The organism is Azospirillum thiophilum, assembly GCF_001305595.1.
GTDB classification, from domain to species: Bacteria; Pseudomonadota; Alphaproteobacteria; order Azospirillales; family Azospirillaceae; genus Azospirillum; species Azospirillum thiophilum.
In genome coordinates this window covers 1712004-1937749 of the sequence record NZ_CP012401.1, presented here as the reverse complement: position 1 = coordinate 1937749, position 225746 = coordinate 1712004, and the positions used below count along the sequence as shown (strand labels likewise).

General features: G+C 67.8%; 207 protein-coding genes, 4 tRNA genes, 1 other RNA gene and 2 pseudogenes (2 of these 214 cut by a window edge). 105 read left to right on the top strand and 109 right to left on the bottom strand.

The genetic code is table 11. The features are described from left to right. A protein-coding gene (locus AL072_RS08985; protein WP_045580621.1) for a LuxR C-terminal-related transcriptional regulator crosses the window boundary here: on the top strand, positions 1-282 show its 3' end. Its footprint begins 381 nt before the window's first position; 282 of the gene's 663 nt are visible here — the last part of the coding sequence; its start codon lies beyond the left edge, outside the window; its stop codon occupies positions 280-282. 134 nt (positions 283-416) lie between these two features. Here AL072_RS08985 and AL072_RS08980 read toward each other — a convergent pair whose 3' ends face one another. Further along, positions 417-1106: an alpha/beta fold hydrolase gene (locus AL072_RS08980; protein ID WP_045580622.1), complete on the bottom strand. Its 690-nt coding sequence runs from the start codon at positions 1104-1106 to the stop codon at positions 417-419. A 216-nt stretch (positions 1107-1322) separates the two neighbouring features. Further along, the gene (locus AL072_RS08975; protein WP_045580623.1) at positions 1323-1871 is read right to left on the bottom strand and encodes a hypothetical protein; all 549 of its coding nucleotides are present in this window, start codon (positions 1869-1871) and stop codon (positions 1323-1325) included. 370 nt (positions 1872-2241) lie between these two features. Here AL072_RS08975 and AL072_RS08970 point away from each other — a divergent pair, with 370 nt between their 5' ends. Further along, positions 2242-2682 carry a YccF domain-containing protein gene (locus AL072_RS08970; RefSeq protein ID WP_045580624.1) on the top strand — a complete coding sequence of 147 codons (441 nt, stop codon included), beginning with the start codon at positions 2242-2244 and terminating at the stop codon, positions 2680-2682. Between the two features lie 59 nt (positions 2683-2741). Here the strand turns inward: AL072_RS08970 and AL072_RS08965 are convergent, their stop codons facing one another. Continuing rightward, a complete protein-coding gene (locus AL072_RS08965; protein WP_045580625.1) occupies positions 2742-3965 on the bottom strand; it encodes a DUF3095 family protein in 1224 nt (407 codons plus the stop codon). A gap of 298 nt (positions 3966-4263) precedes the next feature. Here AL072_RS08965 and AL072_RS08960 point away from each other — a divergent pair, with 298 nt between their 5' ends. The 4 genes from AL072_RS08960 (at position 4264) to AL072_RS08945 (ending at position 9220) form a co-directional block, all read left to right on the top strand. Next, positions 4264-4629, top strand: coding sequence for a hypothetical protein (locus AL072_RS08960; protein ID WP_045582365.1), 366 nt, complete (start codon positions 4264-4266; stop codon positions 4627-4629). Between the two features lie 57 nt (positions 4630-4686). Next, complete coding sequence (gene mutL, locus AL072_RS08955) at positions 4687-6603, top strand: DNA mismatch repair endonuclease MutL (protein ID WP_045582366.1); 1917 nt, start codon at positions 4687-4689, stop codon at positions 6601-6603. 122 nt (positions 6604-6725) lie between these two features. Next, positions 6726-8066 carry a protease gene (locus tag AL072_RS08950; RefSeq protein WP_045580626.1) on the top strand — a complete coding sequence of 447 codons (1341 nt, stop codon included), beginning with the start codon at positions 6726-6728 and terminating at the stop codon, positions 8064-8066. Further along, positions 8063-9220 carry an MFS transporter gene (locus tag AL072_RS08945; protein ID WP_045580627.1) on the top strand — a complete coding sequence of 386 codons (1158 nt, stop codon included), beginning with the start codon at positions 8063-8065 and terminating at the stop codon, positions 9218-9220. The genes AL072_RS08950 and AL072_RS08945 overlap by 4 nt, the downstream gene beginning before the upstream one ends. Before the next feature lie 12 nt (positions 9221-9232). Here AL072_RS08945 and AL072_RS08940 read toward each other — a convergent pair whose 3' ends face one another. Then, positions 9233-9844 carry an NAD(P)-dependent oxidoreductase gene (locus tag AL072_RS08940; protein WP_045580628.1) on the bottom strand — a complete coding sequence of 204 codons (612 nt, stop codon included), beginning with the start codon at positions 9842-9844 and terminating at the stop codon, positions 9233-9235. A gap of 138 nt (positions 9845-9982) precedes the next feature. Between AL072_RS08940 and AL072_RS08935 the strand changes: the two genes are divergently transcribed. Next, positions 9983-10420: a winged helix-turn-helix transcriptional regulator gene (locus AL072_RS08935; protein WP_045580629.1), complete on the top strand. Its 438-nt coding sequence runs from the start codon at positions 9983-9985 to the stop codon at positions 10418-10420. 29 nt (positions 10421-10449) lie between these two features. On the opposite strand, the gene AL072_RS08930 is transcribed toward AL072_RS08935, so the two are convergent. Further along, entirely contained in the window at positions 10450-12132 is a 1683-nt protein-coding gene (locus AL072_RS08930) for an alpha-amylase family protein (protein ID WP_045580630.1), read from the bottom strand. Between the two features lie 319 nt (positions 12133-12451). Between AL072_RS08930 and AL072_RS08925 the strand changes: the two genes are divergently transcribed. Continuing rightward, complete coding sequence (locus AL072_RS08925; RefSeq protein WP_045580631.1) at positions 12452-12661, top strand: hypothetical protein; 210 nt, start codon at positions 12452-12454, stop codon at positions 12659-12661. A 107-nt stretch (positions 12662-12768) separates the two neighbouring features. On the opposite strand, the gene oxlT is transcribed toward AL072_RS08925, so the two are convergent. From oxlT to AL072_RS36250, 3 genes are all read right to left on the bottom strand, one after another. Next, entirely contained in the window at positions 12769-14115 is a 1347-nt protein-coding gene (gene oxlT, locus AL072_RS08920) for an oxalate/formate MFS antiporter (RefSeq protein WP_045580632.1), read from the bottom strand. Positions 14116-14778: 663 nt separating this feature from the next. Beyond that, positions 14779-15339: a 16S rRNA (guanine(966)-N(2))-methyltransferase RsmD gene (gene rsmD / locus AL072_RS08915; RefSeq protein ID WP_045582367.1), complete on the bottom strand. Its 561-nt coding sequence runs from the start codon at positions 15337-15339 to the stop codon at positions 14779-14781. After that, a complete protein-coding gene (locus AL072_RS36250; RefSeq protein ID WP_045582368.1) occupies positions 15320-16798 on the bottom strand; it encodes a pseudouridine synthase in 1479 nt (492 codons plus the stop codon). Before AL072_RS36250 ends, rsmD begins: the two co-directional genes overlap by 20 nt. Positions 16799-16934: 136 nt before the next feature. Between AL072_RS36250 and AL072_RS08905 the strand changes: the two genes are divergently transcribed. Both AL072_RS08905 and AL072_RS08900 read left to right on the top strand, forming a co-directional pair. Continuing rightward, entirely contained in the window at positions 16935-17369 is a 435-nt protein-coding gene (locus AL072_RS08905; RefSeq protein ID WP_200909802.1) for a nucleoside deaminase, read from the top strand. A 250-nt stretch (positions 17370-17619) separates the two neighbouring features. After that, positions 17620-19125, top strand: coding sequence for a methyl-accepting chemotaxis protein (locus tag AL072_RS08900; RefSeq protein ID WP_045580634.1), 1506 nt, complete (start codon positions 17620-17622; stop codon positions 19123-19125). A 71-nt stretch (positions 19126-19196) separates the two neighbouring features. Here the strand turns inward: AL072_RS08900 and purD are convergent, their stop codons facing one another. After that, on the bottom strand, positions 19197-20483 hold the full coding sequence (gene purD, locus AL072_RS08895; RefSeq protein ID WP_045580635.1) for a phosphoribosylamine--glycine ligase: 1287 nt from the start codon (positions 20481-20483) through the stop codon (positions 19197-19199). Between the two features lie 73 nt (positions 20484-20556). Between purD and xseA the strand changes: the two genes are divergently transcribed. Further along, the gene (gene xseA, locus AL072_RS08890; protein ID WP_052710023.1) at positions 20557-22155 is read left to right on the top strand and encodes an exodeoxyribonuclease VII large subunit; all 1599 of its coding nucleotides are present in this window, start codon (positions 20557-20559) and stop codon (positions 22153-22155) included. A 19-nt stretch (positions 22156-22174) separates the two neighbouring features. Here xseA and AL072_RS08885 read toward each other — a convergent pair whose 3' ends face one another. The 3 genes from AL072_RS08885 to AL072_RS08875 form a co-directional block, all read right to left on the bottom strand. Continuing rightward, positions 22175-24100, bottom strand: coding sequence for a tetratricopeptide repeat protein (locus AL072_RS08885; RefSeq protein WP_045580636.1), 1926 nt, complete (start codon positions 24098-24100; stop codon positions 22175-22177). A gap of 45 nt (positions 24101-24145) precedes the next feature. Beyond that, on the bottom strand, positions 24146-25201 hold the full coding sequence (pyrC, locus tag AL072_RS08880) for a dihydroorotase (protein ID WP_045580637.1): 1056 nt from the start codon (positions 25199-25201) through the stop codon (positions 24146-24148). A gap of 185 nt (positions 25202-25386) precedes the next feature. Continuing rightward, complete coding sequence (locus tag AL072_RS08875) at positions 25387-25941, bottom strand: hypothetical protein (RefSeq protein WP_045580638.1); 555 nt, start codon at positions 25939-25941, stop codon at positions 25387-25389. Positions 25942-26143: 202 nt separating this feature from the next. Here AL072_RS08875 and hisS point away from each other — a divergent pair, with 202 nt between their 5' ends. The 6 genes from hisS to AL072_RS08845 all read left to right on the top strand — a co-directional run bounded on the left by hisS (position 26144) and on the right by AL072_RS08845 (position 34393). Then, positions 26144-27493, top strand: a complete 1350-nt coding sequence (gene hisS / locus AL072_RS08870; RefSeq protein ID WP_045580639.1) for a histidine--tRNA ligase — start codon at positions 26144-26146, stop codon at positions 27491-27493. Positions 27494-27588: 95 nt separating this feature from the next. Then, a complete protein-coding gene (locus AL072_RS08865; RefSeq protein WP_045580640.1) occupies positions 27589-30645 on the top strand; it encodes a transglycosylase domain-containing protein in 3057 nt (1018 codons plus the stop codon). 122 nt (positions 30646-30767) lie between these two features. Beyond that, the gene (locus AL072_RS08860) at positions 30768-31364 is read left to right on the top strand and encodes a 50S ribosomal protein L25/general stress protein Ctc (protein WP_045580641.1); all 597 of its coding nucleotides are present in this window, start codon (positions 30768-30770) and stop codon (positions 31362-31364) included. Between the two features lie 90 nt (positions 31365-31454). Then, positions 31455-32027 (top strand): aminoacyl-tRNA hydrolase, encoded by a 573-nt coding sequence (pth, locus tag AL072_RS08855; RefSeq protein ID WP_045580642.1) that lies wholly within the window; start codon positions 31455-31457, stop codon positions 32025-32027. 117 nt (positions 32028-32144) lie between these two features. Further along, on the top strand, positions 32145-33245 hold the full coding sequence (gene ychF / locus AL072_RS08850) for a redox-regulated ATPase YchF (protein WP_045580643.1): 1101 nt from the start codon (positions 32145-32147) through the stop codon (positions 33243-33245). 260 nt (positions 33246-33505) lie between these two features. Next, on the top strand, positions 33506-34393 hold the full coding sequence (locus AL072_RS08845; protein ID WP_045580644.1) for an EAL domain-containing protein: 888 nt from the start codon (positions 33506-33508) through the stop codon (positions 34391-34393). Here the strand turns inward: AL072_RS08845 and AL072_RS08840 are convergent. Next, positions 34326-34814, bottom strand: coding sequence for an NUDIX hydrolase (locus AL072_RS08840; RefSeq protein ID WP_045580645.1), 489 nt, complete (start codon positions 34812-34814; stop codon positions 34326-34328). The two genes, AL072_RS08845 and AL072_RS08840, sit on opposite strands and share 68 nt — an antisense overlap. A gap of 136 nt (positions 34815-34950) precedes the next feature. Between AL072_RS08840 and AL072_RS08835 the strand changes: the two genes are divergently transcribed. The 7 genes from AL072_RS08835 to AL072_RS08805 all read left to right on the top strand — a co-directional run bounded on the left by AL072_RS08835 (position 34951) and on the right by AL072_RS08805 (position 39691). Then, positions 34951-35892 (top strand): LysR family transcriptional regulator, encoded by a 942-nt coding sequence (locus AL072_RS08835; protein ID WP_045580646.1) that lies wholly within the window; start codon positions 34951-34953, stop codon positions 35890-35892. Between the two features lie 109 nt (positions 35893-36001). Continuing rightward, positions 36002-37255, top strand: coding sequence for an MFS transporter (locus AL072_RS08830; RefSeq protein ID WP_045582370.1), 1254 nt, complete (start codon positions 36002-36004; stop codon positions 37253-37255). A 10-nt stretch (positions 37256-37265) separates the two neighbouring features. Then, complete coding sequence (locus tag AL072_RS08825) at positions 37266-37664, top strand: hypothetical protein (RefSeq protein WP_045582371.1); 399 nt, start codon at positions 37266-37268, stop codon at positions 37662-37664. A 135-nt stretch (positions 37665-37799) separates the two neighbouring features. Continuing rightward, positions 37800-38192, top strand: a complete 393-nt coding sequence (locus AL072_RS08820) for an NADH:ubiquinone oxidoreductase subunit NDUFA12 (protein ID WP_045580647.1) — start codon at positions 37800-37802, stop codon at positions 38190-38192. Positions 38193-38283: 91 nt separating this feature from the next. Continuing rightward, a complete protein-coding gene (mlaD, locus tag AL072_RS08815) occupies positions 38284-38799 on the top strand; it encodes an outer membrane lipid asymmetry maintenance protein MlaD (protein ID WP_045580648.1) in 516 nt (171 codons plus the stop codon). A gap of 111 nt (positions 38800-38910) precedes the next feature. Next, positions 38911-39123, top strand: coding sequence for a hypothetical protein (locus tag AL072_RS08810; protein ID WP_144428180.1), 213 nt, complete (start codon positions 38911-38913; stop codon positions 39121-39123). A 205-nt stretch (positions 39124-39328) separates the two neighbouring features. Beyond that, positions 39329-39691 carry a DUF2155 domain-containing protein gene (locus AL072_RS08805; protein WP_052709894.1) on the top strand — a complete coding sequence of 121 codons (363 nt, stop codon included), beginning with the start codon at positions 39329-39331 and terminating at the stop codon, positions 39689-39691. A gap of 98 nt (positions 39692-39789) precedes the next feature. On the opposite strand, the gene AL072_RS08800 is transcribed toward AL072_RS08805, so the two are convergent. Beyond that, entirely contained in the window at positions 39790-40452 is a 663-nt protein-coding gene (locus AL072_RS08800; RefSeq protein ID WP_045580651.1) for an alpha/beta hydrolase, read from the bottom strand. Between the two features lie 294 nt (positions 40453-40746). Here AL072_RS08800 and epsC point away from each other — a divergent pair, with 294 nt between their 5' ends. From epsC to AL072_RS35535, 8 genes are all read left to right on the top strand, one after another. Beyond that, positions 40747-41541, top strand: a complete 795-nt coding sequence (epsC, locus tag AL072_RS08795; protein ID WP_045580652.1) for a serine O-acetyltransferase EpsC — start codon at positions 40747-40749, stop codon at positions 41539-41541. After that, a complete protein-coding gene (locus AL072_RS08790) occupies positions 41538-42023 on the top strand; it encodes an Rrf2 family transcriptional regulator (protein WP_045580653.1) in 486 nt (161 codons plus the stop codon). The genes epsC and AL072_RS08790 overlap by 4 nt, the downstream gene beginning before the upstream one ends. A gap of 25 nt (positions 42024-42048) precedes the next feature. After that, on the top strand, positions 42049-43197 hold the full coding sequence (locus tag AL072_RS08785; protein WP_082108814.1) for a cysteine desulfurase family protein: 1149 nt from the start codon (positions 42049-42051) through the stop codon (positions 43195-43197). A gap of 218 nt (positions 43198-43415) precedes the next feature. Then, positions 43416-44087, top strand: a complete 672-nt coding sequence (locus AL072_RS08780; RefSeq protein WP_045580654.1) for a molecular chaperone DnaJ — start codon at positions 43416-43418, stop codon at positions 44085-44087. Positions 44088-44194: 107 nt separating this feature from the next. Beyond that, positions 44195-44527 (top strand): ferredoxin family 2Fe-2S iron-sulfur cluster binding protein, encoded by a 333-nt coding sequence (locus AL072_RS08775; protein ID WP_045580655.1) that lies wholly within the window; start codon positions 44195-44197, stop codon positions 44525-44527. Positions 44528-44645: 118 nt separating this feature from the next. Next, positions 44646-45785 carry a tRNA 2-thiouridine(34) synthase MnmA gene (gene mnmA, locus AL072_RS08770; RefSeq protein ID WP_045580656.1) on the top strand — a complete coding sequence of 380 codons (1140 nt, stop codon included), beginning with the start codon at positions 44646-44648 and terminating at the stop codon, positions 45783-45785. Positions 45786-45954: 169 nt separating this feature from the next. Beyond that, positions 45955-46029 (top strand) — tRNA-Met (locus AL072_RS08765). Between the two features lie 118 nt (positions 46030-46147). Continuing rightward, on the top strand, positions 46148-46552 hold the full coding sequence (locus AL072_RS35535; protein WP_052709895.1) for a hypothetical protein: 405 nt from the start codon (positions 46148-46150) through the stop codon (positions 46550-46552). A gap of 72 nt (positions 46553-46624) precedes the next feature. Here AL072_RS35535 and AL072_RS35530 read toward each other — a convergent pair. The 6 genes and pseudogenes from AL072_RS35530 to AL072_RS08730 all read right to left on the bottom strand — a co-directional run. After that, positions 46625-47635: pseudogene (locus AL072_RS35530) on the bottom strand (recombinase family protein); the annotation flags it as partial. A gap of 153 nt (positions 47636-47788) precedes the next feature. Continuing rightward, positions 47789-48277 carry a recombinase family protein gene (locus AL072_RS08750; protein ID WP_052709897.1) on the bottom strand — a complete coding sequence of 163 codons (489 nt, stop codon included), beginning with the start codon at positions 48275-48277 and terminating at the stop codon, positions 47789-47791. Between the two features lie 88 nt (positions 48278-48365). Further along, positions 48366-48545: a hypothetical protein gene (locus tag AL072_RS08745; protein WP_144428179.1), complete on the bottom strand. Its 180-nt coding sequence runs from the start codon at positions 48543-48545 to the stop codon at positions 48366-48368. 306 nt (positions 48546-48851) lie between these two features. Next, positions 48852-51038, bottom strand: coding sequence for a hypothetical protein (locus tag AL072_RS08740; protein WP_045580658.1), 2187 nt, complete (start codon positions 51036-51038; stop codon positions 48852-48854). Continuing rightward, entirely contained in the window at positions 51035-51463 is a 429-nt protein-coding gene (locus AL072_RS08735) for a plasmid mobilization protein (protein ID WP_045580659.1), read from the bottom strand. The genes AL072_RS08740 and AL072_RS08735 overlap by 4 nt, the downstream gene beginning before the upstream one ends. Before the next feature lie 275 nt (positions 51464-51738). Then, positions 51739-52839, bottom strand: coding sequence for a DNA-binding protein (locus AL072_RS08730; protein WP_045580660.1), 1101 nt, complete (start codon positions 52837-52839; stop codon positions 51739-51741). Positions 52840-53088: 249 nt separating this feature from the next. On the opposite strand from AL072_RS08730, the gene AL072_RS08725 reads away from it, so the two are divergent. From AL072_RS08725 to AL072_RS08705, 5 genes are all read left to right on the top strand, one after another. After that, positions 53089-54288, top strand: coding sequence for an IS256 family transposase (locus AL072_RS08725; RefSeq protein ID WP_045580661.1), 1200 nt, complete (start codon positions 53089-53091; stop codon positions 54286-54288). A 94-nt stretch (positions 54289-54382) separates the two neighbouring features. Continuing rightward, positions 54383-54565 carry a hypothetical protein gene (locus AL072_RS08720; protein ID WP_045580662.1) on the top strand — a complete coding sequence of 61 codons (183 nt, stop codon included), beginning with the start codon at positions 54383-54385 and terminating at the stop codon, positions 54563-54565. An 895-nt stretch (positions 54566-55460) separates the two neighbouring features. After that, positions 55461-55919: a hypothetical protein gene (locus tag AL072_RS35285; RefSeq protein ID WP_045580663.1), complete on the top strand. Its 459-nt coding sequence runs from the start codon at positions 55461-55463 to the stop codon at positions 55917-55919. A 95-nt stretch (positions 55920-56014) separates the two neighbouring features. Next, positions 56015-57955 carry a hypothetical protein gene (locus AL072_RS08710; RefSeq protein WP_045580664.1) on the top strand — a complete coding sequence of 647 codons (1941 nt, stop codon included), beginning with the start codon at positions 56015-56017 and terminating at the stop codon, positions 57953-57955. Positions 57956-58021: 66 nt separating this feature from the next. Further along, entirely contained in the window at positions 58022-58483 is a 462-nt protein-coding gene (locus AL072_RS08705) for a hypothetical protein (protein WP_052709885.1), read from the top strand. Here the strand turns inward: AL072_RS08705 and AL072_RS08700 are convergent. Beyond that, on the bottom strand, positions 58471-59469 hold the full coding sequence (locus AL072_RS08700) for an IS1595 family transposase (protein WP_045580516.1): 999 nt from the start codon (positions 59467-59469) through the stop codon (positions 58471-58473). The two genes, AL072_RS08705 and AL072_RS08700, sit on opposite strands and share 13 nt — an antisense overlap. A 541-nt stretch (positions 59470-60010) precedes the next feature. Beyond that, entirely contained in the window at positions 60011-66388 is a 6378-nt protein-coding gene (locus tag AL072_RS08695; RefSeq protein WP_082108815.1) for a DUF3320 domain-containing protein, read from the bottom strand. 473 nt (positions 66389-66861) lie between these two features. Between AL072_RS08695 and AL072_RS08690 the strand changes: the two genes are divergently transcribed. The 4 genes from AL072_RS08690 (at position 66862) to AL072_RS08675 (ending at position 77966) form a co-directional block, all read left to right on the top strand. After that, on the top strand, positions 66862-70449 hold the full coding sequence (locus AL072_RS08690; RefSeq protein WP_045580665.1) for a helicase-related protein: 3588 nt from the start codon (positions 66862-66864) through the stop codon (positions 70447-70449). A 473-nt stretch (positions 70450-70922) separates the two neighbouring features. After that, complete coding sequence (locus AL072_RS33310; RefSeq protein WP_045580666.1) at positions 70923-73916, top strand: DUF1156 domain-containing protein; 2994 nt, start codon at positions 70923-70925, stop codon at positions 73914-73916. Positions 73917-73984: 68 nt separating this feature from the next. After that, a complete protein-coding gene (locus tag AL072_RS08680) occupies positions 73985-74578 on the top strand; it encodes a hypothetical protein (RefSeq protein ID WP_045580667.1) in 594 nt (197 codons plus the stop codon). 31 nt (positions 74579-74609) lie between these two features. After that, positions 74610-77966, top strand: a complete 3357-nt coding sequence (locus AL072_RS08675) for a Swt1 family HEPN domain-containing protein (RefSeq protein ID WP_045580668.1) — start codon at positions 74610-74612, stop codon at positions 77964-77966. Positions 77967-78076: 110 nt separating this feature from the next. On the opposite strand, the gene AL072_RS08670 is transcribed toward AL072_RS08675, so the two are convergent. The 6 genes from AL072_RS08670 to AL072_RS08645 all read right to left on the bottom strand — a co-directional run bounded on the left by AL072_RS08670 (position 78077) and on the right by AL072_RS08645 (position 82142). Continuing rightward, complete coding sequence (locus tag AL072_RS08670) at positions 78077-78388, bottom strand: CcdB family protein (protein WP_045580669.1); 312 nt, start codon at positions 78386-78388, stop codon at positions 78077-78079. Beyond that, the gene (locus tag AL072_RS34870) at positions 78388-78681 is read right to left on the bottom strand and encodes a type II toxin-antitoxin system CcdA family antitoxin (RefSeq protein WP_045580670.1); all 294 of its coding nucleotides are present in this window, start codon (positions 78679-78681) and stop codon (positions 78388-78390) included. Before AL072_RS34870 ends, AL072_RS08670 begins: the two co-directional genes overlap by 1 nt. A 241-nt stretch (positions 78682-78922) precedes the next feature. Continuing rightward, positions 78923-80566 (bottom strand): IS66 family transposase, encoded by a 1644-nt coding sequence (gene tnpC / locus AL072_RS08660; RefSeq protein ID WP_045580671.1) that lies wholly within the window; start codon positions 80564-80566, stop codon positions 78923-78925. A gap of 79 nt (positions 80567-80645) precedes the next feature. Further along, complete coding sequence (gene tnpB / locus AL072_RS08655) at positions 80646-80993, bottom strand: IS66 family insertion sequence element accessory protein TnpB (RefSeq protein WP_045580672.1); 348 nt, start codon at positions 80991-80993, stop codon at positions 80646-80648. Next, positions 80990-81400, bottom strand: coding sequence for an IS66-like element accessory protein TnpA (gene tnpA, locus AL072_RS08650; RefSeq protein ID WP_045580673.1), 411 nt, complete (start codon positions 81398-81400; stop codon positions 80990-80992). Before tnpA ends, tnpB begins: the two co-directional genes overlap by 4 nt. A gap of 319 nt (positions 81401-81719) precedes the next feature. After that, complete coding sequence (locus AL072_RS08645) at positions 81720-82142, bottom strand: hypothetical protein (protein ID WP_045580674.1); 423 nt, start codon at positions 82140-82142, stop codon at positions 81720-81722. Between the two features lie 691 nt (positions 82143-82833). Between AL072_RS08645 and AL072_RS08640 the strand changes: the two genes are divergently transcribed. From AL072_RS08640 to AL072_RS33300, 4 genes are all read left to right on the top strand, one after another. Next, entirely contained in the window at positions 82834-83505 is a 672-nt protein-coding gene (locus tag AL072_RS08640) for a hypothetical protein (protein ID WP_045580675.1), read from the top strand. A 1-nt stretch (position 83506) separates the two neighbouring features. Beyond that, positions 83507-84055 carry an SDR family oxidoreductase gene (locus AL072_RS08635; protein ID WP_045580676.1) on the top strand — a complete coding sequence of 183 codons (549 nt, stop codon included), beginning with the start codon at positions 83507-83509 and terminating at the stop codon, positions 84053-84055. A gap of 70 nt (positions 84056-84125) precedes the next feature. Continuing rightward, positions 84126-84893 (top strand): hypothetical protein, encoded by a 768-nt coding sequence (locus AL072_RS08630; protein ID WP_045580677.1) that lies wholly within the window; start codon positions 84126-84128, stop codon positions 84891-84893. Between the two features lie 273 nt (positions 84894-85166). Then, complete coding sequence (locus AL072_RS33300) at positions 85167-86348, top strand: Fic family protein (protein ID WP_158511049.1); 1182 nt, start codon at positions 85167-85169, stop codon at positions 86346-86348. 228 nt (positions 86349-86576) lie between these two features. On the opposite strand, the gene AL072_RS08620 is transcribed toward AL072_RS33300, so the two are convergent. Further along, positions 86577-87491, bottom strand: a complete 915-nt coding sequence (locus AL072_RS08620; protein ID WP_082108818.1) for a GGDEF domain-containing protein — start codon at positions 87489-87491, stop codon at positions 86577-86579. 252 nt (positions 87492-87743) lie between these two features. Between AL072_RS08620 and AL072_RS08615 the strand changes: the two genes are divergently transcribed. Continuing rightward, positions 87744-89690: a sigma-54-dependent Fis family transcriptional regulator gene (locus AL072_RS08615; RefSeq protein WP_045580679.1), complete on the top strand. Its 1947-nt coding sequence runs from the start codon at positions 87744-87746 to the stop codon at positions 89688-89690. Between the two features lie 147 nt (positions 89691-89837). Here the strand turns inward: AL072_RS08615 and AL072_RS08610 are convergent, their stop codons facing one another. Both AL072_RS08610 and AL072_RS08605 read right to left on the bottom strand, forming a co-directional pair. After that, positions 89838-93467, bottom strand: coding sequence for a hydantoinase B/oxoprolinase family protein (locus AL072_RS08610; RefSeq protein ID WP_045580680.1), 3630 nt, complete (start codon positions 93465-93467; stop codon positions 89838-89840). Positions 93468-93659: 192 nt separating this feature from the next. After that, positions 93660-94223, bottom strand: a complete 564-nt coding sequence (locus AL072_RS08605; RefSeq protein ID WP_045580681.1) for a GNAT family N-acetyltransferase — start codon at positions 94221-94223, stop codon at positions 93660-93662. On the opposite strand from AL072_RS08605, the gene AL072_RS34220 reads away from it, so the two are divergent. From AL072_RS34220 to lpxC, 27 genes and pseudogenes are all read left to right on the top strand, one after another. Then, a complete protein-coding gene (locus AL072_RS34220) occupies positions 94222-94554 on the top strand; it encodes a hypothetical protein (RefSeq protein ID WP_144428176.1) in 333 nt (110 codons plus the stop codon). The genes AL072_RS08605 and AL072_RS34220 overlap by 2 nt on opposite strands. Next, positions 94551-95333: a TerB family tellurite resistance protein gene (locus tag AL072_RS08600; protein WP_045580682.1), complete on the top strand. Its 783-nt coding sequence runs from the start codon at positions 94551-94553 to the stop codon at positions 95331-95333. Before AL072_RS34220 ends, AL072_RS08600 begins: the two co-directional genes overlap by 4 nt. A gap of 129 nt (positions 95334-95462) precedes the next feature. Then, the gene (locus AL072_RS08595) at positions 95463-96644 is read left to right on the top strand and encodes a hypothetical protein (RefSeq protein WP_045580683.1); all 1182 of its coding nucleotides are present in this window, start codon (positions 95463-95465) and stop codon (positions 96642-96644) included. Between the two features lie 115 nt (positions 96645-96759). After that, entirely contained in the window at positions 96760-98589 is a 1830-nt protein-coding gene (locus tag AL072_RS08590) for an ATP-binding cassette domain-containing protein (RefSeq protein ID WP_045580684.1), read from the top strand. Then, entirely contained in the window at positions 98586-99464 is an 879-nt protein-coding gene (locus AL072_RS08585) for a DMT family transporter (protein ID WP_045580685.1), read from the top strand. The genes AL072_RS08590 and AL072_RS08585 overlap by 4 nt, the downstream gene beginning before the upstream one ends. A 7-nt stretch (positions 99465-99471) precedes the next feature. After that, on the top strand, positions 99472-100164 hold the full coding sequence (locus AL072_RS08580) for an N-acetylmuramoyl-L-alanine amidase (RefSeq protein WP_045580686.1): 693 nt from the start codon (positions 99472-99474) through the stop codon (positions 100162-100164). 99 nt (positions 100165-100263) lie between these two features. Next, positions 100264-100667: RNase P RNA component class A (gene rnpB / locus AL072_RS08575), an RNA gene on the top strand. Between the two features lie 775 nt (positions 100668-101442). Further along, a complete protein-coding gene (locus tag AL072_RS08570) occupies positions 101443-101889 on the top strand; it encodes a division/cell wall cluster transcriptional repressor MraZ (protein ID WP_342669567.1) in 447 nt (148 codons plus the stop codon). Continuing rightward, positions 101886-102875, top strand: a complete 990-nt coding sequence (gene rsmH / locus AL072_RS08565; protein ID WP_045580688.1) for a 16S rRNA (cytosine(1402)-N(4))-methyltransferase RsmH — start codon at positions 101886-101888, stop codon at positions 102873-102875. Before AL072_RS08570 ends, rsmH begins: the two co-directional genes overlap by 4 nt. After that, positions 102872-103057: pseudogene (ftsL, locus tag AL072_RS36245) on the top strand (cell division protein FtsL); the annotation flags it as partial. The gene rsmH and the pseudogene ftsL, both read left to right, overlap by 4 nt. A 143-nt stretch (positions 103058-103200) precedes the next feature. Further along, the gene (locus AL072_RS35525; RefSeq protein WP_245636630.1) at positions 103201-103647 is read left to right on the top strand and encodes a hypothetical protein; all 447 of its coding nucleotides are present in this window, start codon (positions 103201-103203) and stop codon (positions 103645-103647) included. Beyond that, entirely contained in the window at positions 103644-105509 is a 1866-nt protein-coding gene (locus tag AL072_RS08555) for a peptidoglycan D,D-transpeptidase FtsI family protein (RefSeq protein ID WP_045580689.1), read from the top strand. The genes AL072_RS35525 and AL072_RS08555 overlap by 4 nt, the downstream gene beginning before the upstream one ends. Further along, complete coding sequence (locus AL072_RS08550; protein ID WP_045580690.1) at positions 105475-106968, top strand: UDP-N-acetylmuramoyl-L-alanyl-D-glutamate--2,6-diaminopimelate ligase; 1494 nt, start codon at positions 105475-105477, stop codon at positions 106966-106968. Before AL072_RS08555 ends, AL072_RS08550 begins: the two co-directional genes overlap by 35 nt. Then, complete coding sequence (locus AL072_RS08545) at positions 106965-108464, top strand: UDP-N-acetylmuramoylalanyl-D-glutamyl-2,6-diaminopimelate--D-alanyl-D-alanine ligase (RefSeq protein WP_052709898.1); 1500 nt, start codon at positions 106965-106967, stop codon at positions 108462-108464. Before AL072_RS08550 ends, AL072_RS08545 begins: the two co-directional genes overlap by 4 nt. Before the next feature lie 9 nt (positions 108465-108473). Next, positions 108474-108707, top strand: coding sequence for a hypothetical protein (locus tag AL072_RS36240; RefSeq protein WP_425388540.1), 234 nt, complete (start codon positions 108474-108476; stop codon positions 108705-108707). Then, positions 108695-109558, top strand: a complete 864-nt coding sequence (mraY, locus tag AL072_RS08540) for a phospho-N-acetylmuramoyl-pentapeptide-transferase (protein ID WP_425388539.1) — start codon at positions 108695-108697, stop codon at positions 109556-109558. Before AL072_RS36240 ends, mraY begins: the two co-directional genes overlap by 13 nt. A 13-nt stretch (positions 109559-109571) precedes the next feature. After that, positions 109572-110993, top strand: coding sequence for a UDP-N-acetylmuramoyl-L-alanine--D-glutamate ligase (murD, locus tag AL072_RS08535; RefSeq protein ID WP_045580692.1), 1422 nt, complete (start codon positions 109572-109574; stop codon positions 110991-110993). After that, on the top strand, positions 110990-112111 hold the full coding sequence (locus tag AL072_RS08530) for an FtsW/RodA/SpoVE family cell cycle protein (protein WP_045580693.1): 1122 nt from the start codon (positions 110990-110992) through the stop codon (positions 112109-112111). The genes murD and AL072_RS08530 overlap by 4 nt, the downstream gene beginning before the upstream one ends. After that, positions 112108-113373, top strand: coding sequence for an undecaprenyldiphospho-muramoylpentapeptide beta-N-acetylglucosaminyltransferase (murG, locus tag AL072_RS08525; RefSeq protein WP_045580694.1), 1266 nt, complete (start codon positions 112108-112110; stop codon positions 113371-113373). The genes AL072_RS08530 and murG overlap by 4 nt, the downstream gene beginning before the upstream one ends. A gap of 8 nt (positions 113374-113381) precedes the next feature. After that, positions 113382-113621 (top strand): hypothetical protein, encoded by a 240-nt coding sequence (locus tag AL072_RS08520; protein ID WP_245636629.1) that lies wholly within the window; start codon positions 113382-113384, stop codon positions 113619-113621. Between the two features lie 3 nt (positions 113622-113624). Then, positions 113625-115043: a UDP-N-acetylmuramate--L-alanine ligase gene (gene murC / locus AL072_RS08515; protein ID WP_045580696.1), complete on the top strand. Its 1419-nt coding sequence runs from the start codon at positions 113625-113627 to the stop codon at positions 115041-115043. Continuing rightward, the gene (gene murB / locus AL072_RS08510) at positions 115040-116002 is read left to right on the top strand and encodes a UDP-N-acetylmuramate dehydrogenase (protein ID WP_045580697.1); all 963 of its coding nucleotides are present in this window, start codon (positions 115040-115042) and stop codon (positions 116000-116002) included. The genes murC and murB overlap by 4 nt, the downstream gene beginning before the upstream one ends. Continuing rightward, positions 115999-116946 (top strand): D-alanine--D-alanine ligase, encoded by a 948-nt coding sequence (locus AL072_RS08505; protein WP_045580698.1) that lies wholly within the window; start codon positions 115999-116001, stop codon positions 116944-116946. The genes murB and AL072_RS08505 overlap by 4 nt, the downstream gene beginning before the upstream one ends. Next, positions 116931-117893, top strand: a complete 963-nt coding sequence (locus AL072_RS08500) for a cell division protein FtsQ/DivIB (RefSeq protein ID WP_045580699.1) — start codon at positions 116931-116933, stop codon at positions 117891-117893. Before AL072_RS08505 ends, AL072_RS08500 begins: the two co-directional genes overlap by 16 nt. Positions 117894-117978: 85 nt before the next feature. Further along, positions 117979-119253: a cell division protein FtsA gene (gene ftsA, locus AL072_RS08495; protein WP_045582378.1), complete on the top strand. Its 1275-nt coding sequence runs from the start codon at positions 117979-117981 to the stop codon at positions 119251-119253. A 121-nt stretch (positions 119254-119374) separates the two neighbouring features. Then, the gene (ftsZ, locus tag AL072_RS08490) at positions 119375-121285 is read left to right on the top strand and encodes a cell division protein FtsZ (RefSeq protein WP_045580700.1); all 1911 of its coding nucleotides are present in this window, start codon (positions 119375-119377) and stop codon (positions 121283-121285) included. Positions 121286-121671: 386 nt separating this feature from the next. Beyond that, a complete protein-coding gene (lpxC, locus tag AL072_RS08485; RefSeq protein WP_245636628.1) occupies positions 121672-122607 on the top strand; it encodes a UDP-3-O-acyl-N-acetylglucosamine deacetylase in 936 nt (311 codons plus the stop codon). A 245-nt stretch (positions 122608-122852) separates the two neighbouring features. On the opposite strand, the gene AL072_RS08480 is transcribed toward lpxC, so the two are convergent. Together AL072_RS08480 and ligA are read right to left on the bottom strand one after the other, a co-directional pair. Continuing rightward, positions 122853-123272, bottom strand: coding sequence for a bacteriohemerythrin (locus AL072_RS08480; protein ID WP_045580701.1), 420 nt, complete (start codon positions 123270-123272; stop codon positions 122853-122855). A 261-nt stretch (positions 123273-123533) separates the two neighbouring features. Then, positions 123534-125900, bottom strand: coding sequence for an NAD-dependent DNA ligase LigA (gene ligA, locus AL072_RS08475; protein ID WP_045580702.1), 2367 nt, complete (start codon positions 125898-125900; stop codon positions 123534-123536). 158 nt (positions 125901-126058) lie between these two features. Between ligA and AL072_RS08470 the strand changes: the two genes are divergently transcribed. Continuing rightward, complete coding sequence (locus AL072_RS08470; RefSeq protein ID WP_045580703.1) at positions 126059-126583, top strand: hypothetical protein; 525 nt, start codon at positions 126059-126061, stop codon at positions 126581-126583. 167 nt (positions 126584-126750) lie between these two features. On the opposite strand, the gene guaB is transcribed toward AL072_RS08470, so the two are convergent. From guaB to AL072_RS08450, 4 genes are all read right to left on the bottom strand, one after another. Further along, the gene (guaB, locus tag AL072_RS08465; protein WP_045580704.1) at positions 126751-128229 is read right to left on the bottom strand and encodes an IMP dehydrogenase; all 1479 of its coding nucleotides are present in this window, start codon (positions 128227-128229) and stop codon (positions 126751-126753) included. Positions 128230-128342: 113 nt separating this feature from the next. Continuing rightward, positions 128343-129074, bottom strand: a complete 732-nt coding sequence (locus tag AL072_RS08460; RefSeq protein WP_045580705.1) for an RlmE family RNA methyltransferase — start codon at positions 129072-129074, stop codon at positions 128343-128345. Positions 129075-129128: 54 nt separating this feature from the next. After that, a complete protein-coding gene (locus AL072_RS08455; protein WP_045580706.1) occupies positions 129129-130151 on the bottom strand; it encodes a Ppx/GppA phosphatase family protein in 1023 nt (340 codons plus the stop codon). Positions 130152-130277: 126 nt separating this feature from the next. After that, complete coding sequence (locus AL072_RS08450; protein WP_045580707.1) at positions 130278-131516, bottom strand: ABC transporter substrate-binding protein; 1239 nt, start codon at positions 131514-131516, stop codon at positions 130278-130280. 606 nt (positions 131517-132122) lie between these two features. On the opposite strand from AL072_RS08450, the gene AL072_RS08445 reads away from it, so the two are divergent. The 7 genes from AL072_RS08445 (at position 132123) to AL072_RS08415 (ending at position 141251) form a co-directional block, all read left to right on the top strand. After that, positions 132123-133469 (top strand): ABC1 kinase family protein, encoded by a 1347-nt coding sequence (locus AL072_RS08445; protein WP_045582380.1) that lies wholly within the window; start codon positions 132123-132125, stop codon positions 133467-133469. A 199-nt stretch (positions 133470-133668) separates the two neighbouring features. Further along, positions 133669-134727, top strand: coding sequence for a tRNA preQ1(34) S-adenosylmethionine ribosyltransferase-isomerase QueA (queA, locus tag AL072_RS08440; protein WP_045580708.1), 1059 nt, complete (start codon positions 133669-133671; stop codon positions 134725-134727). Next, positions 134724-135938, top strand: coding sequence for a tRNA guanosine(34) transglycosylase Tgt (gene tgt / locus AL072_RS08435; protein ID WP_045580709.1), 1215 nt, complete (start codon positions 134724-134726; stop codon positions 135936-135938). Before queA ends, tgt begins: the two co-directional genes overlap by 4 nt. Continuing rightward, on the top strand, positions 135931-136395 hold the full coding sequence (queF, locus tag AL072_RS08430) for a preQ(1) synthase (protein WP_045580710.1): 465 nt from the start codon (positions 135931-135933) through the stop codon (positions 136393-136395). Before tgt ends, queF begins: the two co-directional genes overlap by 8 nt. Before the next feature lie 49 nt (positions 136396-136444). Next, positions 136445-137527: a tRNA epoxyqueuosine(34) reductase QueG gene (queG, locus tag AL072_RS08425; RefSeq protein WP_045580711.1), complete on the top strand. Its 1083-nt coding sequence runs from the start codon at positions 136445-136447 to the stop codon at positions 137525-137527. Then, a complete protein-coding gene (locus AL072_RS08420) occupies positions 137520-138722 on the top strand; it encodes a GNAT family N-acetyltransferase (RefSeq protein ID WP_082108819.1) in 1203 nt (400 codons plus the stop codon). Before queG ends, AL072_RS08420 begins: the two co-directional genes overlap by 8 nt. A 123-nt stretch (positions 138723-138845) precedes the next feature. Further along, complete coding sequence (locus tag AL072_RS08415; RefSeq protein WP_045580712.1) at positions 138846-141251, top strand: methyl-accepting chemotaxis protein; 2406 nt, start codon at positions 138846-138848, stop codon at positions 141249-141251. 43 nt (positions 141252-141294) lie between these two features. Here the strand turns inward: AL072_RS08415 and AL072_RS08410 are convergent, their stop codons facing one another. Next, positions 141295-141774 carry a CYTH domain-containing protein gene (locus AL072_RS08410; protein WP_045580713.1) on the bottom strand — a complete coding sequence of 160 codons (480 nt, stop codon included), beginning with the start codon at positions 141772-141774 and terminating at the stop codon, positions 141295-141297. 161 nt (positions 141775-141935) lie between these two features. On the opposite strand from AL072_RS08410, the gene AL072_RS08405 reads away from it, so the two are divergent. Further along, positions 141936-142172: a hypothetical protein gene (locus AL072_RS08405; protein ID WP_045580714.1), complete on the top strand. Its 237-nt coding sequence runs from the start codon at positions 141936-141938 to the stop codon at positions 142170-142172. A 112-nt stretch (positions 142173-142284) separates the two neighbouring features. Here AL072_RS08405 and AL072_RS33295 read toward each other — a convergent pair whose 3' ends face one another. Together AL072_RS33295 and AL072_RS08400 are read right to left on the bottom strand one after the other, a co-directional pair. After that, on the bottom strand, positions 142285-142440 hold the full coding sequence (locus AL072_RS33295; RefSeq protein WP_045580715.1) for a DUF3309 family protein: 156 nt from the start codon (positions 142438-142440) through the stop codon (positions 142285-142287). A 182-nt stretch (positions 142441-142622) separates the two neighbouring features. Further along, entirely contained in the window at positions 142623-143543 is a 921-nt protein-coding gene (locus AL072_RS08400; protein WP_045580716.1) for a GNAT family N-acetyltransferase, read from the bottom strand. Positions 143544-143653: 110 nt separating this feature from the next. On the opposite strand from AL072_RS08400, the gene AL072_RS08395 reads away from it, so the two are divergent. Beyond that, complete coding sequence (locus tag AL072_RS08395; RefSeq protein ID WP_045580717.1) at positions 143654-144205, top strand: hypothetical protein; 552 nt, start codon at positions 143654-143656, stop codon at positions 144203-144205. Between the two features lie 169 nt (positions 144206-144374). Next, a complete protein-coding gene (locus tag AL072_RS08390) occupies positions 144375-144722 on the top strand; it encodes a hypothetical protein (RefSeq protein WP_045580718.1) in 348 nt (115 codons plus the stop codon). 34 nt (positions 144723-144756) lie between these two features. Here AL072_RS08390 and AL072_RS08385 read toward each other — a convergent pair whose 3' ends face one another. Both AL072_RS08385 and AL072_RS08380 read right to left on the bottom strand, forming a co-directional pair. Then, positions 144757-145704 (bottom strand): CDP-alcohol phosphatidyltransferase family protein, encoded by a 948-nt coding sequence (locus AL072_RS08385; RefSeq protein ID WP_052709899.1) that lies wholly within the window; start codon positions 145702-145704, stop codon positions 144757-144759. Beyond that, positions 145701-146399 (bottom strand): phosphatidylserine decarboxylase, encoded by a 699-nt coding sequence (locus AL072_RS08380; protein ID WP_045580719.1) that lies wholly within the window; start codon positions 146397-146399, stop codon positions 145701-145703. The genes AL072_RS08385 and AL072_RS08380 overlap by 4 nt, the downstream gene beginning before the upstream one ends. 130 nt (positions 146400-146529) lie before the next feature. Here AL072_RS08380 and AL072_RS08375 point away from each other — a divergent pair, with 130 nt between their 5' ends. Beyond that, positions 146530-147000 (top strand): hypothetical protein, encoded by a 471-nt coding sequence (locus AL072_RS08375; protein ID WP_045580720.1) that lies wholly within the window; start codon positions 146530-146532, stop codon positions 146998-147000. Positions 147001-147058: 58 nt separating this feature from the next. Here the strand turns inward: AL072_RS08375 and AL072_RS08370 are convergent, their stop codons facing one another. From AL072_RS08370 to AL072_RS08355, 4 genes are all read right to left on the bottom strand, one after another. Next, a complete protein-coding gene (locus AL072_RS08370; protein ID WP_082108820.1) occupies positions 147059-148135 on the bottom strand; it encodes a BMP family ABC transporter substrate-binding protein in 1077 nt (358 codons plus the stop codon). A 79-nt stretch (positions 148136-148214) separates the two neighbouring features. Continuing rightward, positions 148215-149144 carry an ABC transporter permease gene (locus AL072_RS08365; protein ID WP_045580721.1) on the bottom strand — a complete coding sequence of 310 codons (930 nt, stop codon included), beginning with the start codon at positions 149142-149144 and terminating at the stop codon, positions 148215-148217. Further along, entirely contained in the window at positions 149141-150217 is a 1077-nt protein-coding gene (locus AL072_RS08360; RefSeq protein ID WP_045580722.1) for an ABC transporter permease, read from the bottom strand. The genes AL072_RS08365 and AL072_RS08360 overlap by 4 nt, the downstream gene beginning before the upstream one ends. A gap of 27 nt (positions 150218-150244) precedes the next feature. Further along, complete coding sequence (locus AL072_RS08355; protein WP_045580723.1) at positions 150245-151822, bottom strand: ABC transporter ATP-binding protein; 1578 nt, start codon at positions 151820-151822, stop codon at positions 150245-150247. Positions 151823-152063: 241 nt separating this feature from the next. Here AL072_RS08355 and ygfZ point away from each other — a divergent pair, with 241 nt between their 5' ends. Together ygfZ and AL072_RS08345 are read left to right on the top strand one after the other, a co-directional pair. Then, positions 152064-152987 carry a CAF17-like 4Fe-4S cluster assembly/insertion protein YgfZ gene (gene ygfZ / locus AL072_RS08350; protein ID WP_045580724.1) on the top strand — a complete coding sequence of 308 codons (924 nt, stop codon included), beginning with the start codon at positions 152064-152066 and terminating at the stop codon, positions 152985-152987. A gap of 92 nt (positions 152988-153079) precedes the next feature. Continuing rightward, on the top strand, positions 153080-153634 hold the full coding sequence (locus tag AL072_RS08345) for a PRC-barrel domain-containing protein (RefSeq protein ID WP_045580725.1): 555 nt from the start codon (positions 153080-153082) through the stop codon (positions 153632-153634). A 76-nt stretch (positions 153635-153710) separates the two neighbouring features. Here the strand turns inward: AL072_RS08345 and AL072_RS08340 are convergent, their stop codons facing one another. Genes AL072_RS08340 through AL072_RS08325 form a run of 4 tightly spaced genes read right to left on the bottom strand, consistent with a single transcriptional unit; the run spans position 153711 to position 156582 of the window. Then, complete coding sequence (locus tag AL072_RS08340; RefSeq protein ID WP_045580726.1) at positions 153711-154406, bottom strand: ATP12 family chaperone protein; 696 nt, start codon at positions 154404-154406, stop codon at positions 153711-153713. A 3-nt stretch (positions 154407-154409) separates the two neighbouring features. Next, on the bottom strand, positions 154410-155096 hold the full coding sequence (locus AL072_RS08335; RefSeq protein WP_082108821.1) for an HAD-IA family hydrolase: 687 nt from the start codon (positions 155094-155096) through the stop codon (positions 154410-154412). After that, positions 155096-156181 (bottom strand): RluA family pseudouridine synthase, encoded by a 1086-nt coding sequence (locus tag AL072_RS08330; protein WP_082108822.1) that lies wholly within the window; start codon positions 156179-156181, stop codon positions 155096-155098. Before AL072_RS08330 ends, AL072_RS08335 begins: the two co-directional genes overlap by 1 nt. Continuing rightward, on the bottom strand, positions 156181-156582 hold the full coding sequence (locus tag AL072_RS08325; protein ID WP_045580728.1) for a CrcB family protein: 402 nt from the start codon (positions 156580-156582) through the stop codon (positions 156181-156183). Before AL072_RS08325 ends, AL072_RS08330 begins: the two co-directional genes overlap by 1 nt. 150 nt (positions 156583-156732) lie before the next feature. Between AL072_RS08325 and AL072_RS08320 the strand changes: the two genes are divergently transcribed. After that, entirely contained in the window at positions 156733-157299 is a 567-nt protein-coding gene (locus tag AL072_RS08320) for a cysteine hydrolase family protein (RefSeq protein WP_045580729.1), read from the top strand. 88 nt (positions 157300-157387) lie between these two features. Here AL072_RS08320 and AL072_RS08315 read toward each other — a convergent pair whose 3' ends face one another. The 28 genes from AL072_RS08315 to AL072_RS08180 form a co-directional block, all read right to left on the bottom strand. After that, positions 157388-158245: a dienelactone hydrolase family protein gene (locus AL072_RS08315; RefSeq protein ID WP_045580730.1), complete on the bottom strand. Its 858-nt coding sequence runs from the start codon at positions 158243-158245 to the stop codon at positions 157388-157390. 119 nt (positions 158246-158364) lie between these two features. After that, positions 158365-159108 (bottom strand): ABC transporter ATP-binding protein, encoded by a 744-nt coding sequence (locus AL072_RS08310; protein ID WP_045580731.1) that lies wholly within the window; start codon positions 159106-159108, stop codon positions 158365-158367. After that, entirely contained in the window at positions 159101-160348 is a 1248-nt protein-coding gene (locus AL072_RS08305; RefSeq protein WP_045580732.1) for a lipoprotein-releasing ABC transporter permease subunit, read from the bottom strand. Before AL072_RS08305 ends, AL072_RS08310 begins: the two co-directional genes overlap by 8 nt. 149 nt (positions 160349-160497) lie before the next feature. After that, positions 160498-161811: a proline--tRNA ligase gene (gene proS, locus AL072_RS08300; protein ID WP_045580733.1), complete on the bottom strand. Its 1314-nt coding sequence runs from the start codon at positions 161809-161811 to the stop codon at positions 160498-160500. A 145-nt stretch (positions 161812-161956) separates the two neighbouring features. Beyond that, a complete protein-coding gene (locus AL072_RS08295) occupies positions 161957-162406 on the bottom strand; it encodes a hypothetical protein (RefSeq protein ID WP_245636627.1) in 450 nt (149 codons plus the stop codon). Positions 162407-162420: 14 nt separating this feature from the next. Further along, a complete protein-coding gene (locus AL072_RS08290; protein WP_045580735.1) occupies positions 162421-163320 on the bottom strand; it encodes a hypothetical protein in 900 nt (299 codons plus the stop codon). 462 nt (positions 163321-163782) lie between these two features. Then, a complete protein-coding gene (locus AL072_RS08285; RefSeq protein ID WP_045580736.1) occupies positions 163783-164358 on the bottom strand; it encodes a DNA-3-methyladenine glycosylase I in 576 nt (191 codons plus the stop codon). 37 nt (positions 164359-164395) lie between these two features. Then, positions 164396-164650 carry a DUF1467 family protein gene (locus tag AL072_RS08280; RefSeq protein WP_045580737.1) on the bottom strand — a complete coding sequence of 85 codons (255 nt, stop codon included), beginning with the start codon at positions 164648-164650 and terminating at the stop codon, positions 164396-164398. Between the two features lie 36 nt (positions 164651-164686). Beyond that, entirely contained in the window at positions 164687-165091 is a 405-nt protein-coding gene (gene mce, locus AL072_RS08275; RefSeq protein WP_045580738.1) for a methylmalonyl-CoA epimerase, read from the bottom strand. An 87-nt stretch (positions 165092-165178) separates the two neighbouring features. Continuing rightward, positions 165179-166894 carry a ribonuclease J gene (locus AL072_RS08270; RefSeq protein ID WP_144428175.1) on the bottom strand — a complete coding sequence of 572 codons (1716 nt, stop codon included), beginning with the start codon at positions 166892-166894 and terminating at the stop codon, positions 165179-165181. Beyond that, the gene (locus AL072_RS08265; RefSeq protein WP_045580739.1) at positions 166891-167664 is read right to left on the bottom strand and encodes a type III pantothenate kinase; all 774 of its coding nucleotides are present in this window, start codon (positions 167662-167664) and stop codon (positions 166891-166893) included. Before AL072_RS08265 ends, AL072_RS08270 begins: the two co-directional genes overlap by 4 nt. 45 nt (positions 167665-167709) lie before the next feature. Further along, positions 167710-168519, bottom strand: a complete 810-nt coding sequence (locus AL072_RS08260; RefSeq protein ID WP_045582386.1) for a biotin--[acetyl-CoA-carboxylase] ligase — start codon at positions 168517-168519, stop codon at positions 167710-167712. Between the two features lie 10 nt (positions 168520-168529). Further along, on the bottom strand, positions 168530-169978 hold the full coding sequence (nuoN, locus tag AL072_RS08255) for an NADH-quinone oxidoreductase subunit NuoN (RefSeq protein ID WP_045580740.1): 1449 nt from the start codon (positions 169976-169978) through the stop codon (positions 168530-168532). A 13-nt stretch (positions 169979-169991) separates the two neighbouring features. After that, positions 169992-171518: an NADH-quinone oxidoreductase subunit M gene (locus tag AL072_RS08250; RefSeq protein ID WP_045580741.1), complete on the bottom strand. Its 1527-nt coding sequence runs from the start codon at positions 171516-171518 to the stop codon at positions 169992-169994. Positions 171519-171543: 25 nt separating this feature from the next. Continuing rightward, positions 171544-173640 (bottom strand): NADH-quinone oxidoreductase subunit L, encoded by a 2097-nt coding sequence (gene nuoL / locus AL072_RS08245; protein WP_045580742.1) that lies wholly within the window; start codon positions 173638-173640, stop codon positions 171544-171546. 9 nt (positions 173641-173649) lie between these two features. Then, positions 173650-173958 carry an NADH-quinone oxidoreductase subunit NuoK gene (nuoK, locus tag AL072_RS08240; RefSeq protein ID WP_045580743.1) on the bottom strand — a complete coding sequence of 103 codons (309 nt, stop codon included), beginning with the start codon at positions 173956-173958 and terminating at the stop codon, positions 173650-173652. 2 nt (positions 173959-173960) lie between these two features. Further along, positions 173961-174575, bottom strand: coding sequence for an NADH-quinone oxidoreductase subunit J (locus AL072_RS08235; protein ID WP_045580744.1), 615 nt, complete (start codon positions 174573-174575; stop codon positions 173961-173963). 18 nt (positions 174576-174593) lie between these two features. Beyond that, entirely contained in the window at positions 174594-175082 is a 489-nt protein-coding gene (nuoI, locus tag AL072_RS08230) for an NADH-quinone oxidoreductase subunit NuoI (RefSeq protein WP_045582387.1), read from the bottom strand. Positions 175083-175196: 114 nt separating this feature from the next. Then, positions 175197-176207: an NADH-quinone oxidoreductase subunit NuoH gene (nuoH, locus tag AL072_RS08225; protein ID WP_045580745.1), complete on the bottom strand. Its 1011-nt coding sequence runs from the start codon at positions 176205-176207 to the stop codon at positions 175197-175199. Continuing rightward, positions 176200-178263, bottom strand: a complete 2064-nt coding sequence (gene nuoG, locus AL072_RS08220) for an NADH-quinone oxidoreductase subunit NuoG (protein ID WP_045580746.1) — start codon at positions 178261-178263, stop codon at positions 176200-176202. The genes nuoH and nuoG overlap by 8 nt, the downstream gene beginning before the upstream one ends. Positions 178264-178278: 15 nt before the next feature. After that, positions 178279-179568 (bottom strand): NADH-quinone oxidoreductase subunit NuoF, encoded by a 1290-nt coding sequence (gene nuoF, locus AL072_RS08215; RefSeq protein WP_045580747.1) that lies wholly within the window; start codon positions 179566-179568, stop codon positions 178279-178281. Positions 179569-179584: 16 nt separating this feature from the next. Then, positions 179585-180211: an NADH-quinone oxidoreductase subunit NuoE gene (nuoE, locus tag AL072_RS08210; protein ID WP_045580748.1), complete on the bottom strand. Its 627-nt coding sequence runs from the start codon at positions 180209-180211 to the stop codon at positions 179585-179587. Continuing rightward, a complete protein-coding gene (locus AL072_RS08205) occupies positions 180208-181356 on the bottom strand; it encodes an NADH-quinone oxidoreductase subunit D (RefSeq protein ID WP_045582388.1) in 1149 nt (382 codons plus the stop codon). The genes nuoE and AL072_RS08205 overlap by 4 nt, the downstream gene beginning before the upstream one ends. A gap of 107 nt (positions 181357-181463) precedes the next feature. Beyond that, complete coding sequence (locus AL072_RS08200) at positions 181464-182093, bottom strand: NADH-quinone oxidoreductase subunit C (protein ID WP_045580749.1); 630 nt, start codon at positions 182091-182093, stop codon at positions 181464-181466. 85 nt (positions 182094-182178) lie between these two features. After that, the gene (locus tag AL072_RS08195) at positions 182179-182724 is read right to left on the bottom strand and encodes a NuoB/complex I 20 kDa subunit family protein (RefSeq protein ID WP_200192574.1); all 546 of its coding nucleotides are present in this window, start codon (positions 182722-182724) and stop codon (positions 182179-182181) included. Next, on the bottom strand, positions 182715-183083 hold the full coding sequence (locus AL072_RS08190; RefSeq protein WP_045580751.1) for an NADH-quinone oxidoreductase subunit A: 369 nt from the start codon (positions 183081-183083) through the stop codon (positions 182715-182717). The genes AL072_RS08195 and AL072_RS08190 overlap by 10 nt, the downstream gene beginning before the upstream one ends. A 315-nt stretch (positions 183084-183398) precedes the next feature. Further along, positions 183399-183475, bottom strand: a tRNA-Asp gene (locus AL072_RS08185). Positions 183476-183662: 187 nt separating this feature from the next. Then, positions 183663-183890, bottom strand: coding sequence for a hypothetical protein (locus tag AL072_RS08180; RefSeq protein ID WP_052709900.1), 228 nt, complete (start codon positions 183888-183890; stop codon positions 183663-183665). A gap of 167 nt (positions 183891-184057) precedes the next feature. Between AL072_RS08180 and AL072_RS08175 the strand changes: the two genes are divergently transcribed. Together AL072_RS08175 and AL072_RS08170 are read left to right on the top strand one after the other, a co-directional pair. Beyond that, a complete protein-coding gene (locus AL072_RS08175; RefSeq protein ID WP_245636626.1) occupies positions 184058-184348 on the top strand; it encodes a hypothetical protein in 291 nt (96 codons plus the stop codon). Between the two features lie 98 nt (positions 184349-184446). Next, a complete protein-coding gene (locus AL072_RS08170; protein ID WP_144428174.1) occupies positions 184447-184863 on the top strand; it encodes a hypothetical protein in 417 nt (138 codons plus the stop codon). 34 nt (positions 184864-184897) lie between these two features. Here AL072_RS08170 and AL072_RS08165 read toward each other — a convergent pair whose 3' ends face one another. Continuing rightward, positions 184898-185353 carry a hypothetical protein gene (locus AL072_RS08165; protein ID WP_045580754.1) on the bottom strand — a complete coding sequence of 152 codons (456 nt, stop codon included), beginning with the start codon at positions 185351-185353 and terminating at the stop codon, positions 184898-184900. 193 nt (positions 185354-185546) lie between these two features. Between AL072_RS08165 and AL072_RS08160 the strand changes: the two genes are divergently transcribed. Further along, positions 185547-186200: a DsbA family oxidoreductase gene (locus tag AL072_RS08160; RefSeq protein ID WP_045580755.1), complete on the top strand. Its 654-nt coding sequence runs from the start codon at positions 185547-185549 to the stop codon at positions 186198-186200. Positions 186201-186257: 57 nt separating this feature from the next. On the opposite strand, the gene AL072_RS08155 is transcribed toward AL072_RS08160, so the two are convergent. Together AL072_RS08155 and AL072_RS08150 are read right to left on the bottom strand one after the other, a co-directional pair. Next, positions 186258-188195, bottom strand: a complete 1938-nt coding sequence (locus tag AL072_RS08155; RefSeq protein WP_045580756.1) for a propionyl-CoA synthetase — start codon at positions 188193-188195, stop codon at positions 186258-186260. 186 nt (positions 188196-188381) lie between these two features. Next, positions 188382-188843 carry a DUF3574 domain-containing protein gene (locus tag AL072_RS08150; protein ID WP_052709901.1) on the bottom strand — a complete coding sequence of 154 codons (462 nt, stop codon included), beginning with the start codon at positions 188841-188843 and terminating at the stop codon, positions 188382-188384. 93 nt (positions 188844-188936) lie between these two features. Between AL072_RS08150 and AL072_RS08145 the strand changes: the two genes are divergently transcribed. Continuing rightward, entirely contained in the window at positions 188937-189317 is a 381-nt protein-coding gene (locus AL072_RS08145) for a hypothetical protein (RefSeq protein ID WP_045580757.1), read from the top strand. A 9-nt stretch (positions 189318-189326) separates the two neighbouring features. Here AL072_RS08145 and AL072_RS08140 read toward each other — a convergent pair whose 3' ends face one another. Next, positions 189327-189764 (bottom strand): Rrf2 family transcriptional regulator, encoded by a 438-nt coding sequence (locus AL072_RS08140; protein WP_045580758.1) that lies wholly within the window; start codon positions 189762-189764, stop codon positions 189327-189329. 169 nt (positions 189765-189933) lie between these two features. On the opposite strand from AL072_RS08140, the gene AL072_RS08135 reads away from it, so the two are divergent. Then, entirely contained in the window at positions 189934-190848 is a 915-nt protein-coding gene (locus AL072_RS08135; RefSeq protein WP_045580759.1) for an NAD(P)/FAD-dependent oxidoreductase, read from the top strand. Positions 190849-190855: 7 nt separating this feature from the next. Here AL072_RS08135 and AL072_RS08130 read toward each other — a convergent pair whose 3' ends face one another. Beyond that, positions 190856-191482 carry a LysE/ArgO family amino acid transporter gene (locus AL072_RS08130; RefSeq protein ID WP_082108824.1) on the bottom strand — a complete coding sequence of 209 codons (627 nt, stop codon included), beginning with the start codon at positions 191480-191482 and terminating at the stop codon, positions 190856-190858. A 97-nt stretch (positions 191483-191579) separates the two neighbouring features. Here AL072_RS08130 and AL072_RS08125 point away from each other — a divergent pair, with 97 nt between their 5' ends. The 3 genes from AL072_RS08125 to AL072_RS08115 all read left to right on the top strand — a co-directional run bounded on the left by AL072_RS08125 (position 191580) and on the right by AL072_RS08115 (position 194875). Next, positions 191580-192494 carry a LysR family transcriptional regulator ArgP gene (locus tag AL072_RS08125; RefSeq protein ID WP_045580760.1) on the top strand — a complete coding sequence of 305 codons (915 nt, stop codon included), beginning with the start codon at positions 191580-191582 and terminating at the stop codon, positions 192492-192494. 60 nt (positions 192495-192554) lie between these two features. After that, on the top strand, positions 192555-194381 hold the full coding sequence (locus AL072_RS08120) for a M3 family oligoendopeptidase (protein WP_045580761.1): 1827 nt from the start codon (positions 192555-192557) through the stop codon (positions 194379-194381). A gap of 110 nt (positions 194382-194491) precedes the next feature. Continuing rightward, on the top strand, positions 194492-194875 hold the full coding sequence (locus tag AL072_RS08115) for a bacteriohemerythrin (RefSeq protein WP_045580762.1): 384 nt from the start codon (positions 194492-194494) through the stop codon (positions 194873-194875). A gap of 98 nt (positions 194876-194973) precedes the next feature. Here the strand turns inward: AL072_RS08115 and AL072_RS08110 are convergent. Continuing rightward, a tRNA-Lys gene (locus tag AL072_RS08110) sits at positions 194974-195049 on the bottom strand. A gap of 23 nt (positions 195050-195072) precedes the next feature. Continuing rightward, positions 195073-195148, bottom strand: a tRNA-Lys gene (locus AL072_RS08105). 255 nt (positions 195149-195403) lie between these two features. Between AL072_RS08105 and AL072_RS08100 the strand changes: the two genes are divergently transcribed. Next, complete coding sequence (locus tag AL072_RS08100; RefSeq protein WP_045580763.1) at positions 195404-196933, top strand: class I SAM-dependent methyltransferase; 1530 nt, start codon at positions 195404-195406, stop codon at positions 196931-196933. 8 nt (positions 196934-196941) lie between these two features. On the opposite strand, the gene hisE is transcribed toward AL072_RS08100, so the two are convergent. Together hisE and phoU are read right to left on the bottom strand one after the other, a co-directional pair. Continuing rightward, positions 196942-197268 (bottom strand): phosphoribosyl-ATP diphosphatase, encoded by a 327-nt coding sequence (gene hisE / locus AL072_RS08095; RefSeq protein ID WP_045580764.1) that lies wholly within the window; start codon positions 197266-197268, stop codon positions 196942-196944. Between the two features lie 167 nt (positions 197269-197435). Then, positions 197436-198143 (bottom strand): phosphate signaling complex protein PhoU, encoded by a 708-nt coding sequence (gene phoU / locus AL072_RS08090; RefSeq protein ID WP_045580765.1) that lies wholly within the window; start codon positions 198141-198143, stop codon positions 197436-197438. A gap of 248 nt (positions 198144-198391) precedes the next feature. On the opposite strand from phoU, the gene AL072_RS08085 reads away from it, so the two are divergent. The 5 genes from AL072_RS08085 to mrdA all read left to right on the top strand — a co-directional run bounded on the left by AL072_RS08085 (position 198392) and on the right by mrdA (position 203761). After that, positions 198392-198934: a TIGR00645 family protein gene (locus AL072_RS08085; protein ID WP_045580766.1), complete on the top strand. Its 543-nt coding sequence runs from the start codon at positions 198392-198394 to the stop codon at positions 198932-198934. 341 nt (positions 198935-199275) lie between these two features. Next, positions 199276-200316: a rod shape-determining protein gene (locus tag AL072_RS08080; RefSeq protein WP_012974729.1), complete on the top strand. Its 1041-nt coding sequence runs from the start codon at positions 199276-199278 to the stop codon at positions 200314-200316. Between the two features lie 96 nt (positions 200317-200412). Beyond that, on the top strand, positions 200413-201282 hold the full coding sequence (mreC, locus tag AL072_RS08075; protein WP_045580767.1) for a rod shape-determining protein MreC: 870 nt from the start codon (positions 200413-200415) through the stop codon (positions 201280-201282). A 61-nt stretch (positions 201283-201343) separates the two neighbouring features. Then, positions 201344-201856 (top strand): rod shape-determining protein MreD, encoded by a 513-nt coding sequence (gene mreD, locus AL072_RS08070; RefSeq protein ID WP_045580768.1) that lies wholly within the window; start codon positions 201344-201346, stop codon positions 201854-201856. Between the two features lie 18 nt (positions 201857-201874). Continuing rightward, on the top strand, positions 201875-203761 hold the full coding sequence (gene mrdA / locus AL072_RS08065) for a penicillin-binding protein 2 (protein WP_045580769.1): 1887 nt from the start codon (positions 201875-201877) through the stop codon (positions 203759-203761). 103 nt (positions 203762-203864) lie between these two features. Here the strand turns inward: mrdA and ilvC are convergent, their stop codons facing one another. From ilvC to miaA, 5 genes are all read right to left on the bottom strand, one after another. Continuing rightward, positions 203865-204884, bottom strand: coding sequence for a ketol-acid reductoisomerase (ilvC, locus tag AL072_RS08060; RefSeq protein ID WP_045580770.1), 1020 nt, complete (start codon positions 204882-204884; stop codon positions 203865-203867). A 184-nt stretch (positions 204885-205068) separates the two neighbouring features. Next, positions 205069-205578: an acetolactate synthase small subunit gene (gene ilvN, locus AL072_RS08055; protein WP_045580771.1), complete on the bottom strand. Its 510-nt coding sequence runs from the start codon at positions 205576-205578 to the stop codon at positions 205069-205071. Positions 205579-205613: 35 nt separating this feature from the next. Continuing rightward, a complete protein-coding gene (locus AL072_RS08050) occupies positions 205614-207377 on the bottom strand; it encodes an acetolactate synthase 3 large subunit (protein WP_045580772.1) in 1764 nt (587 codons plus the stop codon). A 328-nt stretch (positions 207378-207705) separates the two neighbouring features. Further along, a complete protein-coding gene (locus AL072_RS08045) occupies positions 207706-208872 on the bottom strand; it encodes an aminotransferase-like domain-containing protein (protein WP_045582392.1) in 1167 nt (388 codons plus the stop codon). A gap of 62 nt (positions 208873-208934) precedes the next feature. Further along, positions 208935-209939 carry a tRNA (adenosine(37)-N6)-dimethylallyltransferase MiaA gene (miaA, locus tag AL072_RS08040; protein WP_045580773.1) on the bottom strand — a complete coding sequence of 335 codons (1005 nt, stop codon included), beginning with the start codon at positions 209937-209939 and terminating at the stop codon, positions 208935-208937. Between the two features lie 157 nt (positions 209940-210096). Between miaA and serB the strand changes: the two genes are divergently transcribed. Next, the gene (gene serB, locus AL072_RS08035) at positions 210097-211002 is read left to right on the top strand and encodes a phosphoserine phosphatase SerB (protein WP_045580774.1); all 906 of its coding nucleotides are present in this window, start codon (positions 210097-210099) and stop codon (positions 211000-211002) included. Between the two features lie 31 nt (positions 211003-211033). On the opposite strand, the gene AL072_RS08030 is transcribed toward serB, so the two are convergent. The 13 genes from AL072_RS08030 to AL072_RS35280 all read right to left on the bottom strand — a co-directional run bounded on the left by AL072_RS08030 (position 211034) and on the right by AL072_RS35280 (position 221253). After that, entirely contained in the window at positions 211034-211444 is a 411-nt protein-coding gene (locus AL072_RS08030) for a bacteriohemerythrin (RefSeq protein ID WP_045580775.1), read from the bottom strand. A 199-nt stretch (positions 211445-211643) separates the two neighbouring features. Further along, positions 211644-212429, bottom strand: coding sequence for an enoyl-ACP reductase FabI (gene fabI / locus AL072_RS08025; protein ID WP_045580776.1), 786 nt, complete (start codon positions 212427-212429; stop codon positions 211644-211646). Between the two features lie 319 nt (positions 212430-212748). Beyond that, on the bottom strand, positions 212749-213198 hold the full coding sequence (locus AL072_RS08020) for a YgaP family membrane protein (RefSeq protein WP_052709902.1): 450 nt from the start codon (positions 213196-213198) through the stop codon (positions 212749-212751). A 60-nt stretch (positions 213199-213258) separates the two neighbouring features. Further along, positions 213259-214161, bottom strand: coding sequence for a PRC-barrel domain-containing protein (locus AL072_RS08015; RefSeq protein ID WP_052709903.1), 903 nt, complete (start codon positions 214159-214161; stop codon positions 213259-213261). Positions 214162-214256: 95 nt separating this feature from the next. Next, positions 214257-214901 carry an urease accessory protein UreG gene (ureG, locus tag AL072_RS08010; RefSeq protein WP_045580777.1) on the bottom strand — a complete coding sequence of 215 codons (645 nt, stop codon included), beginning with the start codon at positions 214899-214901 and terminating at the stop codon, positions 214257-214259. Continuing rightward, complete coding sequence (locus AL072_RS08005; protein WP_425388538.1) at positions 214898-215644, bottom strand: urease accessory protein UreF; 747 nt, start codon at positions 215642-215644, stop codon at positions 214898-214900. The genes ureG and AL072_RS08005 overlap by 4 nt, the downstream gene beginning before the upstream one ends. Further along, on the bottom strand, positions 215628-216110 hold the full coding sequence (locus AL072_RS08000) for an urease accessory protein UreE (protein ID WP_045580779.1): 483 nt from the start codon (positions 216108-216110) through the stop codon (positions 215628-215630). The genes AL072_RS08005 and AL072_RS08000 overlap by 17 nt, the downstream gene beginning before the upstream one ends. Before the next feature lie 3 nt (positions 216111-216113). Beyond that, a complete protein-coding gene (gene murI, locus AL072_RS07995) occupies positions 216114-216953 on the bottom strand; it encodes a glutamate racemase (protein ID WP_045580780.1) in 840 nt (279 codons plus the stop codon). 144 nt (positions 216954-217097) lie between these two features. Further along, the gene (ureC, locus tag AL072_RS07990) at positions 217098-218807 is read right to left on the bottom strand and encodes an urease subunit alpha (protein ID WP_045580781.1); all 1710 of its coding nucleotides are present in this window, start codon (positions 218805-218807) and stop codon (positions 217098-217100) included. A gap of 25 nt (positions 218808-218832) precedes the next feature. After that, positions 218833-219138: an urease subunit beta gene (locus tag AL072_RS07985; protein ID WP_045580782.1), complete on the bottom strand. Its 306-nt coding sequence runs from the start codon at positions 219136-219138 to the stop codon at positions 218833-218835. 12 nt (positions 219139-219150) lie between these two features. Continuing rightward, on the bottom strand, positions 219151-219453 hold the full coding sequence (locus tag AL072_RS07980) for an urease subunit gamma (protein ID WP_045580783.1): 303 nt from the start codon (positions 219451-219453) through the stop codon (positions 219151-219153). Positions 219454-219599: 146 nt separating this feature from the next. After that, positions 219600-220481, bottom strand: a complete 882-nt coding sequence (locus AL072_RS07975) for an urease accessory protein UreD (protein ID WP_052710024.1) — start codon at positions 220479-220481, stop codon at positions 219600-219602. A 115-nt stretch (positions 220482-220596) separates the two neighbouring features. Next, positions 220597-221253, bottom strand: a complete 657-nt coding sequence (locus tag AL072_RS35280; protein WP_245636625.1) for a LuxR C-terminal-related transcriptional regulator — start codon at positions 221251-221253, stop codon at positions 220597-220599. A gap of 452 nt (positions 221254-221705) precedes the next feature. Between AL072_RS35280 and AL072_RS07965 the strand changes: the two genes are divergently transcribed. Beyond that, complete coding sequence (locus AL072_RS07965; RefSeq protein ID WP_045580786.1) at positions 221706-222371, top strand: LuxR C-terminal-related transcriptional regulator; 666 nt, start codon at positions 221706-221708, stop codon at positions 222369-222371. Positions 222372-222530: 159 nt separating this feature from the next. Here the strand turns inward: AL072_RS07965 and AL072_RS07960 are convergent, their stop codons facing one another. Continuing rightward, on the bottom strand, positions 222531-223103 hold the full coding sequence (locus AL072_RS07960) for a type 1 glutamine amidotransferase domain-containing protein (protein WP_045580787.1): 573 nt from the start codon (positions 223101-223103) through the stop codon (positions 222531-222533). A gap of 131 nt (positions 223104-223234) precedes the next feature. On the opposite strand from AL072_RS07960, the gene AL072_RS07955 reads away from it, so the two are divergent. Further along, positions 223235-223591, top strand: coding sequence for a hypothetical protein (locus tag AL072_RS07955; RefSeq protein WP_045580788.1), 357 nt, complete (start codon positions 223235-223237; stop codon positions 223589-223591). Between the two features lie 29 nt (positions 223592-223620). Here AL072_RS07955 and AL072_RS07950 read toward each other — a convergent pair whose 3' ends face one another. The 3 genes from AL072_RS07950 to dcd all read right to left on the bottom strand — a co-directional run. Further along, on the bottom strand, positions 223621-224085 hold the full coding sequence (locus AL072_RS07950; protein WP_052709904.1) for a DUF2948 family protein: 465 nt from the start codon (positions 224083-224085) through the stop codon (positions 223621-223623). 79 nt (positions 224086-224164) lie between these two features. After that, on the bottom strand, positions 224165-225457 hold the full coding sequence (murA, locus tag AL072_RS07945) for a UDP-N-acetylglucosamine 1-carboxyvinyltransferase (protein ID WP_045580789.1): 1293 nt from the start codon (positions 225455-225457) through the stop codon (positions 224165-224167). Positions 225458-225525: 68 nt separating this feature from the next. Next, positions 225526-225746, bottom strand: the final stretch of a protein-coding gene (gene dcd / locus AL072_RS07940; RefSeq protein WP_012974761.1) for a dCTP deaminase. Its footprint extends 334 nt past the window's final position; only the last 221 of its 555 coding nucleotides appear in the window; its start codon lies off the right edge, out of view; its stop codon occupies positions 225526-225528.

Below are 225746 nucleotides of genomic sequence, written 5' to 3'. Positions count from 1 at the left end.
CAGGCCATCCGCGGCGGCGACCGCGTCGACCAGGCCCATGGCGGCAACGGCTCCGGTGAACAGATTGACGATCCCGCGCCCCTGGGGAACGGCACCGGCGACCAGCTGACGCCGCGCCAGCGCGACGTTCTGGCCCGCCTGCGCGACGGCAAATCCAACAAGCAGATCGCCCACGAGTTGGGTCTGACGGAAGGCACCGTGAAGGTGCACGTCACCGCCATCCTACGGCATCTGGGCGTACGCAACCGCACCCAGGCGGCCCTCACCGCGCAGAGTTTCTGACGCCGGACGGCTTGCCGCCCGGCGTCCCTGTCGACTTCCCTGTCGAATTGAGCGGAGGCGCGCGCCTTGCCACCCGCCTCCGCGAGGAAGACGGGCGGCCGGGATTAGCGGGCCGGGATAAGATGGCGTAGCCGTCACCGGCGCGCCCGCTCCACCGCGGCGACCAGCGCCGCCAGGGCGCCGCGCAGTTCGGCTGCGTGGGTGCGCGGGCGGATCGCCGCGGCATCGGGCACCGCGACGACGGTCAGGGTGCGGCAGCCGGTCAACCCGTTTTCCAGCCGGGTGAAAAGGTCCGCGGGGTCGCTGCCCTGCATCAGCGTCACCGGCACCTGCAAGGCCGGCAATTCGGATTCCAGTTCGCCCAGCCCGTCGGGGGAAACCCGGCCGAAGCGCGCGGCCAGGGCGTTCCACTGCCGGCGCAACGGCGAACAGGCACCGACATCGTCGACGATCATCACCCCGCCGACCAGATCGGGACGGTCCAGCACCACGGCGATGGCCAGCGGTGCCGTCACCGCGCCGGCCACCACCACCGGCCGGCGTCCGCCACGCTCCACCAGCAGGGGCGACAGCCGCGCCGCACCGGCGGCGGCGGGCACCGTCAGCCATTCCTGGCCCGCCGGCACATGGTCGAGCAGGCGCCACCAGGCGCCCTTGCCGGGATGGAGGAAGACCACCCGCCGCCCCCACGGATCGCCCGCACGATCTCCGTTCCGTTCTCCGGCCCAGGGATCCGTGCCGTCCGGTACCGTACCCTTGACCGGGAAGCGGGCGGAGTCTGCCCGTCCGGTGCGGACGGTGGAAGGCTGGGTGTGAAAGAACACGGTCGGGATCCCCGATGCTGGCATTCCGCGATGGGACGGTCCCATCGCCGAAGCCAACCCTATCGAAGCCCGACGCACGTCGTCCCGTTCGATAAATCGGGCAGAACCCTTAACGCGCCCCTTGGGGCGGTCCTGCCCGCAAAAGGTTTCAAGCATGCATGAAACGGCTCAAAAGCAACGGAAATCCGGCCTCTTCCCGGTGCTGTCGGCGCCGGGTCAATGCAGCGTCACCTCATCCTCCTCCCCGCTGGGGGCGACAGCCAGCGGCCGTCGCAGTTCGCCTGCGAGGCTGCGCCATTCCGGTGCCCCGCCCAACTGTTGCAGCAGCTGCGCGGTGAAGGCGAAGACCGCATGTTCCAGCGGCCCGTTGTCCTCGGCATGGGCGTTGACGGTCAGGCAGGATTCGGCGGCACTTTCGAAGATGGCGGCGGCGGCGCTGCTCCCCGGCCCCGGACCGGGCAAAGGCACGGCCTGGGGTGTCTGCCCGCTCACACGCAGCCGCGACAGATTGTCGGCCAGCAGCCGGGTGCGGATGGCGTTGTCGACCGCCGCGGCCATGGTATAGCCGGCCTCCTCCTCGACGGTGGCGCGCAGGATGCGCAGGCCGGCGATCAGCCCGCGGACCACGTCCCCGCTGCCGCCGCGCTTCGCCGCGGCCGTGAGCGCGGTGCCCAGGATGGCCGCAACCACCGGCGACAGCGATTCGCCATCGCGCGGCCGGTTCGACGCCTCGGCGCCGGCGTCGGTGTTCAAAGCCTCGTTCATGCGGCCTCCGATCGGTGTGATCCGGAAGCGGGCGGTCCGCCGGCGGTGCTGTCGGCGGAGGACCCGTCCGTACGCGTCGTCATGATGCCTGTCTCTGGATCTGTGGATCCGGCGGATCCGGTTCAAGGCTTGGAAGGACCGGGCCTCCCCCTCTTTCGCGCCACCGGAAGGAGTGCCCCCGTTCGGCGCCCCCGCCGTGCTTGCGCTTGTGAAATCCGATTCCCTACGAGGCACCGCCCCCTGTCGCCCCCTGTCGCCCTTTGTCCGGCGATCGGAGCCACGCTTCAAATCGATTCCGATTTTGCGCGATCCGATCTGTGAGACGGATGGGACCGTCCCCACATGAGCGGCGAAAGGGAGGGTCAGTCTCATGCCTCTGGTCAGTCTTCTCCTCAATGTCCTGTGGTTGGTCACGGGCGGCATCTGGATGGCGCTCGGCTGGTTGCTGGCCGCGGTGCTGATGGCGCTGTCCATCATCGGACTGCCCTGGGCCCGCTCCGCCGTGACCATCGCCTGGTACACCCTGCTCCCCTTTGGACAAACCGCCGTGCGCCGCGATGAGTTCCGCGGGCGCGAAGACATGGGCACCGGCGCGCTCGGCTTCATCGGCAACGTGGTGTGGTTCGTGCTGGCTGGCTGGTGGCTGGCGCTCGGCCATCTGATCTCCGCGGTCGGTCTGGCCATCACCATCATCGGCCTGCCCTTTGCCTGGGCGCATCTGAAGCTGGCCCTGTTGGCGCTGTGGCCGGTCGGAACCGAGATCGTGCCGTCCGAGGACGCCGGACGCCGCCGCATGATGGGCCGCCTCTGACCGTCCGCCGCGGCGCGACAGGACCGCGTGCCCGCAGTGCCGGCCCCCGCGCCCCGTCCTCAGGGTGGGACCGGCACGACGGTCCGGACGAGAGGCTGGTCCCGCACCTTCATCGCCTTCAGCATGACCGACGCACGCCAGAAACCCAGATCGGCCCCATCGACGAAATGGACATGGCGGTCGGCGGTCACGTCGCCAACCAGGCAGGTCACCGTCGTGGCGTCGGCCCTTGCGGTGCCGTAGCGGATCGTGCCGGCCTCCGCCGCCCGGGCCAGCAGCGATTCGATGGCATCCGCTTCCTCCAGGGTCACGTCCAGCACCAGCCGCGGCCCGCCCGCCGATTTCCGGAAGTCGGTGCGCTCGGCCATGCGATGGCGGTAATCCTCCGGATCGAAGCGCCCCAGTTTCAGGCCCAGCTTCAGCAACAGCACCAGCAGAGCCGAAGTCGCCAGGGCCGAGGCGATCCGCCGGGTCCGGACACCCCATCCAAGGCGCCCGCCGTCCCCGATGCCACCGCCATTGCCGCCGGTGCCGCGCGCCTCCATCAGCAGGGCGCGCCATGCCGGCGGCCAGCGCGCTTCCAGCCGCTCGCCGCTGCCCAGCGGCGCGGCTCCGGCGGTGGGCACAATGGCCTCGATGGCGCGCTGGATGCGGGCCAGTTCGCCCAGCCCGGCCGCACCGGGATCGACCGCGTCGACGATCACGCACAGCACCATGCCCCGGCGCGGCGGCACCGGATTCCAGCGGCAGGACACCGACTCCAATCCCGGCAGCGGTCCCGGCCGCGGCGTCAGGCGCCAGCGCGCATCCTCCTTCACCCAGGCGTCGGCGGCCACCACGCCGGCCCCCAGGAACAGGCCGAAACAATTGCCGTTGCCGAAATCATGCAGGGCGGCCAGAACCTCGAGCCCATGGTCGAGCAGCGCCCGCACCGGCACAAGCCCGACTCGCAACGGCACGTCCATCACCGCGGCCGACCAATCGGCAAGCGCGGCAAGCGCCACGCGCGCCTCCTCCTCCCGTCCCGGCGGGACCGCGGCGATGGCGCCGTCGCCGCCGAACTGGCAGGCGACCGGATCGTCCCCGGCGCGCACCGCCGCCGACAGCACCGCGACCACGGCGGCGGCGACGAAATTGACGTCACGGTGCCGTCCCTGTCCGGCCAGCCGCGTGCTGCCGGTGACATCGGCGACCGCCAGCGACCAATCGCCATCGAGGGCGGCATAGCGGCCGGGGTCCGACGCCTCGGCGGCGAAATCATGGATCACCGGCAAAGCGGACATGACGGCACCTTCACGAACGGGGCATGGCAGGACGACTGCCCAGCCTATCATGGCCGCAACCAACGCGGCAGGACGTACGGACGTCTTCGCAGATGCGAAGTTCCGGCTGCGCCCTTCCGCCCCCGACGCTCCATCGTCTCCGCGATTCGGAAATTACGGAATCGTAACCGTTGCCCAGGCCATTAACCATTACTAAAGACTGTGCGCCTGAAACTGCCCCAATGTATCGGGATGGTTTCAGGCTTCGGAAACCCAGGCTTTGGAAACCTGCCTCGGAAACAAGGGGACGCTGCGGTTCATGTCTTGGCTGTCGATTTTTTCCGGAGGCAACAAGGCGGCCGGTGATGGGAAAGCAGCGGGCGACAGCCGGCGGGAACGCCCGTCGACGCCGCCCAAGATCGTGATCGACCACCATGATTACGTGCCGGAGGAGTTCGTCATGGGCTCCTTCCGCATCCGACCCTACGAAGGCGACCTGATCGCCAAACAGAAGTTCGATTTCCATCTGGTGTTCGACATCGGCGGCGACCCGGTGGACATCGGCTGCATCGGCATCGTGGTCAAGCTGACCGAAGAAGCCGGCCTCGTCGCCCGCTACCAGTCGCCCCAGCCCTTCTACGAGCGCAAGCTGATCGACTATCTGAAAGCCTGGAAGGGTCTGTAAGCGGACCATGTCCGAAGATGGTGGTGTTGCCTGCGGCAGCCCACTATATCTATGGACATGCCGATCCGACTGCTGCCCGAAACCCTGGTGAACCGCATCGCCGCCGGCGAAGTGGTCGAACGTCCCGCCGCCGCCGTGAAGGAGCTGGTGGAGAACGCCATCGATGCCGGCGCCACCCGCATCGACGTGGTGGCCCGCGACGGCGGCAAGTCGCTGATCGCCGTCACCGACGATGGCTGCGGCATGACCGCGGACGAACTGGCGCTGGCGGTCGAACGCCATGCCACCTCCAAGCTGCCGGGCGACGATCTGCTCGACATCCGCTCGCTGGGCTTCCGGGGCGAGGCGCTGCCGTCGATCGGCGCCGTCAGCTGCCTGACCATCACCAGCCGCGCCCGCGGTGCCGACAGCGCCTGGAGCCTGACGGTGGATGCCGGGGCCAAGGGCGCGCCGCAGCCGGCGGCCCTGGCCCAGGGCACCCGGATCGAAGTGCGCGACCTGTTCGCCGCGGTGCCGGCCCGGCTGAAGTTCCTGAAGGCACCGCGCACCGAATACGACCACATCGCCGATTGCCTGGAACGGCTGGCGATGGCCCATCCCGGAGTGGCCTTCACGCTCAGCGACGGCGGGCGTGGCGGCCTGCGGCTGAGCGCGGCGCAGGGCGAGCTGCTGGACGCCCGGCTGACCCGGCTGGGCGCGCTGATGGGCCGCGATTTCCAGGAGAATGCGGTGCCGGTCCGGGCCGAGCGCGAAGGCGTGGCGCTGGCCGGTTGGATCGGCCTGCCAACCCTGCACCGCCCGACCGCCAAGCACCAGCACCTGTTCGTCAACGGCCGCCCGGTGCGCGACAAGCTGATGGTTGGCGCCGTCCGCGCCGCCTACGCCGATTTCCTGCCGCGCGACCGCCATCCGATGCTGGCCCTGTTCCTGGAGATCGACCCGCAGGAGGTCGACGTCAACGTCCACCCGGCGAAGGCCGAGGTGCGCTTCCGCGACCAGGGGCTGGTGCGCGGGCTGATCGTCGGCTCGCTGAAGCACGCGCTGGCCGAGGCCGGACACCGCGCCTCGACCACCGTCGGCTTGGCGACGCTGGGCGCCCTGCGGCCGGAGTCGGCCGGCACTGCGACCGATAACGGCGGCTTCACGCCCTCCCCCCTGCCTTACGGACGAACCGGCGGCGCGGGGAGCAGTTGGAGCGGTTCCTACACGCCGGCCGCCGTGCCGCGCGGGCTGGCCGAGCGTTCGGCCGCCTTCCAGGCGCCGCTTCAGACCGGACTGCCGCCGCTGCAGGGCCGGCTCAGCGGCTTCGGCAACGGCTTCGCCCCGGCGGCGCGCCCGCCGGAATACCGGCAGCCGGACCAGTCCACCCAGAGGCCGGAGCCGGCGCCCGACAGCCACCCGCTGGGCGCGGCGCGGGCCCAGGTCCACACCACCTATATCGTGGCGCAGACCCGCGAGGGCATCGTCATCGTCGACCAGCATGCCGCCCACGAACGGCTGGTCTATGAGCGGATGAAGTCCGCCCTGCTGGAGGGCGGCGTCAAGCGCCAGGCCCTGCTGATCCCCGAACTGATCGAACTGGACGAACCGTCGGCCAACCGCCTGCTCACCCGCTCCGCCGAACTGGCCGAACTCGGGCTGGTGATCGAGGGGTTCGGCAACGGCTGCGTCATGGTGCGCGAGGTGCCGGCCCTGCTCGGCCAGTCCGACGTCAAGAACCTGATCCGCGACCTTGCCGAGGAGTTGTCCGAACTGGGCGACGCCCTCTCGCTGAAGGAGCGGTTGGAGGAGGTCTGCGCCACCATGGCCTGCCACGGCTCGGTCCGCGCCGGCCGCAGCCTGAGCGTCGACGAGATGAACGCCCTGCTGCGGCAGATGGAGGCGACCCCGCACAGCGGCCAGTGCAACCACGGCCGCCCGACCTATGTCGAGTTGAAGCTAGCCGACATCGAGCGGCTGTTCGGGCGGCGGTAAGGGGCGCCGTTAACTGGCGCCGATGGCCGGCCCCGATAACAATTCCCACTCCCACAGTAGGGCTTCACCGGACGACCCTCCCCGATATAAGGTGTTGAACACCACCGCGTTCGGGTAGCTCGATGCTGAAGCTGGCGTTCCTGCTGATCGGCCCCAAATCCTTCCGGTCCCGATGGCATGTCATCGCCATCGTCGGGGTTCTGCTGATCGGGCTCGGGCTGGCGCTGGCCGCCGGCATGTCGGGCATCATCGCCGCGCTGACCTACGCGGCACTGGGAGTGGCGTTCATCGCCGGCGGGCTGGTCACGCTGCTGGGCGGGCTGTCGGCCGCAGGCGGGGCCGACCGGCGCCTCGCGCTGGTCAAGGCCGGCGGAGCGATCGTCGCCGGCGTGCTGGTCCTGACCTCCCCCCTGCTGAGCGACTGGGCGCTGGCCCTGCCCTTCGCCGTCGTCTTCGCCGCCGACGGGCTGAACCGGGTCGCCGCCGCCCATGTCTTCCGCGTCCGCGGCTGGGGCCTCTTCGCGCTCTACGGAGCGGCGGAGCTGGCGCTGTCGGCGATGATCCTGGCCGGCTGGCCGCTGCCGCGGGACAGCAACACGCCGCTGTGCGTCGGGCTGTTCCTCGGTCTGTCGGGCTGGCTCCTGCTGCGGCTCGGGCTGATGCTGCGGACGCTGGAGGACGAGGCGGCGATCCTCAACCTGCCGATCTTCTCCAGCCGCGGCTGGTACGACAACGCGCCGGTGCTGGTGGGCGACGATCCGGCTCCCCGGACGCAGCATGACCGGCCGCTGGTCGTCCGGATCTGGACAGCGGTCGGCTCCGCCGCGGCGCCGGTGGACCGCCGGCCGGTTCTCGACCGTTATGTCGCCGCCATCGACCGCAACGGCGTGGTGTCGACCGGCCACAGCGCGCTGGAGCTGGCGCCCGACCTCTATATCAGCCACTACCCGGCGGTGGAGGTCGACCGGTCCAGCGTCAGCATCCTGACCGCCCTGCGGGCCGGCGCCGAAAACGACGTGGCCGGGCGCTTCCTGCCCTCCTATGCGGAGGAGGTCGCCGACTGGCAGCCCGCCGACGCCAGCGTCGAGCTGTGGCACTACGACCTGCGCCGCCTGCGGGCGTTCTGGGCGGGCTACCGCCAGGACAACACCTACAATCTCGCGAACCGCAACTGCTCGGTCGTGGTCGCCTCGGCGCTCGACGCCACGCTGGAGGGAGCGCTCGCCACCCGCTTCCCCTGGCTGAAACTGGCCGGGCTGCTGATGAACCCGGATGTCTGGATGGCGTCGCTGATCCGCAGCCGGGCGAATTCGATGAGTTGGACACCCGGCTTCGTGCTCGATTACGCGCGGGCACTGTCGCGCATCGTCGACCGGCCCAGCCTGTCCTGGACCGAACGCTTCCGCGGCTTCGTGAAACAGCTGCGATCCGGCAACGACGACATGGAAACGGCGGCATCATGACCGACAGCGCGTCCCCCCTTCCGGCCCGCGGCCTTCTGCTGTCGCGGGCGGCGGTCATCGCCACCGCGATGATGTTCGGCCTGACCTACAGCCTGAGCGCCGCCCTGATCGCGCTGGACCTGTCGCGGCGCAACCTCGACGACCTGACCATCGGCGCCAACGCGGCGATGCATGCGCTCGGCGTGCTGATGATGGCCGTGCTGCTGCCGCGCATCGTGGCGCGGGCCGGCATCCGCCGGCTGGTCGTGCTGGCGCTGGTCGGGGCCGCGGTCCTGCTGATGGCCTTTCCGGCGACGCCGGTCTGGCTGTGGTTCCCGCTGCGCATCCTGCTGGGCGCGGCATCTGAGACGCTCTTCGTCCTGTCGGAGACCTGGACCAACAGCCTGAGCACCGAATCGACCCGTGCCCGCGCGATGGCCGTCTATACCGCCGCGCTTTCGGTCGGCTTCGCGCTGGGCCCGCTGATGCTGTCGCTGCTGGGCTCGGCCACCGCCCTGCCCTATTTCGTCGGGGCGGGGGTGGCGTTGCTGGCGGCGCTGTTCGTCGCCTCGCCGGCGGTGACGGCGCCGGCCTTCGACCGGCCCTCGCGCGAAAGCCCGCTCTACTTCATCCGGCTGGCGCCGGTCGCCATCGCCGCCATCGTGCTGAACGCGGCGATCGAGACCGCCGGCCTGTCCTTCCTGGCGATCTATGCCGGCAATCTCGGCTGGTCGGACAGCGGCGCCACCAGCCTGATGTCCTGTATGATGATCGGCGCCATCCTGCTGCAACTGCCGATCGGCTGGCTGGGCGACAAGATGGACCGCCGCACGCTGGTCACCATGTTGGCGGCCGGCGCGGCGGCCGGCGCCCTGGCCTGGCCCTTCGCGCTCGCCAGCGAGATCGCCACCTACGGCCTGCTGTTCGTCTGGGGCGGCGCCTTCGTCGGCATCTACACCATCATGCTCGCCATCGTCGGCAGCCGGTTCCAGGGGGCCGACCTCGTCGGCATCTATGCGGTGATGGGGTTGATGTGGGGGGTGGGCGCGCTGCTGGGGCCGGTGCTGGCCGGGCTGGCCATGGAGCTCTCCGTCCATGGCCTCGCCTTCTTCGCGGCGGCGGCCTGCCTCGCCTTCACCGCATCGGCGGTGATGTCGCGGAAGGCGGCCGCCTGACGGCGCTTACCCTCAGTACCCCACGGTGAAGCGCTTGCGCTCGTGCGCCGGCGTCTCGATCTCGTCGACCAGGGCGACGGCGAAATCCTCGTAGGAGATCCAGCTGCGGCCGTTCGCATCCGCCAGCAGGCTGTCGTCACCCAGGCGGAACACGCCGGTGCGCTCGCCCAGCACGAATTCGGCGGAGGGGGACAGGAAAGTCCAGTTCAGCTCCGGCTCGGTCTTCAGGCGGTCGAAGAACTCGGCGCCCCGGGTGGCCTCGGCCTTGTAGATCTCGGGGAATTCCGGCAGATCGAGCACCCGGACGCCGGGGGCGACCTCCAGGCTGCCGGCGCCGCCAACCACCAGATAGCGCGGCACGCCGGCGCGCTTGACCGCGCCGATCAGTGTCCCGGCGTCGCTCATCAGGAACATGACGGCGCTGACCACCGCATCATGGCCGGCCAGCAGGAGAGCCAGCGACTCGCCGTCGTTGGCGTCGCCGGCCTCCACGGTCAGGCCGGGAGCCGCGGCGACCTTGGCCGGGTCGCGGACGATGGCGGTCACGGCATGGCCGCGGCGGAGCAGCTCGGCCTGGATGCGGCTGCCGGCGCGGCCGGCAGCGCCGATGATGGCGACGTTCATGGTGCTTTTCCCTCGGTAGGTTTCCAATGGTGACTTGATGCCGTTTCGGAAATCTGGTGTAAAGAAGGCACCTTTTCGTGACATGGTCACCCGCGCGTAACCGGCGCAAGGGGGCATTCCTGGGGGGAGTGGAAACCGATGGACGGAACCTTATTGGGGCTGGGCGGGAAAAAGCCGTCGGAGGCGGTCCAGGATCCGAACGCCTACATCTCGGCCTGCCCGACCCGGCAGGCGTTGGACCGGATCGCCGACAAATGGACGGTGCTGATCCTGGGCCTGCTGGAAGGCGGCCCGATGCGCTTCAACCGGCTACGCCGCGAGATCGAGGGCATCTCGCAGAAGATGCTGTCGCAGACGCTGAAAAGTCTGGAGCGTGACGGGCTGGTCAGCCGCAAGGTGTTCGCCACCGTGCCGGTCACGGTCGAGTATTCCATCACCCCGCTGGGCGCCACGCTGGCCCAGACGCTGGTCCCCCTGCGCATCTGGGCCGAGACCCACATCGCCCGGATGCTGGAGGCGCGCGCCGCCTATGACCGGGTGGAGGGCGACAGCCCGGCCCGGCTCGACGCCGCCTGACCGGTCCGCCGGTTCCGCGCGATCACACGTTAGCCGTCGCCCGGCGTCTCCACCGCCTCGGTCCGGCGCAGCAGGTAGTCCAGCCCGCCGACCCGGAACCAGCGATAGCCGTAGGCCTCCATCACCAGGCGATGGCGGCCTTCGGAATCGGGCTCGCTGTGGTCCTCCGACAGCAGATTGACCAGCCGGCAGGCCTCGCCGTGCCCCTCGACGTCCAGCAGGATCTCGCAGGGCTTGTCCGACAGGTTGTGCAGCACGACGACCCCGTTGTTGCGCCAGTCATAGCGCATGGCGAGCACCTCCCGCCGGCCGGTCGTCAGGATCCGGAAGTCGCCCCAGCCGATCTCCGGACATTCCTTGCGCATGCGGATGATGCGCTCGGTCCAGTTCAACAGCGATTGAGGATCGCGGCGCTGTACCGCGGCATTCACCCGCTCATAGCCGAACACACCGCCGGTGATGACCGGCATCTCCGGCTCGCCGGACTTGGTGAAGCCGCCATGCGGCTCGTCCGACCATTGCATCGGCGTGCGGGCGCAGTTGCGTTCCGGCAGCGACAGGTCGTCGCCCATGCCGATCTCGTCGCCATAGCGGATGACCGGGGTTCCCGGCAGGGTGAACATCAGGCTGTAGGCCAGCTCGATCCGCCGCCGGTCGTCGTGCAGCATCGGCGCCAGCCGCCGCCGGATGCCGCGGTCATAGAGCTGCATGGTCTTGTCGGGGCCGAAGGCGGCGAACACGGCCTGACGCTGCTCCTCCGTCAGGCGGCCGAGGTCGAGTTCATCGTGGTTGCGCAGGAAGATGCCCCACTGCGCGGTCGCCGGGCGCGGCTTCGTCGTCTCCAGCGCCTTGGCCAGCGGTTCGGTGTCGGCGGTGGCCAGCGCGTAGAACAGATGCTGGTTGACCTGGAAATTGAACATCATGTGGCAGCGGTCGCCGTCGCTGCCGAAATATTCCAGATCGTCTTCCGGCAGGATGTTGGCCTCCGCCAGCAGCACCGCGTCGCCGCGTCGCCACTGCACGAATTCGCGGAAGCTGCGCAGCATGCCGAACTGTTCCCGAGGCTCCGTCACCGCCGGCCCCTTCTCGGCGATGATGAAGGGAACCGCGTCCATGCGGAACCCGGCGACGCCCAGCTGGATCCAGAAGCCCATGATCTTCAGCAGCTCCGCCTGCACCTCCGGATGGGCGGTGTTCAGGTCGGGCTGGAATTTATAGAAGCGGTGGAAATACCAGGCCCGCGCCTCGCGGTCGTAGGTCCAGGTCGTCTTCTGCACGCCGGGAAAGACCATGCCCTGGTCGGCGTTGTCCGGCTTCTTGTCGGACCAGACATACCAGTCGCGGCATCTGCTGTCGGGATCGCTGCGCGCTTCCTGGAACCAGGGATGCCGGTCGGAGGTGTGGTTGATCACCAGATCGATGATGACCCGGATGCCGCGCTGCTCGCAGGCGTGGGTGAACTCCACGAAGTCGCCCAGCGTGCCGTAGCGCGGATCGACGTTGTAGTAGTCGGCGACGTCATAGCCGTCGTCCTGCATCGGCGACGTCTGGAACGGCCCCAGCCACAGGCAGGTCACCCCCAGCCCGTGCAGATAGTCCAGCCGCCGCAGCAGACCCTGGAAATCGCCGACGCCGTCGCCGTTGGCATCCATGAAGCTGGCAAGCGACAGGTTGTAGATCACCGCATTCTTGTACCAGAGGTCCCGGATCATGCACACCGCTCCGTCCGCCGGCCCCCGGCGGGATGCCGGGGCAACAGGGCGGAAACAGTGGCGGGACCGGATTCGTTGCGTGGTGGGCCGATCGTTCGGTCTGGAAGCGGTCCGGCAAAGTTGCAGGTCAGGCACCCGGTATCTGGCATGCAAAACTTTTTGCGATGGCATGCCAGTTTGCTTATGTTGCAGTACAGCATGACCTTGGCTTGGCCGCGGGACGTCACCGTCCGCGACATGGGCCGTTTGTCGTCATGCGCTGTTGATCCCGTCGATGCCCCTCCCTTGGCCCCTCCCTTCCGATAAGGATGACCTTGCCATGATCGAGACCCAGGCCCTTCTGTTCCTCGCGCTGACCGGCATGATCGGCCACGCCGTCTATATGGCGAGCGGCCGCGGCGGCTTCACGGTGATCCGGCCCGAGAAGGACGAGGCCGAGGAAGAGCCGGGCATCCTGTTCTCGTCCGACCGCTTCCAGCAGACGCCCAAGTCCGACAAGGCCGAGGACCGGCCGTTCTGGATCGAATGAGGAGACGGACCGGAGCCCTTCGGCCACGGTCCGTCTTCCCTCTGGCACCCTCGCACCCGGATCAAGCCCCCGCTTGACCCGTTGTGCTCGAACCGATACCCGCTGGCCTATCCGTTGGCGGTGCCGGCGGCTGCCCCGACCGGGATCCCCCGGCTCGCCTCGCCCTGCTCGGCGCGGCGGGCCAGTTCCTCGTTGCGGGCGTGGTGGCGGGCCAGCATCGGCTTCAGCACCAGGAGCGCACAGGCTGCGGCCGTCAGATCCATGGTCGCGGTGACATACAGCACGGTCGCCCAGGTGCCGGTGGCTTCCATCAGCAGGTTGCCCAGCGGCACCAGCAGGGCCGCGACACCCTTGGCGCAGTAGAGGACACCGTAGATCTTGCCGGCATGCTTGGTGCCGAAGGTGTCGGCCGAGGTGGCGCTGAACAGGCTGTACACTTCGCCCCAGGCCAGGAAGACCATGCCGCTGAGGATCAGGAACATCATCGGATCATGGCCGAAACGGCTGAGCATGATGATGCCCACACCTTCCAGCGTGAAGGCGACGAACATGGTCGCCTCACGGCCGATGTGGTCGGAGATGAAGCCGAACAGCGGGCGCGAGATGCCGTTCATCACGCGGTCCAGCATCAGGGCGAAGGGCAGAGCTGCCATGGTCAGGCCGAGGACGCTGACCGGTGCTTCCTTCACGCCCAGATCGTGGGCGATGACGCCCAGCTGGGCCACCGCCATCAGGCCGCCGGTGACGGTGCCGATGAACATCGCCCACATCACCCAGAACACCGGGGTGCGGATCGCTTCGCTCAGCGTGTAGTCGCGGCGGGTCTGCGCGACCTTGGTGGACGCCTTGACATGCTCCTTCTGCGGCATGCGCAGGAACACAGCGGCGGCGATGATGATGGCGCCCTGCAGCAGGCCGAACCAGAAGAAGGCCGTCTGATAGCCGCTGGCGTGGATCGTCGCCGAGATCGGCAGGATGGTGAGCGCCGAGCCGGCGCCGTAGCCGCCCGCCGTCAGGCCGACCGCCAGGCCGCGCTTTTCCGGGAACCACTTCAGCGCGTTGTTGACGCAGGTGGCATAGACGCAGCCGACGCCGACGCCGCCGATGGCGGAACCGACATACAGCATGCTGAGCGAGCCGGCATAGCTGTCGATGACCCAGGACAGGCCGGTGAAGAAGCCGCCGGCGGCGACGATCACGCGGGGGCCGTACTTGTCGATGAAATACCCTTCGATCGGCGTCAGCCACGTCTGCACGACGACGAAGATGGTGAAGGCCGTCTGGATCGATGCGCGCGTCCAGCCGTGAGTCGCCTGGATTTCCGGGACGAACAGCGTCCAGGCGTACTGGATGTTGGCCGCGGCCACCATGCAGACGATGCCGACGACGATCTGCGTCCAGCGGACGGCATCGGACACCGGCGCCGCCGCTGCCCCCGCCGGTTGTGAATTCATATGAGCCATCGTGCCTCCCATTGAGCTTGCCTGAGCCGGTGGCGCGACCCCTCTCCCGGGGGCCGGCGCACCAATCACGAGTGCGGACTGACCCGGACGGACCGTTCTTTTCGACGGTTCCGATCCGGAACTCGGCGCGGATGCCGACAATCGCTCGGAGTTCGATTGTCCCGATTTTGGAATGCCAGATATGTAATCTGGTATACCAAAATCGGGGACAGAAAGACCCCAACGGACGTATCGACGCCGTAGACATAAGGACAGTCCAAGTGGAACTTACGCGTCATACCTTCTTGCGGGCCCGGTCCACATCGGTTCTTGTGTTCCGTTCCCCAACCTTACCTAGATGCTGAAAAAAGAAGCCGTGCCGGTACCTGCACGGCCCCCTCGAACGAGGGTGTGCAGTCTTAGGAGATAGATAGATGCCGCCGTTTCCATAGAGGAACCGCATCGGCGACACATGATCTTTTACTCAGATTGTTTTGGAACTCAACAGTCCGTTTTGTCTTTCCGTATCATGGAAAAACACGGTTCCGTGCCTTGGAACGCAAGCAGGGAAGCCGCTTCGGCCGAAAGGCCGAGGGGAGAAAAAATGGAACTCGGGGGGGTTGAAAGCAGCGCGCGCAACCCCTGGGCACCGTGCCGCCGGGGAGTGACGCAAGGTCAGACCGGGCGGCCGACCGTCAGGAATGCAACGCGGGTATCGCCGTAGCGGCGTTCGTCGACCGCCAAAAAGCCGTCCGGCAGCGGCAGGGGATCGCGGTCGGCAACCTCAACCACGGCGAGCGCGCCGTCGGCAAGCCAGCCGGCCTTCAGCAGCCCGTCCAGCGCGCGCGGCGCCAGCCCCTGGCCATAGGGCGGGTCGAGGAAGGCAAGGGTGCAGGCCCGCGGGGCCGTCGGCGGCTTGGTCGCATCGGCGCGCAGGACCAGGGTGTTGTCCGTCTCGTGCAGGGCATCGAGGTTGGCGCGCACGGCGTCCAGCGCCGCACGCCCCATGTCGAGGAAGCCGCACCAAGCCGCACCGCGCGACAGGGCTTCCAGCCCGAGGGCGCCGGTGCCGCAGAAGGCATCGACCACCGCCGCGCCCTCGAAATCGGGAGCCCAGTCGGCATGTGCCAGGATGTTGAAGATGGCTTGCCGGGTGCGGTCGGTGGTCGGCCGGGTGTCACGCCCGGCCGGTGCGACCAGACTCCGGCCGCGGTGCCTACCGCCGACGATCCGCACGCGGGCGCTCCGTCCGTCCGCCACCGCTCCCGGCCTTCGGGCCGCCCTTCGTCGCCGGGCCGGCACCCTTGGAACCGGCGCCCTTGGAAGCCCCGGGCTTGGAACCACTGGACTTGGAACTGCCGGGCCTGTGGGTGTGCCTGGGATCGGATTTGGGGCCGGCAGGCTTGGGAGCGGCGGATTTGGCGGCCTCGGACTTGACGGCCGCGGATTTGGGGCCAGCCGGCTTGGCGTCCCTGGGGGGCGCGCTTTCGGAGCGCCGACCGTCGGGCTTGGACGCCCCGGCCTTGAAGCCGGCGGGCTTTCCTCCGCGCGAAGCGGCCTCGTCGCGGCTGTCCGGCTTGCCGGGCCGGCCGGGCTTGGTAGAGCCGGGCTTGGCAAAACCCGGCTTGTCGGATTGGGCGCCGAGCGACAGCGTGCCGCGGGACGAAGCACTGCGGCGGGCGGGCTTGGTCTCTTCGACCCGGGCGGCTTCCGCCTCGTGCCGCTTGGTGGCGGAGCGCGGCGCACGCTTCGGCGCAGTCTTGGCGTCGCTCTGCGCGTCGGCCTTGCCGGTTTGACGGCCGGCCGGGGCGGACTTGGCAGGAGCGGACTTGGCAGGGGCAGACTTGGCCGGAGCGGACTTGACCGCCGCCTCGGCACGGGCCTTGGCCCGCTGCTTGCTGCCGGATTCGGGAGCCTCGGCCCCCTCGGGCGTGCCGAAGAAGGGAGCGATCTGCTCGCGGACGACGCGCTTCGGCACCTCCTCCACCGCGCCCTCCTCCAGCTTGCCCAGCTGGAAGGGACCGTAGGCGACCCGGATCAGCCGGTTCACCTGGAGGCCGAGCGACTCCATCACCTTGCGGATCTCGCGGTTCTTGCCTTCCTTCAGGCTGACCGTCAGCCAGGCGTTGCGGCCCTGGACGCGGTCGAGCGCGGCCTCGATCGGGCCGTACTGCACGCCCTCGATGGTCGGCCCCTTTCCCAGCGCCGCCAGTTGCTTCTCGTCGACCTCGCCGAAGACGCGGACGCGGTAGCGGCGGGTCCAGCCGGTGGCCGGCAACTCGAGGAAACGGGCAAGCTCGCCGTCGTTGGTCAGCAGCAGCAGCCCCTCGGTCGTCAGGTCGAGACGGCCGATGGAGACCACGCGCGGCAGGTCGGGCGGCAGCCGGTCGAAGACGGTCTCCCGCCCCTTCTCATCGCGGGCGGTGGTGACCAGACCCGACGGCTTGTGATAGCGCCACAGGCGGGCCGGCTCCGGTTCCGGAATGACCTTGCCGTCGACCTGGACGATGTCGCCGGGCCGCACCACGCAGGCGGGGCTGTCCAGCACACGGCTGTTGACCGCGACGCGGCCCTCGGCGATCCAGCGTTCGGCGTCGCGGCGCGAGCAGAGCCCGGCGCGCGCCAGCCTTTTGGCGATGCGTTCACCGCCATCGGCGGCGGATTCGGATTTCTTGACGGTATCGGAGCGGTCCATGGCCGGGACCATAGGGCTTGGACGCGCCGCCCGCAACACGAGTCCAGCAGGAAAACGCCGGAATCCGGTTGACGCCGTCGGTGGGCGGTTGGCACCCTGCCCGGCTATGCCTTACCACCACCCCATGGCCCGCCCCATGGACCTCGCCTTCGCCGCCGCCGAGGCCGCCGCAGCGCGCGGCGAGGTGCCGGTCGGCGCAGTCATCGTCGATCCCGCCACGGGCACCGTGCTCGCCGCCGCCGGCAACCGCACCGAAGAGCTCTGCGACCCCTCCGCCCATGCCGAGCTGCTGGCGATCCGGGAGGCCTGCGCCGTCCGCGGCCAGCCCCGCCTGCCCGGCTGCGACCTCTACGTGACGCTGGAGCCCTGCGCCCTATGCGCCGCCGCGATCAGCTTCGCGCGCATCCGCCGCGTCTATTACGGCGCCTACGACCCGAAGGGCGGAGCGGTGGACCATGGCCCGCGCTTCTTCGGCCAGCCCACCTGCCACCATGTTCCGGAGGTCTACAGCGGCATCGGGGAAACGCGGGCGGGAAGGCTGCTGCGCGATTTCTTCAGGGAACGGCGGTGACCGTCCGGCCGGGTTTCAGGCCATCTGTACATCCAGCAAGCCGAAATAATAGTTCATCAGTCACGAAATTGAATTTCCCACCAATCGCCCAAAATAGAATGAATCATTTCTTGGACAATCCACGCGCACTTTTCGCATATGCACAAAGTTGCGACTTCAATACGTACATCAATGTATAGCAAGTTAAGTATTTCTTCAGCCAATATATGAGCATGTTAGCAACGTCGCTTTCAGTCACCAGGAGTTAAGGATGTTGTCGTTCCGCAAGCCGCAGGATAACCACGCGGCCGAAGAGTTGGCCCTGCTGGGCCGTCACGCGGGCGTTGGGCTGTGGGACGCGGTGATCCACAATGGCGATCCGATGCATTCGCAAAGCCGCTGGCGCTGGTCGCAGGAATTCCGCCGCCTCGCCGGCTTCGACCGCGACGACAAGACCGGATTTCCGGATCTCGTCGGCTCCTGGGCCGACCGGTTGCATCCCGATGACGCCAAGCCGACCTTCGACGCCTTCATGGCCTGCCTGAACGACCGCAGCGGCCGCACCGGCTACGACGTCAATTACCGGCTGAAGGTGAAGACCGGCAGCTATCGTTGGTTCCGCGCCATTGGCGGCGTCGCCCGCGACGCCAACGGGCTGGCCCTGCGCGCCTGCGGATCGCTGATCGACATCGATGCCGAACGCAACGAGCTGGAGCGCGCCAAGCTGCTCGACCGTCATGCCGGCGTCGGGTTGTGGGATGCCGTCTTCCACAACGCCGATCCGATGCATGCGCAAAGCCGCTGGCACTGGTCGCCGGAGTTCCGCCGCCTGGCCGGCTTCGACCGCGACGACACCGTCGGCTTTCCCAACGGCGTCAATTCTTGGGCCGACCGGCTGCATCCCGATGATGCCAAGCCGACCTTCGACGCCTTCATGGCCTGCCTGAACGACCGCAGCGGCCGCACCGGCTACGACGTCGATTACCGGCTGAAGGTGAAGACCGGCAGCTATCGTTGGTTCCGCGCCATCGGCGGCGTCGCCCGCGACGCCAACGGGCTGGCCCTGCGCGCCTGCGGATCGCTGATCGACATCGATGCTCAGAAGATGGCCGAACTGCGCCAGATGGAGATGGACGGCGAGCGCCGCCGCACCGTCGCCGACCTCGCCCAGTCGCTCGACAGCGAGGTCGGCTCCGCCGCCGACCGCGCCACCGCCAACGCGCAGACCGTCGCCGCCGCGACGGAGGAGCTGTCGGCCTCGATCTCCGACATCTCCAACCGCGCCACCGAGGCGTCCGGCGCCTCGCTGAAGGCGTCGGAGGAAGCGATGCGCACCAACGCCGCGGTGGAGGCGCTGGTCACCTCGGCCGAGCGCATCGGCGCCATCACCAAGCTGATCAACAGCATCGCGTCGCAGACCAACCTGCTGGCGCTCAACGCGACCATCGAAGCGGCACGGGCCGGCGAGGCGGGCCGCGGCTTCGCCGTGGTGGCGAACGAGGTGAAGTCGCTGGCCCAGCAGAGCGGCAGCGCCGCCGACGACATCGCAGCCCAAATCGCCTCGGTCCAGCAGGAGGCGCTGCACGCCGTCGACGCGATCCGCCGGATCGGCGCCATCGTGTCGGACGTCCAGCAGATCTCCACCACCATCGCCGCCGCGGTGTCGCAACAGGAATCGGCCACCAAGGAGATCGCGCACAGCGTCACCCGCGTGGTCCGCGACATCGAGGTGGTGTCGCAGAACATCGCCACCGCCTCGGAGCGGCTGCGGGCCTGATGCTTAAACGGAGAAGGGGCGCATCGCTGCGCCCCTTCTCCTGGGAAGAACTGGACGTTACTGCCCGACTGTCAACGCCCCACCGCCCGCCAACCGATGTCGCGGCGGCAGAAGCCGTCCGGCCAGTCGAGCGCATCCACCGCCTTGTAGGCCGCCGTCTGCGCCTCGGCCACCGTCGGGGCCAGCGCGGTGACGCCCAGCACCCGGCCGCCGACCGACAGCACCCGGCCATCCTCGGCCCGCTTGGTGCCGGCATGGAAGACGGTCACTCCGTCGACGGCGCCGGCCTTGTCGAGCCCGCGGATCTCGGTGTTCTTCGCATAGTCGCCGGGATAGCCGTTGGCCGCCATCACCACGCACAGCGCCGTCTGGTCGTGCCAGCGCAGGTCGATGCTGTCGAGCACCCCGTCGGCGGCGGCGACCAGTGCCGCCAGCGCGTCGGACTTCAGCCGCATCATCAGCGTCTGGCATTCCGGGTCGCCGAAGCGGACGTTGAATTCCAGCGTCTTCGGCACCGGGCCGTCCGGCGTCGGCATGATCATCAGGCCGGCGAACAGCACGCCCTTGAAGGGCTTGCCTTCCGCCGCCATGCCCTTGACCGTCGGCAGGATGATCTCGCGCATCACGCGGTCCTGCAGGTCGGGGGTCAGCGCCGGGGCCGGCGAATAGGCGCCCATGCCGCCGGTGTTGGGGCCGGTGTCGCCGTCGCCCACCGCCTTGTGGTCCTGGGCGGACGCCAGCGGCAGCGCGTTCTCGCCGTCGCACAGCGCGAAGAAGCTGACCTCCTCGCCGTCGAGGAACTCTTCCACCACCACTTCCGCCCCGGCGGCGCCGAAGCGGCCGCCGACCAGCGCGTCGTCGATGGCGTCACACGCTTCCTGCTCGGTTCGGGCGACGGTGACGCCCTTGCCGGCGGCCAGCCCGTCGGCCTTCACCACGATGGGGGCGCCATGCCGGCGGACATAGGCCTTGGCGGCGTCGGGATCCTTGAATCGCTCGTAGAAGGCGGTGGGCACCCCGTATTTCGCCAGGATGTCCTTCATGAAGCCCTTGGAGCCCTCCAGCTCCGCCGCGGCGGCACTGGGACCGAAGGCCTTGACGCCGAGCGCACCCAGCCGGTCGACCAGCCCCAGCACCAGCGGGCCTTCCGGGCCGACGACCACGAAGTCGATGGCATTGTCCTGGACGAAGCGCACCAGCGCATCCACGTCCTCCGACCCGATGGGGACCAGCGTGGCGACGTCGGCGATGCCGGCATTGCCCGGCGCGCAATAGAGCGCGTCGCACAGCGGCGAGTTGGAAATGGCCCAGCAGAGCGCATGCTCACGACCGCCCGATCCGACGACGAGGACTTTCATGGGGTGGCGCTCCTTCCGCCTTGTTGCGAACTGCGCGCCTTGTATCATGGCGGCGCCCCAACTCAAGAGCGCCATGACGTCCGATACCGCCCCCCAATCCTCCTCACCGCTGATCGCGCCGGAACCGCGGCCCGGCTCCAACCTGCCGGAATTCACCGTCGGCGACCTCGCCCGCCGGCTGAAGCGCAGCATCGAGGAGGAGTTCGGCTTCGTCCGCGTCCGCGGCGAGATCAGCCAGCCGAAGAAGCACAGCTCCGGCCATTGCTACATGCGCCTGAAGGACGACACCGCGGTGATCGAGGCGGTGTGCTGGCGCGGCACCATGGCGAAGCTGGCCATCCGGCCGGAAGAGGGACTGGAGGTCATCGTCACCGGGCGGATGACCACATATCCCGGCCGCTCGCAGTACCAGCTGATCGTCGAATCGATGGAGCTGGCCGGCGAAGGCGCGCTGCTGAAGATGCTGGAGGAGCGCAAGCGGCGGCTGGCGGCCGAGGGGCTGTTCGACCCGGCCCGCAAGAAGCGCATCCCCTTCCTGCCCGACGTGATCGGCGTCGTCACCTCGCCCACCGGCGCCGTCATCCGCGACATCCTGCACCGGCTGAACGACCGCTTCCCGCGCCATGTCCTGCTGTGGCCGGTCGCCGTCCAGGGCGAGCGCGCGGCGGCCGAGGTGACGGCGGCGATCGAGGGCTTCAACCGCATCCAGCCGGGCGGCCGGATTCCGCGCCCGGACCTGATCATCGTGGCGCGCGGCGGCGGCTCGCTCGAAGACCTGATGGCGTTCAACGAGGAGAATGTCGTCCGCGCCGCGGCAGGCAGCGCCATTCCGCTGATCTCCGCCGTCGGGCACGAGACCGACACCACGCTGATCGACTTCGCGTCGGACCTGCGCGCGCCCACCCCGACCGCCGCGGCCGAAATGGCGGTGCCGGTGCGCAGTGAGCTGCTGGCCCAAATCCTGGACGACGAGCGCCGGCTGATCGCCTGCGCGTCGCGCGCGGTGGAGGACCGGCGCAACCGGGTGGAGGGGCTGGCGCGCGGCCTGGGCGATCCCCGCGCCCTGCTGGAAGGCCATGCCCAGCGGCTGGACGACCGCGCCGAACGGCTGAACCTTGCAGCATCCGCCCTGGTGGAGCGCCGCGGCACCCGTGTCGGCGAGCTGGCGGCCAAGCTGCGCCACCCGCGCGAGAAGCTGGCCCAGGCCGAACAGAAGCTGGCGTCGGAGAGCCGCGCCCTCGATTCGGGCCTGCGCCATGCGGTGACCACCGCCGCCGGGCGGTTCGACCGGATCGCCGGCCGGCTGTCGCTGGCTCCTGCGCGGGTGAAGCTGGGCGATGGAGAGCGCCGACTCGCCGACCTGACGCCGCGCCTTGACCGCAGCCATGCCAAGGGCATCGCCGACAAGGCGGCGAAGCTGGCGTCGCTGGGCCAGCTGCTGGAGAGCTACAGCTACAAGGGCGTGCTGGACCGCGGCTTCGCCCTGATCGAGGACCGCGACGGCCGGCCGATCACCCGCGCCGATCAGGCGACCGCGGGGCTGGAGGTGACCATCGTCTTCGCCGACGACGCCAGGGTCGCGGCGACCGTCGATGGCGGCACACCAAAGCCGGATAAGAAGGCGGAGACGAAGAAGCCGCGGCCGATCCCGGTGCAGGGAAGCCTGTTCTGAACCGTTGCGGCGCTGCCGGCTACAAATCGGCCGATGCGGCGTTTGCCAACCCGTCGAGCCGGTCCCGCGCGAGCCGTAGCGGCACGCTCCAATCCTTCGGCGCCAACTGGCGGCACAGCGTGACGGTCGGGTACCAGGGCGTGTCCGTCCGCTCGCGCAGCCAGCGCCAATCGGCGGCGTGGGACAGCAGCGCACAGGTCGGGCGCCCCAGCGCCCCGGCCAGATGGACGGTGACGTTGTCGATGCTGACCACGAGATCGGTGGCGGCGACCGCCGCGGCCAGCCCGTCCATATCGCTCCAGGGATCGATGCCGGGCGGTGCCCCGATGTCGATGCCCTCGGCGGCCAGGGCGGCGACCTCCTGCGCCCAGTCGCCATATTGCAGGACGACGAGGCGGACGCCGGGCCGGTGGAGCGCATGCGCCAGCTCGCGCAGCGGGATATTGCGGCTGCGCCCGTATTTGGGGTTGGTCGTGTGCCACGCGATGCCGACCGCCAGCGTGCCGGGCGGAACCGCCGCGCGCAGGCCCGCGACCCTTGCGGCATCGGGCAACAGATAGGGCGCGGCGGAGCGCGGAACGCCATCGGCACCCGTCAGCAGGCGCGGCAGGCTGCCCGCCGGGATTTGCGCGGCGATCGGGGCGGCGATGTCCGGTTGCGTCAGGCGCGGGTCGGCGGGCGAGCGGCGCGCGACCACCTCCACCTCCGGCAGCGAACGGGCGAAGAGCGGGGCCAGCCGCGGCTCGCATTCCAGCAGGCAGCGCACGCCCGCCCGGACCAGCAGCGGCAGCAGGCCGGCAAACTGGATTTCGTCCCCCACCCCCTGCTCGCCCCGGACGAGCAGCCGGCCCCCGCCGAGCGGCCCGCCCGTCCAGGCCGGTTGCGGAAAACGGCCGGCGACGAAGGACCAGGGCGGCACGACCCAGCGGTCTTCCCAGGCCGTCCACCCTTCCTCGAAACGGCCCAGGCTCAGCAATGCCATGGCGCGGATCAGCCGGGAATCCCCCAGCTCGGGAACCAGCGCCAGCGCCGCCAGCGCATGGGCAAGGGCGTCTTCCGGCTGGCCGGCAAGCAGCAGGGCATCGGCGAGGTTGTTGCGGATGCCGGCATCCTCCGGACGCAGCGCCGCCGCCCGGCTCTGGCTGGTCAGAGCGGTATCCAGATCGTCCAGACCCTTCAGGACATTTGCGCGGTTGTTCCACAATTCCGCCGCCACCGGATCAACCGCGAGGCCGCATTCGTAGGCCCGGCGGGCATCCGCCAGCCCTCCGGCATCCTTGTGCAGTCTGCCGATCCCGTTCCATGCGCCGTGATGGAGCGGATCGAGGCGCAGGGCACGGCGGAGGAGCCGGCCGGCCTCGCCGCCCGGCCCACCCTGCCTGTCTGCTTGCAGGAGGCGTTCCCCCAGCAGCCGCAACGTCTCCGCGTCGCCGGGAGCCAGCAGCAGGGCGACGCGGCGCTCCGCCGCCGCCGCCGCGAAGCGTTTGTCGGCGGTCAACGCCTCGGCCAGGTTGCAGCGCAGCTCGACGGCGAGGGGTTGCAGCCCGACCGCCAGCCGGAGCGCCTGCACGGCCTCACCCGGCCGGCCCGCCTTCAAGCGCCGCGTCGCAAACTCATTGAGCTGGACGATCCGGGTAGGGTCGAGCGTGGCCGCACGCACCAAAGGGTCGAGGGCCTCGTCGGACCTGCCCAGCGCCTCCAGCAGGCCGGCGAGGTTGGTGTGGAAATCAGGCCGCGTCCCATCGCCGGCGATCGCCTGCCGGATCAGGTCGCAGCCCTCGTCCAGCCGGCCGCTCTGCCCAAGCAGGACGCCGCGCAGATGCAGCGCCATGACATGGCCGGGAACCGCGTCCAGAATCTGGCGGTAGATGGCATCGGCCTCGTCCAGGCGCCGGTCCTGGTGAAGGTCGAAGGCGATGAGCAGAGCTTCCTGAACCGTCGCCACGACCGTCTCCGTCCCTTGCCTGTCCGATGGGGCCGATCCGGAGCGTCACACCGCCCCGGCGAAGCTCCAGCGCAGGGTCTCGCCGCTGCGGAAGGGCAGCACGACGTCGCCCTCGCTGACCAGCAGCACGTCCGGCGCCACCGACGGACGGCGCTCCAGCGCCACGCGCTCCTCGCTGGCCGGCAGGCCGTAGAAACGCGGGCCGTTCAGGCTGGCGAAGGCCTCCAACCGGTCGAGCGCGCCGGCCTCGTCGAAGGCTTCGGCATAGAGCTCCAGGGCATTGGCGGCGGTGAAGCAGCCGGCGCAGCCGCAGGCGGATTCCTTGGCGGTCACGGTGTGCGGGGCGGTGTCGGTGCCGAGGAAGAACGGCCCCTCACCGGAGGTCGCGGCCCCGACCAGCGCCACGCGATGGGTCTCGCGCTTGGCGATCGGCAGGCAATAGAGGTGCGGGCGGATGCCGCCCTGGAAGATGTGGCTGCGGTTGATCAGCAGATGGTGCGCGGTGATGGTGGCGCCGATGCGCCCGCTCGCGGCATGCGCCCGCACGAACTGCACCGCGTCGGAGGTCGTCACATGCTCCAGCACCACGCGCAGGGTGGGATGGCGTTCCAGCAGCGGGGCCAGGATGCTGTCGATGAATACCGCCTCGCGGTCGAAGATGTCGACGGACTGGTCGGTCACCTCGCCATGGATCAGCAGCGGCATGCCGATCTCCGCCATGCGCTCCAGCACCGGGGTGATGCGGGCGATGTCGGTGACGCCATGGGCGCTGTTGGTGGTGGCGTTGGCGGGATAGAGCTTGGCCGCCGCAAAAATGCCGTCCTGGAAGCCCTGCGCCAGATCGGCGGCATCGGTGCCGTCGGTCAGGTAGGCGACCATCAGCGGGGTGAAGGCCACGCCGTCGGGCAGGGCCGCCAGGATGCGCTCGCGGTAGGCGACGGCGTCGGCGGATGTCGCGACCGGCGGCTTCAGGTTCGGCATGACGATGGCACGGCCGAACTGGCGGGCGGTGAAGGGCAGCACCGCCTTCAGCATGGCGCCGTCGCGCAGATGGACGTGCCAGTCGTCGGGACGGCGGATGACAAGACGGTCGTACGGCATGGCGAAAGGGTCCCGGCGCTGCTGCTCGATGGGGCGGAGATGGCGGTGGGAGACGTTCTAGCCCCATCGCCGCCGCATCTCAACAGAACCGGGACGCCGGAGTGTTCGCCCCGCCTTCGAGGCACCGCGTCTCCCCGCCCGCCGGCCGGCGTTGGCGGACGGGGAGACGCTGCCGGCAATCTGCCTTACTGGATGATGGTCGAGGTCTTGACGCCCAGGATGCCGTCGATCTTGGCAGCCTGCTCGGCGGTCACCGGCTTGCCGCCGATGGCGGTCAGCTGCTGGCGGGCCTCGGCAACCGCCTTGTCGCGGGCGGCGCTGTCCTTCAGCGCGTGGGCGGCCAGGATCTGCTCATGGTACTTGCCGAGCTGGACCGGAAGCTGTTCGGTCGGCTTGGCGCCCAGCTCCTTGGCGACGGCATCGGCCTGGGTCTTGGTCACTTCGGCCTTCGGGGTCGCGGCGACCTGATCATGCTTCGGCTTGGCGGCTTCGGTCTTGATGCCCTCGGTCTTGGTGGCTTCGGTCTTGGTCAGGGCCTTGCCGTCGGCCTTCTGTTCGGCCTTCGGCGCAGGCGTGGCGGTGGTGGAGTCGGTCGTCGCGGCGGGGGCGGACGTGGCCGGAGCGGCCGGAGCGACCGTTGTGGCGCCCGCGCTCAGCACGGGGGCCGTCGCCATCAGGGCGACAAACGCAAAGGTCGAAACGGACGAGCGGATACGCGACCCGAAGACGGTGCCGGACATTTGGTTTCTCCGTTTTGATGAGCGATCCTCGGTGCGGGATCGTGCTTAGATGAACGCGGCGCCGCTTCCGTTCATTCCACGCCCTTCCAAAAAATTATCAGCATTGCCCGAAAATTTTCCCGCCGGTTTTGGGCGCAGGTGACGGGGCCGGCGAAAGGGTCTAGAAAACCCACGCTTTTCCCATCCAGTCCGGACCATCCCGATGAGCCTGATCACGCCCCGCACCCCGCCCGGAACGATGGAGCTGCTGCCGCGCCAGCAGGTGGCCTTCCAGCGCATGCTGGACACCATCCGCCGCGGTTACGAGCGGTTCGGCTTCGTCCCCGTCGAGACCCCGGTGTTCGAGACGGTGGACACGCTGCTGACCAAATCGGGCGGCGAGACGGAAAAGCAGGTCTATTTCGTGCAGTCGACCGGTGCGATCCAGCAGGGCCACAAGCCCGAGCTGGCCCTGCGCTTCGACCTGACGGTGCCGCTCGCCCGCTATGTGGCGGAGCATGAGCGCGACCTCGCCTTCCCCTTCCGCCGCTACCAGATCCAGCGGGTCTACCGCGGCGAGCGGGCGCAGCGCGGGCGCTTCCGCGAATTCTACCAGTGCGACATCGACGTGATCGGCAAGGACAGCCTGTCCGCCCATTACGACGCCGAGATCCCGGCGGTCATCCACCATGTCTTCAGCGAGCTGGATTTCGGCGGCTTCACCATCAACGTGAACAACCGCAAGATCCTGCTCGGCCTGCTGGACGGGCTGGGCGTCGCCGACGCAGAGGCCCGGGTGCTGGTGCTGCGCGAGATCGACAAGCTGGACAAGATCGGCCACGACAAGGTGCGCGCCAGCCTGCTGGGCCTCGGCGTGACCGAGCATGCCGCCGACACCATCCTGTCGCTGATCGCCATGGAGGGCAGCAACGCCGAGACGCTGGCGGCGCTGGGCGCGCTCGACATCGAGAATGCCACCTTCCGCGAGGGCGTCGGCGAGCTGACCACCGTCATCGACGGGCTGACCGCCTTCCAGGTGCCGGACGGCGTGGTCCGCATCAACCTCGCGATCGCGCGCGGCCTCGACTACTACACCGGCACCGTCTACGAGACCTTCCTGAACGACCATCCCGGCATCGGCTCGGTCTGCTCGGGCGGGCGCTACGACAATCTGGCCAGCCACTACACCAAGTCGAAGCTGCCGGGCGTCGGCATCTCCATCGGCGCCACCCGGCTGTTCTACCAGTTGATGGAGGCCGGCATCATCAAGGATTCCGCCCCCACCGCGCAGGTGCTGGTGACGCAGATGGACCCGTCGCTGTCCGCCGATTATTTCCGCATGGCCAGCGAGCTGCGCGCCGCCGGCATCAACACGGAAATCCAGCTGGACGGCGGCAAGGTCGCCAAGCAGATGAAGTATGCCGACCGCGCCGGCATCCCGGTCGTGCTGCTGATGGGCTCGGACGAGAAGGCCCGGGGCACCGCGACGCTGAAGCATCTGCTGAAGGGCGAACAGGTCGAGGTCCCGCTGGCCGAGCTGGCGGCGCGGGCGAAGGCGCTGCTGGAGGGGTGAAGCCTCTGCCTTAAACCCCCTGTTAACCATGACTCCCCTACCGTTCCGGCCTACACCGACATCGTGGGTCGGGCGGCAGGGGACACGCATCCGGTATGGCGACGGCGTGGGTTCGGAAGGTGGCGCTGGCTGGGCGCTGGACGCGGCGGGCGGTGGTCGGCGTCTCGCTGGCCGTCACGCTGGCCGCGGCCGGCTATGCCGGCTGGCGGGAGATGGAGACGTCCCGCCTCCAGGCCCGGCTGCTGTCCGGCGCCGCCCAGTCGATGACCGTGTCCTTGCGCGAAGGCCCGAACCCGCAGGCGCGCTATCCCAAGCACGGGCCTTACAATGAAAGGCTGGGCTACACCGCCCTGCCCGGCCAGCTCGACGCGCTGACCCGTGACCTCTACGCCATCGAACGGCAGGCGGTACTGTCCCCGGCACTCGACCGCTTCATGGCCGGTGGCGGCTTTCCCATCTACCGGGAAAAGACGCAGGGCGGGCTGACCCTGCTCGACCGCAACGGCGCCACCATGTATGCGGCGCGCTATCCCGAGCGGGTGTTCGACGGCTTCGACGACGTGCCGAAGCTGGTCGCCGACACGCTGCTGTTCATCGAGAACCGCGAGCTGTTGGATGAGGACGAGCCGCGCCGCAACCCGGCGGTGGAGTGGGACCGATTCGGCGCGGCGGTGGCGATGCTGCCCTTGCAGGCGATCCGGTCCGGCCAGCGTTCCCCCGGCGGTTCGACGCTGGCCACCCAGATCGAGAAGTACCGCCATTCGCCGGACGGCCAGACCACCGGAAGCGTGGAAAAGCTGCGCCAGATGATGTCCGCCAGCATCCGCGCCTATCGCGACGGCGAGGACACCAGCGAGGCGCGTCGGCACATCCTGGTCGATTACCTGAACTCGACCCCGTTGACCGCAAGGCCGGGCTATGGCGAGGTCAACGGGCTGGGCGACGGGCTGTGGGCGTGGTTCGGCACCGACCTCGCCATCGCCAAGCGGGTGCTGGCCGAACCCGCGGTGGAGCCCCGCGCCCTGCGGCTGAAGGCGCTGGCCTACAAGCAGGTGCTGGCGCTGCTGCTGGCGCAGCGGCGGCCGTCCCATTACCTGATCCAGGACCGGCCGGCGCTCGACCGGCTGGCCGACGCCCATCTGCGGGCACTGGCGCAGGCCGGGGTGATCGACCCGGCGCTGCGCGACGCGGCGCTGGCCATCCCGCTGGCCTTCCGCGAGGACGCACCGCCGGCACCCGCCACCTCCTTCGTCGAGCAGAAGGCGACCAACGCCATCCGCGCCCGGCTGCTGGGCATGCTGGGGGTGCCGAGCCTCTACCAGCTCGACCGGCTCGACCTCACCGCGCAATCGACGCTGGATGCCGGGACGCAGGCCCGGGTGGTCGAGGTGCTGGGCCGGCTGAACGAGCCGGATTTCGCCCGCTCGATGGGGCTGACCGGCGAACGGCTGCTGGATGCCCGCAACAACGACCTGTCGAAGCTGGTCTATTCGATCGCACTGTACGAGCGCGGACCCGAGGCCAACTACCTGCGCGTCCAGGCCGACAATCTCGACCAGCCGCTGGACATCAACGACGGGGCGAAGCTGGATCTCGGATCGACCGCCAAGCTGCGCACGCTGGTCACATATCTGGAAATCCTGGCCGAGCTGCACAACCGCTACGCCCATCTGCCAAAGGAACTGCTAACCGACGTCGGCGACGAGGCGTCGGACACCCTGACCCGCTGGGCCACCTCCTGGCTGGCTTCCGCCCCCGACCGCCGCCTGCCGGCCATGCTGGGCGCGGCAATGGAGCGGCGCTATTCCGCCAGCCCGGGCGAGGTGTTCTTCACCGGCGGCGGCCAGCACAGCTTCGTGAACTTCAACAAGGACGACAACGGCCGGATCATGTCGGTGCAGGACGCGCTGCGCAACAGCGTCAACCTGCCCTTCATCCGGCTGATGCGCGACATCGTGCAGTTCTACATGGACGAAGGGGCCGACGACGGCGCCGACATCCTGCGCACCCCCGACCATCCGGCACGCCAGGCCTATCTCGCCCGCTTCGCCGACCGCGAGGGATCGGACTTCCTCAACCGCTTCTACAACGACTACCGCAAGCGCAGCCCGGACGAGGCGCTGGCCCGGCTGGCGACCCGCTCGCGCCCGGTGCCGCACCGGCTGGCGGTGATCTTCCGCAGTGTGCGGCCCAAGGCCGGGCTGGCCGACTTCTCCGCCTTCCTGCGCGGCCGGCTGCCGGGGGCGGCGCTGTCCGACGGCGAGCTGTCGGCGCTCTACGCCAAATACGGGCCGGACCGCTTCCCGCTGAACGATCTCGGCTATCTCGCCCGCGTCCATCCGCTGGAGCTGTGGCTGGTCGCCTATCTCCAGGAGCATCCCGGCGCCAAGCGGGCCGAGGTGCTGGCCGCCAGCGCCGACGAGCGGCAGGAAAGCTACCGCTGGCTGTTCAAGAAGGGCATGGCGGCACAGAACACCCGCATCCGCATCGGGCTGGAGGAGGAGGCGTTCCAGCGCATCACCGCCCAGTGGCACCGCGTCGGCTATCCCTTCGACAGTCTGGTGCCGTCGCTGGCGACCGCGATCGGCAGCTCGGCCGACCGCCCGGCGGCGCTGGCGGAACTGATGGGGCTGATCCTGAACGACGGGGTGCGACAACCGACGGTGAAGATCCGCTCGATGCATTTCGCCTCCGGTACGCCCTACGAGGCGAAGCTGGGGCTGGGGCCGCTGAAGGGCGAGCGCGTGCTGCACAGCGAAGTCTGCGCCACGCTGCGCCGCGCCCTGATGGACGTGGCGCAGAACGGCACCGCCAAGCGCGTCTGGGGGGCGTTCAAGGATGCGAGCGGCGCTCCGGTCCCGATGGGCGGCAAGACCGGCACCGGCGACCACCGGCTGGACCGCTGGGGGCCGGGCGGCGTTCTGCTGGAGTCCAAGGCGGTCAACCGCACCGCGACCTTCGTCTTCTACATCGGCGACCGCTTCTTCGGCACCATGACCGCCTTCGTCCATGGGCCGGAAGCCGACGACTACCGCTTCACCAGCGCCCTGCCCGCCCAGCTGCTGAAAAGCCTCGCCCCGGCGCTCCAGCCGCTGATCGACCAAGGCGTCACCCGGACCGCCGACACCGGAATGACGCCGACCGGACTGTGACGCCGGCTTTTCCCCGGCTTTTCCCGGCTTTTCCTTGACGCAGCCCCCCGTTTGCCGTAAGCACGCCGCGCACGCGTCGGCACCCCTGGAGGCCGGCGCCCTTTTCGTTTTGGAGCATCGTCATGACCAAGATCATTCCGCTCGGCGCTGAGACGCGCGAACGGGCCGGCAAGGGGACCGCCCGCCAGACCCGCCGTGACGGCCGCATTCCGGCCGTCATCTACGGTGGCAAGCAGGCTCCCCTGACCATTTCGCTCGAGAAGTTCGAGTTCACCCGCATCCTGCACCAGCCGGGCTTCTTCACCCACCTGTTCGACGTCACCGTCGACGGCGCTGCCCACCGCGTCCTGCCGCGCGACGTGCAGTTCCACCCGGTGACCGACTTCCCGCTGCATGTCGACTTCCTGCGCGTGTCGTCCGATACCCGCATCAACGTGCAGGTTCCGGTCGAGTTCGCCAACCAGGACAAGTCGGCCGGCCTGAAGCGCGGCGGCGTCCTGAACATCGTCCGTCACGAGCTGGAGCTGAGCTGCCCGGCCGACAGCATCCCCGAGCACATCACCGTGTCGTGCGAGGGCTTCGATGTCGGCGACTCGATCCACATCTCGGCGGTCAAGCTGCCGGAGGGTGTGACCTCGACGATCACCGACCGCGATTTCACCATCGCGACCATCGTTGCCCCGTCGGGCCTGAAGTCGGACGAGAACGCCGCTTCCTGATCGGAGCGTTCGTTCTTCGACGATTGGTACAGCGGGGGGCTTCGGCCCCCCGCTTCGTTTGTGGAGACTGCCTTCCAAAGGGTGAGGGACATGCTGCTTCTGGTCGGACTGGGCAACCCCGGCAACGAGTATGCCCGCAACCGTCACAACATCGGCTTCATGGCGGTGGAGACCATCGCCCAGCGCCACCGCTTCACCCCGTGGAAGAAGCGCTTCCAGGGCCAGACCGCCGAGGGCGCCGTCGCCGGCGACAAGATCCTGGCGCTGGAGCCCGGCACCTTCATGAACCTGTCCGGCCAGTCGGTGGTGGCGGCCATGCAGTTCTACAAGCTGAAGCCCGAGAATGTGGTGGTCATCCATGACGAGCTCGACCTGCCCCCCGGCAGGATCCGGGTGAAGAAGGGCGGCGGCCATGGCGGCCACAACGGCCTGCGCTCCATCGACGCGCATATCGGCAAGGAATACTGGCGCATCCGGCTCGGCATCGGCCATCCCGGCAACAAGGATCTGGTCAGCGGCTATGTCCTGCACGACTTCGCCAAGGCCGACCGGGACTGGATCGACCCGCTGCTCGACGCGGTGTCCGACAACCTGCCGCTGATCGTCGACGGCCAGCCCGAGCTGTTCATGAACAAGGTGACGGTGGCGACACAGGGCAAGTGAGGCCGCGGCACCCCACCTCCCTAGGGGCCCCCTCCCACTTCGCGTTTGCGCTTTGCCCCCCGGCGTAGGATAAAGCGCCTCAATTCCAGATAATTTCCGACGGCGAGCACCCAACCCATGGGCTTCAATTGCGGCATCGTCGGCCTGCCGAACGTCGGCAAGTCGACCCTCTTCAACGCGCTGACCGCCACCCAGGCGGCCGAGGCGGCGAATTTCCCCTTCTGCACCAAGGAGCCGAACGTCGGCCGCGTCGGCGTGCCCGACCCGCGGCAGGACAAGCTGGCCGAAATCGCCAAGTCGCAGAAGGTCGTCCCGACCCAGCTGGAGTTCGTGGACATCGCCGGCCTGATCCGCGGCGCGTCGAAGGGGGAAGGGCTGGGCAACCAGTTCCTCGCCAACATCCGCGAGGTCGACGCCATCGTCCATGTGCTGCGCTGCTTCGAAGACGACGACATCACCCATGTCGAGGGCAATGTCGATCCGCTGCGCGACGCCGAGGTGGTCGAGACCGAGCTGATGCTCGCCGACATGGACAGCCTGGAGCGCCAGCTGACCAGCCTGCAGAAGAAGGCCAAGGGCGGCGACAAGGACAGCAAGGTCAAGGCCGACCTGATGGAACGCGCACTCAAGGTGCTCCAGGACGGCAAGCCGGCCCGCGTGGTCGAGCTGTCGGACGACGAGCGGCCGGTGTTCAGGCAGTTCATGCTGCTGACCGACAAGCCGGTGCTCTATGTCTGCAACGTCGAAGAGGCGTCGGCAGCATCCGGCAACGACTTCTCCGCCAAGGTCGCCGAAAAGGCCAAGGCCGAGAATGCCGAGGTCGTCGTCATCTCCGCCGCCATCGAGTCCGAGGTCGCCCAGCTCACCGACCCGGCCGAGAAGGCCGAGTTCCTGGAATCGATGGGGCTGGAGGAAACCGGCCTGAACAAGCTGATCCGCGCCGGCTTCAAGCTGCTGGACCTGATCACCTTCTTCACCGTCGGCCCGAAGGAGACGCGCGCCTGGACCGTGCGCCGCAACGCCAAGGCCCCGGAGGCCGCCGGCGTCATCCACACCGACTTCGAACGCGGATTCATCCGTGCCGAGACCATCGACTATACCAGCTTCGTCACGCTGGGCGGCGAGCAGGGGGCGAAGGACGCCGGCAAGATGCGCCAGGAAGGCAAGGAATATGTCGTCCAGGACGGCGACATCTTCCACTTCCGCTTCAACGTCTGAGATCGGAGGGGGTAGCCGCTGACCGGCCGGCTCGGATGGGGGGAAAACGGGCGTGGCGTCCCTCCCCCGACGGGCCCCGGCAGAGGCAGCGCTTCGCCTCTTTCTTGTCACCCGACCAGCGATGTTAACTCTTTCGTAACCATATAAAATTCGTCAAGCTCTTTCGCGACATGGTTAACAAACCGACCCTGTGGTTGTTATGCCCCCATGGCCGCCATGCCGGGGCAGGCCACGGGACGGTTGTCGGGAGGGGGCTGACGGTGGCGAACACGCACGCGACGGCGAACGGGTCCAAAACACCGGAGGCATCCGGGTCCGGATTTGCGGAGCGGGTGCGCGACGCCATCGAGCGGCGGGAGCTGTCTCTGGTCTACCAGCCGCAGGCCGATGTCTTCACCAACCGCCTGACCGGGTTCGAGGCGCTGTCGCGCTGGCGCCTGTCCGACGGCACCATGCTGCCCCCCGACGTCTTCGTGCCGATGGCCGAGCAGGGCGAGGCCATCCACCTGCTGGGCGAATGGACCTTGCGGACGGCGTGTGCCGCCGCGGCGGACTGGCTGCGCGCCGGGATCACGGATGCGCCGGTGTCGGTGAACCTGTCGGCCCGGCAGCTCGACGATCCCGGGCTGGTCCGCAAGGTGCTGGGGGTGCTGGCCGACACCGGCCTGCCGGCGGCGAACCTGAAGCTGGAGCTGACCGAGACCGCCCTGTTCAGCCAGGCCGCCGAGGCGCGCGAGGCCCTGCTGCACCTGCGCGGTGCCGGGATAAGGCTGGTGCTGGACGATTTCGGCACCGGCTGGTCGTCGCTGGCGACCTTGCGGCGGGTGCCGGTCGAGGCGCTGAAGATCGACAAGCAGTTCGTCCAGGCGATGGTCGAGGATCGCGACGCCGCCGCCATCGTCCAGGCGGTGGTCGCGCTGGCCCATGCACTGGGGCTGGGCGTGGTGGCGGAAGGGGTGGAGACGCCCGAGCAGCGCACCTACCTGCAGGCCTATCGCTGCGACGCCCTGCAGGGCTATTGGCTGTCACGCCCGCTGACGACGGACGGGATTGCGGATTTCCTCGCCGGGCGGCCGCCCCTCATCGCCGACCAGGGCTCTCCTGGGCCGAGCGCTGGGCCAAGCGCTGGGCCGCCGACATCAGGATGACCCGCCGGGTCTCGTCCCATTCCGTCAGTTCCCCGGCCTCGTCGGCGGTCGCCCAGCAGGCCTCCAGCGCATCGTCGGCGCAGACCGGGTCGCCCTCCGCACTCTCCGCCGCCACCTCGACCAGCGTGTAATGGTAGTGGACGCGCCCCTCGGCATCGGGAGTGATGGCGTCGACCACGGTGACGATGCCGGTCGGCACGATCTCCAGCCCGGTTTCCTCGCGCACCTCGCGCACCGCCGTCTCGAACACGGTCTCCCCCACCGACTGGGCGCCGCCCGGCAGGCTCCACTGCCCCAGCCGCGGCGCCTTGCCCCTCCGGATCAACAGCACCCGGTCCCCGCGCCAGACGACGGCTCCGACCCCGACCCAGGGACGGTCGGGATATTCGCGGCTGGAACGGTCGGCGGACGGACTGGTCATGGATGGTCCCCTAATCGATGGCTTGACCCGGCGATGGCTTGACCCGAGGGTAGCCCGGTCCGACACTCGGACGCCAGACGCCAAGGCAACTGCACTGCACTGCGCCGCGTCGCTCCCCTGGTCATCATGGCGGCCCATGAAGCTCAACGAGATCCGCACTTTCATCGCCGTGGCCGATGCGCAGTCGGTCCAGGAGGCCGGCAACCGGCTGGGGCTGACGCAGTCGGCGGTGTCCCGGTTGATCCAGCGTCTGGAAGCCGAACTCGGCGTCACGCTGTTCGACCGCCAGACCAAACCGCTGGTGCTGACGCGCGACGGGGAACTGGCGCTGGGCCACGCCCGGCGCATCCTGGCGGCGACGAGCGACTTCAGCGATGCCTTCGCCGGATCGGCGGAGCCGCGCGGCCTCTTGCGGCTGGGAGTGGCGCATGTGCTGATCGCGCTGGCGGCCGGGCGGCCGCTGGACGACCTGCGCGCCGGCTTTCCCGGCCTGACCTTGCGGCTGCAATCCGACTGGAGCGGCCCGCTGGTCGATCAGGTCCGCAGCGGGGCGCTCGATGGCGCGCTGGTCCTGCTGTGCGAGGAGCAGGAACCGCCCGACGACCTGCCTGCCCGCCGCATCGGGGTCGAGCCGGTCAGCGTCATCGCCGCCCCCGACAATTGCACGGGCGGCAGCCCTGCCGTGAGCCTGGCCGCGATGAATGCGCGCGGCTGGGTGCTGCAGCCCAACGGCTGCCGCTACCGCAACGCGCTGCAGCAGGCGCTGGCACCGCTCGGCCTGCAGCCGAACGTGACGGTCGAGGCCTATGACCAGAGCCTGCTGGTTGGACTGGTGGCACGCGGCGTGGGATTCGGGCTGGCGCCGATGGGGCTGATTGCGCCGATCCCGGCCGCGGCGACGGTGCGGCCGGTCGATCTGCCGGATTTCCGGATGTCGGTCACGATCTGGCTGGTCCAGGCCCGGACACCGGGCCGCATCGCGCCGGTGTTCGACCGGCTGGAGGACGCGCTGCGGCGCCAGCTCGACGCCGGCCGGCGGATCGGGCGCATCGCAGCCCTGCATTCCGCTGCGGAATGACCCGCTTGCCGATTATGAATTTGTCGAACTGTTGATGCCCGCTTATCGTCGGCTGCACATCGGTTCCACAAGCACGCCGCGCAAAGCCGGCAGCATCCGGGAGGACGCCTTGACCACCGCCACCCCCAAACCGGCGCCCTCCTCCTGGAGGACACCGGCACTCGTCGTCATCTGCGGCTGCCTGATCTCGATGCTGGCCTTCGGGCCGCGGTCGAGCATGGGGCTGTTCATCGGTCCGCTGTCGGAAACCCGCGGCTGGGGGCGCGACGTCTTCGCGCTGGCGATGGCGATCCAGAACATCCTGTGGGGGGCCGGCGGCCCCTTCGCCGGGGCGCTGACCGACCGCTACGGCCCGGCACCGGTGCTGGCCGGCGGCGGCCTGCTCTATGCCGCCGGGCTGGCGCTGATGCCCTATGCCGAAACCAGCGCCGAGCTGTACCTGACGGCCGGAGTGCTGATCGGGCTCGGGCTGTCGGGCGCGTCCTTCGGGATCATCATCGCCGGCTTCACCCGGCTGCTGCCGCCGGAACAGCGCAGCTGGTCGGTCGGCATCGCCACCGCCGCAGGATCGATGGGCCAGTTCCTGTTCGCGCCGATGGGCCAGGCCTTCATCGCCGGCTTCGGCTGGCAGACCGCCCTGATGCTGATGGCAGCCTCGATGATCGCGGTGCCGCTGCTGGCCGGCGTCTTCCCCGGCCCCAAGGGCATGGCGGCCGGCGGCGTGCCGGCGGTGACCGGCGCCAACATCGGATACGTCGCCGCGGTGCGCCAGGCCTTCCAGCACCGCAGCTATGTGCTGCTGGTCGCCGGCTTCTTCGTCTGCGGCTTCCAGCTGGCCTTCATCACCACCCATCTGCCACCCTACCTGACCGCCGCCGGGATCAGCCCGTCGCTGGCCGCCTGGGCATTGGCGCTGATCGGGCTGTTCAACGTCATGGGCTCCTACGCGTCGGGCGTGCTGGCCGGCAAGATGAGCAAGCGCTACCTGCTGTGCGCCAACTACTTCTCGCGCGGGATCGCCACCGCCGCCTTCATCCTGCTGCCGATCTCGCCGGTGACGGTGATCGCCTACGCCGCAGTGATGGGCCTGCTGTGGCTGTCCACCGTACCGCCGACCTCCGGTCTGGTCGCGCTGATGTTCGGCACCCGCTACATGGGCACGCTCTACGGCTTCGCCTTCTTCAGCCATCAGGTCGGCGGCTTCCTGGGCGTCTGGCTGGGCGGCGTGCTGTACGAACGCACCGGATCCTATGACGTGGTCTGGTGGCTGGGCGTGGCGCTGGCCATGTTCGCGACCATCATCCATTGGCCGATCGCCGAAAAGCCCGCGCCGTCGCTGGCCGCGGCCGAGGCGAAGGCGTAGGATGGACGGCATGAGCGACGGCCCCTCCTCCCCCCTCCCGATCGGCCACGGCCTTGCGGCGGCGCTGCTGGGCGCCGTCCTGCTGGTGTGGGCGGGGCTGATGGGGCTGTCGCTGCAACGGGCCGCCCTGCCGGACACGACCGACGGGCTGATGCTGGCGGTCTTCAGCCCCGGCACCGGCGACGACGAGGCGCTGGCGGCGATGGTGCGGGCGGGGGGCGAGCCGGTACGCCCCACCTGGCTCGGATTCGCCTGGGTCGCCCGTGGGATCGAGCCCGGCTTCGTCGGCCGGCTGAAGGCCGAGGGGGCGGTGGCCGCCTTCGGCGAGCTTCCGGTCGGCCCGACGCTGGGCGGCTGCACCGCCACCCCGGTCGACACCGCCCGGATCGCCGCCACCCGCCTGCAATAGCCACCCCTTTCCGCAAGAGCGGGCGAGCGTGGGCGTCACCAACGGTGGACGTGCGGCGCTTGCGGTGTCATAGTGCGGCCCGCATTCGACCAGCCCCGTTTCGGCGGGGCCAGACTCCGGAATTCGTGAGCGACGATGAGCGAGCCGATCTCCCTGTTCACCAAACTGGCGAACATCCACATCCGTTACGTCACGTGGCGTCGGGGCGCCAAGGTCGGCAGCGACCGCTTCGGCAACGTCTATTACCGCAGCAAGAAGACCCAGCCCGGCACGCGCGAGCGCCGCTGGGTGCTCTATGCCGGCGAGCCCGACGCGTCGAAGATCCCGCCGGAATGGCACGGCTGGCTGCACCACACCACCAAGGAGCCGCTGCCCGAGGGGTCGAGCGCCTTCCACAAGCCGTGGCAGAAGGAGCATCTGCCGAACATGTCCGGTTCGGTCCAGGCCTATCGCCCGCCCGGCCATGTGCTGGCCGGCGGCCAGCGGGTGCCGGCCAGCGGCGACTACGAGCCCTGGTCACCGAACTGAGCTCCGTCAGGCCTGACCGTCACGTCAGAGCGGAAAACCCGGCCCGTTTCGGGCCGGGTTTCGATTCGGGAACTCGCAGCAGGATAGCCTCATGCGCCGGAATGTGATCGAAACCGTGCTGGGCGGCGTCGTGCTCGCCGTGGCCGCCGTGTTCCTTACCTTCGCCTACAAAAGCGCCGACCTGCGCAAGGTGCAGGGTTACGACATCACCGCCAACTTCAGCAGCATCACCGGCCTGCAGAGCGGTGCCGACGTGCGCATCAGCGGCGTGAAGGTCGGCACGGTCACCGGACTGACACTCGATCCGACCAGCTATCAGGCGGTCGTGCACCTGTCGGTCGACAATTCGGTGAAACTGCCCAGGGACACCGCCGCGGTCATCGCCTCGGAAAGCCTGCTGGGCGGCAAGTTCCTGTCGCTGGAGCCGGGCGGCGATCCCGACCTGATCAAGCCGAACGGCAAGATCGAATTCACCCAGAGCACGCCGGGCCTGGAACAGCTTCTGGGCCAGGTCATCTTCTCGCTGCAGAGCATGAGCAAGCCGGCCGACCAGTCCGCCGGCGGCCAATCCTCCTCGCAGGCCCCGGCCCAGCCGCCGAAGCTGTAACCGGGCAATCGGCGCGCAGCGCCGGAACCCACGCCTACGCTCAAGCGTTCCTCCCGGTCCCATGGCGATGCCGAGGCGGCGTCGCCGGACCACGAAGCGGGAGGAAATGCGATGCGCCCATCCCTATTGGCCGCGTTCGGACTGGTCCTTGCGACCACCGCCTGCGGCAACGGCATGGAGGAGAAGTCGGCCAGCGGCGGGCTGGGTGGTGCAGCCGCCGGTGCCGGCGGGGGTGTGGCGACCCAGGCGATCGGAGAGCGCGAACAGAGCGGCAGCGGCTCCACCTACAGCGCCCCGGCCTCGCGCAGCACCGCCACCCGCTGATCCACCCGCTCGGCACAGGTCACTCCGGCGTTGCCGGCCTCTGGACGCCACCCCGCCTTCCGGGCTAGAAGGCGGAGCGCCTCCGGCATTGCCCCGGCAGGCTGGAACCGGCCTGCCGGGGCAATGCCGGAGGCGCCGTCCGCAACAACGGAAGCGATCCGACGTGACGAGACTCCCGAGCTTTTTCCAGAGATCCGCTTGCCTGATGGCCGCCGCGGCAGTGTTGGCGCCGCTGGCCGTTCATGCGGCCCCGGTCCCGAGCCAGATGATCGAGCAACAGGCGGCCAAGCTGCAATGGCTGGACAAGGTGACCGCCCGCACATCGACCTTCGCCATCAAGGTGGGGGAGACGAAGGCGATGGGCAGCCTGCGCATCACGTTGCGCGCCTGCCGCGAGAACCCGCCCATCGAGACGCCCGAATCCGCCGCCTTCCTCGAGGTGGTGGAAATCAAGCCGGGCGAGCAGGCGGAACAGGCTTTCAGCGGCTGGATGTTCGCATCGAGCCCCGCCCTGTCGGCGATGGAGAACCCGATCTACGACGTCTGGGTATTGGGCTGCGAGCAGTAACGCAGCGCCGGCCAGGGCAGCAGTGCCCTGGACCGCCGCCCTGGCCCTTCAGCAGCAACCGTCACGCGGCACCGGGGACATCACCGGTGCCGGCACAATCATTCCGCAACCGCGGCGACCGGATTGCCCAGCGCCTTGCCCAGATAATCGTCCACCTGCACCGCAAGGTCGTCGGTGCGGTTGACGAAGAAGTGGCTGGCGCCGGGGACGACGCGATGGTCGATGCGGATATCCTTCTGGTGCGACAGCTTGGTCACCAGCTTGCTCACCGCGGCCTGGGGCACCACCTCGTCCTTGTCGCCGTGGATGATCAGACCCGAGGACGGGCACGGCGCCAGAAACGAGAAGTCGAACAGGTTGGCCGGCGGCGAGACCGAGACGAAGCCGTCGATCTCCGGCCGGCGCATCAGCAGCTGCATGCCGATCCAGGCGCCGAACGACACGCCGCCGATCCAGCACAGCGGCGCGTTCGGGTTGTAGGTCTGCAGCCAGTCGAGCGCCGCCGCCGCATCGGCCAGTTCGCCTTCCCCCTTGTCGTAGGTGCCCTGGCTGCGCCCGACGCCGCGGAAGTTGAAGCGCAGGGCCGAATAGCCGCGCTTCGTGAAGGACTGGAACAGGGTGAAGACCACCTTGTTGTTCATCGTCCCATTGTGCTGCGGGTGCGGATGCAACAGCAGCGCGACCGGGGCGTTCGGCTGTGTGCCATGGGTGTAACGGCCTTCCAGGCGACCGGCGGGACCGTTGAAGAGCACTTCAGGCATGGGAACGACGTTCCTGACGCGGACAAAGGGTTGTTGGGAGCGCCGCAGCGACGAACCGGAGATCATCCGGCAGCCGCCCCGGCGCAAGGGCCTCCCGGCCCGTCATGGATTTTCCCGCCTTGGAGTGGGGTTTTCCGCACACAATTCTTGACCGTTTTGCTTGGTCATCATATATGCGTCGTAACGTCCTCCGGGGCAACCCGCCTGACTAGCCCGATCGGCCCTGGCGCCGGCGGGACCTTCCGGTCCGGAACCGAGAGGTTCCGACCGGCCGATGCCTGGCACGGGCGGCCGATGAGAGCGGCGGACTATACCACGGCGGGTGACGGCGTGTTCAAGCATCTTCGCGAAGAGATCGACGGGATCATGGCACGCGACCCCGCGGCGCGCTCCCGGGTGGAGGTGGCGTTGTGCTACCCCGGATTGCACGCGATCCTGCTTCACCGCATCGCCCGGCGCTGCCGCGACGCCGGATGGCCCCTGACCGCCCGGCTGGTCTCGCAGATCGCCCGCACGCTGACCGGCATCGAAATCCATCCCGGCGCCACCATCGGCCGCCGCTTCTTCATCGACCACGGCATGGGCGTCGTGATCGGCGAGACGGCCGAGATCGGCGACGACGTCATGCTCTACCACGGCGTCACGCTGGGCGGCACCTCGCTGAACCCGGGCAAGCGCCATCCGACACTGGACGACGGCGTGATCGTCGGCGCCGGCGCCAAGATCCTGGGCGCCATCATCGTCGGGCGCGGCGCCCGCATCGGCGCCAACGCCGTGGTGGTGGCCGACGTGCCCGCCGGCACCGCCGTGGTCGGCATCCCGGCGAAGCCGGTCGCCCCGCGCGACCGGGCGGAGACCGGGAAGTTCCTACCCTACGGCACGCCCTGCGGCGACATCCCCGACCCGGTGGCGCGCGCGCTGTCCGGCCTGCTCGACCAGGTGACAGCCTTGCAGGCCCGGGTCGGCGAGCTGGAGGCGGTCCGGCCTGACCTTCCCCCCCATTCCCCCCCTCATTCCCCCCACGCACCGATCGAGACGGTGACGTCCCGCAATGGCGGGATGCACGATGCACAAGGAGAAACGCGATGAGACTCAGCACCAAGGGACGCTATGCCGTGATGGCGATGGTCGATCTGGCCGCGACCAGCCAGGGCAGCCCCGTCGCGCTGGCCGACATCGCGGAGCGCCAGGAGATCTCCCTGTCCTACCTGGAGCAGCTCTTCGCCAAGCTGCGCAAGGGCGGGCTGGTCAAGAGCGTGCGCGGCCCCGGCGGCGGCTATCTGCTGGCCCATCCGGCCGACGCCACCCGGGTGTCCGACATCATCCTGGCGGTCGACGAGCCGATCCGCACCACCCGCTGCGCCAACGGCACGCCCCAGGGCTGCCGCACCAACCGCTCGCGCTGCCTGACCCACGATCTGTGGGAAGAGCTGGGCAACCAGATCCATATGTATCTCAGCTCGGTCACGGTGGCCGACGTGGTGGAGCGGCGGATCATCGGCACCAGCGGCCTGAACCTGCTGCGGCCGCCCGCTCCCGCCGAGACCGGCGCCGCCGTCGCCGCGGAATGACACCGGACCCGGGCAAGCCTGCAAAGTGACCATTCCGTTCGGCATTTCGTTCGGCCGCACCGGCATCTATCTGGACCACAACGCCACCACCCCGCTGAAGCCGGAGGTGAAGGCGGCGATGGTCCAGGCGATGGATCTGGTCGGCAACCCGTCCTCCGTGCATGCGTTCGGCCGCAGCGCCCGCCGCGCGGTGGACGAGGCGCGGGCAGCCGTCGCTGCACTCGTCGGCGCCAAGCCTGCCCAGGTGCTGTTCACCGGCAGCGGGACGGAGGCAAACAACTTCGCCCTGCGCGGCTTCCCCGGCCGCCCCGTCCTGACATCCGCCATCGAGCATGAGTCAGTGCTGGCGGCCTGTCCTGACGCCTTGCGTTTCGGCGTGATCCGCGACGGCATCGCCGACCTCGACCAGTTGGACCGGCGACTGGCCGAAGGCGGACCGGCGCTGGTCTCGCTGATGCTGGTGAACAACGAGACCGGGGTGATCCAGCCGGTGGCCGACGCCGCACGGATCGCCCGCGCCCATGGCGCGCTGATCCATTGCGACGCGGTGCAGGCGGCCGGCCGGCTGCCGCTGTCCCTGCCCGCTCTCGGCGTCGACCTGATGACGCTGTCGGCCCACAAGTTGGGCGGCCCCACCGGCGTCGGCGCCCTGATCCTGGCCGACGGGCTGGAGCCCGAGGCGCTGATCCGCGGCGGCGGTCAGGAGCGGCGCAAGCGCGCCGGCACCGAGAACCTGCTGGGCATCGTCGGCTTCGGCGCGGCGGCGCGGCTGGCGCTGGACGAGCCGGCGGCAGAGGGGATGCGGGCGGCGGACCTCGCGGCCCTGCGCGACCGGCTGGAGCGGGAGGCGCTGGCGGCCGTGCCGCAGGCCCGCGTGATGGGCGCCGGCGCAGGACGGGTCGCCAATACCAGCTGCCTGATGCTGCCCGGGTTGCCGGGCGAAACGCAGGTGATGACGCTCGACCTCGCCGGAGTGGCCGTCAGCGCCGGGTCGGCCTGCTCCAGCGGCAAGGTGAAGCCCTCCCATGTGCTGGCGGCGATGGGCGAGGACGAGCGGTCCGCCGCCAGCACCATCAGGGTCAGCCTCGGCTGGACCAGCGACGACGAGGCGGTGGACCGTTTCCTGGCCGCCTGGACCGCGATGGCCCGGCGAAGCATGCCTGCGAATGGCTGAGGACTCCGCCGGCACCTCCGCTGCCGATACGACCTCCGGCTCCGGGGCGGTTACCGCGCGACCTTCTGTCTTCCACCTGCCCAGTCCGCATTCGCGCATTGCGCCGGATGCGGCTTCTGGGTATGACCCCGCGGAAGGCCAGCCGATCAGCGGCCATAGCCTCCTGTCGGACAATCGATCTCATCGACCGATCCCTCTGACATTTTGACGGACCGCGCATGACCAGTTCCAAATCCGGCCCGCCCGGCAGCAGCGGCGGCATTTCCGGCAGCATCGCCGGCGATCTGGAGCCCTGCGGCGCCTGCGGCCGCTCGGTGGCGCCGCGCGCGCTGTTCTGCCATGCCTGCGGTGCCGCGCAGCCGCCCCGGCCGCTCGATCCCTTCACCCGGCTCGGGCTGGAACGGCGCTTCGACATCGACCTGGACCAGTTGGCGAAGCAGCATGCCGGCTTCTCCCGCGCCATGGACCCGGAGCGCTTCGCCGCCCGCGGTCCGCGCCAGCAGGCCAACGCCAAGGCGCAGGCCGATGCGCTGCATGACGCCTACGAGGTGCTGCGCGACCCGATCCGCCGCGCCCATGCGCTGCTCGCCCTGCTGGGCGGCACGCCCGTCACCGACGACGAGGACGAGGAGATCGCCGACCTCGCCGCCCGGCTGGCCCGGGCCGACGACGCGCCGGAACTGGATCGCATCGGGCTGGACCTGGGCCAGCGGGTCGAGGCCTGCATAAAATACCTGCCGCCGGCCTTCCGCAAGGCGCAGGGCACAGGCTCGGCCGATGGCAACGCGCTGGAAGGCGCCGCCCGCATCCTGGCCCGGCTGGAACGGCTGGAGGCGATGGCTGCCGATGCCCGCGCCCGCCGCGTCGCCCGGACCCAGCCGCATCCCTGAACCGCACCCCGTGACCGTCGCGGCCGGACCGTACCGCCATCGGTCGCCACCCCGGGGCAACCCCCGATCAACCCCCGCTAGGCAACCTTAGAAAAAACGAGGACCCCATGCCCAAGATGACCTTCATCGAGTCCGATGGCAGCCGCCGCGAGGTGGACGCCCCGCTCGGCCTGTCCGTGCTGGAGATCGCGCACAAGAACAGCCTGGATCTGGAAGGCGCCTGCGAGGGCTCGCTGGCCTGCTCCACCTGCCATGTCGTGATCGAGCCGGAATGGTTCGACGTCCTGCCGGACGCGCAGGAGGACGAGGAGGACATGCTGGATCTCGCCTTCGGCCTGACCAAGACCTCGCGTCTCGGCTGCCAGATCATCATGACCGAAGAGCTCGACGGTCTGGTCGTCCGCCTGCCGGGCGGCAGCAACAACGCCATGAAGGGCTGACGTCCGGGGCAAAAGGGGAAGCCATTCCCGCCGCCGGGGCCGCATCGACATCCGTCGCCTGCGCCCCGGCGGCCCTTTTCCCCTTTCCCGCACGCCTGCCCGCCCCATATAGGGCGCCATGAACTCCCTCGGTCTCCCGAAAGCCCCCCAGGACACCCGAATCGTCGTGGCGATGTCCGGCGGGGTGGATTCCTCCGTCACCGCCGCCCTGCTGCGGGAGGAGGGCTATGACGTCGTCGGCATCACCCTGCAGCTCTACGACCACGGGCTGGCCCTGCAGAAGCCAGGCGCCTGCTGCGCCGGGCAGGACATCTACGACGCCCGCCAGGTCGCCGACCGCATCGGCATCCCGCATTACGTCCTGGATTACGAAGGCCGCTTCAGCCAGGACGTGATGGACGATTTCGCCGACAGCTATCTGCGCGGCGAGACGCCGATCCCCTGCGTCCGCTGCAACCAGCGCGTCAAGTTCCGCGACCTGCTGAACACCGCCCGCGACCTCGGTGCCGACGCACTCGCCACCGGCCATTACGTCCGCCGCGTCGCCGGCCCGCAGGGCGCCGAGCTGCACCGCGGCATCGACCCCGCCAAGGACCAGAGCTATTTCCTGTTCGCCACCACGCGCGAGCAGCTGGATTTCCTGCGCTTCCCGCTGGGCGGCCTGGGCAAGCCGGAGACCCGCGCGCTGGCCGGGCGTTTCGGCCTGGAGGTCGCGGCCAAGCCGGACAGCCAGGACATCTGCTTCGTCCCCAACGGCAACTATGCCGAGGTGGTGGCGAAGCTGCGCCCCGGCTCGGTCGAACCGGGCGACATCGTCCATGTCGACGGCCGCGTGCTTGGCCGCCACAAGGGGGTGGTCCATTACACGGTGGGGCAGCGCAAGGGGCTGGGAATCGGCGGTATCCGCGGCCAGGAGGAGGAGGCGCTCTACGTCGTCCGGCTGGAGCCGGCCCGCCGCCGCGTCGTCGTCGGCCCGCGCCGCGACCTCGCCCGGTCGCTGGTGACGGTGCGCGACGTCAACTGGCTCGGCCCGGAGCCGGCCGACGGCGACGGCATCGAGGTGTCGGTGAAGCTGCGCTCCGCCCAGCCGGCGGCGGCCGCGGTCTGGCGTTCCGGCACCGGCGGCACCGCCGCGGTCGAACTGCGCGAGCCCCAGCACGGCATCGCCCCCGGCCAGGCCTGCGTCGTCTACCAGGGCGACCGCGTGCTGGGCGGAGGCTGGATTTCCGCGACCGCCGGGGGTGTCGAAGCCAGTTGAATCAGCGGCTTATCCAGAGTTCCGGGGCGTTCCCGGAAAAAAACGCACCCCCCGATAATTCCGCGTTGACAGGCCAAGCCGCCCTATCCTATATAGCGGCTCCCGGCGGCAACGACGGGACCGGATGGTAGCCAACGGCGGCGGAAACGCCAACATCGGCGATCACGATGGCAGCGTAGCTCAGTGGTAGAGCAGGGGAATCATAATCCCTTGGTCGGGGGTTCAAATCCCTCCGCTGCTACCATCGTTGCAGTCCTCCCGACTGCACTGGAAGCCCCGCCCAGGTAATCCTGGGCGGGGCTTATCAGTTTTTCGATCAGCCCGAACGTCTTGACTTGGGTCTGGCCCCGCCGCTCCCCGGGATGCACATCGACGCGAGCGATCAGAGCCCGGACGGCGTTCATCGCTTCCTGCCGCGTGACATCGTTCACGAAGGCGTCCTCGACCAGCGACTCGACCTGTTGCCGGTAGAGGTCAATCGTTGCCGTGGGGAACTCGACCACGCCGCCAGCCTTCGCCTCCATCCCGTGGATGGCGGCGAGTTCGGCCTCCGCCTCGGCCTTCTCCTCCTCGAGCGAGGCCAGCTTCTGGCGCATGGTCGCGCTCGCGACACCGTCCGCGATCGCGTCGACGATGTTGTCGATCTGCCGCGTGAGCTTCCCGAGGCGCGCGGCAATGTCCTCGCGCCCGCGTTGCCCCTCCTTCTCGAGGCGCCGACGCTCCTCGCCATAGACCTTCACGAAGAGGGCGACGGACGCGGACGATAGGAGGCGGCTCTTGATGCCGGCAATGACCCGCTCCTGAAGGTCGCCCACGCGGATCGTCCGGTTGTTCTCGCAGGTTCCCGACTCCCGGTACGTGGAGCAGGCGAGCTGGTCCTTGGACTTGACGGTGTAGGACCCGCCGCAGCAGCCGCAGCGGACCAGCCCGGAGAGGAGGTGCTTCGGCCGGCGGGCGTGCTCCGCTCCCCGCCGATTGGAGAAGCCGGCCTTGACCGCCTGCACCCGGTCCCACTGCTCGTCCGTCACGATGCGAAGTCCGGGAACTTCGGTAATCTTCCAGTCCTCGAGCTTGTTCAGCCGAGAAACACGCTTTCCGGTGTCGGGATCCTTGTCCATCCGCAATCGGTTGTAGATCAGGATCCCAATATACGCTTCATTGTAGAGAATGCCGTTCCGTCGAGCGGCGTTCCCGTTGATCGTCGACGCGTTCCATTTCCCGCCATCCGGCGAGGGAATGCCGCGGCTGTTCAGATCCTTCGCGATCGCCCGGGGGCTGAACCCCAAGGAGACCTTGTCGAATATCTCTCGAATGACAGCGGCCTGCCCCTCGTTCACGAGTCGCTTGCCGCGAACGAGCTTTCCCTTTTCATCGAATTCCCGCACTACGTCGTAGCCATAGCTCAGGCCGGCCGGAACCCTTCCCTCTTTCGCCCGCCCCTCCTGCCCGCGACGCACCTTGAAGGCGAGATCACGGAGGAACAGGGCATTCATGGTGCCCTTCATGCCGATGTGCAGTTCGGAAACGAGCCCTTCTTGCACCGTGTCGATGACGATGCTGCGATGCTTGAGCCGCTTGAAGATCGCAGCGATGTCTTCCTGATCGCGCGACAGGCGATCCAGCCCTTCGGTGATGACGGTGTCGAACAGATTAGCCTTCGCATCCTCGAGCAACTTCTGCGCCTGAGGACGCGTCCTCAGGTGCGAGCCGGAGATCGCGTAGTCGGAGTAGACGCCCACGATCGTTCCGCCCTGCCGCTCGGCATGCTGGCGACAGATACGGACCTGATCCTCGATCGACCGCTCATGCTGATTATCGGAGGAATAGCGTGCATAGATCGCGACTTTCATGCTGGTCCCGTCCTCTAAAACGCGTTTGTGTGTGCTGGATGAATGGCGTTGGGGAACTCGCAACGGGTCCGTTACTTTGACGCACCCGGCATTCGCGATCCCCCTTCCAAGGTCCTCAAGCACGGCGATGTGTGCGAGTGCCGGGATGGGTTCCTACTTGCAGCCGAGTTCCCGTTCCGCCTCGTGGCTGCCGCGCAGGTCGGCCGAGTCCCATCCCGCTTTCGCCTGCCCCTCCTGCCCACGACGCACTTTGATGGCGAGACGACGCAGGAGCAGCGGATTCATCGTGCCCGTGCTTCCGACATCCCATTCGGAAACGGCCCCCTCCTCCAACGTGTAGCTGGTGATGTTGTTATGGGTGAGGCTCTTGAAGATCGTCGCGATTCCCGCCGGATCACGCGACAGGCAGTCCAGCCCTTCGGTGATCACCGTGTCGAAGAGTCCGGTCTTCGCGTCTTCGAGCAACCTCTGGAGGCTGGGGCGCGTCTCCAGATGCAAGCCGGAGAACCCGTCATCGGAATAGGTGGCGACGATCATTCCGCCATGCCGCTCCACGTATTCCTGACACAGCCGGATCTGGACATCGGTCGACCGATCCTGCTGGGTGATGGAGGCGCGGCGGGCGTAGATTGCGGCTTTCATTGAGGGTTCGTCCTTTGCGAATGTAAGCGTTTTGTGATGGATGGCGCCGGTCGCGGCGCGCCAGCGTTGGAAGATCGCGTCGGGCTCGTCAGTCGACGTGCCCGCTCTTCGCCGCCAACTCCTGTTCGTGATCCTTGCGAGCGGCGCCACGCGCCAGCGCCCGGATAAGGTCTTCCAGAAGCTGCTCGGCCTTGGCGTTGGAGCTGTTGTCGTTGGACTCCTGCGGGGTCTCCGGAGTCGGTTGCTGATGGGAACGCGCGGCCGTCACGGAGCATTCCCCATCTCGAGGGCGGGATGGAAGGCCCCGGACCAACCGCTCCTGGGCGGAACGGAAGCGCATGGGCCCGACGTCCTCGGCCATGAGCGCAAGCCGCAGTGCGGGCGCGGAACGCTGTCAGTCGGCTCCGCGCCTCCGACCATCATGACCTTTCCCTGTCCGCGCATCCCGCACCCTGTTCAGCCGGAGGGCCGGACGAAATGTCCAGCTGCTGCCTCGGCTCGGGCCATTTGGGGCCGTCATTTTTCGGCATCCCCCGTACAGCGAAAAAAGTTCAAGACGTTTGAGCTGAAGCTTCTATTCGCCAGTCCAAGGACGTTCCAAACCCGTTCGGAATCTTGGGCCGTTGTTTTCTCTGACGGAGCTGGCGCCTGTAGATGTCCGGTCGATGACGTGGACGGTCGCTGCGGCAGGCTGATACTTCCGGTCAAGCCAACCCTCATGGGCTTCGCTCGCGTCCGGGTGGTTGCGGCCGATCTCCTGGGTCAGGAATGCCTGGACCGCTTCCGAATTCCTGCCAGCGAGTCGTTCCGACAACCACCTCCGGGTGGCAATGAGAAGAGCCCGCCATGCCTGGTCCAGGCGACGCCGATGGGCATCATGGTCATCACCCGGGAGCCGGCGAGAGTTCCACCAGTCCATCAGGGCGCCGGCGTAGGTCCTGAGGAGGGTCACGATGCTGTCGTCGGGAGCGGGGGACGGGATGAGCGCGGATGCCGCCGACGTCGTATGGCTCGGCGTCTGAGCCGTCAGGTCGTTGATCAACCGGGTGGTCAGCTTGGTGTTGTGCGCAGCACGCCGGCGAGCCTCCTCCATCTGCGAGACAGACGGTCGGTCCCAAGGCTGTCGGGCGCCGTAGTCCTCGCGCTCGAGCCGGTCAGGTACCGGGGGTGGGGATGGCCGGCGCCGGTCACGACTCGATAGCCCAAGGCGGTCCATGTGGTCCGCGGCCGGCATGTTGATCGGCATCGGCGGTTCGGTGCCCGCGCGGTTCCCGCTCCGGTCGACAGCCACGGGGGGATCGTCCCGCTCGGGAGCGGGATTCTTCCGCCGATCGGCAATCGGAGATCGTTGAGCGGATGTCTGCGACGGGAACTTCGCTCTGGCTGTTTCCTCCCGGGCCCTCTCCGCCTTCCTGCGCCGCAGGGGCGCCGCCCTGACATGATCGAGGCCCGATGGAACATCGGCGCTCGAGGTGGTTCCGGACCGCACATCCGGCGCGGCAGGCGGAACGGCGGCCGTTTCCGCCGCCGTCGGCAATGGAGAGGAAGCTGTAACGGGCCGGGCCGGCTCCATCAACGGACCGTCCACCTCTCCCTCCTCGGCGTCCGCGGTGCCGTGGAAGCCGAAGGCGGAGCTTGCCTCTGGAATCGACGCGTCCGCCCCCAGCCGGCAGATGACCGGCATCGGCAGTGCCGGTGCCGATATCACGGGGATCTCGTCGTCGAATTCGCTTGCCCAGTACGCCTCGGCCTCATCCTCCAGTGTCGGCGCCGGCGTGGCGGACGTCTCGAGTTCGGCCGGCGGGACTGTCGGCGCGCCAACGAACGGGTCGGCTTTGTTCGAGCGCAGCCCCTTACCCTGCTGATCGGTTCCTCCATGCCGGCTGCTGCGAAGCTCCTCGATACTCGGAAGCGCATCGATGACGGCCTCGAGGTCCCCGCGCACCCGCGCCGCCGTCCAAGCACCCCGCTCGCCGGTCCCCAGCAGGCGATGAAGCGCCCATGACTCGCCGCCGGTGTCGACGGCGAGCACCGTGTCGCGCCGGTCGCCGCGGGCGAGAACCAAGCCGGCCTCGGCCAAGGCGGCACGGCGCGCGTGCGGACCGTCAGCGGAGCGCCATGCCGCGACGACGATCTCTGCGGCGGCAGCCTTGCTGGAGCCGGAGCGGCTTTCCTGCTGCGCTTCGCTCTCCGAGCGTGCAGCGCGCGGACGCCGCCTCGTGGTCAATCCCCGTAGCTGATCGGCCTCGTCGCTGTAGCCGTTCTGCTCGAGATGGGCGACGACCGCCCGATTGTGGGCGCCTTTGGTCACAGGATGGCCGAAGCGCAACTCGCAGAGACGGGCGACGACCTCGTTGACGCGGTAGGAATGATTGAGCGGGATGGCTCGTCCATCCTGTCTGATCCTCAGGTAGACGCGGTGCCGATGACTTGGGCGTCCCGTCTCACCGGGTTTGGCATGCTCGACCTCGATGTAAGGCTGGCCGATGAGGACATGTTGCGATTCGTACAGGTCCCAGGCTTCCGCCCACTCCCCATCCGACAAGGGGTGGTGCGGCGAAAGGACTGCATGGATGAGGAAATCGCGGGCACGTGTGGGCGATACACGCCACTGCGCGTCGAACTGACGCAGGGCGCAACGGACGTCCAGGGCGATGACGCCACGTCCACCGACGATGCGCACCGCCTCGTTGGTGTCCGTCCGGGTAAGGTGGGCGGCGAGCCAACCGGAACCGCTGCGCTGGGACGTCTTGACGATCATGATGCGCCTTCCTCCCCGAGGATGGCGGCGACGATACGCTCGGACAGCCCCTGGACGACGGTCTCGGCCTTGGCGTAGCCGGCGCAGGCGGGGGCGACCGCGCCGGCGTTGGCCCTTGCCGCCAACTGGTTCAGCAGTGTGCGGATGTGCCGGATGTCGCCGAGAAGAGCAGTGAGGACAGGCAGCGCCGATTGGAGTTCGGGAGGCGCTTCGGGACGGCGCCGGGCAATCGCGGGGATCGTCTGGCCGGCGTCGGTCAGGACGACGGCGCGGGCATACTGCGCCGGCGACCAGCCGCGGGCTTCGCCGCTGCGGGCAACCGCCGCGTATTCGTCCGGCGTCAGACGATAGGTGATCTGGCGGGTCCGGACGCGTGTTTCGCTGCCGGTTCCGATGGCGGGCGGGTGACGTGTCGTCTTCGGCATCTGACCTTCCTCGAGAGTCCGGGGAGGTGGGCCTCTCCGTCGGGTGGGTCCATGGGAGGGCTGGCCCTCCCTGGCGGGGTCCACGGGGCGCGGAGCCCCTGGCCGGCTTGCGCGGTTGAAGCTCCCTGGGGAGCGAAAACCGCGCATGGCTGGCCGTCGGCCCCGAGGGGGCCAAGACGATCGGGAGATGGCAGCGGACGGCGGCGACGCAACGGAGTGAACGACGGTTGGGAGGAGAGAAAGAACGGCGACGGCGGTCGCCGCCGTTCAGCGCGTCAGGTGGGGGGGACCGGCGACGTCGGCGGGCTGGATGGCCCCTCGTTAATCGCAGACGGCGTGGTCAGCACCAGATCAGTGAAGGGCAACGGTTGATCAGCAGACGTCGTTTCCTCACTCGCTGGCGTTGGATCGGCGTCTTTCACCATGTGGCCGGCGCCCGTCGCCTTACCACCGGAGTGTTTCGGCGAACGAGCGTCATTCCGAGAAGGCGCCGACGCCTTGGGCACGGCGGTGTGGGGCGCCACAGTCAGACGGTCGACGACCTGCTCCAGCGCCTTGGCCCGCCCGATGGCCTCGGCGCCGGCAGCGGCGGCGGCCGACAGCTCGGCAATACGGGACTCGGAGGCTTGGGCGGCGGCTTCCAACGCAGGAACGCGGGCGGCGATCCTGCTCAGTTCCTCGTGTTGACGCTCGGCACGGCCGGCGGCCTCCCGAAGTTCCTCGACGCGGCCCTCAACCGTGCGAATCTCGGCCATCCGCTGTTCGAGGTCGGCCTCCAACGCGGGAACGCGCGCTGCCGCCGCCGTCAGCTCGCGAATGCGGTCGATGGCGCGATCGGCAATGGCGCGCAGGTCATCGAGATCGTCGGACGTCTCGAGATCGACGGCTGCCAGCAGGGTGGCGACGATCTCCTGCAGTGCCTCGACCTCACTGGCAGCGATGGTGAAGTCCGCTTCGGCCTGTTTCCGGCTTTTCTCCCAGCCCTGCCGCAGCGTCTCGGCTTCGGCTCGCACGGCGGCGACGGCGGCGCCTCGAGCCGCCGCTTCCGCCTCGAGAAGCTGCATAGCCCGTTCCCGCTCGGCGGCGATCGTCGTGGTCAGGATGTGGGCGAAGGTCCGGGTCAACCCGTCCGAGGCTTCCCGCCATTCGAGCGGCAGTTCGACCGGCGCATCGTCCGAAGGCGGCGCGGACGACGGCACGGAGGGCGTCGCCGACGGCAGCGAGGCGGCGGCGATCTCGTGCAGATGCCGGCAGACCGTCGTCTTCGATCCGCCGGTCCTTTGGAGAACCTGCTCGGCCGTGGGCTCCAACCCTTCGGCTCGGAGCGCATCATAGGCGGCTTGCACCGCCGCACGCGTGGCTTTTGTGGCAGACATGTGATCACCTCCCGTGTTGGTGGCATCGGAGATAGGGGCGGCGGAAGGGCGATCCACACGATGGAGGAACCGGTACGGTACGGCCTGGTCGTGCCCCACGGGGTGGTGTAGGAGCTGTGGGGAACCGGCCCGCCGTAGCGCCCTCCGATGGCTGGCGTAGGCGGGCCGGTTATCCATAGCGGGGCGGTCATCGCGGTTCTTCGATAGAGTCTGGTCACCACACCTCAACCCGACCGAAGGGTGACCACGATGACCGACGAGATGATGGCGCTTCGCGCGATGCTTGAGAAGGGCGCGGATGCCGATGTTCTGCGCGAGATGATCGGCTTTGCTGCCGAGCGGCTGATGGAGTTGGAGGTGCAGGGCCTGACCGGCGCCGGTCATGGCGAACGGTCGGCCGAGCGACTGGTTCAGCGCAACGGCTATCGCGATCGCGACTGGGAAACCCGAGCCGGCACCGTCGAGCTGCGCATTCCCAAACTGCGCAAGGGCTCCTACTTCCCCGGCTTTCTGGAGCCGCGGCGGATGGCTGAGAAGGCGCTGACGGCGGTGATCCAGGAGGCCTACATCCAGGGCATCTCGACGCGCTCGGTGGACGATCTGGTCCAGGCCATGGGAATGTCTGGCATCTCCAAGAGCCAGGTCAGTCGGTTGTGCGCCGAGATCGACGAGCGGGTTAAGACCTTTCTCGGCCGTCCCATCGAGGGCGACTGGCCCTACCTGTGGCTGGATGCCACCTACGTGAAGGTGCGCCAGAACGGACGCATCGTTTCGGTCGCCGTGACCATCGCGGTGGCGGTCAACACCGACGGCCGGCGCGAGGTGCTGGGCATGGACATCGGCCCGTCCGAGGCGGAAACCTTCTGGATCGAGTTCCTACGCAAGCTCAAGCGCCGTGGTCTGAGCGGCGTCAAGCTGGTGATCTCCGACGCCCATGGCGGCATCAAGGCCGCCGTCACCCGGGTCTTCCAGGCGACGTGGCAAAGGTGCCGGGTCCATTTCTCCAGGACAGCGCTCGCCCACGCCGGCAAGAGCGGACGCCGTGTCGTGGCGGCCTTCATCGCCACGGCCTTCGCCCAGGACGATGCGGCATCTGCTCGCACGCAGTGGCGGCAAGTGGCCGATCAGGTCCGGGCCAAGCTGCCGAAGCTGGCCACCCTGATGGACGAGGCGGAAGAAGACGTCCTGGCCTACATGACCTTTCCCAGGGAGCATCGGGCCAAGCTCCACTCGACAAACCCGATTGAACGTCTCAACGGCGAGATCAAGCGGCGCACCGAGGTTGTCGGCATATTTCCCAACGAGGAAGCGATTACGAGGCTCATCGGCGCCATCCTCTTGGAGCAAAACGATGAATGGGCCGTTCAGCGGGCACGCTACATGACGCTGGAAACCATCGCCCCGCTCGGCGATGATCCCATCGTCAGCCTGCCCGCTGTGGCCGCCTGACCATCCGGCCAGACCGGCCGGAGAACCTGATGAGCGACCCAGATCCTACACCACTCCTCGGGGCATGATCCCCCACTCGCGTAGAGTCTAGCCCATGACTCCGCCCGACCGAATCCCCCGCCGATGGCTGCTGCGCGCGCAGTTCGCGTGCGCGCTGGCCCTCGCCTCGCTCGGTCTCGCCTGGCTGGCGCTTCGGTCGGAGGGGATCCTGCTGCCAGCGCTCGCTGTGGCCCTGATGGGGCTGGCGTTGGCGGTCTATTTCAGGTCGTGGCGCTGACGCGACCCGTCAGAGCGGAAGGTCGACGTCGTCGCCGAGCGGCACGCCCAGCTTCGCGACGCCGTCGGCGAGGCCGCACACACTGGACGGTTTAATCACATCCTCGGCATCGTCGCCGGCATGCCGCTTGCCAATCGAACATGCTCGTTGTGGATGCTCACGGTCGGCGGATCGCGTTGCAGGTGATGAAGTTCGTCGTAAACAAACCGGCGACGGTGCTCGCGTCTGCTACGACATCAACATTTACCTGCAATGCGTCGCCGCCGCACTTGGGAGGCGGCCCATGCGGTCGCGTAAAACGGGAACAGGTCACTCGAGTTCTCATCTTTATTGTGTTTGAGGTCTGGGTTCGGGAGAACGACCGACTGTCGGACGGCTGGGTGTGTCCGCTGCGATGATCCGGCGATCCTGCGCCCACTCTGACCTAGCGTTGGCCTCGCTGACTGCCCGGGCGACACGAATCGCCCCTGGAAACTGTCGCGGTAGGCAAGCCCAAGGCGGTTGCTCCGTACGGAGTCACCGACTTCACGATGAGGAGAGCCCCGGACGGCGGGCTCGCCACAGGTTCTGTCTCCGGAATGATTGAGAGTCGTGATCAACCTCGCACGAGGTTCTTTGACCGGAGTCATTGAAAGGTCCCGCTCTCCGACGCAGCGCCTTGTGGGGAGGGAGCCGGTGTCTATTTCGGGGGCGCTCCGGCGTCGCCGGGGCCGAAATGCGGAGCGCCCGGGGTAGGACCCGGGCGCTCCATCGGTCGAAACGTGTTGCGCCACGTCCGGCTCGATCACACTCGTCGAGATAGGCCCATGCCTGTCGTCGACAAGCCCGGATGTGGCCCGAGGAGGGCACATGGGACGATCCGCGTTGCCGCGGTTCCCGCTCCGGGCGGGAAGACATGGCTGATCTCAGGGAATTCGAACGCGGCGGCGTCGCACCGCCCCTGCCGCACTACACCGTCGACAACCTGCTGGCGGCCGAGGCGCAGGCACTTTTGCGGCAGGAGGCTGCCACCTGGGCCGAGGCGGCTCTCGCCGGCCCATCCGGAGGTGTCCGGACAGTGATCGGGATCCGAGGTGCCGCCGGCCTGGGAAAATCGACGACCCTGCTCGAGGCCGTCCTGCCGCTGCTGCGCGCCGGCCTTCGGGTGACGTTCTTCGTCCCGCGCCTCAACCTCGGGGACGAGTTGGCCGGCAAGGCCATCGCCAATCTCGAGGCCGTCGCCGAGGCCGAGCGCAGGGATTCCGATCCGTTGGAGATCTGGGAGCCGCCGCCCCCCTGCCGCCCGTCGGCGTCCTGCGCGGACGGGAGGCGGTCGACGTCGCTGGCGCGGCGGTCTGCGGCCGGACCGCCCTAGTCAATGCGCTCCAAAGGAAAGGGCTGTCCGTCTACCGCAATCTGTGCGAGCGTTTTGCCGTTCAGGATGGTTCGCCGGTCGCCCTTCTCTGCCCTATGGCCCACCGCTGCGCCCACTACCAGCAGTCGAACGACGCCCGGCCGGGTCTGTTCTTCGCGCCGCACGCATACCTGACGACGCCGGCGCCCAGCGGGCAGCGGAAGCCGGACGCGGTCATCATCGACGAAAGTTGGTGGCAGGTCGCCATCAAGGAGCGCAGCATCACCCTCGAGGACTGGCTGGCCGACCGGGTCTGGCTGGGCGGCGCTCCCGTCGACGAAGACGACGTCACCCTCGGACTGGCCCGTGCCTGGCTCGTCAGGCGCGCCGGCCTCGTCCACCAGCTCATGCTCGCCGGCACAGCCCCGGCCGACTGGCCCGCCCACGGCCTGACGGCCGACGACTGCCGACGGGCCGCGCGGCTGGAGGGAGAGAGCGCCGCGCCGGCCATCGACCCGGCCATGGCGGACACCGCCATCGGCGCCGTCCTGGCGGCCCATACCCCCACGCCGGCCTCCCGCCTCGCCGGACTGTGGCGGGCCCTCGCCGTGGAGATCGAAACCGCACGCTCCGCGCTCCACTCCGTGACCCTGGGCAAGGCCGGTCCAGCTGACGCTCGCCGGACCGTCATCGCTTGGTTCAAGCGATCCGACCTGCGCGGCGTCCCGGCCGAGGCTCCGGTCCTGCTGCTGGACGCCTCGATGGACCCGGAGATCGTCCGTCTCTGGTTTCCGACCATCCGCATCGTCCGGCTGGACGTCGAGCGCAAGGCCTTCGTCGTCGGTCTGACCGACCGCGCGCTGGGGCGATCGTCCCTGGTGGAGTTCGGCGACGAGGACGGCGGCTCCGACGCGGGCCGGACGTTTGCCCGCAACAACCGTCTCGCCCTCGCCAACCTATTCGAGGTCGTCAGTGCGACCGCCGGGCCGACGCTGCTGGCAACCTACAAGGCCATCCTGCCGGCCCTGCGGGACCACCCGGACACCGCCGACACCGTCGCCCGTGCCATTTCCAAGAACCCTACCATCGCCAAGATTTCCCCTCTCGGGCATCTGGGTGGTCTGCGCGGCTCGGACGACTATCGTAACTACGCCGCCGTCATCGTCGCCGGCCGCCTGCAGCCGACGGTCCTCGCCGTCGAGAATCTGGCCCGAGCCCTGTTCTTCGACGCCGTCATGCCACTGGCATTCTTGGGCGCAAACCGTCTGCCGAAAGTGGGGCGCCGGCGCCGCATGCGGGACGGCTCCGAATCCGTCGCCCTGGTCGAAGCCCACACCGCCCCCCGCATTCAGGCTGTCCTCGAGCAGTGCCGGGAACGCGAGTTGGAGCAGGTGGTCGACCGCCTCCGCCTGATTCATCGGATCCGCCCTGCCCTGGTGATCGTCGCCTCCTCCGTGGTGTTGGACATCACGTACGACGCCGTCCTGCCATGGTCCGACCTGGTGCCGTCGCGCGCCGTGTCCGCCCTGGTGCGCGGGGGCGTTCTACCGGCGAACGCGAGCCTACGCGCCGCGGCGTTCCCGGATCTCTGGACCAGCGCCGAGGCCGCCAAGAAGGACGGTCAGCGAGCCGGCCAATTGGGGGACAATCCCCTGTGGAAGCTCATTCAGAGAGCTTTGTCCCCCAATTGCGGCACGGCGAAGCCTCTGGCGATAGACGCGACCTATCGGCGGGACGGCGTACGCGGTCTGCCGAGCGCCGCCAAGGCCCTCGCGGACCTGACGGACGATGAGATCAAGGCGGCACTTGAGGGACTCCACGGCGATGCCATCAAGGACCTGCGGGTGGTACGTCCGGTCGCGGCGGAAGCCGTCCCGGAGGGTGTGTCAGATGCAACCGCGGCGGGGCAGGACACAGACTCGCTCGCGGTCGGTGGGGTCGTCGTTCCCTTCCCGGACGCCATTCCGGGCGCCGCCAACACCGACGCGGGATGCAACTGCGGGCCATGCCCGCAACCGATGATAGCGCAGACTTATGTAGCACCCGCCACCGCCTGATCCTGCCGCGTCGCCGCCCTGCCAGCTACCCTGTCGCCCTGAAGCCGCACAGAAGGGGCATGGAGTATGGGCGAGCCGCACGTTGTCAGCGCCTTGCGGGAGAAGCGGGGCGAGATCTCCGGGGCAATCCTTGAGCTTGAGAAGCGGATGTCTCAGCACCGGGCCGACCTGGTGCACCTGGACGCCACCTTGCGCCTGTTCGCCCCGGAACTGGAGCCGGAGAGCATCGCGCCGAAGAAGCCGCCGGCGAGGCGCTCCCACTACTTCGCCAGCGGCGAGCTGGCGCGCCGCTGCCTGGAGGCGCTGCGCATGGCAGAGGGACGTGTCGTTGCCGCTGAGGAGATCGCCGTCGCCGCGCTGCGCGACAAAGGGCTCGATCCGGAAGACCGCAAGACCCGCTCCGACTTCATCCAGCGCGTCCTCAACACCCTGACCGCCCTGAAAGGCAAGGGCACGGTGGAGAAGATCGGCAATGGCCTGGGCGCCCGCTGGCGCCTTCCGGCCGAACCCGCCGATCACGCCGCGTGAGCGCGCTGCCAGTAGCCGCAGAAATCGACCGACGGGCCGGTCTTCGTCACCAGCCCGACCACGACGCGGAACTGCTCGCCGTTGCTGGTCCGGCGATGATCCTCTCGGAACGCGGCCTCATTGGCGTAGCGGTGCAGGTAGAGGCCCGAGATGTGATGATGGTGCCCGATCTCCCCGCGGCGGATGCGCGAGAAGAAAGATTCCGCCCCGTTGGTGCAGGCGCCGTCCTGGCTGTAGGCGTCCTGGTGGTTGATGCGGTGCATCGGGTAGCGGGCGTGCAGGTCGTTCCAGGCGCTGGACTCGTCCGCATGCACTTCGGTGCCCTTGGCGACGCGCGAGCGGATGAAGCTGCCGGCGGCGTCCTCGGACGGGAACACGCCGGTCAGGGTGCGGCCGTCGCGCTCGCGGATGGTGACGACACACCGGCGCTTGCCGGTCTGGTTGATGGCCAGCCGGCGGTCCTTGCGCTCCGCCTTGCGGTTCTCCGGGCGGACGTGGCCGCCGAAGTAGGCCCCATCGATCTCCGCCGCCTTGCCCGCGCCGCCGATGACGACACCGCGGCTCTCGGCCGCCATCGCTTCGCGGATCTTGTGGCCCAGCACGAACGCCGTCTTGTACTGGACGCCCAGGTCGCGCGACAGCGGCAGCGCGCCCTTGCCCTTCACCTCGTTGACGAAGATCACCACGGCGGCGAGGTACATCCGGAGCGCCAGCTTGTGGAAGGCGAACAGCGTGCCCGAGGTGAGGGAGAAGTCTTTGCGGCACCGCTTGCAGCGCCAGCGAGGCGCACCGCTCGGCCGGCGGCAGTCGTACACCGCATCACAATCGCACGCCGGGCACACGGGACGCCCGTTCGTCTCCGGCCAGCGGATCGCCGCGAACACCGTCTCGGCTTCCGTGTCCGACAGGCGCAGCACGGTCGCCAGCGACAGCGTGCGCGCCGCGGCGCTGAGAAGGAAGTGCTGGCTTTTGGTGCGACGGGGCATGGCGATCTCCGACACGGTGATTGCCCGAGTCTACCCGGCCACGACTCCGTTGTGAATCATCAAGTTCATGATTTGTGCTCACCCGCCGGTCATAGTGGCGGATGCTACATAAGTCCGTGATAGCGGCCGCATAGCCGCCCGTCGGGGCCCCCTTCACAGCCCCTCGCTCAGCCTGGTCGACGGAGCGGAGGGTGATCGCCTGGGCACCCTCGGCGTTTGGCCGGGGCTGACCCGACGCCACCCGCTGGATGCCCACGCCGGCGGGACTTGGGCATCGCATGGAGCGATCACACCGTCGGTCCAAGCCTCGCAGCGCGCGCCGCCATCACCTCGAATCGGCTTCAGGACGGCACCGTGGCGCCTTGGTCAGCCATCGTATGACACATGGCCCCGCCTCGGCCGCAACCAGTCCAGGGTTTCCGGCTCGCGCGAAGAGGCTGGCGGCGGAAATCGCCTCGGCCTTCCTCCGCGCCGCACTCGGAATCGTACCCCCCATCTGGAACGCCGACTACATCGGCGCCTGACTTCCTGCCTGCGCCTCCTACTGACCTCCTTCGGACGATGCCATGGTCCAGGCGCGGCGAAGGCGATCGCGGCTGGCCGCGCGCAGCTTCTGGAGGCCGGCGTCGCGGGCCATGGCCGTGATGGCATCCTCTCCCGTGATACCATCGTCCTTCACGGCCTTCGCGAGGGCCACCAGTTCCGGAAGAGCGATCTCATCGACGGGCCTCGCCTCATCCCCAGCCGGACGCCGGAAGGACGGCCAAACGTTCTGATCCGTGCCGGCGGGCCAGAAGAAGACGCCGACCTCCTCCTGACACATCGGGAAGCGCGCGCGGGCCAGGGTGATGACACGGTCGCGGATTTTGGGGCCTGTGCGAAGCCATCCGTGGGCGCGCGCGATCCGACGGGCGAGGACATCGTCGCGAACCGGCCCTTCCACGGCGATGACGTGAGCGATCATCTCCTGGAGCGCCGCAGCGTACTCCCGGTCAAAGAACGCATCCGGGGCGACGGTGCTCACCACCGACATCGGGGCGGCCTCGCGGAACCGGCCGTCCGCACCGGCGGGCGGTGCGTCGCCCGCGTTGCGGGCATAGGCCATGGACGGCTGCATCAGGTCCGCGCCCTGGAACAGATCGTCGGCCGGGCGATGCCCCGTGCCGGTGGAAGCTTTGTTGCGCTCCTCGTCCGCGTCAGGGGACGGCGCCACCCCCTCCGGCTCTTCCAAGGCGTCGGCGGCCGGCATGTCGTCGGTCAACACGGCGGCACCCAGCGCCGCTGCATCGAGCCGCAGCACCTCCTCGGCACGCCGCGCGCGGCTGGCCTCCAGCAAAGCCGACAAACGGGCATCGACCTTGTCCAGGGCGCCGTCGTGGTCGTGCCACCAGTCGGTGGACCAGATGCGGACGATCTCCCACCCCAGGCCGCGCAGCACCTGCTCGCGCAGCTTGTCGCGGTCGCGGGCGGTGGCGGAGCGGTGGTAGGTCGCGCCATCGCATTCGATGCCGGCGAGGAAACGTCCGGGGGCGTCCGGGTCGACCACGCCCAGATCGATCCGGAAGGATGAGACGCCGATCTGCGGGCGCACCTGCCACCCGCGCGCGGCGAGCGCTCGGGCCACGGCGTGCTCGAAGGGACTCTCGTGCTCACCGACGCTGCCGTGGACGGCCTCCGCCAGCGCCCGCGGGCCGCGCTCGGCGAACTCGAGGAAGTGCTTGAGGTCCCGGACACCGAGCGCCGCCGTGCGCGACAGGTCGAACTGCTCCGGCCGCAGGCTGGAGAAGACCCGCAGTTCCTGCCGGGCGCGGGTGACGGCGACGTTCAGGCGCCGCTCGCCGCCGTCCCGGTTCATCGGGCCGAAGTTCATCGACACCGCCCCGGTCAGGGTGGGGCCGTAGGTGAGGGAGAAGTACATGACGTCGCGCTCGTCGCCCTGGACGCTCTCGAGATTCTTCACGAACACCGGCTCGACCGCGTCCTCGGCGAAATGCGGCTCGATCTCGGGGGTCTTCCGCCGTTCCTCGTCCAGCAGATCCTCGATCAGGCGCTGCTGTTCGCTGTTGAAGGTCACCACACCGACCGTCAGGCCGGCGGCCCGGAAGGCCGGTTCCTTCAGCCGCTCGACCAGATGGGCGACGAGCGCCCGCGCTTCCGGCTTGTTGATGCGGGCGCCGCCCTTCTCGTAGACGCCGTCGGCGACGGGATGCAGGCTGACGGCCCGGTCGTCGGTGACCGGCGACGGGAAGGTGACCAGCCCGCCCTCGTAGTAGCGGTGGTTGGAGAAGGCGATCAGGCTTTCGTGGCGGCTGCGGTAGTGCCAGTTCAGGCTGCGGGCCGGAAGGTTGGCGCCCAGGCACTCGTCGAGGATGCTTTCCAGGTCGCCTTCCACGTCGCCCGCGTCGTCGTCCTCGCCGGCCTCCGCACGGTCGAAGAAGGCGGTCGGCGGAAGCTGCTTCGGATCCCCGACCATGACGACCTGCCGGCCGCGCGCCATCGCGCCGATCGCGTCCCACACCGGGATCTGCGAGGCCTCGTCGAACACCACGACGTCGAACGGCGCGGTCTCGGCGGCCAGGAACTGCGCGATCGACAGCGGGCTCATCAGCAGGCAGGGCGCCAGCTTCGTCACCGCCGTCGGCAGCTTGCCGATCAGTTCGCGCAAGGGCATGTGGGCGCGCTTCTTCTGCATCTCGCGGCGCAGGACGCCCCATTCCGAACTCTTGCCGACGCTGTCCTGGTCCGGCAGGCCGGCGCAGAGCCCGGCCCGGATGTGGGCGCGGGTCAGGTCGGTGAAGCGTTCGTCGAGGGCGCGGAAGTCAGCGATGCGCTTCTCGTGCTCGGCGGAGACGAAGGAGCGCAGCACTGCGTCGTCATCGACCACGCCGTCGAGCCACCAGCGGCAGTAGCCCGTCTCGAAGGCGTCCCGCAGGTCCTCGACGGCGACGCGCCCCTGCTCCAGGGCATCGACCAGCGGCGCCAGCCCGTGCATCAGCGCGTCGTCCCGCGTCCGACGCCACGCGCACCAGCCGTGGAGCTTCGGCTCCAGCGGCGGAATCCCTCGGGCGGCGGCCGCGACGCGGCTCGGTGTCTCGCCGACGATGGCGTCGATCTGGGATTCGCCGGAGCCGGACAGCCCGGCGAAGGTCTGGAACGCGGCGTCGTACCCATCCAGCGCCTCGCGGAAGGCTTGCCCAGCCGTCTCGACGGGGCCGCCCGCAGCCAGCAAGGCGTTGCCATCGCCGATCAGACGGTCCAACGGCGCCTTGACGGACGCAAGCTCGTCCGGCGTCGATGCAAGCCGCCCGATGACGGACGAGAGCGCGGCCTGGAAGATCAACGCCACCTCGACGTCCGGTACGCGCGTCCGCAGGCCGTTCCAGAGTCCGCCCGTGATCGTGCGAAGATCGTCGAACTCCTCGATCTCCCCTTCCAGCGCGCGAAGGTCGCGCAGGTGTTGGAGAGCGGCAGCCGGCGCCGCGCCGCAGCGGCCTTCGGAGACCGGGCCGAGGCCGCTCTCGCTCCAGGGCGCCGCCGCCAGCGCCGCCGGCAGCACCGCCTGGAAGGCAAGCAGGGACTGCACGGCCTCGACGTCGGTGTCCAGGCCGACCCAGACCGGCCCGGCTTCCGCGACGGCGGGCGCCAGCGCCTCGAGGTCGCGGGTAACGGCCCGCAGCGCAGTGAGCCGGTCCAGATCGGCGGCAACGTCGGGTTCGCGGCTGCCGTCCGACGCCGCCATCAGGAGTTTGACGACCGCCTTCGACCGCATGCCGCGCAGCGGCCACATCGACTGCTGGGCCTTGGCCCAGTCCGCCTTGAGGCCGTCCACGTCGAGCGTCGCGGCCGCCGCGCCGTAGGCGATAGACAGTTGGCTGGTGAGCTCCCGGTGCTTCGCCAGCAGCCCGAGTCCCCGGCCCAGCGCCTGCATGACGCTCTCCGAAAGCGGAGGCGACAGCGCGTCGAGTAGCGCTCGCCGGGCTGCGAGACGGCCCAGCCCCTCCCGCAGACGGTCGGCGAGGCGCCCCGCATCGGGCCGCAGGACGAAGCGCCAGTCGCGCCCGGCGGCCTGCGGCAGAACGCGGGCAAGCTCGCCCAGGAGGGCGCGCGTCCTGCGGTCCAGGGGAGGGCCGGGCAGTCCGGTGGCGCGGAGGAAGGAATCCCCACGATCCGTCAGCGCGTCGCCGGCCTCCGCCAGATCCCGGGCCGCGCCGATCAGGCCGTGGCGCCAGTGGGAGGAGAACTCCGCATGGGTCACCAGCCGCAACGGGCTGTCGGTGATCGAGCCGACCTCGCGCGCGTGAAGGGCCAGCCGGTCGGCCAATTCCAGCAGGGCGTCGAGCGCGGCGTCGTCATGGGTGTCGACGGACGGCCAGGACAGCCCCAGCGGCGGGCGGTGCCGCCCGGCGACGACACGGCCGATGGCGGCGTGCACGGTCAGACCGTTGCGGTGCCGGTGATGCAGCCGCTCGACGAAGCCGTTGAGCTGATCGCGCATGGCCTTCAGCCGCTGGGCCTCCTTGCGCCATGTGTCGGCGTCGGTGTCGCCCTTGGCCTCCCAGGCGCGACGGAGCTGGTCCAGCACGTCGAGCTTGCGCGACTTGCTGGAGTGCAGCTCCAGGCAGAACTCGCCGAGACCGACCTCGCGTAAGCGCCGGTACACCACGTCGAGCGCCGCGATCTTCTCCGACACGAACAGGATCGACTTCCGCTCCGCCAGGAACTGGGCGATGAGGTTGGCGATGGTCTGGCTCTTGCCGGTGCCGGGCGGCCCGACCAGGACGAAGCTCTTGCCGCGCGCCGCCGCCATCACCGCCGCGAGTTGCGAGGAATCGGCGGGAAGCGGGCAGAAGGTGTGCTCCGGCCCGTGGGTCGCGTCCAGCGCACGCGGGTTCGGGAAGGCCACATCGCTGGGGAACGGATCGCGGGGCGTCTCGATCAGGTGCCGAACGACCGGGTTCTGCTTCAGCTGCTCGGTCCGATCGACCAGATCCTTCCACATCAGGTGCTTGGCGAAGGAGAAGGTGGCGAGCACCACGTCCTCCGCCACCTCCCATCCGGGGATGTCCTTCACCGCTTGGCGGACGGACTTCCAGATGCCGGCGATGTCCAGCCCGCTGTCGTCGCGCGGCAGATCCCCTTCCGCGACCGGGATGGTCAGGGCGAAGTCCTGGCGCAGCATCTGGAGCAGCGTCGGGTTGAAGCGGGGTTCGTCGTCGTGGAGGACAAGGCTGAAGCCCGACCGCACGCTCTTGCGCTGGAGAGTGACGGGAATGAGGATCAGCGGCGCCCGGTGGCGCTTCGCGTCCTTGGCGTCGCGCGTCCAGGACAGGAAGCCGAGCGCCAGGAACAGGGTGTTCGCCCCGCCCTCCTGCATCGCGGCGCGGGCGGTGCGGTACAGCTCCGTCAGCCGCGCGTCGAGTTCCTCCCCTTTCAACCCGACCAGCACCTCGTTGCGGCCGAGCGCCTCCAGCGCGTGCTGGCGGTGCAGATCCTCGAGGGTGCGCCCCTCGTGGATCGCCTGGCTGCGCGGGTCGCTGCCATCCATCAGCGCCGGCCGGGGCAGCAGGCGCAGCGTCCGGCCTTCCGCGAGAAGGTCCTCCAGCAGGCCGGGGTCCGGAGCGTCGCAGACCAAGGCACGCTTCCCGGCGCGGAAGTTCAGCAGGGTGTTGCGCAGCGACAGGTCCAGCAGCTTGCGCTGCCAGCGTTCCAGACGGTCCTTGGGCGAGGTCGGCCCCGCATCCGCCGCCCCCCCGTCCGCCACGTCATCAAGGTCGTCGGGAAGGTCAGCCGGTGCTTCCGCGAACAGCGGCTCGGACGTCTCGGCGGTCACGTCGGCGTGCTCCGCCGCCACCATGGACTCGGCGCTGGCCAGCGGCCGGATACGTTGCAGGCGGGCGCGGCGGACGTCCACGGCCAGTTCGAACGCGTCCGCGGCCTCCCCTTCGATCTGGCGGAAGGCATGATCGATGGCGACGGCGAAGGACGGGCATGGACGCTGGGTCGCCAGCGTCGTTTCGAACAGCGCCAGTTCCTTCAGCTTCGCCCGCTTGCGCAGCGCCGTCACATCATCGACCACCGGCGTGGTGAACTCCTCGCGCCGCAGCCAGACGCCGGCGAAGGCGTGGCCGCGCGTGAAGACGATCAGCGGGTTCAACCCGCAATGCTCCAGCGCCGCAGCGAAGAGAAGGGTGGAATCCAGACAGGTGGCTAGTCCGGCGTCCAGAATCTGCGAGGGCCCACGCACCTTCTGCCCGGCATGCTCGAAGCTGGGCGGCGGCAGGGCGTAGTCAAGGCCCAGTGCACCGACCGCGCCCCAGACAGCGGCGGCCAGTTCCCAGGTCCGTTTCGGCCCGCCATCATAGCCATTCAGCGACCCGCTCTTACCGTTCTGGCGCAGGATTTCGGCGGCCTTCTTCAGCACACGTTCGACAGCCGGGTCGTTCGGCTGGACGAAGGCAGCGATCATCTCGGGAACGTTGCCGACGCCGCCCCACTGGTTGCGCGCCAGCAGTTCGAGCGACCGTTCGCTCCGGGCCAGGGGCATGTCGGCGCTCCCGCTCCTCGAGGCTGTGATGGTGACGGTCGCGCTCTCCGCCTCCGTCAGCCGCCCGAGCATGGCGCCGTCCAGCATAAGGTCGAGCTTCGGCACATGATAGCGCTGTCCGGCGGGAACGGCGTCGATGTGCCAAGTCTTCGGGGCCAGGAAGGCGGGGTCCGAAGTCAGGGTCAGTTCGACCGCCTCCAGCGGAGCGTCGCCGTCGTTGACCAGCACCAGCTCACGCAGTACCGGGACCGCGTTCTGATAGAAGGCGAGGTTCAGACGTGGCGTCAACGTCGCCTCAATGCGGATGGGCGGAGGCGCCTCCGTCGGCGCCCGATCCACCACGACATCCAGCACCGCTTCGTTGTTGTCGCTCATGATAATCGCCGCCCCAGCCTGAAAGATCACGTTTGATGTTTCTTTAGCGCGAGGCCAAAGCATATCACACACGCTTTCCGGGATGCGACCGGTCGTTGAGCCGAGGACATCCTATGCCGACGAGCAGAGACGACTCAGCGCTGGCGTTAGAGCAATCAGAAAATGCATATTTTCATGAGAGTTCGATTTTCTAAAAGCTTCCTTTAGATTGCAACCGTCGCACCACCTAGAGAGCATGATTCTCTTCATTAAAAATCCCGATTGGCGCTCGGCCGAATGTCTCGTCCTCCTGCCCTCATTCCCTCGCGTCTATCACATTAAACTGGATTTTGGTTGAGCAGGCTGAGAGCGTTTCGCACTTTGCCGTGCAATATGCGTTCTGCTAAAACTGCAATGAGCAAAATCCGATCGGTAGCCGCACGTCCAGATGACGAATCCACGGCGTTCCATGACGTGATCAAGGGTGACAGAGTATGGCGCGTCTTGAGGAACTGCAAACGAGTGCATCAGTTCGAGGCATCCTTCCAAACGGGCTTGTCACGGTTGTCAACGTTCAGTGGTTTGGCTCTGTAGCCCTGGAGCTGACCTACAAGGACGCCACCGGTAAGGTGGCCAATGAGCTGCTCTACCGCCATGACGAATCTCGGATCGAACTCGTCGAGCAAGGGCGCCCATGGAGCTTCGACGGCGACGGACACTCCTTCCGGCTCGTGTCTGAAGCACAGCGTATCCACTTGGCCCATCTGTTCGATCCCGTTCTGGCAGTCCACACGTCTGTGGTCGAACCGCTTCCACACCAGATCACGGCGGTCTACGAGGCAATGCTTCCCCGCCAGCCGCTCCGCTTCCTTCTGGCGGACGATCCGGGTGCGGGGAAGACGATCATGGCCGGCCTGCTCATGAAGGAGCTGATCGCCCGCGGCGATCTTCAACGCTGCCTCGTCGTCTGCCCTGGCAGTTTGGCCGAACAGTGGCAGGACGAGCTTTTCCGCCGCTTCAACTTGCCGTTTGAAATCCTGACGAACGACAAGCTCGAGGCCGCTCGAACAGGAAATTGGTTTCTGGAAACGAATCTGGTCATTGCCCGCCTCGACAAGCTATCACGGAACGAAGACGTTCAGCAAAAGCTGCAGACTCCTGATTGCCGCTGGGATCTCGTTGTCTGCGACGAAGCGCACAAACTCTCGGCCACCTTCTTCGGCGGCGAAATCAAATACACGAAGCGCTACAAGCTGGCGCAACTCCTGTCGACGCTGACCCGTCACTTCCTTTTGATGACCGCCACGCCTCACAACGGCAAGGAAGAGGACTTCCAGCTTTTCATGGCGTTGCTGGACGGTGATCGTTTCGAGGGGCGTTTTCGTGACGGCGTTCACACCGCCGACGTGTCCGATCTGATGCGCCGCATGGTCAAGGAGAACCTGCTCAAGTTCGACGCGACCCCGCTGTTCCCGGAACGTATCGCCTACACAGTCCCCTACAAGCTCTCTCACACCGAGGAGGACCTGTACAAGGCGGTGACCGAATATGTGCGGGAGGAGTTCAACCGCGCCGAGGCGCTGGAGAATGACAAGCGGGCAGGCACCGTCGGCTTCGCGTTGACGGTTCTGCAACGGCGGCTCGCGTCCTCACCGGAGGCGATCTATCAATCGCTTCGCCGCCGGCGCGAGCGGCTGGAAAGCCGTCTCCGGGAAATGGAGATCCTCCATCGACCCGACCAGCTCGCCGCGTCGATGGCCACCCAACTGCACGTCCTCGACAAGGAGGATGTCGAAGATCTCGAGGATGCGCCCGAAAACGAGCTTGAAGCCGCCGAGGCACAGATCCTTGACCAGGCGACCGCCGCCCGCAGCATCGCCGAGTTGCGCATCGAGATCGAGACGCTGAAGCGCCTGGAGAACATGGCCTCGGCGATCCGCCGCAGCGGTGACGACAAGAAATGGCGGGAGTTGGCAACGCTCCTGGGAGAGATCTTCACGCCGGCCTCCATCGGGAATCAGTTCGCCGAGGAGCAGGCCCCCTACGATGCCGGTGTTCCGGTGATCGCCAAGCCGACGCCGTCGCCGCATCAGAAGATGGTCATCTTCACCGAACACCGCGACACCCTGAACTATCTGGAAAGCCGCATCGCCACTCTGCTTGGTCGCCGCGAGGCGGTGGTCGCCATCCATGGCGGCATGGGGCGCGAGGATCGCCTGAAGGCTCAGGAATCCTTCAAGCACGACCCCGAGGTCCAGGTCCTTCTGGCGACCGACGCGGCTGGCGAGGGCATCAACCTCCAGCGCGCCCATCTCATGGTCAACTACGACCTGCCCTGGAACCCGAACCGTCTCGAACAGCGCTTCGGCCGCATCCATCGTATTGGCCAGACCGAGGTCTGCCACCTGTGGAATCTCGTCGCTCACGAAACCCGTGAGGGCGACGTCTACACCAAGCTCCTGGAAAAGCTGGGGCAGGCCCGGACGGCGCTCGGCGGGCAGGTGTTCGATGTCCTGGGCAAGCTCCAGTTCGAGGGACGCCCGCTCCGCGAACTCCTGATCGAAGCCATCCGCTACGGCGAAATGCCCGAGGTCCGCGCCCGCCTGACCAGGGTCGTCGAGAGCGCCTTCGACCCCGATCAACTCAAGGATCTTCTCGAGGACCGCGCGCTTGCCCACGACGCGATGGACGCAAGCCGGGTCCACCGCATCCGCGAGGAGATGGAGCGCGCGGAAGCGAAACGGCTTCAACCCCACTACATCGAATCCTTCTTCCTGGAAGCCTTCCATCGCCTGGGCGGAACGGCGAAGAAGCGGGAGCCGCGTCGCTATGAGGTCACTCACGTTCCGGCCCCGATCCGCAACCGCGACCGGCTGATCGGCATCGGCGAGCCGGTCTTGCCCCGTTACGAACGGATCGCCTTCGACAAGACGCTGGTGGCTCCGCCCGGTCAGCCGCCCGCCGCCTTCGTCTGTCCGGGCCATCCCCTTCTCGACGCCGTCATCGACCTGACCCTGGAACGTCACCGCGATCTGCTGCGCCGCGGCACCGTCCTGGTGGACGACCGCGATCCCGGCGTCACGCCCCGTGTCCTCTTCTTCCTCGAACACGCCATCCAGGACGGCAGCACCACCCGCAACGGCGAGCGCCGCATCGTCTCCAAACGGCTGCTGTTCGTTGAAATCGACGGCGCTGGCGCCACCCGCCACCTGCACTATGCGCCCTATCTCGACTACCGCCCGATGGCGGCTGGGGAACCGGACGCCGCCACCATCCTCGACCGCCCCGAATGCGCGTGGATCACCCGTGAGTTGGAGTCCCGCGCCCAGGCCCACGCCATCGCCCAGGTCGTGCCCGAACATCTGGGCGAGGTCCGCGCCCGCAAGCTGGCGCTTCTCGACCGGACGGAGGCGGCGGTCAAGGAACGGCTGATGAAGGAGATCACCTATTGGGATTTCCGGGCCGAGCAGTTGAAGGACCAGGAAAAGGCCGGAAAGCCGAACGCCCGCCTGAATTCCGGCGAGGCGCGCAAGCGGGCCGACACCCTCCAGGCCCGCCTGGAAAAGCGGATCGACGAGATCAAGCGCGAGCGCCAGATCGCGCCGCTCCCCCCGGTGATCCTCGGCGGGTTGCTCGTGGTCCCCGCCGGGCTGCTCGCGACGATGACCGGCGCCCTTCCGGCCAACCCCGCCACTCTGGTGGACACCCAGGCCGTCGGCGCCCGCGCCCGCGCCATCGTCATGGAGATCGAGCGTGGGCTGGGCTTCGCCCCCGTCGATCGGGAGTTCGAGAAGCTGGGCTACGACATCGAAAGCCGCGTTCCCGGCACCGGGCGCCTGCGCTTCATCGAGGTGAAGGGTCGGGTGTCCGGGGCGGCAACGATCACCGTAACCCGCAACGAAATCCTCTATTCGCTCAACAAGCCGGAGGACTTCATCCTCGCGATGGTTGAATTTCTCGACGACGGCGCGCACCGGGTCCACTACCTGCGCCGCCCCTTCCACCGCGAACCGGATTTCGAGGCGGCGAGCGTCAACTATGAGTTCGCCACCCTGATCGCCCGCTCGGAACAACCGTCGTGACCCGCGAGGATCTCACCACCCATCAAGCGGACGGCGGCAAGGCCGCGCTGTTCGCTCTCTACTCCCTGTGCCGCCGCCGTTTCCTGCGCGCGATGGACCTGTTGGAACAGCCACGCGACCGTGCCGGGCCGCTGGTGACGCTGGGTCAGGCCGATCCTGTGGATCTCGCGCCGCTCTGGCCGGGCATGGCAGGATCTCTGCCGGCGGTACCGCGACGAACTCTACGACCCGCAGACCGACCTCTTCGCCCCCGCCACGTCGGATCCGGCGCAGAGCTGGGAGCGGTTCGTCCACCATCGCCTGTTCCCCACGCTGGTCCGCGACGACGAGCTGGTGCGCAACGTCCTACGGGCGCTCGGCGGGTTGGCGTGCCGGTCGCCTTCCGACGCCGCCCATGCGATAAGCCAGCGTTTCGCTGAGATGACGCTGCCCGGCGCTCCGCCGCCCTGGGCGCCCGAAGAGGATTGTGACTGATGGTTCCGGCCAAGACGAAGAAGAAGCTGATCGAGGTCGCCCTGCCGCTGGAGGCGATCAACAAGGAAAGCGCGCGGGAGAAGTCGATCCGCCACGGCCACCCGTCCACCCTGCATCTCTGGTGGGCGCGGCGGCCCCTGGCGGCGGCCCGCGCGGTGATCTTCGCGCAGATGGTCGATGACCCGTCGGAGTATGTCGAAACCCTGCTGCGCGACCCGGCCCTGAAGCAGGCGGCGGCGCGCGAACTGGCGAAGCGGGAGACGCTGTGGGACGAGCGCACCGCCGCCATGGCCGCCGCCGTCGAGGCCGACGCCGACCTGTCCCGCCTGACCGAGGCCGGGCTGCGCCCGACGCTGGAGGAATGCGCCGCCGACTTGGAGCGCGAACGGCTGTTCGACATCATCCGCGATCTGGTGAAGTGGGAGAACACGACGAACGAGGCGGTTCTCGACAAGGCGCGGGCGGAAATCTGGCAGAGCTGGCGGCGGACCTGCGCCGAGAACGCCGACCATCCCCGCGCCAAGGAGCTGTTCGACCGCCATACCCTGCCGGCCTTCCACGACCCCTTCGCCGGCGGCGGCGCCCTGCCGCTGGAGGCCCAGCGCCTGGGGTTGGAGGCCCACGCCAGCGATCTGAATCCGGTGGCGGTGCTGATCAACAAGGCGATGATCGAGATCCCGCCGAAATTCGCCGGCCACCCGCCAGTTAACCCAGTTTCGCGCGCCAAGCCGGATCTTGTTGGCCGCACCTGGAAGGGCGCTGAGGGGCTGGCCGAGGACGTCCGCTATTACGGCCAATGGATGCGCGACGAGGCGGAAAAGCGCATTGGCCATCTCTATCCGAAGATTGAGATCACCGAGGAGATGACGGTCGAACGCCCGGATCTGAAGCCGCTGGTCGGGCAGAAGCTGACGGTCATTGCATGGTTGTGGGCGCGCACGGTGAAAAGCCCGAATCCGGCCTTTGCAGATGTGGATGTGCCGCTGGCCTCCACGTTCGTGTTGTCCGCAAAAGTTGGAAAAGAAGCCTACGTCGAACCGGTGATTGAAGAGGGTAAGTATCGGTTCATCGTAAAAGTGGGAAAGCAACCTGAGACGGCAAAGGATGGGACAAAGCTATCCCGTGGCGCAAATTTTCGGTGTGTCATGTCGGATACGGCTATTTCGGGAGAATACATCAAAACCCAGGGACAGATTGGGCGTTTGGGCACACGGTTGATGGCGATGGTTGCCGAAGGGAAAGGCGGCAGATTTTATTTAACTCCGACACCAGAGCAAGAAGAAATGGCGCACGGAGCCATGGCAGATTGGAATCCAGAGGTCGATATGCCTGAGAATCCTCGGTGGTTCTCTCCGCCATTCTACGGCATGAAAGCATATCGCGACCTTTTTACTTCAAGACAATTCGTAACGTTGACGACATTCTCTGAACTTGTGCAAGAAGTACGGAAGCGCGTTGAAAATGATGCGCGCGATAATTCCTATGCGGACGCAGTTGCAACTCAGCTGTCATTTACAGTGAGTAGACTCGCCGATCGCTGCTCTAATATTTGTTCATGGGATCTTCGAGACGGCCAGGGGAGAAAATCTGGCATACGAAATGTATTTTCTCGACAAGCCATACCCATGACGTGGGATTTTGCAGAAGCAAATCCGCTGTCTGAAGTAGCCGCCAGTGCAGCAACGGCAATCATGCGCGTAGCGGATACTCTTGATCGTCTGCCGACGAAGGGCATTGGCTTTGCATCTCTTTCTGATGCCAGTTCGCAGGGCATAACAGTCAATAAAGTAGTTTCTACAGATCCGCCATATTACGACAATATTGGATATGCAGATCTTTCTGATTTTTTCTATATATGGCTGCGACGCTCATTGAGGCTAATTTACCCAGATATATGTGCGACTCTCGCCGTGCCCAAAGCTGAAGAGCTTGTCGCTACCCCCTATCGCCACGGCGGTAAGGAAAAGGCGGAGCGGTTCTTTCTTGACGGCATGACGCAGGCCATGAGCCGTCTTGCCGAGCAAGCACACCCGTCATTTCCCACTACGATCTACTATGCGTTTAAGCAATCAGAAACGAAAAGCGAGACTGGAACTGCCAGCACCGGATGGGAGACTTTCCTGGATGCCGTGATCCGTGCTGGATTCGCCATCAGCGGCACATGGCCGATGCGAACCGAATTGAGCAACCGCATGATCGGATCGGGCACCAATGCCCTCGCCTCGAGCATTGTCCTCGTCTGCCGTCCTCGCCATGCCGACGCACGCATCGCCACGCGACGCGAGTTCCTGACCGCGCTGAAGACCGAGTTGCCGGCTGCGCTCGCCCACCTCCAGCAGGGCAACATCGCGCCGGTCGATCTGGCTCAGGCGGCCATCGGACCAGGCATGGCGGTCTACACCCGCTTCGCCAAGGTGGTGGACGCCGAAGGTAAGATGCTGACGGTGCGCGAGGCGTTGGCGCTGATCAACCAGGAACTCGGCGAAGTCCTGGCTCAGCAGGAAGGTGATTTCGACGCCGACACCCGCTGGGCGCTGGTCTGGTTCGACCAGAACGGCTTCGCCGAGGGCGAGTATGGCGTCGCCGAACAATTGTCTAAGGCCAAGACCACCAGCGTCGCCGGGTTGGTCAAGGGAGGCATCGTCGCCTTGCGTCCCGGTAAGGTGCGGTTGCTGCGCCCGACCGAACTCGATCCCGCCTGGGATCCGGCCACCGATAACCGCCTGTCGATCTGGGAGATGGTCCATCACCTGATCCGCAGCCTGGAATCCGGCGGCGAGGCGGCGGCGGCGCGGGTTCTGGCGGCGTTGGGCAGCAAGGCCGAGGTCGCCCGCGAACTCGCCTACCACCTCTATTCCCTGGCCGAGCGCAAGAAACGCGCGGCGGAAGCCTTGTCCTACAACGGGCTCGTGCAGAGCTGGCCGGAAATCGTCGCCCTATCCCGCGACATCCTGCCCCCGCCGCCGCCCCCATCCCAGCCCAGCTTCCTCTGATCGCGGAGAGCCCAATGCACTCACTCAATGAGAGTGGCTACAGTCACTTAGGTGTGAAGATCAGTTCCATGACCTATCACAAGGTCATCACGGCGATCGCCAACGCCTGGGAGCAGCAATTCGGCGAGCCGATGCCGATCACCGGCTACACGCCCACCGATCGCTTCAAGAGCGTTCTTGAACTCCTCAAGAGCAAGCTTCAGTCGAGAACGGATTTCCAGGGAATCGCTGAACAACTCGATATTCCGACTCCCGATTCGGCGGAAGATCTGATCGCTGAAGTGTCTGGGAATGATGTCGAAATGGCGCGGATCCAAGACATGGACGACTTGACTCCCAATCAGGTCAAGCAGGCGATCTATGAAGTTGCGGCAGAAATGGCAAGCAACGATGAGTTGGTCGATGTTCCAATGAACATCTTCCTGCGCAACGCGCTGAAACGCATTGGTGTGTCCGCCTCCATCGAACTGCGCATGAATGTCGGGGCCAACCGGCATTTCCCGCGCCTCATCCAGTGGTTGCGCGAATGCGAGGCGGAAACCGACTGGGGCGACGATGGGCGGGGCATCCGCATCAAGAACGCTTCCGGCCGCGGCCGCGTCGCCGAGCATCCCGTCGATCCCAAGACCTTGAAGGTCACCATCAACCGCGCCTTCCTCTGACGCTGGCCACCGGACCGGAAAGTTTCTGCACATGGCGATGACCAACCAAGAACGCGTCGGCAAGGCGCTCGATCTTCTGAAGGCGGGTCTCGGCCCCTATGTGGACCGGGAACTCACCGCCGCGCTGAAGGGGGGGGTGACGATCCCAGCCCTGCGCGGCTTCGCCGAGGACGCGCTGACAAAGAATCGCCCGCCTTCGGATTGGGACGTCGCCCCGTTGCTGAAACTGATGTGGGAAAGCTGGAACGAGGTGTTCCGCGCGACGCTGGGGCCGGCGGAACGCAGTCTGGTCGGGGAAATCCGCGGCGTCCGCAACCGCTGGGCGCATCAGGAACCCTTTTCGAGCGACGACGCCGACCGTGGCCTCGACAGCATCGCCCGCCTGCTGACCGCCGTTTCGGCGCCGCAGGCCGACGACGTCGCCCGGATGAAGATGGAACTGCGCCGTCTGGTCTTCGAGGAACAGATGCGCGGCGAACGGCGCAAGACCACGGGCACCGCCGTGGAAAGCCTCGCCGCCGGCACGATGAAGCCATGGCGCGAGGTGGTGAACCCGCACCGCGACGTCGCCAGCGGCCGCTACCAGCAGGCCGAATTCGCCGCCGACCTGTGGCAGGTCCATCTGCGCGAGGGCAGCGACGAATACCGCGACCCCGCCGAATTCTTCCGCCGCACCTACCTGACCGAGAGCCTGAAGCAGCTCCTGAAAGGCGCCGCCTTGCGGGTGTGCGGCCAGGGCGGCGACCCGGTGGTGCAGCTTCAGACCAACTTCGGCGGCGGCAAGACCCACTCCATGCTGGCGCTTTACCATCTGTTCTCCGGGACGGCGCCCGGCGAATTGCTGGGGGTGGATGCCCTGCTGAGCGAGAGCGGCATCAACACGCTGCCGAAATCGGTCAAACGGGTGGTACTCGTCGGCAACAAGATTTCCCCCGGCAACCCCAGCGTGAAGCCGGACGGCGTGACCGTGCGCACCCTGTGGGGTGAACTGGCGTGGCAACTCGGCGGCCGTCCCGCCTTCGAGCGTCTGCGGGCCGACGACGAACGGGCGACCAGCCCCGGCGACACCCTGCGCGAGCTGATGAACGAATACGGGCCGTGCCTGATCCTGATCGACGAATGGGTCGCCTACGCCCGTCAGCTTCACGACGAGTCCGATCTGCCGGGCGGCAGTTTCGAGACGCATTTCTCCTTCGCCCAGGCTTTGACGGAATCGGCGAAGCTCGCCCGCAACTGCCTGCTGGTCATCAGCCTTCCGGCCTCCGACACCGCCGTGTCCCCGCACGCGCGGGCCGACGACGAGGAGGTCGGCGGCGCGCGGGGCCGGGCGGCCCTGGACCGGCTGCGCAACGTCATCGGTCGGGTGGAGTCCTCGTGGGCGCCGGCCAGCACCGAGGAAGGCTTCGAAATCGTCCGACGCCGGCTGTTCGAACCGCTGCTGGATCGGTCGCAGTTCGTCGCCCGCGACGCGGTGGCGCGTGAGTTTCACGAACTCTACAACGACCAGGGTCAGGAATTCCCGCCGGAATGCCGCGACATCGACTATGAGCGGCGCATCAAGGCGGCCTACCCGATCCACCCGGAGATCTTCGACCGGCTCTACACCGAATGGTCCACGCTGGTGAAGTTCCAGCGCACCCGCGGCGTCCTGCGCCTGATGGCGGCGGTGATCCACAGCCTGTGGGAGCGGGGAGACCGCAATCCCCTGATCATGCCGGGCAACCTTCAGATCGACGACCCACGCGTGCGCGATGAGCTGACGCGCTACCTGCCCGACATCTGGAAGCCGATCATCGAGAAGGACGTGGACGGCCCCAACGCCCTGCCGTTGCAGATCGACGCCAGCGCCACGAATCTCAGCCGGATCTCCGCCTGCCGCCGGGTGGCGCGCACGATCTATCTCGGAACCGCCCCCACTGCGACAGCGGCGAACCGGGGCGTCGAGGATCGCCGCATCAAGCTCGGCTGCGTGATGCCGGGGGAAGCGCCGGCGTTGTTCGGGGACGCGCTTCGCCGTCTGTCGAACGCCGCCACCTACCTGTACCAGGACGGCGCCCGATACTGGTACTCGACCCAGCCGACCGTCACCAAGATGGCGGAGGATCGGGCCGAGCAGTACAAGCGCAACCCCGACGCCGTTGCCGAGGAAATCGGCAAGCGGCTCGCGCGTGATCTCCGCACCAGCGGTGATTTCCGACGCATCCACGAGTTGCCGCGCACGGGCGCCGACGTGTCCGACGACATGGAGGCCCGACTGGTGGTGCTCGGCGTCGATCACCCCTACAGCAAGGATCCGGCCAATCGGGCGCAGGCCGCAGCCAAGGCCATCCTGGACTCCAGGGGCAGCGCGCCCCGATTGTATCAGAATGCCCTGGTGTTTCTGGCGGTCGACCAGACCCGCCTTCAGGATCTCGACGAAGCTGTGCGCCGCTACCTTGCGTGGGAGTCGATCGTTTCCCAGAAGGACGGGCTGAACCTGGATCCGCAGCAGGTCAAGCAAGCCGACAATCAGATGAAGATCGCCGACAGCACCGTCGCCGCACGGATGCCGGAATCCTATCAGTGGCTCATCGTACCCATCCAGGAAACTCCGCAGTCGCCGATGGAATGGAAGGCGTTCAAACTGACGGGTCAGGACGCGCTGGCCGTTCGGGCGAGCAAGAAGCTGCGCAGTGAAGAGTTGTTCATCCCAGCGCTCGCCGGTACCCGGTTGCGCATGGAGTTGGACCGCGTTCCGCTATGGCGCGGCAATCATGTCGCGGTGAAGCAACTCGCCGAGGACTTCGCCCGCTATCTGTACCTGCCTCGCTTGCGAGATTCACAAGTTCTCGCCGCCGCCGTCGGCGACGGATTGAGCGCCCTGCTCTGGGAGCGCGAGACGTTCGCTTACGCCGACAGCTTCGATGAGGCTGGAAACAGGTACCGCGGGCTGCGATGCGGAAAGCCGTCGTCCCTGTCGGCTGACGGCCTCGAGGGTGTTCTGGTGAAGCCGGACGTCGCGGTTCGGCAGCAGGCCGAAGATGCCTCGGCTCCCGCTCCGGTTGTCTTTGCCGTGCCAGAGGGAGACGCAAGCCGACCGACCTCCATGCAGGAAGCCACCGGTGTGTTCGTCGGCAATAGCGTAAGTGGTTCAGTTACGCCGCGCGAGCGGGTGCTGCGGCGTTTTCACGGTACTGTGCCACTCGATGCCATGCGTGTCGGAAGAGATGCCGGACGCATCGCGGAAGAGGTCATTTCCCATCTGGTCGGTTTGATGGGAACCGAGGTGACGGTAACGCTCGAGATCGCCGCTCATCTGCCCAACGGCGTGCCGGATCATCTCGTTCGCACCATCACCGAGAACAGCCGTACCCTGAAATTCACCAGCCACGGGTTCGAAGAAGAATGAACCATGTCGTGTTAAGAAGCCTGAAAAGGTAAATTACCATTAAGATAGTCTGAATATCGGCGTAAGGTCAGCATGATCTGCGCCGATTCAGAACTTCTGATTGAATTCCATTATCCCTGTGCGATTAGGGCATCAAGCGCGGCAATGATCCGGATGTGGTCGCCGTCGAGATTCCCCACCGCAGGACCGAGCACGCGGGTGGGAATGGTCGCCATCTGGAGCGGGTTCAGGATGACCGCCGTGCCGTCGATGGTGAAGTCCGGGTTCAAGGTCGGGTCGCGATACCCCACTTCACTCGCCAGAACCAGCGGTGCGACGACGCGATCGGCGCGGTCCTTCCAGCGGTCGCCCTGCACGACGAGGACGAACGGGATCGCGGCCCTGGTGCGACCCGGGTTGCGGTGGACATCGAACTGCGGCATCAGCGGGTCTCGTCGTCCGGCATGAAGTCCCGGTTCCACTCGTCGGCGAAGCGACCATGCCGCTCGTCGAAGGCGTTCCACGCCGCGGCGACCTTCCGACGGTGTTCCTGATCGTCCTCCCGCTTCCGCCGTTCCGTCTGCGCCCACGTGGCGAGGAGCGTCTCGATGGTCCCGGAGAGGTTGTCGGTGTAGGCTTGGGCGACGCGAACGAGGTCTTCGTTGAGCGTGAGGTTGACACGCTTCTTCGACGCCCCGACATCGTAGCCCGTTGCGGTCCGCTGGATGTGACTCATATCGTCCTCCGCCGTATCGTGTGTATGATAATGCGCATTAGCAAGACGTGCAACTCCTCGGGGAGCGCAGGATTCCTCCAGACGCCAGGCAGTTCGTCTTGTCACCGGAGCCGGTTCCAGCGTGCGAGCTTCCAAAGTCGAGGGCAGCCGGGGAGCCGATCTCGGCCATTTCCCGAGTGCCGCTCGGCCTTCCAGTTCGGCTACCCTCGCCTGCGCAGTAAGCATCCGCTGAGTGCCGCGGTTAGGCAGCTTTCGTCTGCTCGCGGATTGCCTTCCACTCCCAGGGCAGGAGTTCGCGCAAGCGGGTTTGGGGCATGTCGTTGATGCGGGCCAGCACGTCGGCGAGCCACGCCTGGGGATCGACGTCGTTGAGCTTCGCCGTGTTGATCAGGCCGTACATGATCGCTGCCCGCTGCCCGCCGCGATCGGAGCCGCAAAACAGCCATGCTTTCCTCCCGAGTGCAATCCCGCGCAGGCTGCGTTCGGCGGCGTTGTTTGTGAGACACAGCCGGCCATCGGCGAGGAAACGGGTGAAGCCGTCCCAACGGGTCAGCATGTAGTCCATCGCCTTGGCCACTGGGGCATGGCGGGAGAGCCGGGCGCGCTCTGTCCGCAACCAGTTCTCCAGCGCGGCTACGAGGGCGACGCCGTGCTCCTGGCGGGCCGCCAGCCGCTCGGCCGCCGGCTTGCCGTTCAAGGCGCGCTCGAGTTCGAAGAGGGCGTCGATGCGCTTCACGGCCTCCAGCGCCAGCGGTGAGATCGGCGGGGCGTCCTTGCCGCGCCTGATGTTCGCGGCAATGTCGGCCAGCTTGAAGAAGCCCCGCCGGGCATGCGCCCAGCACAGCGCGGCATGGATCGGTCCCGGCTGGCGGTCGGGTTCGTACAACCGGTTATAGCCGGCGAACGCATCGGCCTGCAGCCAGCCCGTGAAGCCGGCCAGGTGCCGTTCGGGATGCTCGCCCTTGCGGTCGCGCGAATAGTGGAACAGCGCTGCCGGTGGGGCTTGGCCGGCGAACGGCCGGTCATCACGCACATACACCCACAGCCGCCCGGTGTCGGTCTTGCTCTTGGCCAGCACGGGCACTGGTGTATCGTCTCCATGCAGCCGCTCGGCCGCCAGCACATGCACGGCGATCAGGTCGTGCAGCGGCTTCAGCACCGCGGCGGCGGTGCCCACTTGATCGGCCAGAGTGGACAGGCTGAGCGGCACGCCCTCGCGCGCGAAGCGTTCGGCCTGCCGGTTCAGCGGCTGATGCTGGCCGAACTTCTCGAACAGCAGGGTGGCCAGCAGGTTGGGGCCGGCCCAGCCCCGCGGGGTGGTGTGGAACGGCGCCGGCGGCTGGCTGATCGTCTCGCAGGCCCGGCAGGAGAATCGCTCGCGCACCGTCTGGATCACCTTCCACTGGCGCGGGATTACCTCCAGCGTCTCGGTGATCGTCTCGCCCAGCTTGCACAGCTTGTCCGAGCCGCAGCACGGGCAGCTCGCCGGGGCCGCCACAACGACGCGCTCGCGCGGCAGGTGGTCGGGAAAGGGTTGGCGCGATGGCCGCTTGCGGGTGAAGGCCGCCACCGCGGTGGTTTTGGCAGCGGCCTGCTCGGCCGCCAGCTCGTCCTCGCTGGCTGTCGCTTCCAGCTCTTCGAGCTGGAACTCCAACTGGTCCAGCAGGCGCGCCTTGCGTTCGGAACGCGTGCCGTAGAGTTCGCGCCGGAGCTTCTCGATTTCCAGCTTCAGGCTGGCGATCAGCGCCTCGGTATTCGACGCCATCGCCTTGGCCCGCGCCGCTTCGGCTTCGGCCGCGTCCGCCCGCGCCTCGGCCTGCGCCAAGGCAGCGCGCAGGCTGGCAATATCGTCGGCCAAGACGGCAGGGGTCGGGGCAGCGGTCATAGGGCCAGTTTACCGGGGATCGCGCCGTTGAGCCGCCGCAATCCTCCCTGAACCGGTGCGTCGATTCACCGTGTCGCAGTCACCCCGCGGCCTCGGGGCGCCAGGTCTTCTGCGGGTTGCGCCAGTCGATGCCTTCGAGCAGATAGCCCATCTGTCCAACCGAGATCGACACCGCACCGTCCGCCGACGTCGGCCAGATGAAACGCCCCCGCTCCAGCTTCTTCATGAACAGGCAACTGCCCTGGCCGTCATACCAGATGATCTTCACAAGATCGCCGCGGCGTCCGCGGAAGAGGAAGAGATGGCCGCTGTGCGGGTCCTGGGCGAAGCGTTCCTGCACCAGCAACGCCAAGCTCGCCCAGCCCTTGCGCATGTCGGTGTGTCCGGTGGCCAGCCACACCCGCACCCCGCTCGGCACCGGGATCATGCCAGGGCACCGACGACGGCCGCCGCCAGGGCCGGATCGACCGCCCCTTCCAGACGCAGGCGTGCCCCGCTGGGCAGGATGACCTCGACGACCGCCGGGCACGTGGCCGGCGTGGCCGAAAGCGGCAATGGCTCAGAGGGGGCCACGACCGGCGGTTCCGTGACGCTCGGCTCCGGCGTGATGGTCACCGCGACGAAGCTGGGCGGTTCGGCCACGGACGTCCCGCCGACCTTCATCAGGTCCCGCCAGCGATACAGCAGGCTTTCGTGCACGCCCAACCGACGGGCCGCCTCCGTCACCACCACGCCGGGCCGGAACGCCTCCTCCACCATCCGCACCTTCTCCGCCGGCGTGTAGCTCCGCCGCCGTTCCCGGCCCGTCAAAACCTCGACCCGCTGATAAGCCATGACGTTTGCAACTCGTTTGCGTCCGCGCGATGACGCGCCACGCAAAATTCAGACGTCAGACCCGGTTTTGCCAAGGCGGCCCTCACCGGAGGCGTACCCTGCGCATTCGACCTCATCGGTCAGTTCCCACCGGAGGGTGTCCTCCGGCCTCAACATCCCGTCGAGAAACTTCGCAGGCGTGATCTGTGCGCTCAGCAGCGAGTCCTGTTGACGATGCCCTCGAGCATCCCCTGATCCTCTCACCTGTCCAAGGTGAACCGTGTCTGACCGGATGGGGCGCCGTCGCCTCGAGGACATCGAGTTCGTTCCTGCCCGTTGCCTACCAGTGCAGGCGCAGGATGATGCGCTCGTCGGCCACATAAAGCGGCTGGCCCCGCTCGCTGGCCTTCTCGACCGCGGCGTCGGCGCCACGCAGTGCCGCCAGAGTCTTGGCCACATCGCGGACGTAGCCACCGAGCAGTTCGGCCTCGGCGATGGCGAGCCGGATTCGGCCGCCCGTGCTGGTCGGAGCGCTGTGGCGGCGGCGCAGGCGCGCGAGGTCGCGGTCCAACTCGTCGAGACTGTCGGCGAGGGTCTCCGCCGCCAAACGCGCGGCCGGCGGGAGAGGCCGGTCGAGAGTGACGCGGGGATGGCGACCAGCAGCGACCTCGCGCACCAGCGCGTCGGCGAGGACGCCATCCTCCGCGTTGCTGGCGATGGCGGTCTGTGGGAACATCACGGTGTCGGGCATGCGGCTCTCCATGGTTGGCGGCCGTCCACCACCGACGGTGGCGGTTCCGGTGCCAAGCATGGAAAGGACGGAGACGGGAGCGTGTCGGTCCTGCTGAACCTACCGCCCAATCGGTCGCAGTCGGCCCGCCCATTCATCGACGCGTCGTACCGTCCGGTCTGGAGATACGGGATCGCCCCGACGCCGATCGGAAGTGGACGAGGCAGACCGCTCAAATTCTCAGCAGTCGATCTCGATCACAGGACTGTAACGATGAGAGCCCTCCGCCGCTATCAAGTCAGTGTGTTGAACTCATTGGGAAAATTTAGGGACTCTATCCCGTGGCATAGCCGTTAATGTACAGCCACTCGAAGCGGTGGTGCCCGCGTGCGACAGGGTGGTGGCCGCCCGGTGCCCAGATTCGGTGCAGCACCGGCTTGAGCCCGACACGGTGCTCATCCAATGTCCAGACGCCAGCGGTGTGGCGGGCTCTTCCCGCTGAAGCGCCTGCGAGCACCAGCGGAAGCAGGCCGCGAAGGCCTTCTGAGCCAGTGGATCGGCTTTCGCGTGATAGGGGGCGCGGCGCCTGACCGGTTAAGCCGATACGTTGCAGGTATCCCGCATGATTAACGAATAGGCGAAAAGAGCAGACTTCACTTTACCCGAAGACGTACCAACGGTTAAAATGTGAGATCAATTTTCTGCGCGCTGCGGAGTGGCGTTCATGGTTTGGCCCTTTCTAATCGCGGCTGCGATCTCCCTCGTGATCGGTGGTGCCACCGCGGTGGCGCTCAACTGGGATGGCATCATCACGGCCTGGAGAGGCAAGCGCGTGGCAGTCCTGGGCGCGCGCCAAGTCGGCAAGACCTGCATGATCAAGATCCTGTCTACGGGGTCGATCCCAGAGATTTATGAGCAGACCAACAGTGCGGAGAGGGCGACCGGCCGCCGGTTCAGCCTTAAAGACCTAGACTTGAAGATCGACGACACCCTAGACGTGCCGGGCGATAAATTCCACTACGCGGATTGGAAGGAAGTCGCCGATAGGGCCGACCTCGTGCTGTACCTACTGCGCGCGGATCTCCTGCTTGCCGGGAGCACCCAAGTGGAGGAGCGAGTGCGCGACGACATGCGGCACATAGGTAACTGGCTGAGAGCACGGTCAAGACGGCCACAGTTCTTCGTGGTCGGTACTCATTGCGACCTCGATCCTGCCTTTGCGGACCTCACCCGCGACAAGGTCGGCGACTACTACGACAGGTTCCGAAAGCTCCCAGCGGTGGCGGAACTCGTGGCCCATTGCGGAGGCGCAAAGCACGTGAAGTTCTCGCTGGGTAGCATGGTGACGAGAGAGGTCGGTGAGGCCCTAGTCTACGATATCTTCAGGAAGCTGTAGCATGGCACCGGACTTGGTGTTCAAGGCGCAGGCGCTCGACAATCAGTCCGCGGACCATTACCGCGTCAGCGGGCAGGATTTGGAGCCGGACGACGCGGCGCGGCGGCAAGAGGCGGCCTCGCAACTGTCCGGCGTGACCAAAGCAGGGCAGCGGACCTTCGACCAAGGCGGGGTCAGGCTCACCGTTCGCGGCGACCGGTTCGTTTTGTTGGTACCCTCCGTGGAGCGGGACGTGGCCGGGCGCATCGCCCCAATCCTTTGCCATGGCGAACTAGGAGCCGGCGACCGAGTGGTGCTTGTGGCACGGGTGACCGAGGGGCTGGACGCCTTCGCCAGGTACATCGGCCGGAGCATCGATCCCGCGAAGGCCGATCTCGTCCGCCGAGCCATCGCGAGCGCGCCGAGTGCACCGCCGCCTCATCGATTCGGTCGGGTGCTGTGGCTCGGAGCGTTGGCCTTCGCGCTGGTCGTGGCCCTCACGTCCTTTTGGTCACGGCGGCCGGACCCGACGCCGGCTTCGGTGTCGAGCAGCGACTCGCCTCGGCCTTAGGCCTCGCCGACGGCGGCAGGTGGGACCGTGCGCCGTAGGTTCCTCGTCGGTCCCGGAGGATGTTCTTGGAATGTCGACCGGTTCTTTCCCATCTGATCCGGGCAGCCGCAAGGCGATTCTGGTGCTCCAACGGCATGAGGTGGAGCGTTGCCAGTACGAGCCCGGCGCCGAACGGACGCTCGTCGACGACGAGACCTACGTGCTGCCCCTGCCGCTCCCCGTGGGCGAAGACAGCCCCCAGGCCCTCCGGAACCTCTCAGAGGCCGGACTCCTGCGTCCGGGTGCGATGCTGGTGCAGAGCCCCTTCAATGTGGACACTTACGAGGAGGCCTACCTCGCACCCCAGCGGTTTGCGCTCGCCAAGCACATGTACTTCTCGGTCTTGTGCCGTCATCTCGGGGCCACGGAGGTCAGCGTCGAGCAGATCACGCTGAGCACGAGCAAGGGGGAGCAGTCTCTCGACATGAAGGGCTCCCGCCTCGGCGCGGAGGGCAGCGTCAAGGGCAAGGCCGAGGACTTGGCGAAGGTGCTTTCCCAGATGGACCTACACGACGAGTTCACGGGGGGCCCACCGGACGTGACCGCGGCCGAGCGGCTGCTGCGGCGCACGGGGCTTATGGGGGATCCCAACATGCGGTCCCTGATCGAGATGCGGCGCGATGGCGCCAACCAGATCAAGAGCAGGAGGGTCAAGGTGAACCTGTCGAGCGAGGCTCAGAGCACGTTGAGCGTGGTGGGGCGGCTGGAGGTGCCCAAGTTCGTCAAGATCTCCGCAGACTACAAGAGGGTAGTCCAGGAGCGGCACGATTACCAACTCACTGTTCTAGTCAAGTTCTGACGGGGACGGCTAGAAAGGAAGCGGCCATGGGCGCACCGGTGACCGAACGGGATTGGGCCCCAGTAAAGTTGAGCATACTCAAATATGTGGAGCTTCTGGCAGTCTTTCGCCGAGGATTTCCTTTTTAATGAGAGCGAGCGTTACGCCGGTGGGAAGATGTATCAGTAATTTCCCATGCGTTCTTATTCTGATTACGGCGTGAATGCCTGTTGCATCGTGGTGTGTTTTGATACTATGAGGAAGCACCTAGAAATAAACGAGGCCTTGAGGCTGATGGCCGCAAACGACACCGAACTCAAGTTGATGGTCTGGCGTGATGGCGCGACCAAGACTGAGAGATTAGCTGCCGCCGTATTGGACTTGGCTGGATTCAAAGATATAGATCCACAGGCGCCACTGGGAGGGCCTGATGGACGAAAAGATATACTGTGTGAAAAGGGCGGGAAGCGTTGGGTTGCTGCTGTTTATTTCCCAAACGGTTTGGTAAGTTTTGCTAATGTTAAGAAGAAATTTAAGCATGACCTCGACGGCCCTGTTAGGCATGCTCGAGATGGATTGGTTTTCGTTACAAATCAGTCTTTAACTATTGGGGAGAGGGAATCGCTCAAGAAGATTGCCGCTGATGTAGGCAAGGAAGGCGAGATATTTTATTTGGAGCGCATAAGGGGAATTTTGGATTCTCCGTCAGGATACGGCATCCGCATTCAGTACCTTGGTATTGGGATGACCGTTGAAGAACAGCTTGCTTGGTTTTCTGAGTCCAGTAACCGGCTGGAAAATGCTCTTGATCTAAATAATAGGGAGTTGAGGAACCTATCTCTTAGATTGGATAGGCTAGCTATGGGGCAGGATTATATGAATCGTACGCTGGGGGAGGTGGCGTTTTCTCAGGGTGTTGAGGTATCTTTGATACCTCCTACGCCTGATCATCTGTCTTATGAAGATTTTCAGGCCGAACCGACGGTGCAGCCTTTAACCGAAAAGCTGACCCCTTCTCTTGTGATGGGCTTCCATCGGCTTACGTGCTTTGATTTGCCATCTCGTGCTGTTGGGCGGTTCCGGATGGGGCGAGTTCATCTGTCTCGTGTGGGACAACCAAATTCACAGTACCTTGAGCCGATTTCGCCAGATCAGGTTCCTGAGCTGATAGAAAAGCTTTGTAAAGAGTGGAGTAGCCAGTACAGCCGCTTGGCGACGGCCAAGCCGAAGGACAAGCTCCGATCAATTGCAAACTTCCATGCAAAGTTCTTGATGATTCATCCGTTTGAGGATGGAAATGGACGGGCGGCTAGGGCAATATTGATGCAGCAAACCTTGGATATGTTTGGTGTGGCCAACATGAGCTTGTTGGACAGAGGAGCGGCTTATTATACTGCGTTGCAGGCAGCGGATGAAGGAAACATTGAACTGCTCGCTACACTTATTGCGCCAGTGGCTGGGATAGAGGCGGCTTGAATGCCGTCAAAGCTGATCTCCAGCTTCAGCAGTCGATCTCAATGGTAGGACTGTAACGGTGGCAGCACTCCGCTGCTACCATCATTGAAAACCCCCTGGTTTCCGCGAGGAAGTCAGGGGGTTTTTCTTTGTGCGGATTCAAGAGGGCATACAGTCGATTGCGGCTCCGCCGACGTCGGGAGCATCGATGATGCCGGGCCGACCCTGCAACCGCCCCTTGCCCCGCCCCTACCCCGCCAACGACTTCGGCAAACCGATCTGCGGCTCGACATCCACCCGATTGCGGCCGGCATTCTTGGCGCGGTAGAGGGCGGTATCGGCACGGGCCAGAATGGGTTCGATGCCGGTGTCGCTGGCATTCAGCCATCCCAGGCCCAGGCTGACCGTCAGGTGCAACTCGCCGCCGGACTCCAGCGGGATGGCGGTCGCGGCGATCTTCTGGCGCAGGCGCTGGGCCGCGGCGAAGGCGTTGACCGGCGGGGTTTCGGCCATCACCACCGCGAATTCCTCGCCGCCCAGGCGGCCGATGATGTCGCAGGCGCGCAAGGTCTCCTTGCAGGCGCGCACGGTGGCGCGGATCGCCTCGTCGCCGGTGGCATGGCCATGGGTGTCGTTGACCCGCTTGAAATGGTCGATGTCCAACATCACCACCGACAGCGGGCGATCATATCGTCGCGAGCGGGTAAACTCTTCAGCCCCCCGTTCCAGGAAGCGGCGGCGGTTCAGGGCGCCGGTCAGGGCGTCGGTGGTCGCCAGCCTTTCCAGGTCGCGCTGCATCGCCACGACGCGGGAGGCGGCCAGCAGGCGCGCCGCCGTCCATTTCCAGTCCAGCGGCTTGCGCAGGAACTCGTCGGCGCCGGCCTCCACCAACTCGTGGAACTGGTCGGTCATGCTGCCGGGGATCATCAGGATCAGATAGAGATGGCGCAGCCCCTGGGCGGTGCGCAGGTGCCAGCACAGTTCCAGCCCGGTCATGTCGTCCAGCCGGATGTCGGCCATCACCACGTCGAACCGTTCGCTCGCCACCGCCTCGATGGCGGCCGCGCCGGTCTCGACCACGCTGGTGGCGTAGCCGAGCTTGTTCAGCTCGTACACCATCATGGTCAGATGGCGCGGTGAATCGTCGACGATCAAGATCCGCAAAGTTGAAGGCTCCCGGCGATCCCGTCCCGTTTATGGAGCATGAGGCCGGACGTGTGCAAATGTCCTTAACGTCAGGTCACGGAAACATAACGAAAAGCCGGGTCATAGGGCATCGGCCCCGCCTGCGCGGCAGGGAAAAGCGAGCGATCCGGTCTGATGCTTTTGCACACGTTGCGTGCCGGGGCGCCGGATTGCTACTGTGACCGCAATCAGTTCGCGGGGCAAGCGGACGATAATGCGGGAGGCACGACCATGGACAGCGCGCGCGCGGCCCACATCGATGAACTCGTCCGTGTATCCGCCGGCGTGGCGTCGAGCCGCGATCCGATCATCGAAACCTCGTGGCGGCGCTGCGTCGCCGACCACAAGCTGGACCCCACCGTCGGGCGCGAGGCGCACATCCTGCCGCAGGAGCGGCTGCGCGAGCACCGCGACGCGATGGACGAATTCCTGCGCATGGCCCGCTTCGGGCTGGAGGCGCTGTACCGGCAGGTCGCCGGCATGGGCTATGTCCTGCTGCTGACCGACAGCAACGGCGTCACGGTGGACTTCATCGGCGACCCGACCTTCGACAACCACCTGCGCCGCGCCGGGCTGTATCTCGGCTCCGACTGGAACGAGGGCCATGCCGGCACCTGCGCGGTCGGCACCTGCATCGCCACCGCCGAAGCGCTGACCGTCCATCAGACCGATCATTTCGACACCACCCACATCCCGCTGACCTGCACCGCCGCCCCGGTGTTCGACAGCGGCGGGGAACTGGCAGCGGTGCTGGACATCTCCGCCCTGCATTCGCCGGAGCCGAAGATCAGCCAGTATCTGGCCTTGCAGATGGTCAAGGCCTATGTCCACAAGATCGAAACGGCGAACCTCTACAACAATTACCGCCGCGATTGGGTGGTGAAGCTGTCCGCCTCGCAGGAATTCGCCGAGGTCGACCCCGACTTCGTCCTGGCGCTGGACAATGGCGGGCGGGTCATCGGCTTCAACCACAAGGCCCATGACCTGCTGGCCGAGAACGGGGTGTCGCCGCTCGGCCGCAGCTTCGCCGAGCTGTTCGATTGCGAGGTCGATGATCTGGTGCGCTTCGTCCGCTCGCTGCCCACCGACCAGCGCACGCTGCGCCTGCGCCGCACCGGCCTGCCGCTGTTCGCCCAGGCGATGCCGCCGCCGGCGCTGACCCTGCCCCGCGGCCACGGCGCCGACCATGCCGCCGACGCCGCCCCGCTGCCCGAGCCGCTGCGCGCCGTGTCCGGCGGCGACCCGGCGCTGAAGGCGGTGCTGACCCGGGCGGCCAAGCTGGTCAACACCCGCATGAGCCTGCTGATCCATGGCGAGACCGGAACCGGCAAGGAGCATCTGGCCAAGGCCTTGCACAAGGCCAGCATCCGCCGGGCCAAGCCCTTCGTCGCCATCAACTGCGCGGCATTGCCGGAGAACCTGATCGAGAGCGAGCTGTTCGGCTACGAACCCGGATCCTTCACCGGGGCGACGGCGCGCGGCAAGAAGGGGCTGATCCTGGAGGCGGACGGCGGCACCCTGTTCCTGGACGAGATCGGCGACATGCCGCTGGCGTCGCAGACCCGGCTGCTGCGCGTGCTGGCCGAGCGCGAAGTGACGCCGATCGGCCGGACCAAGGCGGTGTCCGTCGATGTCCGCGTCATCGGCGCCACCCACCGCGACCTCATCGAGCTGGTCAAGGCCGGCAGGTTCCGCGACGACTTGTACTTTCGTCTCAACGGCGCGGTGTTCACCGTGCCGCCGCTGCGCCAGCGCGGCGACCTCGACTGGCTGATCGAACGGCTGCTGGCGGAGCGCGCCGACCGCGACGACATGCCGTACCGCCTGACCCCGGCGGCGCTGGCGGCGCTGCGCGGCCATGGCTGGCCCGGCAATGTGCGCGAACTGGTGAATGCGCTGGATTACGCCTGCGCGGTCAGCGACGGCGGGTCGATCGACCTGGCCGATCTTCCGGAACCGGTGCAGCACAGCGGCCTGTTCCAGGCCTGGCCGGCGCCGGAGGAGACGACGGCAGGGCCGATCCCGGCGGAGGAGGATCCGGCCGCCCGGCTGCGTGAAACTTTGCGGCGGCTGCATTGGAACGTATCGGCCACGGCGCGGGTGCTGGGGGTCGACCGCTCGACCGTCCACCGGCAGATGCACCGCTTCGGCATCGTGGCGCCGCACCGGGTGGAGTGACGGGGCGGAGTCGTTGCGGCGCATGCCCCCTCCCCATCCCTCCCCCGCTAACGCGGGAGAGGGGGTAGGAGCTTTGCGGGAGTTCAGCGGCAGTCCCCTCTCCCACCGAAGGTGGGGGAGGGTTAGGGAGGGGGCATCACACCGCCCTTACCCAGCCGCCCCATAGCCGCCGCCGCCCGGCGTCTCGATCACCAGGGCGTCGCCCGGCACGACCGCGGTGCGGTCCTGCGAGGCCAGCTCCTGCACGGTGCCGTCGGCCCGCTGCACCCAGCTGCGACCGAGCGCGCCGTCAGCACCGCCCTTCAGGCCGAAGGGAGCCACCTTGCGGTGGTTGGCGAGGATGGCGGCTGTCATCGGCTCCAGGAAGCGCAGGCGGCGGATCACGCCGTCGCCGCCGCGCCAGCGCCCGGCCCCGCCCGAGCCGCGGCGGATGCGGAAGCTCTCCACCAGCACCGGGAAGCGCCATTCCAGCACCTCCGGATCGGTCAGGCGCGAGTTGGTCATGTGGGTCTGCACCGCGTCAGTCCCGGCAAAACCGTTGCCGGCGCCGGAGCCGCCGCAGACCGTCTCGTAATACTGGTGCCACTCGTTGCCGAAGGTGGTGTTGTTCATCGTCCCCTGGGCCGACGCCATCACGCCCAGCGCCCCGAACAGCGCGTCGACGATGCATTGGCTGGTCTCGACATTGCCGGCGACCACCGCGGCGGGCGGATTGGGCGCCAGCATGGAGCCGGGCGGGATGACGATCTCGATCGGGCGCAGGCAGCCCTCGTTCATCGGGATCTCGTCGTCCACCAGACAGCGGAAGACATAGAGCACCGCCGCCCGGCAGACCGCGGAGGGAGCGTTGAAATTGTTGGGCAACTGCGAGCTGGTGCCGGAGAAATCGACGATGGCCGACCGCGCGGCCCGGTCGATCGACACCCGCAGCTTGATCACCGCGCCGTTGTCGAGCGTGACCGCGAAATCGCCGTCGCTCAGCACGCCGATGGCGCGGCGGACCTGCTCCTCGGCATTGTCCTGGACATGGCGCATGTAGGCGGTGACGGTCGACAGGCCATGCAGGCGGACGACGCGGTGCAGGTCGCGCATCCCCTGTTCGTTGGCCGCGACCTGCGCCTTGAGATCGCCGATGTTCTGCGCCGGGTTGCGCGCCGGGTGCGGACCGGAGCGCAGGAGTTCCAGCAGCGCCTCCTCGCGGAACTGGCCGTTCTCGACCATCGGCACGCAATCCAGCAGCACGCCCTCGTCGGCGATGGTCCTGCTGTCCGGCGGCATCGAGCCGGGGGTGATGCCGCCGACATCGGCGTGATGCCCGCGCGAGGCGACGAAGAACAGCAGATCCCGGCCCGCCTCGTCGAAAACCGGCGAGACCACCGTGATGTCCGGCAGATGGGTACCGCCATGATAGGGGTCGTTGAGCGCGAAGCTCTCGCCGGCTGCGAACTTGCCGGCCTGTCGCTCGATCACCGCCCGCACGCTTTCCCCCATCGATCCCAGATGGACCGGCATGTGCGGCGCATTGGCGATCAGCCCGCCCTCGCGGTCGAACAGGGCGCAGGAGAAGTCCAGCCGCTCCTTGATGTTCACCGACCGCGCGGTCTTCTCCAGCGTCACGCCCATCCGCTCGGCGATGGACATGAACAGGTTGTTGAAGACCTCCAGCATGACGGGGTCGATTTTCGCCCCGCCCTTGATGCCGGCGGCCTGCCGCTGGGCCGCCGGCTCCAGCCGGGTCAGCACCAGATGGTTCTTGCGCGTCACCTCGGCCATCCAGCCCGGCTCGATCACCGTGGTCGAGACCGCTTCGGCCAGGATCGCCGGACCGACGACGCGGTTGCCGGGCTGCAGTTGGCTGCGGTCGTAGAGCGGCGCCTCGCGACGCTGCCCGCCGGTGTGGATGCCAACGGTGGCGAGCCGGCGCGGCAGCACCGCGGTGGCGGCGATGCGGTCGGGATCCTCCAGCACGTCGGTCAGGCCGACCGCCTCCAGCGTCACCGACTCGACCTCCAGCGCGGTGCCGGGGGTGAGGAAGCCGTAGCGCCGGCGGTGCGCCTCCTCGAAGGCCTTGGTCATCGCGACCTTGGAGCCGAAGGCGACGGTCAGGGTGGTGTCGGAGCCGGCGGCCTTCAGATGGACGCGGCGGTTGATCGCCTGCCGGCCGGCATCGACGCCCTGGCGGGTCAGCTCGGCCCGGCCCTCGGTTTCCAGGTCGGTGAACAGCATGGTCAGCCGGTCGACCACGGCGTCGCTGAGCGGCCCCTCGACCGCGCGCTCACGGATGGCGACGGTGTCGGCCAGCCCGATGCCGTAGGCGGACAGGACGCCGGCCTGCGGGTGCAGGAACACCCGTGTCATGCCGAGCGCGTCGGCGACGGCGCAGACATGCTGCCCCGCCGCCCCGCCGAAGCCGTTCAGGGTATAGCCGGTGACGTCGTGGCCACGCTCCACCGAGATCGTCTTGATGGCGTTGGCCATGTTGTCGACGGCGATGCGCAGGAAGCCTTCCGCCACCTCCTGCGGCGTCATCGCCGTGCCGAGCTTGGCATTGACGGTGGCGGCCAACTCGGCGAAGCGGGCCTTCACCACCTCAGCGTCCAGCGGCTTGTCACCGTTCGGGCCGAAGAGCTGGGGGAAGAAGCGCGGCTGGATCTTGCCGACCATCACGTTGCAGTCGGTCACGGTCAGCGGCCCGCCGCGACGGTAGCAGGCCGGGCCGGGATTGGCGCCGGCACTGTCCGGCCCGACGCGGAAGCGGGTGCCGTCGAAGACGCAGAGCGAGCCGCCGCCGGCCGCCACGGTGTGGATGTGCATCATCGGCGCACGCACCCGCACGCCGGCAACCACCGCGTCGAAGGCGCGCTCATACTCGCCGGCATAATGCGAGACGTCGGTGGAGGTGCCGCCCATGTCGAAGCCGATCACCCGGTCGAAGCCGGCCATGCCGGCGGTGCGCACCGCGCCGACCACGCCGCCGGCCGGCCCCGACAGGATGGCGTCCTTGCCCTGGAAGCGGCGGGCGTCGGTCAGGCCGCCGTTGGACTGCATGAACATCAGCGGCACCGGCATGCCGTCGACGCTGAGGTCGTTGGCGACCCGGTCGACATAGCGGCGCAGCACCGGCGAGAGATAGGCGTCGGCGACCGTGGTGTCGCCGCGGCCGACCAGCTTCATCAGCGGGCTGACCAGATGGCTGACCGAGACCTGGGTGAAGCCGACCGCGCGGGCCAGCGAGGCGACCTGCCGCTCATGCTCGGGATAGCGGTAGCCGTGCATCAGCACGATTGCGGCGGCGCGGAAGCCCCGGCGGTGGGCCTCCTCCAGCCCGCGGCGGACGGCGTGCAGGTCGACCGGCTTCAGCACCCGGCCATCGGCCATCACCCGCTCCGGCACCTCGACGACATGGGAATAGAGCTGGTCGGGTAGATGAATGTGGCGGGCGAAGATTTTCGGGCGGGCCTGATGGCCGATGCGCAACTGGTCGCCCAGTCCCTCGGTCACCAGCAGGACGGTGGGCTCGCCCTTGCGTTCCAGCAGCGCGTTGGTGGCGACGGTGGTTCCCATCTTCACCACCTCCACCGTGTCGGCGGGGATCGGCTGGCCGGGCTTCAGGCCCAGCAGGTCGCGGATGCCCTGGACGGCGGCGTCGGCATAGCGTTCCGGATTTTCCGACAACAGCTTGTGGGTGACGACCGCCCCATCCGGCCGGCGGCCGACGATGTCGGTGAAGGTGCCGCCACGGTCGACCCAGAACTGCCAGCGGGCCGGTCTGGCCATATCCGGCTTGGCCCCATCCGCTCCGCCAACCGCCGCCCTGTCGTTCACGCCCATGGTCGCACCCGCCGAAATCCGCGCGCGGCAACCGCACCGCGCGTGGGCCGGAGTTTCGCGATCCGGCAGCGAATTTCAACCGCAAGCATGGCGGGCCGCACACGGGACACGGCGCCGCGGCGGAAAGAGCACAGGGGATCAGGCGGCCAGACGGTCGCGCTGGAGACCGGACACGCCGGACAGGATGCTGTTGAAGGCGCCGCTGCCATCCTCCAGCGCTTCCAGCGCAATAGAGAACTGGTTGGGCGGCGGCAGTTCGAACATCGCGGCGACCTCACCGCCGTCCAGCGCGATCCGGCCGCCGAATCGGCGGGCCAGCGCCCGCATGCGAGCATTCTCCGGCAGGCACATCATGTGGACATGGCGGATACCGCGGTTGCGCGCGGCGGTCAGGGTGCGGCGGACCAGCGTGCTGCCGATTCCCTTGCCCTGCAGCGCCTTCTCGATACTGATGCCGAATTCGGCCTGGTTCGGCCACAGGATGCGGTCGCCGCACAATTCGACGGCGCCGCGCAGCACGCCCCCCTCGAAGGCGCCGAGCAGGATTGTTCGGCCCCAGTCGATGGCGGCGCAATGACGCTCGACCGCTTCGTCGGACAGCGTGCCCATGAAACGGGAATAGCGGTCGGTGCGGTCCAGGCGGAGAAGATGCGCCCGATACTGCGGCAGTTCGGTCGGCATGATCTTGCGGATGACGGTCATGGCTCTGCTCACGGTTCTCGAAATTCGAAAACGCATTCGCGCAGAACGTTTTCCCCAGACCTTCGGACCATGCCCGGCGATCCCGGCGGATCGGGCGGGCGGCCACATGCTTATCACGGTGCGGGCACTCTCGGCGGCACCCTTTGTTGCATTGCAACATGGCGCCTCGGGCGGATTCCGCAAGCGCTTATTAGAAATTTGCGATACCAACAATGCAGGCCTGTTGCCGGGACGACACAGTTGGCCGACCCTCCCCCGGCCGCTATGCTGCCACGCGGTATCGGCCGATTCAGGCAAGGGCCTGAAGACGAGAGCGGAAGACGGACCATGAGCATTTGGGGCAAGATTCTCGCCAGCGCGGCCGGGCTGTTCGCCGGCGGGCCGCTGGGTGCCCTGCTCAGCGGGATGGCCGGCCATGCGGTGGACATCTGGTCGCCCTGCGGCGCCAAGGACGAGCCGCGCAAGCCGATGAGCCATGCCGAGGCGGAGGAGGCCAAGCAGACCGTCGCCTTCACCATCGGCGTGATCGCGCTGGCCGCCAAGATGGCGCGTGCCGACGGGGTGGTGAAGCGGGTCGAGGTCGACACCTTCAAGCGGCTGTTCCGCGTCCCGGCCGACGAGCTGGCGAATGTCGGCCGCGTCTTCGATCTCGCCCGCCGCGACATCCACGGGTTCGAGGAGTATGCCCGCCAGATCGCCAACCTGTTCGAGGACCGGCACGCGGTGCTCGAGGAACTGCTCGACAGCCTGCTGATGATCGCCGAGGCGGACGACGAGCTGCACGACACCGAGGTCGAATATCTGCGCGCCGTGGCGGTGATCTTCGGATTCGACGAGGCCGAGTTCCGCCGCATCGTCGCCGGGCACCATCTGGCCGGCACCCCCACCGGGTCCGATCCGTATGCGGTGCTGGGCGTGCCGCGCCATGCCGACGGCGCGGAGATCAAGGCCGCCCATCGTGCCCTGGCGCGCGAACACCATCCCGACCGGCTGGTGGCCCAGGGCATGCCGCAGGAATTCATCGATCTGGCGACCCAGAAACTCGCGCTGGTCAATGCCGCCTACGACCGCATCCGCCGCGAACGGGAAGGCGCCGCCGCCCTGTCCTGATATCCGCGCACCAGGACGGAGCGCGTCGATTCCAGGTTGATTTCCGATAGCCTCTTTCCCGCCTCGTGATTTATTGTTCCGGCGGGGCGGGTCACGCAAGGCCCGCGGATATCGGGAAGCGGAACGGCGATGCGGCGCACGGTCATCCGGACGATCTTCGGTGCGGTTCTGGGAACGGTCCTGACGGCGGTCGCTGCCTGCGGCGCGGGCGCACAGACCACGTCCCTTCCAGGCGGTGACGGCCCGCTGGTGCTGGGCCAGCCGCTCACGCTGGTGCTGGGGGCGCCGACCGCCGGTACGGACTGCACGGCGCAGGCGACGGCCATGAACGCGCAGGGGCTGGTCCTGGTCGCCAACGGCCAGACCATTCCGGGAGCCCGCGCCAGCTTCGCCTGCAACGCCAGGGGGGAGCTGGTAGGCACCGCCTCCACCTCGATCGCCGGCAGCGGCGACGAGGCCGCACAACGGCGGGCGGCCTGGCAGGCGGCCTTCAACGGCTTCTTCAGTCTGGCAGGCGCCAAGACCCTGCCGGTCGCCTTCGGCCCGGCAACCGGCGGCATCGCCACCATGCCCAGGATGGTTTCGATCCAGGGCGCCAGCGAGCGCGACCTCGGGCTGGCGGCGATCTGGTTCGCCCTGGTGGCATCGCTGTTCCTGTTCGCCTTCTTCCGCCATTTCGGGCGCACCGACGCCATCACCCCGATCGCCGGCGTGCCGATGCCGGCCGGCTACCGGGCGCCCTACAGCCTCGCCCGCTTCCAACTGCTGTGGTGGAGCGGGATCGTCACGTCCTCCTATGTCGGTATCCTGACCATCACCGGGTCGATGGACACCGTCACCACCGGCACCATGGCACTGATGGGAATCGTCGGCGGCACCTCCGTCCTCGCCGCCTTCCAGGACCGCCGGCCGAGCGACGACGACGGCCGGCGCCGGCAGCATGCAGACGCCTATCAGGCCGCGGCCGCGGCGACCCCACCCGACCGGGCGGCGATGGCAGCCAGCCTGGACGAGATCTATCCGCCGTCGCAAGGGCTGTTGCCCGACCTGCTGAGCGATGCCGCCGGCTACAACATCCACCGGCTGCAGTTGCTGGCCTGGACCATGGTGCTGGGCATCACCTTCCTCTACGAGGTCACCCGCACGCTGGGCATGCCGGAGCTGTCGGCCAACCTGCTGGCCCTGACCGGCATCAGCAACGGCACCTATTTCGGCTTCAAGATGCAGGAACAGCAGGTGGCGACTCCAACCGGACCAATGGCCGGACCGGCGGCCGGACCGGCGGCGGTTCCCGCCGGGTCCGCGGCCTGACCGGACCCGGCCCGCAGGACGCAACCCGCCCAACCGTTTTTCCGGGTCGCGGCGGAGGGGGACGGCGCGCTATAACCCATCCCTTCCCCTCAGTCTTCCGGCACACGAACGGTCCATGGCTCCTCCCGCACCCATCACGGCGCTCCAGGGCGTCACCGTCACCTTCGGCGGCGGCCCGCTGTTCGACGGCATCGACCTGTCGATCGCCCGCGGCGACCGCGCCTGCCTGGTCGGGCGCAACGGCTCCGGCAAGTCGACGCTGATGAAGGTGCTGGCCGGGATGATCCATCCGGACGGCGGCACCGTCTTCGTCCAGCCGGGAGCCCGCATCGCCTATCTGCCGCAGGAGCCTGACTTCACCGGCTGCGCCACCGTCCACGATTATGTGGTGCAGGGCCTGCCTGCCGACGAACAGGACGAGGCCCACCGGGTCGAGGCGGTGCTGGACCGGCTGCAGGTGGATGGCGGGCGCGATCCCCGCACCCTGTCGGGCGGCGAGTCGCGCCGCACCGCGCTGGCCCGCACGCTGGTCGGAAATCCCGACGTCATGCTGCTGGACGAGCCGACCAACCATCTCGACCTCCCCACCATCGAGTGGCTGGAGGGCGAACTGCTGTCCTTCCGCGGCGGGCTGCTGCTGATCAGCCACGACCGTGCCTTCCTGAACCGGCTGGCCCGGCGCACGCTGTGGCTCGACCGCGGCACGGTGCGCGCGACCGACCGCGGCTTCTCCGATTTCGAGAGCTGGCAGGCAGAGGTGTTCGAGTCCGAGGAGGCCGCGGCCCACAAGCTGGACCGCAAGATCGAAAGCGAGATGAAGTGGCTGCGCGAGGGCATCTCGGCCCGGCGCACCCGCAACATGGGGCGCGTGCGCAACCTGCTGGACCTGCGCGGCGTGCGGGCCGAGCAGATCAAGGGCGGCCAGCAGGCCAAGCTCGCCATTGCCGAGGCCGAGCGCGGCGGCCGGCTGGTGATCGAGGCCACCGGGATCGCCAAGGGCTTCGACACCCCCGAGGGCCGCAAGACCATCGTGCGGAACTTCTCGACCCGCATCCTGCGCGGCGACCGGGTCGGGCTGATCGGGCCGAACGGCGCCGGCAAATCGACCCTGCTGAAGATGCTGACCGGACAGCTGGCGCCCGACGAGGGCACGGTGAAGCTGGGGACCAACCTCGACACCGCCTATTTCGACCAGCGGCGCGAGGGGCTGGACCCGGAGGACACCATTCGCAAGGTGCTGTGCCCCTTCGGCGGCGACGCGGTGATGGTCAACGGCCAGTCACGCCACGTCGCCGGCTACATCAAGGATTTCCTGTTCGATACCCGGCAGCTCGACAGCCCGGTCAAGGCATTGTCGGGCGGCGAGCGCAACCGGCTGCTGCTGGCCCGCCTGTTCGCCAAGCCCAGCAACCTGATGATCCTCGACGAGCCGACCAACGACCTCGACATGGACACGCTGGACCTGCTGGAGGACGTGCTGGGCGACTATCAAGGAACGCTGCTGCTGGTCAGCCACGACCGCGACTTCCTCGACCGGCTGGTGACCGCCACCATCGCGCTGGAGGGCGACGGCACCGCCACCGAATATGCCGGCGGCTATTCCGACTATCTGGTGCAGCGCCCGGCCAAGGCGGCCCCCATCGCCGCGGCCAAGCCGAAGCCCACCGCCACGGCTCCCGCCATGGCCGCCAAGCCGCGCGGCAAGCTGAGCTACAAGGACCAGCGCGAACTGGACGAGTTGCCGGCCCGCATGGACGGGCTGGGGGCCGAGATTGCCAAGCTGGAGAAGGCGATGTCCGATCCCGACCTGTTCACCCGCGACCCCGCCAAGTTCCAGAAGACCAGCGAGCAGCTGCACGCCAAACAGGACGCCCTGGCCGCGGCGGAGGAGCGCTGGCTGGAGCTGGAGGCGATGCGCGAGGATCTGGAAGGCGGCCGGGGATGAGCCTCGCCCACACCCTCCAGGCACTCTTGGTGATGGCGTTGTGGGGGCTGAATTTCGTCGTCGCGAAATGGGCGCTGGCCGAATTCCCGCCGCTTTTCGTGATGTTCATCCGCTTCGCCCTGGTGGCGGCGCTGATCGTCCCCTTCTTCCGCATTCCCCGCGACAAGCTGTGGAAGATCGTGCTGCTGTCGGTGACGCTGGGCAGCATCCATTTCCCGATGATGTTCAGCGGGCTGAAGGGCATCGACGCCGCGACCGCCTCGCTGGCGGCACAGGCGCAGGTGCCCTTCTCGTCCCTGCTGGCGGCGCTGGTGTTCAAGGACAGGCTGGGCTGGCGCCGCGGCATCGGCATGGCCGCCGCCTTCGCCGGCGTGGCGGTGATCGCGGGCGAACCGCGGCTGGGCGAGTCGCTCCATTCGCTGCTGCTGATCCTGGCGGCCAGCGTCGCCTTCGCCGTGGCCAGCGTGCAGATGAAGCTGATCGGATCGGTGAACGGCTTCGCCGTCAACGGCTGGATGGCGCTGTTCGCCATGCCGCAGCTGCTGGGCCTGTCGCTGCTGATGGAACAGGGACAGATGGCCGCACTCGCCAACTCGACCTGGGTCGGCTGGGCCTCGATCGTCTACATGGCGGTCGGCGTCACCATCGTCGCCTATGGGCTGTGGTATCCGCTGCTGGGGCGCTACGACGTCAACCAGACCATGCCGTATCTGCTGACCGTGCCGGTCTTCGGCGTCGCGTCCGGCGCCCTGCTGATGGGCGATCCGCTGACGGTCAACCTCGCCATCGGCGGGCTGTTGACCGTGGGCGGCGTGGCTGTGATCGTGAAGCGGCGCCCGCGCACCGTCAGCGAGACGGTCACCAACCCGACCTGATGCCGACATGAGCAGCTTCCGCCGGATCGACCGCCCTTCCCCCAACCATGGCCCGCGGGCCGCGGATGCGCGGGTCGAGCTTCTGATCCTGCATTACACCGGCATGCCCACCGCCGCGCACGCGCTGGACCGGCTGTGCGACCCGGCGTCCCAGGTCAGCGCCCATTACACGGTGGACGAGGACGGCACCGTCTATGCCCATGTCCCGGAAGACCGCCGTGCCTGGCATGCCGGCCGGTCGAGCTGGCGCGGGGCCGGGGACGTCAACGGCCGTTCCATCGGCGTCGAGATCGTCAATCCCGGCCACGAGTTCGGCTATCGCCCCTTTCCGCCCGTCCAGATGGCGGCGGTCGCGGAGCTCTGCCGCGGCATCGTCGCGCGGCACGCCATCGCCCCCGCCGACGTGCTGGGCCACAGCGACGTCGCCCCGGACCGCAAGGAGGATCCGGGCGAACTGTTCGACTGGCCCGGCCTCGCCGCCCAGGGCATCGGGATCTGGCCCACGCCGTTCCAGGCAGACGACGGTCCCGTTGCGGATGCGGAGATCCCCGCCCTGCTGGGACGCTACGGCTACGACCCGGCCGAGCCGAGGGCGCTGCTGGCCTTCCAGCGCCATTTCCATCCCGGCAGGCTGACAGGCGCCGCCGACGCCGGAACGCTGCGAAGCCTGCGCGCCCTGCTGCGGCTGACCGGACGGTGACGCCGGTCTTCCCGGCAAGCGCCGGGCAGGCCCGATTTCACGCGGCGCCCCGGATTTGGGATTTGCCCCCACGGCCGCTTCCCTATATGAACGACCGCGCCAGATGGCCGGATGGCCGCCTTCGGTTTCGACCGGGGGAGGAAAGTCCGGGCTCCACGGAAACACGGTGCCGGCTAACGGCCGGCGGGGGCGACCCTAGGGAAAGTGCCACAGAAAGCAAACCGCCGGGGCTTCGGCCCAGGTAAGGGTGAAAGGGTGCGGTAAGAGCGCACCGCGGACCCGGCAACGGGGACGGCACGGTAAACCCCACCGGGAGCAAGACCGAATAGGAGCGGCCCGGCCACCGTCCCCGCAACGGGACGGGCGTGGGCCAAGCGCGTTTCTGCGCCGCCGCTCGGGTTGGTCGCGCGAGGCGTCCGGGCAACCGGCGTCCCAGACGAATGGCCATCGCCCGATCCTTCGGGATCGGGATACAGAACCCGGCTTACAGGCCATCTGGCGCTTTTCCCCCCTATTCCCGGCTCTTCCGTCCCGTTTGGGCCCGGTCGAGCCGCATCCATGGGTCGTCCCATGACGACCCATGGGGGGTACCCGCCCATGCGCCCGCCTTGCCCGGGGATGGGACGGAATGGGCGTCGTCCACAGCCCTGCGACGATATGGCCTGCCTCCTGCCACCCTCACACTTGGCTCCCCGCCCGGCTTTTTAACGGTCATCCCCGAACCGTCCACGGTCCCGTCCACATTTTCCCCAGACTAATCCACAGCCGGTGGATAAGTGTGGGGCGCATTCCCATGCTGTCCCATGATCGACCACACGTCCCCACCCAAAGACCTATGCCGTTCGCACGGGTCGATTCGTGCGCCCGAGAAACTATGGAACGCCTGCATTTTATTAAAGTGTCGGAACATTTGAGGAACGCGTGTGGATAACCTTATCCACATCGGCAGAGTCCAGCACAATACTGCGAGGATACTGAGATTTCGTACACCAACTTGCCCGGATGCCACAGCGTCACCCAAAAGTCTTGACACCCCCGTCTGAATACTCGGGGGAGCGTTGACGCCCATGCCGTCCCATGCTATCCCAAGAATGCCCATTTAAGGGGGGCTCTTACCCATTTTGGTTAACACCTGGGGCGGGAGCCGAATGGGTCAAGCGGAGCTGGCGCGGGGCACCCGACCGCGCATGGCGGGGTCGGGGGATAACAGGGGGGACCACCGGGCCGATGGCCGTTTTCCTGTCCACATACGTCAATAAGGTTGACAGGAAAGGGCGTGTGTCCATCCCGGCACAGTTCCGGCAGTCGCTTGCCAAAAGCTCGGCGGCCAACACCGTCTATCTCTGGCCCTCGCTGAACCACCAGGCGCTGGAAGGCGCCGACCAGGACTATCTCGACGTCCTCTCCGAAAGCCTCGAATCCCCCGACCTCGATGCCGACGAGCGCGACATGATCGAGACCTTCATCTTCGGCAAGCTGATCCCCGTCTCCCTCGACGCCGAAGGCCGCATCGTCCTGCCCAGGGAGCTGGCGGAGTTCGCCGGCATCGGCGAAGAGGCGGCCTTCATCGGCCGCCGCAAGACCTTCCAACTTTGGGAACCCAACGCCTTGAAGGCCCACGAAGCCGCGCTGCGCGAGCAGGTCGTGCGCAAGGACATCTCGCTCAGCCAGATCGTCGCCAAGGCGTCGCGCGGCGCCGCCAGCCGGAGCGGGGAGGGCGCATGACCGCCGCCCCGGTCCATATCCCGGTGATGCTGGCCGAGGTGATCGCCGCGCTCGCCCCGCGCGACGGCGGCATCTATGTCGACGGCACCTTCGGTGCCGGCGGCTACAGCCGCGCCCTTCTCGAATCGGCCTCCTGCCGTGTCATCGGCATCGACCGCGACCCCGCGGCGATCGAGCGCGGCCGCGCCCTGGCCCAGGCCTTCCCCGGCCGGCTGGAGGTGATCGAGGGCCGGTTCGGCGACATGGACCGGCTGGTGGCGGACCGGCTGCTGGCGGAACATGGCGTCGCGAAGGTCGACGGCGTGGCGCTCGACGTCGGCGTCTCCTCCCCCCAGATCGACGAGCCGGAACGCGGCTTCTCCTTCCGCTTCGACGGCCCGCTCGACATGCGGATGGGACGGGATGGGCCGACCGCCGCCGACGTGGTCAACACGGCCGGCGAGGCCGAGCTGGCCGACATCGTCTATCACCTGGGCGAGGAACGGATGGCGCGGCGCGTCGCCCGGGCCATCGTGGCCGCCCGCCGCGACTCGCCGATCGAGCGCACGGCGCGGCTGGCCGACATCGTCCGCTCGGTGGTGCCGAAGGGGAAGGGCGACGCGATCGATCCGGCCACCCGGACCTTCCAGGCCCTGCGCATCCATGTGAACGACGAGCTGGGCGAACTGCGGCGCGGCCTGTCCGCCGCCGAGTCGCTGCTGGCGCCCGGCGGGCGTCTGGCCGTCGTCTCCTTCCATTCGCTGGAGGACCGCGAGGTCAAGGCGTTCCTGCGGGACCGCTCCTCGCCGCCCGCCTCCCCGTCCCGCCATACGCCCGTGACCGCGGTCGCGGCGCACCACTCATCCTTCCGACTGCTCTCCCGGAAACCCGTGGACCCGAGCGACGCCGAAGCCCGCAACAACCCTCGCGCCCGGTCTGCCCGGCTGCGCGCGGCTGAACGTACCGAGGCGGCCGCGTTCCCGGCGCCCGGCAAGGAGGCAGCATGAAAGGCAAGACCTGGCTTTTCTGGGGAGGCCTGATCGCCGCCGCCGGCGGCGTGCTGTTCCAGACCAGCTATGACGTTCAGGATCTCGAGGAGAAGCTCGCCGGGCTGAACCGCAAGATCATCCAGGAACAGGAGTCCATCCAGGTCCTGAAGGCCGAGTGGAGCTATCTGAACGACCCCACCAAGCTGGAGCAGATGGCGCACGCCTATCTGGCGATGCAGCCGACCGAACCGCGCCAGTTCATGGCGATGGACGCGATCCCGATGCGGCCGGGCGATGCCGTTCAGCCGCCCCCCCCCTGCCCGGCGCGGCACCGCTGCCGCCGATGGTCCGTGCGCCTGACAGCGGCGCGCCGCAGGTCGCCGTCGTCCGTGCGCCGGCTGGCCTGCCGACCGCCGCGGCCTCCGGCATCGTCCCGGTCAGCGCCCCGGTGGCGGTCCCCGCCGCCCTGCCCTCCTCCGGCAGCATTGCCGACCCGAGCCGCGTCAACCGGATCAAGCCGTCGGCGCTGGTGCCGGGCAACGCCCGCGCGCCGGTCGAGAAGGCCCCGGAGAAGCCCGCCGCCGACCGCGCCTCCACCGGCAAGCTGGCGCCCGGCGCCCCGACCGCGCCCCGGTCGACCGAACTGGCCGCCCGGCCGATGCCGCCGGCCCCTGTCCCCGCAGCTGCGCCGGCAGCCGGCAAGGCCTCCGCCCAGCCGCAGCAGCCCTACCAGCCGAAGCCGACGGACAGCCTGGGTCTGCTGGTCGCCCGTCTGGGTGCCAATCGATGACCGGCTACGACCAAGGCGGCCAACCCGGCGGCGGGGTGCCGCACAGCCCCGGCAGCACCTATGTCCCGCCCCCGGCGCCGACGCCGAACCATCAGGCGCAGCAATCGGCGTCCAAACCCCGGACATCGCTGGCCGTCGCGCTCGACCAAAGCCGCTACCGCCTGCTGGTGACGGCCGCCGTGGTCACCACCGTCTTCACCGCGATCAGCGTCAAGCTGGCAATGGCCACCCTGTTCGGCGGCGGCGGCGAGCCGCGCCAGCACGTCGCGCTCGAGGTTGACAACACCACCACGAACCGGGCCGACATCCTCGACCGCAACGGCAACCTGCTGGCGACCTCGCTGGTCACCCAGTCGCTCTACGCCGACCCCAAGCTGGTGTCGCGCCCGGAGGAGGCCGCGCAGAAGCTGGCCGGCGTCCTGCCGGAGCTGGATTACAAGGATCTGGTCGCCAAGCTGTCCGGCGACCGCCGCTTCGTCTGGCTGAAGCGCAACCTGACGCCGAAGCAGCAGGCATCCGTCCACCGCCTGGGCATCCCCGGCGTCGCCTTCGAGCGCGAGGAGCGCCGTTTCTACCCGGCCGGCCCGCTGGCCTCGCATGTGGTGGGATTCACCGGCATCGACAACAACGGCCTCGCCGGGATGGAACAGGGCTTCAACAAGCGCCTGACCGAAGACCCCGGTACGCCGCTGCAATTGTCCATCGACCTCCGGCTGCAGCATGTCCTGAAAAAGGAACTTGCCGCCACGGTGCAGGAATTCAGCGCCATCGGCGCCGCCGGCATCGTCTTCGACGTGCGCAACGGCGAAGTGCTGGCGATGGTCTCGCTGCCCGATTTCGATCCGCAGGACCCGACCGGCCTCGATCCCGACACGCTGTTCAACCGGGCGACGCTCGGCGTGTACGAGATGGGCTCCACCTTCAAGATCTTCAACTCGGCGTTGGCATTCGACACCGGCAAGATCCGCGCATCGGATCTGTTCGACGCCGCGCATCCGGTGAAGATCGGCCGCTTCACCATCAACGACTACCACAGCCTGCACCGTGCCCTGACGGTGGCGGAGGTGTTCCAGCACTCCTCCAACCTCGGGTCGGTCCGCATGGTCCAGCAGGTGGGGATCGCGGCGCAGAAGGCCTTCATGACCAAGATGGGCTTCACCAAGCCCACCGGGCTGGAGTTGCCGGAAAACGGCTGGCCGCTGGTGCCCAACCCATGGCGCGAGGTCAACAGCTACACGATCTCCTTCGGCCACGGCATCTCCGTCAGCCCGATGCACACGGTGGCGGCCGCCGCCTCCGTCATCAATGGCGGATTCTTCCACAAGCCGACGCTGCTGAAGCGCCAGCCGGACGCGGAGATTCCGACCGAACAGGTGGTGTCGCGCCAGACCTCCGACATGATGCGGCGCATGTTCCGCTTCGTCGTCGCCGATGGCACCGGCAAGTCGGCCGAAGTGAAGGGCTATGTCGTCGGTGGCAAGACCGGCACCGCCGACAAGCAGAAGGGGCGGCACTACCAGAAGAACTCGCGCATGTCGTCCTTCCTGGGCGCCTTTCCCATGCAGGATCCGCGCTACGTCGTCTATGTGCTGGTCGACGAACCGAAGGCGACGGCCAAGACCTACGGCTACGCCACCGGTGGCTGGGTCGCCGCGCCGGCGGTCGGCCGCATCGTCAAGCAGATCGGCCCGCTGCTGAACGTGCCGACGGTGGACGAAAGCGCGCCGGAGATCCTGACCTCCACCTACCTGAACGCCGCCGGCTCCACCAACTGGCAGCAGGCCATGCCCCCCGTCACCGCCCCACCCCCGCCGAAGGGAAGCACCGTTGCGTCTTTCCCAACTCAGACCAAGCCCCGCTGACGCCGGTCCGGCCGGCAGCGACCCCGACATTGCCGGGCTGACCGCCGACAGCCGCGCGGTCAGGCCCGGCTTTGTCTTTGCCGCCCTGTCGGGCGTCAAGACCGACGGACGCGCCTTCATCGCCGACGCGCTGGCCAAGGGCGCCGTCGCGGTGCTGGCGCCCGAGGGCACGGTGCTGCCCGCCGACTCGGCCACCACGCATTCCACCACTGCCGTCCTGCTGACCGATCCGCAGCCCCGTCTCGCCTTCGCCCGCATGGCCGCCGCCTTCCATGGCGGGCGCCAGCCCGGGACGGTGGTGGCGGTGACCGGGACCAACGGCAAGACCTCCACCGTCCAGTTCGCCGCCCAGATCTGGACGCACATGGGACTGGCCGCCGGCAGCATGGGCACGCTGGGGCTGATCGGCCCCGGCCTGAAGGGCTATGGCGGGATGACGACGCCCGACCCGGTATCGCTGCACCGCGACCTCGCCGCGGCCAAGGAGGCCGGCATCGACCATCTGGCGATGGAGGCGTCGAGCCACGGGCTGGAGCAGTTCCGGCTCGACGGCGTGGCGATCAAGGCGGCCGGCTTCACCAACCTGACGCTGGACCATCTGGACTACCACGGTACGATGGACGCCTATCGCGACGCGAAGGCGATGCTCTTCCAGCGTATACTACCGACAGGATGCACCGCGGTCCTGAACGCGGACAGTGACGACTTCCACTTTTTTGCCGCAATTTGTAACGAACGTGGCCACCGCGTCCTGTCCTATGGTCTCGCCGGCACCGGGCTGCGGGTGACGGGGGTGGAAGCCTTGGCCCATGGCCAGCGGCTTTGCCTGTCCGTGCTCGGCCACGAGGTGACGGTGGACCTGCCGCTGGCTGGGCGCTTCCAGGCCTGGAACGTGCTCTGCGCGCTGGGATTGGTCATCGGCTCCGGCGGCGACGTCGAGCAGGCCCTGGCCGCCCTTCCCACGCTGGAAGGCGTGCCGGGCCGGCTTCAGCATGTCGCGACCCACCCCAACGGGGCAGCGGTCTATGTCGATTTCGCCCACACGCCGGACGCGCTGGAAACGGTGCTGCTGGCGCTGCGGTCGCACGCCTCGCGCCATCTGGTGACGGTGTTCGGCTGCGGCGGCGACCGCGACCGGACCAAGCGGCCGGTGATGGGGGCGCTGGCCGCCCGGCTGGCCGACCGCGCCATCGTCACCGACGACAACCCGCGCACCGAGAACCCCGCCTTCGTGCGGAGCGAGGTGCTGGCGGGGGCCGCCGGCGAATTGGCGGGCCGGCTGGAGGAGATCGGCGACCGGGCCGAGGCGATCCGCACCGCGGTGCAACAGCTCCAGCCCGGCGACGTCCTGGTCATCGCCGGCAAGGGGCACGAACAAGGACAAACTATCGGCACCGAGGTGCGTCCGTTCGACGATGCGGACGAGGCCCGGAAAGCCGTAGCGGAGGTTGGAGCATGAGCGACAAGACGGTCCTGTGGACGTCGCAGGACGCCGCGGCGGCCACCGGCGGGCATCTGACCGGCCCGCCGGCCGGCTGGACCGCCACCGGCGTCACCATCGACAGCCGCAAGGTGGCACCGGGCGACCTGTTCGTCGCCATCCGCGGCCCGAACTTCGACGGGCATGCCTTCGTCGGCGCGGCGCTCGCCGCCGGGGCCGCCGCGGCGATGGTCGACCATGTGCCCGACGGGCTGTCGGCCGACGCGCCGCTGCTGCTGGTGCCGGCCGACACGCTCCAGTCGATGGCCGCCCTGGGCGCCGCCGCGCGGGCGCGCTGTGGGGCGCGGTTCGTCGGCGTCACCGGCTCGGTCGGCAAGACCGGCACCAAGGAGACGCTGCGCCACGTCCTGTCGGCGCAGGGCCCGACCTATGCCACCGAAGGCAGCCTGAACAACCATTGGGGCGTGCCGCTGTCGCTGGCCCGCCTGCCGGCATCGAGCGCCTATGGCGTGTTCGAGCTGGGCATGAACCATGCCGGCGAACTCGGCCCGCTGTCCAGACAGGTCAGGCCGGACGTCGCCATCGTCACCACCGTCGAGGCCGTGCATCTGGAGTTCTTCTCCGGCGTCGAGGCCATCGCCGACGCCAAGGCCGAGATCTTCGAGGGGCTGGGCCCCAACGGCGTCGCCGTGCTGAACCGCGACAACGGGCAGTTCGCCCGTCTGGCCGCGGCGGCCGCAAGCCATGGCCTGTCCCATATCTGGGGCTTCGGCAGCGACGACCGGGCCGACGCCCACCTGCTCGACTGCTCGCTGCACGCGACGTGCAGCGCCGTGACCGCGGTCGTCCGCGGCGAGCGGCTGCAATATTGCCTGTCGCTTCCCGGCAGGCACTGGGTGATGAACAGCCTCGCCGTCCTGCTGGCGGTCAAGGCGCTGGGCGCCGACGTCGCCGCTGCCGCCCGGTCGCTGTCCAGCCTGCAGCCGGTCAAGGGCCGCGGCACCCGCAAGCGCATCCAGGCGCCCCAGGGCGCCTTCACCCTGATCGACGAAAGCTACAACGCCAGCCCGGCGGCGATGGCCGCGACGCTGGAGGTGCTGGGCAAGATCGATCCCGGCGCCGGCGGACGCCGCATCGCCGTGCTGGGCGACATGCGCGAGCTCGGCGACCGGGCCGACGCCCTGCATGCCGCCCTGGCCGAGCCGCTGCGCGCCGCCCAGGTCGATGCGGTCTATGCCTGCGGCCCGCACATGCGGGCATTGTTCGACCGCCTGCCCGAGACGATGCGCGGCGCCTGGACCGAGTCCAGCGTCGATTTGGCCCCCATCGTGACCGCGTCGGTGAAGGGCGGCGACGTGGTGATGGTCAAGGGGTCGCTTGGCAGTCGCACAGGTCTGGTCGTCGATGCGCTCGCGGCACTCGACAGAGGCCGCGAAAGCGAGGACAAAGCCGCCTCCCGAACCACCAACCAGCCGCCGGCGGTCGCGCACTCCGCGCATGCACCGCGAGGCTGACGGACCCAAATGCTCTACAATCTCCTCTTCGGTCTGGCCGACGTCTTCACGCCGTTCAACCTGTTCCGGTACCTGACCTTCCGGACCGGCGGCGCCGTGATCACGTCGCTGGTCATCAGCTTCGTGTTCTTTCCGCGCCTGATCGCCTGGCTGAAGCACAAGCAGGGCGAAGGACAGCCCATCCGCGCCGACGGCCCGGAGTCCCACTTCAAGAAGAAGGGCACGCCCCCATGGGCGGCCTGATGATCCTGATCGCCATGACGGTCAGCACCCTGCTGTGGGCCGACCTGACCAACGCCTACATCTGGATCGTGCTGCTGGTCACCATCGGCTACGGCCTGATCGGCTTCGGCGACGACTATCTGAAGCTGACCAAGCGCAACACCAAGGGACTGTCGGGCCGCTTCCGCCTGGGCTGGGAGATCGCCATCGGGCTGGTCGCCTCGGCGCTGATCATGTGGGTGTCGGCCCCGCCGCTGTCGGGCGGCGTGGCGGTTCCCTTCGTCAAGGATTTCCTGATCCAGCTGTCCTGGTTCTTCGTCCCCTTCGGCGCCTTCATCATGGTCGGCGCGTCGAACTCGGTGAACCTGACCGACGGGCTGGACGGGCTCGCCATCGTGCCGACGATGATCGCCGCCGGCTGCTTCGGCCTGATCTCCTACCTGTCGGGCAACGCGATCTTCGCCAACTACCTGCAAATCCACCATGTGCCGGGATCGGGCGAGCTGACGATCTTCTGCGGCGCGCTGGTCGGCGCCGGGTTGGGCTTCCTGTGGTACAACGCCCCGCCGGCCATGGTCTTCATGGGCGACACCGGGTCGCTGTCGCTGGGCGGCGCGCTGGGCGCCGTCAGCGTGGTGACCAAGCACGAGATCGTGCTCGCCATCATCGGCGGCCTGTTCGTGCTGGAGACGGTGTCGGTCATCGTCCAGGTCGCCTCCTTCAAGCTGACCGGCAAGCGGGTCTTCCGCATGGCGCCGCTGCATCATCATTTCGAGAAGAAGGGCTGGGCCGAACCGACGGTGGTGATCCGCTTCTGGATCATCGCCTCGATCCTGGCGCTGGTCGGCCTGTCCACGCTGAAGCTGCGCTGAGGGGGGACCGGCGATGATCGACCTGTTCTACATGCAGGAGCTGCCGGTGGCGGTGATGGGGCTGGGCAAGTCCGGCCTCGCCACAGCCCGGGCGCTGCGCGACAGCGGGGCCGAGGTGCGGGTGTGGGACGACAACCCCGCCTCGCGCGCCGCGGCGGAGGCCGAAGGCTTCGCCGTCGCCGATCTCGCCACCGCCGACCTGTCGGACCTGACCACCATCGTCTGGTCGCCCGGCATCCCCCACACCCACCCCAAGCCGCACCCGGTGGCCGAGCGCGCCCGCGCGCTGGGGATCGAACTGATCTGCGACATCGAGTTGCTGGGCCGGGCCGAGCGCGACTGCGCCTTCATCGGCATCACCGGCACCAACGGCAAGTCGACCACCACCACGCTGATCGGCCACATCATGGCGGCGGCCGGCCGCCGGATCGCGGTGGGCGGCAATCTCGGCACGCCGGTGCTGAGCTTCGACCCGCTGGGATCGGGCGGCACCTGCATCCTGGAAATGTCGAGCTACCAGCTGGAGCTGACCCACTCCATCACCTTCGACATCGCCGTCCTGCTGAACATCACCCCCGACCATCTCGCCCGCCATGGCGGGATGGACGGCTACATCGCCGCCAAGACGCTGATCTTCCACCGCCAGACCCGGCCGCGCACCGCGGTGATCGGCGTGGATGACGAGCATTGCCGGAAAATCCATGCCGATCTCGTGGCGGCCGGCGACCAGCGCATCTGGCCGGTCTCGGCGCAAGGGCCGGTGGCGGGCGGCGTCTATGCCGCCGAGGGCTGGCTGGTCGACGACACCGACGGCGCGGCCGCGCGGGTGGTGGAGCTGTCAACGCTGCCGACCCTGCTGGGCGCCCACAATTGGCAGAATGCCGCCGCGGCCTTCGCCGCCTGCAAGGCCGCCGGCCTGCCGGCCCCGGCAATCGTTGCGGCAATGGCGAATTTCCCCGGCCTCGCCCACCGACAGCAGCTGGTCGGCAGCCTGGAGGGCGTGCGCTTCGTCAACGACAGCAAGGCGACCAACGCCGACGCGACCGAAAAGGCGCTCGCCACCTTCGACCCGATCTACTGGATCCTCGGCGGACAGGCCAAGGACACCGGACTGAACGGGCTCGAGGGCTACGGGGGCCGCGTCCGCCACGCCTTCCTGATCGGCGAGGCCCAGGATCAATTCGCCGCATGGCTCGACGCGCAGGGCATTGCCTATACACGGTGCGGCACGCTGGACGTCGCCACCGCGAAGGCGGCCGGCATGGCGCTGGCGGAGCGGCTGGAGGGCGCCTGCGTGCTGTTGTCCCCAGCTTGCGCGTCGTGGGACCAGTTTGCCAATTTCGAGAAGCGCGGCGAAGCCTTCTCGGCCTATGTCGCGGGCATCATCGGCGCGCATGCGAACAGCGGCGGCGGGACCAGCGGGGGCAGTGCATGATCACCTTCGACCGCACCGACCAATCTATCTTCGGCCGCTGGTGGTGGACGGTCGACCGCTGGCAGCTGGGCGCCGTCGCCCTGCTGATGTTTCTCGGCACCGTGCTGATCACCGCGGCCAGCCCGCCGGTGGCCGAACGCATCGGCATCCAGGACACCTTCTATTTCGTCGAACGCCACCTGATGATGCTGATCCCCGCGATCATCATCATGATCGGCGTCTCGCTGCTCAGCCCGCGCGGCGTGCGGCGGGTGGCGCTGGGCGTGTTCCTGCTGTCGGTCCTGCTGGTCTACGCCACGCTGGTGGTGGGCGTCGAGATCAAGGGCGCCCGGCGCTGGATCCATGTGCCCGGCCTGTCGATCCAGCCGTCCGAGTTCGTCAAGCCGGCCTTCGCGGTAGTGGCGGCCTGGCTGTTCTCGCTCTCGCGCACCAATCCGGGCTTCCCGGGCGCGCTGGTGTCGATCGTGCTCTACGGCGTCACCATGGCCGGCCTGATCCTGCAGCCCGACCTCGGCATGACCTTCGTCGTCTCCGCGGTGTGGTTCACCCAGTTCTTCCTGGCCGGGCTGAACCTCGTCCTGGTGATGGGGCTCGGCGGGCTGGGCGTGGTCGGGCTGATCGGCGCCTATTACACGCTGCCGCACGTCACCAGCCGCATCGACCGTTTCCTCGACCCCCATGCCGGCGACAACTATCAGGTCAACCGCTCGCTGGAGGCATTCGCCAACGGCGGGCTGATGGGCACCGGCCCCGGCCAGGGCACGGTGAAGTTCTACCTGCCCGACAGCCATGCCGATTTCATCTTCGCGGTCGCCGGGGAAGAGCTGGGCCTGATCTTCTGCCTCGGGTTGGTGGTGCTGTTCGCCTTCGTCGTGTTGCGCGGGTTCGCACGGGTCTTCAACGACAACAATTACTTCGTCCTGCTGGCGGCCGCCGGCCTGCTGATCCAGTTCGGGCTTCAGGCGGCGATCAACATGGGATCGTCCTTGCATCTCATGCCGACGAAGGGCATGACCCTGCCTTTCATTTCCTACGGCGGCTCCTCGCTGCTGGCACTCGGCTTCGGTATGGGCATGGTTCTGGCTTTGACACGCAAGCGCTTCGGCCCGCTGGAATGAGGAGGCCGACGGACTTGGATCCCACCGCGCACAAGGTGATCGTGCTGGCCGCAGGCGGCACCGGCGGGCACATGTTCCCGGCCGAGGCGCTGGCGCGCGAGCTGCTGGCCCGCGGCCGCGCCGTGACGCTGGTCACCGACAAGCGCGGCCAGGCCTTCGGCGACACCCTGCCCGAGGTGCCGGTGCACCGCATCCGCGCCGCCTCCCCCGGCGCCGGCCTGATCGGCAAGCTGAAGGCCGCGCTGCAGATGGGGCTCGGCCTGCTGGAGGCGCGGTCGCTGATGCGCCAGCTCGACCCCGCCGCGGTGGTCGGCTTCGGCGGCTACCCGTCCGTCCCCACCGTCTATGCCGCGGTCCAGTCGCGCGTGCCGGCCCTGCTGCACGAACAGAACGCCGTGCTGGGCCGCGCCAACCGGATGCTGATCGCCGGAGCCCGCAGGCTGGCCGTCGCCTTCCCCGGCATCGAGAAGCTGGGCGAGGAGCAGCGCGCCAAGATCGTCCGTACCGGCAATCCGGTGCGTCCGGCGGTGTCCGCCCGCCGGCTCGCCCCCTATGCCGCACCCGAAGCCGGCGGCCCGGTCCGTCTGCTGGTGATGGGCGGCAGCCAGGGCGCCCGCGTCTTCTCCGAGATCGTCCCGGCCGCCCTCGCCCTGCTGCCGGAGGAGTTGCGCGCCCGCATCCATCTGGCGCAGCAGTGCCGGCCGGAAGACCTGGAGGCCGCTCGCGACGCGCTGGAGCCGCTGGGCCTCGCGCGGCTGGAGTTGCAGACCTTCTTCCGCGACGTGCCGGACCGGCTTGCCGCCTGCCACCTCGCCATCACCCGCGCCGGCGCCTCGACCATCGCCGAGCTGACCTGCATCGGCCGCCCGGCGATCCTGGTGCCCTACCCCTTCGCCACCGACGACCATCAGGCCGCCAACGCCCGCCATCTGGCCGAGGCCGGCGCCGCCTGGCCGATCCCGCAGCCTGCCTTCACCGCGCAGGCCCTGGCCGACCGGCTGGCCGGACTGCTGGCCGATCCGCAGGCACTGGCCGACGCCGCCGGCGCCGCCCACGGCTGGGGCACCGCCGACGCCGCCACCGCGCTGGCCGACGCCGTCCTGGCGATGCTGGGAGCCGGCGGGAGCGCCGCCAACAGCACGGGTGTTCATGGCGCCGGCGTGAGCCGGGCCGATCACGACCAGACCCACGACCAATCCCACGACCAATCCCACGCCCGGCCGTCCGCCGCCGGGTCCAGCGCCAAGGGGGCCGCGGAATGATCAAGACCATGCGGAATCTCACCCGGCGGACACCGCGTCCCCTGCAGGACTGGCCGGCGGACATGACGCGGACCGAGGGCGGCTGGTACAACCGTCCGGGCTGTCCGCTGGTTCCGCGATTCCTCGCCGAAGGCGGTTTCCTGCGCGACCGCCTGTCGATGATCCACGGATCGCAACCCCTTCCCCCCGACCTCTCCGACGGGGCGGTCGACGCCACCCTTCGCCTGATGCTTCGCCGCGGAAAGTAAGACATGCGCGCCCTCCCCCTCTCGATCGGCACCATCCACTTCGTCGGCATCGGCGGCATCGGCATGAGCGGCATCGCCGAGGTGCTGCGGAACCTGGGCTATACCGTCCAGGGCTCCGACCTCGCCGAGAACGCCAACGTCAAGCGCCTGCGCGAGCTGGGCATCACGGTGTTCGTCGGCCATCGCGGCGAGAACATCGCCGGCGCCGCCGTGATCGTCGTCTCCTCCGCCGTCAAGCGCGACAACCCGGAGGTGGTGGCCGCCCGCGCAGCATTGGTGCCGGTGGTCCGCCGCGCCGAGATGCTGGGCGAGCTGATGCGGCTGAAATGGGCGATCGCCATCGGCGGCACCCACGGCAAGACCACGACGACCTCGATGGTCGGCCATATGCTGGAGCACGCGAACCTCGACCCGACCGTCATCAACGGCGGCATCATCAACGCCTACGGCTCCAACACCCGGCTCGGCACCGGCGACTGGATGGTGGTCGAGGCTGACGAGAGCGACGGCACCTTCGTCAAGCTGCCGGCCTGCATCGCCGTCGTCACCAACATGGACCCGGAGCATCTGGACTTCTACGGCACCTTCGACAATGCGCGGGCCGCCTTCGACAGCTTCGTCCAGAACATTCCCTTCTACGGCTTCGCCGCGCTCTGCATCGACCACCCCGAAGTGCAGGCGATGATCCCGCGCGTGTCCGACCGCCGCATCGTCACCTACGGCTTCTCGCCGCAGGCCGATATCCGCGCGGTCAACGTCGAGCTGGGCACCGACGGCGCAAAGTACGACGTGCTGATCTACGACCGCCACACCGGCGAGAGCCGCGCCATCGCGGGCGTGCGCCTGCCGATGTACGGGCCGCACAACGTCCAGAACTCCCTCGCCTGCTTCGCCGTCGGCAACGAGATGGGGCTGCCCGACGTGGTGATGCGCGACAGTATGGCCAAGTTCCAGGGCGTGAAGCGCCGCTTCACAAAGACCGGCGAGACCAACGGCATCACCGTCATCGACGATTACGGCCACCATCCGGTGGAGATCGCCGCCGTGCTGAAGGCCGCGCGCACCGCCGGCACCGGCCGCACCATCGCGGTGGTCCAGCCGCACCGCTACTCGCGCCTCGCCGCCCTGTTCGAGGAATTCTGCACCTGCTTCAACGACGCCGACGCCGTGATCGTCGCCGACGTCTATGCCGCCGGCGAGGCACCGATCGAGGGCGTCAGCCGCGACAGCCTGGTCGAGGGACTGCGCATGCACGGCCATCGCCATGTCGTGGCCCTGCACACCCCGCAGGAGCTGGCCCAGGTGGTGCGCGAGATGGCCAAGACCGGCGACTTCGTCGTCTGCCTGGGCGCCGGCAACATCACCCAATGGGCCAATGCACTGCCGGGCGAGTTGTCCGCCCTCTATGGCGCGGCGCGATGAAGGCGGCCCCGCGCATGAACGCCCCAGACGGCCATCTGATCGGACGTATGCCCGCGGTGCGCGGCCGGCTGACCGCCGACGCCCCGCTGGCGTCGGTGACATGGTTCCGCGTCGGCGGCCCGGCCGAGGTGATGTTCCGCCCGGCCGACGCCGACGATCTGGCTGGGTTCCTGGCCGCTCTGCCGGCCGAGGTGCCGGTGACGGTGATCGGCGTCGCCTCCAACCTGCTGGTGCGGGACGGCGGCGTGCCGGGCGTCACCATCCGGCTCGGCCGCGGCTTCACCGATATCGTGGCGGATGGGACCGGGGACGGCATGACGCTGACGGCGGGGGCCGCGGCGCTCGACCTCAACGTCGCCATGGTCGCCCGCGACGCCGGGATCGGGGGGCTGGAGTTCCTGTCGGGGATTCCCGGCACCGTCGGCGGCGCGCTGCGCATGAACGGCGGCGCTTATGGCCGCGAGCTGGCCGATGTGCTTGTCTCCGCCACTGCGGTGGCGCGCGACGGCCGGCGGCTGGAGTTCAACCATGCCGCCATGGGCTTCACCTACCGCCACAGCGGCGTCCCGGAGGATTGCATCTTCACCGGCGCCGTCCTGCGCGGCGAGCCCGGCAACCCGCTGGAGATCGCGCGACGCATGGCGGAGATATCCTCCAAGCGCGCCGACAGCCAGCCGGTCCGCTCGCGCACCGGCGGCTCGACCTTCAAGAATCCCGACGGTTACAAAGCCTGGGAACTGATCGACAAGGCCGGTTGCCGCGGCCTGGCCATCGGCGGCGCCCAGGTGTCGGAAATGCACTGCAACTTTCTGATCAACAACGGCGCTGCCACCGCCGCCCAGCTGGAAGCGCTGGGCGAGGAGGTCCGCCGCCGCGTGTTCGAGACCAGCGGCGTGACGCTGGAATGGGAAATCAAGCGAATCGGCGTCCCGGCCGCCGAAGAAAGCACCGCCCAATGACCGAAGCCCTGCTGCACGCCCACAAGAAGCATGTCGCCGTCCTGATGGGCGGCTGGTCGGCCGAGCGCGAGGTGTCGCTGGTCAGCGGCGCCGGCGTCGCCAAGGCGCTGGAAGAGGAAGGCTACCGCGTCACCGCCATCGACGTGCAGCGCGACCTGGGCGGGCTGATGCAGGCGCTGACCCACCCGCGCCCCGACGTGGTGTTCAACGCCCTGCACGGCCGCGGCGGCGAGGACGGGACGATTCAGGGCATCCTGGAATTCCTGGGTTTGCCCTACACCCATTCCGGCGTCCAGGCGTCGGCCATCGCCATGGACAAGGCGATGACCAAGCGGGTGCTGGAGACGGCCGGCGTGCGCTCCCCCAAAGGCATGGTTCTGTCACGTGGGGAGATCACCGGCGGTACCCACCCCATGCCGGCGCCCTATATCGTCAAGCCTGTGGACGAAGGCTCGACCGTTGGCGTAACCCTGGTCCGCGAAGGGCAGAACAGCCCGGTCGGCGATGCGTGGACCTTCGGGGAACGCGCGCTGGTCGAAGAGTTCATTCCTGGTCGTGAGCTGACCGTGGGTGTCATGGGTGACCGCGCACTGGCGGTTACCGAGATCGCCTTCCAGGCACAGGTCTACGACTATACCGCGAAATACAGTGCCGGCCATGCCGTCCACACCATCCCCGCCGCGATCCCCGAGGTCGTTGCGGAGGAGGCGAAACGGCTGGCGGTGCTGGCGCACCACACCCTGGGCTGCCGGGGCGTGTCGCGCAGCGACTTCCGCTGGGACGACAGCCGGCCGGGAACCGACGGTCTGTATTTCCTGGAGATCAACAACCAGCCGGGGATGACGCCCCTGTCGCTGGTGCCCGAACAGGCCGCGCATGTGGGGATCACCTACGGCGCGCTGGTCGGCTGGCTGGTGGAGAATGCCGCATGTCAGCTCGCCTGATGGCCAACCCGGACTTCCGCGCCGCCGCCGCCGGCGCGCGGGCCCGGGACGAGATGCCGACCCCGCCGCGCGCCATGGCCGCGTCGGCGGAGAAAGGCAAGCGGCGCCGCGCCTGGCCGCGCTGGACCCGCTCGGCCGTCAAGACGGCGCTGATCCTGACCCCGGTGCTGGCGCTGACCGCTACGGCCGGATCGACCTGGAAGCGCGGCAACCTGGCCGACACGCTGGATGCGGTGCGGGACAGCGTCATCCAGACCACCGGCGACATGGGCTTCCGCCTGTCGGAAATCCTGGTGGTCGGCCGCAGCGAGACCGAGCGCGACGCCGTGCTCGACGCGCTGGGCGTGCGCCGGGGCGAACCGATCCTGTCGATCGACCTCGCCGAGGCCAAGCAGCGGCTGGAGGAACTGCCCTGGGTGTCGTCGGCCTCCATCGAGCGGCGGCTGCCTGGCTTCCTCTACATCCGCCTGTCGGAACGCCAGCCGATGGCGATCTGGCAGCACGAGCGGCAGTTCACCGTCATCGACCGCGCCGGCCGGCCGCTGGCCGATGCGGCGGAGCTGGCGCGCCGCGGCAACCAGCGCATCGAGACCCTGCCCCAGGTGATCGGCGCCAACGCGCCGCAGCAGGTCCACACCCTGCTGACGGCGCTGGACAACGCCCCCACCATCGCCCCGATGCTGTCGTCGGCCAGCTGGATCAGCGACCGCCGCTGGAACCTGCAGCTGAGCAATGGCGTGACGGTGAAGCTGCCGGAAGGCACGACCGAGATGCGCCGGGCCCTGCGCCAGCTGGAGCAGATGCACACGGCCAGCCATGTGCTCGACCGCGACATCGTCGCCATCGACCTGCGCCAGCCCGAGCGCGCGGCGATCCAGACCTCGGCCACCGCCCAGCTTCCGGGCTGGGAGGACGATACCAAGAAGAAGAACGGCAAGAAATCGTAAGCCGCCCAGCGGCGGGTGCTTGTGGGGAAGCACCGATTGCTGTGTGAAGACAGGAGTGAGGAAAGACTTGGGGGGCATGTTCGGTATGGGACTTAACGGCGCCAAGAAGCCGAAGCGGCCAGCACGTGGCGGAATCGTCACGGCGCTGGACGTCGGCTCGACGAAGGTGTGCTGCGTCATCGCGCGGATGGACGAGCCCGGCTCGCTCCGCGTGATCGGCGTCGGCCACCAGATCGCCACGGGCATCCGCGCCGGGACCATCATCGACATGGAAGCGGCGGAAACCTCGATCGGCGCCGCCGTGCATGCGGCCGAGCAGATGGCAGGCGAGACGGTGCATGACGTTGTGGTCAACCTGTCGATGGGCCATCCGCGCTCCCACGCCTTCACCGCCAGCGTTCCCGTTTCCGGCCAGGAGGTGACGGAGGGCGACATCCGCCGCGCCATGGCCCATGCCCGCACCCTCCAGGCCGGCCCCGACCAGGCGCTGATCCACACCATACCCCTGGGCTTCACCCTGGACAGCAGCCGCGGCATCCGCGATCCCAAGGGGATGAGCGGCCACGCGCTGGGCGCCCAGCTGCATGTCGTCACCGCGGCGGCCGGCGCCATCCGCACGCTGCACGCCTGCATCGCACGCTGCCACCTGAACATCGAGTCCATCGTGGTCAGCCCCTTCGCCTCCGGCCTCGCCTGTCTGGTCGAGGACGAGATGGAGATGGGCGCCGCCTGCGTCGACATCGGCGGCGGCGGCACCACAATCTCGATCTTCGCCGAGGGCAACCTGATATGGACCGGCTTCGTGCCGCTCGGCGGGCGGCACGTCACCAACGACATCGCCCATGGCCTGACCACGCCGCTGGTCCATGCCGAACGGCTGAAGGTGCTGTCCGGCAGCGCCCGGGTGAACCCGGCCGACGAGCGCGAGATGATCGAGGTGCCGCAGATCGGCGAGGACGAGCGCAGCGGCAGCGGCACCGCCAGCCATCCGCGCTCCTTCCTGGTCAGCATCATCCAGGCCAGGATGGAGGAAATCTTCGAGGAGGTGCGCAGCGCCATCGAGCAGTCGGGCCATTCCCGGCTGGTCGGCCGCCGCGTCGTGCTGACCGGCGGCGCCAGCCAGCTGCCCAACACGCGCGACCTCGCCTCGCCGATCCTGGACAAACAGGTCCGCATCGCCCGTCCGACCCGGATCGCCGGTCTCGAGGAGGCGCATGGCGGTCCTGCCTTCGCGACGGTCGCGGGCCTGCTTCTGCACGCCGTCCGCAACCCGACGGAGCTGATGGTGACCGGCCAGGAGGCGGTCGCATCCAGCGGGCTCCTGGGCCGCGTCGGCCTGTGGCTGCGGGAGAATCTCTGATGAGTCTCCCCATGGCGATCCACCGATTCCCGATCGGACAGACACCGGACACAACCGGGCGCCGGTCGCGGCATATCAAACATCAAACCCAACGAAAACAGGTTGTGGAGGCCTGAATACGATGATCAACGTGACAATTCCCCAAATCGAGCCCGAGCTGAAGCCGCGCATCACAGTCTTCGGCGTCGGCGGCGCCGGCGGCAACGCCGTCAACAACATGATCAAGTCGAACCTGGAAGGCGTGGACTTCGTCGTCGGCAACACCGACGCGCAGGCGCTCAAGGGTTCCTTGTGCGAGAAGCGCATCCAGCTCGGCACCGGAACCACCCGCGGCCTCGGCGCCGGCTCCAAGCCGGATGTCGGCCGCGCCTCGGCCGAGGAGCAGATCGACGAGATCGTCCAGTATCTCGAAGGCTCCAACATGGTGTTCATCACCGCCGGCATGGGCGGCGGCACCGGTACCGGTGCGGCGCCGGTCATCGCGCGCGCGGCCCGAGAACGCGGCATCCTGACCGTCGGCGTCGTCACCAAGCCCTTCCATTTCGAGGGCGGCCACCGCATGCGGCTGGCCGAGGGCGGCATCGCCGAGCTGCAGCAGTATGTCGACACCCTGATCATCATCCCGAACCAGAACCTGTTCCGCATCGCCAACGAGAAGACGACCTTCGCGGACGCCTTCAAGATGGCCGACGACGTTCTGCATTCGGGCGTGCGCGGCGTCACCGACCTGATGGTGATGCCCGGCCTGATCAACCTGGATTTCGCCGACATCCGGTCCGTCATGACCGAAATGGGCAAGGCGATGATGGGCACCGGCGAAGCCAACGGCGAACGCCGCGCCATCGAGGCCGCCGAGGCCGCCATCTCCAACCCGCTGCTGGACGACGTGTCGATGAAGGGTGCCCGCGGCGTCCTGATCAACATCACCGGCGGCTACGACATGACCCTGTTCGAGGTCGACGAGGCGGCCAACCGCGTCCGCGACGAGGTCGATCCCGACGCCAACATCATCTTCGGCTCGACCTTCGACAGTTCGCTGGATGGGGTGATGCGCGTCTCGGTCGTCGCCACCGGCATCGACGCCGCGGCGATGGCCAACCCGCGCACCCTCCACCCGGTCAACCTGTCGCTGATCGGCGGCGACCGCGCCAAGAAGCCGGCGGCTCCCGGCAACCTGACCGGCGCCCCGGCCGCCGCCCCGGCCTCGGCGATCCCCAGCGCCGCGGCCGGCCTGCGCACCCCGCAGCCGGTGACCGCCGGCGCCGCCGCGATCCAGCATGACCCGGCACATGCCGCGGCCCAGCACAACGCCGCGCAGCATGCCGCCGCCGAAGCCCAGAAGCCGGCCGCCGGTCCGCTGCACGGTGAGAACCAGGGCGGCCACTTCTTCGCGCCGAAGCCCGCCGATGCCGGCCCGCGCCAGCCGATGACCGTCGGCGCCGCCCCGATGACGGCCCCGCAGCAGCAGCCGATGCCGCAGCAGCAGGCCCCGATGCAGCCGCAGGCCCCGCTGGCCGCCCCGCAGCACCAACATGCCCCGCAGCACCAGCCGCAACATCAGCAGCCGCAGCATCCGGGCGGCCTGTCGGTCGGCCCGGCTCCGGCGCCCGCGCCGGAACCGGCTCCGGCCCGCAAGGGCAATTTCCTGTTCGGTCTGGTCACCGGTCTCGGCCGCAAGTCGGATCCGGTGCCGCCGCAGCAGGCCCCGCAACCCGCCCCGCAGACCTACCAGCATGCCCCGCAGCACCACCAGCCGGCGCCGCAGCAGGCCTATCAGCCGGCGCCGCAAGGCTACCCGCAGCAGCAGCCCGCCTATCCGCAACAGGCGCCGCAGGGGTACCAGCAGGCGCCGCAGGGCTATCCCGCCGCTCCGCAGCAGCCGCAACAGCAGCCGCAGCAGGCCCCGGCCGTCCACCAGCAGAGCTACCCGGCCGCCCCGCAGCCGATGGCTCCCGCTCCGCGGGCCGATGCCAAGCCGGGTGAGCAGGAGGAGCTGGACATTCCGGCCTTCCTGCGCCGGCAGGCCAACTGAGGACCGACCGATCCTGACCGCCGCCACGGCGTGGCGGTCGACCGATCCCGGCGAAAGCCGGAGATAACCGCCGTCGCCGCAGCCTCCCAATCGCGGCGACGGCGGCTCCACAACCTGACCGAACCTTCGGAACCCCGGGACACCCTCCGTGTCTCCGGGGCTTTTTTGTTGCGGCGTCCAAATAGATGTACGGCGGATTATTTGGGATTCCTGCCTCTTTTGCCCTGCAACAAACGGTAACAATGAGTGATTTGCCGATTTCCGAGCTCCGGTGTTACCTATCAGCATGGTCGAAAGCGAAAGCCGCCGGCGCGATGATCTTCCAAGATCATCCGGCACGGCATCGCCGAGAACCATTTCGTTCAGACCAAGATGGAAAAGACATCGTGGCCAACAATCGCAGCAACGCGGATGGCATGTTCCAGCAGACCTTGAAGAAGGCGGTCACCATCGCCGGCGTCGGGCTGCATTCGGGCGTCATCGTCACGCTGACGATTTCGCCGGCCGATGCGAATTCCGGCATCACCTTCATCCGCACCGACCGCCAGGGTGCCGCCGCCATCATCCCGGCGCGCTGGGATACGGTGGTGGACACGCGGCTCTGCACCGTGATCGGTAACGAGCACGGCACCACCGTCGGCACGATCGAGCACCTGATGTCGGCACTGGCCGGCTGCGGCATCGACAACGCCACCGTGTCGCTGGACGGCATCGAGGTGCCGATCATGGATGGCAGCGCCGCCCCCTTCGTCGCAGCCATCGAGCATGCCGGCATCGCTGTTCAGAAGGCTCCGCGGCGGATCATCCGCATCCTGAAGCCGGTTGCCATCGGCGACGGCATCAAGAGCGCATCCTTCACGCCGGACGACGCCACCACCTACAGCTTCGAGATCGATTTCGACAGCGCCGCCATCTCCCGCCAGTCCCGCGCGGTGGAGATGGATGCCGACAGCTTCAAGGACGAGATCAGCCGCGCCCGCACCTTCGGCTTCCTGCACGAGGTCGAGGGGCTGCGCAAGATGGGCCTCGCCCGCGGCGGCTCGCTGGACAATGCAGTGGTCATCTCCGGCGACACGGTGATGAATGCCGAGGGCCTGCGCTTCAGCGACGAGTTCGTGCGCCACAAGATCCTTGACGCCGTCGGCGACCTGTATCTGGCCGGCGCCCCGATCATCGGGCATTTCCACGGCGTGCGGTCCGGCCACGCGCTGAACAACCAACTGCTGCGCGCGCTGTTCGCCGACCGCAGCGCCTGGCGGTACGAGACGACGATGGCGCTGCCGTCCGTCCACCGCCATCTGGAGCAGCTCGCGGTCGCCTGATCGGCACACCATCGCCTCCATGCCTCTGCCCTGCCCTCCCCTTCCGGGGAGGGCTTTTTCTTTGCCCGGCTCCCCTCCCCTCTCGCCGATCGCCGCATCCTCCAAAAGAAAAGCGCCCTCCCCTTTCGGGTCGGGCGCTCTGAAAGAATGCGCACATTGGATGCGCGATATTCATAATTTTGAATTATTCCAGTATTTTAGTAGATCTTCTTCAGGCAGAGGATTCACGGAACCAACACGATCCCCTACTCGGCAACGACAAGTTCCGCTTCGTTGTCGGCATATTCGCCGAAGCGGGTGTCCTCCCGCAGGATATGCTTGCCGAGCCAGTCGGAGCAGAACAGGAACACCTCCTCTCCGGAAATCCCGCCGCGGTTGGTGCGGAACTCGCGGAGATAGCTTTCGACCTGGCCGGTCAGCTTGTCGTGCAAGGCCTTGTGCGCTGCGAAGGTCGGATAGTTCAACCGCTGCATCTCCGCCTCCTCCTCGGCGAAGTGATGGCGGGTGTAGGCGATCAGTTCATCCAGGATGGCTTCGATCAGGGCGGGATCCCGACGGCCGGCTTCGTCATACAGCTTGTTGACGATGGCGATCAGGACACGATGATCCTCGTCCAACGCATCGTTCCCGACGCTCATCCAGCGCGACCACTGAATAGGTTCCATGGCGTTTCCTTTCTCCCCCTTTGTTGGCCCCGCTTCCGGGCGCCGGGCGGAGGGGTGCAGGCATTGTCGGCCCGTCGTTGTCTCCCCCCTATGGCACCGTCCTCCTCGCGAAGGCCGGGCCGCCCGCCTGACATCGATCCGGGGCGTGCAATCGCTTGCTTCGAGTATCAGCCTTTTCTGATCTCACTCCCCGCCGCCCCTGTCGTCAATCTGCCCGGACGGGGCTGCGACATTTTGGCAAGGCCGGAGGCCGGGCAGGGCTCAACCGCCGATCTTGGTGAGCCAGTCCTCTTCGGTCAAAATCTCGACCCCCAACTCCTTGGCCTTGGCCGCCTTGCTGCCGGCGTCGGCACCGGCGACGAGATAGTCGGTCTTGCCCGACACCGACCCGGCGACCTTGGCACCGAGGGATTCGGCGCGGGCCTTGGCCTCCGACCGGGTCATCTTCTCCAGTGTGCCGGTGAAGACCACGGTCTTGCCGGCAACCGGGGAATTGCCGGCCTTCGGCACCTCCGCCGCCAGCACGGTCAGCCTGTCGGCAAGACCGCGGACGACGGCGAGATTGCGCTCCTCGGCGAAGAAGCCGGCCAGTTCCTCCGCCGCCACCTCGCCGACATCCGGCGTCGCGGCCAGATCGAGCCAGGCCCGGCCGGGCGCCTGCGCCACCGCCCGCTCCATCGCCGCCCGCCACTCGGCAAGAGTGCCGTAGCGGGTGGCCAGCGCCTGGGCGGCGCGCGTGTTCAGCCGCTTGATACCGAGCGAGCCGATGATGGTTTCCAGCCGCAGTGCGTCGTTGCCGGCATAGAAGTCCAGCTTGGACGCGCTCTCCGGATCGGCGAACCAGGCGAGGATGGTGTCGGCGGTGACCGGGCCGACACCGTTCAGTTCATGCAGGTCGCGCCATTCCTGCCCCGGCATCGCCTGCCCTGCCGCCAGCATGGCCTCGACCCAGCCATCCATCGTCTTGTAATGACGGGCCAGCGACTTGGCCGTCACCTCGCCGACATGGCGGATGCCGAGCGCGAAGATCACCCGGTGCAGCTCGATGCCGGCGCGGCGCTGCTCGATCGCCTTGAACAGGTTCTCGACCGACTTCTCCTTCCAGCCCGGCCGGCCGATCAGTTCGACCCGGCCCTTCAGCGTGAAGATGTCGACCGGCGACTTGATGAAGCCCTCGTCCCAGAACTCCTCGATGATCTTCTCGCCCAGCCCTTCGATGTCGAAGGCGTTGCGCGACACGAAATGGCGCAGCCGCTCCTTTGCCTGCGCGGCGCAGATCAGGCCGCCGGTGCAGCGGCGCACCACCTCGCCGGCCTCGCGGATGGCGAGGCTGCCGCAGACCGGGCAGGTCTCCACCGGGACATAGGGCTCCGAGTCGGCGGGGCGCTGGGACAGCACCACCTCCACCACCTGGGGGATGACGTCGCCGGCCCGCTGCACCACCACGAGGTCGCCGACGCGGATGTCCTTGCGGGCGATCTCGTCCTCGTTGTGCAGGGTGGCGCGGCTGACCACGACGCCGCCGACGGTGATGTCCTCCAGTTCGGCTACCGGGGTGAGGGCGCCGGTGCGGCCGACCTGGATGGTGATCGCCTTCAGCCGGGTCTGCGCCTGCTCCGCCGGGAACTTGTGGGCGATGGCCCAGCGCGGCGCCCGGCTGACGAAGCCGAGCCGCTGCTGCATCTCCAGGCTGTCGACCTTGTAGACGACGCCGTCGATGTCGAAGGGCAGGCCGGCACGCCGCCGGCCGATGCCCTCGTAGTAGGCCAGCAGCTTGTCCTTGCCGTCGCACAGCTCGGCCGGACGGTTCAACTGGAAGCCCCAGCCCTTCAGCCGTTCGCGGACGCCCCACTGGGTCTCGGCGATCGGCTCGGAAACCTCGCCCAGCGCGTAGCCGAAGAAGCAGAGCGGCCGTCCGGCGGTGATGGCGGGGTCAAGCTGGCGCAAGCTGCCGGCGGCGGCGTTGCGCGGGTTGGCGAACAGCGGCTCCTCCCGCTCGGCGCGGGCGGCGTTCATCGCCAGGAAGTCGTCGCGGTTCATGTAGACCTCGCCGCGGACCTCCAGCACGTCGGGGACCGGGGCCGGCAGCCGGTGCGGAACGTCGCGGATGGTGCGGACGTTGGCGGTGACGTTCTCGCCCTCCGCCCCGTCGCCGCGGGTGGCGGCAAGCACCAGTTCGCCCCGCTCGTAGCGCAGCGAGCAGGACAGCCCGTCGATCTTGGGCTCCGCCACGAAGGTCAGCGGCGCCTCGTCGGACAGGCCGAGGAAGCGGCGGACGCGGGCATCGAACTCGGTCACGTCGTCAGGTGCAAAGGCATTGCCCAGCGACAGCATCGGCACCGCATGGCGCACCTTGCCGAATCCGGCGGCCGGGGCGGCGCCGACGCGGAGGCTGGGCGAATCGGTACGGCGCAGCTCGGGAAAGCGCGACTCTATCGCGAGGTTGCGGCGGACCAGACCGTCATAGTCGGCGTCGGAAATCTCCGGCTGGTCCTGCTGGTGATAGAGCCGGTCGTGATGGGCGATCTCGGCGGCCAGCGCCGCGAGTTCCGCCTGGGCCTGCTCCGGCGTCAGCGCCTCGACGTCGATGGTGCGGGGGTTGGGCGGGGTGTCGAACAGATCCTGCATGGCGCGTCTCGTGACGAATCGGGGGCTTCCGGGGAAGCGCGGCCGCGCAGGATAGCGCCTGACGTGGGCGAGCGGGAGTCCCGCCGCCCGGCATCCATGCGACGGGCGGCGGGAGACCCTATATAGTAGGGGTACACCCGCCGGAGTTTCCTGTTCCGATGAGAAATGCCGCCGCACCGGGCCTGCGCATCGACGACCGCATGATCGTCGCCGCCGCGCTGGACCGCATCCTCTACGACGATCCCGACCGTTTCGCGGCGGAGGACGCGCGCACCGTGCGCCGTCTGATCCCGCCCAGCCGTTCGGGCTGGCTGCGGCTGGGATTCCGGGCCGAGACCCAGGGGCCATCAATGAAGGGCGAGGCCGCCGGCATCGGCGACGTGCGGATGGAGGGCGACAAGAAGGTGGTGGAAGGCAGCCTCGGCGAGGCGACCAACTGGCGCTGCGGCCAGTACAAGGTCGCCAACCATGGCGGCGACCTGGAAATCTGGCAGGTGATGAGCGACGAATATGCGCCGGAACCCAAGGGCGCCCGGCTGGAGTTCGACGCGCGGGGCGAACCGGAGCGGCTGACCTTCTTCCAGCCGCGGGACATCGAACTGCGGATTCCCTTCACCAGCCTCGCCGTCGGCGTGCGGCTGGGCGGCTGGGCGGCCTGGAAGCAGGTGGCGCAGAGGATGTGAGGGCTGCACCCGATGATGCCCCCTCCCCATCCCTCCCCCGCTTCGCGGGAGAGGGGGCAGGACGCTTGCCGGAGTGATGCAAAGGAGGAGCGGCAGTCCCCTCTCCCTCGAAGAGGGGGAGGGTCAGGGAGGGGGCAATCGAAGCCGATGATTCCCCCCAAACGCCCTCAGCCCTGCCGGTAGTTCGGCGACTCGTTGGTGATGGTGATGTCGTGGACGTGGCTTTCGCGCAGGCCGGCGTTGGTGATGCGGACGAACTGGCACTTCTCGCGCATCTCGGCGATCGAGGCGCTGCCGGTGTAGCCCATCGCCGCGCGCAGGCCGCCGACCAGCTGGTGGATGACGGCAGAGACCGGACCCTTGTAGGGAACGCGGCCTTCGACGCCCTCCGGCACCAGCTTCATGGTCGAAACCTCCTGCTGGAAGTAGCGGTCCGCCGAACCGCGCGCCATGGCACCGACCGAGCCCATGCCGCGGTAGCTCTTGTAGGAGCGTCCCTGGAACAGGATGACCTCGCCCGGGCTCTCGTCGGTGCCGGCGAACAGGCTGCCCAGCATGGCGACGCTGGCACCGCCGGCGATCGCCTTGGCCAGATCGCCCGAATATTTGATGCCGCCGTCGGCGATGACCGGGATGCCGTGCTTCTCGCACTCGTCGACCACATCCATGACGGCGGTCAGCTGCGGCACGCCGACACCGGCGATGATGCGGGTGGTGCAGATCGAACCGGGGCCGATGCCGACCTTGACGGCATCGACGCCGGCATCGATCAGCGCCTTGGCGGCTTCCGACGTGGCGACGTTGCCGGCGATGACCTGGGTATAGCCGGACATGGCGCGGGCGGCGCGGACCTGCTCCAGCACCTTGGCCGAATGGCCGTGGGCGGTATCGACCACCAGCACGTCGACACCGGCGTCGAACAGCGCCTCGGCCCGGGCGAGACCGTCATTGCCGGTGCCGGTGGCCGCGGCGACGCGCAGGCGGCCCTTGCCGTCCTTGCAGGCGTTCGGATAGGCCTGCGCCTTCTCGATGTCCTTGACGGTGACGAGGCCGATGCAGCGGTAATCCTCGTCGACGACCAGCAGCTTCTCGATCCGGTGCTGGTGGAGCAGGCGCTTGCCTTCCTCCTGGCTGACACCCTCGCGGACCGTCACCAGATCCTTGGTCATCAGTTCGCTGACCGGCTGGTTGGGGTCGGTGGCGAAGCGGACGTCGCGGTTGGTCAGCATGCCGACCAGCGTGCCGCTGCCGAGCTGGTCGCGGCTCTCAACCACCGGAATGCCGGAGATGCGGTGGTCGGCCATCAGCTGCAGCGCGTCGGCCAGCGTGGCGTTCGGCGTGATGGTGATCGGGTTGACGACCATGCCCGATTCGAACCGCTTGACCTTGCGGACCTCTTCGGCCTGCTGCGCGATGGTCAGGTTGCGGTGTACGACGCCGATGCCGCCGGCCTGGGCCATGGCGATGGCGAGACGGCTCTCGGTCACCGTATCCATCGCCGACGACATCAGCGGGATGCCCAGCTCGATGGTCTTCGTCAGTCTTGTCCGGGTGTCCACGTCGTTCGGCAGGACCGAGCTTTCGGCCGGAACCAGCAGCACGTCGTCGAAGGTCAGGGCCTCGCGGATTTTCGTGTCGCGCGCCATGTGTGAATCTCCCGGAAGATAAACGTGGCGCACTTATACACAAGACCATGGGCTTGTGAACCCGTGCGCACACAGCATCTGTTATGCAAGCCTGTGTGCAGGCGCGAAATGCGTCAGTCTTCGACCCTGTCGTCGGCTCGGTCGCCGGCGTTGCCGCCGCGGAAGCCGGTGGCGACCACATAGGTCTCCGACGATTCCGCGCGGCTGGCCGGCGGCTTGGCATGCTTGACCACGGCGAAGTCACGCCGCAGCCGGTCGAGCAGGGACCGCTCCGCCCCGCCCTGGAACAGCTTGGCGACGAAGGCTCCACCCGGCGCCAGCACCTCCTCTGCGAAGTCGTAGGCGGCCTCGGCCAGACCCATGATGCGCAGATGGTCGGTCTGCTGGTGGCCGGTGGTGGGAGCGGCCATGTCGCTCAGCACCAGATCGGCCTGCCCGCCGAGCGCCTCCTTCAGCGCCTCGGCGGCACCCTCCTCCAGGAAATCGGCCTGCATGATGGTGGCGCCGGGGACCGGGTCCATCGGCAGGATGTCGAGTCCGACGACTTTCCAGCCTTCCTTGGCAGCCTGCACCTTGTCCACCGCGATCTGGGTCCAGCCGCCGGGGGCGGCGCCCAGATCGACCACGCGCTTGCCGGGGCCGAGCAGGCGGAACTTCTCGTCCAGTTGCAACAGCTTGAAGGCGGCGCGCGACCGGTAGCCGCGCTTGGTCGCCTCGGCGACATACGGGTCGTTCAGGTGGCGCTCCAGCCAGCGCTTGGAGGATTCCGTGCGCTTGCCGGCGGTCTTCACGCGGACGGTGGCACGGCGCCCGCCGGGGCGCGAGGACGGAGTCTTGTCGGTCATGATCGCTGCTGTTCCTCGGTCATCCGGTGCATGGGAGTTCGTCCCCCTGCCCGGTCATTCGCCGGCGGCCCCCATCAGGTCCACCAGAATTCCTTCGCGCAGGCCGCGGTCGGCGATGCGCAGCCGCTCCACCGGCCAGACGTCGCACAGGGCGTCCAGAACGGCGCAGCCGGCGACCACCAGATCGGCGCGATCCTGTCCGATACAAGGATGGCGGGCGCGGCCGTCGAAATCCTGCGCGACCAGATGGTCGATCACCGTGCGGGCGTGGTCGACGCGCAGATAGCTGCCGTCCACCGCCCGCCGGTCGTAGCGGCAAAGCCCCAGATGCACGCCGGCCAGCGTCGTCACCGTGCCCGAGGTGCCAAGCATCTGCACCTTGCCGGCATCGACCCGGCTCTGGATGCGGTTGCGCGCCTCGAAGGACGCGATGGCGTCGGCCACCGCCTCGACCATGCGGTCGTAATTGACGCGCGTGACATTGGGGCCGCCATATTCCTCGGTCAGGCCGATGACGCCGCAGCGGACGGAGGTCTGGTCCAGCAGGCGCGGCGCCCGCCCCTTCTCCACCGCCAGCCACATCAGCTCGGTCGAGCCGCCGCCGATGTCGAACACCAGCGCATAGGGATGGGTCGGCTCCAGCAGCGCGGCGCAGCCGGCCAGCGCCAGCCGCCCTTCTTCCTGGCTGGAGATGATCTCAAGGGAAATACCGGTCTCGCGCTCCACCGACTCGACGAAGGCGGCTCCGTTGGCGGCGCGGCGGCAGGCCTCCGTCCCGACGGCGCGCACCGCGGTGACCCCGCGCCGCTCGATCTTGGAGCCGCAGACGCGGAGTGCTGCGATGGTGCGTTCCATCGCCGGCACCGAAAGATGATCGTTGCGGCTCAACCCCTCGCCCAGCCGGACGATGCGGGAAAAGGCATCGATGACGCGGAAGCCGCCGGGGGCGGATTTGGCGACCAGCAGACGGCAATTGTTGGTGCCGAGGTCCAACGCGGCGAAGACCGGGCGCGTCAGCGCCGACGAACGCAACCGTCCGGTGTCGTTCTGCCGCTCGCTTTGCACCTGTAGATCCACGAACCTTCCCCGCGCGCCTAAAGAGCGGAGTGTAACCCGGATCGCGGTTCGGCGGGAACCCCTCTCGGCCGCTTTTCCGCCGGCCGCGATCCGCAGGTCACGTCTGCACCAAGCGCCGGGCCGGGCTCACTGGGCCTTCACGAACGGACAGGCGCTGGCCTCCAGCGGCAGGAAGGCTTCGGCGGCCGGGATGCTGCGGACCTGCTTGTAATAGTCCCACGGCGCCTTGCTCTCCGCCGGGCTCTTCACCTGGTACAGCTCGAGGTCATAAAGGACGCGGCCGTCCTTGCGGATACTGCCGGGGGTGCCGAAATAATCAGTCGGCATCGCCTTCATCGCGGCGGTGACCGCTTCCGCATCGGTGGTTCCCGCCGCCTTCACCCCCTTCAGCCAATGCAGGGTGGCGAGATAGGTGTTGGCCTGTTCCTTGGTCGGCATCTTGCCGTGGCGGTCGAAGAAGCGCTTGCTCCACGCCCTCGTCCGGTCATTGCGGTCCCAATAGAAGCCGCTGGTGACGTACAGCCCCTTGGCGAGGTCGAGGCCGAGCGAGTGGATGTCGGTGATGAAGACGATGTAGCCGACCAGCCGCTGGCCGGACTGGGTCAGGCCGAACTCGCCCGCCTGCTTGATGGTCCCGATGGTCTCGGCCCCGACATTGGCCAGCGCCACCACCTTGGCGCCGCTGCCCTGCGCGCTCAACAGATAGGAGCCGAAATCGCTGGTGCCCATCGGGTGGCGGACGCCGCCGACCACGGTGCCGCCGGCCTGTTTGATCGCGTCGGTCGCGGCCTTTTCCATCGCCGAGCCGAAGGCGAAGTCGGCGGTGATGAAGTACCAGCTGGTGCCGCCCGACTGCACCACCGCCTTGGTGGTTCCCACCGCCAGCGAGGCGGTGTCGTCGGCCCAATGGATCGTGTAGGGCGAGCATTGTGCGTTGGTCAGCTCGGTCGTCGTCGCGGCGCTGATCATCAGCACCTTCTTCTTCTCGCGCGCGACCGCCTGCACGGCCAGCGCCACCGAGGAGACGGGGATGTCCGTCACCATGTCGACGCCGTCGATGTCGAACCAGCTCCGCACGATGTTCGACGCCACGTCGGGCTTGTTCTGCATGTCGGCCGACAGCACCTCGACCGGCCGGTCGAGCACCTTGCCGCCGAAATCCTCCACCGCCATCCGCGTGGCGAGCACCGCGCCCTTGCCGCCGATGTCGGAAGCGAAGCCGGCCTCGTCGGCCAGCACGCCGATGCGCACCGGCTTGGCGGCTTGGGCGTTGGCTGTCTGGGCGTTGGCCCCGGCGCTGGCACCGAAGGCGGTGGTGGCCAGGAGCGCCGCGGTCAGCGCGAGCGGCCGTAGGAACTGGTTCATGCGATCCTCCCCATCCTCGTCTTGTCCGGCCGTTCTTCCGTTGGGGACTGCTTCCCGTTTGGGCTGCGGCGTCCCGCCGCATCGGCCGACTTCGTGGATAGCGGGATTTGATTTCATACGCAAACAGTATCGTTTGAAACCTATTGGCTGGAGAGCGTCCCGCTCCCAGGCTGGGAAGCAAGGGCCAAACCCCCGAAACACAAAGGCCCTCGCTCCGGATCGGGAGCGAGGGCCTTCGCATAGGGCATCAGCAGCCCAAATGATATCGCCAATCAGGCGGATGAATTTCTGACTGAAACCTGAGTTGCCAGTACCGAACAAATCGGCATGATCACGTAAGCGCCGGTGGAGTCATGATCTTACTCACCCTCCCTGGTATCGGTCTCTACTGTCTCGCCCAAGCTATTTGCTTGAACGTCGCGGTCGTTCCGAATTCCGCTCACTTCACCTCGGTGTCTATTACTGTAAGACGAAGCCTGCTCCCCTTTGCGATGGCTGTCAAGAAAATCGCACATTGCGTTGCAGCGTCATCCGGGCACCCTCCGCCGGCTTCCTCCGTCGGGGAGGGGGGTGGCCTTTTGCACGGCCCGCACCCACCTTGTGGGCATGCCGGAACACGAAGAGAACACATGGGGCGGACGGGTCGCGCGCTATGCGCGGGTCGGCACCGCCGTCGGGGGGCTGGCCGCAAGGCTGGCGGGCGAGCGCGTGCTGGGCATCCGCCTGGAACGCGACCGCCATGCGGCGGAGCTCCGCGCCGCGCTGGGCGGGTTGAAGGGACCGTTGATGAAGGTGGCGCAGATCCTGTCCACCATCCCCGACGCCCTGCCCAAGGAATACACCCAGGAACTGTCGCAGCTTCAGGCCGACGCCCCGTCGATGGGCTGGCCCTTCGTCAAGCGGCGGATGGCGAGCGAGCTCGGCCCCGACTGGAACTCCCGTTTCCAGAGCTTCGAGCGCACGGCCGCCGCCGCCGCATCGCTGGGACAGGTCCACCGGGCGGTCGGGCCGGACGGGCGGCAGCTGGCCTGCAAGCTGCAGTATCCCGACATGGGCTCGGCGGTCGAGGCCGACCTCAGGCAGCTCGGCCTGATCTTCGCGATCTTCGAGCGCACCGACAGCGCCATCTCCACCCGCCAGATCCAGGCGGAGATCGGCGCCCGCCTGCGCGAGGAGCTGGATTACGAACGGGAAGCCCGGCAGGCTCGGCTCTACCGGTCCATGCTGGCCGACACGCCGGGCGTCCATGTGCCCGACATGGTGCCGGATCTATCGACCCGCCGGCTGCTGACGATGGAGTGGGTCGAGGGCCGCCGGATCCTGGATTTCGTCGCCCAGCATCCAGAGGCGCGCGACGAGCTGGCGATGAACATGTTCCGCGCCTGGTACGTGCCCTTCTACAATTACGGCGTCATCCATGGCGACCCGCATCTCGGCAACTACACGGTCCGGCCCGACCGCTCGATCAACCTGCTGGATTTCGGCTGCATCCGCGTCTTCAAGCCCAGCTTCGTCAAGGGCGTGATCGACCTCTACAACGCGCTGCGCACCGACGACCGCGAGCAGGCGGTGGAAGCCTACCGCAGCTGGGGCTTCGTCGATCCGTCGAACGAGCTGGTCGACGTGCTGAACATCTGGGCGCGCTTCGTCTATGCCCCGATCATGGAGGATCGCCAGCGCAGGATCGAAGAAACCAACGGTGGTCATTACGGCCGCGAGACCGCCGGCAAGGTCCATGCCGAACTGCGCCGCATCGGCGGCGTGGAAATCCCGCGCGAGTTCGTCTTCATGGACCGCGCCGCGATCGGGTTGGGGTCGGTCTTCCTGCATCTGAAGGCAGAACTGAACTGGTACCAGATGTTCCAGGGGCTGATCCGCGACTTCGACGTCGACGCGCTGGCGGCCCGGCAGAGCGCGGCGCTGGCTGCGCAGGGGTTGCCGCAGGCGGAATGAGGGGGCGCGTCGCAAACGGGGATGCCCCCTCCCCATCCCTCCCCCGCCGTTGGCGGGAGAGGGGGCAGGAGCCTTGTCGGATTGCGGCGGCAGTCCCCTCTCCCGCGGAATGCGGGGGAGGGTTAGGGAGGGGGCATAGGTCTGGCACACCCCAAACCCTTCCCATCCGCCCGCAGTTCAGTCTATAGCTGCCCCCTCCATGAAGACCGCCGATTTCGACTTCGACCTGCCGCCCGACCGGATCGCCGAGCATCCCGTCCGGCCGCGCGACGCCGCCCGCCTGCTGGAGGTGGGTTCGACCTTGCGCGACCTGCCCCTGCGCGACCTGCCCCTGCGCGACCTGATCGTCCGCGACCTGCCCGCGCTGCTGCAGCCGGGCGACCTGATGGTCGTGAACGATACCCGCGTCATCCCCGCCCGCCTCGATGGCCGGCGCGGCGAGGTGGCGGTGGAGATCACGCTGCACAAGCGGTTGGGCGAGCGTGACTGGGCGACCTTCTCCAAGCCCGGCAAGCGGCTGAAGCCCGGCGACGTCATCCGGATCGCCGAGGATTTCAGCGCCGAGGTCGTCGCCAAGGACGGCATGGAGGTCCGGCTGCGCTTCTCCGCCGGCGGGGCGGAGCTGATGGAGGCGCTGCACCGCCATGGCCGGATGCCGCTGCCGCCCTACATCCGCCGCAAGGCCGACAAGGGCGACGACGCCGATTACCAGACCGTCTTCGCCGCGCGCGAGGGCGCCGTCGCCGCCCCCACCGCCGGGCTGCACTTCACGGCCGACCTGCTGGCGGCGCTCGATGCCCGCGGGGTGCGCCGCGTGCCGGTCACGCTCCATGTCGGTGCCGGAACCTTCCTGCCGGTGAAGGTCGACGACATCGCCGACCACAAGATGCACAGCGAATGGGGCGAGATTTCTCCGGATACCGCCGCCGCGGTGAACGAGACACGGGCGGCCGGCGGCCGGATCGTCTCGGTCGGCACCACCGCGCTGCGCATCCTGGAGACGGCGGGACGGCCGGACGGGACGCTGGTCCCCTTCAGCGGCGACACCGGCATCTTCATCACCCCCGGCTACCGCTTCCGCATCGTCGACCTGCTGTGGACGAACTTCCACCTGCCGAAATCGACCCTGTTCATGCTGGTCTGCGCCTTCGCCGGGTATGACCGCATGCGGGCGGCCTACGCCCACGCCATCGACCAGAACTATCGCTTCTTCAGCTACGGCGACGCCTCGCTGCTGCACAGGACGGACCCATCATGACCGGCATCGGCTTTGACCTTCTGGCGACCGACGGGCGGGCGCGGCGCGGACGCGTGACCACCGCCCACGGCACCATCGAGACGCCGGCCTTCATGCCGGTCGGCACCGCGGCGACGGTGAAGGCGATGACAACCGACGCGGTGGCCTCGACCGGCGCGGAAATCCTGCTGGGCAACACCTACCACCTGATGCTGCGGCCGACGGCGGAGCGGGTGGCACAGCTGGGCGGGCTGCACCGCTTCATGAACTGGGACAAGCCGATCCTGACCGACAGCGGCGGCTTCCAGGTGATGAGCCTGTCCGACCTGCGCACCATGTCGGAGGAGGGCGTCACCTTCAAATCCCACCTGGACGGCAGCCGCCACCACCTGACGCCGGAGCGCTCCATCCAGATCCAGCACATGCTGGACAGCAACGTCACCATGTGCCTGGACGAGTGCACGCCCTTCCCGGCGACCGAGGCGCAGGCCGAATCCTCCATGCGCCTGTCGATGCGCTGGGCCCGGCGCAGCAAGGACGCCTTCGTCGAGCGGCCCGGCTATGGCCTGTTCGGCATCGTCCAGGGCGGCATCTATCCGGAGCAGCGGGCGGAGAGCGTGGCCGCCCTGACCGACATCGGCTTCGACGGCTACGCCATCGGCGGGCTGGCGGTCGGCGAAGGGCAGGAGACGATGTTCCGGGTCCTGGACTTTACCGAGCCGCTGATGGTCAAGGACCGCCCGCGCTACCTGATGGGCGTCGGCCGGCCGAGCGACCTGATCGGCGCGGTGCGGCGCGGCGTCGACATGTTCGACTGCGTGATGCCGACCCGCTCGGGCCGCACCGGACAGGCCTTCGTCCGCCGCGGCACCATCAACATCCGCAACGCCCGCCATGCCCATGACGAGCGCCCGCTCGACGCCGACTGCGGCTGCCCGACTTGCCGCAGCTATGGCCGGGGCTATCTGCATCATCTGTTCAAGGCCGACGAGATGCTGGGGCCGATGCTGCTGACCTGGCACAACCTGCATTACTATCAGGATTTGATGCGGACGATGCGGCAGGCGATCGCGGACGGCAATTTCGAGGAGGTCGCCGGCACCATGGAAGCCCGCCTGACCGAAGGCGACGTCGAGGCGACGTTGGACCCCATCGCCAAGCCCGGCAAGCCGCCGAAACAGGGCCGCCCGCCGAAGAAGGACCGGGTGGAAGAGGACAAGACCGATGAGTGAGAACATCTACGCCAACCTGACCCAGCTGGGCGGCGCCACCGTCCAGCCCAGGACGCCGGAAGAGGCGGTGCTGGAGCGGGTGCCCAACCCCAACCCCGGCGATCCTTATTGCGTGCGCTTCACAGCGCCGGAATTCACCTCGCTCTGCCCGATCACCGGCCAGCCGGACTTCGCCCATCTGGTCATCGACTATGTGCCCGGCGACTGGCTGGTCGAGTCGAAGTCGCTGAAGCTGTACCTGACCAGCTTCCGCAACCACGGCGCCTTCCACGAGGCCTGCACGGTCGGCATCGGCAAGCGGCTGGTGGACGAGCTCGCGCCGGTCTGGCTGCGCATCGGCGGTTACTGGTATCCGCGCGGCGGCATCCCGATCGACGTCTTCTTCCAGACCGGCGAGCCGCCGAAGGGCGTCTGGATCCCGTCGCAGGACGTCCCGACCTACCGTGGCCGCGGCTAAGCCCACCATCCCATTTTCCGCAGGCCCGGCCGCGGCCCCGGCCGCAGCCATGGCCATCGCCCCGGCGCGGCTGCGCGACGCCATCCGCAACCGGGCGCTGGCAGCCGGATTCGACGCGGTGGGCTTCGCCCCCGCCGCCCTGGGGCCGGAGGCCCGCGAGCGCCTCGCCCGTTTCATCGCCGAGGGGCGGCACGGCGACATGGGCTGGATGGCCGAGCGCAGCGACCAGCGCAGCCATCCGCAAGCCCTGTGGGAGGAGGCGCGCACCGTCATCGCGCTCGGCACCAGCTACGCCCCCCATGAGGACCCGCGCCGGTTGCTGGAGCATCCCGACCGCGGCATCGTCTCCGTCTATGCCCGCAACCGCGACTATCACGACCTGATCAAGGGACGGCTGAAGATGCTGGCCCAATGGCTGGCCAGCAGTAAGGCCCATGGGGCCAAGGCGGGGGTGAAGGTGTTCGTCGACACCGCCCCGGTGATGGAAAAACCGCTGGCGGCGCAGGCCGGGCTGGGCTGGCAGGGCAAGCACACCAATCTGGTGTCGCGCGACCATGGCTCCTGGCTGTTCCTGGGCGAGATCTACACGACGCTGGAGCTGCCGCCCGATCCGCCGGGGCACGACCGCTGCGGCTCCTGCGACCGCTGTCAGGTCGCCTGCCCGACCGCCGCCTTCCCGGCGCCCTACCAGCTCGACGCCCGGCGCTGCATCAGCTACCTGACCATCGAGCACAAGGGGCCGATCCCTGACGAGCTCAAGCCGCTGATGGGCAACCGCATCTATGGCTGCGACGATTGCCTGGCCGCCTGCCCCTGGAACAAGTTCGCCCGCGCGACGACCGAGCCGGCCTTCCTGCCGCGCGCCGAGCTGACGGCGCCGCGGCTGGCCGACCTCGCCCAACTGGACGATGCCGGCTTCCGTCAGGTCTTCAGCGGCTCCCCGATCAAGCGCATCGGCCGCGACCGCTTCGTCCGCAACGTCCTGGTCGCCATCGGCAACAGCGGCGACGTCCGCCTGCGCCCGGTCGCCGAGACGCTTCGGCTCGATGCCAGCGACGTGGTGCGCGAAGCGGCCGGCTGGGCAGCGGCCCGGCTGGCCCGGCTCGACGAATCGGAGGCGGCGGATGGCTGATTTCCCGAACGAGCAGACTGATCCGTTCCCCCAGGACTACGGCCCGGCCCATCCCGACGAGTTGGACGACATCGCCCGGCTGGCGCGGATGGGATTCGGGCTGTCGCGCGACCTGTTCGACCGCTACGCGGCGCTGTTCGGCATCGACGGCATCCGGCGGCTGCGCCTTTCCCGGGGAGGCCGCTCCAGCGTCGTCGCCTGCGCCGCCCACTGGATGATGGACCAATGGTTCGGCGGACGGCCGGTCCCGGTGCAGGCGGTCGCCATGGTCGCGGTTGATCCCGCCTTGCGCGGGGCTGGCCATGGCAGTGCGCTGATGCGGGCGTTGCTGATGGAAGGGCGTGCGGCGGGGGCGGTGCTGTCGGTCCTCTGCCCCGCCACCCTGCCCTTCTATCGCCGGCTCGGCTATGGCCGTGGCGGCGTCACCTGCCAATGGAGCGCTCCACCCGCCGCCTTCGCCCTGCAGGTGGGCATGGCAGGGACGGCGCCGCTGTGGCCGGCCGATCCACTCGACGCCGTGCCGCTCGCCGCGCTGCGCCGTCCCCTGCTGGCCGACGGCAACGGCCTGCCGGAGCGGACCGAAGCCCTGTGGACGCTCGCCCTCTGTCCGGATGGCGAGCCGGCCGACCTCTATCGCAACGCCGCCGGCTATATCGCCGTCCTGCCGCCGAAGGACCGGCGGTTGACCGTCGCCGACGTCTGCCTGCCGGCCGGCGAGGCAATGCGGCCGGCGCTGGTCCTGCTGGGCGGCTATCGGGCCCAGGTCGACCGGGTCGTTTGGCCGGGCGGTCCCGACGACCCGCTCGCCCTCATGGCAGGAGACGGGGTGACGCTGGACACGCGGGAGGACTGGCTGGTACGCCCGTTGGACGTCGTCCGGGCACTGGAAGCGCGGGGTTACCCGCCAGGGCTGGAGGAATCCGCCGGTTTCGAGCTGAAAGATCCTTTGATTTCCAATAATTGCGGATTAATTCACCTTGAGGTTGCTTCCTCCGAAGCAAAAATCTCCAAACTCGCGCAAGTTACCGGCTCCCCGGTACAGATGGGCATCGACGCCTTCGCCAGTTTGTTCACCGGACATGCAAGCGCTCGCGCGCTGTGGCGGGCAGGAATGCTTCATGGTGAAGAAAAGATGATCGACCGCCTGCACCGCATATTTTGCAGCGCACCAGCCTGGATGCCGGATCGCTTCTGAAATAAGGCGATTTCCTGACCTGAATCAAACCGGTCGTTAACCGCGATGTGGTTCAATCGAATCCATGATTCAGGGGAGGAGCGTCGCCCGCAGAGGCAGACGCCATCGGGGAGTCCACCATCCATGACGATCGGAACACGGATTGCGCTCGGTTTCGCCACCGTGCTGCTTCTGACCGTTGCCGTGGCGTTCGTCGGCTGGAGCAGCCTGAGCACCTACGCCGAACGCGTCGACCTGGCCGCCCATACCGCCGACCTCGATGCCCGGCTGAAATCCGTCCGGCTGGAGGAGGCGCGCTTCGTCACTGAACGCGACGCCAAGGCCGCGGCCAATGTCCCCGGCATGCTGGACGCCCTGCAGGCGGAGGCGCTGGCCACCCGGGCCGCCCTGACGGACGGCGAGGGACGGCGCCTGCTGGACGAGGTGCGGTCGGGCATCGACGGCTATCGCGCCGCATTCACCAATTTCGTCGCCCAGGACGGTGAGGCACATGCCCGCACCGCCAGCATGGAGACGCGCGCCCGCGCGTTGCGCGAGATCGCGGAGAAGATCGGCAAGCAGCAGTCGGAACGCTATGACCTGAACATGACCAGCCAGCGCGATGCCGACGCCGAGCTTCGCCACAGCATGGACACGGCCGAACGCGCCAACCGCATGATCGAACGGGTGCTGGAGGTTCGCCGCCAGCAGAGCGAGCTGAGCCGCAGCGGCGAGGAGTCGCTGGCCGGTCGGATCGTGGCGGATCTCGACGAGCTGGTGCAGACCACCGCCACCGTCGCCAAGGATCTGGTCGGCACCAATGACGAGGAGTTGGCGGCGCGCATCGCCGACGACACCCGCGCCTACCGCGACACCGTCCAGGCGCTGCAAAGCAGGGGAGCGGCAGCCCTGGCCGGTGCCGGCGTCGCCGCCGGCCTGGACGAGGCCGCGCGCGGCGTGCAGGAGCGCGCGATGGAGCTTCAGCAGAACCAGGCCATGGTGACCGAGGCGCTGCGCGAGGCGTCCAAATACGCCCAGAGCGAGGTGAACGAGGCGGTGATGCTGCGCGGACTGGCGATGCGGCTGGTCCAGGGCGCACAGGCGGCGATGCTCGGCCAGCGCGACTTCCTGCTGACCGACGCGGCGGAGTCCAAGACTGCGGTGACCGCCGCGGTCAAGGACATGCTGGACCTCGCCGGCAAGGCCGGTGCCGTCCTGGTCGACCAGGAAGGCCGCGCGCTGATCGCCGCCATCACCGACGCCGCCCACGCTTTCGACTCCGAATTCGCAGCGCTCTCGGCGGCCATCGCCAAGCAGCACGAGGCATCGCTCGCCATGGCCCAGGCCTCCGCCACGGTCAGCGGGCAGGTTGGCCGGCTGGTGACCCTACAGCGCGAGGATCGCGAGGCCGGCCGCGCCAGCGCCGGCATGGTGATCGCCGTCGGCGCCGCGGTGGCGCTGGTCCTGGGCGCACTGATGGCCTGGATCATCGACCGTGCCATCACCCACCCGTTGCATGCGATGACCGGCGCGATGGGCCGGCTGGCCGAAGGCGACCTGTCGATCGACATTCCCGGCGGCGACCGCAAGGACGAGCTGCGCAACATGGCCGACGCCATGACCATCTTCAAGGACAACGCCCTGGAGATGCGCCGGATGGAGCGCGAGCGCGAGGAGATGCGCGTGCAGATCGATGCCGACCGCCGCCGCACCATGAACGAGTTCGCCAACGGCTTCGAACAGGCGGTGTCGGGCGTGGTCCTGTCGCTGACCGACTCGGCCAATTCGCTGGGCCGCGACGCACAGGAGATGTCGTCGGACGCGGCGTTGACGACCGCGAAGTCGACTGCCGTCGCCACCGCCTCGCAGCAGGCGACCGCCAATGTGCAGACCGTCGCCGCCGCCGCGGAGGAGCTTTCGGCCTCCATCGCCGAGATCTCGCGCCAGCTCAACGCCAGTTCGGCCACCGCGTCCGGTGCCGCGGACAAGGCGGTGCAGACCAACGGCATCGTCGAGGGGCTGTCGCTCGCCGCCGAGCGGATCGGTCAGGTCGTCGGGCTGATCGGCGAGATCGCCGAGCAGACCAACTTGCTGGCGCTCAATGCCACCATCGAGGCCGCCCGTGCCGGCGAGGCCGGCAAGGGCTTCGCCGTGGTGGCGACCGAGGTGAAGAATCTCGCAGGCCAGACCGCCAAGGCGACCGAGGAGATCTCCGCCCAGGTCGCCGAGATGCAGACGGCCACCACCAGCGCCGTGGAGGCGATCCGCACCATCTCCGACGCGGTGACCGCCATCAGCGGCACCGTCACCGAGATCGCCCAGGAGATGGAGCAGCAGGGCAGCGCGACCCGCGAGATCGCCCAGAACGTCCAGCAGGCGGCCGAGGGCACCCAGCAGGTGATGCGCAACATCGCCGAGGTGACCACCGCAGCGACCAAGACCGGCGGCGCCGCCGACGCCGTCCTGGATGCCAGCCGCACGCTGACCGCCCAGGCCGACCGCCTGCGCGGCGAGGTGCAGGGCTTCCTCAACAAGGTACGGACGGCGTAGCGGGAGTCATACGGGCGCTGGCCGGCGCTGGCGGCAAGACGCCTTAAGCCGCCTCGGCCGGCCAGCGCCGAATGGGTGCGCGGGACAGGGCGGAGTTGCCGTAGGCGCGAAGCGTGGTGACCTCGGCGCCGATCCAGTCGGGCAATGGTACGGTCTGGTCGGGGTCGTCCAGTTCGACTTCGGCGATCACCAGACCGGCATTCTCGCCATGAAAGACGTCGATTTCCCAGCACAGCCCGTCCTGGCAATGGCGGTATCGCGTCTTCTCGATCACCCGCCCCGTGCAGCGATGGCGCAGGAGCTGCCGTGCGAAGTCGAGCGGCAGAGGATGTTCCACCTCGTCGCGGCAGGCGCCGCGCTTGGACGATTTGATGGTCAGGGTGGCACCGCCTTCCGCGATCCGGACGCGGACCGTGCAGGCGCCGTCGGACGGCAGGTATCCCTGCAGAATTCGGACACCGTCCCGGCAGAGATGCCGGACATCCTTGCGGACCAGGAAGCGCCGCTCGATTTCCAGTGCCATGACCAGGCCCCTCGGACGATCTCGCCAAAGACCTTAGTCGAAGACCGGCGCGGCCTTCAATCTCGTTGCCCCCGTGTGCAGCGCAATGGAGACCGCACACGCGCACCCTGCGATGCGGCGTTCGGTCGCAAGAATCGGCGAAAGGATGCTAAGCTGGGCCGATGAACGCCCAACTTTCCGACGCCCTTCCCTGGCTGATCCTGTTCGCCTTCTATGGGTTGCCGCTGCTGCATGTGGCGCTGTCGCGACGTGGCGGAGGCTGGCGTCCGCCGGCGGGATCGCGTTGCCCCTTCGGACCGCGCGCCGGCTGGCTGGTGATGGTGCTGATGCTGGGGCCGGTCGGATGGCTGATGTTCGCGCTCCGCCGGCCTCGCCGAATGCGCGACCGCCAAAGCTGACCGCACAGGGCCGGGGCGCCCGATCAGGGGGCACGGATACGGTCGCGGAACCAGGCTGTTGGAGCATCGCGCGCCTCAGGGCGAACGCATGATGCTCCAACAGCCGGACGGATCAGATCCGCCCCATCAGCAGCAGCACGATCATGACGATCAGCAGCACGCCGAGGATGCCGCTGGGACCATACCCCCAGCCGCGGCTGTGCGGCCAGGCCGGGACGGCACCGAGAAGCAGCAGAATCAGGATGATGAGCAAAATCGTGCCGAGCATGGCCTTCTCCCTTCCGGTGGAGCTTTCATAACGGGCAAGCGGAACCTGAACGGGTCTCAGAGAGGATTGTTCCTGTCCGGCTCGAACGTGACCGTCGGCCACCACCAAGGGAGGATGCGGCACCTCCGGCGCTCCCCGAACGCGATATGCTGCGTCTTTCGGGATGCCGGCTGCGGGGGACCTCACCCCGGCGGCCGGTCCACCCGGTACAGTTCGTCGACGAAGCTGGCGAAGGCCGCGATCCGGCGGCGCATGAAGGCAAGCATGGCGGGGGTGCGCGGGAAACTGTCGATCCGCCATGTGCTGTCCGGGCCCAGCCGCTCGGCAGCGACCTGATGGACACGATGGAACATCAGCAGCAGCGGGCCGATATGCTCGATGTCCCGGCGCACCGCGGCGCCGTGATACCAGACGGTGTCCGGGGGCTCCAGCCGCGCGAACATCCAGCCCACGACGACTCCGTCCCGGCGTACCATCCAGCTGTTGTCGGGCCAATGTTCGAACTGCGCGGCCATCGCGAAGGGGCTGAAGTCCGCATCAATGGTCCCGGCTGCGATCAGCCGCTCCACCTCCGCCCGGTCGTCCGGCGTCGCGTCTCGCCAAAGCGCCAAGCCGTAGCCGCGCAAAACCCGCAGCGCCGGAGAATGTGCCTCCGCCCAGTCCAGGACCGCCCGCGGCGTGCCGGCCGCCCGCATCGATTGCAGCACCGGCTCGCCCCAGCCCTGCCGGCGCAACAGCCCTTCGAATGCCGCCCGCGCCGGCAGACGGGAGGAGTAGGTGGCGGTCAGCCGCTCCCCGCCGGGAACCGCAGTTGCCAGCGCCTCCATCAGCCGCCCCCCGACGCCGCACCGCCGCCAGCCGGAAGCGACCGATACCGACAGCAGTGCCATTCCTCCCTCCTGCCGGCGTCCCAGGATCAGGCCGGCGGGGATGTCGCCGACCCAGGCGCCGAACGCGACGGTGCCCATGCCGACTGGCGCCAGGAAGCTGCGGTAGGCCGGGTAGGTCAGCCGGGCGAAGGCGTTGCCGTCACCCTCCAATGCCGCAATTCGGAGATTGGGAAAGGCCGGGGGCGGCGGGGTGGCGGCGGACGGGTCGGTCATGGGCTTCACAATCGAATCGGAGCGGGAGGCCGCAGGTTCCACTTGCTAATCATGGGATTGCAAATCGTATGCTCTCCAACACAAGGCAGCCGCTACGCGAGACGACCGTCATGACCGCATTTCTCAGCATCGCCGACAAGCGCCACATCGAAGAGGCCGCCGCGGATCCCGCGGTGCGCTCCAGCCTGATCACCGACCCGCGCCGCGGCATGGAGCGGATTCTCGGACGTCCGCTCGGCGACGTCGGCATCCACCTGCACGAGGAGCCGGCCGGTGCGATGTATTTCGCCCTGCCGGCGCCGGGCCAGGGCGGCGCCGTGCCGGAAGCCAGGACCCGCCGCCAATTCTTCGAGAACATGCTGTTCGAGATGGCGGAACGCAGCCCCGCACTGCTGCGGCAGGCCGAGACCGATCCGCGCCGCATGTTCTTCGACCTGACCGGCAACGACGTCGACCTGCCCCCCGGCCACCAGCCGGTGATCTTTGCCGACGGGCCGTCGGAAATCCATGTCGTGCTGCCGCAGCCCTCCGAATCGATCGAGGACGAACTGCCCGACGACCTGCTGGAGTTCGTCGCCGGCGGTGCGCCCTCGCCCTGCAACAGCCGCGCCGGCGAAAACAAGAGCTCGGTAGCCGCCGGCTTGGACAAGCTGTCTTTGTAAACGGGCCGTCTCCGGCGAGGTTGACCGGCCGGCGGCAACACCGTAGGGTGGCGGGCATGAACGCGCTTCGTCTCGACGGCATTCTGCGAATTAGTGGCCCGGCTCTCCTTTGAGGGCCGGGGATTTTCCACGCCCATTCCGCAGACCCGATTGAAGGCTTGACCGCGTCATGTCCACCCTCCTGAACACGGTTTCCACCACCGCTGCCCCGGTATCCGCCGCGGATGCCCGTCCCACGGCCCCCGGCCGCCAAGTCGCCTTCTCCCTGCTGGCCGATGCCGATCCCGGCACCCTGCCCCGCATCCTGGAACTGGTCGCCAAGCGTGGCCACGTCCCCCTGTCGCTGCGCAGCGACTGCACCGGCGATAACTTGGCAATCGAAATGCAGGTCGGCGACCTGCCGCAGGCGGAGACCGATCACATCTGCCGCTGCCTGAGCCAGATCCCCATGGTCGCACGGGTCACGGTGACGGATATCACCGCTGACTCCGCCGCACTGCTGGCTGCGGCGGAGTAACCATCGCCCGGTAGCCATCCGGGCCGGTCGCCAGTCAGGCCGGCTTGGATGGTTCCCTGTCGCCCGCCGGCCCTTCCGGTACGGTGGCAGTGCCATCCGCCTTGTCCATCGTCGTATCGGGGCGGGCATCCGCGCCGCCCTCCGCGGAGGTCTCGACGATCTCGGTGCGCATCAATTCGGCGGCATGCTGCAGCTTGCGGAACTGGACGACCGAAAAAGGCAGGGTCGCCATATAGGCCAGCCCGACGATCGACAGCGTCCACCAGGGCTGGCTGACCATCATGGCCGCCAGCAGGCCGACGCCGGCCAGCGCCGGGACCACCCAATGGGCAGGCACGCGGGCGCCCTTGAAGGAGAAGGTCGGCAGGATGCTGACCATCAGCCCGCCGATCAGCAAGGTCCAGGGCACGATCACCGCCGGGTGGCCGGGCAGGTCCGGCCCGATCTCGAAGCCAAGGATCATCGGCAGCAGCACGAGGCCGGCGCCGGCCGGGGCCGGGACGCCGGTGAAGTAGTTGTAGGCCCAGGGCGGCAGGTCGACGACGCCGAGTCGCGAGTTGAAGCGGGCCAGACGCAGGGCACAGCACACGGCATAGGCCATGGCGGCGATCCAGCCCAGGCTGCCCGCCCCGTTAAGCCCCCACAGATACATCATGAAGGCAGGCGCGACGCCGAAGCTGATGGCGTCGGACAGGCTGTCCAGCTCCGCGCCGAACTTGCTCTGCCCGTTCAGCAGGCGGGCGATCCGGCCGTCCAGCGCATCGAGGATGGCGGCGATGACGATGGCGATGACCGCCGGCTCCCACCGCTCCTGCATGGCGAATCGGATCGCCGTCAGGCCGGAGCAGAGCGCCAGCACCGTCAGCACGTTCGGCAGCAGGTGATTGATCGACAATCCCTTCAGCCGCGGGTGCGGCCGTGCGGGCCGGCGCACCCGGCCCGGACGGAAGATCTGCTGGCGCAAGCCGGGGGGGCGCTTCATCGCCGGACGTCCCCCTGCCGCTGCGCCTCGGTGCCATTCAGGTCGGCCAGGATGGTCTCGCCGCCGATGGCGGTCTGGCCGACGCAGACCAGCGGAGCGACCCCGTCGGGCAGATAGATGTCGGTGCGGCTGCCGAATCGGATCAGGCCGAACCGCTCGCCGGCCTTGACCTCCTGCCCCGGCTTCGTCCACCACAGGATGCGCCGCGCCACCAGCCCGGCGATCTGGACATAGGCAATCTCGCGCCCGTCGGGCAGGCGCTGGCGGAAGGCCATCCGCTCGTTCTCGTCGCTCGCCTTGTCGAGCGCCGCGTTGACGAAGGTACCCTTGTGGTACTCGGCCGCCACGATGGTGCCGTCGGCCGGCACACGGTTGACGTGGACGTTGAAGACGTTGAGGAAGACGCTGATCCGGGTCAGCGGCTGCTCGCCCATTCCCAGTTCCTTCGGCGGAACGGCGGGGACGATCATGGTCACGCGCCCATCGGCCGGACTGACCAGCAGGCCGGGTCGGGTCGGCGTCACCCGGTCGGGGTCGCGGAAGAAGTAGGCGCACCACAGGGTGAGGACCAGCCCGATCCAGCCGAGCGGCGCCCAGACGGCGAGACCAAGGACCAGGGAGACCACGGCGAAACCGGCGATGAAGGGCCAGCCGGCACGGTGGATGGGGACGACGACGGTATCGATGGCGGACATCGCCTGCTTTCTTCGTATTTCAGACCACAGCGAACAGCCATTCTAGACGCCCGTTCCCAGCCTTTACAGAATTTTAGCAGGCGAAGCCCATGCTGTCGTCTCCGTCGCCCCAGAAGCCGAGCGTACCGCCTTGTCCGTTCCCGATCTGAAGACCATTCAATCGCTGGCCGAGGTGCCGGATGGCGCCCTGCCGATCAACCCCGGCTCCATCGTGATGACTCCGGAAGGGGTGCTGGGCATCGCCAAGCCGCCGCGGCCCTGCAAGCTGACCTTCATGGCCGACGGACTGCCCTTCAACGTGGCAGTCCGGCACGAGGGCGAGGAGGAGGGCGGCGGCTCGATCTGCCAGATCTGGGCCGATGTCGGCCATGTGCCCTACACCGCCCAGGCCCCGGAACGCCGCCGCGCCCTGCTGGCGGTCCTGCGCGGGATCGACGGGCTGCCGCATGTCCGCTTCATCGTGCAGGGCGGACAGAAGATCATCCTGTTCTCGGAAATCCGGCTGGAACACCACGCCTCGCCCGAGGATCTGTTCCACCAGACCATCCTGGTGCTGCAGGAGGCCCGGCCGTTCCTGCGCCTGCTGGGCGAGTATCTGTAAGCCGGGCAGCGTTGAAAGACGCCGGCCGGAGGCACTCCCCCAGCCGGCGCCGCAGCGCTTACTTCGGAACCTTGCCCTGCACGCCCTCGACATACCAGTCCATCTTCAGGATTTGTTCGTCGGTGGCGGTCTTGCCCTCCGGGATCACCACCTTGCCGGACTGGTCCTTGACCGGACCCTGGAAGGAATGGCGCTTGCCCGACACGATGTCGGCCTTGATCTGGTCGGCCATCTTCACGACGTCGGCCGGGATGGCCGGATTGTAAGGCGCCAACTCGACCATGCCGGTCTTGATGCCGCCCCAGGTGTCGATCGGCTTCCAGCTGCCGTCCAGCACCGCCTTGACGCGCTCGACATAGTAGCCGTTCCAATCCTCGACGATCGCGGTCAGGTGCGACTTCGGGCCGAAGCGGGTCATGTCCGACGACTGGCCGACCGACCACAGCCCACGCTCCTGCGCGGTCTGGATCGGAGCCGGGCTGTCGGTGTGCTGGACGATCACGTCGGCGCCCTGGTCGATCAGCGCCTTGGCCGCCTCGGCTTCCTTGCCGGGATCGTACCAGCTGTTGACCCATACCACGCGGACCTCGGCCTTCGGGTTCTGCTCGCGCAGCGCGATGGTGAAGGCGTTGATGCCGCCGACCACCTCGGGAATCGGGTAGGAGCCGATATAGCCGATGATGTTCGACTTGGTCATCTTGCCGGCGATGGCGCCCACCACCGTGCGGCCCTCATAGAAGCGGCCGGAGTAGGTCGCGACATTCTCGGCACGCTTGTAGCCGGTCGCATGCTCGAACTTCACGTCGGGATGGCGCTTGGCCACCTTCAGCGTCGGGTTCATGAAACCGAAGGAGGTGGTGAAGATCAGCTTGTGGCCGCTGGCGGCCAACTGCTCGATCACGCGCTCGGCATCGGCGCCTTCCGGCACATTCTCGACGAAGGTGGTGGTGACCTTGTCGCCCAGCGCCTTCTCGACCGCGAGGCGGCCCTGGTCATGCTGGTAGCTGTAGCCGTGGTCGCTGACCGGCCCGACATAGACGAAGCCGACCTTCAGCTTCTCCTGCGCCTGGGCCGACATCATGCCGACGCCGAGAGCGATCGCGGCGCCGGCCAGCCCCAGCATCGCCTTGCCCATCGTCCTTCTGTTCACGTCGAAGCTCCTTGGTCTTGGTGTCTTTGCGATATGGGCTTTGTTTCGAGTTCAAAACGACGCGTCAAGCATCGGGATGAAACAGTTTTCCCAGACAGGCCGGCGCGTTCAGGCGGATGCGGGCCAGATCCCGCGAAATCATCACCAGGACCAGAACGGTAGCCAGATACGGCAGCATCGACAAGAGCTGCGAGGGCACGTCGATGCCCAGCCCCTGAACGTGCAGTTGCAGGATGGTCACACCGCCGAACAGCCAGGCACCCAGCATGACCCGCACCGGCTTCCAGGTGGCGAAGACCACCAGCGCCAGCGCGATCCAGCCGCGCCCCGACGTCATGTTCTCCGCCCACATCGGTGTGTAGTCCATCGACAGGAAGGCGCCGCCCAGCCCGGCCATGGCACCGCCGAACATCACCGCCAGGAAGCGGATGCGCAGCACCTTGTAGCCCAGCGCATGGGCCGCCGTGTGGTTCTCCCCCACCGCGCGCAGCACCAGCCCGGCGCGGCTGCGATAGAGGAACAGATGGACCAGCGGCACCGCGGCGACCGCCAGATAGACCATGATGTCCTGGCCGAACAGCGCCTGCCCCACCACCGGCAGGTCGGTCAGGCCGGGGATGTACAGCTTGGGCAGCCCCTCCAGGGGAATGCCGACGAAGCCCTGCCCGATCAGGGCCGACAGGCCGACGCCGAACAGGGTCAGCGCCAGGCCGGTCGCCACCTGGTTTGCCAGCAGGAACAGGGTCAGCACGGCAAACAGCGAGGCGGTGGCGGCCCCGGCGAGCGCCGCCACGACGAGTCCGGTCACGGCGCTGCCGGTCTGCACTGTCACGGCGAAGCCGCAGACGGCGCCGACCAGCATCATGCCCTCGACGCCGAGGTTGAGAACCCCCGACTTCTCCACCACCAGTTCGCCGAGCGCCGCGAACAGCAGCGGCGTGGCGGCGGCGAACATCGCGGCCAGGATCGGGCCGACCAGCGCGAAATCGCTCATGCCACCGCCCTCCGCGCCCCGAAGCGGACCCGGTAGCGGATCAGCACGTCGCTCGCCAGCAGGAAGAACAGCAGCATGCCCTGGAACACTCCGGTGATGGCCTTGGGCAGGCCCATGGCGATCTGCGCCGCCTCGCCGCCGATGAAGGACAACGCCATCAGCAACGCCGCCAGCAGGATGCCGACCGGGTGCAGCCGGCCCAGGAAGGCGACGATGATGGCGGTATAGCCGTAGCCCGGCGAGATGCCGGCCGTGACCTGCCCGATCGGGCCGGCGACCTCGCCCATGCCGGCGATGCCGGCCAGCGCGCCCGACAGCAGCAGCGTCAGCCAGACGATGCGCTTCTGGTCGAAGCCGGCATAGCCGGCGGCGGCCGGGGTCAGGCCGATCACCTTGATCTGGAAGCCGACGAAGGTCCGCGCGATCAGCAGCCAGCCGCCCGCCACCGCCGCCAGGGCGAACAGCGCCCCCAGATGGACGCGGGTTCCGGCCCACAGCACCGGCAGCACGGCGTCGGCCTCGAACAGCCGCGACTCCGGAAAGGCGAAACCGTCGGGATCCCGGTAGGGGCCATGGACCATATAGTTCAGCAGCAGCAGCGCCACATAGTTCAGCATCAGGCTGGTCAGGATCTCGCTGGCGTTGAAGCGCAGCCTGAGGAAGGCCGGCACCGCCGCCCACAGCGCACCGCCGGCCGCGCCGCCGACCACCATCAATGGCAGGAGCCACCAGCCACCCTCGCCATAGAAGGCAAGCGCCAGCCCGCCGCCGGTGATGGCGCCGAGCGTCAGTTGTCCTTCGGCACCGATGTTCCAGACATTGGCGCGGAAGCCGATGGCGAGCCCGACGGCGCAGAGCACCAGCGGCGTCGCCTTGACCACCAGTTCGCCGACGCCGCGGACCGAGGTGACCGGCGCGACGAAGAAGGCGTACAGCGCTTTCAGCGGGTCGAATCCCATCGCCAGGAACAGGATGAAGCCGCTGAGCAGGGTCAGCGCCACCGCCAGCAGCGGGGTGGCGTAGACCATGGTCTTCGACGCCTGCCCGCGCGGTTCGAGACGGAGAAGGCTCATGCGGCGTCTCCGGCGTTCAAGAAACCATCACACCGCACGCGCGATCTCCCCGTCTTCGTCCGGCGGCGTGCCGAACAGGCCGCCCATCAGCAGGCCGATGCGTTCCACCGTGGTCTCGTGCGTCGGCCGGCTGTCGGACAGGCGGCCATGGAACAGCACGGAAATCCGGTCGCTCAGCACGAACAGCTCGTCCAGGTCCTGGCTGATCACCAGCACAGCGGCGCCCGAGCGCGCCAGCCCGATCAGCGCCTTGTGGATCGCCGCGGCGGCACCCGCATCGACGCCCCAGGTCGGCTGGCCGACGACCAGCAGCTTGGGCTTCTGCAGGATTTCCCGGCCGATGATGAATTTCTGCAGGTTGCCGCCCGACAGCGACCGCGCCTCTGCCCGGTGGCCATGGGCGACCACGTTGAAGCCACGGATGATCGTCTCGGCATAGGCGCGCGCCCGGCCGAAATTGACCATGCCGCCGCGCACCAGCGGTTCGCTGGCATAGCCCGACAGCAGCGCGTTCTCGGACAGGCTGAGCTCCGGCACGGCGCCGCGGCCCAGCCGCTCCTCCGGCACGAAGGCGAGGCCGAGAGCCCGGCGTGCCCGCGGCCCGAGATGGCCGGTCGACGTGCCCTCGATCACCACCGCGCCGGCATCGGCGATCAGCGCCTCGCCGCTGAGCGCCGCCATCAGTTCGGCCTGGCCGTTGCCGGCGACACCGGCGATACCCAGGATCTCGCCCGCCCGCACCTCGAAACAGACGTCCTTCAGGTTGGTGGCGAAGGGGTTGTCGGAGGTGGTGGACAGGTGGCGGACCGACAGGCGGGCAGCCCCGGCGACGCCCTGCGGCGGCCGTTCCGGCATGGCCAGTTCGGCCCCCATCATCATCTCGGCGAGACTGCGCGCCGTCTCCTGCCGGGGATCGCAGGCGCCCACCACCTTGCCGGCACGCAGCACGGTGGCGCGGCTGCAGAGCGCGCGGATCTCCTCCAGCTTGTGCGAGATATAAAGGATGGTGCAGCCCTCCGCCGCCAGCCGGCGCAGGGTCTCGAACAGCTTGGCGGCCTCCTGCGGCGTCAGGACCGAGGTCGGCTCGTCCATGATCAGCAGCTTGGGATCCTGCAGCAGGCAGCGCACGATCTCCACCCGCTGGCGCTCGCCCACCGACAGGTGGAAGACGTGGCGCCCGGGGTCGAGCGCCAGGCCATAGCGTTGGGAGACGGTGCGGATCCGCTCGGCGAGCGCATCCATCGGCCCGGCATTGTCGAGGCCGAGGGCAATGTTTTCCGTGACCGTCAGCGTATCGAACAGCGAGAAATGCTGGAACACCATGCCGATACCGAGCCGGCGGGCGCCGGCCGGATCGGGAACCGTGACCTCCCGTCCCTGCCACAGCATGGTGCCGGAATCGGGATGAAGCACCCCGTAGATCATCTTGACCAGGGTCGACTTCCCGGCGCCGTTCTCGCCCAGCAGCGCATGGATCTCGCCCGGCTGGAGGACGAGGTCGACATGATCGTTGGCGAGGCAGCCGGGGAATCGCTTGGTGATGCCGCGCAGCGCCAATCGGGGCGGCGGAGCGTCCGGGGGATAGGTCTCGGCGTGCGAATGCAAGGAGGAGCAATCCGGGAAAAGGTCAATTTTGCGTGGCAATGCCAGAGCCGTGCCACCGCTGCCGACAGAGTAATCCGCTGGCACCACCGGCCGTCAACACCCGATCGCCTGCCCATCCACGATGCAATTGCTGATTTGGTCATCACAAGGCGGCAACCCTGTCCACCGCACCGCAGCAGGCCCTTGCCAGCGGCACCGATCCGACCAACACTCCAGTCGATCGGATGATGCGGAGGCTAGGATGTCGGCGGGTTACGCGGTGCTGGACCAGCGGAGCGTTGTTGCGGTGACGGGCGAGGATCGCAAGCCCTTCCTGCAGGGGCTGGTGTCGAACGACGTCCTGCGCGTCACGCCGGAACGTGCGGCCTACGCGCTGTTCCTGACGCCGCAGGGCAAGTTCCTGCACGACTTCACCATGGTCGATTCGGACGGCGATCCGGCCGCAATCTTGCCGGCAATTCTGATGGATGCCGAGACGGAGCGGCGGGCCGACCTGCTGCGCCGGCTGAAGATGTACAAGCTGCGCTCCCGGATCGCGCTGGAGGACCGGGCCGACCGGCTCCTGGTCGCCGTGGCCTTCGGCGGGGACGTGCCGGCGGCATTGGGACTGCCTGCAGAAGCCGGGGCGGCCCGTCCCTTCGGCGGCGGCGTCGCCTTCATCGACCCGCGGCTGCCGGCGCTGGGCGCCCGCCTGTTCCTGCCCGCCGACGGGCTGGCGGCGCTGGAAGCGGCAGGACTGACGCGACGAGATGCCGCGGACTTCGACCGGCTGCGGCTCGGTCTCGGCGTGCCCGACGGCACCCGCGACCTGATCCCGGAAAAGTCGATCCCACTGGAAAGCCGCATGGATGCGCTGAACGCCATCTCCTGGGACAAGGGATGCTACATGGGGCAGGAGCTGACCGCCCGCACCAAGTACCGCGCCCTGATCAAGAAGAAGCTGTTCCCGGTCGCCTTCGACGGTCCGGCGCCGGAGGCCGGCACGCCGGTGACACTGGACGGCAAGGAGGCAGGCGAAATCCGCAGCAGCCGCGACGGCGCCGGGCTGGCCCTGCTGCGGCTGGAGGATGTGCAGCGTGCGGCCGAAGGCGGACTGCCCTTCCAGGCGGGTACGGCGACGCTGAAACCGCAGGAACCGGAGTGGGAATCCGCCACGAAGGGGTAATCCCACACCCAAAGAGTTCGCGTCCGGCGAGATCAAACCGGCTCCTCCGGTGTTGTTCAGGTGTCACGACACAACGACAAAGGAGCCATCCCATGCGTCGCACCCTGATCGTCACCGCCGCAACGCTGGCCCTCATGACCGGCGCCGCCGTCGCGCAGACCACCTCGCCGACCGTGGGCAACCCGTCCTCGTCCACCTCCAGCATGTCGAACACCACGATGCCGGACACCGCCACCCCCGGCAGCACCACGTCGGCCAGCCCGACCGGCGGACAGATGGCCAGCGCCGACGAGTTGATCGGCAAGAATGTCTATGGCCGCGACAACAACAAAATCGGCGAGGTCGACGACGTGATCCTCGACGGCACCGGGCAGGCCAAGCAACTGGTGGTCAGTTCCGGCGGCTTCCTCGGCATCGGTGAGAAGCAGGTCGCCATCGACTACACCGCCGCCAATTGGGACGCGCAGAACAATCGCCTGAACCTGGCCGGCATGACCCGCGAAGACATCGGGGCGATGCCGGAATTCCAGTATGACGATACGATGACGTCGCTGAACAAGAACCGCAAGCCGGCCGACGCCGAGCCGATGGCTCCGGGCGCCGCCCCGGCTCCAGCCCCGGCCACCGGTTCGAGCACCGTGAAGTAAGGGGTTCGCCCCGTGCCCGTCATCCCCGCGAAATCGCTGCGGGGGTGATGGGCTTGCGGATTCTTCCGCCTTCCCTCTATCCCCGCAGCAGATCCACGAAGCGCCGGCAGGCCAGGATTTCGGCACGCACGTTGGCGCGGCGCTTCGTGGCCTCGGCGTCTTCGCCCCATTGATCGATCTGATAGGTCTCGTCCAGTTGCGAGACCTCGAAGGCCTCGTCCGGACCGATCCGCCCTTCCAGCAGGGCAAGCGCCACGACGATCGAGCCGCAGACCCCCGTCGCGGTCTGCAAGGCCGCCAGATACCAGTCGTCCGTCGCCTCCACCACCCGGCGCAGCGCCGCCAGCGCCTCGTCCGGCTGCGGCTTCGGCATCAGGCCGGCGCAGACCCGCAGCGGAGCGTCGTAGGTCAGGGCCGCCCAATCCAGCAGCGGCTGCCAGTGCCGGGCCTGACGCTCGACCAGCAGCTGGGGATGTTCGGCGCGATAGCACAGCAGGTCGGTGCCGGCATAGGCGCTGACCGCCGGGACGATCTCCGGCCGCTTGGCCGGGATCAGGTCGACTGCGGTGCTCGACAGCTGCATCAGCGGCATCGCATGGGCGTCGATCCGCTCCTCCTGCGCCGCCCATTCGTCGGCTACGCCCTGCGCCAGCGGCCGGCTGGGGAAGATCAGCGGCGCCTTGGCCGGGCTGCGCACCGGACGGCCGTCCAACTCGACCCGGAAGCCGCCTTCGGTTTCTCCGACCCCGGCCGCCTTGTAGAAACGCTTCATCGCTTACCCTTCCAAAAGCTCCAGCACCGCACCGGCGACCTCGCGCCCGCGGTGAACGATCCGGTCGGCCCCGGCCCGCTCCAGTTCCGGCACCGCATGGTAGCCCCAGGAGACGCCGACCGACCGCACCCTCGCGTTGCGGGCCATCTGGATGTCGTAGGTGGTGTCGCCGATCACCACCGTTCCCGCCGCCTCCGCGCCGGTTTCGGCCAGCGCGCGCTGGACCATGTGCGGGTTCGGCTTGCCCGGACCGACGTCGGCGGTCTGCAGGGTCGCGAAACGCCCGGTCAGCCCGTGGCCCTTCAGCACCGCGTCCAGTCCGCGCCGCGACTTGCCGGTCGCCACCCCCAGCAGCACGCCCGCCGCCTCCAGCGCCGCCAGCGTGTCGAGGATGCCGGGAAACAGCGGTTCGTCCACCTCGCCGCGCCCGCGGGCGGCGGCGAAGGCCCGCTTGTAGCTCTCCGCCACCGCGACATGGGCGTCGGCGTCCAGCACCGGCAGCAGAAGCGCCACCGCCTCGACCAGCGACAGCCCGACCATGCGGCGAACCTCCGCCGGGTCGGGCTCGCCCAGCCCATGTTCGGCCCAGGCCCGGTTCATGGCGTCGATGATGGCGAACTGGCTGTCCACCAGCGTACCGTCGCAGTCGAACAGGGCGAGGCGGAGCGGAGACCCCGACGGGAGCGCCATCACTCGAAATCCTCGAATGGGTCGTCGCGCAGGTTCGGGCTGAAGCCGAGATATTTCCACGTCGCCTGCATGTGGTCGGGCAGCGGGGCGGTGACGTCGATGGTCTTGCCGCCGCGCGGGTGCGGCAGGACCAGCCGGCGGGCGTGCAGATGCAGCTTCTTCGTCACCTCCGCACCGGGCAGGAAGGCGCCCTGCCCGGCATATTTGCCGTCGCCCAGGATCGGCGTGCCGACGGCGGCCATATGGACGCGCAGCTGGTGGGTGCGCCCGGTCAGCGGCCACATGGCGACGAAGGCGGCCTGCTTGCCGGCATTCTCCTGCACCGAATAGACGGTGACGGCGCGCTTGCCCTCTTCCTTGTTCTCGGCCACCCGCTCGCCTTGCGGGCCGCCTTCCTTGGCCAGCGCCAGATCGATCTTGCCCTGGTAGGGCTTCGGCACGCCGACGGTGGCGGCCCAATAGATCTTGCGCACGGCGCTGCCGCGGAACATCTCCGTCAGCTTGCTGGCCGCGAATGTGTTGCGGGCCAGCAGCAGGACGCCCGAGGTGTCCTTGTCCAGCCGGTGGACAAGCTTCGGCCGCTCCTTGCCGTCGAAACGCAGGGCGTCCAGCATGGCGTCCAGATGTTTCGTCGTGCCGGTGCCGCCCTGGACCGCCAGCCCGGCCGGCTTGTTGATGGCGATGACGTCGGCGTCGCGGAAGAGCACCAGCGCCTGCAACTCGGCGATCTGCTTGTCCGACATCGCCTTGGGCTTGCCGGCGGCCGGATTGGGGCCCCGGACCGGGGCCGCCCAGGCTGCCAGCGGCGGAATGCGCACGCTCTGCCCGGCGGCGAGGCGCGAGGAGGTCTCCGCCCGCTTGCCGTCGACACGGACCTGACCGGTGCGCAGCAGCTTCTGCAGATAGCTGTGGTTCACGTCGGGAAAATGCCGCTTGAACCAGCGGTCGAGCCGCATGTCGGCCTCGTCGGCCGTCACGGCGCGGGTCTCGACCTTGCTGTCGCCGCTCTTGGCCGCGGAATCGGCGGCGTCGGTATCGAAGTCGTCGTTGTCGGAATTGGCGGCGGGATCGCGAGAATCAGTCATCAGAGGGGCACCGAAACAAGAGAACGCACGGCCCACAGGCCGGCAAAGAAACCCAGCACGCTGAACAGCGTCGAGGCAAGGAAATAGCCGGCCGCCGCGACGATCTCGTCGCGGGCGACGAGGACGCCGATGTCGAGCGTGAAGGAGGAGAAGGTCGTGAAGCCCCCGAGGACGCCGACCAGCAGGAAGGCGCGCAACTCCGGCGACGGCGACCAGGTCAGGGCCGCCAGTTCCGACAGCACGCCCATCGCCGTACAGCCGAGCACGTTGACGACAATGGTGCCGCCCGGAAACCGGATACCGACCCACTGCGCGACGGTCATCAACATCAGGTAGCGCGCCACCGATCCGGCGGCACCGCCGGCGGCGACGGCAAACAGCGACAGGGGGGATGCGAGCACGACTCCTCCGGGACAGGCGCAGGATTGGGAGAACGGGGTGGAGCGCCGGATTAGAGCCAGAAACCGGCGCACTTGTCACGCGATGGAACTTGTCAGGCGATGGATGGCGCCCCCAGAATGGCCGGCATGGAAAGCCCACCATCGCATCCCATGCCATCGAATGCCGCACTGCTGATCGTCGACCTGCAACAGGCCATCGACGACCCGCGCTGGAGCCGCATCGGCCCGCGCAACAACCCGCAGGCCGAGGCCAACATCGCAGCATTGCTGGCTGCCTGGCGGCGCGACGGCCGTCCCATCGTCCATATCCGCCACGATTCGACCGTTCCCGGTTCCACCTACCGCCCCGGCGGCCCCGGTCATGCCTTCAAGGACGAGGCGACGCCGCTACCGGGCGAGACGGTGATCGGCAAGAGCGTGAACAGCGCGTTCATCGGCACCGGCCTCGACGACTGGTTGCGCAGCCGCGGCATCGCAACGCTGGTGGTCGCGGGCGTCATCACCAACAACAGCGTCGAGGCCACCGTGCGCATGGCCGGCAACCTCGGCTACGACGTGCGGCTGGTGGCCGATGCCTGCTTCACCTTCGCCCGGCTCGACCGCTCGGGCCGGCTGCGCACCGCTGACGAGGTCCACGACCTGTCGCTCGCCAACATGCACGGCGAATATGCGACGGTGGTGGAGACGACGGAGCTGTTGGGAAAGCTGTCGCGCTGACTGCCCCCTCCCCATCCCTCCCCCGCTTCGCGGGAGAGGGGGCGGGAGCTTTGCGGGAGTGATGCAGGGTTGGGGCGACGGCCCTCCCTTACGCCAGCTTCGCCTTCAGGAACTCGACCGTCCGCTTCCAGGCCAGATCGGCGGCCTCCTTGTTGTAGCGCTCCGCCGACGTGTCGTTGTGGAAGGCGTGGTTGACGCCCTCGTACATGTGGATCTGGTGTTCGACCCCGGCCTTCTTCAACGCCTCGTCATAGGCTGGAATACCGGCGTTGATGCGCTGGTCCAGCCCGGCGAAATGCAGCATCAGCGGCGACTTGATGGTGGCTGCCAGCGCCGGGTCGGGCGTCGGGCCGTAAAAGGCGACGCCGGCCTTCAGGTCCGGAGCCTTCAGCGCCAGCCGGTTGACCATCCCGCCGCCCCAGCAGAAGCCGACGACGCCGACCTTGGCCGATGAATAGCGATAGGCCATCAGATAGCTCATCGCCGCGATCAGGTTGTTCACCGTCTTGTCGGCGTCGAGCTGGCCGATCATGTCACGGGCCTTGTCGGGGTCCTGCGGGGTGCCGCCCAGCGGCGACAGCAGGTCGGGCGCCAGCGCCACGAAGCCTTCGGTGGCAAGGCGGCGGGTGACGTCCTCGACATAGGCGTTCAGGCCGCGATTCTCATGGATGACGATCACCGCCGGGGCCTTGTCGGCCAGCTTCGGCCGGGCGAGATAGCCGGCGACGTCGCCCGTCGCCCCCTGGAAGGACACCTTCTCCGCCGCCAGACGCCCGTCATCCTCGCCGACGATGGCGGCGCGGGCATAGTTCGGCTCGATCGCCGCCAGGATGGCGGGAATCGCCGCCGCGCTGCCCGCCAGTCCCGCCAGCCGCTCCAGGAAGACCCGGCGCGGCAGAGGCGCATGGGTGTATTCGTCGTAAAGGTCGATGATCCGCTGATCCATCCCCGATGCCCCCTGTTCGCATACGCCGCAGCTCAACCGGTGCGGTCGCGGATGAGAGTGGTGACGCGGCGCCGGCTTGGCAACCGGGGGAACGACCCGCTTTCGGCCTATGACGGCGGTTACGCTCCCTCGGGCGCCGCTTCAGTAAACGGGACCAGATCCGACGGCTGATATTCCACCAGAAGGCCGTCGCGCATCTCCAGCACCCGATCCATGCGCCGGGCAAGCTCCAGATTGTGTGTCGCCACCAGCGCGCCGACCTTGGCCTGCCGAACGATGGCAGAGAGCATGGCGAAGACATGCTCCGCCGTGTGGGGGTCGAGGTTGCCGGTCGGCTCGTCGGCGATCAGCAGGGACGGCGCATTGGCCAGCGCCCGCGCGATGGCCACCCGCTGCTGCTCGCCACCCGACAGCCGGGCCGGACGGTGGGTGCCGCGCTGCTCCAGCCCGACCATGCGCAGCAACTCGTCGGCGCGCTGCCTGGCGACGGACTTCGGCACGCCGGCGATCATCTGCGGCAGCACGATGTTCTCCCGCGCCGTGAACTCCGGCAGCAGGTGGTGGAACTGGTAGACGAAGCCGATGGAACGGCGGCGAACCTCGGTCCGCTTGCCGTCGTCCAGGTTCGACACGTCGGTCCCGGCGATACGGACGCTGCCTGCGGTCGGCCGCTCCAGCAGGCCTGCGATGTGCAGCAGGGTCGATTTGCCGGCGCCCGACGGGCCGACCAGCGCCACCAGTTCCCCGGCGCCGACGGTCAGGTCGACGCCGCGCAGCACCTCCAGCGTCTCGCCCGCCTGCTCGAAGCGGCGGACGATGCCCTTCAACTCCAGCATCGGCTCCATGATGGCGGCATCACTCATAACGCAGGGCCTCCACCGGATCGAGCCGGGCGGCACGCCAGGACGGGTAGATGGTGGCGGCGAAGGACAGGCCGAGCGCCATCAGCGTCACCTGCACCACCTCGCTCCAGTCGATCTTGGCCGGCAGGTGGGACAGGAAATAGATCTCGGCATTGAACAGGTTGGTGCCGGTCAGCCCCTGGATGACCTGCCGGATGCTCTCGATGTTGAGCGCGAAGGACACGCCGAGCGCCAGCCCGAGCAGCGTGCCCGTCACCCCGACGCTGGCGCCCGACAGGAAGAAGATGCGCATGACCATGCCGCGCGTCGCCCCCATGGTGCGCAGGATGGCGATGTCGCGCCCCTTGTCCTTCACCAGCATGATCAGGCTGGAGATGATGTTGAAGGCCGCGACCATGATGATCAGCGACAGGATCAGGAACATCACGTTGCGTTCGACCTGGAGCGCGGTGAAGAAGCTGGCGTTCGACTGCTGCCAGTCGACCACCCGTCCCTCCCCCGCCACCACCGACTGGACGGCGGCGCGGGCGGCTGCGATCTGCATCGGCTCGCTCACGAAGACCTCCAGCGAGGTCACGGCATCACCGGTGCGGAAGAAGGCCTGCGCCTCCTCCAGCGGCAGGAAGATGAAGCTGTTGTCGTATTCGAACATGCCGACGTCGAAGATGGCGCCGATGGGATAGCTGCGCATCCGCGGCACCGTGCCGAAGGCGGTGACGTTACCCTGCGGCGCGATCAGCGTGATCTGGTCGCCGACCGACAGGCCGAGCCGCTGGGCCATGCGCGAGCCGATGGCGATGCGGTCCTCCCCGAATTCCTCGGCCGAGCCGCGGATGATGTTCTTCGCCAGCGTCGGCCGCACCCGGAAATCCTCCGGCCGCACGCCGCGGATGACCGCCCCGGAGGCGGCGCCGCGCACCGACACCAGCGCCTGCCCCTCCACCGTCGGGGTCACGTTGTCGACGCCGGGCGTGTTGCGCAGCTTGCCGGCCAGGATGTCGAAGTCCGGCAGCGGCCCGCCGCGCATGTTGTAGACGTTGAGGTGCCCATTGAGGCCGAGCACCCGGCCCAGCAGCTCCGCCCGGAAGCCGTTCATCACCGCCATGACGATGATGAGCGTCGCCACGCCGAGCGCGATGCCCAGCAGCGAGAACCCCGCGATGACCGAGATGAACCCTTCCTGGCGGCGCGCCCGGAGGTAACGCATCGCGACCATGCGTTCGAAGGCATTGAAGATCATGCGGCTGGGGTCCTGTGGGTGGGCGGAAGCGAAGCCCTACATAAGAACGTGAGCGTGGCGGGAAAAGGGCGATGTACCGACGGGCACCCTCTGCCGCCCCCCGGCACACATCTCGTTGGTGCGGAAGGACGGCAGAGGGAAATGCCCGATCAGCCCAGCAGCTTCGCCAGCGCCGCCTCGACCGGCAGCTCTTCCTTCACGCCGGTGGCGCGGCGCTTCAGCTCGACGACGCCGTTCTTCAGGCCGCGCGGTCCGACCACCAGCTGCCAGGGAACGCCGATCAGGTCCATGTCGGCGAACTTGGCGCCGGGACGTTCATCGCGGTCGTCATAGGCGACGTCCAGGCCGGCCTTCTCCAGCTTCTCATAGAGGTCGGCGCAGACGCGGTCGGTCTCGGCATCGCCGGACTTCAGGTTGATCAGCCCGACGTTGAAGGGGGCGACGGCGTCCGGCCAGATGATGCCGTTGTCGTCGTGGCTGGCCTCGATGATCGCGCCCATCAGACGCGACACGCCGATGCCGTAGCTGCCCATCTCCACCGGGATCGACTCGCCGTTCGGGCCGGCGACGACCGCATTCATCGGCTTGGAGTATTTGGTGCCGAAGTTGAAGATATGGCCGACCTCGATGCCGCGGGCCGACACCAGATCCGATTCCGGAACCGGGCAGCTGGCGGCATCGTGCTTCTCGTCGGTGGCGGCGTAGATCGAGGTGGTGCGGTCGAAGAAGGGCTGGAGGTCGTCGGCGAAGCCCGGCGCATCCTTCAGCACGTCCAGGTCGAGCCAGTCCTTGTGGCAGAAGACGCCGCTTTCGCCGGTCTCGGCCAGGATGATGAATTCGTGACTGAGGTCGCCGCCGATCGGGCCGGTGTCGGCACGCATCGGGATCGCCTTCAGCCCCATGCGGGCGAAGGTGCGCAGATAGGCCAGGAACATCTTCTGGTAGGCGCGCCGGGCGCTGGCCGGATCGATGTCGAAGGAATAGGCGTCCTTCATCAGGAACTCGCGGCCGCGCATCACACCGAAACGCGGGCGGATCTCGTCACGGAACTTCCACTGGATGTGGTAGAGGTTCAGCGGCAGCTGGCGGTAGCTCTTGACGAAGGCGCGGAAGATGTCGGTGATCATCTCCTCGTTCGTCGGGCCGAACAGCATCTCGCGGTCGTGGCGGTCGGTGATGCGCAGCATCTCCTTGCCGTAATCGTCATAGCGGCCGCTCTCGCGCCACAGATCGGCCGACTGGATGGTCGGCATCAGCAGTTCCTGCGCACCGGCCTTGTCCTGCTCTTCGCGGACGATCTGCTCGATCTTGCGCAACACCCGATAGCCCAGCGGCAGCCAGGCATAGATGCCGGCGCTGGTCTGGCGGATCATCCCGGCCCGCAACATCAGGCGGTGCGAGACGATCTGCGCCTCGGTCGGGGTCTCCTTGAGGGTGGGCATGAAGAAGCTGGACAGCCGCATGGCTCTGCTCTCGTGTGCGAGGTGTTCGACAAGTCCGCGCGAACATGCCCTTTTCTGAAAAAAGGACGGATTCGGGCGGCGGGTGAGCGACTTTAGGAAGGTCGCCCGCACTTGTCCACTGTAAGCCCCCGCTCCTCCCCTGGCCCTATCGGGCGCGGCAGTAGGCGTAGAGACGATCCTCGGCCCCCGGATCGACCGGCTGGCCGTTGAGATAGAGCCGGTCGCCGACCACGCTCAGCCACACCGCGGTCACGTCGTCGGGCAGGCGGGGCACCGACGGCAGGGCGATGCCCATCCGGCGGGCGAGATCGATCGACAACGGCAGATCGATCGGGATCGGCGGCTGCACCCCGGCCGACCCCGGCAGATCGGCCGGCGCCACCGGCCGGCCATGCACGTCGACGCCGGGCTTGTACTCGACATCCGGCGCCGGGACATGGCGGGTCAGCCGCCGGCACAGCGATAGGTCCACCACGGGACGCTCGCGGCCGGCATCGGGCGTCAGCTGGATCGGACCCGGAAGCGGTGGTTGGGTCTGCGCCGATGCCGGGTCGGCCGACAGGGCAATCAGAAGCGCGGCTAGCCCAGCGCACACGGGGATCCGCGCGCTCACAGCGTGTGCCGTTCGGCCACCGGGGCCGGGTTGCGCATGGCTTTCCAGTAGACCGCGAGATAGGGCATGCCTTTTTCCGCCTCCTCCTGGGTCCGCGCCGACTGGCGGATATATTTGCCGATGAAGGGTTTGTTCACGTGCTCGAGGTCGACGGCGGCCTTCAGCACCAGAAACTCGCCGATCTTGTCCGGCAGATTATAGTGCCATTTCTGCAGGCATTCCGAGGTCACGCCCGGCTTCGCCTGCTCCTGTTCGGGCAAGTAGAATTCCTGGTGGTGATACTGCGTGATTTCCTTCCAGGCCTGGGCGACACGGCCGGGCTTCAGCCGCGGCAGCGCCTTGAGGATACGGACATCCTCGTGGAACAGCGGCAGGAAACCGCGCTTCTCGGCCAGTTCGGTCAACATGATGTGCAGCCCGGCCATCACGCCGCCCTCGGTGCCGTTGCCTTGGGTCGCATCCGGCTTCTCGTCCCGCTTGCGGCCGAAAAGCGCGCTGAAGAACCCCTTCTTCTGCTTCACATTGCCGGCAGCGGCGCTGTCCTGTCCAACCTTGCGTTCGTCCCACAGCGAATCCCAGGCATATTCCCAGGCGGTGAAGACGGCGTTGGAGCGGTCGTCCAGCACGGTCAGCAGATATTCGCGCCCTTCCCGCCCCCAATCGACGTCGCCGACAATGGCGCGGACCGGGCGGCGGCTGAGCACGACCGGCAGGATGCCGACGCGCACCAACTCCTGATAGAACTCGACGAAGGACGGCGTCTGAATGAAGGGCAGCAGAGAGCAAGGCTGCTCGTCCGGCGCCAACAGTTCCATGCTCTTCTTGGTCCGCTCCAACAGCTCGGTCGACAGAACGGCCGCGAACTGATTGAATCGTTCGTTTTCATTCGCGGCCATCGGCGCCTCGACTGTCGTCCTTTCCCTGCCGGCCCTTCAGCGAGCCAAAACAGATAGGCCCCCGGAATGGAACCCCCTCCCGGTGGCTGTTGCACGCCCATTATGCAGGAGAATCCCGATGGGAGCTAAGCGAAGCAACGCTACCAAGTAAACCGTTAACGTTTCCTGGAGCGGATGCGGAAATTTCCGTCCGCACGCCCCGTCCACCGGCAGCCGGTCGGTATCAGCCATGTCCGGGATAAAGAAAGGCCGCGCGGCAGAAGCGGCGCGGCCTGTCGAGTTTAGGGAGGAATCGCCACCAGGCGTCGGAAAGGGGGAAGATCCCCCTCGTCACACCGAAACAGTGGACCCCGGCCGCGGCGATGGCAAGCCCAAAACAGAGGCAACACCCCTCTTTGCCCAAAGATTTTGCATTTCTGCATAGCGTCTCGGCGATTGCCGTCATTATAACCCGGGTTTCGCCTATTTCATGGGCTCATACCCGCGATAGCCGGCATCGACCGCCATCTTCCAGGGCGGACTCTGCGCCAGCACCATTGCCTGGACCGGACAATCGGGCTGATGCGCGCCCGGCAGATAGCCCAGGCTCATCAGGAATTCTCCGACGATTTCCCCGCCGGTGAAGCGGAATGTCCTGGCGAACAGCTTGACCCACTCCGGCTTGCTCAGGGGATGGTGGGCGCGCAGCCAGCCGTCGAAGGACCCGAAGGTTTGGCGCAGAGCGACGATGCGGCGGGCATTGTCGATGACCGCATCCACCTTCAACCGGTTGCGGATGATGCCGGCATCGGCCAGCAACCGGTCCCGCTCGGCTTCGCCATAGGCGGCGACAGTATCGATGTCGAAACCGTCGAAAGCGGCGCGGAAGGCGTCGCGCTTCTTCAGGATGGTCAGCCAGGACAGGCCGGCCTGGTTGATCTCCAGCACCAGACGCTCGAACAGCACCCGGTCATCGCTGCTGGGAAAGCCGTATTCGCCCGCATGGTAGGGACCATGGTGGGAATGGCCGGGCGCGGCCGCACAGTAGGTCAGACTCACCCGATCGCCTCCCGTCGCCTTCTACCGTAGTTTTTCGTCACATCATGTCCCGGGCCATATCCCGGAACGAGATGATGCCCGACCGCTCGACCCCGAAGATCACCAGCCACACCAGCAGCGCGACCACCGATGTGATCATGAACTTGCGCAGGATGCGCGGATTCTCTGGCGCGGACGAGGCCATGCCCGGCTCCGGAGTTTCCGGCGTCCGCACACCCCAGGGAAGCACCGCGAACAGCACCACCCACCACACCACGACATAGACGAAGGCGCCCGTCACCCAATTGTCCATCGACCCTCTCCGCGCAGCACCGGGATCGAGACCGGATCAGGCCTGCTCCAGTTCGACCAGCGTCCCGCAGAAATCCTTGGGATGCAGGAACAGGACCGGCTTGTCATGCGCGCCGATCTTCGGCTCGCCGTCGCCCAGAACCCGGGCGCCCTGTGCCTTCATCCGGTCGCGGGCGGCAAGGATGTCATCCACCTCGTAGCAGATGTGGTGGATACCACCGGAAGGGTTCTTCTCAAGGAAGCCGGCGATCGGCGATTTCTCGCCGAAGGGGTGCAACAATTCGATCTTGGTGTTCGGCAGGGTGACGAAGACGACGGTGACGCCGTGCGGGGCCAGATCCACCGGCTGGGACACCGCCGCGCCCAGCGTATCGCGGTAGAGCGCGGTCGCTGCCGGAAGGTCCGGAACGACGATGGCAACGTGGTTGAGTTTCCCGATCATTGTGCGTCCTCTCGCTGGCTGTCCGTTCGGCCCTTTGGCGGGCTCTGATCTGCGTCTTAAACACCCATCCTCAAATTCCATGTCCGGTCACACGCGGACCAGATGGACCTCCGTCACCGGCTTCTTGCCATGGGACGCATTGAAGCAGCGGCGCAGGGCGATCCGCGCCGCCTCCTTCACCTGGGCGTCGTCGGCCCGCGCCGACCGGGGCAGCAACGCCACCGCCTCGCGCACCGCGTCGACGACGTCAAGCAGCAGGTCGCGGTCGGTCGCCTCGTCGATCAGCCCCATCACCGCCACCTGCGGCGCGGTCAGCAGCTCACCGGTCCCGGTCATCACCAGCGTGACCACGGCGGCGCCGTTGTTCACCATTCGGTTGCGCGCCCGCATCATGCCGGTGTCGAGCGGCACCAGCCGCTTGCCGTCCAACGCCATCCGGCCGGCACGCACGTTGGCCACCACCCGCGCCCCCTCCGCCCCGTCGAGACGGATCAGCTCGCCGTTGGCGGGCACGAGGCTGTGGGCGACCTGGCAATCCTCCGCAAGCGCGGCGTGGGCCTGCTGGTGGCGCTGCTCGCCATGCACCGGAACGGCGATGCGCGGGCGCACCCACTGGTACATGCGGACCAGCTCGTCACGGGCCGGGTGACCGGAGACATGGATCGGCGCGTCGTCCGCCGTCACCAGCTCGATGCCCTGGGCGACCAACTGGTTCTGCATCCGGCCGATGGCGCGCTCGTTGCCGGGGATCTCGCGCGAGGAGAAGATCACCACATCGCCGCGCGACAGCGTGATCTGCGGATGGTCGTCGGCCGCGATGCGGGCGAGCGCCGAGCGCGGCTCCCCCTGGCTGCCGGTGCAGATCAGCACCAGCTTCTCCCGCGGCAGGTAGCTGGCGTCATGCTCCGACAGGAATTTGGGCACCTCGGCCAGATAGCCGTTGGCCCGCGCCGCCTCGTTGATCCGCCAGAGCGAGCGGCCGACCAGAGCCACATGGCGGTCATGGGCGGCGGCGGCGGCGGCGATGCTCTCCAGCCGCGCGACGTTGGTGGCGAAACAGCTGACGGCGATGCGGGCGTTGCGGTACCGGCCGAACAGCTCCATCAGCGACGCCCGCACCGTCGCCTCCGACCCGGCGGAGCCCGGCACCAGCGCATTGGTGCTGTCGCCGACCAGCGCCAGGACCCCCTCGTCGCCGATGGCACGCAGCCGCGCCTCGTCGGCGGTGTCGCCGACCAGCGGGTCGGGATCCAGCTTCCAATCGCCGGTGTGCAGGACGGTGCCCGCCGAGGTGCGGATGGCGAGCGCGTTCGGCTCCGGGATCGAATGCGTCATGGTGACATATTCGACCGAGAAGGGACCGATCTCCACCGTACCGCCCAGCGGAATCTCGACGATCGGCACCGTGGCGCTCAGACCGCGCTCATGCAGCTTGGCGCGCAGGAAGGACGCGGTGAAGGGCGTGCAGTAGACGGGGCAGCGCAGTTCCGGCCACAGATACTGCACGGCCCCGAGATGGTCCTCATGCGCGTGGGTCACCACCAGCCCGACCAGATCGCTGCGGCGCTCCACGATGAAGGCCGGGTCCGGCATAATCACGTCCAGGCCGGGCATGGTGTCGTCGGCGAAGGAGATGCCGAGATCCACCATCAGCCATTTGCCCTGATGGCCATACAGGTTGAGGTTCATCCCGATCTCGCCGGAACCGCCGAGCGGCAGGAAATACAGTGCGCCATCCTCCGGAACGAAGGGCTCCGCCGGGGTTTCGGGCGTTCCGGCGGCTGTCTTGGAGGATTGTGTCATTGGACCGTGTTGCGCTTGTGGATCAGGAGAAGGCCGCGGAGTGTCAGTTCGCTGTCGGTGTGTTCGATCACATGGGTGGCCTTGGCGAAAAGAACAGCCAATCCGCCGGTCGCGACCACCCGCATCGGTTCGCCGTACTCCGCCCGGATGCGGGCGATCAGCCCTTCGATCAGGCCGACATACCCCCAGAAGATACCCGACTGCATGCAGGCGATGGTGTTCTTGCCGATCACCTCGGCCGGCTGCTGGATTTCGACCCGCGGCAGCTTGGAAGCCGCCATCTGGAGCGCCTCCAGCGACAGGTTCAGTCCGGGCGCGATCACGCCGCCGCAATAATTGCCGTCGGCATCGACCACGTCGAAGGTCGTCGCCGTGCCGAAATCGATGACGATCAGCGGGGTCTTGTAGGTGGCGGCGGCCGCTGCGGTGTTGACCAGCCGGTCGGCCCCGACCTCCTCCGGCCGGTCGACCAGCGCCTTGACACCAAGATCGACGCCGGGTTGGCCGACGATCACCGGATCGCAGCCGAAATGATCCTTGCACAGCCGCTTGAGGTTGAAGGTCGCGCCCGGCACGACGCTGGCGATGATCGCGCTGTCGATATCGCCGGGCGCAAACCCCTTCAACGCCATCAGGTGGGTCAGCCACACCATGTATTCGTCGGCGGTGCGCTTCTGGTCGGTGGCCGTACGCCAGATGCCCGCCTGACGGTCACCGTCATAGATGGCGAACACCACGTTAGTGTTTCCGGCGTCGATGGCAAGCAGCATGGCAGGATCCGTGCGGGCGATGGGCGGGCGATGGGCGGCAAAGGTTCAGGTCTGGGAGGGGGCGGCGAAGAACACGTCCCCGGCGGCGATCCGCTGTCGCGGCCCGCCATCCGTTGGATCAAGCAACAGAACGCCGTCGCTGTCCAGATCGGCGAAGATGCCGGAAATCGACCGGTCGGCCAACCGGACCAGGATCGGTCCGCCCAGCCCCTTGGCGCGGGCAAGCCATGCGTCACGCACCGGGCCGAAGCCATATGTTCGCCAGCGTCCGTACCAATCGGCCAAATGGCCGGCATAAAGCTCCAGCAACGCCCCCGGACCCATGGCCGGCGCGCCTTCGGCGCTCAGCGAGGTGGCGCCGTAATCGGCGGTCGCGGGAAAATGCCGCAGGTTGATGCCGACGCCGAGCACGACCCAGGCGACCGTCCCGTCGACCGCCGGCTCCGACTCGAGAAGGATGCCGGACAGCTTGCGGTCGTGCACCAGCACGTCGTTCGGCCATTTGCAGCGGACGCCGCTTGGATCCGGCAGCACCGATTCGGCGGTCTCGGCGATGGCGAGGGCGGCGACGAAGGAGATCTGCGCCGCTTCGGCCGGCGGAAGGCCGGGTCGCAGGATGGTCGTGCTGTAAAGGTTGCCTTCGGGAGAGGACCAGACCCGCCCCCGCCGCCCCCGCCCGCCGTCCTGCCGGCGGGCCCAGACGATGGTGCCCTCGGGCGCGCCGGCACCATCGGGCCCCGGACGCGCCAATGCCTTCGCCTCGTCGTTCGTGCTGACGACGGAGGCGAAGGCCTTGACCTGGAAGCCGGGAGGCAGGCGCAGCCGCGCCGCCTCCGCTTCGAGCGATAACGTCATCTGTTCGTCGTCACCCGGCGAACAGAGCGGCAGCGGCAGCGGCCGCACCGTTCAGGATCGGTGCCGGAGCCACGAAGAACAGCAGGGTGAACAGGCTGGTGACGACCAGGACGCCGGTCATGCCGTCGTCCGACATCTTGTCGACCACCACCGACGGTTCATCGAAATACATGATCTTGATGATGCGGAGATAGTAGAAGGCGCCGACGACGCTGGTCAGCACGCCGACCACAGCCAGCGTGTACTCCTGCGCCGCGACGGCGGCCAGGAAGACGTAAAGCTTGCCGAAGAACCCCGCCATCGGCGGGATGCCGGCCATGGAGAACATGAAGATCGCCATGGTCGCGGCCAACATCGGGTTGGTCTTGGACAGGCCGGAGAAGTCCTTGATCTCCTCCAGCATCTGGCCCTTGGCCTTCATGCTGAGAATGACCGCGAAGGCGCCGATGTTCATGGCGATGTAGAGCGCCATGTAGATCAGCACGCCGCGCACGCCGTCCTGCGTCCCGGTGGTCAGGCCGACCAGGGCGTAGCCGACATGGCCGATGGAGCTGTAGGCCATCAGGCGCTTGATGTTGGTCTGCATGATCGCGGCGAAGGAGCCGATGACCATCGACAGGATCGCGGTCGCCACCAGGACCTGATGCCACTGGGCGGCCAGATGGCCGAACGGCTCCATCACCACGCGGGTCAGCAGGGCGATGGCCGCGACCTTCGGGGCCGCCGCGAAGAAGGCGGTCACGGGGGTCGGTGCGCCCTCATAGACGTCGGGGGTCCACATGTGGAACGGCGCGGCCGAGATCTTGAAGGCCAGCCCGGCCATCACGAAGACCAGACCGATCACCAGACCCGGCGACACATGGGCGCCGCCGGCGAAGAGCGCCGCCACCTTGTCGAAAGAGGTGGTGCCGGCGAAGCCGTAGACGAGAGAGGCGCCGTACAGCAGCATGCCCGACGACAGCGAGCCCAGCACGAAATACTTCAGGCCGGCTTCCGACGACTTGGCGCTGTCGCGGCGGAAGGCCGCGATGACGTAGAGCGCCAGGCTCTGGGTCTCCAGGCCGACATACAGCGAGATGAAATCGTTGGCCGAGATCATCATCAGCATGCCGAGCGTGGCGAACAGCATCAGCACCGGGAACTCGAAGCGCGCCATCTGTTCGCGCTCGTTGAAGCCGAGCGAGAGGACGACCGCGAAGGCAGCCGACACCAGCACCAGCACCTTCATGAAGACGCCGAAGGCGTCCATCACGAACATGCCGTTGAAGGTGACGACGCGGCCGCTGCCATAGCCCATCGCCAGGACGGCGGCGAGCAGCATGCAGACGATCGCCAGGTAGGAGACGGGACGGGTGAAGCCGTCGCCGCGGAACACACCCAGCATCAGCAGGGCGACGCCCGACAATGCCAGGAAGATCTCCGGCAGGGCCGGCCAGATGTCGGGAAACACTGCGGTCATGTCGAAGAACCCCTTACCGAGCGGCGACCGAGACACCGGACGCGGCGTGCGACGCGGCCAGCTTGGTCTGGTAGGTCTGGATCAGCTGCTCGACCGATGCCGAGGTGACGTTCAGGAAGCTGCTGGGATAGACGCCCATCCACAGGACGACGGCGACCAGCGGCAAGAACACCGCGATCTCGCGCGGGGTCATGTCGAACATCGCCTTGACGTCCGGCTTGGTCAGCTTGCCGTAGACGACGCGGCGGTACAGCCACAGCGCATAGGCGGCACCCAGCACCATGCCGGTGGCGGCGAGCGCCGCGACCCAGGTGTTGTCGCGGAAGACGCCGAGCAGGACCAGGAACTCGCCGACGAAGCCGGCGGTGCCCGGCAGGCCGACCGAGGCCATGGTCATGAACAGGAAGACCACCGCGTATTTCGGCATGTTCTTCACGAGGCCGCCGTAGCGGGCGATCTCGCGGGTGTGCAGCCGATCATAGACGACGCCGACGCACAGGAACAGCGCACCCGACACCACGCCGTGCGACAGCATCTGGAACACCGAGCCCTCGATGCCCTGCTGGTTCAGCGCGAACATGCCGATGGTGACGAAGCCCATGTGGGCGACCGACGAGTAGGCGATCAGCTTCTTCATGTCCTCCTGGGCGAGGGCGACCAGCGAGGTGTAGATCACGGCGACGACCGACAGGGTGTAGATCAGCGGCGCGAAATATTCGGTCGCTTCCGGCAGGATCGGAATGTTGAAGCGCAGGAAGCCGTAGCCGCCCATCTTCAGCAGCACACCAGCCAGGATCACCGACCCGGCCGTCGGTGCCTCGACGTGGGCGTCCGGCAGCCAGGTGTGGACCGGCCACATCGGCACCTTCACCGCGAAGGAGGCGAAGAAGGCCAGCCACAGCCAGAGCTGCATGTTGCGCGGAAACTGGGTGGCGGTGATGGTCGGGATGTCGGTGGTGCCGGCCACGTAATACATGGCCAGGATGGCCAGCAGCATCAGGACCGAGCCGAGCAGCGTATAGAGGAAGAACTTGAAGGCGGCATAGACGCGGCGCGGGCCGCCCCAGATGCCGATGATCAGGAACATCGGGATCAGGACGCCTTCGAAGAACATGTAGAACAGCACGAAATCCAGCGCGCAGAACATCCCGATCATCAGGGTTTCCAGCGCGAGGAAGGCGATCATGTATTCCTTCAGGCGGAGCTGGACCGACTCCCAGCTCGCCAGGATGCACAGCGGCATCAGGAAACCGGAGAGCACGACGAACAGCACCGAAATGCCGTCGACGCCCATGTGATAGTTGATGCCGAATTCCGGGATCCAGCCCGCCTTCTCGACCATTTGGTAGCCGGGATTGCGCGGATCGAAATTGGCCCAGACGAGCAGCGTCAGCACGAAGGTGATGAGCGTCGTCCACAGCGCGATGTAACGCACGTTCCGCAGCACGTCCGGAGAGGTGCCCCGGCAGAAGAGCAGGATCAGCGCGACGCCTACGAGCGGCAGGAAGGTCGCGAACGACAGGATCGGCCAGCTAGCCATTGTTGTTGTTCTCCTTCGAAACCGCTCAGCCGAAGACCGACAGCCAGGCGACGAGCAGGACGACCCCGATCACCATGGCAAAGGCGTAATGATAGACGTAGCCCGACTGCAACCGGCTGGCGCGCGCGGCGATGTCGCGGGTGGCGGCGGCGATGCCGTCCGGACCCACGCCATCGATCACCGCCCCGTCGCCCGATTTCCACAGGCCGTAGCCGAGGGCCTTGGCCGGACGGGTGAACAGCGCGTCGTACAGCTCGTCGAAGTACCATTTGTTGTAGAGGAACTGGTGGACGCCACGGAAGGTGCCGGCGATCTTGCCCGGCAGTTGCGGCATCTTGATATAGCCGACATAAGCCATGGCGATGCCGAGCAGGCCGACCACCAGCGGAGCCAGCTTGACCCAGCCCGGAGTATGGTGATGCGCGGCCTCGACAGTGTCGTGGTCATGCAGAACCATCAGGGCCTTGCCCCAGAACTCGGCGCGGTCGTGGCCGATGAACCACTCGTGGAAGCCGACGCCGGCGAACAGGGCGCCCAGCGCCAGGACTGCCAGCGGCACCAGCATGACGACCGGCGACTCATGGGCGTGGTCGTAGACTTGACGGTCCATCCGCGGCGTGCCGTGGAAGGTCATGAACAGCAGGCGCCAGGAATAGAAGGCGGTCAGCAGCGCGGCGGCGATGCCGAGCGCGAAGGCGAAGCGTCCCACCCCGCTGCCCGAGGCAAAGGCCGCCTCCAGGATCATGTCCTTGGAGTAGAAGCCGGCGAAGAAGGGCAGACCGGCCAGCGCCAGGTTGCCGATCCACATCACCGCGTAGGTGAAGGGAATCTTGCGCCAGACGCCGCCCATCTTGCGCATGTCCTGCTCATGGTGCAGGGCATGGATGACCGAGCCGGCACCGAGGAACAGCAGCGCCTTGAAGAAGGCGTGGGTGAACAGGTGGAACATGGCGGCGCCATAGGCCGACACGCCGATGGCGAAGAACATGTAGCCGAGCTGGGACATCGTCGAATAAGCGATGACCCGCTTGATGTCGAACTGGGTGACACCGATGGTCGCGGCGACGAAAGCGGTCAGGCCGCCGACCACCGCGACGACCTCCAGCGCCGTCGGCGCATACTCGAACACCGGAGACAGGCGGCAGAGCATGAAGACGCCAGCGGTGACCATGGTGGCGGCGTGGATGAGGGCCGACACCGGGGTCGGGCCTTCCATCGCGTCCGGCAGCCAGGTGTGCAGGCCGAGCTGGGCCGACTTGCCCATGGCGCCCATGAACAGCAGCAGACAGGCGATGGTCAGGCCGTTGAAATCCCAGCTGAGGAAATGCAGCGTCTCGCCGGTCAGCGTCGGCGCCTTGGCGAAGATCGCATCGAACTGGACCGAGCCGGTCAGCACGAAGATCGCGAAGATGCCGAGCGCAAAGCCGAAGTCGCCGACCCGGTTGACCAGGAAGGCCTTCATCGCGGCGGCGTTGGCCGAGGGCTTCTCGTACCAGAAATTGATCAGCAGGTAGGAGGCGAGACCGACGCCCTCCCAGCCGAAGAACAGCTGGACCAGGTTGTCCGCCGTCACCAGCATCAGCATGGCAAAGGTGAACAGCGACAGGTAGCCCATGAAGCGCGGCTTCTGCGGGTCCTCGGCCATGTAGCCGACCGAGTAGACATGGACGCAGGCCGAGACAGTGTTGACGACGATCAGCATCACCGCGGTGAGCTGGTCGACGCGCAGCGCCCACTTCACGTCGAGCGTGCCGCTCTGGATCCAGGTCATCAGCTCGATCGTGCGCGGATGACCGCCCACGGCGACGTCGAAGAACAGGATCCAGGACAGGATCGCCGACACCAGCACCGCACCCGCGGTCACGAACTGGGCGACCCGGTCGCCGACGGTCGGCGGCCCGGCGACGACATGATGGTCGTCGTGGGCATCGTCGTGGCCATGATCATCGTGGGAATGGCCGTCATGGGCATGGGCGATCTGGGCGTGCCCGTGATCGTCATGGCCATGACCGTGGCTTCCGTGACCGGCAGCCGCCGGCTCGGCCTTCGGCCCGCCGAACAGCGCGATCGATCCGGCGACGAGGAACGCCAGGAGCGGAAGGAATACGACTAGCACTTCCATGGCGCCGCCTCAGCCCTTCATCATGTTGATGTCTTCGACTCGGATCGAGCCGCGGTTGCGGAAGTAGACCACCAGGATGGCGAGGCCGATGGCCGCCTCGGCGGCGGCGACGGTCAGGATGATCATGGCGAAGATCTGGCCGACCAGATCATGCAGGTATGTCGAGAAGGCGACGAGGTTCAGGTTCACCGCCAGCAGCATCATCTCGATCGACATCAGGATGATGATGACGTTCTTCCGGTTCAGGAAGATCCCCAGCACGCCCAGAGTGAAGACGATGGCCGAGACCGTCAGGTAATGTCCGAGACCGATCTCCATGATCACACGCCCTCCCCGGTCGTGACCTTGCGAATGACGACCACGTCTTCCCGGCGACGGGAGATCTGTTCGCCGACATTCTGTTTACGCACGCCCGCCCGCTGCCGCAACGTCAGCACGATGGCGCCGATCATGGCGATCAGCAGGACGATGCCGGACGCCTGGAACAGATAGACGTACTGCGTGTACATCAGCCGGCCCAGCGCATGGGTATTGGACACCTGATCCAGCGCCGGGGTCGGCGCGCCCGCGATGGCGGCGACGTTGGGAGCCACGATCCAGCCGCCGAGCACGGCCGCCAGTTCGGCCAGCAGGATCAGCCCGACCAGCGCGCCCAGCGGCAGCGCTTCCATCGCCCCCTGCCGCAGCTCGCGGAAGTTGATGTCGAGCATCATCACCACGAACAGGAACAGCACGGCGACGGCGCCGACATAGACGATGATCAGGATCATCGCGATGAACTCCGCGCCCATCAGGACGCAGAGACCGGCAGCCTGGAAAAAGGCGAGGATCAGGAACAGGACGGAGTGAACGGGGTTCCGCGCCGAGATGACCATCACACCGGAGGCCACCAGCAGCGCGGCGAACACGTAGAAGGCGATGCCTTGGAGTATCATCGTTTTTCTCGCTTCCGCTTACCGGTAAGGAGCCTCGGCCGCGAGGTTCTGGGCGATCTCCGCCTCCCAGCGGTCGCCGTTCGCCAGCAGCTTCTGCTTGTTGTAGAAGAGCTCTTCACGGGATTCGGTGGAGAACTCGAAGTTCGGCCCCATGACCACTGCGTCGACCGGGCAGGCCTCCTGGCACAGGCCGCAGTAGATGCACTTGGTCATGTCGATGTCGTAGCGCGTGGTGCGGCGGCTGCCGTCGTCACGCGGTTCGGCCTCAATGGTGATGGCGAGAGCCGGGCACACCGCTTCGCACAGCTTGCAGGCGATGCAGCGCTCCTCGCCGCTCGCATAGCGGCGGAGCACATGCTCGCCGCGGAAGCGCGAGCTGATCGGACCCTTCTCATAGGGGTAGTTCAGGGTGACCTTGGGCTTGAACATGTAGCTCAAGGTCAGCGCCATGCCACCCAGCAGCTCGGTCAGGAACAGGCTGCGCGCCGCGCGGTCGAGGAACGCCATGGCCTCTTCGTCTCCTTCCTCGCCGGCGGTCGCCCCGTTGATCGGACGGCTCGCCGGCACTCAAATCGACACGTCAATGGTGTGTTCGGTGCAGGCTGGCTTATGCGGTGCCGCTTACTTGGGCAACCAGTCGAAAGTCACCAGGACACCGGCGGTCAGCACGACCCAGAACAGCGAGAAGGGCAGGAAGACCTTCCAACCCAGCCGCATCAGCTGGTCGTAGCGATAGCGCGGCACCGTGGCGCGAACCCAGACATAGGTGAACAGGCACAGCGCGATCTTCAGGGCGAACCACACGATGCCCGGCACCCAGGTGAAGGGCGCGAAGGGCAGCGGAGGCAGCCAGCCGCCGAGGAACAGGATGCTCGTCATCGCGCTCATCAGGATCATGTTGGCGTATTCGCCAAGGAAGAAGAGCGCGAAGGGGGCCGAGCTGTATTCGACCATGAAGCCGGCGACCAGTTCCGACTCGCCTTCCGGCAGGTCGAAGGGGGCGCGGTTGGTTTCCGCGAGCGCCGAGATGAAGAACATCACGAACATCGGCAGCAGCGGGACGCAGAACCAGACGGTCTCCTGCGCACGCACGATGTCGGTCAGGTTCAGCGAGCCGACGCACAGCAGCACGGTGATGATGATGAGGCCCATCGAGACCTCGTAGGACACCATCTGTGCCGCCGAGCGCAGCGCGCCGAGGAAGGCGTAGCGCGAGTTCGATGCCCAGCCGGCCATCACGATGCCGTACACGCCCAGCGACGAGATCGCGAACAGGTACAGCACGCCGACGTTGATGTTGGACAGAACCACCCCGTAATCGAACGGGATGACCGCCCAGGCGATCAGCGCCAGGAAGAAGGTCAGCATCGGCGCGACGTAGAAGACGACGCGGTTGGCGCCTTCCGGCAGGATCTGCTCCTTGGCGAACAGCTTCAGGCCGTCGGCGAAGGGTTGCAGCAGGCCGAAGGGGCCGACGATGCTGGGCCCCTGGCGCATCTGCATCGCGCCCATGATCTTGCGCTCGGCATAGGTCATGAAGGCGACGGCCACCAGCAGCGGCACGGTGATCGCCAGGATTTGCAGGACCATAATGATCAGCGGCAGGAGGAAGCCGCTCCAGAACTCAGCCATGGGTGCCAGTCCTCTCCTGAGCAGGGCCCACCAGCGCTTCCGTGCAGTTGGCCATCGTCACCGACGCCCGGCTGATCGGGTCGGTCATGTAGAAGTTGGTGATCGGCGTCACGAACGGGGTGGCGTCGACCGCCCCCTGCGCGCCGAAGGGAGCCCAGGCCGCAGGCGTCGTTTCGCCGACCGCCGCGAAGATCGGGTTCGCCGCCATCAGCCGCTGGCGCAGCTGGGTCTGGCTGTCGAAGGGCAGCGTGGTGCCCAGGACTTCAGACAGGGCGCGGACGATCTTCCAGTCCTCGCGTGCTTCGCCCGGCGGGAAGACCGCGAGGCGGGCGAGCTGCGGACGGCCCTCGGTGTTGACGTAGACCGCGTTCTTTTCGGTGTAGGCGGCACCCGGCAGGACGACGTCGGCGCGGTGGGCGCCGGCATCGCCATGATGGCCCTGGTAGACGACGAAGGCGTTGCCCAGCTTCGCCATGTCGATCTCGTCGGCACCCAGCAGGTAGACGAACTCGATCTCGCCCTTGGCCGCACCGTCGAGGATGCCGTGGATGTCGCGGCCACCCTCGCCCGGCAGGAAGCCGGCCTCGATGCCGCCGACGCGCGCCGCGGCGGTGTGCAGCACGTTGAAACCGCTCCAATCGTCGCGGAACATGCCGTAGACCTCGCCGACCAGACGGGCGGCGGCCTGGACCGCGAGCCCGTCGGCGCGCTGGAAAGCGCCCATGCCGACGATGATCATCGGGTTCTTGGCGGCGCGCAGCGTCTCGGAGAACGGATGGCTGCCGTCGACCAGCTGCTGCAGCGTCTCCGGGCCGGACCCGATCACGCTGTAGGGATAGGTCAGGTCACGCTGCTCGCCGATCGAGGCGATGGTGACGCCGCCGGCCAGATAGCGCTTGCGGATGCGGGCGTTGACCAGCGTGCCTTCCCAGCGCGGGTTGGTGCCGACCAGCAGGATGACGTCGGCCTTCTCGATGCCGGCGATGCCCGAGTTGAACAGGTAGCCAGCACGCACCGAGGTGTCGAACCGCGCACCGTCCTGGCGGCAGTCGAGGTTGCCCGACCCCAGACGGGACAGCAGCTCCTTCAGCGCGAACTGCGCCTCGACGTCGATCAGGTCGCCGGCGATGGCGGCGACGCGGCTGCCGGACAGGCCCTTCAGCCGGGCGGCAATGGCGGTGAAGGCCTCGGTCCAGCTGACCGGGACCAGCTTGCCGTTCTGGCGCACATAGGGGCGGTCCAGCCGCTGGCGCTTGAGACCGTCATACGAATAGCGGCTCTTGTCGTTCAGCCACTCCTCGTTGATGTCGTCGTTGACGCGCGGCAGGACCCGCATCACCTCGGGTCCACGGGCGTCGACGCGGATGTTGGAGCCGACGGCGTCTAGGACGTCGATGGTCTCGGTCTTGCGCAGCTCCCACGGCCGGGCGGTGAAGGCGTAGGGCTTGTGGGTCAGCGCGCCGACCGGGCAGACGTCGGCGAGGTTGCCCGACAGCTCCGAGCCGATCGCCTTCTCGACGAAGGTGGTGATCTCCATATGCTCGCCGCGATAGACGGCGCCGACGTCCGGCACACCGGCCACTTCGTTGATGAAGCGGACGCAGCGGGTGCAGTGGATGCAACGGGTCATGATGGTCTTGATGACCGGACCCATGTACTTGTCCTGCACCGCCCGCTTGTTCTCGCCGTAGCGGCCGCGGTCGAAGCCGTAGGCCATGGCCTGGTCCTGCAGGTCGCACTCGCCGCCCTGGTCGCAGATCGGGCAATCCAGCGGGTGGTTGATCAGCAGGAATTCCATAACGCCCTTGCGGGCCTTCAGGACGGTCTCGCTGTTGGTGCGGACGACCATCCCGTCGCCGCAGGGCATGGCGCAGGACGCGACCGGCTTGGGCGCGCGCTCCATCTCCACCAGGCACATGCGGCAGTTGGCCGGCACGCTCAGGCGCTCATGGTAGCAGAAGCGCGGAATCTCGATCCCCAGCTGTTCACAAGCCTGGAGGATCGAGGTGCCCGGCTCGACCTCGATCTCGATCCCGTCGATGGTGAGTTTCGGCATGGGAACGGGAACTCCTTACTCGGCCGCCAGCGGCGCAGCATTGCGGTAGGCCTGGATGCGCCGCTCGACTTCCGGGCGGAAGTGGCGGAACAGGCCCTGGATCGGCCAGGCGGCGGCATCGCCGAGCGCGCAGATGGTGTGGCCTTCGACCTGCTTGGTGACCTGCAGCAGCATGTCGATCTCTTCCAGCCGCGCATTGCCGGTGACCATGCGCTGCATGATGCGGCTCATCCAGCCGGTGCCTTCGCGGCACGGCGTGCACTGGCCGCAGGACTCATGCGCATAGAAGGACGACAGGCGGGCGATCGCCTTCACGATGTCGGTGGACTTGTCCATCACGATCACCGCGGCGGTGCCCAGGCCCGACTGCACCTCGCGCAGGCTGTCGAAATCCATCAGCACCGTGTCGCAGATCGACTTGGGCAGGACCGGAACCGACGAGCCGCCGGGGATGATGCCCAGCAGATTGTCCCAGCCGCCACGCACGCCGCCGGCATGCTTCTCGATCAGCTCCTTCAACGGGATGCCCATCTCCTCTTCCACGTTGCACGGATTGTTCACGTGCCCGGAGATGCAGAAGAGCTTGGTGCCCGAATTCTTCGGGCGGCCGAGGCCGGCGAACCAGGAGGCGCCGCGACGCAGGATGGTCGGAACCACCGCGATCGATTCGACGTTGTTCACCGTGGTCGGGCAGGAATAGAGCCCGGCCTGGGCGGGGAACGGCGGCTTGTTGCGCGGCTGGCCCTTCTTGCCCTCGATCGACTCGATGAGCGCGGTTTCCTCGCCGCAGATGTATGCGCCCGCACCGCGATGGATGTAGACGTCGTAGCTGTAGCCGGTGCCGCAGGCGTTCTTGCCGATCAGCCCCGCCGCGTACGCCTCGTCGATGGCGCGCTGGACGTTGGAGCCCTCGTTGTAGAACTCGCCGCGGATGTAGATGTAGCAGGCGCTGGCGCCGATGGCGAAACCGGCGATCAGGCAGCCCTCGATCAGCTTGTGCGGATCGTGGCGCAGGATGTCGCGGTCCTTGCAGGTGCCGGGTTCGCCCTCGTCGGCGTTGATGACGAGGTAGACGGGCTTGTCGGTCACGTTCTTCGGCATGAAGGACCACTTCATGCCGGTCGAGAAGCCGGCGCCACCGCGGCCGCGCAGCCCCGATTCCTTCACCTGCTCGATGATCCACTCGCGGCCATTGGCCAGGATCGCCGCCGTGTTGTCCCAGTCACCGCGCTTGCGGGCTCCCTCCAGACCGAAGTCCTGGTAGCCGTAGAGGTTGGTGAAGATGCGGTCCTCATCGCGAAGCATCGCTGTCCCCTCCCCCTCAATCGTCCGCTTGCGCGGTGGTGAATGCCTTCAGCGTCGTCGGGCCGCCGACCGGCTCCGACGATTGACGGCCGGTCTGCGAACCGGGCTTCGGCGTCTCGCCGCGCGCCAGCGCATCGAGGATGCGCTCCATATGCTCCGGACCCACGTCTTCGTAGTAATCGTCACCGATCTGCACAACCGGCGCGTTGACGCAGGCGCCCGAGCATTCGACCTCGCCCAGCGTGAACTGGCCGTCGGCCGTGGTCTCGCCCACCTCGATCCCGAGCTTCTTCTTGCAGGTGTGGACGATGTCGTCCGACCCGCGCAGCCAGCAGGGCGTGGTGGTGCAGACCTGGATGTGGTGCCTGCCGATCGGGTTCTTGTTGTACATCGTGTAGAAAGTCGCGACCTCGTACACGCGGATGCGCGGCATGCCCAGCAGGTCGGCCACGGCGTCCATGGCGACGCGCGGCAGCCAGCCGCCGTTCTGGCGCTGGGCGACGTCTAGCAGCGGCATGCAGGCGCTCGCCTGCTTGCCGGCCGGGTACTTGGCGATGATGCGCTTCGCCAGTTCCAGGTTTTCCGAAGTGAAGGTAAAGCTGGTCGGCTCAGCGTGGCCGTGATCGGAAGCGGGCGCGCTCATCGATCGATCTCTCCGAAAACGATGTCCATCGAGGCGATGTTGGCGACGGCGTCGGCCAGCATGTGCCCCTTCGACATGAAGTCCAGGCCCTGAAGATGGGCGAAGCCCGGCGCGCGGATTTTGCAGCGGTAGGGCTTGTTGGTGCCGTCGGACACCAGATACACGCCGAACTCGCCCTTGGGCGCCTCGATGGCGGTGTAGGTCTCGCCGGCCGGGACGTGAAAGCCCTCGGTGAAGAGCTTGAAGTGATGGATCAGTGCTTCCATCGACCGCTTCATCTCGCCACGCGGCGGCGGCGACACCTTGCGGTCCTCGATCTTATAAGGACCGGCCGGCATCTCCTTGCAGCACTGGCGGATGATGCGCAGCGACTGCTTCATCTCCTCCATGCGCACCAGATAGCGCGCCCAACAGTCCCCGGTCAGGCCGACCGGCACGTCGAACTCCATGCGGTCGTAGACCTCGTAGGGCTGCGACTTGCGCAGATCCCAGGCGACGCCGGAACCGCGCAGCATCGGACCGGTGAAGGCCCAGTCGAGCGCCTCTTCCTTGGTGACGATGCCGATGTCGACCGTGCGTTGCTTGAAGATGCGGTTTTCCGTCAGCAGGCTTTCGAGGTCGGCCATGAACTTGGGAAAACGCTCGGTGAAGGCCCAGATGTCGTCCAGCAGCCCGTCCGGGATGTCCCAGGCGACGCCGCCCGGCCGGAAATAGTTGGCGTGCAGGCGCGCACCCGACACCCGCTCGTAGAACTCCATGAGGATTTCGCGTTCCTCGAAGCCCCACAGAGCCGGCGTGATGGCACCGACGTCGAGCGCACCCGTCGTGATCGACAGGATGTGGTTCAGGATGCGCGTGATCTCCGAGAACAGCACGCGGATATACTGGGCGCGCAGCGGCGCCTTGATCTGCAGCAGGTTCTCGATGCCGAGCACATAGGCGTGCTCCATGCACATCGGGCTGACGTAATCCAGGCGGTCGAAATAGGGCACGGCCTGGATGTAGGTCTTGTATTCGATCAGCTTCTCGGTGCCGCGGTGCAGCAGACCGATGTGCGGATCACAGCGCTCCACCACCTCGCCGTTCAGCTCCATCACCAGACGGAGCACGCCGTGGGCGGCCGGGTGCTGCGGCCCGAAATTCATCGTGTAGGGCTTGATCTGCGTCTTGGTCTCGGGACCGGTGGCGCTGATCGGCCCGCCGGGTCCGGCCACAACGACGCCGGTCGCCGATTCGGTCGAAACGGTCATGCTCACGGCTTCTTGCTCCCGTCCTGGAGGGCCGCCTTCTCGTCGCCGGGCAGCATGACGTTGGTCATGCCTTCCCACGGGCTGAGGAAGTCGAAGGCACGGAAATCCTGGGTCAGACGGACCGGCTCGTAGATCACGCGCTTCTGGTCTTCGTCGTAGCGGGCTTCGACGTAGCCGGTCAGCGGGAAGTCCTTGCGGAAGGGATGCCCCTCGAACCCGTAGTCGGTGAGGATACGGCGCAGGTCGGGGTGGTTTTCGAAGAAGACGCCGAACAGATCCCACGCCTCGCGCTCGAACCAGTTGGCCGCGCTGAAGACGGAGACGGCCGATGGCACGGGCGTGTCCTCGTCGGTGGCGAGCTTCACGCGCATGCGCCGGTTGTGGGTATAGCTGAGCAGCTGGTAGACGACCTCGAACCGCTCGATGCGGTCCGGGTAATCCACCGCGGTGATGTCGGTCAGCTGCTCGAACCGGATGGCCGGATCATCGCGCAGCGCGGTCAGCACCGTCAGGATCGACGGTCGGGCGACCGTCACCATCAGCTCGCCGAGCCTTACCTCGACCTTCAGGACGTCGCCGCCGAGCTTGGCCGCGATGACGTCCCCGAGTTCCTTCAACGCCTGTTCGGACATGGGTGGGACCCTGCCTTCCTACTTGTCTTCAGCGCGCTTCTCTTTCGATCCCGCCCGGAGGCCCGGACGGGACAGTCCGCTAGGCTCAGCGGGCGATGCGGTTGCCGCGACGGATTTTCTTCTGGAGCTGGAGGATGCCGTAGATCAGCGCCTCCGCCGTCGGCGGGCAGCCAGGCACATAGATGTCCACCGGCACGATCCGGTCGCAGCCACGCACCACCGCGTAGGAATAGTGGTAGTAGCCGCCGCCGTTGGCACAGGAGCCCATCGAGATCACCCAGCGCGGTTCCGGCATCTGGTCATAGACCTTGCGGAGCGCGGGGGCCATCTTGTTGGTCAGCGTGCCGGCCACGATCATGCAGTCGGACTGGCGCGGGCTGGGACGCGGAATCACGCCGAAACGGTCCAGGTCGTACCGGCTCATGTAGGCGTGGATCATCTCCACCGCGCAGCAGGCCAGGCCGAAGGTCATCGGCCACAGCGAGCCGGTCCGGGCCCAGGCGAGCAGATCCTCGTACTTCGCCAGCACGAAGCCCTTGTCCTGGATCTCGTCGGAGACCGCGCGGATGTAGGCGTCCTGTTCCGGTCCGGGCGGAATCGGCGCCAGCGGCTTGGCGACCTCTACTCCCATTCCAGAGCTCCTTTCTTCCACTCATAGATGAAGCCGATGGTCAGGATGCCGAGGAACAGCATCATCGACCAGAAGCCGAACAGCCCGATGTCGCCCAGCGCAACCGCCCAGGGGAACAGGAAGGCGACTTCGAGGTCGAAGATGATGAACAGGATCGAGACCAGATAGAACCGCACGTCGAACTTGGTGCGCGCGTCCTCGAACGGCTCGAAGCCGCATTCGTAGGGGGAGACCTTCTCCGCGTCCGGGTTCTTCGGGCTGATGACGTAGGATGCCCCAACCATCACCGCGGCCAGCGCGATGCCGATCAGCAGAAACACCAGGATCGGAAGATACTCAATGATCAGCGGAGTCGACACCGCGTTCCTCCCATAAGCCCACGACCACGGGCGCCGTTCCAGCCGCGAAATCGGCGGAAGCGCAAAGCCGTGGCAGCCATGCCTTGGATTAGCCCATCAGACGGGCCGGAATATATGCCGAGAGCGTGGGCAAGGAAAGCGCTTTGAATCGCTTTTCACTACGCGGAAGGACAAGCCTATCCCTGCACCAGAGCTTGGTAATACCACGTTTTTAAAAATCGGCAAAGGAAAGACTATTTGCATGCAAAAAAGGACCCGCAATCTGCGAGTCCTTGCGCCGTACTGGCGAATTCTGCGGAATTTCTGTAAAGAAAGTGGCGCGAGTGACGGGACTTGAACCCGCGGCCTCCGGCGTGACAGGCCGGCGCTCTAACCAACTGAGCTACACCCGCGCAGAGCGACATGCAGTAAACAACAAACGTCCAAAGAGCCAAATCTTTGAGCTGTCTGTTGTTTTCGCCGGGACCGTCGATGGCCCCCGTCGTTCGGTGGGCGGTTTGTAGTCGGCCCGATGGCTGCCTGTCAATCACCAAATTGCAGAAAACAACGGATGCGGCGTCCCCCGCCCAGCAGGCCCGCTCACGGCAGCCGGTGCGCGTCCCGGCGCAGTTCATCCAGCCGGTCGAAAGCCTGCAGCAACCCTGCCGACACCTGACGATGGTCGACGGCATCGGGTCCACCAAAGCGGGTCAAGGTCTCCTCCAGCGCGCGGGCCAGATGCTCGGCGACCTCCAGGTGCTTTTGCTCCAAAGCCATTTCCAGTGCGGCGAGGATGCGGTCGCCGAGCCGCCGGTCGTTCGAGATCATGCGTTCCCCCGCCCCCATGCTGCCGTCGGCGACAGGCCTTCACCGCAGCGTCATTGCAGAACCAGAGCATAGCAGCTTCCTGTTCACGCGGCGGCGGGAATCGCATCGCTGCGACAATTCGGAGGCACCACTTCCGATTCTACGCCGCCTCATGCGATAGTCGGCCCATGAGCTTCCGCGACTCGCCCTTCCCGCGCCGTTGCGTCGTCCTGTCGGCCGCCCTGATGTCCCTGATGACGGCAGACAGCGCCTTCGCCGCGTCCAACGTGTCCGCCGCCCAGGCGGAAGCGAAGGAAATCGCCAAGTCCATGGGCAACTGCACTCCGGCAAAGGTGGAGGTGCTGCGCTACACGGTGGGACGCGAGGGAGCGACCACCTTCAAGGTCGGCTGCACCGAGGACAAGGATGCCTTCGTCCTCGTCCAATGCCGGTCGCGAATCTGCACGCTGCTGCGTTGAGCCCCTCCCCAGGGGGTGAATTCACCGCTTGTTAACCGCGTTCACGCGCAATGCACAGTGAAGCTTGGGCCTGCGTGCGGCAGAGGGGACGGATGGCGATGGGCGCGAGGGGAGCGGTCTCCGGGCTGGGGTGGCTGGCGGTGGTTGTGCTGGCGCCGGGATTGGCCGGCTGCACGTCACCGATCGGGCTGGCCGCGGCCGGCGCGGACGTGGTGACCCTGAACGCCACCAAAAAGACCATCGGCGACCATATCGTCTCGGCGGCGACCGGACGCGACTGCTCGATCATCAGCTTCGAGACCACCGGCGATTATTGCCCGGACAAGGTGGTGGTCGACCGTTCGCGGCTCTATTGCTACCGCACGCTGGCCGACGTTCAATGCCACCACATCCCCGACCCCTACCGCAACGGCAACACCGCGCTGGCCAGCCCGCCGCCGGACATCAGGCCGGTCCCGCACCAGCGCAGTTGGTTCGACGACGCCACCCCCTACACCGCCGACAACGGGTCGTGATCCGCAAATCCTGAGTCGCGGATCGCAGGCGGGTTCAGCGCACCTTCTTGGCGACGAATGCCTTGGCGATCGCCATCATCGCCTTTTCGTGGGAAGGACCGCCGGCCGGCGCCTCATGCACCGTGGCGCCCGTCTTCCCCGGAGCCGCCGCCTTGGCGGCAGCCGCGGGGCGCGCGTCGGCAGGCCCGCCTTCGTCGCGGCCCAACTGGTTCAGCAGGTTTTCCAGCGCATCGCGGCTGAGACCGGACGCCGATGGGCGCCCTCCCCCCGCCGCAGCGGCGGGACGGGCCGCCGGGCTGCGCGCGGGCGGACGGCCGGCACGCTCGATGGCGGCGGCGGCGATGGCCTTCAGGAAGGGCTGGGCGATTCCGCGCAGCAGGTCGGGATCCTCGACCGCCCAGGCCATCAAGAGCTTCTGCGCGTTGGTCCGGCTGCCCTTGGCCGCCATGATCGCTTCGCGCACCTTGCCGTCGACGTAGGAGTTGCTCATCGCGTCTCGCCCACCGGGATATATCCGCCACACCGCCGAGTTCGCTGCCATCCGCTGCCGGGCAGGCAGGCCGCTTCCGAACCGGCGGAGCCATTCCGGACTGTCGGGCCAACTCGGTTAACAAAGGGTTGCAGGCGGAGGGGCGGCGGAAGAAGCGGTTGCCCCGGGCCGGCGGCTCGCCGATAGTGATGGAATGCTGATCGAAACCTTCGCCGACCTGATCTGCCCCTGGTGCTACATCGGCAAGCGCCGGCTCGACCGGGCGCTGATGCAGCGGCCCGCCCTGCGGCCGGAGATCCGCTGGCAGCCCTTCCAGCTGAATCCGGACATGGCCCGCGGCGGGATGTCGCGCGACGACTATCTGGCCGCCAAGTTCGGCGGCCTGGAGCGGGCACGGCAAATCCACCGGGTGGTGGAGGAGACGGCAATGCGCGACGGGCTGCCGCTGGCGCTCGACCGCATCCAGCGCACGCCCAACAGCTTCGACGCGCATCGGCTGGTCCGCATCGCCGGCCGGCAGGGCCTGGGCAACGCCATGGCCGATGCGCTGTTCACCGCCTATTTCGCCGAGGGGGTGGACATCGGCGACCTCGACGCCCTGGCCGGCATCGCCACCGGACTGGGACTCGAGTTTTCCGACATCCGGCGCCAGCTGTCCACCGACGCCGAATCGGCGGCGGTCCATGCCGCCGACGCGCTGGCACGCCAGATGGGGCTGCAGGCGGTGCCCTGCTACATCTTCAACCGCCGCTATGCGTTGTCCGGCGCGCAGGAGCCGGCGAGCTTCCTGCCGCTGCTCGACCTGGGCAGCGAGGAGCCGGAAAACCTGTCGGTGGTCTCCGGCTGAACCTCCCGGAATGGCGGATGGGGGCGGCCCGAAAGCCGTCCCCTGTTCATCATGCCTTCATTCCGGCGTGCCGCTGGTCTTGGCATAGCCCAGCGTCTTCAGCGCGTCGGCGATCTCCGGCAGGATGCCCGGATCGTCGATGGTCGCCGGCATCTTGTAATCCTGGCAGTCGGCGATCTTCTGCATGGTGCCGCGCAGGATCTTGCCCGAACGGGTCTTCGGCAGCCGATCGACCACCAGCGCCCGCTTAAAGTCGGCGACCGGGCCGATCTGCGCGCGCACCAGCTGGACGACCTCCTTGACGATCTCCTCATGCGGGCGGGTCACGCCAGCCTTCAGGCAGACGAAGCCGAGCGGCACCTGCCCCTTCAGGTCGTCGGCAACGCCGATCACCGCGCATTCGGCGACATCCTTGTGGCTCGACAGTACCTCTTCCATCGCGCCGGTCGACAGGCGATGGCCGGCGACATTGATGATGTCGTCGGTGCGCGCCATGACATAGACATAGCCGTCGTCGTCGACGAAGCCGGCATCGCCGGTCTGGTAGTAGCCGGGGTAATCGGCCAGATAGGATTTCTTGAAGCGCTCGTCGGCGTTCCAGAGCGTCGGCAGCGTGCCCGGAGGCAGCGGCAGCTTCACGCAGATTGCGCCGATGTCGCCACGCGGCACTTCCTTCAGCTCGGCGTTCAACACCCGCACGTCCCAGCCCGGCATCGGGCGGGTGGCGGAGCCGTACTTGATCGGGAACAGGTGAACGCCCAGCGGATTGCCGGAGATCGCCCAGCCGGTCTCGGTCTGCCACCAATGGTCGATCACCGGAACCTTCAGATTGTCCTCGGCCCAATGCAGCGTGTCGGGGTCCGAGCGCTCGCCGGCCAGGAACAGGGCACGGAAATGCGACAGGTCGTATTTCTTCAGATGATTGGCGTCCGGATCCTCGCGCTTGATGGCGCGGAAGGCGGTCGGGGCGGTGAACAGGGTGCCGACCTTGTGCTGCTCGATCACCCGCCAGAAGGTGCCGGGATCGGGGGTGCCGACCGGCTTGCCTTCGAAGACGACCGTGGTGCAGCCGGTCAACAGCGGCGCATAGACGATGTAGGAGTGGCCGACCACCCAACCCACATCCGACGCCGCCCAATACACCTCGCCCGGCTTGACGTTGTAGATGTTGGTCATGGTCCAGCGCAGCGCCACCGCATGACCGCCATTGTCGCGCACCACGCCCTTGGGCTGGCCGGTGGTGCCGGAGGTGTAGAGGATGTAGAGCGGGTCGGTCGCCTTGACCGGCACGCAGCCGGCTGGCTCGGCCGCCGCCGACGCCTCGGCCCAATCCACGTCGCGGCCGGCGATCAGCGTCGCCGTCTCCTGCGGGCGCTGCCAGACGATGACGCTGCCGGGCTTGTGGACCGACTGCTCGATCGCCGAATCCAGCATCGGCTTGTACTTCACGATGCGGTTCGGTTCGATTCCGCAGGAGGCCGACACGATCGCCTTCGGCTTGGCGTCGTCGATGCGTGTCGCCAGCTCGTGCGGGGCGAAGCCGCCGAACACCACCGAATGCACCGCGCCCAGGCGGGCGCAGGCCAGCATGGCGACGACCGATTGCGGAATCATCGGCATGTAGAGCAGGACGCGGTCGCCCTTCTCCACGCCCTGGGCCCGCAGCACGCCGGCGAAGCGGGCGACCTGATCCAGCAGTTCGGCATAGGTGATGGTCTGGACGGTCTGCGTCACCGGGCTGTCGTAGATGATCGCCGGCTGGGCGCCGCGACCGTCCTCCACATGGCGGTCCACCGCATTGTAGCAGGTGTTCAGTTCGCCGCCGGTAAACCAGCGGTAGAAGGGGGCGTTGCTGTCGTCCAGCACCTTGTCCCAGGGCTTGTACCAGGAGATGTCCTTGGCGGCCTCTCCCCAGAATCCCTCGGGATCCGACAGGGAGCGGGCATGCATCCGGTCGTAAAGCTCGGCGGTCGTGGTGCTGGCGGTCGGGCTCATGGCAGGGCGTCCCTCATTCTATTTTGGCACCATTCGGTGCGCATTTCCTCTCGGCCACGAAACGAACCGTTACGCAGCCTCCACAATCTGCGACAAAAGCATAAGGCTAGGCAAATGTCTGAAGGTCGGGGGTGCGGCGAGCTGTCGCATTCCCTGAAAGTGAAGCATCCTTCCGGATCGCTGAATTCAAAAGGACGCGCAGACCGGACGGATGGCGAGCCCGACCGACTGCTGGTGGAAGCGCTCCTTGTACAGGTCGACGATTTCACGGATCAGATGCAGCGTCGCCGGATCTCGGTCGGCCAGCAGGGTGACGATTTTGCTGGGCTCGCGGATCAGGCGGCCGGTCTCGCTGTCCCGCCAATGGCCGGAACCGTCGATGACGGTCAGGCCGTTGGGAAAACGGGGCGTCACCTCGTCATCCAGGAAGCCGCTCCAATCGCGCTCGCTGACGCCGACCTCACTGCCGATGTTGCGGCCGAAGAACAGCTGCGCCTCGATCATCGGATTGGCCGCATAGGCTTCGCAACCTGTCGCGATGGCTTGCTGTGCGGGAACCTGCTGCGCCGTGACCGGGCCGGCCACGATGAGCAACACCGGCAGAATGGCCGTGAGAGCGGTAAACGACACGGTCGGGACCAGGCGCATCGGCGTTTCTCCGTTCGGACGGGCGACGGAGCGTCCCGACCTGTGCTAAGCGACGCACTGGTCAGGACGCCCCCGGACCGTTATGCATGGAACATGGCCGTCGATCCACCCATCACCGGAATCCGCCCGATCCTGACCGTCGTTCACGGCAACGGCGAGCGGCTGATCGTGGCCCGCCTGACCAATCTGGGCGGCGGAAGCCAGTCCAACCGCTTCGTGCTGCGCCGCGCCGACTTCCGGGCGCCGTGGGAGCAGCCGGAGAAGGGCTATTTCGGCTATGCCGAGGTCGCCCGCGCGCTCGATGCCAACGGCTGGCGCGGCTGCGCCATCGAAGCGATGGCGACCACTGACCTGGAGGAACGCCGCGCCCGCCAGCTCGCCCGCAAGAAGCTGCACCTGCAATGCGTCGAGGCGGCAATCCGCCGGGCGCAGGAGGCGGGGGCGCAGGCGGCCGGGGCGCAGGGCGCGGAATAGACCCCGCCTTCAGAGCTTGCCCAAGGCGGTGAAGCGGCGGTCGAAATCGGCGGCGAGATCGGCGAGCGTCACCATGCCGAGACGGCGGATGAGCACCGCTTCCGCCTCCCGCAAGGCATCGTCCAGGGCGGCGTTGACCGCCTGCTCCACCAGGCAGCTCGGATCATCGTCCGTCGGCCCGATGGCGAAGACCGTCGGTTCGCCGAGCGCAAGATGGATGTCGAGCAGCGTGATCCCATCAAGCGGGCGGGCAAGCCGCCAGCCGCCGCCATGGCCCTTTTCCGACCGCACATAGCCGGCATCGCGCAGTCCGGCCATCGTCCGGCGGATGACCACCGGATTGGTGTTCAGCATGGCCGCGATCACCTCCGACGTCAGGGCGCCATCATGGCGGTCCATATGGATGAGCACATGCAGCATGCGGGAAAGGCGGCTGTCCTGTCTCATCGGCGATCGTCTCCCGCTCGCATGTCCGATCCAACTCACGATACTTCAGGAGTTACATGCCACGTTGACCGCGCCCACTCACGTAACTTACGATGTATCGTGATGCCCGCCCCGGAGGGCGGTCGTGAGAGCGCACCAAACGATTCAAATCATGGAAGGGAAAGAGCCGATGACCTACGACGCGATCATCGTCGGCGGCAGTTATGCCGGCATCGCAGCGGCCCTGCAGCTCGCCCGCGCCCGGCGCCGGGTGCTGGTGATCGACGAGGGGATCCGGCGCAACCGCTTCGCCTCCCACTCCCACGGCTTTCTCGGCCAGGACGGCCGGCCACCGGGAGAAATCGCCGCCGAGGCCCGGGACCAGTTGATGCGCTACCCCACCGTCACCTGGGAGACCGGACGGGCCGAGCGGGCGGAGCGGACGGGCGCCGGCTTTCGGGTCACGGATGCCGCAGGCCGCAGCTTCGCGGGGCGGCGCCTGCTGCTGGCCATCGGAGTCGTCGACGATCTGCCCGCCATCCCCGGTCTGGCGGAACGCTGGGGACGCTCCGTCTTCCATTGTCCCTATTGCCATGGCTACGAGTTGATGCAGGGACGGATCGGCGTCATCGCCGTGTCCGGCCAGTCGATGCACCATGCGCTGATGCTGCCGGATTGGGGACCGACGACCCTGTTGCTCAATGGGACGTTCGCGCCGGATGCCGACCAGTCGGCCCATCTGGAACGGCGCGGGGTTGCGGTCGAAACGGCCCTCGTCGCCGGCATCGGCGGCGAGCCTGCAGACGTCGCACTCGCGGATGGACGTGTCCTGCCCTTCGCCGGCCTTTTCGTTCTGCCGGCGAGCCGTGTCGCCAGCCCGCTGGCCACCCAGCTCGGATGTGCCTTCGACGAGGGGCCGCTCGGCGCCTATATCCGGACGGACGGGATGCAGGAAACCAGCGTTCCCGGTCTCTTCGCCTGCGGAGACGCGGCACGGGCGGCGGGATCGGTGGCTCTGGCCGTGGGGGCCGGCACGATGGCGGGAACGGCGCTCCACCGGTCGCTCCTGTTCTGCGAGGACGGCGACCTGTTCGCCCGCCCCTAACACACCCCTAACCCGCCAGCAGGCCGGCGGCGATGGCCCACATCACCAGGGCGATGACACCATCCATCACCCGCCACGCCGCCGGCCGGGCGAACAGCGGGCGCAGCAGCCGGGCGCCATAGCCGAGCGCGAAGAAGAACAGGAAGGAGGCCGTCATCGCCCCCAGCGCGAAGGCGCCCCGCGCCTCTGCGAAACGGGAGGAGACGGAGCCGACCAGAACCACCGTGTCGAGATAGACATGCGGGTTCAGCCAGGTCAGCGCCAGACAGGTCAGCAGCGCCGGCAGCAGCCCGCCCGGCTCCCGGTCCGCCGGCGCCAACCCGGACCCGCCCTTCAAGGCCGAATGAGCGCTGCGCAGCCCATAGACCAGCAGGAAGGCAGCGCCGGCATAGCGCATCAGCGGTTCCAGCCATGGCCAGCGCGCCCCGGCCGTGGCGAATCCGCTCACCCCGACCAGGATCAGCACCGCATCCGACAGGGCGCAGGTGGCGCAGATCGCCAGCACATGCTCGTTGCGCAGGCCTTGGCGCAGCACGAAGGCGTTCTGCGCCCCGATGGCGACGATCAGGCTGAAGCCCAGGAACAGGCCCGGCAGGAAGGCGGGCATCAGCAAAGCAGGGGTGAGGTCGATCATCGTGGCGGTTCCGAAAGGGGGCGATGCTATTCCGCTACCATCGGACCGAGCTTCGTCGTACTTAATCCTTCTTGCCTTGATGAAGCGATGCTAATCCATGCTCGATTATCCGCTGCTGGCGGCGCTGGCCGCCGTGATCCGCACCGGCAGCTTCGAACGTGCCGCGCAGCAGTTGCACGTCACGCCCTCCGCGGTGTCGCAGCGGGTGAAGCTGCTGGAGGAACGGTTGGGCAGCGTGCTGGTGGTGCGCGGACAGCCCTGCACCGGCACCGCCGCCGGGCAGCGCCTGTGCCAGCATGTCGAGCAGGTGGCCCTTCTGGAAAGCGAGTTGCGCGGCGCCCTGCCCGGGCTGGCTCCGGCGGACGGGCCGACCACCCTGCGCATCGCGGTGAATGCCGACAGCCTGGCCACATGGTTCATCGCCGCGATGGCGGAGGTGCCGGGCTGCCTGTTCGACCTCGTGCTGGACGACCAGGACCACAGCGCCGAATGGCTGCGCAAGGGCGAGGTTCTGGCCGCCGTGACCGCCAGCACCGCCCCGGTCCCCGGCTGCAACAGCCATCCCCTGGGCGCCCTGCGCTACCGCGCCACCGCCAGCCCCGATTACATGCGCCGTCATTTCGCGGACGGGGTGTCGGCCGCCGCACTGGCGGGCGCCCCCTGCCTCACCTTCAACCGCAAGGACCGGCTTCAGGTCCAATGGCTGCGTCTGGCGTTGGGCGGCATGGCACCGGGGGATGTGCCGGCTCCGCCGACCCATTGGCTGCCGTCGACCCATGCCTTCGTCGACGGGGCGCTGGCCGGATTGGGATGGGGGATGAATCCCGAGCCGCTGGTCGCCGACCATCTGGCGGCGGGACGGCTGGTGGAACTGGTGCCCGGCCGGCCATTGGACGTGCCGCTGCATTGGCAGCAGAGCCGCATCGCCAGCACGACCCTTGCCGACCTGTCGCGCGCCGTGCTGCGCGCCGGGCGCCGGGAGCTTCATCCGGACGGAACCGCGGCCGGATGAGGACTTTGCCCGCGGCGCGTGCGCGCTTATATGGATCCTACCAATCTCTGGAGCAATTCGATGACCAGCAGCGCCGCCACGGCCGCAAACGATACCCCCGATCTGGGCGCGCTTCCCACCTGGGACCTCAGCGACCTTTATCCCGGCATGGAGTCAGCCGAGCTGAAGGCCGACCTCGACCGCATGGAGCGGGAGTGCAAGGCCTTCCGCGAGCGCTATGCCGGCAAGCTGGCGGCGCTGACCGGCGACGATCTGGCCGCGGCGATCCGCGGCTATGAGGACATCGACGAGACGCTGTCGCGCGTCATGTCCTATGCCGGGCTGGTCTACAACGGCAACATGGTCGACCCGACCATCGCCAAATTCTACCAGTCGGCGCAGGAGCGGGTGAACGACATCTCGGCCCACCTGATCTTCTTCACCCTGGAGATCAACCGGCTGGACGACGAGGGGCTGGCGGCGAAGCAGGCCGCCTCCGCAGCCCTTCGCCATTACGAGCCGTGGCTGCGCGACGTCCGGCTCTATCGCGACCACCAGCTGTCGGACGAGATCGAACGGCTGCTTCACGAGAAGCATGTGGTCGGCCGCGCCGCCTGGAACCGCCTGTTCGACGAGACCATCGCCAGCCTGCGCTTCCCGATGGGGGGCCCGAATGGCGTCAGGGAGCTGACCTGTGCGGAGGCACTGAACCGGCTGTCCGACCGCAACCCCGCCGTTCGCCGCGAGGCCGGCGAGGCGGTGGGCAAGGTGCTGGGCGAGAATGCGCGCCTGTTCGCGCTGATCACCAACACGCTGGCCAAGGACAAGGAGATCGAGGACGACTGGCGCAACTACCCGACGCCGACGTCGGCCCGCAACCTGTCCAACCGGGTCGAGGATGAGGTGGTCGACGCGCTGGTCTCCGCCGTCAAGGGCGCCTACCCGGACCTGTCGCACCGTTATTATGCGATGAAGGCCAAATGGTTCGGCCAGGACCATCTGGATTACTGGGACCGCAACGCCCCCCTGCCCGAGGATGCCGACCGCAGCATCCCCTGGGGCGAGGCGCGCGACATCGTGCTGGGCGCCTATGGCCGCTTCTCCCCCGACCTCGCCAGCCTGGGAAAGCGCTTCTTCGACAATCCCTGGATCGACGCGCCGGTCCGCCCCGGCAAGGCGCCGGGCGCCTTCGCCCACCCGACCGTGCCCAGCGTCCATCCCTATCTGCTGGTCAACTACCAGGGCAAGACGCGCGACGTGATGACGCTGGCCCACGAGCTTGGGCACGGCGTCCATCAGATCCTGGCCGGGAAACAGGGGCATTTCCTGTCCGACACCCCGCTGACGCTGGCGGAGACGGCGTCGGTGTTCGGCGAGATGCTGACCTTCCGCGCCCTGCTGGCAGCGGAGACCGATCCCAAGCGCCGCCGCATCATGCTGGCCGGCAAGGTCGAGGACATGCTGAACACGGTGGTGCGCCAGATCGCCTTCTTCGATTTCGAACGCCGCGTCCACACCGAACGGCGCGAGGGCGAACTGACGCCGGACCGCATCGGCGAAATCTGGATGGCGGTGCAGAGCGAAAGCCTGGGCCCGGCGCTGCGCTACGACGAGGGATACCGGCACTACTGGTCCTACATTCCCCACTTCATCCACTCGCCCTTCTACGTCTACGCCTATGCCTTCGGCGACTGCCTGGTGAACTCGCTCTATGCGGTCTACCAGGATGCGGAACAGGGCTTCGCCGAGAAGTATCTGGCGATGCTGTCGGCCGGCGGCACGCTGCGCCACAAGGACCTGCTCGCGCCATTCGGTCTCGACGCCTCCGACCCCGCCTTCTGGCAGAAGGGGCTGGGCGTCATCCGCGGCTTCATCGACGAGCTGGAGGCCGGCGAGAACGCCGCCTGAGATCCTGACGGCTTGACCGGCGTCAAGAGACCCTGTCCCGATTAAGGGTATGGTGGCCTTCGGAGCATCGCCTCCGAAGGCCATCGCCGTTCAGGGATACAGGAACGATCATGCTCGCGCCGGACAGCATCACCTTGGGTTACGCGGTCATGGACCGCGACCACGCCGACTCCCTCGCCCTGTGGGAGGCCGCCAGCGCCGCCCCCGCCGGAGCGCTCCAAGCCGCGTTCGCCGCCTTCGCCGCGCATCTGCGCGAGCATTTCGCCCGCGAAAACGCGTTGATGACTGAACATGGCTTCTTCGCGCTGCATTGCCACATGGAAGAGCATGCCCGCGTCCTGGCCGTCATCGCGGTGATCGAGGCGGAACTGGGCGAGGGCAAGGAGGAGCGGGCGCGCAAATACCTGCGCTTCCATTTCCCGGACTGGTTCCACACCCATCTCGCGACGATGGACCGCGTCACGGCGGATTTTCTGGCACGGGCGGAGGGGTAGAAACGGGCGGCGGCGGCGGTCCGGTCAAACGTTCGCGGGTTCACCGGGACCGGAAATGGCAAAGGGCCGAAACCTGTTCGGTTTCAGCCCCTTATGGATGGTGGGCGCACAAGGACTCGAACCTTGGACCCGCTGATTAAGAGTCAGCTGCTCTACCAACTGAGCTATGCGCCCATCCGTAGGATGTTTTCAAGAGATGGTGGGCGCACAAGGACTCGAACCTTGGACCCGCTGATTAAGAGTCAGCTGCTCTACCAACTGAGCTATGCGCCCATCTCTTGCTGCGGTGAACCTGGCTGAAACCAGCCGACTGTTCATCGCCCCGGCCAAGCCGTTGTCCCGGCCGGTGTGGCGCGGTTTATAACGAAGGGCTTTTGGCCTGTCGATAGCAAAATCACGCTCCATGTGAATTTTTTGGCCCACCCTTTCCGCCATGCTTTTCAGTGGCCGCCCTCTGCCTCCGGCAGCTACATCAGCGGCATCGGACCGGGGATCAGGGACCGAGCACCGGAAAGCGGGAGAACGAGCATGAGCGGCTGGACCGAGGGCTATGTCGGCGGGATCGACTATATCCGCGCCGTTTATCGCGACTGGTCGCCGGCCCTGCTCTGCTTCGCCCTCACCTTGCACGGCTGGCGCCCGCCGGAAGGCTTGCGCCGCGGCCGCTTCACCATGGCGGAACCCGGCTGCGGCCATGGGCTGACCAGCGCGCTGCTCGCCGGCGCCCATCCGGCGGCGCGGTTCGAGGCGATGGACTTCAACCCCTCGCACATCGCCGGCGTCCGGCGGCTGGCCGCGGACGGCGGCCTGGCCAACGCCGAGTTCCTGGAGGAAAGCTTCGCCGATTATGCCCGGCGCGACGGGCCGATGCTGGACGCGGTGGCCCTGCACGGCGTCTGGTCCTGGGTGAGTGCGGAGAACCGGGCGATCCTGCTCGATGTGCTGCGTCGGCGGCTGGCCCCCGGCGGCGTGCTGTTCGTCAGCTACAATGCGCTTCCCGGCACGCTGGCCCACATGCCGCTGCGCCGCCTGCTGGTGGAGCGCTGCGCGGAGGGCGACGGCCTGCTGCCCGACCGCATCGCCCGCGCGGTAGACTTCGCGGCGAAGATGGCGGCGCAGGGCGGCGGCTGGCTCGCCGGCACCGACGGCGTCGCCGAGCGGATCGAGCAGTTGCGCCGCAAGTCAGCGAACTACATCGCCCATGAATATCTGAACGGCGACTGGACCGCCTTCTACCATGCCGACGTCGTGCGCGGGATGGCGGCCGCCAAGCTGGAGTTCGCCGGCGCCGCCGTGCCGATGGAACAGTTGGACGACCTCGCCCTCTCCTCTGCCCAGTTGGCATTGGCGGCGGAGGCGCATGACCCCGCCCAGGCCGAGACCCTGCGCGACATGATGACCAACCGCAGCTTCCGCCGCGACCTGTTCGTCAAGGGGGGCGAGCGGCTCGGCGCCGCGGAGCGGCGTTCCCTGCTGGGCGAAACCCGCTTCATCCTGCTGGTGGCGGCCGACGACCTGCCGGAGGTGGCCTCGACCCCCATCGGCCGCTTGCCCTTCCCCCCGGCGCTCTACCACCCGCTGGGCGAGGCGCTGGCCGAAGGACCGCAGAGCCTCGATGCGCTGCTCGCTCGCCCGGCGCTGGCGGCCCATGGCGAGGCGGCGGTGCTGCGCGCCCTGATCCTGCTGACCAGCCTGTCGCTGGCCGCCCCGACCATGCCGGAAGACGGCTTGGAGGAACGCCAGGCATCGGCCGACCGCTTCAATGCCGCGGTTCTGGAGCGCCACCGCTTCGGCGACACGCCGGGGCAACTCGCCTCCCCCCTGCTCGGGGCGGGCGTGCCGGTATCGCGGATCGAGGCGCTGTTCCTGCTGGCGGCCCGGCGGGGGACGGAGCCCGCCGCCTTCGCCTGGCATCACCTGTCGGCCGATGGCATCGCACTGGGACGTGACGGCGAACGCTGCGAGGGGGAGGAAGCCAACCGGGCGGAGCTGACACGCCGGCACGCCGCGTTCGTGCAACGGCGTCTGCCGCTGCTGCAAAAGCTCGGGGTGGCCTGAGGCCGCCCTCACCTGTCGGGCGTGGTCTTCGGCAGCTTCTCGGCGATGCCGTACAGCGCCTCGCGCCGGCGGATTTCGGCGAAGACGTCGTCGGGGTGGATGTCCAGCGTCGCCCACAGGACCGACAGGTTGTAAAGCAGGTCGGCGCTTTCGTTGATGACGCCCTGGCGATCCTCGTTCATGGCATCCAGCGCCACCTCGACCGCCTCCTCGCCCACCTTCTTGGCGATCTTCTTCGGACCCGCGGCGATCAGCCTTGCGGTCTTGGATTCCGCCGGGTCCATGCTCCGGCGGTCGAGGATGGCACCATAGAGGCGGATCAGGTCGTCGGTCATCGGCGGAGGGGCGTCTCTTTTACGGGCGGAGGAGGCATCGTTTCGATAACGTGACCACTCCGCACCGAAAATGCTATCCCCCATCGGCCCGGTGCGACACCGCAAAACGGACTTATTCCGCCTTATGACCCGCGGGCACCGCCGGCCCTCGCCCCCTCCCGCCGGGTTCAGCCCGCCGGGTCGTAGGAGTGGTCGGCCTTCGGACGCTCGTCCAGCAGGGCCTGACCGGTGCTGACGAAATAGACCACCTCGGCGATGTTGGTGGCATGGTCGCCGATCCGCTCGAGATTCTTGGCGATCATCATCAGGTGCATGTGGGCGCCGAACTGGTCCGGTGCCGCCAGGGCAGACCGTTCCACTTCCGCAACGAGGCTGGTGTAGAGGGCATCGACCTCGTCGTCGGTGCGCCAGATGCGCAGGGCGGCCTCGCCGTCGCCATCGACATAGGCGTCGATCACGGTGCCCAGCCGCTCGCGCACCAGCCGGCCGAGCTGCGGCAGGCCGGACAGCGGCGCCGAATCGGCCAGGCTGAAGATGGCGACCGCCCGCTTGGCGGTGTTGGCGGCATGATCGCCGATCCGCTCCAGGTTGCCGGCGATCTTCAGCGCCGCCACCACCTCGCGCAGGTCGTCGGCCACCGGCTGGCGCAGTGCCAGCAGGCGCATGCAATGCGCTTCGATGTCATGTTCGAAGGAGTCGAGTCGGGCATCCGATTCCACGATCTCGCGCGCCAGCTCCGGGTTGCGCTGGGCCAGACAGGCCAAAGCCTGGTCGATCTGCGTCTCCGCAGCGCCGGCCATCTGCACGATGGCGGATTTCAGCCGCTTCAGCGCGTCCTCGAACGCGGACACGATGTGCGGAGCGGAGGTCTTCATCGTCACCAGGCCCTTCCCGACGGTCTCTATCCAGAGCCGCGACAATAGCGCGCGGACGTTACGGTACGATGACAGCGGCGATCGGGACGGCGATGGCCGGAATACCTCCGGCCCCACGTCCATCATGGAAATCTGAATTGCCCTGTTGATTTTGCGCCGCAGCATTGCGACACCTCCGGCGTGGCCGCAAGCGCAGCGGCCCCGTTCCGCCGCCCCCGCCCCCAACCGACCACGACCCAGACGCCGCCATGATCGAACGCCGCTTTGAACAGGTCATCTTCGCCAGCCGCTGGCTGCTCGCCCCCTTCTATCTCGGGCTGGTGGTCTCGCTGGCCCTCCTCCTGGTCAAGTTCATGCAGGAACTTCTGCACATCGTCCCGCATGTGCTGGAGATGAGCGAGAAGGACGTGCTTCTGGCCGTGCTGACGCTGATCGACCTGTCCTTTGCCGGCAACCTTCTGCTGATGGTGATCTTCGCCGGCTACGAGAACTTCGTCTCGAAGATCGATGTCGCAAACCACGAGGACCGGCCGGACTGGATGGGCAAGGTCGATTTCGGTGGACTGAAGCTGAAACTGATCGCCTCCATCGTCGCCATCTCCGGCATCCATCTGCTGAAGGCCTTCATGAATTTGGCCCAGACCTCCCGCGAGGAACTGATGTGGCTCGTCATCATCCACATGACCTTCGTCGTATCGGGTGTTCTGCTGGCCTGCATGGACCGGCTGGAAGGCCACCATCATGCACCGGCCCCGAAGGCCGGGTCCAAACCCGACGCCGGACAGCACTGACCGGGCTTGCCCGAAAAGCCCGTTGCGGCGCAGCATCAACAGGACTAGACACTGACCGTCACACCGGCTTGCGAGCAATTCGGCGGATCGGGTGGGGTTGACCGCAAGGCACGTCCGTTGACGGAAAATTAACCCTGACCCGCCAGTTTTGCCGTCACCAGACACCGCAAGGCGGCGGACCGGCCATCCGGATCCGTCCTTCCAGAACGGGTCAGGCCTGCCGGGCGCACTCTCCGCTTGAGCGTGCGGACGCATTCGACTATGGAACCGTCGGCGGGCATGCTATGCCAGTCTCCGCCGGCTCGGCCGTCTCAACCGCTTTGATAGAGTTCGTCAGCTCCATGCTCTCCAAACTGCTGGGCGTTCTGTCCGCCGACATGGCGATCGATCTGGGGACGGCCAACACCCTGGTCTATGTCAAGGGCCGCGGCATCGTCCTGAACGAACCGTCGGTCGTCGCCATTGCCAATGTGCGCGGCAAGAAGCAGGTTCTCGCCGTCGGTGACGAGGCGAAGATGATGCTCGGCCGAACCCCCGGCAACATCCAGGCCATCCGGCCGCTTCGCGACGGGGTCATCGCCGACTTCGAAGTCGCGGAGGAAATGATCAAGCATTTCATCCGCAAGGTTCACAACCGCCGCAGCTTCGCCAGTCCGCAGGTCATCATCTGCGTGCCGTCGGGCTCGACCGCGGTGGAACGCCGGGCGATCCAGGAATCGGCGGAGGCCGCAGGCGCCCGCCGCGTCTTCCTGATCGAGGAGCCGATGGCCGCCGCGATCGGCGCCGGGTTGCCGGTGACCGAACCGACCGGCTCGATGGTCGTCGACATCGGCGGCGGCACCACCGAGGTGGCCGTGCTGTCGCTGGGCGGCATCGTCTATTCGCGGTCGGTCCGCGTCGGCGGCGACAAGATGGACGAGGCCATCATCGGCTACATCCGCCGCAGCCACAATCTGCTGGTCGGCGAAGGCTCGGCCGAGCGGATCAAGAAGGAGATCGGCTCCGCCTGTCCTCCGGAGGACGGCGAAGGCCGCATCCTGGAGATCAAGGGCCGCGACCTGATGAACGGCGTGCCAAAGGAGCTGATCATCTCCGAGCGCCAGATCGCCGAGTCGCTGGCCGAACCCGTGTCGGCCATCGTCGAGGCGGTCAAGGTGGCGCTGGAGCACACCGCTCCGGAGCTCGCCGCCGACATCGTCGACAAGGGCATCGTGCTGACCGGCGGCGGCGCCCTGCTGGGCAACCTGGACTTCGTCCTGCGCCACGCCACCGGGCTGCCGGTGTCGATCGCCGACGATCCCCTCTCCTGCGTGGCGCTCGGCACCGGCCGCGCGCTGGAGGAGATGAAGACGCTGCGAAACGTCTTGGTCAGCGCCTACTGATTGGTGTATCCCTGGTTTGGAAGGCCTCCGGTCCCCTGCCCTTATCCCGGGCGCTGAGGACCGGAGACGGACCGCGTATCTGGACGGGAATTTCCTGTGAAGTCACGCTCATCCGGCTCCGTCATCCGCCTTGCCGCCCCCCTGCGGGCTCTCGCACAACGTTTCTCCTTCCTCCTGCTGGTGCTGGCCTCAATCGCCCTGATGATGGTCGGCAAGATCGAGGCCGTGTCGGTTGACAGCGCCCGCGCCCGGGTGACGGATGCCTTTGCCCCGATCCTCGACGCCATCTCGCGTCCAGCCGCCACCGCGGCGCGCGTCGTCGAATCCGCGGTCGAGATTGAGAACGCCTTCGACGAGAACCAGCGCCTGCGTGCGGAGAATGCCCGCCTGCTGCAATGGAAGCAGGCCGCCCAGCGGCTGGAGGCGGAGAACCACAGCCTGCGCAGCCTGCTGCGGGTGACGCCGGAACCATCCGTCTCCTATATCGCCGCACGCGTCATCGCGACCCCAGGCAGTTCCTTTGTCCGCACGTTGGTGGTGACCGCCGGCAAGCGCGACGGGGTGCGCAAGGGGCAGGCGGCGCTGGCCGGGGCCGGTCTGGTCGGCCGGGTGATCGAGGTCGGCGAATGGTCGTCGCGCGTCCTGCTGCTCACCGACATCAACGCCCGCGTTCCGGTGGTCCTGGCCAACACGCGCCAGCGCGCGATCCTGGCCGGCGACAATTCCGACCAGGCGAAGCTGCTGTATCTGCCGCCGGACTCGCCGATCCAGGTCGGCGAACGGGTGGTGACGTCGGGCGACGGCGGGCTGTTCCCCCCCGGCCTGCCGGTCGGCGTGGTGACAGCGGTCAGCGAGCGCGGCGTGCGCGTGCTGCCCAGCGCCGACCTGTCGCGCATCGAGCATCTGCGGCTGGTGGATTTCGGGCTTCCCGGCACGGATCTGGACCCTTCGCCGGAATGGAAGTGAGACCGGTGGCGCTGAAGCCGGGCACGTCCGCCAGCGAACGGGCAGGTGGAAGGCTGCCGGCATGACCGCCACCTTCTGGCAGCGGCTGGACAAGGCCGGGCGCAATCTGGCGCCCTTCGCCGTGACCGTGATGATGGTGCTGGTCGGCATGATTCCGCTGCCGGTGCCGGGTTACGCGCCGGTGGCGCCGAACCTGACGCTGGTCTCGGTCTATTACTGGACGATCCACAGACCTGACCTGATGCGGCCGGGGGTGGCCTTTCTGATCGGGCTGCTGCAGGATTTCCTCAGCGGCGGGCCGTTGGGTGTGAACGCGCTTCTGCTGGTGGTGGCACAATGGGCCGTGCTGAACCAGCGCCGGGTCTTCCTGGCGAGCACCTTCGCACTGCTGTGGTTCGGCTTCACGCTGGTGATGGCGGGGGCCGTGATCCTGCAATGGCTGGCCTTCTCGGTGCTGAGCGCCTCCACGCTGTCGGTTCTGCCGGCGCTGTTCCAGGGCTTGCTGACGATCGCCGCCTTTCCTGCGCTGGGCTGGCTGCTGATCCGCGTCCATCGCGCTTTTCTGAACGGGTAAAGGGTCCCGACGGATCTCATGAGCTCCATCGATCGCGACACCGACCGGTCCCGCCTGCTGGCGCGCCGCGCCCTGGTTCTGGGGGGAATCAAGCTGGCCGGCCTGTCCGCGCTGGTCGGCCGCCTCTATTACCTGCAGGTCCTGGAGTCCGCCCGCTACACCATGCTGGCGGAGGAGAACCGTATCAGCCTACGGCTGATCGCCCCGTCGCGCGGCAACATCGTCGACCGTTTCGGCGTGCCGCTGGCACTGAACCAGCAGAACTACCGCGTCGTCGTCGTGTCGGAGCGAACCCACAACATCCAGGAAACGCTCGACAAGATCTCCCGCATCGTGCCGCTGACCGATGGCGACCGCCGCCGCGTGCTGCGCGAGTTGAATCGCAAGCGCCGTTTCGTCCCCGTCACCGTGCGCGAGAACCTGACCTGGGAGCAGGTCGCGACGCTGGAGACCAACACCCCCGACCTGCCCGGCGTGGCGATCGAGGTGGGCGAGTTGCGCTACTACCCGCAAGCCGACGCGACCGCCCACATCCTGGGCTATGTCGGCGCCGTGTCGGAAGCGGAGTTGAGCGGCAACAGCGACCCGGTCCTGTCGCTGCCCGGCTTCCGCATCGGCAAGGCAGGCATCGAAAGGTTCCACGAGAAGGTGCTGCGCGGCACCGCCGGCACCAGCCAGCTCGAGGTCAATGCCGTCGGCCGCGTCATCCGCGAACTGTCGCGCGACGAGGGGCAACCGGGCCGTGAAATCCAGCTGACCATCGACATGGCACTCCAGCGTTTCGTGCAGGAACGGCTGTCGCAGGAGGTCAGCGCCTCGGCCGTGGTGATGGATGTGCACACCGGCGGCATCTATGCGCTGAGCTCCCATCCAAGCTACGACCCCAACCAGTTCACCATGGGCATCAGTGCCGAGCTGTGGGAGGAACTGCTGTCCAACCCGGCGACCCCGCTGAACAACAAGGCGGTGGTCGGCCAGTATCCTCCAGGCTCCACCTTCAAGATGATGGCGGCGTTGGCGGCTCTGGAGTCGGGGGTCGTCAGCAACCGGCACACGGTGTTCTGCCCCGGCCATCTGGAGCTGGGCGACCACCGCTTCCACTGCTGGAAGCGCGGCGGCCATGGCACGGTCGATTTCGTCGGGGCGTTGCGCCATTCCTGCGACGTCTTCTTCTACGACGTGTCGCGTCGTGTCGGCATCGACCGTATCGCCGAGATGTCCAACCGCTTCGGCCTGGGCAACCGCACCGGCATCGATCTTCCGCACGAGCGCGCCGGCCTGATCCCCTCCATCGCCTGGAAGAAGGCGACGCTGGGCAAGGGTTGGGACATGGGCGAAACACTGGTCGCCTCGATCGGCCAGGGCTATGTGCTGACCACGCCGCTGCAACTGGCGGTGATGACCTGCCGGATCGCCAATGGCGGCTATGCGGTCAAGCCGCACCTGACCAAGCAGATCAAGGCGGTCAGCGGCGAGCAGACCGCCTGGCCCAGCATCGGCGTGAAAAAGGAGAATCTCGACATCGTGCTGCGCGGCATGACCGAGGTGGTGAACGCCCCCAACGGCACCGCCTACAAGTCGCGCATCACCGAGATCGGCTATGAGATGGCCGGCAAGACAGGGTCGGCCCAGGTCCGCCGCATCACCATGGCGCAGCGTGCCGCCGGCCTGAAGAAGCAGGACGAGATCCCGTGGCGCGAGCGCGACCACGCCCTGTTCGTCGCCTTCGCCCCCATCCAGGCACCGCGCTATGCCTGCGCGGTGTTCGTCGAGCATGGCGGCGGCGGCTCCACCGCAGCGGCCCCGATCGCCCGCGACATCCTGCTGGAAACCCAGAAGCGCGACCCTGGCCGGGCCACCGTCGCGGAAACCCCGCCGACGGATTCGGGAAAGCCGCGGGGATAAAAAAGGCTGCAACCCGCAAGATGGCGCCCATGCCGGGCGCGCAACGAAAAGCGCGCCCCCGAAGGGACGCGCTTTTCAGAGAACCAGTGCGGCTTTCGCCGGATCAGTTCTTCGACTTGTCGACCAGACGGCGCTCGGCGATCCACGGCATCATGGCGCGCAGCTTCTCGCCAACCTGCTCGATCTCGTGCTCGGCGTTGCGGCGGCGGATGGCCTTGAAGGACGGCTGGCCGGCCTTGCATTCCAGCATCCAGTCGCGGACGAAGCGGCCTTCCTGGATGTCGGTCAGCACGCGCTTCATCTCGGCCTTGGTCTCGGCGGTGATGATACGCGGGCCGGTGCGGTAGTCGCCATATTCGGCCGTGTTGGAGATCGAGTAGCGCATGTTGGCCATGCCGCCCTCGTACATCAGGTCGACGATCAGCTTCACTTCGTGCAGGCACTCGAAGTAGGCCATCTCGGGCGCATAGCCCGCCTCGACCAGCGTCTCGTAACCGGCGCGGATCAGCTCGGTCAGGCCGCCGCAGAGCACGGCCTGCTCGCCGAACAGGTCGGTCTCGCACTCTTCCTTGAAGGTCGTCTCGATGATGCCGGCGCGGCCGCCGCCATTGGCCGAGGCGTAGGAGAGCGCGATGTCCAGCGCGTTGCCCGAGGCGTTCTGATGGACGGCGACCAGCGACGGCACGCCGCCGCCACGCTGGTATTCGCTGCGCACGGTGTGGCCGGGGCCCTTCGGCGCGATCATGAACACGTCGAGGTCGGTGCGGGCCTCGATCAGGTTGAAGTGGATGTTCAGGCCATGGGCGAAGGCGAGCGCGGCGCCCTGCTTCATGTTCGGGGCCAGATCGTCCTTGTACAGGTCGGCCTGCAGCTCGTCCGGCGTCAGAACCATCACCACGTCGGCCCAGGCGGCGGCCTCGGACGGGGTCATCACGGTGAAGCCGGCGGTCTCGGCCTTCTTGATGGTGGCCGAACCCGGGCGGAGCGCGATCCGCACATCCTTGACGCCGCTGTCACGCAGGTTGTGGGCGTGGGCGTGGCCCTGGCTGCCGTAGCCGACGATGACGACCTTCTTGCCCTTGATCAGGTTGACGTCGGCATCACGATCGTAATAGACGCGCATGGAGATGGTTCCTCGAATTCGCAAAGAACAGAGACAGAGTGCGTTTCCCGGGGCGGATTACTCCATTGAGCAAAGCCACCCGTCAAGGGAAACAATCGCTCGACCGGGCGGCAAAATGCAAAGCTTCCTTGCGTTTTTGCCGCCCCGATCTTGCGCAGAATGATTTTCCGCGGCCGAAGGCGCCTCAGAACGCCGCCGGCCCCTTCGACATGGCGACCACGCCGGTACGGCTGGCCTCGACAAGGCCGAGCTGGGTCATCAGACCGACGAAATCGTCGACCTGGCTGGTCGTGCCGGTCAACTCGAAGATGAAGCTGGTCAGCGTGGCATCGACCACCTTGGCCTGAAAGATGTCGGCGAGGCGAAGCGCCTCGATCCGGCGATCACCGGTGCCTGCGACCTTGACCAGCGCCAGTTCGCGTTCCACCGACGGCCCCTCGTCGGTCAGGTCGTGGACGCGGTGGACCGGAACCAGCCGGCCGAGCTGCGCCTTGATCTGCTCGATGATCATCCGGGTGCCGGAGGTGACCAGCGTGATGCGCGACAGGTGGTCGGCGTTGTTCACCTCCGCCACCGTCAGGCTTTCGATGTTGTAGCCACGGCCGGAGAACAGCCCGATCACGCGGGCGAGCACGCCCGGCTCGTTGTCCACCAGCACGGCGATGGTGTGCTTTTCGATCGCGTTGAGATCCATGATTCCCGTCCCTTCGTTCGTTCGTCGTCAACCGGTCAGACCAGCACCATGCCGTCTTCCGGCGTGGCGTCGGACGGGCTGTCGTCCGGACCGAACAGGATCTCGTTGTGGGCCTTGCCACCCGGGATCATGGGGAAGCAGTTCTCCTTCGGATCGACGGCGATGTCGATGATGCAGGGGCGGTCGGTGACGGCCAGCATCTTCTCGATCACCTGATCGACCTCGGCCACGGTGGTGGCGCGCAGACCGACGCAGCCCCAGGCCTCCGCCAGCTTGACGAAGTCGGGCAGCGCTTCCGAATAGCTCTGGGAATAGCGCGAGCCGTGCAGCAGTTCCTGCCACTGGCGCACCATGCCCATATACTGGTTGTTCAGGATGAAGATCTTGACCGGCGCGCGGTACTGCACGGCGGTGCCGATCTCCTGCATGTTCATCAGGAAGCTGGCCTCGCCCGACACGTCGACGACGATGGCGTCCGGGTGGGCCAGCTGGGCGCCGATGGCGGCCGGCAGGCCGTAGCCCATGGTGCCGAGCCCGCCCGAGGTCATCCAGCGGTTCGGCTGGTCGAAGGGCAGGAACTGGGCGGCCCACATCTGGTGCTGGCCGACTTCCGTCGTGATGTAGTGGTCCTTGCCCCGCAGGGCCTCGCGCAGACGCTCCAGCGCGTATTGCGGCTTGATGACCGATTCGGTGCGGTTGTAGTTCAGGCAGTTGCGGGCGCGCCAGCCCTCGATCTTGCCCCACCACTCCTTCAGCGCGGGCTTGTCGACGCTCTTGGCGCGCGCCTTCCAGATGCGCAGCATGTCTTCCAGCACGGCACCGCAGTCGCCGATGATCGCGAGGTCGACCGCCACGTTCTTGTTGATCGAGCTGGGGTCGATGTCGACATGGATCTTCTTGGAGCCCGGCGAGAAGGCCGACAGCTTGCCGGTGACGCGGTCGTCGAAACGGGCGCCGATGTTGATCATGACGTCGCATTCGTACATGGCGAGGTTCGCCTCGTACGTGCCGTGCATGCCGAGCATGCCCAGCCACTGATTGTCGGACGCCGGGAAGGCGCCCAGACCCATCAGGGTGGAGGTGATCGGGAAACCGGTGGTCTTGACGAACTGGGTCAGCAGCTTGGCGGCGAAGGGGCCGGCATTGATGACGCCGCCGCCGGTGTAGAAGACCGGCCGCTTGGCGTTGGCGATCATCTCCACCGCCTCTTCGATGCGGGCGATCTCCGGCTTCACCTGGGGCCGGTAGGTCTTGTGCTTGACCTCCGCCGGCGGGACATATGTGCCGTCGGCAAACTGCACGTCCTTCGGGATGTCGACCAGCACCGGGCCGGGACGGCCGCTGCGCGCGACATAGAAGGCCTCGTGCAGGGTGCGGGCCAGACTGTCGACGTCCTTCACCAGGTAGTTGTGCTTGGTGCAGGGGCGGGTGATGCCGGTGGTGTCGGCCTCCTGGAAGGCGTCGTTGCCGATCAGGTGGGTCGGCACCTGCCCCGACAGGCAGACGAGCGGAATGCTGTCGCACAGCGCATCCAGCAGGCCGGTCACTGCATTCGTGGCACCGGGGCCGGAGGTCACCAGCACGCAGCCGACCTTGCCGGTCGAGCGTGCGTAACCTTCGGCCGCGTGAACCGCGGCCTGTTCATGGCGTACAAGGACATGGCGGAGGTCGTTCTGCTGGAACAGCGCGTCGTAGATGGGAAGTACGGCGCCGCCGGGATAGCCGAAGATGATGTCAACGCCCTGATCCTTCAGGGCCTTGATGACGATCTGGGCGCCGGTCAGCTTCTGTTCGGACATCGCTTACGACCTTCTCATGTGGGCGCCACCTCTAAGGCGCCCGGTTCCTTGGACTTGTCACCAACCCGGATCGAGGGGGATGCCATCGGAACAACGGCTTAGCCCCGATGGCTCAGGCTGGGAGCGGCAAATTAGTCAATTCCCCCGTCACAGGTCAACCCATTTTGCGAATGTTCGCAAAGTTTTTTTGCCGCAGTTTTTCCAATTATTGCGCAATGGCTTTCCGATCACCCCATCCGGCCCGGCTCCGCCGGAAGCGGAAACGGCGGCCGCACCGGAGCGCGGCCGCCGTTTTTCGAGGAGGCGACGGAAGGCGGTTCGGAGACCGTCAGGCGGCGGTCTTCAGCAGCCCGCACAGCCGGCGGATGCCCTCGCGGATCTGGGCCGGCTTGGTGACCGAGAAGGCCAGCCGCAGCGTGTTCTTGCCCGAGCGGTCGGCGTGGAAGGCCGAACCGGGCACGAAGGCGACGTTGGCCTCCTTGATGGCGCGGGCCAGCAATTCCGTGCCGTCGACGCCCTCCGGCGCCTCGACCCAGACGAACAGGCCGCCTTCCGGCTTGGTCCAGGTCACGCCCGGCGGGGCGAACTCCTCCAGCGCGGCCAGCATGGCGTCGCGGCGCTCCTTGTACTGGGTGCGCAGGAGCTTGAGGTGGCTGTCGAAGATCTGCGAGACGACGTCGTGCATGACGATCTGGTTGATCGTGCTGGCATGCAGGTCGGCGGCCTGCTTCATCAGCACCAGCCGGTTCACCACCTCGGGTGCCGCATTGACCCAGCCGACGCGCAGCGCCGGGACCATCGTCTTGGAGAAGGTGCCGCCGAAGATGACGTTGGTCAGCTTGCCGCCGTTGCGCTGGCAGTCCAGCGCCGCCATCAGCGGCAGATGCTCGCCGTCATAGCGCAGTTCGCAATAGGCGGTGTCCTCCACCACCGGCACGCCGGCAGCCTCGCAGGCATCCAGGATCGCTTCGCGGCGGGCCAGCGTCACCGTGGTGCCGTTGGGGTTCTGGAAATCGGGGACGAGATAGAAGAACTTCGGCTTCTGCGCCAGGGCGGCGGTCAGCGCCTCCATCTCCGGCCCTTCCTCGTCCATCGGAATGGAGAGATAGACCGGCTCGTAGGGCGAAAAGGCCTGGAGCGCGCCGAGATAGGTGGGCCGCGTCACCACCACCTTGTCGCCGGGGCCGATCAGCAGCTTGCCGACGAATTCCAGCACCTGCTGCGAACCGTTGGTGACGAGGACGCCGTCCAGCCCGACAGTGACGCCCTTGCCACCCATATAGTCGCAGATCCACTCCCGCAGCGGCGTATAGCCCTCGGTGATGGAATATTGCAGGGCCGAACCGGCGCCGGCATTGGACTGGAAGATCTTCTCGTAGGCCCGCGCAATGGCCGCGCTGGGGAACAGGTCCGGGTCGGGAATGCCGCCGGCGAAGGAGATGATCTCCGGGCGATCGATCAGCTTCAGCAGTTCCCGGATTTCGGACGCCGTCATGCCGCCCACGCGGCCCGCGAACACTTGACCCCAATCAACCGACACGTCGCTTCTCCTTCGGATCAGTAATTTAGTATCGTTCTCAGGCGGTCGAGCATTGCATTTCGTACCGCCTCTGAACAGGGTGAATCGATGGTATGGCAGCTATGCTGTCCTGTATGACTTACCAGCATATCGGGTGCTTTGCCAACCATCTGATGCCGGAACCAGGTGACCTGCCGTTTGGCATAGCGCCGGGTCGATTGCTGGGCCAGGGCGACCGCGTCCTGGAGCGCGATGTCACCGTGCAGGAAGCGGCGCAGCTCAGGAACGCCCAGCGCCTTCAGCACCGGCAGGTCGGGCGCGAGCTCCTGCTCGCGTGCCAGCATGTCCAGCCGCCGCACCTCCTCCAGCGCGCCCTGCTCCATCATCAGCTCGAAGCGCCGGTCGCACTGGGCATAGAGGTCGGCGCGCGGCGGATCGAGCACATGGACGATGAAGCGCAGATCCTCCGGCGCCCCCTGCGGGGTGAGGCTCTGCCAATGCGACAGCGGCCGGCCGGTGGCCTCCAGAACCTCCCACGCGCGGGTGAGGCGGGTGGTGTCGCCGGGGTTCAGCTTGGCCGAGGCCGGATCGCGGACGACCAGTTCGGCACGGAATAGCTCGCCGCCGACGGCGGCCAGACGGGCATGGGCGGCGGCGCGGATGTCGTCCGGGATGGCCGGCACCTCGCTCAGCCCCTGCATCAGCGCGCGCAGGTAGAGGCCGGTGCCGCCGACCACCACCGGCAGCCGGCCGGCGGCCTTGGCCTCCGCGATCTCGGCCAGCGCCATGTCGCGCCAGCGCGCCGCCGACCCGCGCTCCGCCGCCGGCAGCACGCCGTAGAGCCGGTGCGGGGCGCGGGCCAGATCCGCTGCCGGCGGACGGGCCGTCAGCAGGTCGAGATCGCCATAGAGCTGCATGCTGTCGGCATTGATGACGGTGCCGCCGAACGCCTCGGCGATGGCAAGCGCCAGCCCCGACTTGCCCGACGCGGTCGGGCCGCCGATGACGATTACGTTGGTGGAGGGCGTGTCCAGGTCTTCCATCGCCCTTCCATGGGGCCGCGGCGTTCCCTTTGCAACACCCATCCGCAGGCCTGCGCCGAAGCTGCGGCCCAAGCTTCGGGCCAAGCTTCGTTGGACCCGGCTCCCCGCCTGTGGTAGGCAGCGCGCAAAGGCCCTCTTTTCCTCGGGATACCCGCCGATGAACGCCGTCGCCACGCTGATCGCCCCCCGCACCGCCACCTTCGACGAGTCCGCCGTCCAGACCGCCAAGGCGGCGCTGGTGGCGCTCGGCGCGGATGCCGGGGCACCGGATTGGCTGGCACCCGGCACCGCCTGCGACCTGCCCTTCGGCAATCTGGCGCCGGAACAGGCCGAGGCGGCGATCCGCCATGCCCTGGCATCGGCCGGGACCGGCGCGGTGCTGGACATCGTCGCCCAGCCGGCGGCGACGCGGCGCAAGCGGCTGCTGGTCGCCGACATGGAATCGACGATCATCGAGCAGGAGATGCTGGACGAGCTCGGCGACTATGTCGGGTTGAAGGACCACATCGCCGCCATCACCGCCCGCGCCATGAACGGCGAGATCGACTTCAAGGACGCGGTGCGCGAGCGCGTCGCCCTGCTGAAGGGGCTGAAGGAGACGGTGATCGACGAGGTGTGGCAGCGTGCCACCCTGATGCCGGGCGCGGCCCAGCTGGTCGGCACCATGCGTGCCAACGGCGCCGTCTGCGTGCTGGTCTCGGGCGGCTTCCGCTGCTTCACCGGCCGGGTGCGCAGCTGGATCGGTTTCGACGACGACCGCGGCAACGAGCTGGAGGTGGTCGACGGCGTGATGACCGGCAAGGTGATCGAGCCGATCCTCGACAAGGACAGCAAGCTCCAGGCCCTGATGGCCTATGCCGGCGAGCATCGCGTGCCGGTGGCGGAAACCATGGCCGTCGGCGACGGCGCCAACGACCTGCCGATGCTGCTGGCCGCCGGCCTCGGCGTCGCCTTCCACGCCAAGGCGGTGGTGGCCGCCGAGGCCCGCGCCCGTGTCGACCATGGCGACCTGACCGCGCTGCTCTATGCCCAGGGCTACCGCGCGACGGAGTTCGTGAACTGAACCGGGGGCTGAGCCGCTTGCCTGTGCCCCCTCACGCCCAGACACCGCGGACATAGGGCGTCAGCTGGGTGTCCATCAGGATGATGTGGCGGACCAGCCAGTCGGCGGTGAATTTGTAGAGCTTCTCGGCATTCTCGTGCGTCGGTTCGATGGAGAAGCGGTTGGACAGCTCGCTGACCTTCTGGACCGCCGCACGGTGCATGGCGACATGCTCCTCGAATTTCGGATAATGCACGATCTGCATGATCCGTTCTTCGCGGGCGAAATGCTCCTTGGTGTATTCGAGCAGCTTGAGCAGGATCTTGGCGACGCGGACCGGCTGGAACCGCTGAGCGCACAGCGCCGCGTCGAGTTCGTTCAGATACTCGATCAGGTGCTTGTGATCCTCGTCGATGGCCGGCTGGCCGACGCTCAACTGCCGCCGCCATGTGATGGCGCCCATTGCCCTGCGGCCTCCCCCCTTACCGGCTCTTCATTGGTGCCGATTATGGCGGGTGTGGCAGGCTCGCCCAAACAGCCGGGAAGTCACACGGCAATTTGACGCACCCGCCATGGAGGGGACGGGTGAGGCAGCGGGCCGGAACGGAAAGGGGCGGATGCGTCGCCGCACCCGCCCCTTTCCGTTCGGACAATCGCCGGCCTCAGCCGATGATCGAATAGCCGCAGTCGACGTAGGTGGTGTTGCCGGTGATCCCCTTGGCGCCGTCGGTGGCGAGGAAGGCGGTGGTGTAGCCGACCTCTTCGATCGTCACCAGACGGCCTTCGGGCGCACGCTCGGCGGCCTTGTCCATCAGTTCGTCGAAATGCGCGATGCCGGAGGCGGCGCGGGTCTTGATCGGGCCGGGGGAGATGGCGTGGACGCGGATGCCCTTGGGGCCGAGCTCGGACGCCAGGTAGCGCACGCTGGCCTCCAGCGCGGCCTTGACCGGACCCATGACGCCGTAATTGTCGATGACCCGGTTGGCGCCGAAATAGGACATGGTGAACAGCGACCCGCCGTCCTTCATCAGCGGCTCGGCATAGCGCGCCATGCGGATGAAGGAATGGCAGGAAATGTCCATCGCCTGCTGGAAGCCTTCGCGCGAGCAGTCGACGACGCGGCCGTGCAAATCGTCCTTGGGAGCGAAGGCGATGCTGTGGAGCGCGAAGTCGAGCTTGCCCCACTTCTCGCCGATCTTGTCGAAGATCGCCTTCAACTCGCCCTCGCCGGTGACGTCCACCGGTTCGAAGATCTCGGCTTCCAGCTGCTGGGCCAGCGGCTCGACGAACCGCTTGGCCTTCTCGTTCAGATAGCTGACCGCAAGGTCGGCGCCCAGCGCGCGGAAGGCACGGGCGCAGCCCCAGGCGATCGACTGGTCGTTGGCGATGCCGAGGACGAGCCCCTTCTTGCCTTCGAGCGTGGCGGCGGCGGGAATGATCGTGGTCATGGCGGACTGTCCTGCGGTCGATGTGACGGGAGGAGCGGCCGCCGGTGGCGGCCTATCGCCGGGTGGGGGCACACGGCGTTCCTTGTGCAGTGCACCATAGACCAGGCGCGGCGGGCCCGCAACGTGTAATGGGCGCAATCCGCGCATGCGCCTCAATCATCGCGCAGCATTGCCTTGGGCATGTTCAGTAAAAGCTGAGATCCCGGTTGCTCTCGCTTTCAATGATCCATATCAAAACGGCCCGCCGTCGTTGAACGTGAGGGCCGTTTCTTGATGACATTTCTGTTATGGTATCATGCCATCTGCCTGTACCGCGTCCTTACCGGGACACGCCGGGTGAGAAGGAGGGCGGATCGCTGGCCGGGAAGGATTCCTGCGATGCCTCGTCGACAATCTCCTTCTCGCAATCCTGTTCATAGATGTCGCCGGGATGGCGGGAATAGCGGTCGATGCCATGCTCGACGTCCTGTGCCGGAATGTCCGCCCGGCCATCGTGCATCCAGTCGGACAGCATCGATTTGGCCGGGCAGTAGCCGGTCAGTCCGCGTGCCACCAGCGCGCCGCCGGTCAGCGCCATCGCGGCCCCGGTCCAGTTGGGCCGGCGCAGTCCCAGGACCGCCAGCAGCACGCCCCCGGCCAGCGACGCCAGCCTTTCATTGTGGCCGACATTGACGGTGTGGCCGCCGGTGAGATGCATGCGGTCGTCGAGGCTGCGCAGGTTGCGCCGGGCCGTTTCGCCGATGGAGTCGGTTATTGAAGAGAGTTCCATGTCGGTCCTCCTGAATGCGGATCCTGCCGCGGATTCGTCCATGGCCGGATCGTTATCGCGTCACTGTTGGGAAACCGGCGGCTGGGGGCTGTCGTTCCCGGCGGGCGTCTGCTGTGCACCCTGGGACGGGCTCTGCGATGCCCCGCCCTGCCCGGTCGCGGCATCGGCCGGCGCACCGCTGGAGCCGGCGGCACCGCGCGCCTGCTGCAGTTCCCGGTTCAGCCGCGTCACCTCCTGTGACAGGCGCTGCACCTCCTGGCGCAATGCTCCAGCCGCGGAGCCGTTGCCGCCGTCCGCAGCACCGGCGATGGCGGTCAGCGTCGCCGAATCGCGCATCCAATAGGGGGCGACGCCGTAATAGGTGTGAACCGCCATCGCCCACTGGCGGTCGTTCATGTTCGGGCGGTTCTTGTCGTCGAAGCGCGGGGCGTTGGTCAGCGTGTCCTTCGGCACATTCAGGACATAGCCGTCCCCCGCCGGCGCGAACAGCGCCCAGGGCACCGGGAAATCGGCATCGCCGATACCGAGGAAGCCGCCCAGCTCGACCACCGCATAGGCGACGCGGCCGGTGCCGGGGTCGATGATCAGTTCGGAAATGCTGCCCAGATCATTGCCATCCGGGCTGCGCAGCTTGGCGTCCTCGAGATCGTCGGCCGCGATGGCGCGCGGGTGAACGATCGACTCCTGCAAGGCTGCGGCCTCGCCCAGGATGGCTTCGCAGGCGGGGGCGTTGCCCTTCTGCGCGGCGGCCTGGGCGGCCTGCTGCAGGGCGCGGAGCTGGGCGGTTTCCTGGGCGGTGACCGGCGCGGGAGTGCCGGGGCCGGCAGCCTCGAGAGCCGCCGCCTGCTGACCCAGCCGGTCCAACCCGGCCGCGCAATCGTCGGCCGCCATCGCGGGCGCTGCGGCGGTCAGGGAGCCCAGCGCGGCCAGCAGCAGGGCCGTGCCAAGGGTGGGGCGCATCATCGGGGCATCCTCCGGCTTCGATCGTCTGATGCTGCATGAACAGCACAGCCAAGCCGGAGGTTCCCGCGACCGGTCCTCGCGGAGTTGTGAATCCCTCAGCCGGGCAGCGGCAGGCCACCGCGCTGGACGATGAAGGACTGGATGGCGTCCACCCCCTCGCCCGCCTTGACGTTGGCGAAGACGAAGGGCCGGTCGCCGCGCATCTTGCGGGCGTCGCGGTCCATCACCTCCAGGCTGGCCCCGACCATCGGGGCGAGGTCGGTCTTGTTGATGACCAGCAGGTCCGACCGGGTGATGCCCGGCCCGCCCTTGCGCGGGATCTTGTCGCCGGCCGACACGTCGATGACGTAGATCGTGAGGTCCGCCAGCTCCGGCGAGAAGGTGGCCGCGAGGTTGTCGCCGCCCGATTCGATGAAGATCAGGTCGAGGTCGGGGAACTTCGCGTTCATCTGGTCGACGGCGGCGAGGTTGATCGAGGCGTCCTCGCGGATCGCGGTGTGCGGGCAGCCGCCGGTCTCCACGCCCATGATCCGCTCCGGCTTCAGCGCGCCGGAGCGGGTGAGGAACTCCGCATCCTCCTTGGTGTAGATGTCGTTGGTGATCGCCGCGACCTCCCAATCCTCGCGCATGCGCTTGCACAGCGCGTCGGTCAGCGCGGTCTTGCCGGACCCGACGGGGCCGCCGATGCCGACGCGGAGCGGGCCGGTGTGGCTCTTTTCGATAGCGGGGAGAGCGCTCATGAGCGGAACAGCCTCGTATATTGGGTTTCGTGGATCATCGAGGTCCAGTCGACGGCCATCGCCCGGCCGCCGAGATCGTCCAGCGGCGCGGCCAGCGCCGTTTCCGCCGCCCGGTGGGTGATGGGGTCGAGCGCCGCCAGCGCCCGCTGGCCGTCGGTCTGGCCGAGCGGCACCAGCCGCACCCCGGCGGAAACCAGGTTGGCGGCGAAGGCGTGCAGGTAGGCGGTCAGCGCCGGGCCTTCACCGACCCCGATCAGGGCCGAAACCAGCGCCACCGCCACCGCATAGGCCGGAGGCCGGCCGGTGGCAGCGATGACCGCATCCCAGCGCGACAGCCCGTCGAGCGGCCAGGCCGCGCGGATGGCCAGCAGGAAGGCCTGCCCCTGGGCGCGCGATTCGAGCGCCGTCTCGGAAGAGGCGCGCAGGATGTCGGCCCGCTCCACCGCCCAGGCGAAGGCCGCCTCGTCCCCGGCGCGCACCGCGCGATGCGCCGCGGCGAACAGCATGCCGTCGGTCCGCCCGGCGCCATGGCGCAGGATGCCGTCGAGCCAGACGATCAGGGTGGCGCGGTCCCGCACCAGCCCCTGTTCCACCGCCGCCTCGATGCCATGGCTGTAGGAGAAGCCGCCGACCGGGAAGCTGGGCGACAGCCACGCCAGCAGGCGCGTCAGGGCGTGGGTGGAGACGCCCTCCATTCCCCTCTCCCGCTTGGGAAGAGGGGGATCGTCAGTGCGCATGGCCATGCCCACCGCCATGCGAATGCCCGCCATAGGCGCCGCCCTCCGGCATGAAGGGCGCCTCCACGTCGCGCACCTCGGCCCCCAGCCCGCGCAGCATGTCCTCGATCACATGGTCGCGGCGCAGGCGGATGGTGTCGCCGACGATCTGCACCGGCAGGTGACGGTTGCCGAGATGCCAGGCGACCCGCGCGAAGGCCTCCACCGGGCCGGGAACCCGGACCTCCATCAGCGCCTCGGGCGCGGCGACGACACGCAGGAAGCTGCCGTCGCCCAGTTCCAGCCCGTCGCCGTCGTCGAGCGCCACCGCCCGCGGCAGGTCGAGCAGGAAGGCGCCGCCGGCATCGTCGGTCATCGCCATGCGGCGGCGGAAGCGGTCGTCGAAGGCCAGCGTCACGGTGCCGGCGGCGCGTTCGGCCGGCCAATGGCCGCGGGCATGGACCCGGGTGGCGCGGCGGGTGGGATCGGTCATCAGCTACAGCCGTTCGAAGGGGGTCGGGTGGCCGAAGAAGCGGCCGGCCAATTCGCTGACCAGCGGCGCGTCCCCGGTGGTGAAGAAGCGCAGGCCCCGCTCGGTTGCATCGGGGCGGTATTCGGGGTGGCGCTCGAAATACTGCTCAAGCGAGCGGGCGGTCAGGGTCGGCTGGCACAGCACCTCGACCCCCGGCGGCAGCGCGCGTGCGAACAGGTGCGCGACCAGCGGGTAATGGGTGCAGCCCAGCACCACCGCGTCCAGCGGCTGGCCGCCCAGCTTGTCCAGCAGGATGCGGACATAGCGGACGACCGCCGGTTCGATCTCCGCATCCGGCGCGCCGCGCTCGATCAGCGGCACGAGGTCGGGGCAGGCCTGCTGCACGACGCGGACGGCGGGGGCGCGCTTGCCGATCTCCCGCGGGAAGGATCCCGAATTGACCGTCGCCGCGGTGGCGAAGATGCCGACGGTCCGCGGCTCGGCGAGGTGATCGGCCGGGACCGTGTCGATCATCCAGGGAACCCGCGTGATCGCCTCGACCATCGGCACCAGCACGCCCAGCACGTTGCGGCCGGGATATGCGGAGGGCAGCCACTCCTGCTGGAGACGGCGCAGCGCCACCGCGGCGGCGGTGTTGCAGGCGATGACGATCAGCCGGCAGCCCTGGGCGAACAGCCGGTCCATCCCGGCGACGGTCAGCCGGTAGATGTCGTCCTCGCTGCGCGGGCCGTAGGGGGCGGCGGCATGGTCGCCGAGATAGACGAATGGCCGGCCGGGAGCCGCGTCCACCAGGGCGCGCAGCACCGTCAACCCGCCATGTCCTGAATCGAATACACCGATCAACTGATTGAACCCTGCGGATAACCCCTTCTCCCCCCCGGGGAGAAGGTTGGGATGAGGGGGTTCGGCGCAGCCGAAGACAGCCCACGCCACGTGCCCCCACCCTAACCCTCCCCCGCCGGGCGGGGGAGGGGAAGAAAAAACGCCTCAGAACAGGAAATAACGCTGCGCCATCGGCAGGATGTCCGCCGGTTCGCAGGTCAGCAGCTGCCCGTCGGCCCGCACCTCGTAGGTTTCGGGATCGACCTCGATGTGCGGCATCGCGTCGTTGTGGATCATGTCCTTCTTGCCGACGGTGCGGGTGCCCTTGACGGCGATCATCTCGCGGTGCAGGCCGAGCTGGCGGCCGACCTCCAGCTCCAGCGCCTTGGCACTGACGAAGGTGACGCTGCTGGCCTGGATCGCCCGGCCGAAGGCGCCGAACATGTGACGGTAATGGACCGGCTGCGGCGTCGGGATCGAGGCGTTGGGATCGCCCATCAGCGCCGCGGCGATAGTGCCGCATTTCAGCACCATGTCCGGCTTCACCCCGAAGAAGGCCGGCGACCACAGCACCAGATCGGCCAGCTTGCCGACCTCGACCGATCCCACCACATGGCCGATGCCGTGCGACAGCGCCGGGTTGATGGTGTATTTGGCGATGTAGCGCTTGACCCGGAAATTGTCGTTGTCGCCGGTCTCCTGCGGCAGCCGGCCGCGCTGGAGCTTCATCTTGTGCGCGGTCTGCCAGGTGCGGATGACGACCTCGCCCAGCCGGCCCATCGCCTGGCTGTCCGAGGAGATCATCGAGAACACGCCCAGATCGTGCAGGATGTCCTCGGCCGCGATGGTCTCGCGCCGGATGCGGCTTTCGGCGAAGGCGACGTCTTCCGGGATGCGGGCGCTGAGGTGATGGCACACCATCAGCATGTCGAGATGCTCGTCCACCGTGTTGATGGTGAAGGGCCGGGTCGGGTTGGTCGAGCTGGGCAGCACGTTGGCCAGCCCCGCCACCCGGATGATGTCCGGCGCATGGCCGCCGCCGGCCCCCTCGGTGTGGAAGGTGTGGATGGTGCGGCCCTTGAACGCCGCGATGGTGTCCTCGACGAAGCCGGATTCGTTCAGCGTGTCGGTGTGGATCGCCACCTGGACGTCCAACTGGTCGGCGACCGACAGGCAGGTGTCGATGGCGTCGGGCGTGGTGCCCCAATCCTCGTGCAGCTTCAGGCCACAGGCGCCGGCGGCGACCTGCTCGATCAACGCGTCGGGACGGCTGCTGTTGCCCTTGCCGAAGAAGCCCAGGTTGATCGGCAGCCCCTCGGCGGCCTGGAGCATCCGCTCCATGTGCCACGGCCCCGGCGTGCAGGTGGTGGCCGCGGTGCCGGCCGCCGGCCCGGTGCCGCCGCCCAGCATGGTGGTGACGCCGCTGTTCAGCGCCTCGTCGACCTGCTGCGGGCAGATGAAATGGATGTGGGCGTCGATGCCGCCGGCGGTGACGATCTTGCCCTCGCCGGCGATCACCTCGGTGCCAGGACCGACGATGATGGTGACGCCAGGCTGGACGTCGGGGTTGCCGGCCTTGCCGATGGCGGCGATGCGCCCGCCGGTGATGCCGATGTCGGCCTTGACGATGCCCCAATGGTCGATGATCAGCGCGTTGGTGATGACGGTGTCGACCGCCCCCTGGTGGCGCGAGCGCTGGGACTGGCCCATGCCGTCGCGGATCACCTTGCCGCCGCCGAACTTCACCTCCTCGCCATAGACGGTGTGGTCACGCTCGACCTCGACGATCAGGTCGGTGTCGGCCAGCCGGACGCGGTCGCCGGTGGTGGGACCGTAGAGGGCCGCGTATTCGGCCCGGTCGATGCGGTAGGACATGCTGGTTCGCCCCATTTCCGGCCCGTCAGAGGGCGCCGTTGACCTTGCGGTTGAAACCGATCACCACGCGGTCGCCGCCATAGGCGACGAGCGTCACGCGGCGCGTCTGGCCGGGCTCGAAGCGCACCGCCGTCCCGGCGGGGATGTCGAGCCGGAAGCCGCGCGCCTGTTCGCGGTCGAAGGTGAGCGCGCCGTTGGTCTCGTAGAAATGGAAGTGCGAGCCGACCTGGATCGGCCGGTCGCCGGCATTGGCGACATCGAGTTCCACCGTGGCGCGGCCGTCGTTCAGCACGATTTCGCCGGCCGCCGGGAAGATTTCACCGGGTTTCATCGGACTGTTCCCTCAACGGATCGGCTGGTGGACGGTGACGAGCTTGGTGCCGTCGGGGAAGGTCGCCTCGACCTGGATGTCGTGGATCATCTCGGGGATGCCCTCCATCACCTGCTCTCGGGTCAGGACGGTGGCGCCGTCGCGCATCAGCTCGGCCACCGTGCGGCCGTCGCGCGCACCCTCGACCACGTAATCGGTGATGAGGGCGACCGCCTCCGGATGGTTGAGCTTGACGCCGCGCTCCAGCCGCCGCCGTGCCACCATCGCCGCCATCGCGACGAGCAGCTTGTCCTTCTCGCGCCCTGTCAGGTTCATCGGGGGATTGCCCTTTCGCCGCCCTGTTCGTCGCCGGCATCTTGCCTGCCGGCCGGCGGCGATTATGCCACGATGACGCGGTGCGCCAAGTGCGTCGTATGACGTAGCCGATTGAAACAATTGGGCGTCGGGCTTGGGCGCGGCGCTCACACCTCCCACAGCCGCGGCAGCCGGGTCGGCAGGCCGGCTGTCTCGGCGCGCAGGCCCGACCACAGCGCGGCATAGGCGCGGCGCACGGCGCGGGCGTCGCCGCCCAGGATGCGGACGACCAGCAGGCCGTCCAGCGCGGTGGCGCCGATGCGCGCGCCCTCCAGGGAGAGCGGCTCGGCCAGTGCGCGGATGGCGTCGAGATGGCGGGCGGCGTCGATCGCCGCGTGCAGCAGCGTGGCGCAGGCAGCGGCCCCGCCGAAGCCGGCGGGGTGGGCGAGAGCCTCGCCGATGTCATCGTCCAGATGCAGCGCGTCGGCCCAGATCAGCCGGCCGTCGCGGGCGACCTCCCAGGCGTCGCGGATCAGGCCGCGGGTCACCGTCTCGCCGAAGGCGGCGCGGCCGAAGACCAGCATCTCGCCGGCGATCGCGCGCCCGTCGCCCGACAGGTCGAGCCGGGTCAGCCGGCGCAGGCGCGAGCCCTCGAAGACGATGGCCTCCTGCGGCAGCCATTCCAGCCACGCGCCGTCCTCCACCGTCACCACGGTGTCGATGCGGCAGTCCGCGCCGGTGGACCGGTAGACCTTCTCCGCCGCCTGGGTGGTGACAAGCGCCCTGGCCCCCGGCCCGGCCGACAGCGCGACGTCCATCCGGTCGCCGCCGACCATCCCACCCGAGGTGGTGGCGAGCACCGCGATGGGCAGGTCGCCGCGGCGCGGCGTCGGCATCAGCACCCGCAGCGGGTCGTGATGATAGAGCGTCGCCAAGCGCGTCTCGCCATGGCGACGGTCGAACCGGACGGTCGCGGCGCCATGCACGGCGACCTTCTTTTCCTCGCGTCCCGGTTCCCGTACCGCGTCCTCGAGCCTGCCGGCCGTCACCGCCTGATCCAATGCGCCCCGCTCCCCCTCGGATGATGCGGGGGCCAGTCTGCCGGAAGCGGGGCCGGTTGTGCAATGCGGGGTTCGGAGTGCCGATCCTGCGACCCCGCCCGGGTCAGCCCTCCCCCTCCCCGGAGAAACAGCCGTTGCGCGCGGCGACCACCGCCACCTGGGTGCGGTTGCGCACGCCCAGCTTCTGCATGATGGCGCGGACATGGACCTTCACCGTGCCTTCCAGCACGCCGAGGCCGCGGGCGATCTCCTTGTTGGAATGGCCGGCCAGCAGCAGCTCGAAGACGTCGCGCTGGCGGTCGGTCAGGCGATCCAGGATGTCGTCGTTGCCGCGCGGCCCGTCGGCCAGCGTGCCGTTCAGCACCGCCCGCGGCAGCGGCAGGAAGATCTCGCCGCTGAGCGCCAGCGAGATGGCGTGCTCCAGCACCTCCGGCGGGCTGGTCTTCAGCACATAGCCACGGGCGCCCATGCGGACGCTGTCGACGATGTCCGCCACCTCGTCGGAGTTGGTCAGGATCAGGATCGGCACCTCGCCCAACGTCTCCCTCAGGCGGCCCAGCCCGGCCAGCACGCCGCCCGTCTCGGCGTCGCCGGGACGCGGCGGGCCGGGATCGTACAGGACCAGGGCCAGTCCGGAAGTATGGCGGCCGACATCCAGCGCGTCTTCCAGCGACCCGGCCTCCAGCACACGCGCATCCGGACAGAGTTCGCCGATGGACAGGGCGAAGCCGTGGCGGACCATCGGCTGTTCGTCGACCACCAGAAAAATCCTCGTAGGATTGCCCGCGCTACGCGAACCGCCGCGCGCTTGAAGCTCGAACTCCATCGTGTCCCCTTATTGTCAGCGGACCACTTTTCAGAAGGGCCAAGAACACCAAAAAGCCCCGATGCGAAAGCGGTTCATTCGCGCCGCTCTATGGCGCGCCTACCCCTAAATATCGAATGAACGAATCTCCGTTCAATTTCCTGAAAAATCTAATCTATTGGCTGTGACTTTCTTGTTCTCACCTTGCGCCGTTGGTTAATGAACCGTATAAATCATCCCGGCATGAAGCGTAAAGCCCGCTGTTCCGAACAATATTGTTCTAATTTTTATGTTCGGAGTCCGGTGGACCGGCCCAGACGGGCCGGTCCTTTGCCTGGAGTCTTCGGGAACGGACCAAGGGGGGATCGCCGCCGCCCGGCAAAGGGTGGCCCAGCGGAGGATGATCGATGAAGACATGGAATGTGATGCTGGTTGACCATGACCGCCTGTTCTCGGCGGCCCTGGCGACGTTGATCGGCGGCGGCCCTTTCCGGGTCAGCGCCCACGCGGCCAGTGCCGACGACGCGCTGGACCTCATTGCGGAGGGCGACCGGCCCGACCTGATCGTGCTCGCCCTGCAGGACGGCATGCCGGAGGAGATCGCCGGCATCCGGCGACTGCGCGAGGGCACCTCGGCGCGGATCGTCGTGCTGGCCGACACCATCGCCGACCGCAGCCTGTCGCAGTCGCTGAAGGCAGGCGCCGACGCCTATCTGAACAAGAGCATGTCCAGCGAGAGCCTGCTGCGCTCCCTGCGGCTGGTCATGCTGGGCGAGGTGGTCTACCCCACCAATGTCGCCGGCCTCCTGATGGCGGCTGTCAACGAGCGCCCGCTCAGCCCGACGCCGATCACGATGCCGCCGAGCGGCGATTTGTCGAAACGAGAGGTGCAGATCCTGCGCTGCCTGCTTGCCGGCCAGTCGAACAAGGCCATCGCGCGCAACCTGCACATCACGGAATCGACCGTGAAGATGCATTTCAAGAACGTGATGCGGAAGATCAACGCACAGAACCGCACGCAGGCCGCCGTGTGGGCGATCCAGAATGGCCTGTCGCCGCTGGTCACGGCGTAGGGACTAATCGCGACGGGGAATCCCCCTCCCTTCCCATGCTTGCGCATGGGCCCCTTCCCTCCCCCGCTTCGCGGGAGAGGGAGAGAGTTGCGAAAGCCACACCGGTCCCCTCCACCGCTGACAAGCGGGGGAGGGTTAGGGAGGGGGCAAGAACGGTCCCTACTCCGCCGCGTGGCGGTGGCCGGCGTGGCGGCCTTCGGCGAACTCCTCGATCATCTTGCGGCAGAAGGCCGGAATGTCGTCGGGCTTGCGGGACGTGACCAGCCCGTGGTCGGTGACCACCTGTTCGTCCACCCAATCGGCGCCCGCATTGCGCAGGTCGGTCTGGAGCGACGGCCATGAGGTCATGCGCTTGCCGCGCACGCCACCCGCGTCGATAAGCGTCCAGGGACCGTGGCAGATCGCGGCGATGGGCCGGCCCGACTGGACGAAGCTCTTCACGAACTCGATCGCCTTCGGCTCGAGCCGCAACGCATCGGGATTGATCACACCGCCGGGCAGCAGCAGCGCGTCGTAACCGGCCGCATCGGCCCGATCGAGCACCACATCGACATCGACCTTGTCGCCACGGTCATGGTGATTCCAGCCCTGGATCCGGCCGTCCTTGGGGGCGACCACATGCACGGTGGCGCCGGCATCGCGGAGCGCCTTCACCGGCTCGGTCAACTCGACCTGCTCGAAACCGTCGGTGGCGAGCACGGCCACGGTCTTGCCGTTCAATGTCTGGGTCATGAGGGTTCTCCTTCGCTGTTCGCCTGACCGCAGCAACCGGATTACCCCTGGATGGTTCCCTGGGAACCGTTCCGCAATTCCCATGTTGATTGTGACATACGAGCCACACATCAGCGATGGGAGCCCAAATCATGCGGTTCCAGACCATGTTGGCCAGCCTTGCGCTGGCGGCGACCCTGCCCTTCGTTCATGCCGAGTCGGCCCTGGCGGCCGATCCGCGTGCCGCTGACGACCTCGTCGGCATCGAAGTGACGGGACTGCTCGGCGAAGAGCTCGGGCAGATCGTTTCCGTTTCCCCCGCCACCAACGGCAAGGGCGACGCCGTACTGGTCGAGGCCAGCGGCATGCTGGACGTCGGCCACCGCTTCTTCACCGTCCACCGCTCGCAATTGTCGCCGGGCGAGGATGTGGACACCGTCACCTACAAGAAGACGGCACAGGACGTGATCCGCCGCCTGCACACCGATACGCAGGTCGCGGAGCGCTGATCCGGCCTGTTAGGAGGACTGTCAGGACTTCAGATGGCCTCGTCGGGGTGGCAGGGCTTGCAGCTGGTGGGCCAGGGTTCGCCCAGATCCTCGACCACCATGCGCCAGGACGGCCCGTCGAGCCGGATGCAGCCGCCGCCGGCGAAATGCAGGGCGATTCCGCCCTCTACCGTCTCCAGCGACAACAACTCCAGGATCTGCCGGCGATCCTTCAGGTCGAAGCCGCGCAGTTTGGCGCCCGTCACCCCCTCGACCCGCAAGCCGCAATGGACCCGTTCGTAGGGGGCGAGATCATCATCGTCGGCGGCGGGGCCGGGACGCGGCCGGTCGGCCGCCTCCCAGCGGAAACGGTTGACGACCATGACGAACCGTTTCTCGTCGGGCAGGAAACACATGTCGCCGACCGGCAGGATGGCGTCCTGCAGACAGGCGGAAACGACCTTCAGATCCTCTTCGTCCTCCGCCCGCAGGCGGATCGGGCTCATGGCCGTCATGGTTCGAGGCACCTCCCGCGAAAGGTCAACCACAGGGACGGCGAAAGGACGGGCCGTCCCCCTTGTTCGTCACCGCTCCTTATTCGTCTCCGCCATGGATGCGCTCGATCTCCGCACCGCAGGCGGCCAGCTTCTCCTCAACCCGCTCATAGCCTCGGTCGAGGTGGTACACGCGGTTGACCGTCGTCTCCCCCTCCGCCGCCAGCCCGGCGAGCACAAGCGACACCGAGGCGCGCAGGTCGGTCGCCATGACGGGCGCCCCGGTCAGCCGCTCCACGCCGCGCACCAGCGCCGACGAGCCGTGGACGGTGATCCGCGCACCCATGCGCGTCAGCTCCGGCGCATGCATGAAGCGGTTCTCGAAGATCGTCTCGGTGATCATCGCCGCACCCGTCGCCGTGCACATCAGGGCCATCATCTGGGCCTGAAGGTCGGTGGGGAAACCCGGGAACGGCTCGGTCATCACATCGACGCCATGCAGTTCGCCGTTGGCGCGCGACACGCGGATCCCGTTCTCGATCTCCTCGAAGGCGACGCCGGCCGGGGCCAGCGCCTTGACCGCCGCCTTGATCAGATCGAGCTTGGTGTTCAGGATGTCAAGACGGCCGCCGGTGATCGCCGCGGCCATGGCATAGGTGCCGGTCTCGATGCGGTCGGCCACCACCATGTGGCGGGCGGCATGCAGCCGGTCGACGCCCTCGATCACCAGCCGGTCGGTGCCGATGCCGGTGATCTTAGCCCCCATTTTGACCAGGCATTCGGCAAGGTCGGTGACCTCCGGCTCGCGCGCGGCATTGACCAGGATGGTGGTGCCCTTGGCCAGGGTGGCCGCCATCAGCAGATTCTCGGTAGCGCCGACCGACACCTTGGGGAAGACGTATTCCGCACCGCGCAGGCCGCCGGCCGGGGCCTTGGCGACGATGTAGCCGGCATCGATCCGGATGTCGGCGCCCATCGCCTCCAGGCCCTTGATGTGCAGGTCGACCGGACGCGCGCCGATGGCGCAGCCGCCGGGCAGCGACACCTTGGCCTCGCCGCAGCGGGCCAGCAGCGGCCCCAGCACCAGGACGCTGGCGCGCATCTTGCGCACCAGATCGTAGGGGGCGGTGGTGTTGGTGATGTCGCGCGCGGTGAAGTCCACGGCACGGCCGGCGCAGTCTCCGCCGGCACCCGCCATGTGGATCGCCACGCCATGCTGCAGCAGCAGGTTGCACAGCGTGTTGATGTCCGCCAGGATCGGCAGGTTGGTCAGCGTCAGCGTCTCGTCGGTGAGCAGCGACGCCGTCATCAGCGGCAGTGCGGCGTTCTTGGCCCCACCGACCGTGATGGAGCCGTTCAGCGGGCGGCCGCCGCGGATGCGGATCTTGTCCATGGACCTGTTTCTTTCGCGGATACGCTGTGTCAAGGACGCCGGTTGAAGGGCGCCGGTACGATGACGGATCAGAGACGGGGCAGCGTGACGCCCTTCTGTCCCATGTATTTGCCGGCCTTGTCGGCGTAGGACACATCGCACACGCTGTCGCCCTTCAGGAACAGGAACTGGCACAGCCCCTCGTTCGCATAGACCTTGGCGGGCAGCGGGGTGGTGTTGGAGATCTCCAGCGTGACATGCCCCTCCCACTCCGGCTCCAGCGGGGTGACGTTCACGATCAGGCCGCAGC

Excerpts from the sequence above, each read along its gene's own strand:
- AL072_RS08445 (WP_045582380.1), top strand. The coding sequence starts at position 132,123 with ATGCCGGAACACGAAGAGAACACATGGGGCGGACGGGTCGCGCGCTAT.
- AL072_RS08250 (WP_045580741.1), bottom strand. The coding sequence starts at position 171,518 with ATGGCTAGCTGGCCGATCCTGTCGTTCGCGACCTTCCTGCCGCTCGTA.
- AL072_RS36250 (WP_045582368.1), bottom strand. The coding sequence starts at position 16,798 with ATGGACCGCTCCGATACCGTCAAGAAATCCGAATCCGCCGCCGATGGC.
- AL072_RS08135 (WP_045580759.1), top strand. The coding sequence starts at position 189,934 with ATGACCTACGACGCGATCATCGTCGGCGGCAGTTATGCCGGCATCGCA.
- AL072_RS08700 (WP_045580516.1), bottom strand. The coding sequence starts at position 59,469 with ATGCCCCGTCGCACCAAAAGCCAGCACTTCCTTCTCAGCGCCGCGGCG.
- mrdA (WP_045580769.1), top strand. The coding sequence starts at position 201,875 with ATGAGCTCCATCGATCGCGACACCGACCGGTCCCGCCTGCTGGCGCGC.
- tnpB (WP_045580672.1), bottom strand. The coding sequence starts at position 80,993 with ATGATCCCGGTGCCGAGCGGGGTGCGGGTGTGGCTGGCCACCGGACAC.
- guaB (WP_045580704.1), bottom strand. The coding sequence starts at position 128,229 with ATGGCGCGCGACACGAAAATCCGCGAGGCCCTGACCTTCGACGACGTG.
- AL072_RS08730 (WP_045580660.1), bottom strand. The coding sequence starts at position 52,839 with ATGTCTGCCACAAAAGCCACGCGTGCGGCGGTGCAAGCCGCCTATGAT.
- AL072_RS08265 (WP_045580739.1), bottom strand. The coding sequence starts at position 167,664 with ATGCTGCTTGCCATCGACGCCGGAAACACTAACGTGGTGTTCGCCATC.
- AL072_RS08935 (WP_045580629.1), top strand. The coding sequence starts at position 9,983 with ATGGACGGAACCTTATTGGGGCTGGGCGGGAAAAAGCCGTCGGAGGCG.
- ychF (WP_045580643.1), top strand. The coding sequence starts at position 32,145 with ATGGGCTTCAATTGCGGCATCGTCGGCCTGCCGAACGTCGGCAAGTCG.
- AL072_RS08195 (WP_200192574.1), bottom strand. The coding sequence starts at position 182,724 with ATGGGAGTAGAGGTCGCCAAGCCGCTGGCGCCGATTCCGCCCGGACCG.
- queG (WP_045580711.1), top strand. The coding sequence starts at position 136,445 with ATGGCCATCGCCCCGGCGCGGCTGCGCGACGCCATCCGCAACCGGGCG.
- AL072_RS08800 (WP_045580651.1), bottom strand. The coding sequence starts at position 40,452 with ATGCCTGAAGTGCTCTTCAACGGTCCCGCCGGTCGCCTGGAAGGCCGT.
- AL072_RS07980 (WP_045580783.1), bottom strand. The coding sequence starts at position 219,453 with ATGAACCTGACAGGGCGCGAGAAGGACAAGCTGCTCGTCGCGATGGCG.
- AL072_RS08820 (WP_045580647.1), top strand. The coding sequence starts at position 37,800 with ATGAGCGAGCCGATCTCCCTGTTCACCAAACTGGCGAACATCCACATC.
- AL072_RS08775 (WP_045580655.1), top strand. The coding sequence starts at position 44,195 with ATGCCCAAGATGACCTTCATCGAGTCCGATGGCAGCCGCCGCGAGGTG.
- AL072_RS08630 (WP_045580677.1), top strand. The coding sequence starts at position 84,126 with ATGTCGACCGGTTCTTTCCCATCTGATCCGGGCAGCCGCAAGGCGATT.
- fabI (WP_045580776.1), bottom strand. The coding sequence starts at position 212,429 with ATGACCACGATCATTCCCGCCGCCGCCACGCTCGAAGGCAAGAAGGGG.
- nuoK (WP_045580743.1), bottom strand. The coding sequence starts at position 173,958 with ATGGAGATCGGTCTCGGACATTACCTGACGGTCTCGGCCATCGTCTTC.
- AL072_RS08865 (WP_045580640.1), top strand. The coding sequence starts at position 27,589 with ATGGCGACGGCGTGGGTTCGGAAGGTGGCGCTGGCTGGGCGCTGGACG.
- AL072_RS08385 (WP_052709899.1), bottom strand. The coding sequence starts at position 145,704 with ATGAAGCGCCCCCCCGGCTTGCGCCAGCAGATCTTCCGTCCGGGCCGG.
- AL072_RS08580 (WP_045580686.1), top strand. The coding sequence starts at position 99,472 with ATGAGCAGCTTCCGCCGGATCGACCGCCCTTCCCCCAACCATGGCCCG.
- AL072_RS08270 (WP_144428175.1), bottom strand. The coding sequence starts at position 166,894 with ATGACACAATCCTCCAAGACAGCCGCCGGAACGCCCGAAACCCCGGCG.
- AL072_RS36240 (WP_425388540.1), top strand. The coding sequence starts at position 108,474 with ATGCTCTACAATCTCCTCTTCGGTCTGGCCGACGTCTTCACGCCGTTC.
- AL072_RS08125 (WP_045580760.1), top strand. The coding sequence starts at position 191,580 with ATGCTCGATTATCCGCTGCTGGCGGCGCTGGCCGCCGTGATCCGCACC.
- AL072_RS08305 (WP_045580732.1), bottom strand. The coding sequence starts at position 160,348 with ATGATCTTCAATGCCTTCGAACGCATGGTCGCGATGCGTTACCTCCGG.
- nuoF (WP_045580747.1), bottom strand. The coding sequence starts at position 179,568 with ATGCTTCGCGATGAGGACCGCATCTTCACCAACCTCTACGGCTACCAG.
- AL072_RS08160 (WP_045580755.1), top strand. The coding sequence starts at position 185,547 with ATGCTGATCGAAACCTTCGCCGACCTGATCTGCCCCTGGTGCTACATC.
- AL072_RS07950 (WP_052709904.1), bottom strand. The coding sequence starts at position 224,085 with ATGACGGCCATGAGCCCGATCCGCCTGCGGGCGGAGGACGAAGAGGAT.
- phoU (WP_045580765.1), bottom strand. The coding sequence starts at position 198,143 with ATGAAGACCTCCGCTCCGCACATCGTGTCCGCGTTCGAGGACGCGCTG.
- AL072_RS08380 (WP_045580719.1), bottom strand. The coding sequence starts at position 146,399 with ATGTCCGCCATCGATACCGTCGTCGTCCCCATCCACCGTGCCGGCTGG.
- AL072_RS08205 (WP_045582388.1), bottom strand. The coding sequence starts at position 181,356 with ATGAATTTCGGGCCGCAGCACCCGGCCGCCCACGGCGTGCTCCGTCTG.
- ureC (WP_045580781.1), bottom strand. The coding sequence starts at position 218,807 with ATGTCCTACCGCATCGACCGGGCCGAATACGCGGCCCTCTACGGTCCC.
- AL072_RS08945 (WP_045580627.1), top strand. The coding sequence starts at position 8,063 with ATGACCGACAGCGCGTCCCCCCTTCCGGCCCGCGGCCTTCTGCTGTCG.
- mlaD (WP_045580648.1), top strand. The coding sequence starts at position 38,284 with ATGCGCCGGAATGTGATCGAAACCGTGCTGGGCGGCGTCGTGCTCGCC.
- AL072_RS08080 (WP_012974729.1), top strand. The coding sequence starts at position 199,276 with ATGCTCTCCAAACTGCTGGGCGTTCTGTCCGCCGACATGGCGATCGAT.
- murC (WP_045580696.1), top strand. The coding sequence starts at position 113,625 with ATGCGCGCCCTCCCCCTCTCGATCGGCACCATCCACTTCGTCGGCATC.
- AL072_RS08710 (WP_045580664.1), top strand. The coding sequence starts at position 56,015 with ATGGCCCACCGCTGCGCCCACTACCAGCAGTCGAACGACGCCCGGCCG.
- AL072_RS08005 (WP_425388538.1), bottom strand. The coding sequence starts at position 215,644 with ATGGCCATGCGCACTGACGATCCCCCTCTTCCCAAGCGGGAGAGGGGA.
- ilvC (WP_045580770.1), bottom strand. The coding sequence starts at position 204,884 with ATGCGCGTCTATTACGATCGTGATGCCGACGTCAACCTGATCAAGGGC.
- AL072_RS08725 (WP_045580661.1), top strand. The coding sequence starts at position 53,089 with ATGACCGACGAGATGATGGCGCTTCGCGCGATGCTTGAGAAGGGCGCG.
- AL072_RS08500 (WP_045580699.1), top strand. The coding sequence starts at position 116,931 with ATGTCAGCTCGCCTGATGGCCAACCCGGACTTCCGCGCCGCCGCCGCC.
- AL072_RS08335 (WP_082108821.1), bottom strand. The coding sequence starts at position 155,096 with ATGGCGCTCCCGTCGGGGTCTCCGCTCCGCCTCGCCCTGTTCGACTGC.
- AL072_RS08390 (WP_045580718.1), top strand. The coding sequence starts at position 144,375 with ATGTCCACCCTCCTGAACACGGTTTCCACCACCGCTGCCCCGGTATCC.
- pth (WP_045580642.1), top strand. The coding sequence starts at position 31,455 with ATGCTGCTTCTGGTCGGACTGGGCAACCCCGGCAACGAGTATGCCCGC.
- murB (WP_045580697.1), top strand. The coding sequence starts at position 115,040 with ATGAAGGCGGCCCCGCGCATGAACGCCCCAGACGGCCATCTGATCGGA.
- epsC (WP_045580652.1), top strand. The coding sequence starts at position 40,747 with ATGAGAGCGGCGGACTATACCACGGCGGGTGACGGCGTGTTCAAGCAT.
- AL072_RS08635 (WP_045580676.1), top strand. The coding sequence starts at position 83,507 with ATGGCACCGGACTTGGTGTTCAAGGCGCAGGCGCTCGACAATCAGTCC.
- AL072_RS08810 (WP_144428180.1), top strand. The coding sequence starts at position 38,911 with ATGCGCCCATCCCTATTGGCCGCGTTCGGACTGGTCCTTGCGACCACC.
- AL072_RS08555 (WP_045580689.1), top strand. The coding sequence starts at position 103,644 with ATGACCGGCTACGACCAAGGCGGCCAACCCGGCGGCGGGGTGCCGCAC.
- AL072_RS07985 (WP_045580782.1), bottom strand. The coding sequence starts at position 219,138 with ATGAAACCCGGTGAAATCTTCCCGGCGGCCGGCGAAATCGTGCTGAAC.
- ligA (WP_045580702.1), bottom strand. The coding sequence starts at position 125,900 with ATGCAGGATCTGTTCGACACCCCGCCCAACCCCCGCACCATCGACGTC.
- AL072_RS08000 (WP_045580779.1), bottom strand. The coding sequence starts at position 216,110 with ATGACCGATCCCACCCGCCGCGCCACCCGGGTCCATGCCCGCGGCCAT.
- AL072_RS08615 (WP_045580679.1), top strand. The coding sequence starts at position 87,744 with ATGGACAGCGCGCGCGCGGCCCACATCGATGAACTCGTCCGTGTATCC.
- AL072_RS08450 (WP_045580707.1), bottom strand. The coding sequence starts at position 131,516 with ATGAACCAGTTCCTACGGCCGCTCGCGCTGACCGCGGCGCTCCTGGCC.
- rsmH (WP_045580688.1), top strand. The coding sequence starts at position 101,886 with ATGACCGCCGCCCCGGTCCATATCCCGGTGATGCTGGCCGAGGTGATC.
- AL072_RS08200 (WP_045580749.1), bottom strand. The coding sequence starts at position 182,093 with ATGTCCGAACAGGCGTTGAAGGAACTCGGGGACGTCATCGCGGCCAAG.
- AL072_RS08470 (WP_045580703.1), top strand. The coding sequence starts at position 126,059 with ATGAGAAATGCCGCCGCACCGGGCCTGCGCATCGACGACCGCATGATC.
- AL072_RS08680 (WP_045580667.1), top strand. The coding sequence starts at position 73,985 with ATGACCTATCACAAGGTCATCACGGCGATCGCCAACGCCTGGGAGCAG.
- AL072_RS34220 (WP_144428176.1), top strand. The coding sequence starts at position 94,222 with ATGGCTCTGCTCACGGTTCTCGAAATTCGAAAACGCATTCGCGCAGAA.
- ygfZ (WP_045580724.1), top strand. The coding sequence starts at position 152,064 with ATGTCGGCGGGTTACGCGGTGCTGGACCAGCGGAGCGTTGTTGCGGTG.
- AL072_RS08365 (WP_045580721.1), bottom strand. The coding sequence starts at position 149,144 with ATGAGCGATTTCGCGCTGGTCGGCCCGATCCTGGCCGCGATGTTCGCC.
- AL072_RS08905 (WP_200909802.1), top strand. The coding sequence starts at position 16,935 with ATGGACCTCGCCTTCGCCGCCGCCGAGGCCGCCGCAGCGCGCGGCGAG.
- AL072_RS08130 (WP_082108824.1), bottom strand. The coding sequence starts at position 191,482 with ATGATCGACCTCACCCCTGCTTTGCTGATGCCCGCCTTCCTGCCGGGC.
- AL072_RS08925 (WP_045580631.1), top strand. The coding sequence starts at position 12,452 with ATGATCGAGACCCAGGCCCTTCTGTTCCTCGCGCTGACCGGCATGATC.
- AL072_RS08900 (WP_045580634.1), top strand. The coding sequence starts at position 17,620 with ATGTTGTCGTTCCGCAAGCCGCAGGATAACCACGCGGCCGAAGAGTTG.
- AL072_RS08975 (WP_045580623.1), bottom strand. The coding sequence starts at position 1,871 with ATGAACGAGGCTTTGAACACCGACGCCGGCGCCGAGGCGTCGAACCGG.
- AL072_RS08100 (WP_045580763.1), top strand. The coding sequence starts at position 195,404 with ATGAGCGGCTGGACCGAGGGCTATGTCGGCGGGATCGACTATATCCGC.
- AL072_RS08165 (WP_045580754.1), bottom strand. The coding sequence starts at position 185,353 with ATGAGCAACTCCTACGTCGACGGCAAGGTGCGCGAAGCGATCATGGCG.
- tnpC (WP_045580671.1), bottom strand. The coding sequence starts at position 80,566 with ATGACCGCTGCCCCGACCCCTGCCGTCTTGGCCGACGATATTGCCAGC.
- oxlT (WP_045580632.1), bottom strand. The coding sequence starts at position 14,115 with ATGAATTCACAACCGGCGGGGGCAGCGGCGGCGCCGGTGTCCGATGCC.
- AL072_RS08235 (WP_045580744.1), bottom strand. The coding sequence starts at position 174,575 with ATGATACTCCAAGGCATCGCCTTCTACGTGTTCGCCGCGCTGCTGGTG.
- AL072_RS08825 (WP_045582371.1), top strand. The coding sequence starts at position 37,266 with ATGAGCGACGGCCCCTCCTCCCCCCTCCCGATCGGCCACGGCCTTGCG.
- AL072_RS08410 (WP_045580713.1), bottom strand. The coding sequence starts at position 141,774 with ATGGCACTGGAAATCGAGCGGCGCTTCCTGGTCCGCAAGGATGTCCGG.
- AL072_RS08530 (WP_045580693.1), top strand. The coding sequence starts at position 110,990 with ATGATCACCTTCGACCGCACCGACCAATCTATCTTCGGCCGCTGGTGG.
- AL072_RS35285 (WP_045580663.1), top strand. The coding sequence starts at position 55,461 with ATGGCTGATCTCAGGGAATTCGAACGCGGCGGCGTCGCACCGCCCCTG.
- AL072_RS08370 (WP_082108820.1), bottom strand. The coding sequence starts at position 148,135 with ATGGGCAAGGCGATGCTGGGGCTGGCCGGCGCCGCGATCGCTCTCGGC.
- queF (WP_045580710.1), top strand. The coding sequence starts at position 135,931 with ATGAGTGAGAACATCTACGCCAACCTGACCCAGCTGGGCGGCGCCACC.
- AL072_RS08140 (WP_045580758.1), bottom strand. The coding sequence starts at position 189,764 with ATGAGACAGGACAGCCGCCTTTCCCGCATGCTGCATGTGCTCATCCAT.
- AL072_RS33295 (WP_045580715.1), bottom strand. The coding sequence starts at position 142,440 with ATGCTCGGCACGATTTTGCTCATCATCCTGATTCTGCTGCTTCTCGGT.
- AL072_RS08640 (WP_045580675.1), top strand. The coding sequence starts at position 82,834 with ATGGTTTGGCCCTTTCTAATCGCGGCTGCGATCTCCCTCGTGATCGGT.
- AL072_RS08045 (WP_045582392.1), bottom strand. The coding sequence starts at position 208,872 with ATGACGGCGTCCGAAATCCGGGAACTGCTGAAGCTGATCGATCGCCCG.
- AL072_RS08670 (WP_045580669.1), bottom strand. The coding sequence starts at position 78,388 with ATGCCGCAGTTCGATGTCCACCGCAACCCGGGTCGCACCAGGGCCGCG.
- AL072_RS08605 (WP_045580681.1), bottom strand. The coding sequence starts at position 94,223 with ATGACCGTCATCCGCAAGATCATGCCGACCGAACTGCCGCAGTATCGG.
- nuoL (WP_045580742.1), bottom strand. The coding sequence starts at position 173,640 with ATGGAAGTGCTAGTCGTATTCCTTCCGCTCCTGGCGTTCCTCGTCGCC.
- AL072_RS08180 (WP_052709900.1), bottom strand. The coding sequence starts at position 183,890 with ATGATCTCGAACGACCGGCGGCTCGGCGACCGCATCCTCGCCGCACTG.
- AL072_RS08050 (WP_045580772.1), bottom strand. The coding sequence starts at position 207,377 with ATGTCCGAACAGAAGCTGACCGGCGCCCAGATCGTCATCAAGGCCCTG.
- AL072_RS08150 (WP_052709901.1), bottom strand. The coding sequence starts at position 188,843 with ATGCGCCTGGTCCCGACCGTGTCGTTTACCGCTCTCACGGCCATTCTG.
- AL072_RS08875 (WP_045580638.1), bottom strand. The coding sequence starts at position 25,941 with ATGTCCGGCACCGTCTTCGGGTCGCGTATCCGCTCGTCCGTTTCGACC.
- nuoH (WP_045580745.1), bottom strand. The coding sequence starts at position 176,207 with ATGGCTGAGTTCTGGAGCGGCTTCCTCCTGCCGCTGATCATTATGGTC.
- AL072_RS08545 (WP_052709898.1), top strand. The coding sequence starts at position 106,965 with ATGAGCGACAAGACGGTCCTGTGGACGTCGCAGGACGCCGCGGCGGCC.
- AL072_RS08705 (WP_052709885.1), top strand. The coding sequence starts at position 58,022 with ATGGGCGAGCCGCACGTTGTCAGCGCCTTGCGGGAGAAGCGGGGCGAG.
- mnmA (WP_045580656.1), top strand. The coding sequence starts at position 44,646 with ATGAACTCCCTCGGTCTCCCGAAAGCCCCCCAGGACACCCGAATCGTC.
- AL072_RS08675 (WP_045580668.1), top strand. The coding sequence starts at position 74,610 with ATGGCGATGACCAACCAAGAACGCGTCGGCAAGGCGCTCGATCTTCTG.
- AL072_RS33310 (WP_045580666.1), top strand. The coding sequence starts at position 70,923 with ATGGTTCCGGCCAAGACGAAGAAGAAGCTGATCGAGGTCGCCCTGCCG.
- AL072_RS08860 (WP_045580641.1), top strand. The coding sequence starts at position 30,768 with ATGACCAAGATCATTCCGCTCGGCGCTGAGACGCGCGAACGGGCCGGC.
- ureG (WP_045580777.1), bottom strand. The coding sequence starts at position 214,901 with ATGAGCGCTCTCCCCGCTATCGAAAAGAGCCACACCGGCCCGCTCCGC.
- AL072_RS08395 (WP_045580717.1), top strand. The coding sequence starts at position 143,654 with ATGACCGCATTTCTCAGCATCGCCGACAAGCGCCACATCGAAGAGGCC.
- AL072_RS08790 (WP_045580653.1), top strand. The coding sequence starts at position 41,538 with ATGAGACTCAGCACCAAGGGACGCTATGCCGTGATGGCGATGGTCGAT.
- proS (WP_045580733.1), bottom strand. The coding sequence starts at position 161,811 with ATGCGGCTGTCCAGCTTCTTCATGCCCACCCTCAAGGAGACCCCGACC.
- AL072_RS08290 (WP_045580735.1), bottom strand. The coding sequence starts at position 163,320 with ATGGCCGCGAATGAAAACGAACGATTCAATCAGTTCGCGGCCGTTCTG.
- AL072_RS08320 (WP_045580729.1), top strand. The coding sequence starts at position 156,733 with ATGCCATCGAATGCCGCACTGCTGATCGTCGACCTGCAACAGGCCATC.
- AL072_RS08585 (WP_045580685.1), top strand. The coding sequence starts at position 98,586 with ATGAGCCTCGCCCACACCCTCCAGGCACTCTTGGTGATGGCGTTGTGG.
- AL072_RS08170 (WP_144428174.1), top strand. The coding sequence starts at position 184,447 with ATGGGCGCGAGGGGAGCGGTCTCCGGGCTGGGGTGGCTGGCGGTGGTT.
- AL072_RS08315 (WP_045580730.1), bottom strand. The coding sequence starts at position 158,245 with ATGGATCAGCGGATCATCGACCTTTACGACGAATACACCCATGCGCCT.
- AL072_RS08400 (WP_045580716.1), bottom strand. The coding sequence starts at position 143,543 with ATGACCGACCCGTCCGCCGCCACCCCGCCGCCCCCGGCCTTTCCCAAT.
- ftsZ (WP_045580700.1), top strand. The coding sequence starts at position 119,375 with ATGATCAACGTGACAATTCCCCAAATCGAGCCCGAGCTGAAGCCGCGC.
- AL072_RS08940 (WP_045580628.1), bottom strand. The coding sequence starts at position 9,844 with ATGAACGTCGCCATCATCGGCGCTGCCGGCCGCGCCGGCAGCCGCATC.
- tnpA (WP_045580673.1), bottom strand. The coding sequence starts at position 81,400 with ATGGCTTATCAGCGGGTCGAGGTTTTGACGGGCCGGGAACGGCGGCGG.
- murA (WP_045580789.1), bottom strand. The coding sequence starts at position 225,457 with ATGGACAAGATCCGCATCCGCGGCGGCCGCCCGCTGAACGGCTCCATC.
- AL072_RS08115 (WP_045580762.1), top strand. The coding sequence starts at position 194,492 with ATGCTCGCGCCGGACAGCATCACCTTGGGTTACGCGGTCATGGACCGC.
- AL072_RS08695 (WP_082108815.1), bottom strand. The coding sequence starts at position 66,388 with ATGAGCGACAACAACGAAGCGGTGCTGGATGTCGTGGTGGATCGGGCG.
- AL072_RS08480 (WP_045580701.1), bottom strand. The coding sequence starts at position 123,272 with ATGGAACCTATTCAGTGGTCGCGCTGGATGAGCGTCGGGAACGATGCG.
- AL072_RS08805 (WP_052709894.1), top strand. The coding sequence starts at position 39,329 with ATGGCCGCCGCGGCAGTGTTGGCGCCGCTGGCCGTTCATGCGGCCCCG.
- AL072_RS08415 (WP_045580712.1), top strand. The coding sequence starts at position 138,846 with ATGACGATCGGAACACGGATTGCGCTCGGTTTCGCCACCGTGCTGCTT.
- AL072_RS08420 (WP_082108819.1), top strand. The coding sequence starts at position 137,520 with ATGGCTGATTTCCCGAACGAGCAGACTGATCCGTTCCCCCAGGACTAC.
- nuoG (WP_045580746.1), bottom strand. The coding sequence starts at position 178,263 with ATGCCGAAACTCACCATCGACGGGATCGAGATCGAGGTCGAGCCGGGC.
- AL072_RS08840 (WP_045580645.1), bottom strand. The coding sequence starts at position 34,814 with ATGACCAGTCCGTCCGCCGACCGTTCCAGCCGCGAATATCCCGACCGT.
- murD (WP_045580692.1), top strand. The coding sequence starts at position 109,572 with ATGATCGACCTGTTCTACATGCAGGAGCTGCCGGTGGCGGTGATGGGG.
- AL072_RS08735 (WP_045580659.1), bottom strand. The coding sequence starts at position 51,463 with ATGCCGAAGACGACACGTCACCCGCCCGCCATCGGAACCGGCAGCGAA.
- hisS (WP_045580639.1), top strand. The coding sequence starts at position 26,144 with ATGAGCCTGATCACGCCCCGCACCCCGCCCGGAACGATGGAGCTGCTG.
- AL072_RS08965 (WP_045580625.1), bottom strand. The coding sequence starts at position 3,965 with ATGTCCGCTTTGCCGGTGATCCATGATTTCGCCGCCGAGGCGTCGGAC.
- mreD (WP_045580768.1), top strand. The coding sequence starts at position 201,344 with ATGACCGCCACCTTCTGGCAGCGGCTGGACAAGGCCGGGCGCAATCTG.
- AL072_RS08950 (WP_045580626.1), top strand. The coding sequence starts at position 6,726 with ATGCTGAAGCTGGCGTTCCTGCTGATCGGCCCCAAATCCTTCCGGTCC.
- AL072_RS34870 (WP_045580670.1), bottom strand. The coding sequence starts at position 78,681 with ATGAGTCACATCCAGCGGACCGCAACGGGCTACGATGTCGGGGCGTCG.
- AL072_RS08835 (WP_045580646.1), top strand. The coding sequence starts at position 34,951 with ATGAAGCTCAACGAGATCCGCACTTTCATCGCCGTGGCCGATGCGCAG.
- tgt (WP_045580709.1), top strand. The coding sequence starts at position 134,724 with ATGACCGGCATCGGCTTTGACCTTCTGGCGACCGACGGGCGGGCGCGG.
- nuoI (WP_045582387.1), bottom strand. The coding sequence starts at position 175,082 with ATGGCGTTCCTCGACCGCGCGGCGCGCAGCCTGTTCCTGACCGAGCTG.
- AL072_RS08600 (WP_045580682.1), top strand. The coding sequence starts at position 94,551 with ATGAGCATTTGGGGCAAGATTCTCGCCAGCGCGGCCGGGCTGTTCGCC.
- AL072_RS33300 (WP_158511049.1), top strand. The coding sequence starts at position 85,167 with ATGGCCGCAAACGACACCGAACTCAAGTTGATGGTCTGGCGTGATGGC.
- AL072_RS08030 (WP_045580775.1), bottom strand. The coding sequence starts at position 211,444 with ATGGGCGCCATCACATGGCGGCGGCAGTTGAGCGTCGGCCAGCCGGCC.
- AL072_RS08280 (WP_045580737.1), bottom strand. The coding sequence starts at position 164,650 with ATGGACAATTGGGTGACGGGCGCCTTCGTCTATGTCGTGGTGTGGTGG.
- AL072_RS08750 (WP_052709897.1), bottom strand. The coding sequence starts at position 48,277 with ATGAAAGCCGCAATCTACGCCCGCCGCGCCTCCATCACCCAGCAGGAT.
- AL072_RS08120 (WP_045580761.1), top strand. The coding sequence starts at position 192,555 with ATGACCAGCAGCGCCGCCACGGCCGCAAACGATACCCCCGATCTGGGC.
- AL072_RS08155 (WP_045580756.1), bottom strand. The coding sequence starts at position 188,195 with ATGAGCCCGACCGCCAGCACCACGACCGCCGAGCTTTACGACCGGATG.
- queA (WP_045580708.1), top strand. The coding sequence starts at position 133,669 with ATGAAGACCGCCGATTTCGACTTCGACCTGCCGCCCGACCGGATCGCC.
- purD (WP_045580635.1), bottom strand. The coding sequence starts at position 20,483 with ATGAAAGTCCTCGTCGTCGGATCGGGCGGTCGTGAGCATGCGCTCTGC.
- AL072_RS08340 (WP_045580726.1), bottom strand. The coding sequence starts at position 154,406 with ATGAAGCGTTTCTACAAGGCGGCCGGGGTCGGAGAAACCGAAGGCGGC.
- murG (WP_045580694.1), top strand. The coding sequence starts at position 112,108 with ATGAGGAGGCCGACGGACTTGGATCCCACCGCGCACAAGGTGATCGTG.
- AL072_RS08610 (WP_045580680.1), bottom strand. The coding sequence starts at position 93,467 with ATGGCCAGACCGGCCCGCTGGCAGTTCTGGGTCGACCGTGGCGGCACC.
- AL072_RS08405 (WP_045580714.1), top strand. The coding sequence starts at position 141,936 with ATGAACGCCCAACTTTCCGACGCCCTTCCCTGGCTGATCCTGTTCGCC.
- AL072_RS08015 (WP_052709903.1), bottom strand. The coding sequence starts at position 214,161 with ATGATGCGCCCCACCCTTGGCACGGCCCTGCTGCTGGCCGCGCTGGGC.
- AL072_RS07955 (WP_045580788.1), top strand. The coding sequence starts at position 223,235 with ATGCGGTTCCAGACCATGTTGGCCAGCCTTGCGCTGGCGGCGACCCTG.
- mce (WP_045580738.1), bottom strand. The coding sequence starts at position 165,091 with ATGATCGGGAAACTCAACCACGTTGCCATCGTCGTTCCGGACCTTCCG.
- AL072_RS08780 (WP_045580654.1), top strand. The coding sequence starts at position 43,416 with ATGACCAGTTCCAAATCCGGCCCGCCCGGCAGCAGCGGCGGCATTTCC.
- miaA (WP_045580773.1), bottom strand. The coding sequence starts at position 209,939 with ATGGAAGACCTGGACACGCCCTCCACCAACGTAATCGTCATCGGCGGC.
- AL072_RS08520 (WP_245636629.1), top strand. The coding sequence starts at position 113,382 with ATGCGGAATCTCACCCGGCGGACACCGCGTCCCCTGCAGGACTGGCCG.
- AL072_RS08740 (WP_045580658.1), bottom strand. The coding sequence starts at position 51,038 with ATGATCGTCAAGACGTCCCAGCGCAGCGGTTCCGGTTGGCTCGCCGCC.
- AL072_RS08330 (WP_082108822.1), bottom strand. The coding sequence starts at position 156,181 with ATGACTGATTCTCGCGATCCCGCCGCCAATTCCGACAACGACGACTTC.
- nuoE (WP_045580748.1), bottom strand. The coding sequence starts at position 180,211 with ATGAGCGCGCCCGCTTCCGATCACGGCCACGCTGAGCCGACCAGCTTT.
- pyrC (WP_045580637.1), bottom strand. The coding sequence starts at position 25,201 with ATGCCGTACGACCGTCTTGTCATCCGCCGTCCCGACGACTGGCACGTC.
- AL072_RS08085 (WP_045580766.1), top strand. The coding sequence starts at position 198,392 with ATGATCGAACGCCGCTTTGAACAGGTCATCTTCGCCAGCCGCTGGCTG.
- AL072_RS08460 (WP_045580705.1), bottom strand. The coding sequence starts at position 129,074 with ATGACCGACAAGACTCCGTCCTCGCGCCCCGGCGGGCGCCGTGCCACC.
- AL072_RS08930 (WP_045580630.1), bottom strand. The coding sequence starts at position 12,132 with ATGATCCGGGACCTCTGGTACAAGAATGCGGTGATCTACAACCTGTCG.
- AL072_RS08505 (WP_045580698.1), top strand. The coding sequence starts at position 115,999 with ATGACCGAAGCCCTGCTGCACGCCCACAAGAAGCATGTCGCCGTCCTG.
- ilvN (WP_045580771.1), bottom strand. The coding sequence starts at position 205,578 with ATGGATCTCAACGCGATCGAAAAGCACACCATCGCCGTGCTGGTGGAC.
- AL072_RS08690 (WP_045580665.1), top strand. The coding sequence starts at position 66,862 with ATGGCGCGTCTTGAGGAACTGCAAACGAGTGCATCAGTTCGAGGCATC.
- AL072_RS08360 (WP_045580722.1), bottom strand. The coding sequence starts at position 150,217 with ATGAGCCTTCTCCGTCTCGAACCGCGCGGGCAGGCGTCGAAGACCATG.
- serB (WP_045580774.1), top strand. The coding sequence starts at position 210,097 with ATGAACGCCGTCGCCACGCTGATCGCCCCCCGCACCGCCACCTTCGAC.
- AL072_RS08595 (WP_045580683.1), top strand. The coding sequence starts at position 95,463 with ATGCGGCGCACGGTCATCCGGACGATCTTCGGTGCGGTTCTGGGAACG.
- AL072_RS08590 (WP_045580684.1), top strand. The coding sequence starts at position 96,760 with ATGGCTCCTCCCGCACCCATCACGGCGCTCCAGGGCGTCACCGTCACC.
- AL072_RS08345 (WP_045580725.1), top strand. The coding sequence starts at position 153,080 with ATGCGTCGCACCCTGATCGTCACCGCCGCAACGCTGGCCCTCATGACC.
- AL072_RS35535 (WP_052709895.1), top strand. The coding sequence starts at position 46,148 with ATGCACATCGACGCGAGCGATCAGAGCCCGGACGGCGTTCATCGCTTC.
- AL072_RS08260 (WP_045582386.1), bottom strand. The coding sequence starts at position 168,519 with ATGACGTTATCGCTCGAAGCGGAGGCGGCGCGGCTGCGCCTGCCTCCC.
- mraY (WP_425388539.1), top strand. The coding sequence starts at position 108,695 with ATGGGCGGCCTGATGATCCTGATCGCCATGACGGTCAGCACCCTGCTG.
- hisE (WP_045580764.1), bottom strand. The coding sequence starts at position 197,268 with ATGACCGACGACCTGATCCGCCTCTATGGTGCCATCCTCGACCGCCGG.
- AL072_RS08175 (WP_245636626.1), top strand. The coding sequence starts at position 184,058 with ATGAGCTTCCGCGACTCGCCCTTCCCGCGCCGTTGCGTCGTCCTGTCG.
- AL072_RS08310 (WP_045580731.1), bottom strand. The coding sequence starts at position 159,108 with ATGAGTGATGCCGCCATCATGGAGCCGATGCTGGAGTTGAAGGGCATC.
- AL072_RS07960 (WP_045580787.1), bottom strand. The coding sequence starts at position 223,103 with ATGACCCAGACATTGAACGGCAAGACCGTGGCCGTGCTCGCCACCGAC.
- AL072_RS07965 (WP_045580786.1), top strand. The coding sequence starts at position 221,706 with ATGAAGACATGGAATGTGATGCTGGTTGACCATGACCGCCTGTTCTCG.
- AL072_RS08960 (WP_045582365.1), top strand. The coding sequence starts at position 4,264 with ATGTCTTGGCTGTCGATTTTTTCCGGAGGCAACAAGGCGGCCGGTGAT.
- nuoN (WP_045580740.1), bottom strand. The coding sequence starts at position 169,978 with ATGACCGCAGTGTTTCCCGACATCTGGCCGGCCCTGCCGGAGATCTTC.
- mutL (WP_045582366.1), top strand. The coding sequence starts at position 4,687 with ATGCCGATCCGACTGCTGCCCGAAACCCTGGTGAACCGCATCGCCGCC.
- AL072_RS08020 (WP_052709902.1), bottom strand. The coding sequence starts at position 213,198 with ATGGAACTCTCTTCAATAACCGACTCCATCGGCGAAACGGCCCGGCGC.
- ftsA (WP_045582378.1), top strand. The coding sequence starts at position 117,979 with ATGGGACTTAACGGCGCCAAGAAGCCGAAGCGGCCAGCACGTGGCGGA.
- AL072_RS35525 (WP_245636630.1), top strand. The coding sequence starts at position 103,201 with ATGGTCCGTGCGCCTGACAGCGGCGCGCCGCAGGTCGCCGTCGTCCGT.
- xseA (WP_052710023.1), top strand. The coding sequence starts at position 20,557 with ATGACGTCCGATACCGCCCCCCAATCCTCCTCACCGCTGATCGCGCCG.
- AL072_RS08645 (WP_045580674.1), bottom strand. The coding sequence starts at position 82,142 with ATGGAGAGCCGCATGCCCGACACCGTGATGTTCCCACAGACCGCCATC.
- AL072_RS08720 (WP_045580662.1), top strand. The coding sequence starts at position 54,383 with ATGACTCCGCCCGACCGAATCCCCCGCCGATGGCTGCTGCGCGCGCAG.
- AL072_RS08145 (WP_045580757.1), top strand. The coding sequence starts at position 188,937 with ATGGCCGTCGATCCACCCATCACCGGAATCCGCCCGATCCTGACCGTC.
- AL072_RS08970 (WP_045580624.1), top strand. The coding sequence starts at position 2,242 with ATGCCTCTGGTCAGTCTTCTCCTCAATGTCCTGTGGTTGGTCACGGGC.